Annotated in this window: 234 protein-coding genes, 7 tRNA genes and 1 other RNA gene (1 of these 242 cut by a window edge); 161 read left to right on the top strand and 81 right to left on the bottom strand. The window is 69.8% G+C overall.

Annotation, left to right across the window (positions count from 1 at the left end; all coding sequences use genetic code 11):
- Positions 1-133: 133 nt before the first annotated feature.
- Together WFG93_RS10555 and WFG93_RS10560 are read right to left on the bottom strand one after the other, a co-directional pair.
- Entirely contained in the window at positions 134-535 is a 402-nt protein-coding gene (locus WFG93_RS10555; protein WP_336646311.1) for an arsenate reductase ArsC, read from the bottom strand.
- A 9-nt stretch (positions 536-544) separates the two neighbouring features.
- Entirely contained in the window at positions 545-1,849 is a 1,305-nt protein-coding gene (locus tag WFG93_RS10560; protein ID WP_336646312.1) for a M18 family aminopeptidase, read from the bottom strand.
- A 151-nt stretch (positions 1,850-2,000) separates the two neighbouring features.
- Between WFG93_RS10560 and WFG93_RS10565 the strand changes: the two genes are divergently transcribed.
- Positions 2,001-3,185, top strand: coding sequence for an HNH endonuclease signature motif containing protein (locus WFG93_RS10565; RefSeq protein ID WP_336646313.1), 1,185 nt, complete (start codon positions 2,001-2,003; stop codon positions 3,183-3,185).
- Positions 3,186-3,308: 123 nt separating this feature from the next.
- On the opposite strand, the gene WFG93_RS10570 is transcribed toward WFG93_RS10565, so the two are convergent.
- Both WFG93_RS10570 and WFG93_RS10575 read right to left on the bottom strand, forming a co-directional pair.
- Positions 3,309-3,836, bottom strand: a complete 528-nt coding sequence (locus WFG93_RS10570) for an FHA domain-containing protein (RefSeq protein WP_336646314.1) — start codon at positions 3,834-3,836, stop codon at positions 3,309-3,311.
- A gap of 54 nt (positions 3,837-3,890) precedes the next feature.
- Entirely contained in the window at positions 3,891-4,304 is a 414-nt protein-coding gene (locus tag WFG93_RS10575; protein WP_336646315.1) for a CBS domain-containing protein, read from the bottom strand.
- A 317-nt stretch (positions 4,305-4,621) separates the two neighbouring features.
- Here WFG93_RS10575 and WFG93_RS10580 point away from each other — a divergent pair, with 317 nt between their 5' ends.
- Positions 4,622-5,299 (top strand): DUF6766 family protein, encoded by a 678-nt coding sequence (locus WFG93_RS10580; RefSeq protein WP_336646316.1) that lies wholly within the window; start codon positions 4,622-4,624, stop codon positions 5,297-5,299.
- 12 nt (positions 5,300-5,311) lie between these two features.
- Here WFG93_RS10580 and WFG93_RS10585 read toward each other — a convergent pair whose 3' ends face one another.
- The gene (locus tag WFG93_RS10585) at positions 5,312-5,623 is read right to left on the bottom strand and encodes a DUF7882 family protein (protein WP_336646317.1); all 312 of its coding nucleotides are present in this window, start codon (positions 5,621-5,623) and stop codon (positions 5,312-5,314) included.
- Positions 5,624-5,689: 66 nt separating this feature from the next.
- Between WFG93_RS10585 and WFG93_RS10590 the strand changes: the two genes are divergently transcribed.
- Positions 5,690-6,013 carry a DUF7882 family protein gene (locus WFG93_RS10590; RefSeq protein ID WP_336646318.1) on the top strand — a complete coding sequence of 108 codons (324 nt, stop codon included), beginning with the start codon at positions 5,690-5,692 and terminating at the stop codon, positions 6,011-6,013.
- Positions 6,014-6,065: 52 nt separating this feature from the next.
- Here the strand turns inward: WFG93_RS10590 and WFG93_RS10595 are convergent, their stop codons facing one another.
- Entirely contained in the window at positions 6,066-6,320 is a 255-nt protein-coding gene (locus tag WFG93_RS10595; RefSeq protein ID WP_336646319.1) for a hypothetical protein, read from the bottom strand.
- Positions 6,321-6,597: 277 nt separating this feature from the next.
- Between WFG93_RS10595 and WFG93_RS10600 the strand changes: the two genes are divergently transcribed.
- The 3 genes from WFG93_RS10600 (at position 6,598) to WFG93_RS10610 (ending at position 9,099) form a co-directional block, all read left to right on the top strand.
- Positions 6,598-7,482 (top strand): SDR family oxidoreductase, encoded by an 885-nt coding sequence (locus WFG93_RS10600; protein ID WP_336646320.1) that lies wholly within the window; start codon positions 6,598-6,600, stop codon positions 7,480-7,482.
- On the top strand, positions 7,479-7,790 hold the full coding sequence (locus WFG93_RS10605; protein ID WP_336646321.1) for a hypothetical protein: 312 nt from the start codon (positions 7,479-7,481) through the stop codon (positions 7,788-7,790). The genes WFG93_RS10600 and WFG93_RS10605 overlap by 4 nt, the downstream gene beginning before the upstream one ends.
- A 268-nt stretch (positions 7,791-8,058) precedes the next feature.
- Entirely contained in the window at positions 8,059-9,099 is a 1,041-nt protein-coding gene (locus WFG93_RS10610) for a nitronate monooxygenase (protein WP_336646322.1), read from the top strand.
- 14 nt (positions 9,100-9,113) lie between these two features.
- Here WFG93_RS10610 and purU read toward each other — a convergent pair whose 3' ends face one another.
- Positions 9,114-9,977, bottom strand: a complete 864-nt coding sequence (gene purU, locus WFG93_RS10615) for a formyltetrahydrofolate deformylase (RefSeq protein WP_336646323.1) — start codon at positions 9,975-9,977, stop codon at positions 9,114-9,116.
- Between the two features lie 74 nt (positions 9,978-10,051).
- Here purU and WFG93_RS10620 point away from each other — a divergent pair, with 74 nt between their 5' ends.
- Positions 10,052-10,516, top strand: coding sequence for a glutaminase (locus WFG93_RS10620; RefSeq protein ID WP_336646324.1), 465 nt, complete (start codon positions 10,052-10,054; stop codon positions 10,514-10,516).
- A 37-nt stretch (positions 10,517-10,553) separates the two neighbouring features.
- Here the strand turns inward: WFG93_RS10620 and WFG93_RS10625 are convergent, their stop codons facing one another.
- Positions 10,554-11,270, bottom strand: coding sequence for a glutamine amidotransferase-related protein (locus tag WFG93_RS10625; protein WP_336646325.1), 717 nt, complete (start codon positions 11,268-11,270; stop codon positions 10,554-10,556).
- 98 nt (positions 11,271-11,368) lie between these two features.
- Between WFG93_RS10625 and WFG93_RS10630 the strand changes: the two genes are divergently transcribed.
- Entirely contained in the window at positions 11,369-14,008 is a 2,640-nt protein-coding gene (locus WFG93_RS10630; RefSeq protein WP_336646326.1) for an ATP-dependent Clp protease ATP-binding subunit, read from the top strand.
- A 137-nt stretch (positions 14,009-14,145) separates the two neighbouring features.
- Here the strand turns inward: WFG93_RS10630 and WFG93_RS10635 are convergent, their stop codons facing one another.
- From WFG93_RS10635 to WFG93_RS10660, 6 genes are all read right to left on the bottom strand, one after another.
- Positions 14,146-14,910 (bottom strand): LysR substrate-binding domain-containing protein, encoded by a 765-nt coding sequence (locus WFG93_RS10635; protein ID WP_336646327.1) that lies wholly within the window; start codon positions 14,908-14,910, stop codon positions 14,146-14,148.
- 79 nt (positions 14,911-14,989) lie between these two features.
- Positions 14,990-15,697 carry a helix-turn-helix transcriptional regulator gene (locus WFG93_RS10640; RefSeq protein ID WP_336646328.1) on the bottom strand — a complete coding sequence of 236 codons (708 nt, stop codon included), beginning with the start codon at positions 15,695-15,697 and terminating at the stop codon, positions 14,990-14,992.
- A gap of 173 nt (positions 15,698-15,870) precedes the next feature.
- A complete protein-coding gene (locus WFG93_RS10645) occupies positions 15,871-16,278 on the bottom strand; it encodes a transferase (RefSeq protein WP_336646329.1) in 408 nt (135 codons plus the stop codon).
- Between the two features lie 99 nt (positions 16,279-16,377).
- Positions 16,378-17,151, bottom strand: a complete 774-nt coding sequence (locus WFG93_RS10650) for a DNA-formamidopyrimidine glycosylase family protein (protein WP_336646330.1) — start codon at positions 17,149-17,151, stop codon at positions 16,378-16,380.
- Positions 17,144-17,902, bottom strand: a complete 759-nt coding sequence (locus tag WFG93_RS10655; RefSeq protein WP_336646331.1) for an EI24 domain-containing protein — start codon at positions 17,900-17,902, stop codon at positions 17,144-17,146. The genes WFG93_RS10650 and WFG93_RS10655 overlap by 8 nt, the downstream gene beginning before the upstream one ends.
- A 34-nt stretch (positions 17,903-17,936) precedes the next feature.
- Positions 17,937-22,568 (bottom strand): ATP-dependent helicase, encoded by a 4,632-nt coding sequence (locus tag WFG93_RS10660; RefSeq protein ID WP_336646332.1) that lies wholly within the window; start codon positions 22,566-22,568, stop codon positions 17,937-17,939.
- An 81-nt stretch (positions 22,569-22,649) separates the two neighbouring features.
- On the opposite strand from WFG93_RS10660, the gene WFG93_RS10665 reads away from it, so the two are divergent.
- Entirely contained in the window at positions 22,650-23,060 is a 411-nt protein-coding gene (locus WFG93_RS10665) for a DUF6157 family protein (RefSeq protein ID WP_336646333.1), read from the top strand.
- A gap of 86 nt (positions 23,061-23,146) precedes the next feature.
- On the opposite strand, the gene WFG93_RS10670 is transcribed toward WFG93_RS10665, so the two are convergent.
- The gene (locus tag WFG93_RS10670; protein WP_336646334.1) at positions 23,147-24,811 is read right to left on the bottom strand and encodes an ABC-F family ATP-binding cassette domain-containing protein; all 1,665 of its coding nucleotides are present in this window, start codon (positions 24,809-24,811) and stop codon (positions 23,147-23,149) included.
- A 267-nt stretch (positions 24,812-25,078) separates the two neighbouring features.
- On the bottom strand, positions 25,079-25,735 hold the full coding sequence (locus WFG93_RS10675; RefSeq protein ID WP_336646335.1) for an alpha/beta hydrolase: 657 nt from the start codon (positions 25,733-25,735) through the stop codon (positions 25,079-25,081).
- A gap of 44 nt (positions 25,736-25,779) precedes the next feature.
- Between WFG93_RS10675 and WFG93_RS10680 the strand changes: the two genes are divergently transcribed.
- Positions 25,780-26,373, top strand: coding sequence for an NUDIX hydrolase family protein (locus tag WFG93_RS10680; RefSeq protein ID WP_336646336.1), 594 nt, complete (start codon positions 25,780-25,782; stop codon positions 26,371-26,373).
- A gap of 12 nt (positions 26,374-26,385) precedes the next feature.
- Here WFG93_RS10680 and WFG93_RS10685 read toward each other — a convergent pair whose 3' ends face one another.
- Positions 26,386-27,459, bottom strand: a complete 1,074-nt coding sequence (locus WFG93_RS10685) for a threonine aldolase family protein (RefSeq protein ID WP_336646525.1) — start codon at positions 27,457-27,459, stop codon at positions 26,386-26,388.
- A gap of 89 nt (positions 27,460-27,548) precedes the next feature.
- On the opposite strand from WFG93_RS10685, the gene WFG93_RS10690 reads away from it, so the two are divergent.
- Positions 27,549-28,907, top strand: coding sequence for an MFS transporter (locus WFG93_RS10690; protein WP_336646337.1), 1,359 nt, complete (start codon positions 27,549-27,551; stop codon positions 28,905-28,907).
- 21 nt (positions 28,908-28,928) lie between these two features.
- Here WFG93_RS10690 and WFG93_RS10695 read toward each other — a convergent pair whose 3' ends face one another.
- Both WFG93_RS10695 and WFG93_RS10700 read right to left on the bottom strand, forming a co-directional pair.
- Positions 28,929-29,570: an SDR family oxidoreductase gene (locus tag WFG93_RS10695; protein WP_336646338.1), complete on the bottom strand. Its 642-nt coding sequence runs from the start codon at positions 29,568-29,570 to the stop codon at positions 28,929-28,931.
- 1 nt (position 29,571) lies between these two features.
- Positions 29,572-31,077 (bottom strand): DUF6421 family protein, encoded by a 1,506-nt coding sequence (locus WFG93_RS10700; protein ID WP_336646339.1) that lies wholly within the window; start codon positions 31,075-31,077, stop codon positions 29,572-29,574.
- A 72-nt stretch (positions 31,078-31,149) separates the two neighbouring features.
- On the opposite strand from WFG93_RS10700, the gene WFG93_RS10705 reads away from it, so the two are divergent.
- Positions 31,150-31,620 (top strand): Lrp/AsnC family transcriptional regulator, encoded by a 471-nt coding sequence (locus tag WFG93_RS10705; RefSeq protein ID WP_336646340.1) that lies wholly within the window; start codon positions 31,150-31,152, stop codon positions 31,618-31,620.
- 10 nt (positions 31,621-31,630) lie between these two features.
- Entirely contained in the window at positions 31,631-32,596 is a 966-nt protein-coding gene (locus WFG93_RS10710; RefSeq protein ID WP_336646341.1) for a 1,4-dihydroxy-2-naphthoate polyprenyltransferase, read from the top strand.
- A gap of 4 nt (positions 32,597-32,600) precedes the next feature.
- On the opposite strand, the gene WFG93_RS10715 is transcribed toward WFG93_RS10710, so the two are convergent.
- A complete protein-coding gene (locus tag WFG93_RS10715; RefSeq protein WP_336646342.1) occupies positions 32,601-32,855 on the bottom strand; it encodes a DUF4229 domain-containing protein in 255 nt (84 codons plus the stop codon).
- Positions 32,856-32,968: 113 nt separating this feature from the next.
- Here WFG93_RS10715 and WFG93_RS10720 point away from each other — a divergent pair, with 113 nt between their 5' ends.
- Positions 32,969-33,310: a PLD nuclease N-terminal domain-containing protein gene (locus WFG93_RS10720; RefSeq protein ID WP_336646343.1), complete on the top strand. Its 342-nt coding sequence runs from the start codon at positions 32,969-32,971 to the stop codon at positions 33,308-33,310.
- Positions 33,307-34,968, top strand: a complete 1,662-nt coding sequence (gene menD, locus WFG93_RS10725) for a 2-succinyl-5-enolpyruvyl-6-hydroxy-3-cyclohexene-1-carboxylic-acid synthase (protein ID WP_336646344.1) — start codon at positions 33,307-33,309, stop codon at positions 34,966-34,968. Before WFG93_RS10720 ends, menD begins: the two co-directional genes overlap by 4 nt.
- Before the next feature lie 17 nt (positions 34,969-34,985).
- Here the strand turns inward: menD and rmuC are convergent, their stop codons facing one another.
- Entirely contained in the window at positions 34,986-36,584 is a 1,599-nt protein-coding gene (gene rmuC / locus WFG93_RS10730; RefSeq protein WP_336646345.1) for a DNA recombination protein RmuC, read from the bottom strand.
- Positions 36,585-36,682: 98 nt separating this feature from the next.
- Here rmuC and WFG93_RS10735 point away from each other — a divergent pair, with 98 nt between their 5' ends.
- The gene (locus WFG93_RS10735; RefSeq protein ID WP_336646346.1) at positions 36,683-37,534 is read left to right on the top strand and encodes a PPK2 family polyphosphate kinase; all 852 of its coding nucleotides are present in this window, start codon (positions 36,683-36,685) and stop codon (positions 37,532-37,534) included.
- Between the two features lies 1 nt (position 37,535).
- On the opposite strand, the gene ubiE is transcribed toward WFG93_RS10735, so the two are convergent.
- On the bottom strand, positions 37,536-38,249 hold the full coding sequence (gene ubiE / locus WFG93_RS10740) for a bifunctional demethylmenaquinone methyltransferase/2-methoxy-6-polyprenyl-1,4-benzoquinol methylase UbiE (protein ID WP_336646347.1): 714 nt from the start codon (positions 38,247-38,249) through the stop codon (positions 37,536-37,538).
- Positions 38,250-38,313: 64 nt separating this feature from the next.
- On the opposite strand from ubiE, the gene WFG93_RS10745 reads away from it, so the two are divergent.
- The 6 genes from WFG93_RS10745 to WFG93_RS10770 all read left to right on the top strand — a co-directional run bounded on the left by WFG93_RS10745 (position 38,314) and on the right by WFG93_RS10770 (position 45,583).
- Positions 38,314-38,862, top strand: coding sequence for a DUF402 domain-containing protein (locus tag WFG93_RS10745; RefSeq protein WP_336646348.1), 549 nt, complete (start codon positions 38,314-38,316; stop codon positions 38,860-38,862).
- 154 nt (positions 38,863-39,016) lie between these two features.
- A complete protein-coding gene (locus WFG93_RS10750; protein ID WP_336646349.1) occupies positions 39,017-40,300 on the top strand; it encodes an isochorismate synthase in 1,284 nt (427 codons plus the stop codon).
- 59 nt (positions 40,301-40,359) lie between these two features.
- Positions 40,360-41,421, top strand: a complete 1,062-nt coding sequence (locus WFG93_RS10755) for a polyprenyl synthetase family protein (protein ID WP_336646350.1) — start codon at positions 40,360-40,362, stop codon at positions 41,419-41,421.
- Between the two features lie 12 nt (positions 41,422-41,433).
- A complete protein-coding gene (locus WFG93_RS10760; RefSeq protein WP_336646351.1) occupies positions 41,434-42,807 on the top strand; it encodes an FAD-dependent oxidoreductase in 1,374 nt (457 codons plus the stop codon).
- 55 nt (positions 42,808-42,862) lie between these two features.
- Entirely contained in the window at positions 42,863-43,864 is a 1,002-nt protein-coding gene (locus WFG93_RS10765; protein WP_336646352.1) for an alpha/beta hydrolase, read from the top strand.
- Between the two features lie 114 nt (positions 43,865-43,978).
- Positions 43,979-45,583 (top strand): molybdopterin-dependent oxidoreductase, encoded by a 1,605-nt coding sequence (locus tag WFG93_RS10770; protein ID WP_336646353.1) that lies wholly within the window; start codon positions 43,979-43,981, stop codon positions 45,581-45,583.
- A gap of 14 nt (positions 45,584-45,597) precedes the next feature.
- Here the strand turns inward: WFG93_RS10770 and WFG93_RS10775 are convergent, their stop codons facing one another.
- Positions 45,598-45,936, bottom strand: a complete 339-nt coding sequence (locus tag WFG93_RS10775; RefSeq protein ID WP_336646354.1) for a protein-L-isoaspartate carboxylmethyltransferase — start codon at positions 45,934-45,936, stop codon at positions 45,598-45,600.
- Positions 45,937-46,084: 148 nt separating this feature from the next.
- Between WFG93_RS10775 and WFG93_RS10780 the strand changes: the two genes are divergently transcribed.
- Together WFG93_RS10780 and WFG93_RS10785 are read left to right on the top strand one after the other, a co-directional pair.
- Complete coding sequence (locus WFG93_RS10780) at positions 46,085-46,390, top strand: BLUF domain-containing protein (RefSeq protein WP_336646355.1); 306 nt, start codon at positions 46,085-46,087, stop codon at positions 46,388-46,390.
- Positions 46,391-46,493: 103 nt separating this feature from the next.
- On the top strand, positions 46,494-46,775 hold the full coding sequence (locus tag WFG93_RS10785; protein WP_336646356.1) for a hypothetical protein: 282 nt from the start codon (positions 46,494-46,496) through the stop codon (positions 46,773-46,775).
- 46 nt (positions 46,776-46,821) lie between these two features.
- On the opposite strand, the gene WFG93_RS10790 is transcribed toward WFG93_RS10785, so the two are convergent.
- Together WFG93_RS10790 and WFG93_RS10795 are read right to left on the bottom strand one after the other, a co-directional pair.
- Positions 46,822-47,310 (bottom strand): YajQ family cyclic di-GMP-binding protein, encoded by a 489-nt coding sequence (locus tag WFG93_RS10790; protein ID WP_336646357.1) that lies wholly within the window; start codon positions 47,308-47,310, stop codon positions 46,822-46,824.
- Between the two features lie 38 nt (positions 47,311-47,348).
- Positions 47,349-48,872 (bottom strand): serine/threonine-protein kinase, encoded by a 1,524-nt coding sequence (locus WFG93_RS10795; protein ID WP_336646358.1) that lies wholly within the window; start codon positions 48,870-48,872, stop codon positions 47,349-47,351.
- 307 nt (positions 48,873-49,179) lie between these two features.
- Between WFG93_RS10795 and WFG93_RS10800 the strand changes: the two genes are divergently transcribed.
- The 32 genes from WFG93_RS10800 (at position 49,180) to map (ending at position 69,759) form a co-directional block, all read left to right on the top strand.
- The gene (locus WFG93_RS10800; protein ID WP_336646359.1) at positions 49,180-49,503 is read left to right on the top strand and encodes a hypothetical protein; all 324 of its coding nucleotides are present in this window, start codon (positions 49,180-49,182) and stop codon (positions 49,501-49,503) included.
- 56 nt (positions 49,504-49,559) lie between these two features.
- Entirely contained in the window at positions 49,560-49,718 is a 159-nt protein-coding gene (locus WFG93_RS10805; RefSeq protein WP_336646360.1) for a hypothetical protein, read from the top strand.
- A 129-nt stretch (positions 49,719-49,847) separates the two neighbouring features.
- Positions 49,848-51,029 carry an ABC transporter gene (locus tag WFG93_RS10810; RefSeq protein WP_336646361.1) on the top strand — a complete coding sequence of 394 codons (1,182 nt, stop codon included), beginning with the start codon at positions 49,848-49,850 and terminating at the stop codon, positions 51,027-51,029.
- A 15-nt stretch (positions 51,030-51,044) separates the two neighbouring features.
- The gene (locus WFG93_RS10815; protein ID WP_336646362.1) at positions 51,045-51,536 is read left to right on the top strand and encodes a hypothetical protein; all 492 of its coding nucleotides are present in this window, start codon (positions 51,045-51,047) and stop codon (positions 51,534-51,536) included.
- Positions 51,537-51,614: 78 nt separating this feature from the next.
- Entirely contained in the window at positions 51,615-52,262 is a 648-nt protein-coding gene (locus WFG93_RS10820) for a spermidine/putrescine ABC transporter substrate-binding protein (RefSeq protein ID WP_336646363.1), read from the top strand.
- Between the two features lie 211 nt (positions 52,263-52,473).
- Positions 52,474-52,842 (top strand): 30S ribosomal protein S12, encoded by a 369-nt coding sequence (gene rpsL, locus WFG93_RS10825; protein ID WP_067194597.1) that lies wholly within the window; start codon positions 52,474-52,476, stop codon positions 52,840-52,842.
- A 5-nt stretch (positions 52,843-52,847) separates the two neighbouring features.
- Complete coding sequence (rpsG, locus tag WFG93_RS10830; RefSeq protein WP_017201608.1) at positions 52,848-53,318, top strand: 30S ribosomal protein S7; 471 nt, start codon at positions 52,848-52,850, stop codon at positions 53,316-53,318.
- 77 nt (positions 53,319-53,395) lie between these two features.
- Positions 53,396-55,510, top strand: coding sequence for an elongation factor G (fusA, locus tag WFG93_RS10835; RefSeq protein WP_336646364.1), 2,115 nt, complete (start codon positions 53,396-53,398; stop codon positions 55,508-55,510).
- Between the two features lie 171 nt (positions 55,511-55,681).
- Complete coding sequence (tuf, locus tag WFG93_RS10840; protein ID WP_099194577.1) at positions 55,682-56,875, top strand: elongation factor Tu; 1,194 nt, start codon at positions 55,682-55,684, stop codon at positions 56,873-56,875.
- Positions 56,876-57,290: 415 nt separating this feature from the next.
- Positions 57,291-57,599, top strand: a complete 309-nt coding sequence (rpsJ, locus tag WFG93_RS10845; RefSeq protein WP_017201594.1) for a 30S ribosomal protein S10 — start codon at positions 57,291-57,293, stop codon at positions 57,597-57,599.
- A gap of 8 nt (positions 57,600-57,607) precedes the next feature.
- Positions 57,608-58,267, top strand: coding sequence for a 50S ribosomal protein L3 (rplC, locus tag WFG93_RS10850; protein ID WP_099194596.1), 660 nt, complete (start codon positions 57,608-57,610; stop codon positions 58,265-58,267).
- 4 nt (positions 58,268-58,271) lie between these two features.
- Positions 58,272-58,937, top strand: a complete 666-nt coding sequence (gene rplD / locus WFG93_RS10855; protein WP_336646365.1) for a 50S ribosomal protein L4 — start codon at positions 58,272-58,274, stop codon at positions 58,935-58,937.
- Entirely contained in the window at positions 58,934-59,254 is a 321-nt protein-coding gene (rplW, locus tag WFG93_RS10860) for a 50S ribosomal protein L23 (RefSeq protein ID WP_182254259.1), read from the top strand. The genes rplD and rplW overlap by 4 nt, the downstream gene beginning before the upstream one ends.
- 20 nt (positions 59,255-59,274) lie before the next feature.
- Positions 59,275-60,114: a 50S ribosomal protein L2 gene (rplB, locus tag WFG93_RS10865; RefSeq protein ID WP_336646366.1), complete on the top strand. Its 840-nt coding sequence runs from the start codon at positions 59,275-59,277 to the stop codon at positions 60,112-60,114.
- A 12-nt stretch (positions 60,115-60,126) separates the two neighbouring features.
- Positions 60,127-60,408, top strand: coding sequence for a 30S ribosomal protein S19 (rpsS, locus tag WFG93_RS10870; protein ID WP_071640280.1), 282 nt, complete (start codon positions 60,127-60,129; stop codon positions 60,406-60,408).
- Between the two features lie 38 nt (positions 60,409-60,446).
- Complete coding sequence (rplV, locus tag WFG93_RS10875) at positions 60,447-60,848, top strand: 50S ribosomal protein L22 (protein ID WP_336646367.1); 402 nt, start codon at positions 60,447-60,449, stop codon at positions 60,846-60,848.
- The gene (gene rpsC, locus WFG93_RS10880; RefSeq protein ID WP_336646368.1) at positions 60,848-61,594 is read left to right on the top strand and encodes a 30S ribosomal protein S3; all 747 of its coding nucleotides are present in this window, start codon (positions 60,848-60,850) and stop codon (positions 61,592-61,594) included. The genes rplV and rpsC overlap by 1 nt, the downstream gene beginning before the upstream one ends.
- A complete protein-coding gene (gene rplP, locus WFG93_RS10885) occupies positions 61,594-62,013 on the top strand; it encodes a 50S ribosomal protein L16 (protein WP_336646369.1) in 420 nt (139 codons plus the stop codon). Before rpsC ends, rplP begins: the two co-directional genes overlap by 1 nt.
- Positions 62,013-62,330, top strand: coding sequence for a 50S ribosomal protein L29 (gene rpmC, locus WFG93_RS10890; protein ID WP_336646370.1), 318 nt, complete (start codon positions 62,013-62,015; stop codon positions 62,328-62,330). The genes rplP and rpmC overlap by 1 nt, the downstream gene beginning before the upstream one ends.
- Entirely contained in the window at positions 62,330-62,644 is a 315-nt protein-coding gene (rpsQ, locus tag WFG93_RS10895) for a 30S ribosomal protein S17 (RefSeq protein WP_336646371.1), read from the top strand. The genes rpmC and rpsQ overlap by 1 nt, the downstream gene beginning before the upstream one ends.
- Positions 62,641-63,009: a 50S ribosomal protein L14 gene (gene rplN, locus WFG93_RS10900; protein WP_336646372.1), complete on the top strand. Its 369-nt coding sequence runs from the start codon at positions 62,641-62,643 to the stop codon at positions 63,007-63,009. Before rpsQ ends, rplN begins: the two co-directional genes overlap by 4 nt.
- A gap of 2 nt (positions 63,010-63,011) precedes the next feature.
- Positions 63,012-63,371 (top strand): 50S ribosomal protein L24, encoded by a 360-nt coding sequence (rplX, locus tag WFG93_RS10905; protein ID WP_336646373.1) that lies wholly within the window; start codon positions 63,012-63,014, stop codon positions 63,369-63,371.
- Positions 63,371-63,961 carry a 50S ribosomal protein L5 gene (gene rplE, locus WFG93_RS10910; protein ID WP_336646374.1) on the top strand — a complete coding sequence of 197 codons (591 nt, stop codon included), beginning with the start codon at positions 63,371-63,373 and terminating at the stop codon, positions 63,959-63,961. Before rplX ends, rplE begins: the two co-directional genes overlap by 1 nt.
- A 141-nt stretch (positions 63,962-64,102) precedes the next feature.
- Positions 64,103-64,501 (top strand): 30S ribosomal protein S8, encoded by a 399-nt coding sequence (gene rpsH / locus WFG93_RS10915; protein ID WP_336646375.1) that lies wholly within the window; start codon positions 64,103-64,105, stop codon positions 64,499-64,501.
- 6 nt (positions 64,502-64,507) lie between these two features.
- Positions 64,508-65,044: a 50S ribosomal protein L6 gene (rplF, locus tag WFG93_RS10920; protein WP_336646376.1), complete on the top strand. Its 537-nt coding sequence runs from the start codon at positions 64,508-64,510 to the stop codon at positions 65,042-65,044.
- A gap of 2 nt (positions 65,045-65,046) precedes the next feature.
- Positions 65,047-65,406 (top strand): 50S ribosomal protein L18, encoded by a 360-nt coding sequence (rplR, locus tag WFG93_RS10925; protein ID WP_336646377.1) that lies wholly within the window; start codon positions 65,047-65,049, stop codon positions 65,404-65,406.
- On the top strand, positions 65,403-66,086 hold the full coding sequence (rpsE, locus tag WFG93_RS10930) for a 30S ribosomal protein S5 (protein ID WP_336646378.1): 684 nt from the start codon (positions 65,403-65,405) through the stop codon (positions 66,084-66,086). The genes rplR and rpsE overlap by 4 nt, the downstream gene beginning before the upstream one ends.
- On the top strand, positions 66,086-66,271 hold the full coding sequence (rpmD, locus tag WFG93_RS10935; protein ID WP_045249910.1) for a 50S ribosomal protein L30: 186 nt from the start codon (positions 66,086-66,088) through the stop codon (positions 66,269-66,271). The genes rpsE and rpmD overlap by 1 nt, the downstream gene beginning before the upstream one ends.
- A complete protein-coding gene (gene rplO, locus WFG93_RS10940; RefSeq protein WP_336646379.1) occupies positions 66,271-66,828 on the top strand; it encodes a 50S ribosomal protein L15 in 558 nt (185 codons plus the stop codon). The genes rpmD and rplO overlap by 1 nt, the downstream gene beginning before the upstream one ends.
- 113 nt (positions 66,829-66,941) lie before the next feature.
- Complete coding sequence (gene secY, locus WFG93_RS10945; protein ID WP_336646380.1) at positions 66,942-68,264, top strand: preprotein translocase subunit SecY; 1,323 nt, start codon at positions 66,942-66,944, stop codon at positions 68,262-68,264.
- Positions 68,261-68,902, top strand: a complete 642-nt coding sequence (locus WFG93_RS10950; protein ID WP_336646381.1) for an adenylate kinase — start codon at positions 68,261-68,263, stop codon at positions 68,900-68,902. Before secY ends, WFG93_RS10950 begins: the two co-directional genes overlap by 4 nt.
- A gap of 8 nt (positions 68,903-68,910) precedes the next feature.
- Positions 68,911-69,759, top strand: coding sequence for a type I methionyl aminopeptidase (gene map / locus WFG93_RS10955; RefSeq protein WP_336646382.1), 849 nt, complete (start codon positions 68,911-68,913; stop codon positions 69,757-69,759).
- 16 nt (positions 69,760-69,775) lie between these two features.
- Here the strand turns inward: map and WFG93_RS10960 are convergent, their stop codons facing one another.
- The gene (locus WFG93_RS10960) at positions 69,776-70,702 is read right to left on the bottom strand and encodes a hypothetical protein (RefSeq protein WP_336646383.1); all 927 of its coding nucleotides are present in this window, start codon (positions 70,700-70,702) and stop codon (positions 69,776-69,778) included.
- Positions 70,703-70,975: 273 nt separating this feature from the next.
- On the opposite strand from WFG93_RS10960, the gene WFG93_RS10965 reads away from it, so the two are divergent.
- The 7 genes from WFG93_RS10965 to rplQ all read left to right on the top strand — a co-directional run bounded on the left by WFG93_RS10965 (position 70,976) and on the right by rplQ (position 74,818).
- Entirely contained in the window at positions 70,976-71,638 is a 663-nt protein-coding gene (locus WFG93_RS10965) for a DsbA family protein (RefSeq protein WP_336646384.1), read from the top strand.
- A 143-nt stretch (positions 71,639-71,781) separates the two neighbouring features.
- Positions 71,782-72,003 (top strand): translation initiation factor IF-1, encoded by a 222-nt coding sequence (gene infA, locus WFG93_RS10970; protein WP_017201569.1) that lies wholly within the window; start codon positions 71,782-71,784, stop codon positions 72,001-72,003.
- Positions 72,004-72,064: 61 nt separating this feature from the next.
- On the top strand, positions 72,065-72,181 hold the full coding sequence (rpmJ, locus tag WFG93_RS10975) for a 50S ribosomal protein L36 (protein WP_071644008.1): 117 nt from the start codon (positions 72,065-72,067) through the stop codon (positions 72,179-72,181).
- A 151-nt stretch (positions 72,182-72,332) separates the two neighbouring features.
- Positions 72,333-72,707 carry a 30S ribosomal protein S13 gene (gene rpsM, locus WFG93_RS10980; RefSeq protein ID WP_099196937.1) on the top strand — a complete coding sequence of 125 codons (375 nt, stop codon included), beginning with the start codon at positions 72,333-72,335 and terminating at the stop codon, positions 72,705-72,707.
- Positions 72,708-72,734: 27 nt separating this feature from the next.
- A complete protein-coding gene (gene rpsK, locus WFG93_RS10985) occupies positions 72,735-73,133 on the top strand; it encodes a 30S ribosomal protein S11 (RefSeq protein WP_274367565.1) in 399 nt (132 codons plus the stop codon).
- A 126-nt stretch (positions 73,134-73,259) separates the two neighbouring features.
- Positions 73,260-74,249 (top strand): DNA-directed RNA polymerase subunit alpha, encoded by a 990-nt coding sequence (locus tag WFG93_RS10990; RefSeq protein ID WP_336646385.1) that lies wholly within the window; start codon positions 73,260-73,262, stop codon positions 74,247-74,249.
- Positions 74,250-74,284: 35 nt separating this feature from the next.
- Entirely contained in the window at positions 74,285-74,818 is a 534-nt protein-coding gene (gene rplQ, locus WFG93_RS10995; RefSeq protein WP_336646386.1) for a 50S ribosomal protein L17, read from the top strand.
- Between the two features lie 109 nt (positions 74,819-74,927).
- Here rplQ and WFG93_RS11000 read toward each other — a convergent pair whose 3' ends face one another.
- Both WFG93_RS11000 and WFG93_RS11005 read right to left on the bottom strand, forming a co-directional pair.
- On the bottom strand, positions 74,928-76,511 hold the full coding sequence (locus WFG93_RS11000; protein WP_336646387.1) for an AMP-binding protein: 1,584 nt from the start codon (positions 76,509-76,511) through the stop codon (positions 74,928-74,930).
- A 36-nt stretch (positions 76,512-76,547) separates the two neighbouring features.
- A complete protein-coding gene (locus tag WFG93_RS11005) occupies positions 76,548-77,516 on the bottom strand; it encodes a PAS domain-containing protein (RefSeq protein ID WP_336646388.1) in 969 nt (322 codons plus the stop codon).
- A 46-nt stretch (positions 77,517-77,562) separates the two neighbouring features.
- Between WFG93_RS11005 and WFG93_RS11010 the strand changes: the two genes are divergently transcribed.
- The 6 genes from WFG93_RS11010 (at position 77,563) to WFG93_RS11035 (ending at position 81,080) form a co-directional block, all read left to right on the top strand.
- Positions 77,563-77,709: a hypothetical protein gene (locus WFG93_RS11010; RefSeq protein ID WP_336646389.1), complete on the top strand. Its 147-nt coding sequence runs from the start codon at positions 77,563-77,565 to the stop codon at positions 77,707-77,709.
- A 71-nt stretch (positions 77,710-77,780) separates the two neighbouring features.
- Positions 77,781-78,578 carry a sulfite exporter TauE/SafE family protein gene (locus tag WFG93_RS11015; RefSeq protein WP_336646390.1) on the top strand — a complete coding sequence of 266 codons (798 nt, stop codon included), beginning with the start codon at positions 77,781-77,783 and terminating at the stop codon, positions 78,576-78,578.
- A 59-nt stretch (positions 78,579-78,637) separates the two neighbouring features.
- The gene (locus tag WFG93_RS11020; RefSeq protein WP_336646391.1) at positions 78,638-79,090 is read left to right on the top strand and encodes an FAS1-like dehydratase domain-containing protein; all 453 of its coding nucleotides are present in this window, start codon (positions 78,638-78,640) and stop codon (positions 79,088-79,090) included.
- Positions 79,090-79,497, top strand: coding sequence for a MaoC/PaaZ C-terminal domain-containing protein (locus tag WFG93_RS11025; protein WP_336646392.1), 408 nt, complete (start codon positions 79,090-79,092; stop codon positions 79,495-79,497). The genes WFG93_RS11020 and WFG93_RS11025 overlap by 1 nt, the downstream gene beginning before the upstream one ends.
- Before the next feature lie 16 nt (positions 79,498-79,513).
- Positions 79,514-80,650, top strand: coding sequence for a UDP-N-acetylmuramate dehydrogenase (locus WFG93_RS11030; protein ID WP_336646526.1), 1,137 nt, complete (start codon positions 79,514-79,516; stop codon positions 80,648-80,650).
- Between the two features lie 31 nt (positions 80,651-80,681).
- Positions 80,682-81,080 (top strand): VOC family protein, encoded by a 399-nt coding sequence (locus WFG93_RS11035; RefSeq protein ID WP_336646393.1) that lies wholly within the window; start codon positions 80,682-80,684, stop codon positions 81,078-81,080.
- Between the two features lie 95 nt (positions 81,081-81,175).
- Here the strand turns inward: WFG93_RS11035 and WFG93_RS11040 are convergent, their stop codons facing one another.
- The 5 genes from WFG93_RS11040 to aceB form a co-directional block, all read right to left on the bottom strand.
- Positions 81,176-82,393 (bottom strand): pyridoxal phosphate-dependent aminotransferase, encoded by a 1,218-nt coding sequence (locus tag WFG93_RS11040; protein ID WP_336646394.1) that lies wholly within the window; start codon positions 82,391-82,393, stop codon positions 81,176-81,178.
- Positions 82,394-82,455: 62 nt separating this feature from the next.
- On the bottom strand, positions 82,456-82,899 hold the full coding sequence (locus tag WFG93_RS11045) for a hypothetical protein (protein ID WP_336646395.1): 444 nt from the start codon (positions 82,897-82,899) through the stop codon (positions 82,456-82,458).
- A gap of 39 nt (positions 82,900-82,938) precedes the next feature.
- Positions 82,939-83,403 carry a ribonuclease E activity regulator RraA gene (gene rraA / locus WFG93_RS11050; protein ID WP_336646396.1) on the bottom strand — a complete coding sequence of 155 codons (465 nt, stop codon included), beginning with the start codon at positions 83,401-83,403 and terminating at the stop codon, positions 82,939-82,941.
- Positions 83,404-83,493: 90 nt separating this feature from the next.
- On the bottom strand, positions 83,494-85,089 hold the full coding sequence (locus WFG93_RS11055) for an isocitrate lyase (RefSeq protein ID WP_336646397.1): 1,596 nt from the start codon (positions 85,087-85,089) through the stop codon (positions 83,494-83,496).
- A 29-nt stretch (positions 85,090-85,118) separates the two neighbouring features.
- Entirely contained in the window at positions 85,119-86,798 is a 1,680-nt protein-coding gene (aceB, locus tag WFG93_RS11060; RefSeq protein WP_336646398.1) for a malate synthase A, read from the bottom strand.
- A 138-nt stretch (positions 86,799-86,936) separates the two neighbouring features.
- Here aceB and WFG93_RS11065 point away from each other — a divergent pair, with 138 nt between their 5' ends.
- Positions 86,937-88,394 carry a helix-turn-helix domain-containing protein gene (locus tag WFG93_RS11065; RefSeq protein ID WP_336646399.1) on the top strand — a complete coding sequence of 486 codons (1,458 nt, stop codon included), beginning with the start codon at positions 86,937-86,939 and terminating at the stop codon, positions 88,392-88,394.
- Between the two features lie 10 nt (positions 88,395-88,404).
- On the opposite strand, the gene WFG93_RS11070 is transcribed toward WFG93_RS11065, so the two are convergent.
- Entirely contained in the window at positions 88,405-89,910 is a 1,506-nt protein-coding gene (locus tag WFG93_RS11070) for a PucR family transcriptional regulator (RefSeq protein WP_336646400.1), read from the bottom strand.
- A 97-nt stretch (positions 89,911-90,007) separates the two neighbouring features.
- On the opposite strand from WFG93_RS11070, the gene gabT reads away from it, so the two are divergent.
- The 12 genes from gabT (at position 90,008) to rplA (ending at position 101,589) form a co-directional block, all read left to right on the top strand.
- Positions 90,008-91,366 (top strand): 4-aminobutyrate--2-oxoglutarate transaminase, encoded by a 1,359-nt coding sequence (gene gabT, locus WFG93_RS11075; protein WP_336646401.1) that lies wholly within the window; start codon positions 90,008-90,010, stop codon positions 91,364-91,366.
- An 85-nt stretch (positions 91,367-91,451) separates the two neighbouring features.
- Positions 91,452-92,831 carry a flavin monoamine oxidase family protein gene (locus WFG93_RS11080; protein ID WP_336646402.1) on the top strand — a complete coding sequence of 460 codons (1,380 nt, stop codon included), beginning with the start codon at positions 91,452-91,454 and terminating at the stop codon, positions 92,829-92,831.
- Complete coding sequence (locus tag WFG93_RS11085) at positions 92,828-93,721, top strand: universal stress protein (protein ID WP_336646403.1); 894 nt, start codon at positions 92,828-92,830, stop codon at positions 93,719-93,721. The genes WFG93_RS11080 and WFG93_RS11085 overlap by 4 nt, the downstream gene beginning before the upstream one ends.
- The gene (locus WFG93_RS11090) at positions 93,721-95,286 is read left to right on the top strand and encodes an APC family permease (RefSeq protein ID WP_336646404.1); all 1,566 of its coding nucleotides are present in this window, start codon (positions 93,721-93,723) and stop codon (positions 95,284-95,286) included. Before WFG93_RS11085 ends, WFG93_RS11090 begins: the two co-directional genes overlap by 1 nt.
- Positions 95,287-95,315: 29 nt before the next feature.
- Entirely contained in the window at positions 95,316-96,785 is a 1,470-nt protein-coding gene (locus tag WFG93_RS11095) for an NAD-dependent succinate-semialdehyde dehydrogenase (protein ID WP_336646405.1), read from the top strand.
- Positions 96,786-96,817: 32 nt separating this feature from the next.
- Positions 96,818-98,179 carry an NAD-dependent succinate-semialdehyde dehydrogenase gene (locus WFG93_RS11100; protein WP_336646406.1) on the top strand — a complete coding sequence of 454 codons (1,362 nt, stop codon included), beginning with the start codon at positions 96,818-96,820 and terminating at the stop codon, positions 98,177-98,179.
- 98 nt (positions 98,180-98,277) lie between these two features.
- The gene (locus WFG93_RS11105) at positions 98,278-98,712 is read left to right on the top strand and encodes a pyridoxamine 5'-phosphate oxidase family protein (protein WP_336646407.1); all 435 of its coding nucleotides are present in this window, start codon (positions 98,278-98,280) and stop codon (positions 98,710-98,712) included.
- Positions 98,713-98,872: 160 nt separating this feature from the next.
- Positions 98,873-98,945, top strand: a tRNA-Trp gene (locus tag WFG93_RS11110).
- 41 nt (positions 98,946-98,986) lie between these two features.
- Complete coding sequence (gene secE, locus WFG93_RS11115) at positions 98,987-99,259, top strand: preprotein translocase subunit SecE (RefSeq protein ID WP_336646408.1); 273 nt, start codon at positions 98,987-98,989, stop codon at positions 99,257-99,259.
- Between the two features lie 56 nt (positions 99,260-99,315).
- Complete coding sequence (nusG, locus tag WFG93_RS11120) at positions 99,316-100,329, top strand: transcription termination/antitermination protein NusG (protein WP_336646409.1); 1,014 nt, start codon at positions 99,316-99,318, stop codon at positions 100,327-100,329.
- A 130-nt stretch (positions 100,330-100,459) separates the two neighbouring features.
- Positions 100,460-100,891, top strand: coding sequence for a 50S ribosomal protein L11 (rplK, locus tag WFG93_RS11125; protein WP_336646410.1), 432 nt, complete (start codon positions 100,460-100,462; stop codon positions 100,889-100,891).
- Positions 100,892-100,902: 11 nt separating this feature from the next.
- On the top strand, positions 100,903-101,589 hold the full coding sequence (gene rplA / locus WFG93_RS11130) for a 50S ribosomal protein L1 (protein WP_336646411.1): 687 nt from the start codon (positions 100,903-100,905) through the stop codon (positions 101,587-101,589).
- Positions 101,590-101,671: 82 nt separating this feature from the next.
- Here the strand turns inward: rplA and WFG93_RS11135 are convergent, their stop codons facing one another.
- Positions 101,672-102,352, bottom strand: coding sequence for a LysE/ArgO family amino acid transporter (locus tag WFG93_RS11135; RefSeq protein WP_336646412.1), 681 nt, complete (start codon positions 102,350-102,352; stop codon positions 101,672-101,674).
- 71 nt (positions 102,353-102,423) lie between these two features.
- On the opposite strand from WFG93_RS11135, the gene WFG93_RS11140 reads away from it, so the two are divergent.
- A complete protein-coding gene (locus WFG93_RS11140; protein WP_336646413.1) occupies positions 102,424-103,293 on the top strand; it encodes a LysR family transcriptional regulator ArgP in 870 nt (289 codons plus the stop codon).
- A gap of 42 nt (positions 103,294-103,335) precedes the next feature.
- Here the strand turns inward: WFG93_RS11140 and WFG93_RS11145 are convergent, their stop codons facing one another.
- Positions 103,336-104,013 carry a YqaJ viral recombinase family protein gene (locus tag WFG93_RS11145; protein WP_336646414.1) on the bottom strand — a complete coding sequence of 226 codons (678 nt, stop codon included), beginning with the start codon at positions 104,011-104,013 and terminating at the stop codon, positions 103,336-103,338.
- Positions 104,014-104,069: 56 nt separating this feature from the next.
- Between WFG93_RS11145 and WFG93_RS11150 the strand changes: the two genes are divergently transcribed.
- From WFG93_RS11150 to rplL, 3 genes are all read left to right on the top strand, one after another.
- A complete protein-coding gene (locus WFG93_RS11150) occupies positions 104,070-104,369 on the top strand; it encodes a hypothetical protein (protein ID WP_336646415.1) in 300 nt (99 codons plus the stop codon).
- A 582-nt stretch (positions 104,370-104,951) separates the two neighbouring features.
- On the top strand, positions 104,952-105,440 hold the full coding sequence (rplJ, locus tag WFG93_RS11155) for a 50S ribosomal protein L10 (RefSeq protein ID WP_336646416.1): 489 nt from the start codon (positions 104,952-104,954) through the stop codon (positions 105,438-105,440).
- Positions 105,441-105,489: 49 nt separating this feature from the next.
- Entirely contained in the window at positions 105,490-105,873 is a 384-nt protein-coding gene (rplL, locus tag WFG93_RS11160) for a 50S ribosomal protein L7/L12 (RefSeq protein WP_071643797.1), read from the top strand.
- A 72-nt stretch (positions 105,874-105,945) separates the two neighbouring features.
- On the opposite strand, the gene WFG93_RS11165 is transcribed toward rplL, so the two are convergent.
- Positions 105,946-106,953 carry a LacI family DNA-binding transcriptional regulator gene (locus tag WFG93_RS11165; protein WP_336646417.1) on the bottom strand — a complete coding sequence of 336 codons (1,008 nt, stop codon included), beginning with the start codon at positions 106,951-106,953 and terminating at the stop codon, positions 105,946-105,948.
- A gap of 247 nt (positions 106,954-107,200) precedes the next feature.
- Between WFG93_RS11165 and WFG93_RS11170 the strand changes: the two genes are divergently transcribed.
- From WFG93_RS11170 to WFG93_RS11180, 3 genes are all read left to right on the top strand, one after another.
- Positions 107,201-108,538, top strand: coding sequence for an ABC transporter substrate-binding protein (locus WFG93_RS11170; RefSeq protein ID WP_336646418.1), 1,338 nt, complete (start codon positions 107,201-107,203; stop codon positions 108,536-108,538).
- Positions 108,539-108,697: 159 nt separating this feature from the next.
- Positions 108,698-110,038, top strand: a complete 1,341-nt coding sequence (locus WFG93_RS11175; RefSeq protein WP_336646419.1) for a carbohydrate ABC transporter permease — start codon at positions 108,698-108,700, stop codon at positions 110,036-110,038.
- Positions 110,038-111,006 carry a carbohydrate ABC transporter permease gene (locus WFG93_RS11180; protein ID WP_336646420.1) on the top strand — a complete coding sequence of 323 codons (969 nt, stop codon included), beginning with the start codon at positions 110,038-110,040 and terminating at the stop codon, positions 111,004-111,006. Before WFG93_RS11175 ends, WFG93_RS11180 begins: the two co-directional genes overlap by 1 nt.
- Before the next feature lie 51 nt (positions 111,007-111,057).
- Here the strand turns inward: WFG93_RS11180 and WFG93_RS11185 are convergent, their stop codons facing one another.
- On the bottom strand, positions 111,058-111,390 hold the full coding sequence (locus tag WFG93_RS11185; protein WP_336646421.1) for a hypothetical protein: 333 nt from the start codon (positions 111,388-111,390) through the stop codon (positions 111,058-111,060).
- A 37-nt stretch (positions 111,391-111,427) separates the two neighbouring features.
- Here WFG93_RS11185 and WFG93_RS11190 point away from each other — a divergent pair, with 37 nt between their 5' ends.
- The 4 genes from WFG93_RS11190 (at position 111,428) to trhO (ending at position 113,962) form a co-directional block, all read left to right on the top strand.
- Positions 111,428-112,159 carry a phosphatase PAP2 family protein gene (locus WFG93_RS11190; protein ID WP_336646422.1) on the top strand — a complete coding sequence of 244 codons (732 nt, stop codon included), beginning with the start codon at positions 111,428-111,430 and terminating at the stop codon, positions 112,157-112,159.
- On the top strand, positions 112,134-112,739 hold the full coding sequence (locus WFG93_RS11195) for a GNAT family N-acetyltransferase (protein WP_336646423.1): 606 nt from the start codon (positions 112,134-112,136) through the stop codon (positions 112,737-112,739). The genes WFG93_RS11190 and WFG93_RS11195 overlap by 26 nt, the downstream gene beginning before the upstream one ends.
- Positions 112,740-112,810: 71 nt before the next feature.
- Positions 112,811-112,898: transfer RNA gene (locus WFG93_RS11200), tRNA-Ser, on the top strand.
- Between the two features lie 95 nt (positions 112,899-112,993).
- Positions 112,994-113,962: an oxygen-dependent tRNA uridine(34) hydroxylase TrhO gene (gene trhO / locus WFG93_RS11205; protein ID WP_336646424.1), complete on the top strand. Its 969-nt coding sequence runs from the start codon at positions 112,994-112,996 to the stop codon at positions 113,960-113,962.
- Here trhO and WFG93_RS11210 read toward each other — a convergent pair.
- Genes WFG93_RS11210 through WFG93_RS11220 form a run of 3 tightly spaced genes read right to left on the bottom strand, consistent with a single transcriptional unit; the run spans position 113,901 to position 118,290 of the window.
- The gene (locus tag WFG93_RS11210; protein ID WP_336646425.1) at positions 113,901-116,093 is read right to left on the bottom strand and encodes a transglutaminase family protein; all 2,193 of its coding nucleotides are present in this window, start codon (positions 116,091-116,093) and stop codon (positions 113,901-113,903) included. The genes trhO and WFG93_RS11210 overlap by 62 nt on opposite strands.
- Positions 116,086-117,279, bottom strand: coding sequence for a DUF58 domain-containing protein (locus WFG93_RS11215; protein WP_336646426.1), 1,194 nt, complete (start codon positions 117,277-117,279; stop codon positions 116,086-116,088). Before WFG93_RS11215 ends, WFG93_RS11210 begins: the two co-directional genes overlap by 8 nt.
- Before the next feature lie 6 nt (positions 117,280-117,285).
- Positions 117,286-118,290 (bottom strand): AAA family ATPase, encoded by a 1,005-nt coding sequence (locus WFG93_RS11220; protein ID WP_336646427.1) that lies wholly within the window; start codon positions 118,288-118,290, stop codon positions 117,286-117,288.
- 114 nt (positions 118,291-118,404) lie between these two features.
- On the opposite strand from WFG93_RS11220, the gene ffs reads away from it, so the two are divergent.
- The 16 genes from ffs (at position 118,405) to WFG93_RS11300 (ending at position 137,750) form a co-directional block, all read left to right on the top strand.
- An RNA gene (ffs, locus tag WFG93_RS11225) (signal recognition particle sRNA small type) lies at positions 118,405-118,500 on the top strand.
- Positions 118,501-118,551: 51 nt separating this feature from the next.
- A complete protein-coding gene (locus WFG93_RS11230; RefSeq protein ID WP_336646428.1) occupies positions 118,552-119,157 on the top strand; it encodes a rhomboid family intramembrane serine protease in 606 nt (201 codons plus the stop codon).
- The gene (locus WFG93_RS11235) at positions 119,154-119,771 is read left to right on the top strand and encodes a hypothetical protein (RefSeq protein WP_336646429.1); all 618 of its coding nucleotides are present in this window, start codon (positions 119,154-119,156) and stop codon (positions 119,769-119,771) included. Before WFG93_RS11230 ends, WFG93_RS11235 begins: the two co-directional genes overlap by 4 nt.
- Positions 119,772-119,812: 41 nt before the next feature.
- Complete coding sequence (pta, locus tag WFG93_RS11240; RefSeq protein WP_336646430.1) at positions 119,813-121,918, top strand: phosphate acetyltransferase; 2,106 nt, start codon at positions 119,813-119,815, stop codon at positions 121,916-121,918.
- Positions 121,915-123,138 (top strand): acetate/propionate family kinase, encoded by a 1,224-nt coding sequence (locus WFG93_RS11245; RefSeq protein WP_336646431.1) that lies wholly within the window; start codon positions 121,915-121,917, stop codon positions 123,136-123,138. The genes pta and WFG93_RS11245 overlap by 4 nt, the downstream gene beginning before the upstream one ends.
- Positions 123,139-123,271: 133 nt before the next feature.
- Positions 123,272-124,015 (top strand): beta-phosphoglucomutase family hydrolase, encoded by a 744-nt coding sequence (locus WFG93_RS11250; protein WP_336646432.1) that lies wholly within the window; start codon positions 123,272-123,274, stop codon positions 124,013-124,015.
- A 78-nt stretch (positions 124,016-124,093) separates the two neighbouring features.
- Positions 124,094-126,586, top strand: coding sequence for a glycoside hydrolase family 65 protein (locus tag WFG93_RS11255; protein WP_336646433.1), 2,493 nt, complete (start codon positions 124,094-124,096; stop codon positions 126,584-126,586).
- Between the two features lie 54 nt (positions 126,587-126,640).
- A complete protein-coding gene (locus WFG93_RS11260) occupies positions 126,641-129,136 on the top strand; it encodes a DNA polymerase III subunit gamma and tau (RefSeq protein ID WP_336646434.1) in 2,496 nt (831 codons plus the stop codon).
- Positions 129,136-129,729 (top strand): recombination mediator RecR, encoded by a 594-nt coding sequence (gene recR / locus WFG93_RS11265; RefSeq protein WP_071643765.1) that lies wholly within the window; start codon positions 129,136-129,138, stop codon positions 129,727-129,729. The genes WFG93_RS11260 and recR overlap by 1 nt, the downstream gene beginning before the upstream one ends.
- On the top strand, positions 129,726-130,634 hold the full coding sequence (locus WFG93_RS11270) for a DMT family transporter (RefSeq protein WP_336646435.1): 909 nt from the start codon (positions 129,726-129,728) through the stop codon (positions 130,632-130,634). Before recR ends, WFG93_RS11270 begins: the two co-directional genes overlap by 4 nt.
- A gap of 95 nt (positions 130,635-130,729) precedes the next feature.
- Complete coding sequence (locus tag WFG93_RS11275) at positions 130,730-132,016, top strand: aspartate kinase (protein WP_336646436.1); 1,287 nt, start codon at positions 130,730-130,732, stop codon at positions 132,014-132,016.
- 210 nt (positions 132,017-132,226) lie between these two features.
- Positions 132,227-133,300 (top strand): aspartate-semialdehyde dehydrogenase, encoded by a 1,074-nt coding sequence (locus WFG93_RS11280; protein ID WP_336646437.1) that lies wholly within the window; start codon positions 132,227-132,229, stop codon positions 133,298-133,300.
- A gap of 109 nt (positions 133,301-133,409) precedes the next feature.
- The gene (locus WFG93_RS11285; protein WP_336646438.1) at positions 133,410-134,882 is read left to right on the top strand and encodes a malate:quinone oxidoreductase; all 1,473 of its coding nucleotides are present in this window, start codon (positions 133,410-133,412) and stop codon (positions 134,880-134,882) included.
- Between the two features lie 10 nt (positions 134,883-134,892).
- Positions 134,893-135,522 (top strand): thymidine kinase, encoded by a 630-nt coding sequence (locus WFG93_RS11290; RefSeq protein WP_336646439.1) that lies wholly within the window; start codon positions 134,893-134,895, stop codon positions 135,520-135,522.
- 226 nt (positions 135,523-135,748) lie between these two features.
- Positions 135,749-136,468 carry a FadR/GntR family transcriptional regulator gene (locus WFG93_RS11295; RefSeq protein ID WP_336646440.1) on the top strand — a complete coding sequence of 240 codons (720 nt, stop codon included), beginning with the start codon at positions 135,749-135,751 and terminating at the stop codon, positions 136,466-136,468.
- A 25-nt stretch (positions 136,469-136,493) separates the two neighbouring features.
- Positions 136,494-137,750: an alpha-hydroxy acid oxidase gene (locus WFG93_RS11300; RefSeq protein WP_336646441.1), complete on the top strand. Its 1,257-nt coding sequence runs from the start codon at positions 136,494-136,496 to the stop codon at positions 137,748-137,750.
- Positions 137,751-137,860: 110 nt separating this feature from the next.
- Here the strand turns inward: WFG93_RS11300 and WFG93_RS11305 are convergent, their stop codons facing one another.
- From WFG93_RS11305 to WFG93_RS11320, 4 genes are all read right to left on the bottom strand, one after another.
- Positions 137,861-138,634, bottom strand: coding sequence for an HAD-IIB family hydrolase (locus WFG93_RS11305; RefSeq protein WP_336646442.1), 774 nt, complete (start codon positions 138,632-138,634; stop codon positions 137,861-137,863).
- Positions 138,635-138,704: 70 nt separating this feature from the next.
- Positions 138,705-138,778 (bottom strand) — tRNA-Pro (locus WFG93_RS11310).
- An 83-nt stretch (positions 138,779-138,861) separates the two neighbouring features.
- Positions 138,862-139,746 (bottom strand): metallophosphoesterase, encoded by an 885-nt coding sequence (locus WFG93_RS11315; RefSeq protein WP_336646527.1) that lies wholly within the window; start codon positions 139,744-139,746, stop codon positions 138,862-138,864.
- 41 nt (positions 139,747-139,787) lie between these two features.
- Positions 139,788-142,373: a transglycosylase domain-containing protein gene (locus WFG93_RS11320; protein ID WP_336646443.1), complete on the bottom strand. Its 2,586-nt coding sequence runs from the start codon at positions 142,371-142,373 to the stop codon at positions 139,788-139,790.
- A 78-nt stretch (positions 142,374-142,451) separates the two neighbouring features.
- Between WFG93_RS11320 and WFG93_RS11325 the strand changes: the two genes are divergently transcribed.
- Complete coding sequence (locus tag WFG93_RS11325; protein ID WP_336646444.1) at positions 142,452-142,676, top strand: hypothetical protein; 225 nt, start codon at positions 142,452-142,454, stop codon at positions 142,674-142,676.
- The gene (locus WFG93_RS11330) at positions 142,673-143,131 is read left to right on the top strand and encodes a RidA family protein (RefSeq protein ID WP_336646445.1); all 459 of its coding nucleotides are present in this window, start codon (positions 142,673-142,675) and stop codon (positions 143,129-143,131) included. The genes WFG93_RS11325 and WFG93_RS11330 overlap by 4 nt, the downstream gene beginning before the upstream one ends.
- A gap of 9 nt (positions 143,132-143,140) precedes the next feature.
- Here the strand turns inward: WFG93_RS11330 and WFG93_RS11335 are convergent, their stop codons facing one another.
- Both WFG93_RS11335 and acs read right to left on the bottom strand, forming a co-directional pair.
- Entirely contained in the window at positions 143,141-144,217 is a 1,077-nt protein-coding gene (locus WFG93_RS11335; RefSeq protein WP_336646446.1) for an ECF transporter S component, read from the bottom strand.
- Positions 144,218-144,655: 438 nt separating this feature from the next.
- Positions 144,656-146,623, bottom strand: a complete 1,968-nt coding sequence (gene acs, locus WFG93_RS11340) for an acetate--CoA ligase (RefSeq protein ID WP_336646447.1) — start codon at positions 146,621-146,623, stop codon at positions 144,656-144,658.
- Positions 146,624-146,985: 362 nt separating this feature from the next.
- On the opposite strand from acs, the gene WFG93_RS11345 reads away from it, so the two are divergent.
- From WFG93_RS11345 to WFG93_RS11390, 10 genes are all read left to right on the top strand, one after another.
- Entirely contained in the window at positions 146,986-147,999 is a 1,014-nt protein-coding gene (locus tag WFG93_RS11345; RefSeq protein WP_336646448.1) for a TadA family conjugal transfer-associated ATPase, read from the top strand.
- A complete protein-coding gene (locus WFG93_RS11350) occupies positions 147,993-148,892 on the top strand; it encodes a type II secretion system F family protein (protein WP_336646449.1) in 900 nt (299 codons plus the stop codon). Before WFG93_RS11345 ends, WFG93_RS11350 begins: the two co-directional genes overlap by 7 nt.
- Positions 148,893-148,937: 45 nt before the next feature.
- Entirely contained in the window at positions 148,938-149,150 is a 213-nt protein-coding gene (locus WFG93_RS11355; RefSeq protein ID WP_336646450.1) for a DUF4244 domain-containing protein, read from the top strand.
- Positions 149,150-149,500 carry a TadE family type IV pilus minor pilin gene (locus WFG93_RS11360; RefSeq protein WP_336646451.1) on the top strand — a complete coding sequence of 117 codons (351 nt, stop codon included), beginning with the start codon at positions 149,150-149,152 and terminating at the stop codon, positions 149,498-149,500. The genes WFG93_RS11355 and WFG93_RS11360 overlap by 1 nt, the downstream gene beginning before the upstream one ends.
- Before the next feature lies 1 nt (position 149,501).
- Positions 149,502-149,828, top strand: a complete 327-nt coding sequence (locus WFG93_RS11365; protein ID WP_336646452.1) for an Rv3654c family TadE-like protein — start codon at positions 149,502-149,504, stop codon at positions 149,826-149,828.
- Positions 149,829-149,943: 115 nt separating this feature from the next.
- Positions 149,944-152,805 carry a type I DNA topoisomerase gene (topA, locus tag WFG93_RS11370; protein ID WP_336646453.1) on the top strand — a complete coding sequence of 954 codons (2,862 nt, stop codon included), beginning with the start codon at positions 149,944-149,946 and terminating at the stop codon, positions 152,803-152,805.
- Complete coding sequence (tmk, locus tag WFG93_RS11375) at positions 152,802-153,428, top strand: dTMP kinase (protein ID WP_336646454.1); 627 nt, start codon at positions 152,802-152,804, stop codon at positions 153,426-153,428. Before topA ends, tmk begins: the two co-directional genes overlap by 4 nt.
- 35 nt (positions 153,429-153,463) lie before the next feature.
- Entirely contained in the window at positions 153,464-154,624 is a 1,161-nt protein-coding gene (locus WFG93_RS11380; RefSeq protein WP_336646455.1) for a DNA polymerase III subunit delta', read from the top strand.
- Between the two features lie 11 nt (positions 154,625-154,635).
- Positions 154,636-156,171 (top strand): alpha/beta hydrolase, encoded by a 1,536-nt coding sequence (locus tag WFG93_RS11385; protein ID WP_336646528.1) that lies wholly within the window; start codon positions 154,636-154,638, stop codon positions 156,169-156,171.
- 70 nt (positions 156,172-156,241) lie between these two features.
- Positions 156,242-156,313, top strand: a tRNA-Thr gene (locus WFG93_RS11390).
- A 56-nt stretch (positions 156,314-156,369) separates the two neighbouring features.
- Here WFG93_RS11390 and WFG93_RS11395 read toward each other — a convergent pair.
- Together WFG93_RS11395 and WFG93_RS11400 are read right to left on the bottom strand one after the other, a co-directional pair.
- Positions 156,370-156,507 (bottom strand): putative transporter small subunit, encoded by a 138-nt coding sequence (locus tag WFG93_RS11395; RefSeq protein WP_336646456.1) that lies wholly within the window; start codon positions 156,505-156,507, stop codon positions 156,370-156,372.
- A 16-nt stretch (positions 156,508-156,523) separates the two neighbouring features.
- Entirely contained in the window at positions 156,524-158,200 is a 1,677-nt protein-coding gene (locus WFG93_RS11400; protein WP_336646529.1) for a sodium:solute symporter family protein, read from the bottom strand.
- A 451-nt stretch (positions 158,201-158,651) separates the two neighbouring features.
- Here WFG93_RS11400 and WFG93_RS11405 point away from each other — a divergent pair, with 451 nt between their 5' ends.
- Both WFG93_RS11405 and WFG93_RS11410 read left to right on the top strand, forming a co-directional pair.
- Positions 158,652-159,239 carry an isochorismatase family protein gene (locus WFG93_RS11405; protein WP_336646457.1) on the top strand — a complete coding sequence of 196 codons (588 nt, stop codon included), beginning with the start codon at positions 158,652-158,654 and terminating at the stop codon, positions 159,237-159,239.
- Positions 159,236-159,787, top strand: a complete 552-nt coding sequence (locus WFG93_RS11410; RefSeq protein WP_336646458.1) for a DUF1697 domain-containing protein — start codon at positions 159,236-159,238, stop codon at positions 159,785-159,787. The genes WFG93_RS11405 and WFG93_RS11410 overlap by 4 nt, the downstream gene beginning before the upstream one ends.
- Positions 159,788-159,833: 46 nt before the next feature.
- Here WFG93_RS11410 and WFG93_RS11415 read toward each other — a convergent pair whose 3' ends face one another.
- Entirely contained in the window at positions 159,834-160,382 is a 549-nt protein-coding gene (locus WFG93_RS11415) for a type 1 glutamine amidotransferase domain-containing protein (protein ID WP_336646459.1), read from the bottom strand.
- 117 nt (positions 160,383-160,499) lie between these two features.
- Between WFG93_RS11415 and WFG93_RS11420 the strand changes: the two genes are divergently transcribed.
- The gene (locus WFG93_RS11420; protein WP_336646460.1) at positions 160,500-161,159 is read left to right on the top strand and encodes an IMPACT family protein; all 660 of its coding nucleotides are present in this window, start codon (positions 160,500-160,502) and stop codon (positions 161,157-161,159) included.
- A 47-nt stretch (positions 161,160-161,206) separates the two neighbouring features.
- On the opposite strand, the gene WFG93_RS11425 is transcribed toward WFG93_RS11420, so the two are convergent.
- Positions 161,207-162,034, bottom strand: coding sequence for a serine hydrolase domain-containing protein (locus WFG93_RS11425; RefSeq protein WP_336646461.1), 828 nt, complete (start codon positions 162,032-162,034; stop codon positions 161,207-161,209).
- 206 nt (positions 162,035-162,240) lie between these two features.
- Between WFG93_RS11425 and WFG93_RS11430 the strand changes: the two genes are divergently transcribed.
- Positions 162,241-162,312, top strand: a tRNA-Lys gene (locus WFG93_RS11430).
- Between the two features lie 197 nt (positions 162,313-162,509).
- Here the strand turns inward: WFG93_RS11430 and WFG93_RS11435 are convergent.
- On the bottom strand, positions 162,510-163,172 hold the full coding sequence (locus WFG93_RS11435; protein ID WP_336646462.1) for a fasciclin domain-containing protein: 663 nt from the start codon (positions 163,170-163,172) through the stop codon (positions 162,510-162,512).
- A 170-nt stretch (positions 163,173-163,342) separates the two neighbouring features.
- On the opposite strand from WFG93_RS11435, the gene sigK reads away from it, so the two are divergent.
- The 4 genes from sigK to WFG93_RS11455 all read left to right on the top strand — a co-directional run bounded on the left by sigK (position 163,343) and on the right by WFG93_RS11455 (position 166,440).
- Positions 163,343-163,942 carry an ECF RNA polymerase sigma factor SigK gene (sigK, locus tag WFG93_RS11440; RefSeq protein ID WP_336646530.1) on the top strand — a complete coding sequence of 200 codons (600 nt, stop codon included), beginning with the start codon at positions 163,343-163,345 and terminating at the stop codon, positions 163,940-163,942.
- Positions 163,939-164,727: an anti-sigma factor gene (locus tag WFG93_RS11445; protein ID WP_336646463.1), complete on the top strand. Its 789-nt coding sequence runs from the start codon at positions 163,939-163,941 to the stop codon at positions 164,725-164,727. Before sigK ends, WFG93_RS11445 begins: the two co-directional genes overlap by 4 nt.
- A 33-nt stretch (positions 164,728-164,760) precedes the next feature.
- Entirely contained in the window at positions 164,761-165,390 is a 630-nt protein-coding gene (locus WFG93_RS11450; RefSeq protein WP_336646464.1) for a DNA-directed RNA polymerase subunit beta, read from the top strand.
- Between the two features lie 168 nt (positions 165,391-165,558).
- The gene (locus WFG93_RS11455) at positions 165,559-166,440 is read left to right on the top strand and encodes an aminodeoxychorismate lyase (protein WP_336646465.1); all 882 of its coding nucleotides are present in this window, start codon (positions 165,559-165,561) and stop codon (positions 166,438-166,440) included.
- A 196-nt stretch (positions 166,441-166,636) separates the two neighbouring features.
- Here the strand turns inward: WFG93_RS11455 and pstB are convergent, their stop codons facing one another.
- The 7 genes from pstB to WFG93_RS11490 all read right to left on the bottom strand — a co-directional run bounded on the left by pstB (position 166,637) and on the right by WFG93_RS11490 (position 174,643).
- Positions 166,637-167,416, bottom strand: a complete 780-nt coding sequence (gene pstB, locus WFG93_RS11460; RefSeq protein ID WP_336646466.1) for a phosphate ABC transporter ATP-binding protein PstB — start codon at positions 167,414-167,416, stop codon at positions 166,637-166,639.
- A gap of 25 nt (positions 167,417-167,441) precedes the next feature.
- On the bottom strand, positions 167,442-168,548 hold the full coding sequence (gene pstA / locus WFG93_RS11465; protein ID WP_336646467.1) for a phosphate ABC transporter permease PstA: 1,107 nt from the start codon (positions 168,546-168,548) through the stop codon (positions 167,442-167,444).
- Position 168,549: 1 nt separating this feature from the next.
- Complete coding sequence (gene pstC, locus WFG93_RS11470) at positions 168,550-169,506, bottom strand: phosphate ABC transporter permease subunit PstC (RefSeq protein WP_336646468.1); 957 nt, start codon at positions 169,504-169,506, stop codon at positions 168,550-168,552.
- An 84-nt stretch (positions 169,507-169,590) separates the two neighbouring features.
- Positions 169,591-170,688, bottom strand: coding sequence for a phosphate ABC transporter substrate-binding protein PstS (pstS, locus tag WFG93_RS11475; RefSeq protein WP_336646469.1), 1,098 nt, complete (start codon positions 170,686-170,688; stop codon positions 169,591-169,593).
- Positions 170,689-170,822: 134 nt separating this feature from the next.
- On the bottom strand, positions 170,823-171,761 hold the full coding sequence (locus WFG93_RS11480) for an NUDIX hydrolase (protein WP_336646470.1): 939 nt from the start codon (positions 171,759-171,761) through the stop codon (positions 170,823-170,825).
- Entirely contained in the window at positions 171,758-173,923 is a 2,166-nt protein-coding gene (locus tag WFG93_RS11485; RefSeq protein ID WP_336646471.1) for an RNA degradosome polyphosphate kinase, read from the bottom strand. Before WFG93_RS11485 ends, WFG93_RS11480 begins: the two co-directional genes overlap by 4 nt.
- A gap of 39 nt (positions 173,924-173,962) precedes the next feature.
- The gene (locus WFG93_RS11490; RefSeq protein WP_336646472.1) at positions 173,963-174,643 is read right to left on the bottom strand and encodes a winged helix-turn-helix transcriptional regulator; all 681 of its coding nucleotides are present in this window, start codon (positions 174,641-174,643) and stop codon (positions 173,963-173,965) included.
- Positions 174,644-174,723: 80 nt separating this feature from the next.
- Between WFG93_RS11490 and WFG93_RS11495 the strand changes: the two genes are divergently transcribed.
- The 4 genes from WFG93_RS11495 to WFG93_RS11510 all read left to right on the top strand — a co-directional run bounded on the left by WFG93_RS11495 (position 174,724) and on the right by WFG93_RS11510 (position 177,934).
- A complete protein-coding gene (locus WFG93_RS11495) occupies positions 174,724-175,017 on the top strand; it encodes a hypothetical protein (protein ID WP_336646473.1) in 294 nt (97 codons plus the stop codon).
- A gap of 163 nt (positions 175,018-175,180) precedes the next feature.
- Positions 175,181-175,783, top strand: a complete 603-nt coding sequence (locus WFG93_RS11500) for an FABP family protein (RefSeq protein ID WP_336646474.1) — start codon at positions 175,181-175,183, stop codon at positions 175,781-175,783.
- Position 175,784: 1 nt separating this feature from the next.
- The gene (gene ygfZ, locus WFG93_RS11505; protein WP_336646475.1) at positions 175,785-176,879 is read left to right on the top strand and encodes a CAF17-like 4Fe-4S cluster assembly/insertion protein YgfZ; all 1,095 of its coding nucleotides are present in this window, start codon (positions 175,785-175,787) and stop codon (positions 176,877-176,879) included.
- Between the two features lie 128 nt (positions 176,880-177,007).
- On the top strand, positions 177,008-177,934 hold the full coding sequence (locus WFG93_RS11510) for a hypothetical protein (RefSeq protein WP_336646476.1): 927 nt from the start codon (positions 177,008-177,010) through the stop codon (positions 177,932-177,934).
- 58 nt (positions 177,935-177,992) lie between these two features.
- Here WFG93_RS11510 and WFG93_RS11515 read toward each other — a convergent pair whose 3' ends face one another.
- On the bottom strand, positions 177,993-178,817 hold the full coding sequence (locus tag WFG93_RS11515) for a class I SAM-dependent methyltransferase (protein WP_336646477.1): 825 nt from the start codon (positions 178,815-178,817) through the stop codon (positions 177,993-177,995).
- Between the two features lie 102 nt (positions 178,818-178,919).
- On the opposite strand from WFG93_RS11515, the gene WFG93_RS11520 reads away from it, so the two are divergent.
- Positions 178,920-179,663, top strand: a complete 744-nt coding sequence (locus tag WFG93_RS11520) for a phosphoglyceromutase (RefSeq protein WP_336646478.1) — start codon at positions 178,920-178,922, stop codon at positions 179,661-179,663.
- Between the two features lie 122 nt (positions 179,664-179,785).
- Here the strand turns inward: WFG93_RS11520 and phoU are convergent, their stop codons facing one another.
- Positions 179,786-180,493: a phosphate signaling complex protein PhoU gene (gene phoU / locus WFG93_RS11525; protein WP_336646479.1), complete on the bottom strand. Its 708-nt coding sequence runs from the start codon at positions 180,491-180,493 to the stop codon at positions 179,786-179,788.
- A 183-nt stretch (positions 180,494-180,676) separates the two neighbouring features.
- Here phoU and WFG93_RS11530 point away from each other — a divergent pair, with 183 nt between their 5' ends.
- Entirely contained in the window at positions 180,677-181,924 is a 1,248-nt protein-coding gene (locus WFG93_RS11530) for a sensor histidine kinase (RefSeq protein WP_336646480.1), read from the top strand.
- A complete protein-coding gene (locus WFG93_RS11535) occupies positions 181,921-182,604 on the top strand; it encodes a response regulator transcription factor (RefSeq protein ID WP_336646481.1) in 684 nt (227 codons plus the stop codon). The genes WFG93_RS11530 and WFG93_RS11535 overlap by 4 nt, the downstream gene beginning before the upstream one ends.
- 94 nt (positions 182,605-182,698) lie before the next feature.
- Here WFG93_RS11535 and WFG93_RS11540 read toward each other — a convergent pair whose 3' ends face one another.
- On the bottom strand, positions 182,699-183,211 hold the full coding sequence (locus WFG93_RS11540; protein WP_336646482.1) for a DNA modification methylase: 513 nt from the start codon (positions 183,209-183,211) through the stop codon (positions 182,699-182,701).
- Between the two features lie 144 nt (positions 183,212-183,355).
- Between WFG93_RS11540 and WFG93_RS11545 the strand changes: the two genes are divergently transcribed.
- The 5 genes from WFG93_RS11545 (at position 183,356) to WFG93_RS11565 (ending at position 188,309) form a co-directional block, all read left to right on the top strand.
- Positions 183,356-183,838, top strand: coding sequence for a CarD family transcriptional regulator (locus tag WFG93_RS11545; RefSeq protein WP_336646483.1), 483 nt, complete (start codon positions 183,356-183,358; stop codon positions 183,836-183,838).
- Positions 183,839-183,947: 109 nt separating this feature from the next.
- Positions 183,948-185,138 carry a 2-C-methyl-D-erythritol 4-phosphate cytidylyltransferase gene (gene ispD / locus WFG93_RS11550; protein WP_336646484.1) on the top strand — a complete coding sequence of 397 codons (1,191 nt, stop codon included), beginning with the start codon at positions 183,948-183,950 and terminating at the stop codon, positions 185,136-185,138.
- Positions 185,139-185,171: 33 nt separating this feature from the next.
- On the top strand, positions 185,172-186,617 hold the full coding sequence (gene cysS / locus WFG93_RS11555) for a cysteine--tRNA ligase (RefSeq protein WP_336646485.1): 1,446 nt from the start codon (positions 185,172-185,174) through the stop codon (positions 186,615-186,617).
- Entirely contained in the window at positions 186,610-187,611 is a 1,002-nt protein-coding gene (rlmB, locus tag WFG93_RS11560; protein WP_336646486.1) for a 23S rRNA (guanosine(2251)-2'-O)-methyltransferase RlmB, read from the top strand. Before cysS ends, rlmB begins: the two co-directional genes overlap by 8 nt.
- A 59-nt stretch (positions 187,612-187,670) precedes the next feature.
- Positions 187,671-188,309, top strand: coding sequence for an NAD(P)-dependent oxidoreductase (locus tag WFG93_RS11565; protein WP_336646487.1), 639 nt, complete (start codon positions 187,671-187,673; stop codon positions 188,307-188,309).
- 22 nt (positions 188,310-188,331) lie between these two features.
- On the opposite strand, the gene WFG93_RS11570 is transcribed toward WFG93_RS11565, so the two are convergent.
- Together WFG93_RS11570 and WFG93_RS11575 are read right to left on the bottom strand one after the other, a co-directional pair.
- Positions 188,332-189,636, bottom strand: a complete 1,305-nt coding sequence (locus tag WFG93_RS11570) for a DUF4032 domain-containing protein (protein ID WP_336646488.1) — start codon at positions 189,634-189,636, stop codon at positions 188,332-188,334.
- 67 nt (positions 189,637-189,703) lie between these two features.
- Positions 189,704-190,807 carry an ABC transporter ATP-binding protein gene (locus WFG93_RS11575; RefSeq protein ID WP_336646489.1) on the bottom strand — a complete coding sequence of 368 codons (1,104 nt, stop codon included), beginning with the start codon at positions 190,805-190,807 and terminating at the stop codon, positions 189,704-189,706.
- Between the two features lie 212 nt (positions 190,808-191,019).
- On the opposite strand from WFG93_RS11575, the gene WFG93_RS11580 reads away from it, so the two are divergent.
- The 4 genes from WFG93_RS11580 to WFG93_RS11595 all read left to right on the top strand — a co-directional run bounded on the left by WFG93_RS11580 (position 191,020) and on the right by WFG93_RS11595 (position 193,865).
- Positions 191,020-191,982 carry a DsbA family protein gene (locus WFG93_RS11580; protein WP_336646490.1) on the top strand — a complete coding sequence of 321 codons (963 nt, stop codon included), beginning with the start codon at positions 191,020-191,022 and terminating at the stop codon, positions 191,980-191,982.
- Positions 191,983-192,039: 57 nt separating this feature from the next.
- Positions 192,040-192,112, top strand: a tRNA-Thr gene (locus tag WFG93_RS11585).
- 69 nt (positions 192,113-192,181) lie between these two features.
- Entirely contained in the window at positions 192,182-192,877 is a 696-nt protein-coding gene (locus WFG93_RS11590; protein WP_336646491.1) for an SOS response-associated peptidase, read from the top strand.
- 52 nt (positions 192,878-192,929) lie between these two features.
- Complete coding sequence (locus tag WFG93_RS11595; protein ID WP_336646492.1) at positions 192,930-193,865, top strand: DMT family transporter; 936 nt, start codon at positions 192,930-192,932, stop codon at positions 193,863-193,865.
- Between the two features lies 1 nt (position 193,866).
- Here WFG93_RS11595 and WFG93_RS11600 read toward each other — a convergent pair whose 3' ends face one another.
- Both WFG93_RS11600 and msrB read right to left on the bottom strand, forming a co-directional pair.
- Positions 193,867-194,544 (bottom strand): nitroreductase family protein, encoded by a 678-nt coding sequence (locus WFG93_RS11600; RefSeq protein ID WP_336646493.1) that lies wholly within the window; start codon positions 194,542-194,544, stop codon positions 193,867-193,869.
- A complete protein-coding gene (gene msrB, locus WFG93_RS11605; protein ID WP_336646494.1) occupies positions 194,541-194,963 on the bottom strand; it encodes a peptide-methionine (R)-S-oxide reductase MsrB in 423 nt (140 codons plus the stop codon). The genes WFG93_RS11600 and msrB overlap by 4 nt, the downstream gene beginning before the upstream one ends.
- Positions 194,964-195,013: 50 nt before the next feature.
- Between msrB and WFG93_RS11610 the strand changes: the two genes are divergently transcribed.
- The 4 genes from WFG93_RS11610 to groL all read left to right on the top strand — a co-directional run bounded on the left by WFG93_RS11610 (position 195,014) and on the right by groL (position 198,710).
- Entirely contained in the window at positions 195,014-196,006 is a 993-nt protein-coding gene (locus WFG93_RS11610; protein WP_336646495.1) for a DUF2332 domain-containing protein, read from the top strand.
- 10 nt (positions 196,007-196,016) lie between these two features.
- A complete protein-coding gene (locus WFG93_RS11615; protein WP_336646496.1) occupies positions 196,017-196,274 on the top strand; it encodes a DUF3263 domain-containing protein in 258 nt (85 codons plus the stop codon).
- Between the two features lie 99 nt (positions 196,275-196,373).
- Positions 196,374-196,967 carry a LytR C-terminal domain-containing protein gene (locus WFG93_RS11620; protein ID WP_336646497.1) on the top strand — a complete coding sequence of 198 codons (594 nt, stop codon included), beginning with the start codon at positions 196,374-196,376 and terminating at the stop codon, positions 196,965-196,967.
- 126 nt (positions 196,968-197,093) lie between these two features.
- Positions 197,094-198,710, top strand: coding sequence for a chaperonin GroEL (gene groL / locus WFG93_RS11625; protein WP_336646498.1), 1,617 nt, complete (start codon positions 197,094-197,096; stop codon positions 198,708-198,710).
- Positions 198,711-198,791: 81 nt separating this feature from the next.
- Here groL and WFG93_RS11630 read toward each other — a convergent pair whose 3' ends face one another.
- The 4 genes from WFG93_RS11630 to WFG93_RS11645 form a co-directional block, all read right to left on the bottom strand.
- Complete coding sequence (locus tag WFG93_RS11630; RefSeq protein WP_336646499.1) at positions 198,792-199,079, bottom strand: WXG100 family type VII secretion target; 288 nt, start codon at positions 199,077-199,079, stop codon at positions 198,792-198,794.
- A 154-nt stretch (positions 199,080-199,233) separates the two neighbouring features.
- A complete protein-coding gene (locus tag WFG93_RS11635; RefSeq protein ID WP_336646500.1) occupies positions 199,234-200,997 on the bottom strand; it encodes a sensor histidine kinase in 1,764 nt (587 codons plus the stop codon).
- A gap of 15 nt (positions 200,998-201,012) precedes the next feature.
- Positions 201,013-201,705 (bottom strand): response regulator transcription factor, encoded by a 693-nt coding sequence (locus tag WFG93_RS11640; RefSeq protein WP_336646501.1) that lies wholly within the window; start codon positions 201,703-201,705, stop codon positions 201,013-201,015.
- A 56-nt stretch (positions 201,706-201,761) separates the two neighbouring features.
- On the bottom strand, positions 201,762-201,938 hold the full coding sequence (locus WFG93_RS11645; RefSeq protein WP_336646531.1) for a hypothetical protein: 177 nt from the start codon (positions 201,936-201,938) through the stop codon (positions 201,762-201,764).
- Positions 201,939-201,949: 11 nt separating this feature from the next.
- Between WFG93_RS11645 and WFG93_RS11650 the strand changes: the two genes are divergently transcribed.
- On the top strand, positions 201,950-202,300 hold the full coding sequence (locus WFG93_RS11650) for a hypothetical protein (protein WP_336646502.1): 351 nt from the start codon (positions 201,950-201,952) through the stop codon (positions 202,298-202,300).
- Positions 202,301-202,322: 22 nt separating this feature from the next.
- The gene (locus tag WFG93_RS11655) at positions 202,323-202,460 is read left to right on the top strand and encodes a hypothetical protein (protein ID WP_336646503.1); all 138 of its coding nucleotides are present in this window, start codon (positions 202,323-202,325) and stop codon (positions 202,458-202,460) included.
- Positions 202,461-202,484: 24 nt separating this feature from the next.
- Here the strand turns inward: WFG93_RS11655 and WFG93_RS11660 are convergent, their stop codons facing one another.
- From WFG93_RS11660 to WFG93_RS11670, 3 genes are read right to left on the bottom strand one after another with little or no spacing between them, the layout of a single operon-like run.
- A complete protein-coding gene (locus tag WFG93_RS11660; protein WP_336646504.1) occupies positions 202,485-204,128 on the bottom strand; it encodes a DNA repair helicase XPB in 1,644 nt (547 codons plus the stop codon).
- Positions 204,129-204,158: 30 nt separating this feature from the next.
- The gene (locus WFG93_RS11665; RefSeq protein ID WP_336646505.1) at positions 204,159-205,838 is read right to left on the bottom strand and encodes a helicase-associated domain-containing protein; all 1,680 of its coding nucleotides are present in this window, start codon (positions 205,836-205,838) and stop codon (positions 204,159-204,161) included.
- Between the two features lie 2 nt (positions 205,839-205,840).
- Positions 205,841-206,116 carry a multidrug ABC transporter ATPase gene (locus WFG93_RS11670; RefSeq protein ID WP_336646506.1) on the bottom strand — a complete coding sequence of 92 codons (276 nt, stop codon included), beginning with the start codon at positions 206,114-206,116 and terminating at the stop codon, positions 205,841-205,843.
- Positions 206,117-206,236: 120 nt separating this feature from the next.
- On the opposite strand from WFG93_RS11670, the gene WFG93_RS11675 reads away from it, so the two are divergent.
- Positions 206,237-206,617 carry a cold-shock protein gene (locus tag WFG93_RS11675; protein ID WP_336646507.1) on the top strand — a complete coding sequence of 127 codons (381 nt, stop codon included), beginning with the start codon at positions 206,237-206,239 and terminating at the stop codon, positions 206,615-206,617.
- Entirely contained in the window at positions 206,601-207,188 is a 588-nt protein-coding gene (locus WFG93_RS11680) for a DUF3027 domain-containing protein (RefSeq protein ID WP_336646508.1), read from the top strand. Before WFG93_RS11675 ends, WFG93_RS11680 begins: the two co-directional genes overlap by 17 nt.
- 42 nt (positions 207,189-207,230) lie before the next feature.
- Here the strand turns inward: WFG93_RS11680 and serC are convergent, their stop codons facing one another.
- Positions 207,231-208,340 (bottom strand): phosphoserine transaminase, encoded by a 1,110-nt coding sequence (gene serC, locus WFG93_RS11685; RefSeq protein ID WP_336646509.1) that lies wholly within the window; start codon positions 208,338-208,340, stop codon positions 207,231-207,233.
- Between the two features lie 100 nt (positions 208,341-208,440).
- Here serC and WFG93_RS11690 point away from each other — a divergent pair, with 100 nt between their 5' ends.
- From WFG93_RS11690 to WFG93_RS11700, 3 genes are all read left to right on the top strand, one after another.
- Positions 208,441-209,142 (top strand): metal-dependent transcriptional regulator, encoded by a 702-nt coding sequence (locus WFG93_RS11690; protein ID WP_336646510.1) that lies wholly within the window; start codon positions 208,441-208,443, stop codon positions 209,140-209,142.
- 343 nt (positions 209,143-209,485) lie between these two features.
- Positions 209,486-210,220, top strand: a complete 735-nt coding sequence (locus WFG93_RS11695; RefSeq protein WP_336646511.1) for a M23 family metallopeptidase — start codon at positions 209,486-209,488, stop codon at positions 210,218-210,220.
- A gap of 323 nt (positions 210,221-210,543) precedes the next feature.
- On the top strand, positions 210,544-211,041 hold the full coding sequence (locus WFG93_RS11700) for an HNH endonuclease (RefSeq protein ID WP_336646512.1): 498 nt from the start codon (positions 210,544-210,546) through the stop codon (positions 211,039-211,041).
- 3 nt (positions 211,042-211,044) lie between these two features.
- Here WFG93_RS11700 and WFG93_RS11705 read toward each other — a convergent pair.
- From WFG93_RS11705 to WFG93_RS11715, 3 genes are all read right to left on the bottom strand, one after another.
- Positions 211,045-211,118: transfer RNA gene (locus WFG93_RS11705), tRNA-Arg, on the bottom strand.
- A gap of 49 nt (positions 211,119-211,167) precedes the next feature.
- A complete protein-coding gene (locus tag WFG93_RS11710) occupies positions 211,168-211,512 on the bottom strand; it encodes a histone-like nucleoid-structuring protein Lsr2 (protein ID WP_336646513.1) in 345 nt (114 codons plus the stop codon).
- A gap of 112 nt (positions 211,513-211,624) precedes the next feature.
- On the bottom strand, positions 211,625-212,311 hold the full coding sequence (locus tag WFG93_RS11715; protein WP_336646514.1) for a LuxR C-terminal-related transcriptional regulator: 687 nt from the start codon (positions 212,309-212,311) through the stop codon (positions 211,625-211,627).
- A 283-nt stretch (positions 212,312-212,594) separates the two neighbouring features.
- Here WFG93_RS11715 and WFG93_RS11720 point away from each other — a divergent pair, with 283 nt between their 5' ends.
- Positions 212,595-212,939, top strand: coding sequence for a DUF485 domain-containing protein (locus WFG93_RS11720; RefSeq protein ID WP_336646515.1), 345 nt, complete (start codon positions 212,595-212,597; stop codon positions 212,937-212,939).
- The gene (locus WFG93_RS11725) at positions 212,936-214,561 is read left to right on the top strand and encodes a solute symporter family protein (RefSeq protein ID WP_442928256.1); all 1,626 of its coding nucleotides are present in this window, start codon (positions 212,936-212,938) and stop codon (positions 214,559-214,561) included. Before WFG93_RS11720 ends, WFG93_RS11725 begins: the two co-directional genes overlap by 4 nt.
- Positions 214,562-214,686: 125 nt before the next feature.
- Here the strand turns inward: WFG93_RS11725 and WFG93_RS11730 are convergent, their stop codons facing one another.
- The gene (locus tag WFG93_RS11730) at positions 214,687-215,217 is read right to left on the bottom strand and encodes a methylated-DNA--[protein]-cysteine S-methyltransferase (protein WP_336646516.1); all 531 of its coding nucleotides are present in this window, start codon (positions 215,215-215,217) and stop codon (positions 214,687-214,689) included.
- Positions 215,218-215,446: 229 nt separating this feature from the next.
- Here WFG93_RS11730 and WFG93_RS11735 point away from each other — a divergent pair, with 229 nt between their 5' ends.
- On the top strand, positions 215,447-219,100 hold the full coding sequence (locus WFG93_RS11735; protein WP_336646517.1) for an AAA family ATPase: 3,654 nt from the start codon (positions 215,447-215,449) through the stop codon (positions 219,098-219,100).
- Positions 219,093-219,269, top strand: a complete 177-nt coding sequence (locus tag WFG93_RS11740; protein WP_336646518.1) for a hypothetical protein — start codon at positions 219,093-219,095, stop codon at positions 219,267-219,269. The genes WFG93_RS11735 and WFG93_RS11740 overlap by 8 nt, the downstream gene beginning before the upstream one ends.
- A 19-nt stretch (positions 219,270-219,288) precedes the next feature.
- Here WFG93_RS11740 and mscL read toward each other — a convergent pair whose 3' ends face one another.
- The 3 genes from mscL to WFG93_RS11755 are packed head-to-tail and all read right to left on the bottom strand — an operon-like array spanning position 219,289 to position 220,606.
- Entirely contained in the window at positions 219,289-219,699 is a 411-nt protein-coding gene (mscL, locus tag WFG93_RS11745; RefSeq protein ID WP_336646519.1) for a large conductance mechanosensitive channel protein MscL, read from the bottom strand.
- A gap of 25 nt (positions 219,700-219,724) precedes the next feature.
- The gene (locus WFG93_RS11750; RefSeq protein WP_336646520.1) at positions 219,725-219,997 is read right to left on the bottom strand and encodes an FmdB family zinc ribbon protein; all 273 of its coding nucleotides are present in this window, start codon (positions 219,995-219,997) and stop codon (positions 219,725-219,727) included.
- 12 nt (positions 219,998-220,009) lie between these two features.
- The gene (locus tag WFG93_RS11755; RefSeq protein ID WP_336646521.1) at positions 220,010-220,606 is read right to left on the bottom strand and encodes a 5-formyltetrahydrofolate cyclo-ligase; all 597 of its coding nucleotides are present in this window, start codon (positions 220,604-220,606) and stop codon (positions 220,010-220,012) included.
- Positions 220,607-220,675: 69 nt separating this feature from the next.
- Between WFG93_RS11755 and galU the strand changes: the two genes are divergently transcribed.
- Positions 220,676-221,377: the 5' portion of a UTP--glucose-1-phosphate uridylyltransferase GalU gene (galU, locus tag WFG93_RS11760; protein WP_336646522.1), read on the top strand. It continues 180 nt past the right edge of the window; the window shows 702 of its 882 coding nt (coding positions 1-702); it begins with the start codon at positions 220,676-220,678; its stop codon lies off the right edge, out of view.

Below are 221,377 nucleotides of genomic sequence, written 5' to 3' on the forward strand. Positions count from 1 at the left end.
GTTTTGTTTTGGGGGGGGGCCCGCCGGCCCCGGCGCCCCCTCGCCGCCGCGCCCGCCGGGGGCCGCCGCCCCGGGGGCCCCCCCGCCCCCGGGGGGGGGGCCCCCCCCCCCCCCCCCCCCCCCCCCCACGACGTCACCTCTTCAGGGAGATGATGAGTTCGTCGACGCGGCGGCGGATCTCATCGCGGATCGGGCGCACGGCCTCGATCGACTGACCGGCCGGGTCGTCGAGCTGCCAGTCCTCGTAGCGCTTGCCAGGGAAGATCGGACAGGCATCGCCGCATCCCATCGTGATCACGACATCGGCCTGCTGCACAGAATCGACCGTAAGCAGCTTCGGCTCGCCCGCGGCGATGTCGATACCGACCTCGGCCATCGCCTCGATGGCAACCGGGTTCACGACATCCCGGGGTGCCGAGCCAGCCGAGCGCACGTCGATGCGCTCGCCGGCGACGTGCTGCAGGAAGCCGGCGGCCATCTGCGATCGGCCGGCATTGTGCACGCAGACGAACAGAACGATCGGGCGCTCGGTCACGCGGAAGCCTCAGCCGGCGAAGAACGCGCGCGCGACGCGCGACAGGTCGTAGAGGTCGCTCACGCCGGCGAGCTCTCGGGCGGAGTGCATCGACAGGATCGGGATGCCGACATCCACCGTCCGGATGCCCAGTCGCGTCGCCGTGATCGGGCCGATCGTCGACCCGCAGGGCACGGCGTTGTTCGACACGAACTCCTGGGAGGCGACGCCGGCCGCCTCGCACCAACCCGACCATGCGGCCGCGCCGACGGCGTCGGTGGCATAGCGCTGGTTCGCGTTGATCTTGAGGATCGGCCCGGACCCGAGCACCGGCTGCAGGACCGGATCGTGCCGCTGGATGTAGTTCGGGTGCACCGAATGGCCGACATCGCTCGACAGGTGCCACGACGCGGCGAACGCGCGACGCTGCTCGGTGGCGTCGGCCCCGAGCGACGCGTATACCCGCACGAGCACATCCTCCAGGAACGGGCCCGCGGCGCCGGAGCGCGACTGCGAGCCCAGCTCCTCGTGGTCGAATGCGGCGAGCACCGGGATCACCGGATCACTCGCGGTCCCTGAGCCCGTCGAAGGGCGCGTGGCCTCGATCAGCGCGACCACTCCGGCGTGCACCGAGGCGAGATCGTCGAGACGACCGGATGCGAAGAACGCGTCGTCCTTCCCGAACACGGCGCCGCGAGCGGCATCCGCCACCACCGCATCGAAACCGCGGATCTCCGCCGCGTCGACGCCGGCCGAGGCGGCGAGCTCCGCGAGGATGTCGGCGGATTCGGCATCCCCCAGTCCCCACACCGGCTGGGTGCCGGTCTGCTTGTCGAGCGCGAGACCGTCGTTCACGCCACGGTCGAGGTGGATCGCGAGCTGCGGCAGACGCAGCAGCGGGCCGGTCGCCGCGAGCACGACGCGCCCGTCGGCGAGCGCGAGGCGTCCGGCCAGTCGCAGCTCGCGATCGAGCCACGAGTTCAGCAGCGGCCCGCCGTAGACCTCGACGGCCGCCTGCAGCCAGCCGCGCGCGCCGGTGGTCGGCTGGGGCTTGAGCTTGAAGCCGGGGGAGTCGGTGTGCGCGCCGAGCACGTGCACGGGGGTGGTCGCCTGAGCATCCGCGGGCACCACCCATGCGACGGCGGCGCCGTCGCGCACGACGACGAACCGGCCCCCGGCCTGCGCGGGCCACTCCGCCGTCTCGTCGAGGCGCGTGAACCCGGCCTCTTCCAGCCGCCGCGCGACTTCCTCGGCGGCGTGATAGCTCGACGGCGAGGCGGCGACGAAGTCGGCGAGATCGGCGGCATGCGTGTGGGCGGCGGAGACGGCAGGCATGGTCACGAGCCTAATCCGCCCGCCCGGATGCAGCCGCTGCGGTGTCGTCTCCGGCGGCTGCATCTGTCTCGACGGCGACGATGCGAAAAGCGATCTGACCTGGGGACAACCGCCCCGACCGACGTCGGTGGCCCCCGGTTGAATAGAGGGTATGAACAGCATCGCCGCAGTGCTCGCAGAGGTCGCCGAGGACCTCGCGGAAGTGCTGGGCGAGACCGTCCGCGCTGACGCGATCCCCGGTCTGTCCGACGATCAGCTGATGGCGGTTCTGCACGCGTCCGGGGAGGTGCAGCGCCGCCTCGACGCCATCGTCCTCGAGACCGTCGCAGAGCTCGAGGCACGATCCGCCGGGCTGCGCGATGAGCGGCTCACGACACGGCAGGGATGCCGCAGCACCAGCGAGCTGCTGCAGCGCGTACTCGGCGTCGACGCGCGAGACGGCGCGCGCATCGTGAAGGCGTCGGCGGCGGTGCGCCGCCGCATCGACATCACGTCGGGTGCCCCGCTGCCCGCCCGGTGGCCCGCGCTGCGCGACGCCATGCTCGACGGCCGCCTCGGACTCGGTGCGATGCTGGCGGCGACCGGGCCGGTCGAGCAGGCCGGATGCCGCATCGGCGATGCGGACCGGATGCGGGCGGATGCCGAACTCGCCGCGCATGCGAGCGGCGACCCGGCGGATGGTGGCGGCCCGTCGGCGACGCCGGAGGACCTCGGCATCCTCTCCCGGGTGATCGTCACCTACCTCGACCCCGACGGCGCCGAGCCCACCCGCGACCGGGCGATGCGGGAGCGGGCTGTGACGCTCGGCAAGTCGCGCGACGGCGTCGTGCCCGTGCGCGGCGCGCTGCTGCCGGAGGTCGCCGGTCAGCTGCAGCGGCTGTTCGACGCCTACCTGTCACCGCACGTCGACGGGATCGACGAGCCGGTTCCGCTCAGCGTGGCGCACCACACCGCCTGTGCCGGCGGGGTGCAGCGCGTGCTGTTCGACGAGCGCGGCCGCATCGTCGCGATCGGCGTGAGCGGCCGCATCTTCACCGCCCACCAGCGCCGGGCGATTGCTCTGCGCGACCGGGAATGCCTGATCCCCGGATGCCATGTCCCCGCCACGTGGTGTGAAATCCACCATGTCCGCGAGCACGCCAGGGGCGGCCCGACGCACACCGACGGCGGCGTGGCGCTCTGCTGGTTCCATCACCACACCATCGATTCGAGCGAATGGGACGTTCGCATCGTCGACGGCCTGCCCGAGATCCGCGGGCCGGCGTGGTGGGACCGTGAGCGGGAGTGGCGTCGACCGCGCGCGGTGTCGCGGGCGCTCGCGCCGCCCGGCCGGTGAGGGCTCACCCTTCCCGCCGACCGCGACCACGACCTCGTCGCATCGGCAGGACGCGTGAACAGCGTCCGGTATGCGAAGGGCGAGAGGACCGCAGCCCCCTCGCCCTCCTCACCCTCCGGGGGCTCAGCCGTCCTTCACCTCGAGATGCTGCTGCGGATCCGCCTCGTGCTCGCCCTGGTAGTCGGGCCGCAGCGGCTGGGCGGGCTGGTCGTCGAGCTCACCGCCCTCGCGGCCACCGTAGGGGCGTCCGTGATCGGCGAACTCCTCACGTCCGAAGACGAGCGTCCACTCGCCCACGGTGAAGCGCGCGCCGGTGCGCAGGATCTGGCTGCGATCACCGTCGATCCCGTCGCCGGGATCGACGTTCATCTCGCCATCGCCGTGCAACGTGAGCACGTACTCGTCGTTGGCGTCGTGAACGATCGTCGCGTGCACCGGGTCGCCGCCGGGGATGACGAGCGCGCAGTCCGCTCCGGAGCCGATGGTGACCTCGTCTGCCTCCAACGCGAAGCGCATGCGCTCGCTCTCGGGTCCGGTGATGCGCAGGTGCGGGTCGCCCGCGCCCCATTCGGCGTGCGTGGTGGTCGGCTGCTCGCCCTCCTCCTGCGACAGTGTGCGGGTCTGCTCATCGGGGTCGGTGTGGTGTGTCATCGGTCCTCCTCTGGGAAAGGTGTGCGGTAGGCGTCGGGCGCGGTGAAGGGCGCCTCACCGGGAGATGACTTCCACCGTCTCCCCGGTGGTCGCGGGTTCGAGGTGGCGGGCGATGTCGGCCTGGCTGATCATGCCCACCAGGCGTCCCTGCTCCATGACCGGCACCCGGCGGATCTGGTGCTCGCGCATGAGAGCGAGCACCCGCTCGATGTCGTCGTCGGGAGAGGCACTCACCAGGGGGCCGTTCGCGAGGCGCCCGGCGTTCGTCACCTCCGGGTCGAACCCGACCGCCACCGCCTTCACGACGATGTCCCGATCGGTCAACATGCCCATCAGGCGTCCGTCCTCCCCACATATCGGCAGGGCTCCGACATCCAGCTCGCGCATGCGCTCCGCTGCTATCGAGAGCGCGTCGTTCTCACCGATGCACTGCGCATTCGGCGTCATGATGTCCTGCGTTCGCGTCATCGCCCTGTCCCTCTCCCAGTCGTCTCAGTCGGTCATCGATCACTTGCCTCGACCGTAGACAGCGAACCGGTCGGGACTAATGGGGTTGACAGCTCGTCACCTGCTCGTCAAGCCCTTGTCCTGCCGATCGGGTCGTCGCCAGCATCGAGGGAAGCTCGACGGTCAGGAGGAGAACATGTCGCCACAGCACACGGCGCTCACTGCGCCCCCGCTTCACGAGCCCACGCGGGGGCCTCGGATCATGTTCTGGATGTGGATGACGACGGTGGTCGGCGGTTTTGCGGTGATGGCCGCGGTGATCGGAAGCGGGCACTGACATGAAGCGCTTTCTGCGTGACAACGGCCTCAGCCTGTTCTTCTTCGCCCTGTTCGCCCTCGCGCTGATCGGGCAGTCCGTTGCCGGCTACCTCCGCACCCTCGAGGACCTCGCGCAGCACGGCAGGCCGGCGGAGAGCTATCTGTCGTTCGTCTTCTCGAGCGACTTCGTCGTCGACGTCGCCGAGAACTGGCAGAGCGAGTTCCTGCAGTTCCTGCTGTTCATCGCCGCCACCGTGTGGTTCGTGCAGCGCGGGTCTCCCGAATCGAAGAAGCCAGGCGACGAGGGCATCGACAGCGACGAGACGCAGAAGGTCGGCGCGCATGCGCCGGCGGATGCTCCGCTGTGGGCGCGCGTCGCGGGGTGGCGGCGCACCGTCTACGAGAACTCGCTGGTGCTCGTGATGGGAAGCATCTTCCTGATGTCGTGGCTGATGCAGTCGCTGAGCGGCGTGGTGGTGATGAACGAGGAGAACGCTGAGCACGGCGCGGCACCGCTGAGCTGGGGCCAGTACGTCCTCTCGCCGGAGTTCTGGGACCGCACGCTGCAGAACTGGCAGAGCGAGTTCCTCGCCGTGGGCACGATGGTGGCGTTCTCCGTCTTCCTGCGTCAGCGCGGCTCGTCCGAGTCCAAGCCCGTCGGCCTGCCGCACGCTGTCTCCGCCCAGGAATCGGATTGACGCGGCCGGAGTTCAGCGGTCTCCGCCGACGTCTTCGGGAAGCAGGCAGATACCGCCGCTCGTGCTGGCGGAGTTCGCGAGTGCGGCGATCCACTCGGCGCTGAGCTGCGGCGACTCGGGCTCGCAGAACTCGAATCGCAGCGGGATCGACGGGTGCAGCCAGATCGTCGACCGGCCGTTCGGGTCGTTCGCCGGATGCTGCCAGGTCAGCGTGAAGGATTCGTGGCGGCGCAGCTTGGTGGCGATGACGACTTTGAGGTGGGCGAGCGCGCGGTCCTCGATCTCGATCGGCACGGTATTGCCGCCGTAGTAGAGCAGCCCCATCTGGCTAAGCTAGCCCCAGGCCGTCGGAGGACGCCAGAGTGATTCGATGTCGAGAGGTGCACTTCCGTGGGAAAGTTCGTATACGAGGGCTCGGTGAAGACCGAGATCGAAGACCGTGCCCTGACCCACCTGCAGCTGGTGATCACGGCGAAGCTGCGCCGCGGCGAGCCGTTCCCCCTGAGCTGGCGGGAGGACCCGAGCGTCGGCGGCGGGCGCACCACCGTCTGGGTGCAGCCGAGCAGCTCCCTCGTGTTCAAGTACTTCGGCAGCCGGCAGCCGGCGATCAACCGTGCATGGATCGAGGCGCTCGCCTACACCGCGAACACACCGACTGGTCTGCACCTCGTTCCCGAGCCTCCGGAGGACCCTTCGGCCGGCCTGGAGGGCTGACGCTCAGTGCCGCGGTCGTTCCCGACCGCGGCACTGCTGTATGGGGTGGGCGTCAGCCCTGATCACTCGAGCGCTGCTCAGTGTGCACTTCGCCGGAGGGAGCGGACGTGCGCAGGTCGTCGGGTGCGTCGCCGGAGTGCTGCTCCTCGTCGCCTGGCGCGAGGTCACCCTGTCCGTCTTCGCCGAGTTCCGCGTCGAGGGGTACGTCGCCCTGCGTGTCGGGCTCGAGGTCGGGGCGACCGACGGCGGCCGCGTCCTCGGCGGGGATCTCTTCAATGCGGTTCTGCGGATCGCTGTTCTCAGTCATGGTGTCCTTTCTCGCGAGTCGCCAGGATGCCGGACGATGCGTGTGTGGGCACGTCCCTTGACACGCCCGCCAGACGCAGCGCATGGTGGCTGGCCCTGCCCCTCGCATCCGGAACGGCCGTGCCGCCTCTGGCGTCTGCGCCGCCATCCACAGCTGTCAACCCCCTTGGAGACCGCGCCGCTTTCGGGGGATGGTGGTCACACTGGCACAGCTGTCCTGTGCCGTCGATCCCCCATTGGGACTGCCGATGCTTCAGCGGACTGCAGAGAGGCGCAAGATGAGCGACACCACCTCCGATCCCCGCCACCAGCACCACGACGACGCCTTCCCGCCGCAGCAGCAGGACCAGCCGGGGCTGACCGCAGAGACCGATCCCGCTCCGGATCACGGAGAGTCGACGTATCGCGGCCACGGGCGGCTGCAGGGCCGCCGGGCGCTCATCACGGGCGGCGATTCCGGAATCGGCCGGGCGGTTGCGATCGCGTTCGCGCGCGAGGGTGCTGACGTGGCGATCGTGCACCTGCCCGAGGAGCAGCAGGATGCCGAGACCACCCTCGGCGACATCGAGGATGCGGGACGGAAGGGCGTGAGCATCGCCGGAGACCTGCGGGACGAGCAGTTCGCCGAGGACGCCGTCTCCCGCACTCGGGAGGAGCTGGGAGGGCTGGACATCCTCGTCCTCAACGCCGCCTACCAGCACGACATCGACGGCTTCGGCTCGCTGCAGACCGAGCAGATGCGCCGCGTGTTCGACACCAACCTCGGCGGCACGCTGTACACGGCGCGCGCCGCCTATCCCCACCTCGAGGCGGGCGCGAGCATCATCGTGACCGCCTCGATCCAGGCCTTCGACCCCTCGCCCGGCCTGATCGACTACGCCATGACCAAGGCCGCTCAAGTCGCGTTCGTGAAGGCGCTGGCATCCGAGGCCGGCGAGCGTGGCATCCGCGTGAACGCCGTCGCTCCCGGACCCATCTGGACGCCGCTCATCCCCGGCACCGGCTGGGACGAGAGCAAGGTCGAGCAGTTCGGCAGCGATACGCCGCTGGGCCGCGCAGGACAGCCCGCTGAACTGGCGGGAGCATATGTGTACCTGGCCTCTGACGAGTCCTCGTACACCTCGGGCAGCGTTGTCGCTGTGACAGGAGGTAAGGCGCTGTGAGTGTCACCATCTCGGACGTACCGATACCGGCGAGTTCGCACGGGGACTGGGAGCTGACTCCTCTCGGGCGGGACAGCTGGCGCATCTGCGACCCCGCCCGGCGCCGTGCGGACGCCGACTGCCTGATCGCCTACGTCGACCGCTCGCCCACCGGCGTGCTCGACGTGCTGTGGCTGCGCACGCCGTGCCCGCGCACCACGCGATTCCGCGGCTTCCGGCAGCTCTTCGAGGCGCTCGACCTCGCTGTCGCTAACGCCTCGGACCGCTCCAAGAAGCCTTCGCCGATTCCGCGTCGACCGCCGCTCTGAGCAACGGCTCGCTGCTGTGGTACGGCTCCGGTGGCGGAGCCGTGCAGCAGCGAAGCGCTCGGATCCTTCGTCCGGGCGCTTCGCTCTGGGGTGCCCCGCACTGCGCGGTTGGGGGGAGGGGACGCGCAGCGCGAGCTGAGGTCACGCTAGGTCGGCCGATCCGATGCACACAGGGGGTTGACGCGGCGGCCGGATGGTGCGGGTGACGCTCCACAGAGCCCCGATCCCGGAATGACGCACTGCAGCCGGACGGGCGTAGCCTCGAACCATGAATGACCTGTGCGACCTGCTCGGCATCCGGCATCCGATCGTGCTCGCCCCGTTCGGCGGGCTCTCCTCGATCCCCCTCACCGCCGCCGTCAGCTCCGGCGGCGGTCTCGGGTCGTACGGGCTGTACGGCTACGACGGGGCGCGCATCGCGCAGACGACCGATGCGCTCCGCGCCGCGACCTCTGCGCCCTTCGCATTGAACATCTGGCTGCCCACCGGCGACGAGGTCGAGCCGGCTCCCGAGCACGAGGGGTACGCCGCCGCGCTGCGGGCTTTCTACGACGAGGTAGGCATGGCCCCGCCCGAGCGTCCCGAGCGCTACCTGCCCCCTCTCGACGAGCAGCTCGACGCGATCTGGGCGGCGTCCCCGGCGGTGCTCAGCGTCGTCTTCGGCGTGCCTTCTGCCGCTGTGGTCGAGCAGGCGCATCGGCGCGGCATCCGGGTGCTCGGCACGGCGACCACGGTCGCGGAGGCGCGCGCACTGGCCGCCGGCGGTGTGGACGCCGTGGTCGCGACCGGCATGGAGGCCGCCGGCCACCGCGTCTCATTCCTGCGGCCAGCGGAGGACTCGCTGGTCGGCCTGATGTCGCTGCTGCCGCAGGTCGTCGACGCCGTCGACGTGCCGGTCATCGCCGCGGGAGGCATCGCGGACCGGCGCGGGGTGGCCGCGGCGTTCGCGCTCGGCGCGGCCGGAGTGCAGGTCGGCACCTCGTTCCTGGCGGCGGCGGAATCTGCGGCGAATGAGGCGCATCGCGTCGCCATCCGCAGCACCCCCGCGGATGCCAGTGTGCTCACCCGGGCGATGAGCGGACGCCTCGCGCGCGGTGCACGCAATTGCGCGGTCGCTGAGATCGAGGCATCCGGGGCGATCGCGCCGTTTCCCGCACAGAACTGGCTGACCGGGCGCTTCCGCGCCGTGGCCGGGGAACGTGGCATGGGCGAGCTTCAGTCGCTGTGGCTCGGGCAGTCCGCGCCCCTCGCGCGCGGCGGCACGGCCCACGACGTGCTCGCCGAGCTCGTCGCCGGCGTCCCGGGATGAGACCGGATCGTGGGCTAGAGGATGACGGTGGAGCGGCCGTGCACGATCACCCGGTCCTCGGCGTGCCACTTCACCGCCCGGGCGAGCACGTAGCGCTCGACGTCCGCACCGCGGCGCTGCAGCTCAGCAGCTGATTCGGCGTGCGTGACCCGGGTGACGTCCTGCTCGATGATCGGGCCCTCGTCGAGATCGGCGGTGGCGTAGTGCGCGGTCGCGCCGATCAGCTTCACCCCGCGCTCCTTCGCGCGCGCGTACGGGTTCGCGCCGATGAACGCCGGCAGGAACGAATGATGGATGTTGATCACCGGCGCCCCGAGAGCGGTGATGAACTCGTCGCTGAGGATCTGCATGTAGCGCGCCAGCACCACGAGATCGACGTTGCCGTGCAGCAGCTCGAGCTGCCGCCGCTCCATCTCCGCCTTCGCGTCATCGCCCGTGCCGCGCGGGATGTGCACGAACGGCACCCCGAACGACCGCACGGACTCGGCGAGATCGGGGTGGTTCGAGACGACCATCGTGATGTCGATGTCCAGCTCGCCGCGCTGGGTGCGCCACAGCAGCTCGAGCAGGCAGTGATCGTACTTCGACACGAAGATCGCGACCCGCTTGCGCTTGGCGGTGTCGTGCAGCGACCACTCCATGCCGAAGCGCGCCGCGACCTCGCCGAGAGCGTGCTCGAGCGCGGGCCGCTTGGCCGCCAGCCCGTCGAGATGGATGACGGTGCGCTGGAAGAAGCGGCCGCCCTCCTCGTCGGTGGAATGCTGATCGAGCGAGATGATGTTCGCGCCGTGCGCCGCGAGCACTCCGGCGACGGCGGCGACGATGCCGGGCTGGTCGTCGCAGGCGATGAGAAGGCGCGCGGTGTCGGTATGCGGCATGGATGCTCCTGAGCTGGGTATCCCTTGATTCTGCCCGCATCGTGCGCGCGGATCCCAATCGTTACCCTGGTCGGATGAGCACCACTGCGGATCTGCTGGCTGACGCGCGGCGCCGGCTGGCCGGGGTGACGCCGGAGAGCCTCGGGCGGGAGCGCACCTCGCGCTGGCGCGGTGCGCGCATCGTGCGCGCGGGGCGGGCCTGGCACCTCGGCGTGCTGCTGCTCACCGACGACGGCGTGCTGGCCACAGCCGAGATCCTGCGCGCGGCGGCGCCCGTGCGCCGTGGCTACACGGCCGAGTCGGCGAGAGCGCGAGCCGATCGGCGTGCGCAGGCGCGCCGCGGCGGCTTCGCGGAGGGCGAGACCGTGCACGTGGGCTGGCGGATGCTGGACGTCGCCGCAGCGGACGCCGGCGGGGTCTCCGGACCTCTCGCGCTGATCGACGGGGTGCCCAGTGTGCGCTGGGCGCCGGGCGGTGCGTTCGTCCCGCTGGCCGGGTATCTCGACGAGCGCATCGCCCTCGCCCTCGGGCAGGACTGATGGCCCGGGCGACTGACGCTCGGCCTCGGCCGCCGGGTCAGTCGCCGAGCAGCAGCGGGAAGCGCGCGAGCAGCTCGTCGCCCTGCACCGTGGCGGCGAGCACGGCGCGCTCGGTCTGCTGGTAAGCGGTCGGATCGAAGTAGCCGGATGCCCGGTACACCGCCATCCGGTCGGCGAAGTCCTGCGGTGAGGCTTCCGGGTGGAACTGCGTGGCGTACAGCCGGTCACCGACGCGGTACGCCTGCACGGTGCAGGCGTCGTTCGTGGCGAGCAGGACGGCTCCCGGGGGAGTGTCGAGTGCGGCTTCCTTGTGCGCGGTGAACACCGACAGCTGCGGAGCGCTGGGGCCGAACAGAGCATCGGCGGCACCGGCCGCGGTGAGGTGCACGGTGGTGGCACCGGCGAGCTCGGGCTGCCCGGTGTGCACGTCCCCGCCCAGCATCCGCGTGACCACTCCGATGCCGTAGCAGGTGAACAGCGCGGTGGCCGCATCATCGAGCGCACGGGCCGCGATGCGCTCGAGGTCGTGCTCGACGGCTCGCTGGTACTCGCTCTTGTCGGTGTCGGTGACGTTGAACGGAGAACCGCCGACCACGAACCCCTCGTATCGCTGCCACTCGACGGTCTCCAGTGACGCGTGCAGCAGGTCGATGCGATCCAGCGTGGCCACGCCGAGGCCGCGTCGGAACGAGCGGTGCTCAGCGTCGGCCGCGCTCCGCTCGGGGCGCACGCACACATACAGCACCGAGGACATGGGCCGAGTCTATTGCCCGGTTTGACGACGGCCGGGAATATCCGTCATCATCTGATGTTGAAGTTGACAGAAGTACACTCAACTTTGAGAGGAAAGCAATGCCCAACGACTTCACCGAGGCAGGTCCGGGCTCGTTCGACGAGTTCCTGGCCCGCTATCTCGCGGGTGAACAGGGCCGGCGGGCTCGATCGATCGACCTGAGCCGGTTCCTCACCGCACGCACCCAGCAGATCCTGCAGCGCGCCGGAAGGTTCGCGCTCGAGCGCGGCCAGACCGAACTCGACGCGCTGCACGTGCTGCGCGTGATCATCGACGACGACGCCGTGGCGCAGGCGATCCGCCACATCGGCGTCGCCCCGCAGAGCATCGCGGCCGCTGCCGAGGCCAGCCTGCCCATGCCCGCCGCGGCGGCAGGACAGGACGCGGCAACCATCACGCCGGGTGCCAGCCGTGCGCTGTTCCACGCCTACCAGGTGGCGCGTTCGTCGGGGGCGACGTACATCGACCCCGAGCACCTGTTCTTCGCGCTCGTGCTGGGACAGGACGTTCCCGCCGGGCAGATCCTGGCGCGCGCCGGCGTGACCGCTGAGGCCCTCACCCAGAGTCTGCGCGAGCCGGTCACCGCCGCAGGCGAGCCGGGCGGCGCCGAGAGCGCCGACGGCGCACCGGCATCCGACACCCCCCTGCTCGATCAGTACGGACTCGACCTCACCGCGCGCGCCCGTGCCGGCGAGCTCGACCCGGTCATCGGACGCGCCGAGGAGATCGAGCAGACCATCGAGATCCTCAGCCGCCGTACCAAGAACAACCCTGTTCTCATCGGTGAGGCGGGCGTGGGCAAGACCGCGATCGTCGAGGGGCTCGCCCAGGCGATCGTCGCCGATGCGGTGCCGGCCCAGCTCAAGGACCGTCGGGTGATCTCCCTCGATCTGCCCGCCATGCTCGCCGGTGCCCGCTACCGCGGCGACTTCGAGGAGCGCCTGACCAAGACGATGGACGAGATCGCCGGCCGCAAGGGCGAGGTGATCGTGTTCATCGACGAGGTGCACACGGTCGTCGGCGCAGGAGGTTCCGGCGAGAGCGGCGGCATGGACGCCGGCAACATCCTCAAGCCGCGTCTCGCGCGCGGAGACCTGCACCTGGTGGGTGCGACGACGCTCGCCGAGTACCGTCGCATCGAGAAGGACTCCGCGCTGGAGCGCCGATTCCAGCCCGTGAGAGTCGCCGAGCCGTCGATCGACGACGCGGTGCGGATCCTGGAGGGACTGAAGCCCGCCTACGAGCAGCACCACGGCGTCAGCTACGACGACAGCGCCATTCGTGCCGCCGTCGAGCTCAGCGCGCGCTACCTGCCCGACCGGGTGCTGCCTGACAAGGCGATCGACCTGATCGATCAGGCCGGCGCGCGTCTGCGCCTGCGTCTGGGCGTCGTTCCGGACGTCTCGGCTCTTATGGCCGAATTGGCCGACCTGGAGTCGCGCAAGAACGCCGCCGTCGCCGCCGAGCACTACGAGGAGGCCTCGCGTCTGCGCGATGAGATGGCCGCCGTGCAGGGCCGGATCGACGCCGTCGGTGCGCGCTCAGCCGCCGGGGCGGATGCCGGCGCGAAGGCGGGCACCTCGGTCATCGAGCCGGCCGTCGAGCCGGTCGTCGAGCCGGTCGTCGACGAGTCGCAGATCGCGGCGGTGATCTCTCGTGCCACCGGCATCCCGATCAGCCGACTCACCGAGTCCGAGCGTGACCGGCTGAGCGACCTCGAGGCTGACCTGCACGCGCGCGTGATCGGTCAGCACGACGCCGTCGCCGCGGTGGCGCGCGCCGTCCGCCGCAGCCGCACCGGCATGGGCGACGCGCGGCGCCCGGTGGGGTCGTTCCTGTTCCTCGGCCCGACCGGCGTGGGCAAGACCGAGCTGGCGAAGGCGCTCGCCGATCGGGTGTTCCCCTCCGGCGGTTCCGGCGGTTCGGGACCGGCCGCCGAGAGCGCGGTGATCCGCTTCGACATGAGCGAGTTCGGCGAGCGGCACATGGTGTCGCGTCTGGTCGGTGCTCCTCCGGGATACGTCGGCTACGACGAGGCCGGACAGCTCACCGAGAGGGTGCGGCGCAATCCGTACTCGATCGTGCTGTTCGACGAGATCGAGAAGGCGCACCCCGATGTGTTCAACCTGCTGCTGCAGGTGCTCGACGATGGGCGCCTGACCGACGGGCAGGGGCGCACGGTGGACTTCCGCAACACGGTGATCGTGATGACCTCGAACATCGGCTCGGAGTTCCTCGCTTCGCGCTCGGGCGCGCTGGGGTTCGTGGCGTCGCAGGATGCCTCGGCGAACGGCTTCGCCTCGCAGAAGGATCTGCGCGACCGGGTGATGGGCAAGCTGCGTGAGGCGATGCGACCGGAGTTCCTGAACCGCATCGACGAGATCGTGCTGTTCCAGAAGCTCACCCAGGAGGAGCTGGGCCGGATCGTGCGGCTGATGCTGCAGGCGACCTCGCAGCGCCTCGGCGCGCGCGAGGTGACATTCGAGGTCACGGACGAGGCGGTGGCATGGCTCGGCGAGCACGGCTACGAGCCGGAGTACGGGGCGCGGCCGCTGCGGCGGCTGATCCAGCGCGAGGTCGACGACCGGGTCGCGGATCTGTTCGTCTCGGGTGCGCTCAGCGACGGCGGGCGTGTGCGAGTGGATGCCGTCGCCGGTGCGCTCGCCGTGACGGCCGCGGCGCTGGCCCCCGCAGCCTGACCCGCCCCGCAACCGCCCCCCCGCACCCCCGGGAACCGCCCCTTCCTCCGGTATGACTTTCTGCCGCCTCCCCGGCCTCTAGGCGGCACGAACTCATACCGGAGCGAGGGGCGGTGGTGGGTGAGGGGAGGAGGGGGTCACCGGGAGGAGTTGGGGGTGCGACCGCGCACGATGCCGATGAACGTCTCGATGTCGGGCGTGGTCGCCTCGCGACGCCAGGCGAGCGCCACGGTGGATGCCGGCCCGCCCCGCAAAGGGCGGTAGCCGGCATCCTTGCGTTGGTGCAGACGCGCGAGCGACATCGGCACGACCACCACGCCCACGCCGGTCGCGGCGGTCACGATCGCCTCTTCGGTGCTCGCCAGCGTGGCGAACCGCGGTGCGATAGTGGGCAGCCCGAGGGGGCCGAGCACGTCGTCGCCTGGAGTGATCAGCACCTCCCCGGCCAGATCGTCGGGGGTGAGCTCGTCGGCCGCGAGCAGCGAGGAATCCGCGGATGCCACGACCACGGCCAGCTCGTCGTAGAGCGGGATCGCATGCAGATCATCGGGTTCGGCGAGCGGAAGCCGCACCAGGGCGGCATCGAGATCCTGCAGCGCGGCGCGCTGCCCGGCGACGCTGATCGGCACCAGCTCGATCTCCACGTGTGGCATCCGCTGCTTCCAGGCGTCCACCCATCGGCCGGGCGTCGCGCCCGGGATCACGCCGAGCCGGAAGGAGCGGGGCGTCTCGTCGATCGGCGGGATGGCCTGTCCGCCGCCTTTTCGGCCATCGGCTTTCCTGCCGCCGGACTTCTGCCCGCCGGCCTTCTGCGCGCCCGCCTTCTGCGCGCCGGAGCGCGACGCGGGACGTCCGGGCTGCGGGCGCCCGCCCCGGGAGGCCCGGCGTCGGTCGTTCTTCACCGGTTCAGCGTAACCGCCGCAGTCGCGCTCGTCGGCCGCGCCTCCGCACGGCCGACCGCTGTCAGGGTCGCGTCTGCGGTCAGTCCCGAGGCCGGATGGCCACGCAGCAGCGTCCGACGTGCGGCTCCAGGCATGCCCGCAGATCGTCACGGTCCAGTCCCTCGAGCACACCGCCCAGCAGCGCCAGATTCGCCGAGCAGATCAGCTGAGTGTGATCGCGCGCAAGGGAGTCGAACGGGCAGTTGCCCAGCACGGTCGCCTCACCGTCGTGCCGCGGTTCGTAGCCGTGTGCGGCGAGCACCGCCCTCAGACGGTCCGGCGCAGGTTCGGTCTGCACGCGGGATTCGTCATCCTCTTCGCGCGCGCCGCTCGGGGTGGATGCTGCGAGCATGCGACCCTCATCGTGCGCGGCTTCCCGCACCGCATCGCGCACCGACTCCGCGTGGTCGGCGCGCTCGATCGCTTCCGCGAGCACGCGACCGACGAGGTCGTACCGCCGTTCCGGCAGGGAGACACTCACCGTCCCGGGAGCGCGCCGATACAGCTTCGCGGGTCGTCCCGCGCCGGGGCCGGTGCGTCCGCTCAGCCGCCGGAACTCGGTCTCGAGCAGCCCCGCCTCCACGAGCTTGTCGAGGTGGAAGCGCGCCATGTGCGCCGGGATGCCGATCGCCGCGGCCGCTCCCTCGCGGGTGACTGCATCCGGCTGCGCGACCACGTGCTCATACAGCGCCCGCCGCGTCTCGTCGGCGAGAGCGCCGATGCGCGACGCCTGCGCGGTGATGTCCATGGTCGCTTCCCGGGCCTGAGACGAGCGTCGACTCGCCGATCTCTATTTCAAAGCTTAGCTTCTTTTAGAAGTTGCGGCGAGGTCTTCCGGCCGCCGGTCCGGAGGGGCAGAAAGTGGTCGGACAGCAAGACGTCCGCCCACCGCTGATGGTGAACGGACGCTGTCGCCGAGTCTCAGGCCGCCAGCCAGAGACCCTTCTGGTCGCTGATGATGGTGAGTCCCGGAGCCACGCTCTCATCGTGACCGATCCGCGTGCCGCGCGCGACGTGCGCTCCTGCGCCGATGTCGGTGCGAACGCCGATCCAGGCGTTCTCGCCGACCGCCGCTCCGGCGCCGATGTGCGCGTGCGCGTCGATCCGCGCGTTCTCGCCGATCACGGCGTCAGGTTCCACCCACGCGCCGTGCGCGACCCGTGCTCCGGCGCCGACCCGCGCTCCGGGTTCGATGTACGCGCCGGCTTCGATGAGGGCCTTGGGGTGCACCTTCGCTCCGTGCGCCACGAGGCCACGTCCGTTGGCGTGCTTGCGGTATCGCAGAGTCGCGCCCTGGTCGTCTTCGATGTCGATGTAGTTCTTGCCCACGTTTCCTCCCGTTCTCCGGGTTGCTCCGTATATCTACAACCGCTCCCCTCGCGCATTCATTCCCATCTGGGGATGTCACTGAGCCGGGGGCCGCCCTGCTCAGCGCTGGCAGTTCGGACACCAGAACGTGATGCGCTCCCGGGTGGGATCCGCTCCGATCTCGCCACGTCGGATCAGCGTCCCGCAGCGCCGGCACGGCCGTCCCGCCCGGCCGTATACCCAGTCGGTGAAACCGCGACGCGCTCTGCCCGTGAACGTGCGATCGACGCGATCGCGGTTGGCGCGCAGAGTACGCGCACCGAGCTCGATGAGCGCCGGCACATCGACCTCCGGCGTGGGGGTGGTCGGCAGCACCCCGCGCAGGAACAGCAGCTCTGCCGCGTACTCGTTGCCGAAACCGGCGACGTTGCGCTGGTCGAGGAGAGCGACGTGGATGCTGCGCGTATCGCTGCTGAGCCGACGCACCGCCTCCGCGGCATCCCACTGCTCCGAGAGCGGATCGGGCCCGAGATGACCGACCAGTTCCTCCTCGTTGCGGGTGGGCACCAGCTCGACCTCGGCGAGATCGATCCCGACCGCCTCCTGCGCCGCGGTGCCGACGATCGCCCGCACCTTGAACGCCGGATGCCGCCACCGCTCACCCGGCCGGTACAGCAGCCAGGCGCCGTCCATGCGCAGATGGGAATGAAGCGTGAACTCACCGATCCGAGCCAGCAGATGCTTGCCGCGCGGCACGATCTCGTGAACGGTCTGACCGGTGAGGTCGGCAGTGGCGAACCGCGGCACGCGCAGATCGAAGCGGGTCACCTGCTGTCCGTGCAGCGCCGCATCCAGGCGGTGCGCGGTCCGGTAGACCGTATCGCCCTCAGGCATGGCGCACCGGGGCGGGGGAGGGATGCCCGGCGAGCAGGTCGCGGGCCAGCAGCGTCGCCGCGGCGACGGCGGTGGGCATGATGAACACCGCGCCGAGCGGCACCAGGAAGCACAGCTGCGTGGCGGCACCGAAGCCGAGCAGGCGTGCGCGGTGCGCGGCGAACAGGTGCGATCGCTGCCGAGAGGGGATGTCGCGTGCGTTCAGCGCTCGCCCGGTGAGCTCGCGAGCGAGCAGTCGTCCGCTGAGCAGCACGCTGGTGATCGCCGCCAGAGGTGCGCCGATGAGGGGGACGAACCCGACGACGAGGGCGAGCACGGCCACGAGGACACCAAGCGCGATCAGTCGAATGCTCTCGCCGAGCGCGACCAGGAATCCGCCGTCGCCCTCGGGCACATCGCCGCCCAGGTCGGTCTCGACCGCCCGCCAGATGCGCTGGTAGAACGGGTCGCCGATGAGCAGAGTCAAGGCGGTGAAGGTGATGCTCGCGAGCACCACGGCGGCCAGCGCGATGATCAGCCCGAGCGCGCTGCGCACGGCGTTCTGCCAGAACGGATCCCAGGAGTCCGCGAACGGCGTCGCCCATGCCACGACCGTGCCCAGCGACAGCAGCAGGGGGATCAGCACGGCCGCGAGCAGCGCCAGCGCGAGGAGCGCGGGGACGAGACCCAGCGTCATCATGCCCGGTCGTCGGCGCCAGTACGCGAATCCGCGCCCGAGGAAGCGGATGCCGGTGAGGAACTCGCTGAGCATGATCAGAGCCAATCAGACGGATGCGGCGGGGAGGTCATACGGTCTTGCGCAGGGTGAAACCGCGCGGGGTAGCGACGAAACCGGCCTCCTGCAGCGCCAAGGCGAACGGTGTGCCGTAGACGCCGTCGCCGTTGATCTTCTCGACGGTGAGCGTCTCAAGGCGACGCGCTCGCGCGGTGGCCGCGAGATCCGATGCGGCGGCCGTCAGCACATCGGCGTCGTCATCGAACGCGAGCACGGTGCGTCCGCCGCGCTCGAGGTAGAGCACGAGCTCCCCGTCGACGAGCACGACCAGGGCGCCCGCCTTGCGCCCGGGGCGGTGCGTGACCGCATCGAGGCGCGGCCACCCCAGGGCCGCCCCGTACGGGTTGGCCGGGTCGGTCGCGGCGAGGGTGACCGCGCGGCGCGGCGGCGGGTCGGCGAGCCCGGCGAAGGTGCGCAGACGATCGACCGTGGTGGATGCGGCGAACTGCGCGGCACCGAGCTTCTCGATGACGTACCCGCGCCGGCAGTGCCCCGCCTCTTCGAAGCCGGCGAGCACGCGGTACACCTGCGCGAAGCCGCCCGGCACGCCCTCGGCCTGCACTGCACCGCGGGTGACCACGCCGTAGCGGTCGAGCAGCAATCCGGACGTGACGGTGGCCCGACGCGCGACATCCGGGTCCGGCTCGGGCAGCACGGCCCAGCGCCCCCCGGCGCCGGCTGGCGAGGGCTGTGCGGCCGACCGGGCCAGCGAGATGCCGCGGTAGGTCCGCGTCCGCGGGGCGCGTCGCGCCGTCTTGTGCGCCTGCGACCCGCCGGCGAGCAGGGCGCGCACCGGCGAGAACGTGTCGTTGGTGATGTGGCCCTGCCAGGCCAGCGACCAGAGCGCCTCGAGCACGGACTGCTGATTCTCGGCATCCGTCATGGCCTTCAGCGGGCCGGCGAAGGACGCCCCGCTCAGCCGCAGCGCGTCCAGGACCTTCTCTTCGAGCGAGCCGGACGCGGGCGCGTCCTCGGGCAGCGGCAGAGTGAACGGCGCCAGATCCGCCGGGTGCAGCGACACCCAGCCGTCGCGCCCCGGCAGCGACCCGTGCCCCGCCCACACCACCTCACCGGACGCGGTCAGCTCGTCGAGCAGCGCGGGTGTGTAGTCCCGCACGCGGCCGGGCAGCACCAGCGACTCCCACGCGCTGGCGGGGATCGGCACGCCGGCGAACTGCTCGATCACGTTGAGCACCCCGTCCACGCCCTCCAGCGGGCGGGTGAGATGCTGCCAGTCGGGCAAAAAGCGGGCGTACGCCTGGGGACTGACGGGTTCGACGCTGCCGCGGATCGCCGCAAGCGAGCGCATCCGCAGCCGGCGCAGCACCTCGGCATCGCACCATTCCTTCGAGCCGTCCGCAGCGGCATCCGCAGCCGGAAGGAAGAATCCGCTGGTGAGTCGGCCGGCGGATTCCAGCCGCTGCAGCGTGTGCCGTGCCACTGCGGCGCCGAGGCCGAAGCGCTCGGCGACCGCGTCGGTCGTGAACGGCCCGTGCGTGCGTGCGAAGCGCGAGACGAGATCGCCGAGCGGGTCGGCGACGGGTTCGAGGAAGGCGACCGGGATGCCGGTGGGCAGCGCCACCCCCAGGGCGTCACGCAGCCGTCCGGCGTCCTCGATCACGGCGACGCGCGAAGTCCCCGCGATCGTGACCGGAATGGCCCGGCGCGCGGTGACGAGCTCCTCTGCAAGGGCGGACGCGGCGGCGGCGCCGGCCCCGCTCGTCTGGGCATCCGCGTCCTCGAGCCGCAGCGCGATCTCGCCCGCGTCGAGAGGGCCGAGCATGCGCAGCAGATCGGCTACCCCCTCGACCCCGCGCACGCGGCGCTGCGGATCCAGGCGCTGCGCCTCGCGCTCGAACTGCGCGATGACGTCGGGATCGAGCAGCTCGCGCATCTCGACCGTGCCCAGCAACTCACCCAGCAGCGCCGGATCGACCGACAGCGCGGCGGCGCGACGTTCGGCGAGGGGCGAGTCGCCCTCGTACATGAATGCGCCGACGTAGCCGAACAGCAGATCGCGCGCGTAGGGGGAGGGCTGGCCGGGTTCGGTCTCGACGAGGCGGATGCGCCGCTCGCCGATGTCGGTGATCAGACGCCGCAGCGACGGCAGGTCGTAAACGTCCTGCAGCACCTCGCGCAGCGTCTCGAGGATCACCGGGAAGGTCGGATGCCGCCGCGCGACCTCGAGAAGCTGGGCCGAGCGCTGGCGCTGCTGCCACAGCGGGGTGCGCTTGTTCGGGTTCATCCGCGGCATCAGCAGCGCGCGCGCCGCGCACTCGCGGAAGCGCGAGGCGAACAGCGCCGATCCGCCGACCTCGGCGGTGACGATGTGCTCGAGCTCGTCGGCGTCGAAGACGAACAGGTCCGCGCCGGGGGGTTCGGCATCGGCATCCGGAATGCGAACGATGATCCCGTCGTCGCTCGCCACCGCCGACCCCTCGACTCCCAGCCGCTCCCGCACGCGGGCGTTGATGGCGAGCGACCACGGCGCATGCACCTTCATGCCGTACGGGGAATGCAGGATCACGCGCCAGTCGCCGACCTCGTCGCGTCCGCGCTCGACAGTGAGGGTGCGGTCGGTCGGCAGGGTGCCGGTGGCCTCGCGCTGCTCGGTGAGGTAGCCCATGAGGTTGTCGCGGGCGCGTTCGTCGAGCCCCGCGTCGATCAGTCGCTGCTGAGCCTTCGTCGATGTGGCGGTGGACACCTCGCGCGAGAACCGCCCGAGCGCCTCCCCGAGTTCGAACGGCCGTCCGATGCCGTCGCCGTGCCAGAACGGCACCTTGCCGGGCTGGCCGTAGGCGGGCAGCACGTTGACCCGGTCGTGGGTGATCTCGGCGATGCGCCAGCTGGTCGTGCCAAGAGTGAAGACGTCTCCTACGCGGGACTCGTAGACCATCTCCTCGTCCAGCTCACCGACGCGCGCGCCACTGGTCTCGCCGGCGACGAACACGCCGAACAGGCCGCGGTCGGGGATCGTCCCGCCGCTGGTGACGGCGATGCGCTGCGCGCCGGGGCGGCCGGTGAGCGTCCCGGCATCCCGATCCCAGACCACGCGCGGGCGCAGCTCGGCGAACTCGTCGGAGGGGTACTTGCCCGCCAGCAGGTCGAGCGTCGCCTCGAACGCCGAGCGCGGCAGCGTCTGGAACGGGGCGCTGCGCCGCACGGTCTCGAACCACTCCTCGACCGAGATCGGCTCCAGAGCGCACGCCGCCACCGTCTGCTGCGCGAGGATGTCGAGCGGGTTGCGGGGCACGGCGATCGCCTCGATCTGCCCCGCCAGCATCCGCTCGGTGACGATCGCGGTGTGCAGCACATCGCCGCGGTGCTTGGGGAACAGGGATGCCCTGCTGATCTCGCCGACCTGGTGCCCGGCGCGTCCGACGCGCTGCAGACCCGATGCCGCCGACGGCGGCGCCTCGACCTGGATCACCCGGTCGACCGCGCCCATGTCGATGCCGAGCTCGAGGCTGCTGGTCGCGACCACGCAGCGCAGCGCACCCGACTTCAGCTCGTCCTCGACGATCGCACGCTGCTCCTTCGACACCGACCCGTGATGCGCTTTCGCGAGAACAGGCTCGGCTCCTGCTGTCGCGCCGGCCTGCGCCCCCGCGTCCGCCGCGGGCGCGAGCTGCCCGAGCCGCTCGGCGTAGATCTCGTTGAGTCGCCCGGTCAGGCGCTCCGCCAGGCGCCGCGAGTTGGCGAAGACGATGGTGGAGCGGTTCTCGAGCACGGTGTCGACGATCGCCTCTTCGACGTGCGGCCACACCGACCCGGTGACCTCGGTATATTCGGCGGGCTCCTCGTTCTGGCCTCCAGAGCCTGTCGAAGGGCCCGGCGGCGGGGGCGGGTTGCGCATGTCGTCGATGGGCACGATCACGCCCAGCTCGAACGTCTTGACCGCGCGCGGCGCCACGATGTCGACCGGGGCGGAGCCGCCCAGGAAGCGGGCCACCTCGTCGATCGGCCGGACGGTCGCCGACAGCCCGATCCGCTGCGCCGGTCGCTGGGCGCCGTGCGCGGTGCGCAGCGCATCGAGCCGTTCGAGACTGACGGCCAGATGCGCTCCGCGCTTGGTCGCCGCGACCGCGTGCACCTCGTCGATGATCACCGTGTGCACGTTCTGCAACGTCTCGCCGGCGCGGCTGGTGAGCATGAGGTACAGCGACTCGGGCGTCGTGATGAGGATGTCGGGTGGGTCGCTGACGAGCTTGCGCCGATCGCTCGAGGTGGTGTCGCCCGAGCGGACGCCCACCGTGATGTCGGGGGCCGGCTCACCCAGACGCCGTGCCGACTGCCCGATGCCGATCAGTGGCGAGCGCAGGTTGCGCTCCACATCGACGCCCAGCGCTTTCAGCGGTGAGATGTAGAGCACCCGCGTGCGCGCGGCGCGCTGCTCGGCATCCACTGCGCCGCCCGCTCCCACCGTGCGTTCGCGGAACACGCTGTCGATCGCCCAGAGGAACGCCGACAGCGTCTTGCCCGATCCCGTCGGCGCGACCACGAGCGCGTTGCGGCCGGCGGAGATGGCTTCCCATGCGCCCGCCTGCGCGGCGGTGGGCGCGTCGAAGGCCCCGCAGAACCAATCCCGGGTCGCGGGCGTGAACCTGTCGAGCACGTCGTGCGCGGTCGAGGCGTCGCTCATCCGTCCATCATCGCCTGCCCCTCCGACATCGGCTCGTGCCTTGCTCTCGACAACGTGGGAGGGGTAGGGGATGCTGACGGCATGGCGCACACGACGAACTACACCAACACGTTCATCGAGGTCAGTGAGGACTGTCCCGCAGAGTGCGGCGTCGAGCCGCCGATCGCCGAGAACCTCTCGATCGCCGCCCTGCATTTCCGGCTGATCGGCGAGGCGCCGTACACGCGCACCTCCGACGACGTGCTGTTCGAGACGCATGCGCTGCGCAAGGGCATCGACCTGGGCGACGAGCAGGCGAGGGCGGAGTTCTTCTCGAAGGGGCAGGCGTGCCTGCGCACCTCGCCGCTCAGCAAGAGGTACGGCTGGGGCACGCACCACGACGAGCTCGGTCGCGTGGCGATGTATCCGCGCGACTCGGAGGAGTACGCCGCGCTCGCCGCTGACCCGGCGCTGGAGCACCGCCGCGCCATGCGCTCGAGCCGTCGCGTCTGACGGATGGATGAGCACGAGTTCCAGAAGCTCTACGGACCCCGCGCGTTTCGCGCACCATTCCTGGATCACACGCTTGCAGAAGACCCTCAGCCCACCTCGGTCAGCCGGCCCTCCCCGTCCAGCTCGAGGGTGAGATCGAGCCCGAGCCTCGCCAGGAACGCGTCGTCGTGGCTGACGATCAGCAGGGCACCGCGATAGGCGCGCAGCGCCTCGACCAGCTGGTCGATCGTATCGAGGTCGAGGTTGTTGGTCGGCTCATCGAGCACGGCCAGGTGCGGGGCGGGGTCGGCGAGCAGCAGCTCGGCCAGCGCGACGCGGAACCGCTCACCTCCCGACAGGGAGCCGACCGGCCGGTTCATCGCGGCGCCGCGGATGAGGAACCGCGCCAGCCGGTTGCGCAGCTCCTTCTCGGGCACGTGTGGCGCGACGCGCGCGATGTTCTCGATCACCGACCGCTCGTCGTCGAGCCCGTCGATTCGCTGCGACAGGTAGCCGATACGGTCGGTGTGCGACGCAGAACTCCGGAGAATCGGGCCCATTCGCTGCAGAACGGCTGCCTCCGATCCGGATTCGCCGGTTTCTCCGGAGTTCTGGTCGCCGGATGCCACGATCCGGCGCAGCAGCGTCGTCTTGCCGACTCCGTTCCGGCCGATCAGCGCCACCCGCTCGGCGCCCTGAATGATCCAGGATCGCTCTGCGTCGCCGATCGTCGCGATGCGGCGCGACGACGGCAGCCCTGGATCCGGCAGCTCGATCCTCATCGCCGCGTCGTCGCGCACCCGGCGCCCCGCGGCATCCAGCGCCTGATGCGCGGCATCCTCCTTCCCGCGCACCTCGCTGCGCAGCCGGCCCGCCGACACCTGTGCCGCCATCTTCCGGCCGTTGGCGACGATCTTCGGCACGCGCTTCTCCTCGTACGCCTTTCTGCCCATCTGAGCACGCGTGGCGAGCTTCGTCTCGGCCTCGATGCGCTGGCGCTTCTCCTTCCGGTACGCCTGCGCGGCATCGCGCTCCGCCTGTCGCGCTGACTCCTGCTCCGCGTCCAACCAGGCACGCCACGCCGAGTAGGGGCCGCCGAACACGCTCAGCTCACGGCCGTACAGCTCGGCGGTGTCGTCCATCAGCTCGAGCAGGGCGACATCGTGGCTCACCACGATGAGCGTGCCTTTCCATGACCGGATCATCTCGGTCAACCGGTGCCGTGCATGCCGGTCGAGGTTGTTCGTCGGCTCATCGAGCAGCGTGATGGCGGAGTGGCGCAACCGGATGCCGGCGATCGCGACCAGCACCGCCTCACCGCCCGAGAGATCGCCGACGGTGCGATCGAGGAACGACGGATCGAGCCCGGCTTCGGCGAGGGATGCCTCGGCGCGCGCCTCGATGTCCCAGTCATCGCCGACCGCGTCGAAGTGCGCGGGGTCGACGTCGCCTGCGGCGATCGCGCGCACCGCGTCCAGCGGTGCGGCGATGCCGAGCAGATCTGCGACGCGGCGCTCGATGTCGAGCGTCAGCCGCTGCGGCAGGTAGGCGACAGCATCAGCGGCCGAGATATGGCCGGAGGTCGGCGGCAGCTCCCCGGTGATGAGGCGCAGCAGTGTCGACTTGCCGGCGGCGTTGCGACCGACGAGTCCGGTGCGACCGGAGCCGAAGGAGCCCGACACGGTGTCGAGCGCAACCGAACCGTCCGGCCAGGCGAAGCTGACGCGGTCGAGGGTGACGACCGCGCTGGTGGATGTGTGCAGTGATGACATGGGCGACCCCCGGAAGTGAGCGGGTGCGCTGATGCGACGGCGAGGTCATCGGGCCACGGGGCGGAGGGGCCATCGGGCGGAGAGATCTCAGTGCGTCCGGCTCAGCATGGGTGAGCGGACCGCGTCGAAGTGCAGGATCGTCGGATCAGCGCGTGAATGATTTACGCGGAGAGGCGACGATTCAGATCAAAGGACTTCCAGACACGGCGGACAGGACCCTGCGACTGTACCGGCTGCTGCGAAAGCGTGCAACCCGGGCGTGTCGCGTCAGTCGGCCTTCTGCCCGACGGCGTCCTTCCACTGCGAGAGGAACACGTGCACGTCGGCGAGCTCCTGCTCGGAGATGGAGTGGGTGAGGCCCTGATACACGCGTCCGGACAGCTCGGCGTGGCCCGGCAGCCACTGGGCGGTGTGATCGATCAGTGGCGCGGGGATGACGTCGTCGTGCGTACCGCGCCCCCAGAACACCGGGGGTCGCTGCTCGGCGAGCATCTGGTCGCCGGGAAGATCGCCCATCGCGGCGTAGCCGCTCAGCGCGACGACCGCGTCGATCCGCGACGGCGCCAGGCGCAGGGCCTGCAGCGACACCGCGGCCCCCTGCGAGAACCCCAGCAGGGCGACCGACGGTGCGCCGCCGGACGCCTCGTCGAGCCAGGTCAGAAGCGACTCGGCCGCGGTCGTGATGCCGGCGGCATCCCTCGTCTGCAGTGAATCGATCACGTACCACGACCGCCCCGGCATGGGCCACGGCGGGGCGAGCGGGGCCGCGACCGCCGCGACCGCGAGTCCCTCCGGCAGGAAGGGCAGCAAGCCGAACAGATCGCGCTCGTCGGCGCCGTACCCGTGCAGCAGCACCAGCAGCGGCTTGCCGTCGTGCGGCTCGGGCGACCACAGGGTCGCGGAGGAATCGATCGAGACAGTCACGCTGACATCCTGCCAGCCGGCACCGACGCTGGTAGAAAAGAGCCATGGCGGTGCGCACTCCTGATCCCGATCCCGGACCCGACGACGACTTCGGATACGACGCGGGGCGCTCGGACGACGCCAACCCCGGCTGGTTGAGCGACATCGAGCTCGAGGAGGCGCGTCGTCGCCTGCCCATGCTCTACGTCGAGGCGATCCCGGTCATCACCGACGGCTCCGGCCAGGTCACTTCCATCGGGGTGCTGCTGCGGTCGACGCCGCTGGGGGAGATCACCCGCACCATCGTCTCGGGGCGAGTGCGCTTCGGTGAGACGATCCGCGATGCGCTGTTCCGTCACCTCGAGAACGACCTCGGACCCATGGCGTTCCCGCTACTGCCGGCGTCGCCCGCGCCGTTCACCGTGGCGGAGTACTTCCCGATCCCCGGCGTGAGCGCCTTCCACGACGATCGGCAGCACGCGGTGTCGCTGGCCTTCATCGTGCCGGTCAACGGCACCTGCGAGCCGCGTCAGGATGCCCTCGAGGTGACCTGGTTCTCGCCGGAGGAGGCCGCCTCCGACTCGCTGGCGGCGGACATGGAGGGTGGCCGGGGGACTCTGATCCGCCAGGCCCTCGCGCACCTCGGGCTGCTGCGCTGAGCGAGGTGCCGATCAGGCGGTCGTGAGGCGGGAGAGCTCGGCGACGAAGGCGTCGACGTCGGACTCCTGCGTGTCGAAGGAGCACATCCAGCGCACCTCGTTGCGCGCGGCGTCCCAGTCGTAGAACCGGAAGCTCTCGCGCAGGCGGTCGGCGATCCCGTCGGGAAGGGTCGCGAAGACGCCGTTGGCCTGCGTGGGCTGCGTGAACTCCACGCCGCGGATGCTGCCCTCGGCCAGCCCCTGCTCGACCGCCCGCCGCAGACGCTGCGCCATCGCGTTCGAGTGCCGGGCGTTGCGCAGCCACAGATCGCCCTCGAGCAGCGCGATCAGCTGCGCGGACACGAAGCGCATCTTCGAGGAGAGCTGCATGTTGTACTTGCGGCTGTAGATCAGCCCGTCGGCGGCATCCGGATTCAGCACCACGATCGCCTCACCGAGCATCGCGCCGTTCTTCGTGCCGCCGAAGCTCAGCACGTCCACGCCGGCGTCGGTGGTGAACGCGCGCAGCGGTGCGTCGAGAGCGGCGGCGGCGTTCGAGATGCGCGCGCCGTCGAGGTGCAGCTTCATCCCGCGCGCGTGGGCGTGCTCGGCGAGCGCGCGGATCTCGTCGACGCTGTACAGGGTGCCCAGCTCGGTGCTCTGAGTGATCGAGACGACCAGCGGCTGGGCGCGGTGCTCGTCACCCCAGCCCCAGGCCTCGCGGTCGACGAGCTCGGGGGTGAGCTTGCCGTCCTCGGTGGGGACCGTGAGCAGCTTCATGCCCCCGATGCGCTCCGGAGCGCCGCCTTCGTCGACGTTGATGTGGGCGGTGGATGCCGCGATCACCGCGCCCCAGCGCGGCAGCATCGACTGCAGGCCGGTGACGTTGGCGCCGGTGCCGTTGAACACGGGGAACGCGCGCACGTCCGTGCCGAAATGCCGCGTGAACACCTGCTTCAGGCGTTCGGTGTAGACGTCCTCGCCGTAGGCGATCTGGTGACCGTCGTTGGCCGCGGCGATGGCCGCGAGCACCTCGGGATGGATGCCGGAGTAGTTGTCGGATGCGAAGCCGCGCACGTTCGTGTCGTGCAGCGGGGTGTCGTGCAGAGCGCTCACCCGACAACTCTACGGCTCGGCGTCCGCCCGATTCGCCGACGGGGCTGTCGGATGTCGGACCCGGCGCCTACCCTCATGCCATGCGCACGTTCCTGCAGGTGCTGCTGAACACGATGCTGGCCAACGTCACGACCAGCTTCCTCTGGTTCGCGCTCACCTTCTGGGTGTATCTCGAGACGCGCAACGTCATGGCGACCGGAATCGTGGGCGGTGCGTACATGCTGCTCATCGCCGTGTTCTCGATCCTGTTCGGCACGATCGTCGACCGTCACCGCAAGCGCTGGGTGTTCGTGTTCTCGAGCGTCGCGACGGCGGTCGCCTTCGTGGCGGCGCTGCTGCTGTTCCTCTGGCAGCCGGCCTCGGCGCTGCTGGACTTCTCGGGCCCCTGGTTCTGGCTGTTCTGCGGAGTGATCCTGCTGGGCGCGGTCGTCGAGCAGATGCGCAACATCGCGCTGTCCACGACGGTCACCCTGCTCGTGCCGGTCGAGCGGCACGCGAACGCCAACGGCATGGTCGGCACGGTGCAGGGGCTGGCGTTCCTCGTCACCAGCGTCTTCAGCGGCCTGTCGATCGGGTTCCTCGGCATGGGCGGCACGCTGCTGATCGCTGTCGCGCTCACCGTCGTCGCGCTCACCCACATCCTCTTCGTGCGGATCCCGGAAGAGCCGCCGGAGCGCGAGGCGGATGCGCCGTCGCCGATCGACCTGCGGGGCAGCATCCGCGCCATCCGCGCCGTTCCGGCCCTGTTCGCGCTGCTGTTCTTCGCCATGTTCAACAACTTCGTCGGAGGCGTGTACATGGCGCTCGTGGATCCGTACGGGCTCGAGCTGATGTCGGTGCAGCTGTGGGGAATCGTGCTCGCGGTGGCGTCGACGGGGTTCCTCGTCGGCGGCGCGGTCGTGTCCGCCGTCGGGCTCGGCCGCAATCCGATCCGTACGATGCTCATCCTCGTGGTGGGCATGGGGGTGATCGGCATGGTGTTCGCGCTGCGGGACTGGTGGCCGCTGTTCGTCGCGGGCAACTGGCTCTACATGGCGCTCATCCCTGCGGTGGAAGCGGCCGAGCAGACCGTGATCCAGAAGGTGGTGCCCTACCGTCGGCAGGGTCGGGTGTTCGGCGTCGCCTCCACGATGGAGGCCGCGGCAGCACCCCTGACGGCCTTCCTGATCGCACCGCTCGCGCAGTACGTGATCATCCCCTACGTCGAGTCCGCTCCCGGTGCGGCCGCGTGGGGGTGGCTGCTCGGCGACGGGAGGGCGCGCGGCATCGCGCTCATCTTCGTGTTCGCGGGCGTGGCGATCATGACCCTCGCCCTCCTCGCCTTCTCCACCCGCGCGTACCGCCGATTGAGCGCCTCCTACCTGCAGGCGTCCTCGCCCGGCGACTCCGAGGGCGCCGACGCGGACGCCTCCTCCGCACCAGCGCCGTCGGAGCCGTGAACGCACGGTCCGCGCTGGTGCTCAGATCGACCGGATCGAGTCGTTCAAGGCGGTGGCGTCCTCGTCCCAGAGGGCGACGACCGCCCGCGCGAGCCCGTCGGGCTGCAGGGCACCCTCGGCGCGAAAGATCACCGACGCGGTGTGCAGCCCGCTGCCGGCGTCCCGTGCCGCCTTGGCGTAGCCCTGCGCGACGCCGCGTGCCCAGGCCTCGCTCGCCGCCTTGATCGCGGCGTAGTTCGCCCCACCGGCGAGCGGGCGGGCGACAGCTGTCGACGACACGATCGCGAAGCGGCCGGCGTCCGAGGCCCGGAGCGCGGTGTCGAACGCCCGGCTGGTCGCGCGCACCGCGTGCAGGGCCGGCAGCAGGGCGGCGAAGTCCTCGTCGCTCTGCCCCGCGAGGCCGCCACCGCCGCGCCAGCCGCCGACCAGAGGAAGCACCGCGTCGACGGGGCCGATCCGCTCGGCAAGGGCGCTCATCTCGGCGATCGAGGTCGCGTCGGCGAGCTCGATCTGCGCGCCGGCATCCCGCAGCCGCGCCAGCCGCTCCGGCGAGCGGCCGGTCGCGACCACCCGCGCGCCGGCCTCGATCAGCGCCGTCGCTGTCGCCAGTCCGGCGTCACTCGTGGCGCCGGCGATCACCACCCTGCGGTCCGCGGCGGTCATCTCAGTCGTCCGCGCCGCGGATGCCGACGGTCGACTCGATGATCGGACGCATCTTCTTGTGCAGCGTCTCGAAGAACATCGACAGCGGGAACTCGTCATCCAGCACCGCGTCGGTGTAGCCCTTCGGTGCGCCGGCGAGGATGTCGTCGCTGAGGCCGCGCGCCCACTGCGAGGCGGGGTGCGGGGTGAGCGTGCTCCGGACCAGCTCGTAGGCGGCGAGCCAGTGCGCGACCTTCGGCCGGTCGATCGAGTGCCAGTACAGGTCGTCGATCGCATCGCCCAGGGCGACGACGGCGTCGGGAACGTTCTCCCAGTCGAAGGTGAGGGCGGTGTCGGTCCAGTGCAGCACGCCGCGCTGGTGCAGCCAGGCGAACAGCAGCTGCCCGCCGACCGCGTCGTAGTTGCGCACCCGTGTGCCGGTGATGGCGAAGCGGAAGATGCGGTCGAAGATCACCGCGTACTGCACCAGATGCGCGTAGTCGTGCATCTCCTGCTCAGTCTCGGTGAGCGTCTCGCCGGCCGCGACGCGGGCATCGAACTCGCGCTCGATCTTCACCGACTCACGGAACGCGGTCATGTCGCAGCGCATCTCCTCGAGCGAGTAGAGGAAGAAGGGCATGCGCTGCTTGATCATGAACGGGTCGAACGGCAGGTCGCCGCGCATGTGCGTGCGGTCGTGGATGATGTCCCACATCACGAACGTCTTCTCGGTCATGCGCTGGTCGTCGAGCATGGCCGCCGCCCGCTCGGGCAGATCGAGGTTGGTGATCTCGGATGCGGAGCGCACGACACGGCGATAGCGGGCCGCCTCGCGGTCCTGGAAGATGGCGCCCCATGTGAACGAGGGGATCTCGCGCATCGCGACGGTCTCGGGGAAGAGCACGGCGGAGTTGGTGTCGTAGCCGGGCGTGAAGTCGATCAGGCGCAGCGAGACGAAGAGCTTGTTGCCGTAGTCGCCCGCCTCCAGTTCGGCGATGAACTCGGGCCAGATCGTCTCGACGATCAGCGCCTCGACGAGCCGGTCGCTCGAGCCGTTCTGGGTGTACATCGGGAAGACGACGAGATGGCGGATGCCGTCGACGCGGTGCTGCTGCGGCTGGAACGCCATCAGCGAGTCGAGGAAGTCGGGCTCGCCGAAGCCCTCGTCGGCCCAGCGCTGGAAGTCCGTCACGAGCACGTCGAGGTATTCGGCCTCGTGCGGGAAGGCGGGGGAGAGCGCGCGGATGCCGGCGACGATGGCGGCCACATGCGCGGCAGCCTCCTCGTGGGCCCCTGAGCCTGCGCCCTCGTGGGCCCCTGAGCCTGTGCCCTCGTGGGCCCCTGCTGTGCCCTCCTGGGCCCCTGAGCCTGTCGAAGGGACGGATCCGTCCTTGACCTGCAGCAGTCGCAGCGCGATGGCCGCGCTCTTCAGCTGCTGCCATGCGATGCTGTGCTCGACGCGCGACGCATCCGTCACGACCTCGAGCTCGTCGGCGATGGCCGTTGAGTGTGCGGTGGAGAGGGACATCCGAACCTCCGATCGGGAGAATGGCAGGAAATTTTCCGGCGCGAGCCGGTGTCAACCGGTATTCTTCCATCTATGGATGATCCTGTCGACCACGCGATCCTCGCCGCGGTGTCCCGCGACGGCCGCGCCACTCTGTCGCAGCTGTCCGAGGCGGTCGGGCTGTCCACCTCTGCGGTGCAGTCGCGACTGAAGCGGCTCGAGTCGCGCGGTGTGATCTCGGGGTATCAGGCGGTGCTCGACCCCGAGCAGGTCGGGGCGCCGCTGTCCGCCTTCATCGAGATCACACCCCTCGACCCGGCGCAGCCCGACAACGCTCCGGAACTGCTCGAGCATCTGCCGGCCATCGAGGCCTGTCATTCGATCGCCGGCGACGCCGCCTACATGCTGTTCGTTCGCGTGGCATCGCCGCGTGCCCTCGAGCAGCTGGTGCGCGACGTGCGCATCGCCGCGAACGTGCGCACTCGCACCACGGTGGTGCTGCAGACCTTCTACGAGCGTCGGCCCCTGGTGGCCCCCGCTGAAGCGGGACCTGCCGGTCAGTAGGATCTCCTGCGTGGCTGGTTCCTCTCAGAAGTCGAAGAAGCGTGCCCCGCAGCGGCGCAGATCCAGTGGCAACCCCGCGCGGCGCCCGGTGGCCGAGCTCGGCCCCGTGACGGCGAAGGACTGGATCGGAGCCGCGCGCCTGCGCACTCTGCCGCTGGCCGTCGCCCCCGTGGTGCTCGGCACCGGGGCGGCACAGGTGGTCGATCGGAGCCTGCACTGGGTGATCGCCCTGGCCTGCCTGTCGGTGGCGGTGCTGCTGCAGATCGGCGTGAACTTCGCCAACGACTACAGCGACGGGGTGCGCGGCACCGATACGCAGCGGGTCGGGCCGGCCCGACTCACCGCGTCCGGCCGGGTGCCGGCGAAACGGGTGCTGCTGATCGCGCTGGTGTTCTTCGCGCTCGCCGCCCTCGTCGGGCTGACGATCGTCGTGCGCACGCAGCAGTGGTGGATGCTGGCCGTCGGGGCACTGTGCATCGTCGCCGCGTGGTTCTACACCGGCGGCAAGCGCCCCTACGGCTACAACGCCATGGGCGAGCTGTTCGTGTTCGTCTTCTTCGGACTGGTCGCGACCCTCGGCACCACGTGGGTGCAGGCGTTCCGGCTGCCGCTGGAGGCCTGGCTCTCGGCGGTCGCGGCGGGACTGTTCGCCTGCGCGGTGCTGCTGGCCAACAACCTGCGCGACATCGACCAGGACCGCGCGGTCGGCAAGCGCACACTCACGGTGCTGATCGGCAGGCGCGCCACCCAGGTGCTCTTCACCCTGTTCGTGCTGATCCCGTTCGGCCTCGCTGCGTGGATCGCGCTGCTGTACCCGGTCGCGTGGCTGGCGATGCTCGCACTGCTGGCGGGGCTCGTCGCGATCATCATCGTGTGGACCTACCGGCAGCCGCGCGAGCTCGTCGCCGCTCTCGGCCTCACCTCGCTGACGGCGCTGGTGTACGCCGGCTTCATCTACTGGGCGCTGGTGGCCTGATCGATCACTGGTCGGTCGCGGCGTCCTCCACGTCTTCGTCGTCGCGAGTACCGTGACGCTTCGCATAGATGTCGCGGGAGGCGCGCGAGAGCGGCGTGCGCAGGAACAGCAGCGAGATGCTCATGCCGATCAGAGCCGCGAAGAGCGCGGCAAGCCACCAGTACTCGCGGAAGATGGGGAACAGCCACAGGATCGCGAGCGGCACGATGAACGCCAGCAGCCGCAGCACGGTGTAGACGAGGAGAGGTGGCAGCTTCACCCCGCCAGTCTACGAAGCGCGCTTAGGCACGCGCTGTGCACGGCAGCACCGCGCGGCGGGGGGAACCGCGGCAGCGCCGAGCCGCCGCGTGCCCGCCGACCTACAATGGAGGCATGGCTCGTGTCCTGATCGTCGGCGCTTTTCTGGCTGTCATCTTCTGGGTGTACAGCATCGTCGACGTGGCCGTGCAGCCCGCCGGACGCCACCGCGGTGTCTCGAAGGGCGTGTGGGTGCTGATCGTCGTGCTGCTGCCGGTGATCGGCGGCATCCTGTGGTTCTGGATCGGCCGGCGCCGTCGCGGGGAACGCGAGAGCGACTACCTCACCGCGCCCGACGACGACCCGGCAGCCCTGCGGCGGATGAGCACCGCCGAGCAGGATGCACGCATCCGCCAGCTCGAGGAGGAGCTCGCCCGCCTCGACGACGAGTCCGACGGCGCGGACCCGCGGTCGTGACGTCCTCGCCCGCGAGCGAGGCCGCCGGCACGCTGCTCGGCGAGCTCATCGCGCACGGTGTGCAGGACCTCGTGCTCGCCCCCGGCTCGCGCTCGCAGGCGCTCGCCCTCGCCGCCACCGCCCTGGCCCGCAGTGGTGCGTTGCGGGTTCACGTGCGCGTGGACGAGCGCGTCGCGGGATTCACCGCGCTCGGTCTGGCCCGCGAGAGCGGACTGCCCGTCGCAGTGGTGTGCACGTCGGGCACTGCCGCCGGCAATCTGCTGCCCGCGACCATGGAGGCCTTCCACGCCGGGGTGCCCCTGCTGCTGCTCACCGCCGACCGCCCGCCCGAGCTGCGCGGGGTCGGCGCGAACCAGGCGACGGTTCAGCCCGGCCTGTTCGCGCCGTTCGTGCGGATGCACGTCGACGCCGTCGTGCCGACCGGCGAGGCCGGCTGGGACGGCCTCGGCGCTGCGGCGGTGCGTGCCGCCCTCGGCGTGCAGGGTGAGGGGCTGGACGGGGTCGCCGGGCCCGTGCATCTGAACCTGCCCACTCGTGAGCCGCTTTCCGCGGTGGTCCCGATCGCTGCCGCAGCCGGGCCGGCGCCCGTGCCGACGGCGCCGCAGCCGGTGGTGCTGCCGCGCGGAGCGCGCACCGTGGTGATCGCGGGGGCGGATGCCGGACCGGATGCCGAAGAGCTCTCTCACGCCGGGGGCTGGCCGCTCATCGCCGAGGTCGTCAGCGGTGCCCGCTTCGGACGCCTGCTCGTGCACGGCTACCGGAAGCTGCTGCGTGACGAGTCGCTGGGCGGTCGCATCGAGCGAGCGGTCGTGTTCGGGCATCCGACCCTCAGCCGCGAAGTCGCAGCGCTGCTGGCCCGGGACGACGTCGAGGTGATCGCGGTGCGCCGCGGTGGCGAGAGCCTCGATCTCAACGGTCGGACCCGTGCCGTGCCGGCGGCGACCGTTGCCGATGGGGACGCGGATCGTGTGTGGCTGGGGGCGTGGATGAGCGCCGCGCAGGCCGCGATGGTCGACCTCAGCGCGCCCGCACCCGATCAGCACGGACTGTACTCGGAGGACCGCGCGCAGCGGCTCAGTGCGGTGCGCGCCGAGCTCGACGCCGTGCGTCGCCGTGTCGACCGGGAGATCCTCGTCGACGCGGTCTGGCGGGCGACCTGGCCGCACGACCGGCTGATGTTCGGCTCCTCACGGCTGGTGCGCGTCGCGGACCAGGTGCTCGGGGGAAAGAAGGTGCCCGTGCACGCCAACCGGGGCCTGGCAGGCATCGACGGCACCATCGCCACCGCCATCGGCATCGCCTTGGCCAGTCAGGGCGACGGGGTGCCGGGCGTCACACGGGTGCTGCTGGGAGACCTCGCCTTCCTGCACGACGTCGGCGCGCTGCTGCTGCCCGCCGACGAGTCCCGCCCGCGGATCCAGGTCATCGTCGGCAACGACGGCGGAGGCACGATCTTCGACGGTCTCGAGGTGGCGTCGTCGGCTCCTGCTGCTGACCTCGATCGCGCGTTCTACACCCCTCAGGCGGTGCAGCTGAGCGAGCTCGCGGCGGCCTACGGATGGGAGTTCGCTCGCATCAGCACGCGCTCCGCCCTCGATCAGGCACTCACGTCGCCGGTCGGCGGGCCGCAGATCATCGAGGTTCCGCTCGAGCGCTGAGATCGGCTCGCGCCCGGTCAGGCCTCCGGTGCCGCCTCGATCCGCCGGGTGATCTCGCCCAGGTCGGCCTGAGCGTACCGCTCCGCCGGCTCGGCGTCGTTGGTCGCGGGGAGCTCGTCGTGCTCGGATGCATACAGGTCGATCTTCTGCGGTGCGGTCGCGAGTGCCTCCACGGGCTGGGTCTCGGTGAGCACATCATCGAGACCCTGCAGCGCGCTGAAACGCCTCGCCTGAGTGACGACGTTCCGATCCAGCGATCCAGCAAAGCGGTTGTAGGCGTCGACCGTCGAGTTGAGGCTGCGGCCCAGTTTGGCCAGATGCGATCCCAGAGTGCCCAGACGCTTGTGCAGCTCCTTGCCGACGGCGAAGATCTGCTGGGCCTCCTGGGCGAGCTGGTCCTGCCGCCACGCGTGTCCGACCGTGCGCAGCAGCGCGATCAGCGTCGAGGGCGTCGCGATCACGACGTTGCGCTCGAACGCGTACTCGTACAGCGTCGCATCCTGGTCGAGGGCGGCGGCGAGGAACGGCTCGGCCGGCACGAACATCACCACGAACTCGGGGGAGCCGGCGACGACGTCCCAGTACTCCTTCGCCCCCAGGTCGTCGATGTGCTTGCGCAGATGCCGGGCGTGGGCCTGCAGCCGCTGGGTGCGCACGGCCTCGTCGGTCGCCTCCATGGCCTCGAGGTAGCCGCTGAAGGCGACCTTCGAGTCGACCACCACGCGCTTGTCCCCGGCCAGGTGCACCACGAGGTCGGGGCGCAGTGCGCCGTCGTCGGTGGTGTGGTGCATCTGCTCATCGAAGTCCACGTGATTCACCATGCCCGAGGCCTCCACCACGCGGCGCAGCTGCAGCTCGCCCCAGCGCCCCCGCACCTGCGGCGCGCGCAGCGCGTTCACCAGGTTGCGGGTCTCGGCGCCCAGCGTCTCGGAGGACTGCCGCATGATCTGCAGCTGCTCGGCCAGGGCCGCGTTCGCCTGAAGGCGGGCCTTCTCGGCCGTCGTCATCTCGGACTTGACGGTGTCGAGGGTCTGCTGGATCGGCTCGATGAGCTGCTGCACGGCATCCTGACGCTTCTGCAGTTCCGCCGCGCTCTCGCTCTGGCTGCGCTTCAGGCGCTCCTCCGCCTGCTGCAGGAACGCCTGCGTGTTGGCGGCGAGGGCACGCCGGCTCAGCGCGTCGAACTCGTCGGCCAGGCGCTTCTGATCGGACTTCAGCTCCTCCAGACGCTCCGCCGCGCGCTGCCGTTCGATGGCGACGTCGGCCTGCGCCTCATCACGCACCTCGGCCAGTCGACGCACGTGCTCGGCGCGTTCGTGCTCCAGACGCTGCTGTGCTTCGCGTCGCGCGTCCGCGACCGCCGCCTCACCCTGCTGGCGCGCTTCGGCGATCCGCCGGTCCGCCAGTGCGCGCTCCTCCTGCACTCGGGACGCCGCCTCGGCGCGCAGCGCCGCGGCATCGCGCTCGAGCGACTCGGCGCGCAGGCGGGCGGCAGCAGCCTCGGCCTGCTGTGCGGCATCGGCCGAGCGCGCGCGCTGCGCACCCAGCAGCCACCCGACCGCGGCGGCCAGGCCGGCGGCCACCAGCACGATGATGACGACGAGAACGGTGTCCATGCTCCGATTGTGACGGATGCCTCCGACACCGCTCGACGTCTCGCGCGCCCGAGCGGATCGGGGGTGTGCGGACTCAGGTGGGAAGGCATGATGTCCTCATGACGCACACCTGGACGACCGACCCGGCCCGGCTGCTGAGGGTCGACGACGGCTTCGCGCTCGACCGGATCGACGCCGATGGGCACCCGGGCTTCGACGGGCACAAGGCCGACGGGCATCGCCTGCTGGCCGAGCGCGAGGAACGTCTGGACGAGCTGCAGGAGCGACTGTACGCGGACAGTCACGTGGGAGACGGCAAGGATGCCGTGCTGCTCGTGCTGCAGGCGATGGACACCGCCGGAAAAGGCGGCGTCGTGCGCCACGTGGTCGGCCGCGTGGACCCGCAGGGGATCGCCCTCGCCGCCTTCAAGGCTCCCACTGAGGAGGAGCTCGCGCACGACTTCCTCTGGCGCGTGGAGAAGCAGCTGCCAGAGCCGGGGATGATCGGCGTGTTCGACCGGTCGCACTACGAGGACGTGCTCATCGCGCGCGTCCACGCCCTCGCCGACCCCGAGGAGATCGAACGGCGATACGGCGCGATCGTCGACTTCGAGCGCCGCATCGTGGCATCCGGGACGCGCATCGTGAAGGTCATGCTGCACATATCGCCCGATGAGCAGAAGGATCGGCTGATGCAGCGGCTGGAGCGCCCCGACAAGTACTGGAAGTACAACCCGGGTGACGTGGACGAGCGGCTGCGCTGGGACGACTACATGGCGGCCTATCAGGCGGTCTTCGAGCGCACCTCCACGCCGGACGCGCCCTGGTACGTGGTGCCGGCGAATCGCAAGTGGTACGCCCGCCTCGCCGTGCAGGAACTGCTCATCGACGCGCTGGAGGACATCGACCCGCGCTGGCCGGCGGCTGACTTCGACGTCGAGGCGGAGAAGAAGCGCCTCGCCGCCACCTGAGTCAGTCGCGGGGCTTGCGGGCGCGATGCAGGGCGACGATGCCGAAGGTGAGGTTGCGGTACTCGACCTCGGTCCACCCCGCGTCGCGGATCCACGACGACAGGGTGCGCTGATCGGGCCAGTCGCGGATGGACTCGTTGAGGTAGTCGTACGCATCGCCGTTGGTGCCGGCGAGCCGCGCCATGCGAGGGAGGATCTGGGCGTTGTAGAACCGGTACAGACCGCGGAACAGCGCCCCCGGGGGAGTGGAGAACTCGTTGATCACCATGCGTCCGCCTGGCTTGGTCACCCGGTACAGCTCCCGCAGCGCCTCCTTCGGATCCTGCACGTTGCGCAGCCCGTACGACATCGTCACCGCATCGAACTCCGCGTCGTCGAACGGCAGCGCGGTGGCATCCGCCTCGATGAACGTGATGTTGTGCAGGTGCCCGTGCCGGCGTCGGCCCTCGGCCAGCATCCCCGGTGAGAAGTCGGCGGCGACGACCTGCGCGCCGCTCGCGGCCAGCGACGCGGAGGATGCCGCGGTGCCGGCGGCGAGGTCCAGGATGCGCTCGCCGCGCTTCGGTGCCACCGCCCGCGTGGTGGCGGCTCGCCAGAGCGCGTCGTTGCCGAATGTCATCACGGTGTTCGTGCGGTCGTAGCCCTTCGCGACCTGATCGAACATGCCGCTGACGCGGGACGGGTTCTTGCCGAGATCGGCGCGGTTCGGCTGCATGGTTCGATCCTAGGCGCGCGGCAGCGGGACCTGAGGCGCCGTTCGGCGGGCATAGACTCGCCGGGTGAACGCGAATCGTCCCGCGCCCGGCACACCGATGAGGCAGAGCTGGCGCAAGTGGGACGGCTCGCCCCACTGGGTCAGCGAGGTGGTCTACCTCGGCGCCGACGAGTGGGGCCACTGGATGGGCCAGCCGGTGGGCTGGCGCAGCAAGCGCCCCGGGGCCGACTTCGTGGCGGAGTCACCGAACGTCACGCTGCTGCCCAGGGACCGCCAGGACTGCGCCATCACGGTGCACCGCGGCCACCCGCGCGCACTGCGGGTCTACATCGACCTCGCATGGGATGCCCGCTGGAGCGATGACCCGCTCGTGATGACGGGCATCGACATGGACCTCGACGTGGTGCGCCGCCTGGACGAGCGCGGCACGTACATCGACGACCGTGACGAGTGGGCCGCGCACAGCATCCGCTTCGGTTATCCGGCCGACGTGATGACGCACCTCGAGGCGCGCGCCCTCGAACTCGAGCATCGGGTGCGCGCGCAGGCGGCGCCCTTCGACGACGCGACCGTCGACCCCTGGCTGGACCGCCTCATCGCGCTGGGCCTTTGACCGGGGCGTGCTGCTCGGCCTGTTACGGAACGGGGGCCGACACGCCAGATGTCGGACTGGATGCCGGGGTTGGTCCGACATCTGGAGTGTCGGCCCCCAGGACGCAACCCGCCACCGCCGGTGCCGTCCGCCCGGCGGCCGGTAGGCTGAGGGAGTGAGCAGCATCCGCCTGGTCGCGCACACCCGCGAGATCGACCCCGTCGAGGATCTGCTGGCGTACACCTCGCCCGCCAGGCCCCTGGCCTGGCTGCGCCGCGGCGAGGGGATGGTCGCAGCCGGCGACGGCATCGCGGCCGCGATCCGCATCCCCGCCGGCCAGGGCGGGACCCGCAGCGGCGTGCTCGCCGACGCGTGGCGCGCACTGGCCGCGCAGGCCGAGCAGGACGACGAAGTCGGCATCCCGGGCACCGGACTGGTCGCGTTCGGCGCCGTGGCCTTCGACGAGGACTCCGCCGCCGAGAGCGTGCTGCTCGTCCCCGACACCGTGATCGGTCGCCGTGACGGACGCAGCTGGGTCACCCGCATCCGCCGGGGGGATGACACCCGCCTCGGCGCTGAGGATCCCGGCATCCGCCCCGCCCCGACCGCCTACGGTCCGCACTGGGCGGGGCGGGTGGGCCCGGGCGCGCAGACGCCGCAGGCCTACCAGCAGGCGGTCCGCCTCGCGCTGGACGAGATCGCCGCCGGCGTCTACCGCAAGGTCGTGCTGGCGCGCGATCTCACCGGCACGGTCCCCGGCGACGCGGATCTGCGCCGCCTGGTGCGCGCGCTGTCGACCGGATACCCCGACACCTGGACCTTCGCGGTCGACGGCCTCATCGGCGCCAGCCCCGAGACGCTCGTCACCGCTCACCGGCGCGCGGTGACCGCGCGGGTACTCGCCGGCACGGCCGGTCGCGGCGCGGATCCGGATGCCGACGCGCGGGCATCCGCCGCCCTGGCCACCAGCGCCAAGGACCTCGACGAGCACCGCTATGCCGTGCAGAGCGTGCGGGCCGCACTCGAGCCGCACACTCGCGGCCTCAGGGCTGACACCGACCCGTTCGTGCTCGAGCTGCCCAACCTCTTCCACCTCGCGACCGACGTCGCCGGCGAGCTGACCGACGGCGCCTCGTCGCTCGATCTCGCGGGTGCGATGCACCCGACCGCGGCGGTGGCCGGATCGCCGACAGATGCCGCGATCGCCGCCATCCGCCGGCTCGAGCCGTTCGACCGCGGCCGCTACGCCGGGCCGGTCGGCTGGATCGATGCCGTCGGTGACGGGGAGTGGGCGATCGCCCTGCGCTGCGCGCAGTTCGCCGGTGCGCCAGATGCGGCATCCGCAGCTCGGCGGGTCACGGCATATGCCGGTGCGGGAATCGTCGCCGGCAGCGATCCCGAGTCCGAGCTGCTCGAGACGCGCGTGAAGTTCCGCCCCCTGGTGGACGCCCTCGCCTGAGCGGATGCGGCACCGCTGCCCGGCGCGGGTCGTGCCCCGGCGCAGGTAGGCTGGACGACGTGACTTCGAGCCCCGCTACCCCGGGCACGCGACTTGCGAGCCGACTCGGCCTCGCCGACCGCGTCTTCCTCGGCCCGTCGGCGCGTCGCATCGCCACGCGCGTCGAGCAGGGGCTCGACCTGGTCGAGGCGACGATCGCCGCCGAGGTGAAGGTCGCCGACTCGATCGCGGATGCCGCAGCCCGCTACCTCTACGAGGCCGGTGGTAAGCGCATCCGGCCGGTGCTCACGCTGCTCACCGCGCAGCTGGGCGAGGGCACCACCCCGGCCGTGGTCGACATCGCCACCGCGCTCGAGCTCACGCACCTCGGCTCGCTGTACCACGACGACGTGATGGACGGCGCCGACACCCGCCGCGGCGTGCCGGCTGCGCACGCGGTGTGGGGCAACAACGTGGCCATCCTGACCGGCGACATCCTCTTCTCGCGAGCGAGCCAGATCATGTCGCGTCTGGGCGATCGCGCGATGCGTCTGCAGGCCGACACCTTCGAGCGACTGGTGCTCGGGCAGCTGCACGAGACCGTGGGCGCTCAGCCCGGCGACGATCCCATCGACTTCTACCTGCAGGTGCTCGCCGACAAGACCGGCTCGCTCATCGCCGCCGCCACTCAGGGCGGCGCGATCTTCTCGAACGCACCCGAGGAGTACATCGAGCCGCTGCGCGAATACGGCGAGAAGGTCGGCGTCGCCTTCCAGCTGCTCGACGACGTCATCGATCTCTCAGCGGATGCCGAGGAGACCGGCAAGGTGCCCGGCACCGACCTGCGAGCGGGCGTTCCCACCATGCCCTCGCTGCTGCTGAACACCAGCACCGCGGCGGACGACGTCGCCCTCGCCCGTCGCATCGACGACGGCGTCGCGCGCATCGCCGAGGGCGCCGATGCCGAGGTGCTCGACGAGCCGCTCGCCGAGCTGCGTGACAACGACGCCACGACGCGCACCATGACTCTCGCCCGAACCTGGACGGCGGATGCCATCGCGGCGCTCGCGCCGCTGCCCAAGGGCACCGTGCGCGACTCGCTGACCCGGTTCGCGGAGACTCTCGCTGATCGCAGCAGCTGACGGAAGGAACCCATGACGAAGCTCAAGCTGGCCATCGTCGGGGCGGGACCGGCGGGCATCTACGCCGCTGACATCCTGCTCAAGGCGGAGCGCAAGTTCGATGTGTCCATCGACCTGTTCGAGCAGCTCCCCGCACCCTACGGCCTGGTCCGCTACGGCGTCGCCCCCGACCACCCGCGCATCAAGGGCATCATCACCGCCCTGCGCGACGTGCTCGACCGAGGCGACATCCGCCTGTTCGGCAACGTGCGCTTCGGCACGGACATCACCCTCGACGACCTCAAGCGCCATTACAACGCGGTGATCTTCGCGACCGGGGCCGTGCGCGACTCGTCGCTCGACATCCCCGGCATGGATGCGGATCACTCCTTCGGGGCGGCCGAGTACGTCAGCTGGTTCGACGGGCACCCCGATGTGCCGCGTGAGTGGAGTCTGGATGCCACCTCGGTCGGTGTCATCGGCAACGGCAACGTGGCCCTGGACGTCGCGCGCATGCTCGCCAAGCACGCCGACGATCTGCTCGTCACCGAGGTGCCTGACAACGTCTACCAGGGGCTGAAGGCCAGCCGGATCACCGACGTGCACGTGTTCGGCCGTCGCGGGCCCGCGCAGGTGAAGTTCACCCCGCTCGAGCTGCGCGAGCTGGGCGAGCTGCGCGACGTCGACATGGTCGTCTATGACGAGGACTTCGACTACGACGATGCCTCGCAGCAGGCGGTGGCCAGCAACAAGCAGGTCATGGTGATGGATCGGATCATGCAGTCGTGGCGCAAGCTCGACTCGGTCAACAACGCCGGCGGCACGGCGTCGCGTCGCCTGCACATGCACTTCTGGGCCCGCCCGGTCGAGGTGAAGAAGGACGAGAACGGGCGCGTCGCGGCGCTCGTCTATGAGCGCACGAAGTCCGACGGCGCCGGTGGCGCGGTGGGAACGGGAGAGCTGCGTGAGATCCCGATGCAGGCGCTGTACCGCGCGATCGGCTACTTCGGCTCGCCGCTGCCGGGCGTGCCGTTCGACAAGAAGCACGGCGTGATCCCGAATCGCGAGGGTCAGGTGCTCGAGACGAAGTCGAACCAGCGCGTGCCGGGCATCTACGCCACCGGCTGGATCAAGCGCGGCCCCGTGGGCCTGATCGGCCACACCAAGTCGGATGCCATGGAGACCGTGCGTCACCTCATCAACGACCAGGGGTCGTGGTGGCAGCCCGAGGACCCGTCCGACGACGCGATCCCCGCGCTGCTGGCCGAGCGCGGCGTGGCGTGGACCGACCTCGACGGCTGGCACCGTCTGGACGCCCACGAGATCGACCTCGGCGCGCCGCACGAGCGCGCGCGGGTCAAGCTCGTGCCGCGCGAGGAGATGGTGCGCATCTCACGAGGCGAGTGACGCCTCGCTGCGCGGCGCGCGGCATCCGGATCGACAGAGGTGACGGAGGGCGGACGTGAGCGAGTGGGTTGCCGACATCCTCGGCGACGGGTTCGAGCAGCTCACGCTGCCGTTGGGCGAGGATGCCGAGGGCGAGATCGTCGCCACGCTCGTGCGCTCCCTGCCCACGCCCACGCCATGGTGGCGCATCACCGGTGACCCGCGCCCCCTGGCCGGAGTGGACGTGCTGTACGTGCACGGCTGGTCGGACTACTTCTTCCAGACCCGCCTGGCCCGATTCTTCACCGACCGCGGCGCGCGCTTCTTCGCGCTCGATCTGCGCAAGTACGGCCGCAGCCTGCGCCCGGGCCAGACCCCCGGCTATGTGACCGACCTGGCTCAGTACGACGCCGACATCGAGGCGGCGCTGAACGCACGCGGCGACACCGTCGGGCGGCGGCTGGTGCTGCTGGGGCACTCCACCGGCGGACTCACGCTCAGCCTCTGGGCGGCAAGGCACCCCCGTCAGGTCGATGCAATCGTGCTCAACGCGCCATGGCTGGAGTTCCAGCTCGGAGCGGCCAGAGCGGCGATCACCCCCATGGTGGAACTGCAGGCCCGGCTGTGGCCGAAAGATGCCGCCCCGCAGGTCGATCTCGGCTTCTACACCCGCGCGCAACGTGAGGTCGCCGACCCCGACGACCCGGTCGAGGTCAACCTGCAGTGGCGGCCCGAGCAGGCGATGATCGCGCACGCCGCGTGGCTGCGGGCGGTCCTGGCCGGACACGCCGCGGTGTCGCGGGGCCTCGCGATCCACGTGCCGGTGTGCGTGCTGCTCTCCGCACGATCCGCGGTGCCGACGCGCTGGTCGGATGAGCTGACCTCCGCCGACAGCGTGCTCGTCGTCGACGACATCGCGCGGGCGGCCCTCAAGCTCGGGCGCTCGGTGACGGTCGAGCGCATCGACGGCGCGCTGCACGACGTGTTCCTCTCCCGCCGCGACGCGCGCGAGGACGCGTACGACCGGCTCGACCGCTGGATGCGCGGCTGGCACGCCGGCATCGGCCCCGGGCGCTGAGACGTCTCGTGCGTCGATCCGCCGCCCCGGTCCGCGCGCCTCGACGCGTCGACGCACAACCGATCCGGCGACGGCTCCGAACATCTCAGTGACCGCAGACGGAGGAGACCCATCGTGACCGATCGCACACGCAGTCGACGTTCCCGGGCGCTCGCCGCGCTCGCCGGCCTGATCAGCGGGGCGGTGTTCCTCGCCGCGGCCGAGCTGGTGGCGCTGCTGACCGCTCCTGAGGCCAGCCCCATCCTCGCCGTCGGCTCCTTCGTCATCGACGTGGTGCCGCAGCCGGTGAAGGAGTTCGCCATCGCGACGTTCGGCGCGTACGACAAGATCGTGCTGCTCGCCGGCCTCGCGGTCGCCGTCGTGATCGCTTCGGCCGTCGCCGGCGTGCTGCAGCGCATCCGGCCGCCCCTCGGAGTCGTGGTGCTCGTCATCGCCGGCGTCCTCTCGGCAGCGGCGACGCTCACGAGAGCCGACGCGGGCGCGCTGGCGGTCGCTCCCCCCGCCGCGGGAACCCTGGCCGGATCCGTGGTGCTCGTGGTGCTGTGCCGGCGGCTGCGCGCGGCCGAGCAGCCGGTGGCCGCCGCTGAGACGGCACCCGTGGCGGGGGCGGGGGGCGCGGATGCGGCATCCGCTCCTGCCGCGACATCCGGCATCGACCGGCGCCGATTCTTCCTCGTGGCCGGGGTCGCCGCGGCATCCGCGGTCGTGGTCGGGGTCACCGCGCGTGCCCTGAGCGTGGCGACCTCCTCCGTCGACGCGATCCGTCGGGGTCTGCGGCTGCCGGCTCCGCGGTCGAAGGTGGTCGTCCCGCCCGACGCCGACCTCGACATCCCCGGCTTGTCGCCGCTGTACACCCCCAACGAGGACTTCTACCGCGTCGACACCGCGCTGAGCGTCCCGACCATCGATCCCGCGGACTGGCGCCTGGTGATCGACGGGATGGTCGACGAGCGGATCGAGCTGAGCTTCGACGATCTCGTCGCGATGGGCCTTGACGAGTACTCCGTGACCCTGACCTGCGTGTCGAACGTCGTCGGGGGCGGGCTCGTCGGCACCGCGAAGTGGCTGGGTGTTCCGCTGCGCGAGGTGCTCGCCCTCGCCCGCCCGACGGGCGAGGCCGACATGGTGCTCTCCCGCAGCATCGACGGATACACCGCCAGCACCCCGCTCTCGGCGCTCACCGACCCCCAGCGCGATGCCATCCTCGCAGTCGCCATGAACGGCGAGCCGCTGCCGCTCGAGCACGGCTTCCCGGTGCGGATGGTGGTGCCCGGCCTGTACGGGTACGTCTCGGCGACGAAGTGGGTGACCGATCTGAAGGTGACCACGTTCGCGCAGGACGAGGCGTACTGGACGCCCCGCGGCTACAGCGCGCAAGCGCCCATCAAGTTCTCATCGCGGATCGACACGCCCCGCAGCGGCAAGCCGGTGCAGGCGGGTGGCGTCGTGATCGCCGGTGTGGCGTGGGCGCAGACGGTCGGGATCGAGCGGGTGGAGGTGCGCATCGACGAGGGCGAGTGGATGCCGGCGACCCTGTCGACCCCGGTCAACACCGACACCTGGGTGCAGTGGTTCCTCGAGTGGGAGGCGACGGCGGGAACCCACTATGTGGCGGTGCGTGCCGTGGACAGGAACGGGGAGATGCAGATCCAGGAGGCGGCGCCGATCGCCCCGAACGGTTCGACCGGGTGGCACCGCATCCTCATCACCGTGGAGTGAGGCGGCGGGCGGGATCAGGCGGTGAGCACGCCGTCGGTCTTCGCCTGCAGGAACTCCTGCAGTACGGCGAGCGTGCTCATGTCGTCGGCGAGCAGGCGCAGGCCGGGCTGGTCGAGCTCGATGAGCTCGGCGCGCGGCTCGAACGTCGCCACCCAGCGCGGCGAGCCGTCCTCCATGACCGGTCGGATGTGCGTGATGGTCGACGCGGTGCGGAAGGTCACGACGACGAGGGCCGAGTTCGGCCCGGCCTCGAAGTTGTCGTCGAGGATGACGATGTCGACCGCGTCGCGGGCGTCGAGAGCCCGCCATTCGGCGACCCATCCCTCGACGGTGGCCCTGTCACGGTACGGCATGCGATCCTCTCCAGTTCGGGCATCAGGCACCCATGTCGAACACTATCGCACCGCCCCGAGCGACCCGTGAGCGCCCTGCAGTGGTGTACGTCCGGCGAAAGGCGATTTCGCTTCCCGGCCTGACACGAGTGAAGGCGATCCCACTCGCATGATCACCCGGTCTACGCCAGCAGCGCATCGCAGCCGCTCCGAGAGACGGCTCTCGAGCATCTCCCGCGATTCGCGCCATCACGACATGCGCGTGCTCTTCGAGCATCCGATCACGCAGCGGCAGTTCGCGGACTGGACGACGGGCTACCGCACCTTCCGTGTCCGCGCCGTCGCTCCCCAGGGCTTCCGCGACTCGTTCGACGACCTCGAGTCGTGGACGGGTCCGAGCACCGCCGCGCGCGCCCTCGCCGAGCTCACGCTGTGGTTCCGGGTGCGCTCGGGCGCTGTCGCCGCGTCGAGGTGACAGCGCGCCGGTAGTGCCTGGATCGGTGGTCGAAGTGATCCTGCTTTGCCCGCCGTGCACAAGCCCCTGAACCGATCGACATCGCGCGCGTATGGTCGCACCCATGGGCGCCACTGACTCCGACTCCAACGCATTCATTCACATCGACGACGAGAGCGTCCTGTTGTCGCCGGACGAAGACATCGGCGAGCTCAAGCGCCGTATCGAGGCCGCCGCTGACCGCCCGCAGTTCGTCGACTTCCGCGCTGCCGATGGGACGAAGATGAACGTCCTGATGTCAGCAGAGCGGCGCGTGACCATCGCAGTCCCGGCAGCCGGGACGCCCGCCAGAGCCTACGCCGCCCTCGAAGTGCAGGAGCTTCCGCTGGGTCTGATGGATATCTGACGAAACCCACGGCGGGGGTTCAGATGGTGTCTTGACCGTCGCGGTATCACCGGTAGTTGATGAACTGCAGGTCGATGTCGAGGTCGCTGCCCTTCAGCAGCGCGATCACGGCCTGCAGGTCGTCGCGGCTCTTGGACTGCACCCGCAGCTCGTCGCCCTGGATCTGGCTCTTCACGCCCTTCGGGCCCTCGTCGCGGATGATCTTGCCGATCTTCTTCGCGTTCTCGCTCGAGATGCCGTCCTTGAGGCTGGAAGTCAGGCGGTACTCCTTGCCGCTGGCGACGGGCTCGCCGGACTCCAGGCTCTTCAGCGAGATGCCGCGCTTGATGAGCTTGGACTGGAAGACGTCGAGCACCGCCTTCACGCGCTCCTCGGAGTTGGCGACGATGACGATCTGCTCGCCGCTCCACGCGATCGAGGCGCCGGTGCCCTTGAAGTCGTAGCGCTGCTCGATCTCCTTGCGCGCCTGGTTGAGAGCGTTGTCCGCCTCCTGGTGGTCCACCTTGGAGACGATGTCGAACGAAGAGTCAGCCATAGCAACCACCATAGAGCGTGACTGACGGCACGCGCGGGTCAGTCGTCGTCGCCGTGGCCGGAGTGACCCTTCTGCTGCGACCGCGGATTCCCGTTGCCGTTCGCGTTGCCGGCATCCGTCCCGCCGTCCTGCGCGCGCTGCCCGGGAGCGCCCTCGCCGTCCGGTCCCTTGCCCTGGGAGGCCTGCTCGCCGCGGCCGGAGTTGTTCCCCGGGCCCGCGTTCTCGTTGCGCGTGGCTCCGGTCTGCACGGACTGCTCGGTCGTGCCTTCGTCCGTAGTGCCCGAGGAGGGAGCCGCCTGTTCTTCTGCCGGTGCCGGTTGCTCCGCAAGCGGAGCGGGCTGCGCGGGCTCGGGAGCCGCCGTCTCGGCCACCGTCTCCGTCGCCGGAGCAGACGTCCGGTTCACCGTCTGCGCGGGGCTCTGCGGTGACGGCGTCGCCATCCACGCCCCGGCGAGCACCGCCGACGCGGCCGCCGCCGTCGCGAGCACGCCGACCGCCCGCGCGCGCAGAGCAGACGGAGCCCGTCGCTCCGAACGGTGGTCTCGGGCGCTCGAAGCGCGTCGGCCGGCGTCGGGGGTGGCGCTCGATGGTGTCTGCTGCGCGGCGAGACGCGCGGAAGCCGGTGCCGCATTGACGTGCGCTGAGGCCGGCCGAGCGGGCGCCGTCATAGCCTCCGCCGCGAGAGGCAGTGCGCGGGTGGCCGCGGTGACCTCATCGTCGGCCTGCGCGGCGGCCGCGAGGGCGCCCGCCTCGGCGGCGACCTGTGCGGCGCTGGGGCGATCCTCGGGCGCGGTGGCGGTCATTGCGCGCAGCAGCCGTGCCCAGCCGGGGCCGAGCTCATCGGGGACGGCGGGCTCGCTCACCAGACGCGCCAGCGCGGTCTGCACGTCGCGAGTGCGTGGGAAAGCTGATTCGCCGGTGAGCGACTCGAGCAGCACCAGGCCCAGCGAGTAGATGTCGGCGGCCGGAGTCAATGGGTCGGCGCGCACCTGCTCGGGCGCCATGTAGGCCGCTGTGCCGATGGCGATGCCGGGGGAGGTGCGTCGCGCCGCGTCCGGATCGACGGCGATGCCGAAGTCGGTCAGCTTGGCCGCCCAGCGCCCGCGTCCCTGGGCTCTGGAGAGCAGCACATTCGACGGCTTCACATCGCGGTGCACGATGCCCCTGGCGTGCACCGCCCGCAGCGCGTCGGCGAGGTCGCCCGCGATCGCCGCCACTTCGGTGCGGGTGAGGGCCCCGTCTTTCAGGTGGGCGGACAGCGTGGGCCCGTCGACGAACTCCATGACCAGATAGCGCGGATGCGGCAGATCGAGTTTGGCGTCGTACAGGGCGACGAGGGCCGGATGCGAGAGGGATGCCAGCAGCGCCGTCTCGGCATGAATGCGCTCCGAGCCGAGGGCCATCTCATCGTCGGTGCGCAGCAGCTTGATGGCGACGGTGCGGCCGAGCAGCGTGTCCTGAGCGCGGTACACGAGAGAGGTGGCACCGCGGCCGACGCAGCCGTCGAGGCGGTACCGACCGTCGAGCAGGGGAGCGGTGGCGAGCTCGTCGACCGTATCCATCGGAAACTCCGGATCCCGTGCGGCTCGGGGCGCCGCAACTCGACCACGGTAGGCCGATCGCCGACGTATCGTCCCCCGGCTTGACTCTCCGGGCGGAACCTGCAATGGGGCCGGTGCCGGGCCGTGCCCTGCCCGCGCACACGACTTGCGTTGCAGAATGGAGCTTGCGTGCAACGGCCCGGTCTCGCGCTGTTCCGTCGGCAGCGGATGCCCTTCGCCCGCACCGTCTCCCGCCTCGTGGGAGAGGAGACACCATGACGAACCCCACAGACGACTACCTCGCACGCCTCGACCACGCGCTGCGCACGTGCCGCACGGCGTCGCCGTCGACATCCGCAACGGCATCGCCGAGGAGCTCACCGGTCTCGATCAGGATGCCGCGCAGCAGCGCATCACGAGGCTGGGCGATCCGGACGAGATCGCCCTGCTGCCACTCGTAGCGGCAGTGCTGCTGTTCGCCGTCTCGGCGATGACGGCATGGTGGGGCGGGAATCCGGCCGACGACGGCAACCCGCTGGTGCCCGTGGGCGGACTGGCGACGTGGCACTCCGCTTTGCTGCTGAGCCTCCTGCTGTTCCCGATCTCCGGGCTGTGGCTGCTCTGGCGCCTGCGTGGCCGACCGGCGCCCTGACCGCGACACGATCGCCGATGCCGCAGCCGCACGGCGTCCCGGCGTACGGTGACGACATGGCAGCACGAGTGGGCGGGCGCAGCGTGGCGATCAGCTGGATCGCCGGCGTCCTGTGCGCCGCCGTGGTCGCCGTGCTGCTCTGGCTCTCGCTTCCCGCCGGTCCCGGCCTGCTGTTCATGCTCGGGCACCTGCTCGACGGCACAGTTCCGCGGTGAGACTGCCGCGCTGAGGTCCGGTGTCGAGGTGAGCCGGAGGGCTCATCTCGGACACGTCGGCACGCCTTCCGGATGCTGTTCCCGCTCGGCGCTAGCCTCGGGATGCATCTATTCACGAGAGGCGACCCCATGAGCGACCCCGAGGTTCCCAAGAACGAGCAGCACCACGACGTGGATGACGTCGTCGGCCGCGCCAACGAGGGACTCGACGCCGCAGCCGCGGCCCGCGCCGACGTCCCGCGCGCGGATGACACCGCCGAGCCCGTCGACCCCGATATGGAGGCGTTCGCCGCCGCTGAGCGCGACCACCCCGGCACTTTCCAGGCGCCGGAGGCCCGCGAGGACGTGCCGAACCCCGAGCGCCGTGACGACGCGGTCGTCCACGAGCCGGCCCCGGGTCAGGATGCCGTTGCTCGCGACGAGGCTGCGGCCCAGACCGCCGTGCACCAGACCGCCGTGCACCAGGACGTCGTGTCCGAGCCCCTCGAGCGCCCTGCGGACGCTCCGCACGCCGACCAGGACGCGCACGACCTCGCAGGGGCTGATCGCCGTGTTCCCGAGGACGTCCACGAGAGCGGCACGCGCACCGTCGCAGATCCGGTCGCCCCCGGCACGTCCGAGCACACCCGCGTTCTCGACACCGACCAACACGGCCACAGCGTTGCGGACCGTGCGTACGCGAGCGCGAATCCGTCGGCCGAGACGCAGGTCGTCCCCGCCGAGCCGGTCGCCCCGCCTGCCGCTCCGCAACCGATCTTCGTGCAGGCGCCCGAGCCGCCGCGCGAGCTCGGCAACCGCGGTGCCGCGGGCGCCATCGGCCTGGTCGCTGCGGTCGCCTTCGCGCTGCTCTACCTCGCCGCGATCCTCGGCTTCGGCGCACTGCGCGGCGAGGTCACCGTCGAGAACATCGGCACCGCAGCGCTTGAGCCGCTGACCATGTGGTCGTTCTGGGTACCGGTCGCGGTGTTCTTCCTAGCGTTCTGGCTGCTCGGCGCGTTCCTCAACCGCGCGCGCTGGGGGCTGTGGGTCATCCTCGGACTGCTCGTCGCGGCCGCGACCTACGGCGGATACCTGCTGGGCCAGCTCTTCCAGGCGCCCTTCTGGCGCATCACCGGCACTCAGTCGGTCGAGCTGGTGAACGAGCAGCTGCTCGCCCCGCTCGCCATCGCGTGCTTCATCTTCGCCCGCGAGCTGACCATCTGGTTCGGCGCATGGGTCGCACGCAGCGGTCGGCGCAAGACAGAGCTGAACGCCGAGGCGCAGGCCGAGTACGAGCGCACCCTCGAGGCCGGCCCCGCGGCTCTGCGATGAGCGTAAGGTGACGGCATGACCAGCAGAGACCCCCTCGGACCCGAGCCCGAGGGGGTCTCCGCGGTCGTGGCGGGGCTGGTCGGCACGGTCTGCTTCGGCGCGTTCGCGATCCTCGGGCTGGGGATGCTGTCGTACTTCGCCGACATCGACATCATCTCGGTCGAGGGCCTCACCCTGTGGCCGGGCGTGGTCGGCATGGCAGTGGCGATCGCGGTCTTCGCCGCGCTGCTCGCCCCCGTGCTGGCGCGTCGGCATCCGCCGTTCGGGTCGGTCGTGCTCATCGCCGTCGTCACCGCACTCGCCCACCTCGGCGCGGTCTGGCTCTCGTCGCTGATCGGCGGGGCCGGGCTCGCGCACGCGGCGGCGGCGGTGTCGCAGCTGATCGTCCGCGGCTCGAGCGCCGTGCTCGTCGTCGTCGCCCTCATCGCCGGGTGGATCGCCGTCGCACTTCGGCGATCGCGCTCGGGCACCCCGCGGTGGCCGTGGGAGCGCGACGAGAGCGAATGACCGCCGTCGGAGCCGGGATGTACTGCCGCTCGGCGCTGTGAGCACATGTTGAGCGGCCTGCGGCCCTACTCTGTAACCGTGGAGAGGTCGCTGGAATCCCAGGTCGATCAGGCCGTCGGCGCCTGGCTGCGCTGGGTGCCGCGCTGGGAGCCCGCCACCCACCGTGGCCGCATCGCGCCGTGCCGGCGCTGTCTGGGCTCGCCGGTGCTGTCCGCCGTGGGCATCAGCGGGAACGTGCCCCACGGCGTGCAGCACGGTCTGTCCATTCGCATCAAGGCGATCGTCGACCAGTGCGTGGCCGAGTACACCGCCCGCAACCTCCCCCTGCTGCAGGCGGAGCTCGACCACCAGGCCGCGCGCAACCGCTCGCGCGCGTACCGCCCGGGGGAGGGGCTCGACCCGGAGTACGAGGGGATGCCGCTCGATCCCGATCCGGTGCCCGGCGCGCCGTTCCTCTTCACCGTCGCCGGTCTGGCCGACGAGGCCGCCGCCGAACTGCCACCGCTGCCACCCTTGTCGGAGGAGGCCAAGGCGGCGCTGCGTCAGGAGGTCGCCCTCGCCGACGAGTACGCGAACATGATCGGACGAGAGATCTGCGGCATTCTGCTGCGCCACCGCCTCGCGGTGCAGGCGGCGATCTCGCAGTACGTCGAACCGCAGATCGAGGCGATGCTCGCCGAGCTCAGCGAGGCCTTGGACTCGCCGTTCGACCCCGACACCCCGTAGCACAGAGCGGGCGGATCATTTGACCGACACGGCCCCGCGGCCTTAGACTTGATCGGGTGTGCGCATGACCGCGCACGCGCAGGGCGCCGGCACCGTCGGTTCGCCCCCACGGCATACCCATCACACCAAAAGCTCGGCTGATCTGTCGAGCCGGTGGGTCATGATGTGAAACCCATCACGCTGTCACCGTGCAGCACTATGAGGAGAGAACGTGCCAACTATTCAGCAGTTGGTTCGCAAGGGACGCACGCCCAAGGTCTCGAAGACCAAGGCGCCCGCCCTGAAGGCGAACCCGCAGCAGGCCGGCGTGTGCACCCGTGTGTACACCACCACCCCGAAGAAGCCGAACTCGGCGATGCGCAAGGTCGCCCGTGTCAAGCTGCGCAACGGCACCGAGGTGACCGCGTACATCCCCGGTGAGGGCCACAACCTGCAGGAGCACTCGCTGGTGCTCGTCCGCGGTGGTCGTGTGAAGGACCTCCCCGGTGTCCGCTACAAGATCGTCCGTGGTGCGCTCGACACCCAGGCAGTGAAGAACCGTAAGCAGGCTCGTTCCCGCTACGGCGCGAAGAAGGGCTGAGTCAGATGCCTCGTAAGGGACCCGCACCCAAGCGCCCCGTCGTCAACGACCCGGTCTACGGCGCACCGATCGTCACCTCGCTGGTGAACAAGATCCTCGTCGACGGCAAGAAGTCGCTCGCCGAGTCCATCGTCTACGGCGCCCTTCGCGGCGTCGAGGCGAAGAACGGCCAGGACGCCGTCGCCACCCTCAAGAAGGCGCTCGACAACGTGCGCCCCACCCTCGAGGTCCGCAGCCGCCGCGTCGGTGGCTCGACCTACCAGGTTCCCGTCGAGGTCAAGCCGCACCGCGCGAACACCCTCGCGCTGCGCTGGCTGGTCAGCTACGCGAAGGGCCGTCGTGAGAAGACGATGACCGAGCGCCTGCAGAACGAGATCCTCGACGCGTCGAACGGTCTGGGTGCCGCGGTCAAGCGCCGCGAGGACACCCACAAGATGGCCGAGTCGAACCGCGCCTTCGCCCACTACCGCTGGTAAGGGGCTGAGCGGATGCCGCCACCGCGGCATCCGCTCCCACTCTCTGTTCGTTCCTGAACCATCCCGGAGGAACCCCCGTGGCACAAGAAGTGCTCACCGACCTGAGCAAGGTCCGCAACATCGGCATCATGGCCCACATCGATGCCGGCAAGACCACCACCACCGAGCGCATCCTGTTCTACACGGGTGTCAACCACAAGCTCGGCGAGACCCACGACGGCGCCTCGACGACCGACTGGATGGAGCAGGAGAAGGAGCGCGGCATCACGATCACGTCGGCCGCCGTGACCTGCTTCTGGAACAAGAACCAGATCAACATCATCGACACCCCCGGTCACGTGGACTTCACCGTCGAGGTGGAGCGCTCGCTGCGCGTGCTCGATGGTGCGGTCGCCGTCTTCGACGGCAAGGAGGGCGTCGAGCCCCAGTCCGAGACCGTCTGGCGTCAGGCCGACAAGTACAACGTGCCCCGCATCTGCTTCGTCAACAAGATGGACAAGCTGGGCGCGGACTTCTACTACACCGTCGACACCATCGTGAACCGCCTCGGCGCGAAGCCCCTCGTGCTGCAGCTGCCGATCGGCTCCGAGAGCGACTTCATCGGCGTCGTGGACCTCATCGAGATGCGCGCGCTGGTGTGGCCGGGCGACTCGAAGGGTGACGTGACCATGGGCGCCTCCTACGAGGTGCAGGAGATCCCGGCCGACCTCAAGGACAAGGCCGAGGAGTACCGCCAGCAGCTGCTGGAGACGGTCGCCGAGACCGACGACGAGCTTCTCGAGAAGTTCTTCGGCGGCGAGGAGCTCACCATCGCCGAGATCAAGGGCGCCATCCGCAAGATGGTCGTCGCCAACGAGATCTACCCGGTGCTCTGCGGCTCCGCGTTCAAGAACCGCGGTGTGCAGCCGATGCTGGACGCCGTCGTCGACTACCTGCCCAACCCCCTCGACGTGGGCGCCATCGAGGCGCACGACCCGAAGGACGAGGAGAAGGTCATCGAGCGTCACCCCGACGCCAACGACCCGTTCTCGGCCCTCGCGTTCAAGGTCGCCGTGCACCCGTTCTTCGGTCGCCTCACCTACGTGCGCGTGTACTCCGGTCACCTGGACTCCGGCTCCGCGGTCGTGAACTCGACTAAGGGCAAGAAGGAGCGCATCGGGAAGATCTTCCAGATGCACGCCAACAAGGAGAACCCGGTCGACTCGCTCACCGCGGGCAACATCTACGCCGTCATCGGCCTGAAGGACACCACCACCGGTGACACCCTCGCCGACCCGGCCGCCCCGGTCGTCCTCGAATCGATGACCTTCCCCGAGCCCGTCATCGAGGTCGCCATCGAGCCGAAGACGAAGGCCGACCAGGAGAAGCTGGGCCTCGCGATCCAGAAACTCGCCGAGGAGGACCCGACCTTCCGCACCGAGCTGAACCCCGAGACCGGTCAGACGACCATCAAGGGCATGGGCGAGCTGCACCTCGACATCCTCGTGGACCGCATGAAGCGCGAGTTCAAGGTCGAGGCGAACGTCGGCAAGCCCCAGGTGGCGTACCGCGAGACGATCAAGAAGGCCGTCGAGAAGCACGACTACACCCACAAGAAGCAGACCGGTGGGTCGGGCCAGTTCGCGAAGATCCAGTTCAACATCGAGCCGCTCGAGCTCGACGCCGAGAAGACGTACGAGTTCGTCAACGCCGTGACCGGTGGTCGCGTGCCGCGCGAGTACATCCCCTCGGTCGACGCGGGCTTCCAGGACGCGATGAACGTCGGCGTGCTCGCCGGCTACCCGATGGTCGGCGTCAAGGCGACCCTCGTCGACGGTGCCGCCCACGATGTCGACTCCTCGGAGATGGCGTTCAAGATCGCGGGCTCGATGGGCTTCAAGGAGGCCATCCGCCGTGCGAACCCGGTGCTGCTCGAGCCGCTCATGGCCGTCGAGGTCCGTACGCCCGAGGAGTACATGGGCGACGTCATCGGCGACCTGAACTCGCGTCGCGGGCAGATCCAGTCGATGGAGGACGCCCAGGGCGTCAAGGTCGTGCGCGCCTCGGTGCCGCTGTCCGAGATGTTCGGCTACATCGGCGACCTGCGCTCGAAGACCTCGGGCCGTGCGGTCTACTCCATGGAGTTCGACAGCTACGCTGAGGTGCCCCGCGCCGTCGCGGACGAGATCGTCCAGAAGACCAAGGGCGAGTAAGCCCTGCCGCTCCCTGTGCCCCTGGCCCTTCGACAGGGTCAGGGGCCCAGGGAGCGGACACCCCACAACTTCACATTCACTCTCCACTAAACTGAGAAACCGAAATCCGTAGGGAGCCGGTCACAATCCAGTGCCCGGCCATCTCTACACGAACGTCCTGAGGAGGACCCAGTGGCCAAGGCCAAGTTCGAGCGGACCAAGCCGCACGTCAACATCGGAACGATCGGTCACGTCGACCACGGCAAGACCACGCTGTCTGCCGCCATCTCGAAGGTGCTCGCCGACAAGTACCCGTCGGACACCAACGTCCAGCGTGACTTCGCCTCGATCGACTCGGCTCCCGAGGAGCGTCAGCGCGGCATCACCATCAACATCTCGCACATCGAGTACGAGACCCCGAAGCGCCACTACGCGCACGTCGACGCACCCGGCCACGCCGACTACGTCAAGAACATGATCACCGGTGCCGCCCAGATGGACGGCGCGATCCTCGTCGTCGCCGCCACCGACGGCCCGATGGCTCAGACCCGCGAGCACGTGCTGCTCGCCAAGCAGGTCGGCGTGCCGTACCTGATGGTCGCGCTGAACAAGTCCGACATGGTTGACGACGAGGAGATCCTGGAGCTCGTCGAGCTCGAGGTCCGCGAGCTGCTCTCGGCTCAGGGCTTCCCCGGCGACGACGCTCCGGTCATCAAGGTCTCGGCTCTCGGCGCCCTCAACGGCGAAGAGAAGTGGGTCGACTCGATCCTCGAGCTCATGCAGGCTGCTGACGACAGCATCCCGGACCCCGAGCGTGACCGCGACAAGCCGTTCCTGATGCCGATCGAGGACGTCTTCACGATCACCGGTCGTGGCACGGTCGTCACGGGCCGCGCCGAGCGTGGCACCCTGGCCATCAACTCCGAGGTCGAGATCGTCGGCATCCGCCCGACCCAGAAGACCACCGTCACGGGTATCGAGATGTTCCACAAGCAGCTCGACGAGGCCTGGGCCGGCGAGAACTGCGGTCTGCTGCTGCGCGGCACCAAGCGTGAGGACGTCGAGCGCGGCCAGGTCGTGGTCAAGCCCGGCTCGATCACCCCGCACACGGAGTTCGAGGGCACTGCGTACATCCTGTCCAAGGACGAGGGTGGCCGCCACAACCCCTTCTACACGAACTACCGTCCGCAGTTCTACTTCCGCACCACCGACGTGACCGGCGTCATCACGCTGCCCGAGGGCACCGAGATGGTCATGCCCGGTGACACCACCGACATGAAGGTGGACCTCATCCAGCCCATCGCCATGGAAGAGGGCCTCGGCTTCGCGATCCGTGAGGGTGGCCGCACCGTCGGCGCCGGCACGGTGACCAAGGTCATCGCGTAAGCACCTGCTCCACTGAAGAGGGGTCGGGCCTTCGGGCCCGGCCCCTCTTCTGCGTGCGAGGGGGCCGTCGCGGCCGCGCCAGGCGCCTCGGTCCGGCCCGCGACACGCCCGGGTTTGCGGTGCCAGAATCCGCGTGGCAGAATAGTCAGGTTCCACATTTCTGCGCTCTTGATGCGCGGAATCACTGTCACGAAAGTGCATAGACGGCTCCCCGACGCGGGACGCAGGGTTCTAGGCCACGGGCAGCAGAACACCACTCCCACTCGAAGACGCGAGCATCATGTGCTGGCGTCTTCATGGTGAAAACAGAACAGCGGTGCGCAAGTGCCGAGGCGCGAACAGCGCCGTCGCGCGTCCAATGCCCCAGGGTCACCCGGCCCCGGACGGTACGACGCCTATAGAGAGAGAGCAGACAATGGCGGGACAGAAGATCCGCATTCGCCTGAAGTCGTATGACCACGAGGTCATCGACACGTCGGCACGCAAGATCGTCGACACCGTGACCCGTGCGGGCGCGACTGTCGTCGGCCCCGTGCCGCTTCCGACCGAGAAGAACGTCGTGTGCGTCATCCGGTCGCCCCACAAGTACAAGGACAGCCGCGAGCACTTCGAGATGCGCACGCACAAGCGTCTGATCGACATCGTCGACCCGACGCCGAAGGCCGTCGACTCGCTGATGCGTCTCGACCTGCCCGCCGATGTCAACATCGAGATCAAGCTCTGAGGTCCGCCATGGTTGACATCAACGCAAAGATTTCCAAGGGCATGCTCGGCACCAAGCTCGGCATGACGCAGGTCTGGAACGAGAACGGGAAGCTCATCCCCGTCACCGTCATCGAGCTGGCGCCGAACGTGGTCACCCAGGTTCGCACCCCCGAGAAGGACGGCTACAACGCCGTGCAGATCGCCTACGGCCAGATCGACCCGCGCAAGGTCAACAAGCCGCTGACCGCCCACTTCGAGGCAGCCGGCGTGACCCCGCGTCGCCACGTCACCGAGATCCGCACCGCGGATGCCGCTGACTACTCGCTCGGCCAGGAGCTCACGCTCGACGGCGTGTTCGAGGCCGGTCAGCTGGTCGACGTCGTCGGCACCAGCAAGGGCAAGGGCACCGCCGGTGTCATGAAGCGCCACAACTTCGCCGGTGTCTCGGCATCTCACGGTGCGCACCGCAACCACCGCAAGCCCGGCTCGATCGGCGCGTCGTCGACCCCGAGCCGCGTGTTCAAGGGCATGCGCATGGCCGGCCGCATGGGTGGCGAGCGCGTGACCGTCCTCAACCTCACGGTGCACGCCATCGACGCCGAGAAGGGACTCATGCTCGTCAAGGGCGCCGTCCCCGGTGCTCGTGGTCGTATCGTGTACGTCCGCAACGCAGTGAAGGGTGCCTGATCCCATGGCTGACTCCACTCTGGCAATCGACGTCCTGTCGGTCGACGGCAAGAAGGCAGGCTCGGTCGAGCTGCCCGCTGCGATCTTCGACGTCGAGACCAACGTCCCCCTGATCCACCAGGTCGTCGTCGCGCAGCTCGCCGCTGCTCGTCAGGGCACCCACGCCACGAAAACTCGTGGCGACGTGTCCGGCTCCGGCAGCAAGCCCTTCAAGCAGAAGGGCACGGGTAACGCCCGTCAGGGCTCGATCCGCATGCCGCAGCACCGCGGTGGTGGCACGGTTCACGGCCCGCAGCCGCGTGACTACTCGCAGCGCACCCCCAAGAAGATGATCGCCGCCGCCCTCCGTGGAGCGCTCAGCGACCGTCTGCGCGGACAGCGTCTGCACGCGGTGGAGGCGTTCGTCGCCGACAGCACCCCTTCGACCAAGGCCGCGGCCGGCCTGCTCGCCGCCGTCGCCCCGTCGAAGAACGTGCTCGTCGTCATCGAGCGCTCCGACGAGCTGACCAGCAAGAGCGTCCGCAACCTCGCGAACGTGCACCTGATCAGCTTCGACCAGCTGAACGCCTACGACGTGGTCGTCTCCGACGACATCGTCTTCACCAAGGCCGCCCTCGAGAGCTTCATCGCCTCGAAGACCGGTGCGACCGCAGAGGAGGTCTCGGCATGACCGAGCAGAACGTCCTCGCGACGGCCCTGAACAAGGACCCGCGCGACATCATCCTGGGACCGGTCGTCTCTGAGAAGAGCTACGGCCTGATCGATGAGGGCAAGTACACCTTCCTCGTCGACCCGCGCGCCTCGAAGACCGAGATCAAGCTCGCCATCGAGAAGATCTTCGGCGTCAAGGTCGCCTCGGTCAACACGATCAACCGCGTCGGCAAGGCCCGCCGCACCCGCTTCGGCACCGGCAAGCGCAAGGACACCAAGCGCGCGATCGTTGCACTGAAGTCGGGTTCCATCGACATCTTCACGGCAGTCGGCTGACCGGGGGATAAGGACAGATAATGGCTATTCGCAAGTACAAGCCCACGACCCCGGGTCGCCGCGGTTCGTCTGTGGCCGACTTCGCCGAGATCACTCGATCGACGCCCGAGAAGTCGCTGCTGCGTCCGCTCTCGAAGACCGGTGGTCGCAACAACCAGGGCCGCATCACGACCCGTCACATCGGTGGTGGCCACAAGCGCCAGTACCGCGTCATCGACTTCCGTCGCAATGACAAGGACGGCATCAACGCCAAGGTCGCGCACATCGAGTACGACCCCAACCGCACCGCGCGCATCGCGCTGCTGCACTACTTCGACGGCGAGAAGCGCTACATCCTCGCGCCGACGAAGCTCAAGCAGGGCGACGTCGTCGAGTCGGGTGCCGGCGCGGACATCAAGCCAGGCAACAACCTGCCGCTGAAGAACATCCCCACCGGTACCGTGATCCACGCGATCGAGCTGCGTCCCGGCGGCGGAGCGAAGATGGCCCGTTCGGCCGGCGCCTCGGTGCGTCTGGTCGCGAAGGACGGCCCCTACGCCCAGCTGCGTCTGCCCTCGGGCGAGATCCGCAACGTCGACGCCCGCTGCCGCGCCACGATCGGCGAGGTCGGCAACGCCGAGCAGTCGAACATCAACTGGGGCAAGGCCGGCCGCAAGCGCTGGAAGGGCGTGCGCCCGACCGTCCGCGGTGTCGCCATGAACCCGGTCGACCACCCGCACGGTGGTGGTGAGGGCAAGACGTCCGGTGGTCGTCACCCCGTCTCCCCGTGGGGCCAGGCTGAGGGTCGTACCCGTCACGCCAACAAGGAAAGTGACAAGTACATCGTCCGCCGCCGTAACGCCGGCAAGAAGCGCAAGTAGGAGTAGAGGAAGATGCCACGCAGTCTCAAGAAGGGCCCCTTCGTCGACGAGCACCTGCTTCGCAAGGTGGTCGGACAGAACGAGTCCGGTACGAAGAACGTCATCAAGACCTGGTCGCGACGCTCGATGATCATCCCCGCCATGCTGGGACACACCATCGCCGTGCACGACGGTCGCAAGCACATCCCCGTGTTCGTGACCGAGACCATGGTCGGCCACAAGCTGGGCGAGTTCGCGCCCACCCGCACCTTCCGCGGCCACGAGAAGGACGACAAGAAGGGCCGTCGCCGCTGACGCGGTGACGCTCTGGACAGAAACAGAGGAGGAGAAAAATGGTGGACTCCATCGCACGCGTCAAGCACATCCGCGTGACCCCTCAGAAGGCTCGTCGTGTCGTCGCGCTCATCAAGGGCAAGCAGGCGCAGGAAGCACTGGCCATTCTGAAGTTCGCACCTCAGGGTGCCAGCGAGCCGATCTTCAAGCTCGTGCACGCTGCCATCGCCAACGCGTCGGTCAAGGCCGACCGCGACGGCGAGTTCCTGGACGAGCAGGACCTGTACGTGAAGAACGCGTACGTCGACGAGGGCACGACGCTCAAGCGCTTCCGCCCGCGTGCTCAGGGTCGTGCCTCGCAGATCAAGAAGCGCACGAGCCACATCACGGTCGTGCTGGCCACTCCGGGGGTCGCTGACGCGGCCGCACCGGCGGCCCAGACGAAGAAGGCGAGCAAGTAATGGGCCAGAAGGTCAACCCGTACGGCTTCCGCCTCGGCATCACAACGGACCACGTGTCGCGTTGGTTCTCGGACTCGACCAAGCCGGGCCAGCGTTACGCCGACTACGTCGCCGAGGACATCAAGATCCGTTCCCTGCTGCAGAAGCAGCTCGACCGCGCCGGCGTCTCGAACATCGAGATCGAGCGCACCCGCGACCGCGTGCGCGTGGACATCCACACCGCACGTCCGGGCATCGTCATCGGCCGCCGCGGCGCCGAGGCCGAGCGCATCCGCGGCGACCTCGAGAAGCTCACCGGCAAGCAGATCCAGCTGAACATCCTCGAGGTGAAGAACCCCGAGGCCGACGCTCAGCTCGTCGCGCAGGGCATCGCCGAGCAGCTCTCTGCTCGTGTGGCGTTCCGTCGCGCGATGCGCAAGGGTCTGCAGGGCGCGCAGCGCGCCGGCGCCAAGGGCATCCGCATCCAGGTCTCCGGCCGCCTCGGCGGCGCGGAGATGAGCCGCTCGGAGTTCTACCGCGAGGGTCGTGTGCCGCTGCACACGCTGCGCGCGAACATCGACTACGGCTTCTACGAGGCGAAGACCACCTTCGGCCGCATCGGCGTGAAGGTCTGGATCTACAAGGGCGACCTCACCAACAAGGAACTCGCACGCGAGCAGGCCAACCAGAAGCCCTCTCGTGACCGTGGCGACCGTCGCCGTGCCCCGCGCAACGAGGCTCCGGTCGCAGAAGGAGCGTCGGCATAATGCTCATCCCTCGCAAGGTCAAGTACCGCAAGCAGCACCACCCGAAGCGCTCGGGCCAGGCCTCCGGCGGCACCAAGGTGTCTTTCGGTGAGTTCGGCATCCAGGCGCTGACCTCCGCGTACGTGACGAACCGTCAGATCGAGTCCGCTCGTATCGCGATGACCCGTCACATCAAGCGTGGTGGAAAGGTGTGGATCAACATCTACCCCGACCGTCCGCTCACGAAGAAGCCCGCCGAGACCCGCATGGGTTCGGGTAAGGGCTCGCCGGAGTGGTGGGTCGCCAACGTCAAGCCGGGCCGCGTCCTCTTCGAGGTCGCGGGCGTGAACGAGGAGCTCGCACGCGAAGCCCTCACCCGGGCCATTCACAAGCTGCCGCTCAAGGCACGCATCATCAAGCGCGAGGAGGGCGACGCGTAATGGCGATCGGCACCAAGGAGCTCGCATCCGCCGAGCTCGACACGTTCGAAGACCAGCGCCTCGTCGAGGAGCTGCGCAAGGCCAAGGAGGAGCTGTTCAACCTCCGTTTCCAGTCGGCCACCGGCCAGCTGGAGAGCCACGGCCGCATCCGCACCGTCAAGCGCGACATCGCACGCCTGTACACGGTGATCCGCGAACGCGAGCTGGGCATCCGTGCGACGCCCGCTCCGGTCGAGGCTCCCGCCAAGGCGAAGAAGAGCAAGGCCAAGAAGGCGGATGCCGCTGACGAGGCCGCTCCGAAGGAGGAGGCCGAGTAATGGCTGAGAAGAAGACTGCCGACGCCGTCGAGCACGCCGAGCACGACGTGCGCGAGGCCGGTGCCCGCGGTTACCGCAAGGCCCGCCGCGGCTACGTCGTCAGCGACAAGATGGACAAGACCATCGTCGTCGAGGTCGAGGACCGCGTGAAGCACCCGCTGTACGGCAAGGTCATCCGCGTGACCTCGAAGGTCAAGGCGCACGATGAGGAGAACACCGCCGGCATCGGCGACCTGGTCCTCATCAACGAGACCCGCCCGCTGAGCGCCACCAAGCGCTGGCGTCTGGTGGAGATCCTGGAGAAGGCAAAGTGATCCAGTCAGAGTCCCGCCTCAAGGTCGCCGACAACACCGGCGCGAAGGAGCTGCTCACCATCCGCGTTCTCGGCGGCTCGAGCCGTCGTTACGCCGGACTGGGCGACACCATCGTCGCGACGGTCAAGGACGCGATCCCCGGTGGAAACGTCAAGAAGGGCGATGTGGTCAAGGCCGTCATCGTCCGCACCGTCAAGTCGACTCGTCGTGCAGACGGCTCGTACATCAAGTTCGACGAGAACGCCGCCGTCATCCTGAAGAACGACGGGGAGCCCCGTGGCACCCGCATCTTCGGACCGGTCGGCCGTGAGCTTCGCGACAAGAAGTTCATGAAGATCGTCTCGCTCGCCCCGGAGGTCATCTGATCATGGCGAAAATCAAGAAGGGTGACCTGGTTCAGGTCATCACCGGCCGCAAGCAGGACAAGGGCGGCGACCGCGGCAAGCAGGGTAAGGTCCTCGAGGTCCTCGTCGAGCAGAACCGCGTCGTCGTGGAGGGCGTCAACTTCGTCACCCGCCACACCCGCGTCGGCCAGACCCAGCGCGGCACCAAGACCGGAGGCATCGAGACCGTCGAGGCCCCGATCCACATCTCCAACGTCGCCCTCGTCGACCCCTCGACCAAGAAGCCGACCCGCGTCGGCCGCCGCGTCGAGGAGCAGGTCAAGGACGGCGTGAAGCGCACGGTCCGCGTGCGCTACGCGAAGACGTCAGGTAAGGACCTCTGATGAGCGACACCACTGCCGTGGAGGCTGGCAAGATCCAGCCCCGCCTGAAGCAGAAGTACAACACCGAGATCAAGAAGGCTCTGCAGGAGCAGTTCGGCTACGCGAACGTCATGCAGATCCCCGGTCTGGTCAAGGTCGTCGTGAACACCGGTGTCGGCGAGGCTGCTCGCGACTCCAAGGTGATCGACGGCGCCATCGACGACCTCACCAAGATCACCGGTCAGAAGCCGATCGTGACGAAGGCCCGTAAGTCCATCGCGCAGTTCAAGCTGCGCGAGGGTCAGGCCATCGGCGCGCACGTCACCCTCCGTGGCGACCGCGCGTGGGAGTTCGTCGACCGCCTCGTCAACCTGGCCCTGCCCCGCATCCGCGACTTCCGCGGTCTGTCGGGCGACCAGTTCGACGGCAACGGCAACTACACCTTCGGTCTCCAGGAGCAGAGCGTGTTCCACGAGATCGATCAGGACAGGATCGACCGCGTCCGCGGCTTCGACATCACCGTGGTGACCACGGCCAAGACGGATGACGAGGGCCGCGCGCTCCTGCGCGCGCTCGGCTTCCCGTTCAAGGCCGCCGACGCCCCGGCGTAAGCGAAGAGCGCCGCACCTCGGGATGGGGAGGGATGCCGCACAGCATCCCTCCCCGCATCCCGTACAATTGAAGATTGTGTGTTCACGAAGGTCGGCGTCCGTGTAACGGGCGTCGAAACCTCTGATCGAAAGTAGATACTCATGACAATGACAGACCCGGTCGCAGACATGCTGACCCGTCTGCGCAACGCGAACTCGGCGCACCACGACTCCGTGACCATGCCGTCGAGCAAGCTCAAGACGAACATCGCCGAGATCCTCCGCCAGGAGGGCTACATCGCCGGCTTCGAGGTCACCGACGCGCGCGTCGGCAGCGACCTCACCCTGTCGCTCAAGTACGGTCCCAAGCGCGAGCGGTCCATCGCCGGCATCAAGCGTGTGTCGAAGCCCGGTCTGCGCGTGTACGCGAAGTCGACCGAGCTGCCCAAGGTCCTCGGCGGCCTGGGCGTTGCCATCCTGTCCACCTCCTCCGGTCTTCTCACCGACCGTCAGGCTGAGCAGAAGGGCGTGGGCGGAGAAGTTCTCGCCTACGTGTGGTGATCTGACATGTCGCGTATCGGACGACTTCCCATCGACATCCCCGCGGGTGTGACCGTCTCGGTCGACGGCCGCCAGGTCGCAGTCAAGGGCCCCAAGGGCGAGCTCTCGCTCACCCTGGCCAACCCCATCGAGGTCACGGTCGAGGAGAACCAGATCCTGGTCACCCGCCCCGACGACGAGCGCGAGTCGCGCTCGCTGCACGGACTGACCCGCACCCTCATCAACAACAACATCATCGGCGTCACCCAGGGTTACACCAAGGGCCTCGAGGTCGTCGGCACCGGTTACCGCGTGCAGCAGAAGGGCGGCTCGATCGAGTTCGCGCTCGGCTTCTCGCACCCGGTCCTCATCGACCCGCCCGCGGGCATCACCCTGACGGTCGAGGGCACCAACAAGGTGACCGTGAGTGGCATCGACAAGCAGGCTGTCGGCGAGGCCGCTGCCAACATCCGCAAGATCCGCAAGCCCGAGCCGTACAAGGGCAAGGGTGTGCGCTACGCCGGCGAGGTCGTGCGTCGCAAGGCCGGAAAGGCTGGTAAGTAACCATGGCTGTCAAGTCCAAGTCCGCCGCCCGCGCACGTCGTCACGCCCGTCTTCGCAAGAAGATCGTCGGCACCGACCTGCGCCCGCGTCTCGTCGTCAACCGCTCCGCGCGCCACGTGTTCGTGCAGCTGGTCGATGACGCCAAGGGCCACACCGTGGCATCCGCTTCCACGCTCGAGACCGACCTGCGCTCCTTCGACGGTGACAAGACCGCCAAGGCCCGCAAGGTGGGCGAGCTCGTCGCCGAGCGCGCGAAGGCCGCCGGCGTTTCCGAGGCAGTGTTCGACCGTGGCGGCAACCGCTACGCCGGTCGTGTCGCAGCCATCGCCGAAGGCGCCCGTGAAGGGGGGCTGGCACTGTGAGTGACATCAAGGAGAACCAAGTGACCGAAACCGCTCCTGCCGAGGCTCAGGCCGAGCCGCAGCGCGAGCAGCGTGACGGCCGTCGCGGAGGCCGCGACCGCGGTCAGGGCCGCGACCGCAACTCGCGCGACCGTGGCGACAACCAGTTCCTGGAGCGCGTGGTCACCATCAACCGCGTCTCGAAGGTCGTGAAGGGCGGTCGTCGCTTCAGCTTCACCGCTCTCGTGGTCGTCGGCGACGGCAACGGCCTGGTGGGCGTCGGCTACGGCAAGGCCCGCGAGGTGCCGCTGGCGATCTCGAAGGGCGTCGAGGAGGCCAAGCGCAACTTCTTCCGCGTGCCGCGCGTCGCCTCGACCATCCCGCACCCCGTGCAGGGCGAGGCCGCTGCCGGCGTGGTGCTGCTGCGTCCCGCCGCCGCCGGTACCGGCGTCATCGCGGGTGGTCCCGTCCGCGCCGTGCTCGAGTGCGCCGGCATCCACGATGTCCTGTCGAAGTCGCTCGGCTCGTCGAACACGATCAACATCGTGCACGCGACCGTCGAGGCGCTGCAGTCCCTCGAGGAGCCGCGCGCCGTCGCCGCTCGCCGTGGTCTCGACTACGACGCCGTCGTTCCGGAGATCATCATCCGCAACGAGGCGAAGGCCGCTGCCGCCGCCGCTGCGCAGAAGGTAGGTGCCTGATGGCTGCGCGCCTCAAGGTCACGCAGGTCAAGTCCAAGGTGAGTGAGAAGCAGAACCAGCGCGACACGCTGCGTTCGCTGGGCCTCAAGCGGATCGGCGACTCGGTCGTCCGTCCCGACGACGCGCAGACCCGCGGCTACGTCCGCGCGGTCGCTCACCTCGTCAAGGTTGAGGAGATCGACTAATGGCTGAGAAGAACGAAACCGTCGAGGCCGCCAAGGCCCCGAAGGCCGCCAAGGCCGCTCCGGCCACGGCAGCGAAGAAGGCCCCCGCGAAGAAGGACGCCGAGGCCCCGGCCGCGCGTCCCTCCGTGCTGAAGGTGCACCACCTGCGTCCGGTCCCCGGCGCTCACACCCCGAAGACCCGTGTGGGTCGCGGTGAGGGCTCCAAGGGAAAGACCGCCGGCCGTGGAACCAAGGGCACCAAGGCGCGCAACACCGTGCGCGCCGGCTTCGAGGGTGGGCAGATGCCGCTGCACATGCGCACCCCGAAGCTGCGCGGGTTCAAGAACCCGTTCCGCGTCGAGTACCAGGTCGTGAACCTGGCCAAGCTCGCGGAGCTGTACCCGCAGGGTGGCGACGTCACCGTCAGCGACCTGGTCGCCAAGGGCGCCGTGCGCAAGAACGAGAAGGTCAAGGTCCTCGGCGACGGCGACATCTCGGTCAAGCTCACCGTGTCGGTCGACAAGGTCTCGGGCAGCGCCGAGCAGAAGATCGTCGCCGCCGGCGGTTCGGTCAACTGAACCACCCGCTGTGAACGCGGAGAGGGGTCGGAGATTCTCCGGCCCCTCTCGTGCGTTACCCTGGACTTTCGGCCGTCCTTCGATGTTCGGCAATCCCTTCAGGAGGAACGCCCTTGTTTAGCGCCATTGCGCGAATCTTCCGCACGCCTGACCTGCGGCGGAAGATCCTTTTCACCATCGGCATCATCGCCCTGTACCGGCTCGGCTCCAATGTGCCGGCGCCCTTCGTGAACTTCCCCAACGTCGAGCAGTGCCTGGCTGCCAACGCCGGTACCGACGGCCTGCTCGGACTGGTCAACCTCTTCTCCGGCGGCGCGCTGCTGCAGCTGTCGATCTTCGCGCTCGGTGTCATGCCGTACATCACCGCGACGATCATCACCCAGCTGCTGCGTGTCGTCATCCCGCACTTCGAGACCCTGCATCAGGAGGGGCAGGCGGGCCAGAGCAAGCTCACCCAGTACACCCGGTACCTCACGATCGCCCTCGCACTGCTGCAGTCGGCGACAGTGGTCACGGTGGCGCGCAGCGGGCAGCTCTTCGGTCAGACGGATGTCGCGGCGTGCAACAACCTGCTCACGAACGACGTGTGGTGGGCGCAGGCGCTCATCATCATGGCGATGACGGCCGGCACGGGCCTGATCATGTGGATGGCCGAGCTGGTCACCGAGCGCGGAGTCGGCAATGGCATGTCGCTGCTCATCTTCACCTCGATCGCGGCGACCTTCCCGTCGTCGATGTGGGCCATCTGGGAGGCCAAGGGCTTCGAGACCTTCCTGCTCGTCATGATCATCGGCATCGTCGTGATGTCGCTGATCGTGTACGTCGAGCAGTCGCAGCGTCGCGTGCCCGTGCAGTACGCCAAGCGGATGGTCGGGCGTCGCACCTACGGCGGCACCAACACCTACATCCCGATCAAGGTGAACATGGCGGGTGTGATCCCGATCATCTTCGCTTCGTCGCTGCTGTACGTGCCCATGCTCATCGCCCAGTTCAACACGCCCGCCGACGGCAGCGAGCCGCCGGCCTGGGTGGCGTGGGTCTCGACGAATCTGGCATCGGGCGATCAGCCGCTGTACATGGCGCTGTACTTCCTGCTGATCATCGGCTTCACGTACTTCTACGTCGCGATCACGTTCAACCCGGTCGAGGTCGCCGACAACATGAAGAAGTACGGCGGGTTCATCCCCGGCATCCGCGCCGGACGACCCACCGCCGAGTATCTCGACTACGTGATCACCCGAATCACGTTCCCCGGTTCGCTCTATCTGGGCCTCGTCGCGCTGATCCCGCTGATCGCGCTGGCGACGGTGCAGGCCAACCAGAACTTCCCGTTCGGCGGGGCCTCGATCCTCATCATCGTGGGTGTCGGTCTCGAGACGGTGAAGCAGATCGACGCGCAGCTGCAGCAGCGCCACTACGAAGGGCTCCTCCGATGACAGCATCCGCCACGATTCCTGAGCGTGCCGAAGGACAGCACGAGTCGGCATCGGCTCGCCTTCTGATCGTCGGGCCGCAGGGCTCGGGCAAGGGCACCCAGGGCGTGCGTGTCGCGGCGGCGCTGAGCATCCCCGTCGTCTCCACCGGCGACATCTTCCGCGCGAACATCAAAGACGGCACCGATCTCGGCCGGCAGGTCACCGCGATCCTCGACGCGGGTGACCTCGTCCCGGATGAGCTGACCAGCGAGATCGTGCGCGACCGTCTCTCGCAGGACGATGCGGCACGCGGCTTCCTGCTCGACGGCTACCCGCGCAACACCGCGCAGGTGCACCACCTCGACGCGTTCCTCGCCGAGGGCGGCGCATCCCTGGCGGCCGTGATCCTGCTCGACGTGCCCCGCGAGGAGAGCATCGCCCGGCTGAGCCTGCGTGCGGTGGAGCAGGGGCGTTCGGACGACACCGACGAGGCCATCGCGCATCGCCTGGACATCTACGAGCGCGAGACAGCGCCGATCATCTCGGTGTACGAGCAGCGCGGGATCGTCGACCGCATCGACGGCGTGGGCTCGCTCGACGAGATCACCGAGCGCATCTCCGCCGCGCTGGCCGCGCGCGGCATCGGCCAGCTGGTCTGATCCGCTCGATGTTCCGCAGGTCGATCTACAAGACCCCCGCGCAGCTGCGCGCCATGGTCGAGCCCGGGCTGATCACCGCTGCGGCGCTCGACGCGGTGCGTCCACTCGTGCGGGCGGGCGTCACGACGGCGGAGCTGGATGCCGCGGCCGAGACCACGATCCTGGCTCGTGGCGCGGAATCGAACTTCCAGCTGGTGCGCGGGTACCGCCACACCACGTGCATCTCGGTGAACGAGCAGGTCGTGCACGGCATCCCGGGGGAGCGCGTCCTCGAGCCGGGTGACATCGTCTCGGTCGACTGCGGTGCTCAGTACCAGGGGTGGAATGGCGACAGCGCGGTCACTTTCGTGGTGCCGGACGACGCGCGTCCCGATCTCGTGGCGCGGCGTGAGGAGCTCTCGCGCGTGACCGAGGGGTCGCTGTGGGCGGGCGTCGCGGCGATGGCATCCGCCACCCACATCGGCCAGATCGGCGGGGCCATCCAGGACTACATCGAGGCGCAGGGCCTTTCGGAGGTGTCCGGTCAGACCTACGGCATCCTGCGGGAGTACGTCGGCCACGGCATCGGACGCAAGATGCACGAGTCGCCCAGCGTGTTCAACTACCGCACCCCGGATGCCGGCGCCGAGGTCCGCCCCGGACTCGTGCTGGCGATCGAGCCGATGGTGACCGCCGGAACCGAGACCACCTTCGTCGAGGACGACGACTGGACCGTCTCGACCATCGACGGCTCCGACGGCGCGCACTGGGAGCACAGCGTCGCCCGCCACGAGGGCGGCATCTGGGTGCTCACCGCGCCCGACGGCGGTGCGGACGGGCTCGCGCCCTTCGGCGTGACGCCCGTCCCGATCCCGTAGCGCAGGGCGCGGCGCGTCATCGGCCCGAGAAACCACATCCGGCGTCGGAAACCGCCTCTCGGCTGGTTTCGCGTGGCAGATATGGTTTTTCGCGCGGACGGGTCTTCAGGCTCGCGAGCTTGGCGGGCTCGCGCGAGTGCGCGATGGGCACGCCGGCGGCGCTCAACGCGTTCACGAGCGGAGTGACCCTCCACACATCGCCCAGATCCCAGCGCGCGAACGCATGCCCATGTCGTCGCAGCCTGTCCTCCCTGCGCTTCTCGTCCCGCAGGTGCTGCTCCGCCTTCCTCGGGTCGTCGAAGTCGTACTTCCCCCAGCCATCGGCTTCACCGATGGCGTTCACGGACGGAAACAGGAAGTCGACGCGATCGACTTCGTCCTCGTAATGGAACTCGCGCTGCAGCTTTGGGTGCTCGAAGCCGCACCAGGTGATGACCGCCCGGCTCACGCTTTCCGCAGGCGACTCCGCACCGCCATCTGCGTGGTCGAGCACCCAGGCCATCGGTCCGCGGCCGCGTCGATTCTGCTGTGAGAGCCCCAGGTCGCGTATCGCGTCCACACTGGTGAAGCCCTCCTGCCTGGGCGAGACGGCGGCATCGGCGACAGCGAGGCCCTGCGCGAGGGGGAGCACGCGAATCAGGTCCACGGCGGTGTCGAGGGGAGAGGTCGTGAGCACGCCCCGGACATTCCCGAACTCGCGCGGGTTCGCGCTCGTGTGCACCGCGACATCGCCGAACCGCCGGGATGCGGAGCGGCCCGCATCGTAGACGTGGATGTCCTTGGGCTCGTTGAAGTAAGGCAGCCCGAGCAGCACCGCGGCGGACTCGAGGCACAGGACGGCGTCGGGATGCTTGCGCGCGAACGCGTGCACACGGACGGCGTATCGCTGCCATGCCGGCAGGTTCTCGTACGCCGCGCGTTCGACATAGATCCCCGCGCGCACGCGGATTCTGCCATCTGTGGAGCCTTCGGGCGAGAGTGCCGCCTGTGCAGTACGAGCGCGCCAAGGTGAGAAACGACCTTGTGCGTGAGAATCCTCTTCGCGCGCGAGAAACCACGGCTGCGCTGGTTTCTGACGCGCAATGTGGTTTCTCGCTGGGGGAGCGCGGAGCGTGGTGGGGACGCGCACGGGAACGGCGGCGGGCTCACATGCGGGGCATAGTGAGCGGACGGCAGAATGGGTGGCGACAATTTTGCCATTGAAGATCGGACTGTCATGGCCCACGCCCAGAGCAAGCCCAACTGGTTCGCCATCGGGATCTCCATCGCCGTCGTCGTCGTGCTCGTCGTGCTCGGCATCGTCGTCGTCGCGCTGAACAACAAGGCCACGGATGCCGGCCCCGCGCCGTCCAGCAAGATCCTCGACGCCGAGACCGGTGCCATCACCTACGGCGACGGCAAGGACACCGTGGCCGTCTACATCGACTTCATGTGCCCCATCTGCAACGACTTCGAGCAGACCTACGGCGAGCAGCTGCAGAAAGCCGCCGAGGACGGGAAGATCACACTCGAATACCACCCGATCGCGATCCTCGATCGCTTCTCGCAGGGCACGGACTACTCCTCCCGCGCGGCCAACGCCGTGTTCTGCGTGGCCGAGAAGGCGCCGGACAAGGCCCTCGACTACATGAACACGCTCTTCGAGAACCAGCCCGAGGAGAACACTCCGGGACTCACCGACGAGCAGCTCGCCGACTTCGCGAAGCAGACCGGTGCAGACAAGGCCGCATCGTGCATCACAGAGGGCACCTACAAGAAGTGGGGCGCTGCGCAGGCCGTGCAGCACGAGATCAAGGGCACCCCGACCGTGGACATCAACGGCGAGCGGCTGGACTTCCAGAAGGGCGAGCTGCAGAAGATGATCGACCTCATCAGCTGACCCGCGTTTGCCGGATGCCCCGCGAGGGTATACCATGGAGCGTTGGTGCCTTGCGCCTGTTCTGGCGTGTCCGAACAGGCGGCACCACCACTCATCACCCACCCACCGCAGATCGACCGATCTGCAGAAGCGTCAGCGAGGCTATGGCTAAGAAAGACGGTGTCATCGAGATCGAGGGCGTCATTTCCGAGGCGCTGCCCAACGCGATGTTCCGCGTTGAGCTCAGCAACGGACACAAGGTGCTCGCCACGATCTCCGGAAAGATGCGGCAGAACTACATCCGCATCATCCCCGAGGACCGCGTGGTCGTGGAGCTCTCGCCCTACGACCTGACCCGCGGCCGGATCGTCTACCGCTACCGCTGATCGGTCGAGAAGTAACGGCCTGCCCCGTCGGGGCGGTACGAAGACAGCGATTAGGAAAATCATGAAGGTCAACCCCAGCGTCAAGCCCATCTGCGACCACTGCCGCGTGATCCGTCGTCACGGACGCGTCATGGTCATCTGCAAGTCGAACCCGCGTCACAAGCAGCGCCAGGGCTGAGACCGACCTCGTACAACTGAAAATCTGATACAGGCAGGTCGGATGCCGACTGCCGGGTTCTGCACAGAGCCCAGCAGACGGCGGACACCCCGGGGCGGAGGCCCGGGAACGGATTCTGCTCCACACCTCCATCACACTCCAGGAGAACCGCATGGCACGTCTTGCCGGCGTTGACATCCCGCGCGACAAGCGCGTGGTGATCGCCCTCACCTACATCTACGGCATCGGCCGTACCCGCTCCGTCGAGATCCTCAAGGCGACCGAGATCGACGAGTCGATCCGCGTCAAGGACCTCACCGACGAGCAGCTGGTCGCCCTGCGCGACCACATCGAAGGCAACTACAAGGTGGAGGGTGACCTGCGCCGCGAGGTCGCCGCCGACATCCGCCGCAAGGTCGAGATCGGCTCCTACGAGGGCCTGCGCCACCGTCGTGGCCTTCCGGTCCGCGGTCAGCGCACCAAGACCAACGCGCGTACCCGCAAGGGCCCGAAGCGCACCGTCGCCGGCAAGAAGAAGGCCCGCTAAGCGGCCAGGGAATAGGAGAACACTTTCATGGCTGCACCCAAGGCCGCCGCGCGCAAGCCGCGCCGCAAGGAGAAGAAGAACATCGCGCTGGGCCACGCCCACATCAAGTCGACGTTCAACAACACCATCGTCTCGATCACCGACCCGTCCGGCGCTGTCATCAGCTGGGCCTCGTCTGGTGGCGTGGGCTTCAAGGGCTCGCGCAAGTCGACGCCGTACGCCGCCGGCATGGCAGCGGAGTCCGCTGCTCGCCAGGCAGCCGAGCACGGCGTCAAGAAGGTCGACGTCTTCGTGAAGGGTCCGGGCTCGGGCCGCGAGACCGCAATCCGCTCGCTGCAGGCCGCCGGCCTCGAGGTGGGGTCCATCCAGGATGTCACCCCGCAGGCGCACAACGGCTGCCGTCCGCCGAAGCGCCGCCGCGTCTGATGCGCTGTCTGCCCCTCCCGAGCCGTCGTCGGCGCGGGAGGGGCGGACGTGCCCACGCTCTTCCACAACTTCAGACCTCACCACCCACATGTCATATAGCGGGCATGTGATCGAAAGGAACACATAGTGCTGATCGCACAGCGTCCCACTCTCACCGAGGAGAAGATCTCCGAGAACCGCAGCCGGTTCATCATCGAGCCGCTCGAGCCCGGCTTCGGATACACGATCGGCAACGCGCTGCGCCGCAGCCTGCTGTCGTCGATCCCCGGCGCATCGGTCACCACCATTCGCATCGACGGCGTGCTGCACGAGTTCAGCACGATCCCCGGTGTGAAGGAGGACGTCACCGAGATCATCCTCAACATCAAGCAGCTCGTCGTCTCGAGCGAGCGCGACGAGCCCATCACCGCGTACCTGCGCAAGACGGGCGCCGGCGAGGTCACCGCAGCCGACATCTCCGCTCCGGCGGGTGTCGAGGTGCACAACCCCGACCTGGTCATCGCGACGCTCAACGACACCGCGCGCTTCGAGCTCGAGCTCACCATCGAGCGTGGCCGCGGCTACGTCTCCGCAGCGCAGAACCGCAACGAGTACGCCGAGGCCGGCCAGATCCCGGTCGACTCGATCTACTCCCCGGTGCTCAAGGTCAGCTACCGCGTCGACGCCACCCGTGCCGGTGAGCGCACCGACTTCGACAAGCTCGTCCTGGACGTCGAGACCAAGTCGTCGATCCTCCCGCGTGACGCGGTCGCATCCGCGGCGAAGACCCTCACCGAGCTGTTCGGCCTCGCCCGCGAGCTGAACGTCGAAGCCGAGGGCATCGAGATCGGCCCGCCGCCGGTCGAGGCTGCACTCTCCAGCGAGCTCTCCATGCCGATCGAGGACCTCGATCTGTCGGTGCGCTCGTACAACTGCCTCAAGCGGGAGGGCATCAACACCGTTTCGGAGCTGGTCGCCCTTTCCGAGACGCAGCTGATGAACATCCGCAATTTCGGACAGAAGTCGGTCGACGAGGTGCGCGACAAGCTCGTCTCGCTCGGTCTGTCGCTGAAGGATTCGGTGCCCGGTTTCGACGGCGCCCACTTCTACAGCGCAGGCGAAGACGAGTCCTTCTGAAACCCGACATCTTCCTGATCAGGAGTTAGACGATTATGCCCAAGCCCAGCAAGGGTCCCCGCCTCGGAGGCGGCCCCGCACACGAGCGCCTGCTTCTCGCGAACCTCGCGGCCGCGCTGTTCACCCACAAGTCGATCAAGACGACCGAGACCAAGGCCAAGCGCCTGCGTCCGCTCGCCGAGCGCCTCATCACGCTCGGCAAGCGCGGCGACCTGCACGCGCGTCGTCGTGCGCTCACGGTGCTGCGTTCCAACAAGGATGCCGCGCACGTGCTGTTCAACGAGATCGCACCGCTGGTCGCCGAGCGTGAGGGCGGCTACACCCGCATCACCAAGATCGGCAACCGCAAGGGTGACAACGCGCCCATGGCCGTGATCGAGCTCGTCCTCGAGCCGGTCACCCCGAAGCGCAAGGCCGCCAAGCCCGCTGCCGAGACCCCGAAGGCCGAGAAGGTCGAGGAGGCTCCCGCCGAGGAGACCACCGAGGCTCCGGTCGAGGAGACCACCGAGGCTCCCGTGGAGTCCGCGGAGGAGACCACCGAGGCTCCTGCCGAGGAGAAGGCCGAGTAAGACCTTCCCCGCTTCGAAGAAGCCCGCCGCCCCTTCCGGGGAGGCGGGCTTCTTCGCGTGCACAGCAGGCCGGGGCCAGACCGGGCCCGACCCGATGGGCAAGACCGGGTCAGCGGCTCTCGCGCGCGCGCAGGTCCTTTCGAAGGAGCTTCCCCGAGCCGGACTTCGGCACCGCGTCGATGAACTCCACCCGCCGCACGCGCTCGTGCGGCGCGACCCTCGCCGTCACGAACTCCATCACCTCATCGGCGGTCAGCGCGGCATCGGGCTGCGTCACGACGAACGCCTTCGGCACCTCCTGGCCGTCCGCATCCGTCACCCCGATCACCGCGGCATCCGCCACTGCCGGATGCTCCAGCAGCACTGCCTCCAGCACCGCGGGCGCGACCTGGTAGCCCTTGTACTTGATCAGCTCCTTCAGGCGGTCGACGATGCGGAAGATTCCGTCGGCGGTCACCGTGGCGATGTCGCCGGTGTGCAGCCACCCGTCGGCGTCGAGCATCTCGGCGGTGGCGTCCGGTCTGTTCAGATATCCCACCATGACCTGGGGCCCGCGCACCCACAGCTCGCCGGCCGCGCTCGCGCCGCTGTGCGGCACAGTCACGTCCGTTCCCGTCTCCGGGTCGACCAGGCGCGCCTCGGTGTTCGGCACGAGCGGACCGATCGACGACTTGTCGATATCGGTGCGCTCGGCGGGGATGAGGTTCACCGCGGGGCTCGTCTCGGTGAGCCCGTAGCCCTGCACGACCTCGCACCCCAGCCGGCGGGCGACCGCATTCGCCAGGCCGCCGTCGAGGGGCGCGGCGCCCGAGAAGATCACCTTCACCGCCGACAGGTCGTACTGGTCGACGACCGGGTGCTTGGCGAGGGCGACCGCGATCGGCGGGGCGATGAACACCCAGGTGGTGCGATGCTCGGCGATGATGCGCAGGAACTCGATCAGGTCGAACTTCGGCATCGTGACGAGTCCCGCGCGCACGCGCAGCGCGAAGTTCAGCAGCACGGTCATGCCGTAGATGTGGAAGAACGGCAGCACCGCCAGGATCCGGTCGGAGCGGTCCACGCTCAGCATCGCCTGGGCTTGCGCGACATTGGCGATGAGGTTGCGATGCGTGAGCATGACGCCCTTGGGTCGCCCGGTCGTGCCGGAGGAGTAGGGCAGCACGGCGAGATGCGTGGCCGGGTCGAACGACACGTCCGGGGCGGTGTGCCCCTCGCCCAGCAGGTCGCGCAGGCTCGGGTGCCCCTCTGCACCGTCCAGCACGATGAGGTGATCGTCGGGCAGACCGCGGCGCCGCGCCGCTTCCTTCGCCCCGGCCAGCAGGGGACCGACCGTGACGAGCCACTGCGCGTCAGCGTCCTCGAGTTGGCTGGCGATCTCGTCTGCCGTGTACAGCGAATTGATCGTCGTCGCCGTGGCACCCGCGCGCAGGATGCCGTGGAACACGGTGGCGAAGGCCGGGACGTTCGGGCAGAGCACGGCCACACGATCGCCCACCCCGATGCCCCGAGCGGCCAGCGCTCCGGCGAACAGATCGATCTGACCGACCAGCTGCCGGTAGGTCGTCTCGGTTCCCGACGTGCCGTCGACGATCGCGATGGAGTCGAGCGCGGCATCGTCGAGATCCGCGAACAGGTAGTCGAAGATGGCGACCGCGGGGATGTCGACGTCGGGCAGGCTGCTGCGAAGCATGTGATCTCCTTCGATCAGAGCGGCGGCTTCTGGGTGTCAGTCTCGCACGGCTTGAGACACCGTCTCAATGGTCCGGTAGCGGGTGCCGGGGCGGCCCTTGGTGGAGTAATCCAGGGCGCGCACCGCGCGACCCGTGCTCGCGAGGTGCTCGAGATAGCGCCGCGCGCTCACCCTGGACATCCCGAGCACATCGCCGAGTTCGGCCGCTGACGTGTCGGGGTGCTCGTCGAGTGCGATGACGACCCGGTCGAGTGTCTCGGCGCTGAGCCCCTTGGGAAGGCCGGCACGGCGGCGGAACGCGATGATGGCATCCGCCGCCTCCACCCGGCGCACGACGTCGTGCAGTTCCGTGTGATCGCGTAGCAGCAGGGTGGCACCCACCGCTTCGCCGTCCAGCCGCGCACCGGTGCCGCGAGCGACCAGCACATGGCTGCCGACGATCACCGGACGCCCCGCATCCTCCCCGTCGCGCAGCACGGCGAGCAGCTCGTCGTCGAGCACGTCCGCCGCCCGCGCACCGGTCAGGACTCCGTCATCCGCCCCCAGCAGACGGGCAGCGGCGTCATTGGCCAGCGTGATCGTCCCCGAGGAGTCGACCGTGATCACGCCCTCGCTGAGGCCGTGCAGCGTCGTCTCCTGGTTGCGCACCAGAGCGGTGATCTCATGCGGCTCGAGCAGGTGGATGCGTCTGCGGATCACCGCCGTCACCCACGCAGAGCCGAAGATGCCCAGCACCACCGCGACCAGCATCGCGCCGATGATCCACGTGAGATTGCCGACGAACTCTCCCGTGCCCTGAGACTCGAGGATGCCGACCGAGACCGTGCCGATCACCTCGGAGCCGTCGAAGACCGGCCCCTTCACGCGCCACGACGGGCCGAGCGTGCCGGTCTGCGTGCCCATGTAGATCTCACCGGAGAGCGGCACCGACGCATCGGTCGACACCTTCTGGCCGATCCGCTCGGGATTGGGATGCGAGAAGCGGATGCCGTCGGCGTCGGCCACCACGACATAGGTGAGGTCGGATGCCCGGGGTGACCCGACGACCCTGGTGGCCCAGCCGTTCGCGGCCAGCGCCTACGCGGTGCTCGCGGCGCTGGTCGCGGGCGGACTCTGGCTGCGGCGGCGTCAGCGCCGCTACGAGCAGGCGCTGACCGAGTCGATCGCCGTGCCGATCAAGGCGGATCAGGAGGTCTGAGGAGGGCCACCACCGTGCCCGAGCAGGGCACGGATCAGGAGCGCGGGGCCGCCGGCGATACGCTGGACTGCGTGAACGCAGAGCAAGAGGCCATCGTCCGGGGGCCCCGCGCCTACCTCACCTTCATCGGCATCGGCCTCACGGCGGGACTGCTGTCGGGACTCTTCGGGGTCGGCGGCGGCACGGTGATCGTTCCCTTGCTCGTGCTGCTGCTGAGCTTCGATCAGCGACGTGCCGCCGGCACCTCGCTCGCGGCCATCGTCCCCACCGCGGCGGTCGGCGTGATCTCGTACGCGGCATCCGGCTCGGTCGCCTGGATCCCCGCGCTGATCCTCGCGGCGGGCGCCGTCGTCGGTGCGCAGATCGGCGCGCGGCTGCTGCCGCGGGTATCCCAGAGTGCCTTGCGCTGGGGCTTCGTGGTGTTCCTCGTGATCGTCATCGTGAGCCTGTTCCTGGTCATCCCCTCGCGGGCAGCCGAGTTCGAGCTGAACTGGCTGAACGGCGTCGGCCTGGTCCTGGTCGGAGTGGTGACCGGCGTCATCGCCGGGCTGATCGGAGTCGGCGGGGGAGTGATCATCGTGCCCGTGCTGATGCTGGGCTTCGGCACGAGCGATCTCGTCGCCAAGGGGACCTCCCTGCTCATGATGATCCCCACTGCGGTATCCGGCACGGTCGGCAACCTGCGCCACCGCAACGTCGACCTGCTCGCCGCCGCGCTCATCGGCGTCGCCGCGTGCACGACCACCGCAGTCGGGGCATGGCTGGCGACGCTGATCGATCCGCTTCTCGGCAACATCCTGTTCGCTGCCTACCTCGTGGTCATCGCGGTGCAGATGTCACTCAAGGCGCTGCGCAGCCGCGGACGCTGAGGGTTTTCGCTGGGAGCCCGCGAGGGGGCGGGCAGGCACGCGGCGGATAGGATCGTGAGGTGCCCGTGAACAGTGAACTGGTCGGCAGGGAGTTCCCACCGACCGCCCCGTACCTCGTCGGTCGAGAGAAGGTGCGCGAGTTCGCGCGTGCGGTCTTCGCCGACGCGCCCCAGCACACCGACGTCGCCGCAGCGCAGGCCGCCGGCTACTCCGATGTGGTGGCGCCGCCGACCTTCCCGATGGTCATCCAGGACCTCACCCTGCAGCAGCTGCTCAGCGAACCCGACTCCGGCATCGTGCTCTCGCGCACGATCCACGCCGAGCAGCGGTTCCGCTACAGCCGTCCGATCGTCGCCGGCGACGAGCTCACCGCGCAGCTGGTCGTGACCGGCATTCGCGCGCTGGGCGGCAACGCCATGATCACCAGCCAGGCGACGATCACTGACGCCGCCGGTGATCACGTCGTCACCGCCACCAGCGTGCTGCTGGTCGGGGAAGAGGGAGCGCAGTGATGGCCGAGTCCGTCTTCGCGGTCGGCGATGTGATCGCCGAGCGCAGCGTGCATCTCACTCGTGAGTCACTCGTGCGCTACGCCGGAGCCTCCGGCGATTTCAACCCGATCCACTACCGGGACGACATCGCGACCGCGGTCGGTCTGCCCGGTGTCCTCGCGCACGGGATGCTGACGATGGGCCTGGCATCGTCGGTCGTCGTCGCCGCGCTGCCGGCCGGCGTCCGCGTGCTCGAGTACGGCGTGCGCTTCACCAAGCCCGTCCTCGTCGACGCCGAGACCGGTGCTGACGTGCACGTCGTCGGCAAGGTCGGCGCGGTGGACGATGAGGCGGTGCGGGTGGACCTGACCGTCCGCTGCGCGGACACGACCGTGCTGGTGAAGGCACAGCTGCGGGTCGCGGTCTGAGATGGCATCCGTCGAGATCGTCGAGATCGCTCCCGTTGCGCTGCGCGAGCTGACCACGCTGCGCACCGGGGCTGCGCCGCAGCGGATGCTGCAGGCGAGCACCCGCGAGGAGCTGCTGGCCGCTCTGGACGACGTGTGGAAGTCCGGTGAGGACTGGTTCGTCCTCGGCGGAGGATCGAACCTCTTCATCGGCGACGACCCGTTCGAGGGCACGGTCATCCGCGTGTGCACGCAGGGCATCGAGGAGCTCCCGTCGCCGCACGAGGGACGCATCCGACTGCGCGTGCAGGCCGGGCACAACTGGGACGCGCTGGTCGCGTATGCAGTCGAGCGCGGCTACGCCGGAATCGAGGCGATGAGCGGCATCCCGGGCACTGTCGGCGCCGCGCCCGTGCAGAACGTGGGTGCGTACGGGCAGGAGATCCAGGAGACGCTCGTCGAGGTCGAGCTGATCGACGAGCACGCCGAGGCGCCGATCGTCGTTCCGGCGGCCGATCTCGCACTCGGTTTCCGCACCTCGGTGCTCAAGCATCACTACGGCGAGGCGCAGGGTCGTCGCGCTGTCATCCTCTCCGTGACGCTCGACCTCGCCGTCACCGCAGACAAGGGGCGCGTCGTGCGCGGGGACCAGCTGCGTCGGGCTCTGGGGCTGGTCGACGAGGCGCCGGTGCCACTGGAGTGGGTGCGCTCGCGCATCCTCGGGACGCGCGCGGTGAAGGGGATGCTGCTCGACGCGGACGACCCGGACACGTGGAGCGCGGGCTCGTTCTTCCAGAACGCGATCGTCCCCGAGCCGGTCGCGCGCACGCTGCCGCCGGAGTGCCCGCAGTGGCCGGTCGAGCCGGACCTGGATGCCGTGACGGTGATCCCCCTGGAGTCGTACTTCGGGCTCGCGCCGCGCAAGGAGCGCGCGCCGGGCGCCGTCAAGGTCAGCGCGGCGTGGCTGATCGAGAACTCCGGGATCGGCAAGGGGTTCCGCCTGCCGCAGTCCCGCGCCGGACTGTCGACCAAGCACGCGCTCGCCCTCACCAACCGAGGCGGCGCGACTGCCGCCGAGCTGAGCGAACTCGCGCGCTTCATCCAGAGCCGTGTGCACGCGGAGTTCGGGCTGCTGCTGCAGCCCGAGCCCGTGCTCGTGGGAGTGGAGCTGTAGACGCCCAGACGCAGCGGCGTACACTCGCCGGATGAGCGGACTCATCCCGTACCTGTTGTTCCCCGGCAATGCCGCCGAGGCCCTGTCGTTCTACGCGTCGGTGTTCGGCGGTGAGACGCGGCTGTTCACCTACGCGGATGCCGGGCGCGCTGATGGGCCCGGCGACGCGATCGCTCACGGCATGCTCGTGGACGGCCCGGTCGAGCTGGCTGGAGCGGATGCCGCTGCCGGCGAGAGCACGCTCGAGATGACCGGCATGTTCTTCTCGCTGCTGGGCACGGCCGATCCGGCCACGCTCGCATCATGGTTCGCCGCGCTCGCCGAGGGCGGCACCGTCATCGATCCGCTGCAGAAGCGCCCGTGGGGCGACCATGACGGCACGCTCGTCGACCGGTTCGGGGTGCCCTGGCTGATCGGACATCAGGGCTGAGAACGGTCGACACCCCCACTTCGCGCCGACACCCCCAGGTACGGATGTCCGCACCTGGGGGTGTCGACGGCAGATAGGGGTCTCGGCGCCCGAGGTCAGGCGGAGAACAGGGCCTGCAGGCGCTGCACGCCCTCGAGCAGCTGGACGTCTCCCAGGGCGTACGACAGGCGGAGGTACCCCGACGGGCCGAAGGCCTCACCGGGCACGACCGCGACCTCGGCCTCGTCGAGGATGAAGTCGGCGAGCTCGAGCGAGGTGGTCGGCGTCACCGTGCTGCCGTCGCGCCGCGTCCAGGTGCGACCGAGCAGGCCCTGCACATCCGGATAGACGTAGAACGCGCCGGTCGGGGTGGGCACGACCATGCCGTCGATCTTCGACAGCTCTGCCACGATCAGCTTGCGACGGCGGTCGAACGCCTCGCGCATCTTCTCGGCCTCGTCCTGCGGGCCGTTCAGTGCGCCGATCGCGCCACGCTGAGCGACGTTGTTCACGTTGCTCGACAGGTGGGACTGGAGGTTGGCGGCGACCTTGATGGCATCCGCCGGTCCGACCATCCAGCCCACCCGCCATCCGGTCATCGCGTACGTCTTCGCGACGCCGTTGACGAGGATCGTCTGCTCGGCGATCGCCGGCAGCGCCTCGACGATCGACGTCGCCTTGACGCCCTCGTAGGTCAGGTTCTGGTAGATCTCGTCGCTGATGACCCAGATGCCGTGCTCGAGCGCCCATTCGGCGATCGCCTTCGTCTCCTCGGCCGAGTAGACCGACCCGGTCGGGTTGGACGGTGAGACGAACACCAGCACGGTGGTGCGCTCGGTGCGCGCGGCCTCGAGCTGCTCGACGGTGACCTTGTACTCCTGGTCGGCGCCGGCGAAGACCTCGACGGGCACGCCGTCGGCCAGCTGGATGGCCTCGGGGTAGGTGGTCCAGTACGGCGCGGGCAGCAGCACCTCGTCGCCGGGGTTCACGACCGCCTGGAAGGCCTGGTACACCGCCTGCTTGCCGCCGTTGGTGACGATGATCTGGGCGGGCGAGACCTCAAGGCCGGAGTCGCGCGCGGTCTTCGCGGCGATCGCCTCGCGCAGTTCGGGCAGGCCGGCGGCGGGCGTGTAGCGGTAGTTCGCGGGATCGGCGAGAGCCTTCGCCGCCGCGTCGACGATGAACTGCGGCGTGGCGAAGTCCGGCTCGCCTGCGGCGTACGAGATCACCGGCTTGCCCTCGGCTTTGAGAGCCTTGGCCTTGGCATCCACCTTCAGCGTGGCGGACTCGGCGATGGCGGACAGCTTGCGGGACAGGGGAGCGCGTTCGGTCACGACTCCGATCGTACTCGGGCGGTCGCCGAGACGACACCGGCCGTGCCTCTCCTGCCGTCGGTCTAGCCGACGTCGCACTGGCAGAAGTCGGCGAAGCGGCGGACCGGACGCCGCGGATCGGTGATGTCGATGATCGCGTCCGCATCCGTGTTCGCCATCTCGCCTCCATCGGCGAGCCAGATGCTGAAGTGCCACATCCACCGGGTGCGCTCGGCGAGCAGCGACGCATCTCCGCAGACGATGGTCACGGCGTTGATGCCGGCATCCCGGATGGGCACGACCACCTCGCTTCGCAGCTCACTCTCGCCGCGACCGCACTGAAGGGTGACGGCCGCAGCAACGCCCTGCGTGCGCAGAGCCGCCGCGAGCTCGTCGGCGAGATCGGCGGAGCGCGCGGCATCCGTCGCGGCGACAGCCAGCAGCCGGGCGCCCCTGCGGTAGTTGTGCAGGAACTCGCGCGCGATGTCGTCTTGCGGCGTCCGTGATCCGATGGTGGTCCCGCTCATGCGACCAGGGTACGCCCGCCGTGCGCAGCGGTGGACCGGTCAGCGCTCGACGAGCACACCGTCCTCGTCGGCATACAGTCGAGCCCCCGGGCGGAAGATGACGCCACCGAACTCGACGGTGACGTCGGTCTCACCGGCGCCCTGCTTGCCGCTCTTGCGCGGGTTGGTGCCCAGCGCCTTCACTCCGAGCGGCATCCGTCCGATCGCGGCGCTGTCGCGCACGCAGCCGTTGATCACAACGCCCGCCCAGCCGTTGTCCACCGCCAGCTGCGCGATCATGTCGCCCATCAGCGCGGTGCCGTACGAGCCGTCGCCGTCGACGACGAGCACGGCACCGTCGCCTGGGGAGGAGAGCAGTGACTTCAGCAGCACGTTGTCCTGAAAGCAGCGGACGGTGCGGATCGGGCCCTCGAACGCGGTGACGCCGCCGAAGGAGCGCAGCTGCAGAGGAAGCGACTGCAAATCGTCGCCATGCTGGTCGTAGAGATCGGCGGTGGAGGTCATGGTCAGATCCTACGAGGCGGGGGAGTGGGGGCGGATGCGCTTCGACAGGCTCAGCGTCCCATCTTGGTCCCTGAGCCCGTCGAAGGGCGGTCAGTGGAACTGGTTCATCGTGTTCTGCGCGCCACCGGCCTTCAGCGCGGCCTCGCCGGCGAAGTACTCCTTGTGGGTGTCGCCGAGGTCGGAGCCGGCCATGTTCTGATGCTTGACCGTGGCGATCCCGCCGCGGATCTCGCGACGCTGCACGCCCCGCACGTACGCCAGCATCCCCTCGTCGCCGAAGTACCCCTTCGCGAGGTCGTCCGTCGACAGCGCGGCCGTGTGGTACGTCGGCAGGGTGATGAGGTGGTGGAAGATGCCGGCCCGAGCCGAGCCGTCGCGCTGGAAGGTGCGGATCTTCTCGTCGGCCAGCGCGGCGAGCTCGGTGTCGTCGTACTCGACGCTCATGAGCTTGTCGCGGTCGTACGCCGACACGTCTTCGCCGCGCTCGGTGACCAGGTCGTACGCCTGCTGGCGGAAGTTCAGCGTCCAGTTGAACGACGGGCTGTTGTTGTAGACCAACTTCGCGTCCGGGACCACCTCGCGGATGCGATCGACCATGCCGGCGATCTGCTCGACGTGCGGCTTCTCGGTCTCTATCCACAGCAGATCAGCGCCGTGCTGCAGCGAGGTGATGCAGTCCAGCACCACGCGGTCCTCGCCGGTGCCGGGGCGGAACCGGTACAGGTTGCTCGCCAGGCGCTTGGGGCGCACCAGCCGGCCATCGCGCTTGATCACCACATCGCCGTCGCCGAGGTCGTCGGCGGCGATCTCGTCGACGTCGAGGAAGGAGTTGTACTGGTCGCCCAGGTCGCCCGGCCCGTGTGAGACGGCGATCTTCTGGGTGAGCCCTGCGCCGAGCGAGTCGGTGCGGGCGACGATGACACCGTTGTCGATGCCGAGCTCGAGGAAGGCGTAGCGCACCGCGTTGATCTTCGCGAGGAAGTCCTCGTGCGGCACGGTGACCTTGCCGTCCTGATGGCCGCACTGCTTCTCGTCCGACACCTGGTTCTCGATCTGGATGGCGCAGGCGCCCGCCTCGATCATCTTCTTGGCGAGCAGATACGTCGCCTCGGGGTTGCCGAAGCCGGCGTCGATGTCGGCGATGATCGGCACGACGTGCGTCTCGAAGCCGTCGATCTGCGCCTGGACGAACTCGGCAGCGGTCTCATCGCCGGCAGCCCGGGCGGCGTCGAGCTGGGTGAACAGGAGGTCGAGCTCGCGGGCATCCGCCTGCCGGAGGAAGGTGTAGAGCTCCTCGATCAGCGCGGGGACGGCAGTCTTCTCATGCATCGACTGATCGGGGAGCGGTCCGAACTCCGAGCGCAGGGCCGCGACCATCCATCCCGACAGGTACAGGTAGCGCTTGTTCGTCGACTTCATGTGCTTCTTGATCGAGATCATCTTCTGCTGGCCGATGAAGCCGTGCCAGACGCCGAGCGACTGGGTGTACAGCGAGGAGTCGGCGTCGTACTCCTGCATGTCGCGGCGCATGATGTCGGCCGTGTACTGCGCGATCTCGAGCCCGGTGCGGAACCGGTTCTGCGCGCGCATGCGCGCTGCGGATTCAGGGTCGATGGCAGACCAGCCGGAGCCCTGTGCCTCCCTGAGCCGGCGGATGGCGTCGATGTCGTCCTGGTAGCGGGTCATGGTGCGTCCTTCGTGTGGTGAGCGGGCGGTCAGTCGTTGTCGGTCAGGTAGCGGGCGTACGCCGGCAGGGTGAGGAATGCCGGGAACTCGGGCTGCAGCGTGACCTGGCGGAAGATCTCGGCGGCGTCGTCGAAACGGTCTTTCCGGGCCCCTGAGCCTGCCGATGGGCGGCTCTCGGCGAGCACGTCGCGGATCAGACCCTCGACGTGCTCGACGGTGATCGCGGTGCTCTCTGCGGTGCGGCGGTCCTGGTGGATCCACTGCCACACCTGGGACCGGCTGATCTCCGCGGTCGCGGCGTCCTCCATCAGTCCGTCGATGGCGACGGCGCCCTGACCGCGCAGCCACGCCTCGAGGTAGCGGATCGCCACCGACACGTTCTCGCGGACGCCGGCGTCGGTCACCGGGCGGCCGATGCGCAGGTCGAGCAGCTGAGCCGCTGTCACCTCGACGTCGTCGCGCCGGCGGTCGAGCTGGTGCGGGCGCTCGCCGAGCACGGCGTCGAACTCGGCCCTCGCCGTGGAAACGAGGTCAGGATGCGCCACCCAGGTGCCGTCGAATCCGTCGCCGGCCTCGCGCCGCTTGTCTGCGGCGACCTTCTCGAGCGCGCGCTCGGTGGTCTGGACGTCGCTCCGATTCGGGATGAAGGCGCTCATGCCGCCGATCGCGTGCGCCCCGCGCCGGTGGCAGGTCTTCACGAGCAGCTCGGTGTACGCCCGCATGAACGGCACCGTCATCGTGACCTCACTGCGGTCGGGCAGCACGAATCGTGCCCCGCGCCCGCGGTAGTTCTTGATGATCGAGAAGATGTAGTCCCAGCGTCCGGCGTTGAGGCCCGCGCAGTGATCGCGCAGCTCGTACAGGATCTCGTCCATCTCGAAAGCGGCCGGCAGAGTCTCGATCAGCACCGTCGCGCGGATGGTGCCGTGCGGGATCCCGATGTACTCCTCGCTGAACGAGAAGACGTCGTTCCACAGCCGGGCCTCTTCGCGCGATTCGAGCTTGGGGATGTAGAAGTAGGGTCCGCGGCCGGCGTCGATCAGCGCCTGCGCGTTGTGGAAGAAGTAGAGGCCGAAGTCGACCAGTGCAGCGGATGCCGCGAGCCGGCGGCCCGAACGATCGGTGAACTCGATGTGCTTCTCGCTCAGGTGCCACCCGCGCGGACGCATCACGATCGTGGGCGTCCGCTCGGCCAGGACGCGGTACTCGCGACCGTCGGCGCTCGTGTGGGTCAGCTCACCGCGGATCGCATCGCGCAGCGACAGCTGGCCGCCGATGATGTTGCGCCACGTCGGGCTGGTCGCATCCTCGAGATCAGCCAGCCAGACCTGGGCGCCGGAGTTCAGTGCGTTGATGGTCGTCTTCGGGTCGCAGGGGCCGGTGATCTCGACGCGACGGTCCTCGAGGCCGGGCCCGGCGCCGACCACGCGCCAGTCGTGGTCGTCGCGGATGTACGCGGTGTCGTCCCGGAAGCGCGGGTCGTGACCGTTGCCGATCTCGAACCGTGCCCGCTGCCGGTCCGCGAGGCGATCGTGGCGGCGTCCGCTGAATCGGTGGTGCAGCTCGGTGAGGAACGCGACCGCCGCCGACGTGAGGATCTCGTCATAGCGGTCGTGTCGGTGCCCTGTGATGTGCAGGATGGGACCGATGCGCGGGAGGACCGCAGCGTCGACGGTCCGGGTGGGGGCGGTGGCAGTGGAAGTGCTCATGTTCAGTCTCCTCTGTGGGATGTCGGTCGGCCGGGCGGTCGGCTGTTGACATCCACTTTCTGTGAAGAACTTCATGTGCACCGACCGATCATGGTGAGAAGTTCGGGCAAAATTCTGCTTATGTGACAGACTGCATCCATGATCTCTACGTCTCAGAGACCTGAGCCGGAGGCCGATGCGCTGACCATCGGCCGGCGCATCCGCCAGCTGCGCACCGCGCGGGGGATGACGCTGGAAGAGCTCGCGTCGCGAATCGACCGCGCCCCCAGCCAGCTGTCGATGTTCGAGACGGGCAAGCGCGAGCCGAAGCTCACCCTGCTGCAGACGATCGCCAAGGTGCTCGGCACGACTCTCGACGGCCTGCTCGAGGGCGAGCCCCTCGACGAGCGCGCAACCCGCGAGATCGCGCTGGAGCGCGCCATGAAGGGGCAGACCTTCCAGGCCCTCGGCATCCCGTCGTTCCGGATCGGCAAGTCGCTTTCCGATGAGGCGATCGATGCCATGCTGGCGCTGCACGGCGAGATCGAGCGGCTACGTGACGAGCGTGCCGCGACCCCGGAGGAGGCGCGGCGCGCCAACCTCGAGTTGCGCCACCTCATGCGGCGGCAGGACAACTACTTCGCCGATCTCGAAGCACAGGCACGTGAGATCCTCGACGCCGTCGGCCACCCGGGCGGACCGCTCACCCAGCGCACCGCGTCGGAGATCGCCGCGCACCTCGGCTTCACCCTGCACTACGCGCGCGATCTGCCGCAGTCCACGCGCAGTGTGGCCGATCTCGCGCACGGCCGGCTGTACCTCTCCAGCAGCGTCGCGGCGAAGGGCGATGCGCGCACGGCGGTGCTGCAGGCCCTGTCCAGTCGCATCCTCGGACACTCCGAGCCGCGCAGCTATGCCGAGTTCCTGCGCCAGCGCGTCGAGACGAACTATCTCACCGGCGCGCTGCTCGTGCCCGAGGCGCATGTCGTGCCCGTGCTGCAGGACGCCAAGCACCGCCGCGCCATCTCGGTGGAAGACGTGCGCGACGCCTACTCCGTCTCGTACGAGACCGCAGCGCACCGGTTCACCAACCTGGCCACCCGGCACCTGGGCATCCCGGTGCACTTCCTCAAGGTGCACGAGTCAGGCACCATCACCAAGGCGTACGAGAACGACGACGTGAACTTCCCGACCGACCGCCTCGGCTCGATCGAGGGTCAGATGTGCTGCCGCCGGTGGACGAGCCGCGAGGTCTTCGACGTCGACGACCGCTTCAACCCGTACTACCAGTACACCGACACCGGCAACGGCACCTACTGGTGCACCGCCCGCGTCGAGCCGTCGAGCGAAGGGCTGCACTCGGTGAGCGTGGGCGTGCGCTTCGACGACACGAAGTGGTTCGTCGGCCGGGACACCACCAACCGCGGAGTGTCGAAGCATTCCGTCGAGACGTGCTGCCGGCGCGCCCCCGCCGAGCTCGAGCAGCGCTGGCGCGACCAGGCGTGGCCGAACGTGCGCACCCCGCGCACCCTGCTGGCCACGCTGCCGACCGGGTCGTTCCCCGGCGTCGACACCACGGACGTCTACGAGTTCCTCGAGGCGCACGCGCCGCGCTGAGATCGCGCTGTCACCCGGCCGCGCGCAGCGTCGCCCACAGCTCCGCCCGAGCGGGGAAGGATGCGAGGTCGGTGCCGAGCAGAGCCGCGGCCTGCGCGATGCGGCTGCGCAGCGTATGCCGATGGATGCCGAGTGCGGCAGCGGTCTGCTCACCTCGGGCGTCGTGTTCGAGCCACGCGCGAAGGGTGCGCTCCAGGTCGGCGCCCGTGGTCGCATCGTGCGCGCGCAGTGGTGCGAGCCTCGTGCGGGCCAGCGTGCGCGTCTCGGCCGAGACGAGAGCGTCGAGCACTCCGCCTGATTCGACGTCGTGGTACTCGATCACGCCCGCGCCACCCGAACGCTGCGCAGCGGTCATGGCCTGCGCGTGCGCATGCGAGAACGCGGCGTACTCGGCCGGTTCGGACACTCCGATCCGGATGCCGAAGCGATCCGCCACCTGATCGAGCAGGCCGCGCGAAGACGCGCCCAGGCAGATCGTCAGCCCGTCGGCATCCTCCGCCACGAACGACACCGTGCCGCCGACCGCCCGCTGTCGCTCGAACCAGCCGACGATCGCATCGACCGGCGCGTCGGCGATGGTCGCGACGACCATCGGCGCAGGCGGCAGGGCGCCGAGCGTGCGCCGGGCGAGTGTGGGGTCGTCCGCCCGGAGCGAGGCGAGCAGCTGAGTGTGCATGCGGCGACGCCCGCGAGCGAGCTGCTCGCTCTGCTCGAGCGCGAGGCCGGCCATGGCGATCGCCGTCGTGATGACGGCGCGCGCCTCGGCGTCGATGGGGCTGAGGTCGGCCGCGATCACGCCCTTCAGCTGCGAGCTGCGTCCGAGGGTGAACAGCGTCACCGTGCGCTCGCCCTCGTCGAGTGAACGCGTCGCGGTCGTTCCCCTGCCGAGCAGGTCGGCGACGGCATCCGCCACGGCATCGGCACCGCCCGAGAGAGCGGCCGGATGCTCCTGCGCAATCGTCCCACTCGAATCGAACAGCCCCACCCAGCAGTCCAGCCGCCGAGCCAGTTCCGCGAGCGTCGCCTCCAGGCCGCGGGGCCGCAGCGCGGCCACGGCCAGGGCGCGCTGCACCTCGAGCGCCCAGGTGCGCCTGGCGTACGTATGCGAGGCCGTCGCCTCCGCATGCACTCGGGCGACGGCGAGGAAGGGGATGTCGTAGGGCACGTCGAACAGGACGAGCCCGGCCCTCGCGCACGCGTTGACGAGCTCGTCGGGCGGTCCGACCCGGTGCACACCCGACCCGAAGCCCAGCCCCCGCACGCCGCGGCGCACGAGACGCGTGACGTAGTCCGTGACCCCGGCCTCGTCGTGGTCCGCGAACTGGCTCCCCGTGGTCATCAGCACGAGATCATCCGCGAGGAACGGCGTCGGATCGACGAGATCCGAGCTGTGCACCCCGCGGACGGGGAGGTCGAGCGCCCCGTCGGCCAGAGAGGGCCCGGCAGACACCAGACTCAGACGCAGATCCGCATGCTCGAGCAGGGTGCGCAGCGTGGGCGGGCTGGCGATCTCCATGAAGGCACCATCCCTGTTGTACGGTGTGGCGAATCGACCATCACAAGTGTACGCTTCGGCGAATGCGGCGCGGAGTCGCGAGTCGTAGCCTCGCCTCATGACCCTCATCGACGAGACCTCCACGACACCGACCGGCGGACCCACCCTCGAGCAGGTCCGTCGCATCGTCACCGAGCTGCCCGGGCCGCGCTCGGCCGCCATCCTCGCCCGCAAGGCCGACGCGGTCGCCGCCGGTGTCGCGCACTCCATGCCCGTCTCGGTCGTGGCCGCCGGCGGCGGTGTCGTCGTAGACGCCGACGGCAACTCGCTCATCGACCTCGGCTCCGGCATCGCCGTGACCAGCGTCGGCAACGCCCACCCCAAGGTCGCCGCAGCCGTCGCCGCACAGGCCGCGCAGTTCACGCACACCTGCTTCATGGTCTCGCCGTACGAGTCGTACGTCGACGTGGCCGAGGCCCTCAACCGGCTCACGCCCGGTGAGTTCCCGAAGAAGACCGCCCTTTTCAACTCCGGTGCCGAGGCGGTAGAGAACGCCGTCAAGATCGCCCGCAAGCACACCGGGCGCCAGGCTGTCGTCGCCTTCGACCACGGCTACCACGGCCGCACCAACCTCACCATGGCGCTCACGGCCAAGTCGATGCCCTACAAGGCAGGCTTCGGTCCGTTCGCCCCTGAGGTCTACCGCGTGCCCGGGTCGTACCCGTACCGCGACGGCCTGACCGGCGCCGAGGCGGCGAAGCGCGCCATCACTCTCATCGAGAAGCAGATCGGCGCTGACAGTCTCGCCGCCGTCATCATCGAGCCGATTCAGGGCGAGGGCGGATTCATCGTCCCCGCCGACGGGTTCCTCGACGCGATCGTCGCCTGGTGCCGGGACAACGGCGTGGTCTTCATCGCAGACGAGGTGCAGACCGGCTTCGCCCGCACCGGCGCGATGTTCGCCAGCGAGATCTTCGGCATCGAGCCCGACCTGATCACCACGGCCAAGGGCATCGCCGCCGGCCTGCCGCTCGCGGGCGTCACCGGCCGCGCCGAGATCATGGACGCCGCGCACGCCGGCGGCCTGGGCGGCACCTACGGCGGCAACCCGATCGCCTGCGCCGCGGCGCTCGCCGCGATCGACGCGTTCGAGAACGACGGGCTCGTCGAGCGCGCCCGCCAGATCGGCGAGGTGCTCACCACGCGTCTCCGTGCGATCCGCGAGAGCGACCCGCGCCTGGGTGACATCCGCGGTCACGGCGCCATGATCGCTGTCGAGTTCGTCGACGGCGAGACGGGCGCGCCGGATGCCGCGCTGACCGCCGCCGTCGCCAAGGCCTGCGTGGCCGAAGGCGTCATCATCCTCACCTGCGGCACCTTCGGCAACGTCATCCGCTTCCTGCCGCCGCTGTCGATCGGCGACGACCTGCTGAACGAGGGCCTCGACGTGCTCGCCACCGCGCTCCAGCGCGCCTGAGACGGTCGGCCGCGACCCTGGTCGGGGGATCAGGGGTCGCGGCCGACACACATTCGACACCATTCCGCATCAAAGGAGATCATCCATGGCAGAGCACGAGATCACGCGCGACGTCGTCATCGTCGGCGCGGGAGCCGCCGGCACCACCGCGGCGAACGAGCTGCGCAAGGCCGGCTTGACGGTCGCGGTGCTCGAGGCGCGCGACCGGGTCGGGGGACGCCTGTGGACCGACGAGATCGAGGGCGCGATGCTCGAGATCGGCGGCCAGTGGGTCTCGCCCGACCAGGATGCGCTGAAGGAGACCATCGTCGAACTGGGCCTGGAGACCTTCGACCGCTACCGCGAGGGCGACAGCGTCTACGTCGGACCCGACGGCACGCTGCACCGCTTCACCGGTGAGATGTTCCCCGTGTCGGCTGCGACCGAGGCGACGATCGCGGAGATCACCGAGCGCCTCGACGCGATGGTCGCCGAGATCGACCCCGACCGCCCCTGGGAGCACCCCAACGCCGCAGAGTGGGACTCCGTCACGTGGGACGCCTGGCTGCGCCAGCAGACCGACGATGACGAGGCCGTCCGCAACCTCGCATTCGCCACCGGATCCGCCATGCTCACCAAGCCGACCCACGCGTTCTCGCTGCTGCAGTCGCTGCTGATGGCGGCGTCCGCCGGCTCGTACTCCAACCTGGTCGACGCCGACTTCATCCTCGACAAGCGCGTCGTGGGCGGCCTGCAGCAGGTTCCGCTGCTGCTCGCCGAGCGACTCGGCGATGACGTCTTCCTGAACCAGCCCGTGCGCACGCTCGAATGGTCGGACGAGGGAGTCGTCGCGCACGCGGACGGCATGACCGTCCGCGCACGGCACGCGATCCTCGCGCACGCGCCCGTGCTCTACGACCGCATCACGTTCGTGCCGCCGCTGCCTCGCCGCCAGCACCAGCTGCACCAGCACCTGTCGATGGGCTTCGTGATCAAGGTGCACGCCGTGTACGACCGCCCGTTCTGGCGCGAGCAGGGCCTCAGCGGCACCGCGTTCAGCCCGTACGAGCTCTCTCATGAGGCGTACGACAACACCAACCACGGCGATGAGCGCGGCACGCTGGTCGGCTTCGTCAGCGACCAGAACGCCGACGACCTGTTCACCCTGGGCGCCGAGGAGCGCAAGGAGCGCATCCTCGAGTCGCTGTCGCACTACTACGGCCCCGAGGCGAAGACCCCGGTCGTGTACTACGAGAGCGACTGGGGCAGCGAGGAGTGGACCCGCGGCGCCTACGCCGCGAGCTTCGACATGGGTGGTCTGCACCGCTACGGCGCCGACCTGCGCGCCGCGGTCGGTCCGATCCACTTCGCCTGCAGCGACATGGCGGGCGCCGGGTACCAGCACGTCGACGGCGCGATCCGCATGGGCCGCCTCGCCGCCGCGCAGATCCTCGAGACGGCCGGCACCGGAAGCAGCGGAGCATGAGCGGGTCGATCGTCGTCGGGTACACGGCGACGGATGAGGGCGCCGACGCCCTCGCTCTCGGCGCGCGGCTGGCGCGCAGCATCGACGCGCATCTCGATCTCGTCATCGTGCTTCCGCCCCAGGGAACCCGCAGCGCGGCCGTGGTTCCCCCGGAGCGCGCCTTCGAGGCGCATGTGCGCGCCCAGGCCGAGGAGTGGCTGGGGGCAGCCGTCGCCCAGGTGCCCGCTGACGTCCGCTGCCTCGGGCACGTGCGCTTCAACGAATCCTTCGCCGAGGGCATCATCGCCGCGGGTGAGGAATTCGACGCCCGGCTCGTCGTCGTCGGCGCGGCCGACGGCACGACCCTCGGCCGCCACCGCCTCGGCTCCGTCGCCTCGGAGCTCGTGCACTCCTCGCCGATCCCCGTTGCGCTGGCGACTGCCGGCTCGCGTGACAACGCCGACGCCGAGACGCCGATCCCGCGCGTCACGGCGGCCGTCGGCACCCGCGCCGGAGCGGACGCCGTGGTCGACGCGGCCGCGCGACTCGCGGCAGCGGCCCACGGCACCCTGCGACTGGTCTCGCTTGTGCCGTTCGACGTGCCGGCCGGCCTCGACACCGGAGCGATCACCCTGGCGCAGAACGCGCATGGGGAGGACGTGCTCGCTCAGGTGCGGGCGACTCTTCCCGAGGGCGTCGCCGCCGAGGTCGAGCGCGCGACAGGCGACAGCGTCGAAGACGCCGTGGCGCACCTGCGCTGGCATCCGGGCGAGGTCGTCATGGTCGGCTCCAGCCGGCTGGCGCAGCCCCGGCGTCTCTTCCTGGGCTCGACCGCCGCGAAGATGCTGCACGAGCTCCCCGTACCCATGATCGTCGTCCCGCGCACCCGCGCTGAAGCAGGAGAACAGTGATGTCCAGCACCGATCGGGCGATGGCGCCCGACTCCGGAGTCACGACCGGAATCTCCCGCAAGGGCCTGAGCGTCGGCACCGTCGGCGTGCTCGGCGCCCTCGTGATGGGCATCTCGTGCATCGCCCCGGCCTACACGTACACCGCCGGCATCGGCGGCGCCGTCGGCGCCGTCGGATTCCAGGTGCCTGCCATCCTGCTGCTCGGCTTCATCCCGATGCTGCTCGTCGCCTTCGGGTACCGCGAGCTCAACAAGGTCATGCCCGACTCCGGCACGAGCTTCACCTGGGCCACCCGCGCGTTCGGGCCGTACGTCGGGTGGATGGCCGGGTGGGGTCTGATCGTCGCGACGATCCTCGTGCTGTCGAACCTCGCCGGCATCGCCGTCGACTTCCTCTTCCTGCTGATCTCGCAGATCTCCGGCAACGAGGAGATCGCATCCATCACGCGCAACCCGTTCGTGAACGTCGCGGTGTGCCTGATCTTCGTCGCCCTCGCCACCTGGGTGTCGTATCGCGACGTGTCGACCTCGCAGAAGCTGCAGTACGGCCTCGTCGCGTTCCAGGTCGCGATCCTCGTGCTCTTCGCCGTGATGGCGATCGTCGAGACCGTGCAGGGCGGGGCCTTCGAGGCGAACCTGCCGGAGCTCGCGTGGTTCAACCCGTTCGAGATCCAGGGCGGGCTCTCGATGATCGTGATGGGCCTGTCGGCGTCCGTGTTCATGTTCTGGGGGTGGGACGTCACCCTCACGATGAACGAGGAGGCGAAGGACCCCGAGCGCACCCCGGGACGAGCCGCCATGCTCACGGTGGTCTCGATCATCGCCATCTATCTGCTGCTCACCATCAGCAGCCTGATGTACTCCGGCATCGGCGACGAGGGCCTGGGCCTGACGAACGAGGACATCGGCGGCAACGTGTTCTTCGCGCTGTCGGGACCGGTGATGGGCGGTCTCGCCTTCCTGCTCTCCCTCGCCGTGCTCACCTCATCTGCCTCGTCGCTGCAGTCGACGTTCATCTCGCCGGCGCGGACCCTGCTCGCGATGGGCCACTACGGCGCGATGCCGAAGAAGTTCGCGCGCGTCAACCCGCGCTTCTTCACCCCGGGCTACGCGACGATCGCCTCCGCGTTCGTCGCGGGCGGGTTCTACGCCGTGATGCGCTTCCTCAGCGAGGACGCGCTGTGGGACACGATCCTCGCGCTCGGCATGATGATCTGCTTCTACTACGGCATCACCGCCCTCTCGTGCGTGTGGTACTTCCGCCGCCAGTGGTTCGACTCGGGCAAGGACTTCTTCTTCAAGTTCGCCAGCCCGCTCGTCGGCGGCGTCATCCTGCTCGTGCTCTTCGTGATCACCGCGGTCGACAGCCTCGCGCCCGACTACGGATCGATCGCCATCGGCGTCGGAGCGAACGGCGAGGGCGGCATCGGCATCGTGTTCTTCATCGGCGTCGGCCTGCTCGTCTTCGGTGCGGTGCTGATGTTCGTGCAGAGGATCTTCGCCCCTGCCTTCTTCCGCGGTGAGACGCTGGGTGTGGACGCCCCGCCGAGCGCCCGCCAGCGCTGACCTTCCCTCCCCACAGAATCGAGATGAACATGACACTCGCAGCGAACGAGCAGGAACTCCTCTCCCGCGTCCCCGGCGGCCTCTTCATCGGGGGACAGTGGACGGATGCCGAAGAGGGACGCACCTTCGATGTGCGCGACCCCGCGACCAACGAGGTGATCGCCTCGATCGCCGACGCGACGCCCGCTGACGGCATCCGGGCCCTCGACGCCGCCGTCGCCGCTCAGGACGCCTGGGCGGCGACCGCTCCGCGCACCCGCAGCGACATCCTGCGCCGTGCCTTCGACCTCGTGCAGGAGCACAAGGAGGATCTGGCGCTGCTGATGACCCTCGAGATGGGAAAGCCCCTGGCGGAGGCCCGGGGCGAGGTTGTCTACGGCGGCGAGTTCCTGCGCTGGTTCAGCGAGGAGGCGGTGCGCATCGCCGGCCGCTACGGCAGCAACCCCGAGGGCACCGGGCAGATGATCGTGTCGCAGCGGCCGGTCGGACCGTCGTTCTTCGTCACCCCGTGGAACTTCCCGTTCGCGATGGCCACGCGCAAGATCGCACCCGCGCTCGCGGCCGGCTGCACCGTGATCATCAAGCCGCCGGCACTGACCCCGCTCACCACGATCTTCTTCACGAAGCTGCTGGAAGAGGCCGGGCTGCCGGCCGGTGTGGTCAATGTGGTGCAGACCTCGCGCTCGGGCGCGCTGTCGGGCCCGATCATCGCCGACCCCCGGCTGCGCAAGCTGTCGTTCACCGGGTCGACCGAGGTGGGCCGCAAGCTCATCGCGCAGGCCGCTGACGGCATCCTGCGTGTCTCGATGGAGCTGGGCGGCAACGCCCCGTTCGTGGTGTTCGAGGACGCGGATCTCGACAAGGCGGTCGACGGCGCGATGGCGGCCAAGTTCCGCAACATCGGCCAGGCGTGCACCGCAGCCAACCGCTTCATCGTGCACCAGGACGTCGCCGAGGAGTTCGCCCGCCGCGTCACCGAGCGCGTGCAGGCGATGAAGATCGGCCGCGGCACCGAAGAGGGCGTCGCCATCGGCCCGCTGATCGACGAGGATGCCGTCGCCAAGGCGCAGGAGCTCGTCGGCGACGCGGTCGACCGCGGCGCCCGTCTGCTGGCGGGCGGCGAGGCGCTCGAGGGCACCGGCACGTTCTACCAGCCGACGGTGCTCACCGACGTCGTCGCGGGCAGCGCGATCCTGCGCGAGGAGATCTTCGGACCGGTGCTGGCGATCGCGACCTTCGCCGACGAGGCCGAGGCCGTGCGTCTCGCAAACGACACCGAGTACGGACTGGTCTCCTACGTGTTCACCGAGGACCTCGGGCGCGGCCACCGCATGATCGACGCGCTGGAGACGGGCATGATGGGCCTGAACGTCGGCGTCGTCTCCAACGCCGCGGCTCCGTTCGGCGGTGTGAAGCAGTCGGGCGTCGGCCGCGAGGGCGGCGCCGAGGGCATCCACGAGTACCTGTCGACCAAGTACACCCTGATCCCCAACGCCTGAGCCCGCTCCGGCGAGAGAGAAGAGGAACTGAAATGACCGACTACGCCGTCGTCAATCCGGCCACCGGTGAGACCGTCGCCGACTACGACACCGCCACCGACGAGCAGATCGAGCAGGCGGTCGCCACCGCCGCGGCGGCTGCGAAGACATGGGGTGCCACGGCTCCCGCCGAGCGCGCCGAGGTGATCCGCCGCATCGCCGAGCTGCACCGCGAGCGCAAGGACGAGCTCGGCGCGATCATCGTGCGCGAGATGGGCAAGCCGATCGCGGCTGCCGTCGGCGAGGTGGAGTTCGCCGCGGACATCATCGAGTACTACGCCGACAACATCGATGTGATCACCGCGGACCAGCCGCTGCAGATCCTCGGTGAGGGCGACGCGGTCGTGCGGCGCGCGCCCCTGGGCGCGCTGCTGGGCATCATGCCGTGGAACTTCCCGGCGTACCAGGTGGCCCGCTTCGCTGCTCCGAACCTCGCGATCGGCAACACGATCATCCTCAAGCACGCCCCGCAGTGCCCGCAGTCCGCTGCTGCGATCGCCGACATCTACCGTGACGCAGGGCTGCCCGACGGCGCGTACGTGAACGTGTACGCGACGAACGAGCAGGCCGCGAAGATCATCGCCGACCCCCGCGTGCACGGCGTCTCGGTCACCGGATCCGAGCGGGCCGGCGCTGCGGTCGCCGAGGTCGCCGGACGCAATCTGAAGAAGGTCGCGCTCGAGCTGGGCGGATCCGACCCGTTCATCGTCCTCTCCACCGACGACCTGGATGCCGTCGTGCAGCTGGCCGTCGATGCGCGCCTGGACAACAACGGCCAGTCCTGCAACGGCGCGAAGCGCTTCGTGATCGTCGACGAGCTGTACGAGCAGTTCACCGAGAAGTTCGTCGCATCGCTCGCCGCCGTCTCGGCGGAGGACCCCACTCAGGAGGACACCGTGCTCGGCCCGCTGTCGTCGCTGGCCGCCGCCGAGCGGCTGCAGCAGCAGGTGGACACCGCTGTCGAACAGGGCGCGACCCTGCTCACCGGCGGCACCCGCGAGGGCGCGTTCTTCGCCCCGACCGTGCTCGCCGATGTCACCCCGGAGATGGACGTGTATCGCGAGGAGCTGTTCGGTCCGGCCGCGGTGGTCTACCGCGTCGCGGATGAGGACGCCGCGGTCGAGCTCGCGAACGACACGACCTTCGGCCTGGGCTCGTACGTGTTCACCACCGACTCCGAGCAGGCCGAACGGGTCGCGAACCGGATCGAGGCGGGCATGGTGTACGTGAACATCGCTCTCGCCGACAGCCCCGAGCTGCCTTTCGGCGGCGTCAAGCGCAGCGGCACCTCGCGCGAGCTGGGGCTGCTGGCCGCCGACGAGTTCGTCAACAAGAAGCTCATCCGCCGCGCCTGAGCATCGCCGTCGTCCCTTCGACGCGGTACGGGTGGCATCCGCCCGTACCGCGCCGTCGTCTTCGGGGATACCCTCGAGGCAGGCGGAAGGAGCGCGCGATGAGCACCGAGGATCCGGTCGTCCGGCTCAGCGAGCAGGAGTGCTGGCAGCGACTCGAGACGGCCGAGGTCGGGCGTCTCGTCACCAGGGTGGGCGATGTCATCGACATCTTCCCGGTCAACTACGTCACCGACGGGCACTCCCTCGTCTTCCGCACCGCCGAGGGCAGCAAGCTCGTCGAGCTCACGATCAATCAGGATGTCGTGTTCGAAGTCGACGAGCACACCGAGGCCGACGCGTGGAGCGTGATCGTCCGCGGGCGCGCACGCGTGATCGACGACCTCGCCGAGCGCGAGGCGGCGGATGCCCTCGGGCTTCGGCCCTGGGTGCCGACGCTGAAGTACAACCACGTGCGCATCACCCCCGCGACGCTCAGCGGACGCGCATTCGCGCGCTCCGGCGAGCCCGAGCGCTACGGCGTGGCCGACTACTGAGCGCCCCCGGGGCCCACGACAGCGCTGCGACGCACGCGGGCGTCACCGTCGGTTCGGTCGCGCGGCGCGGATGCCGTACACTTGAGGGGCAGTCGTCTGCATCCTTCATCGTGCCCATGCCGGTGCGCGAGGATGCGGGCCCCGAGGCCTTCCGGCCTCTAGGGCGGTAGCTCAATTGGCAGAGCAGCGGTCTCCAAAACCGCAGGTTGCAGGTTCGATTCCTGTCCGCCCTGCGCGTCAGCGCGCGAGCTGACACACGAAAGGTACGTGCAGGATGGATCAGGACGACGTTCGCGGCGATGTCGCTGCCGCAGGCCCCTACGCCCTGCGCGACGGCAAGCTCGGTTTCTTCGGACGCATCGCCCTGTTCTTCCGTCAGGTGATCAGCGAGCTGCGCAAGGTCGTCACACCGACCCGCAAAGAGCTCATCAAGTTCACCACCGTGGTCTTCGTCTTCGTGCTGATCGTGATGGGTCTGGTCTACGGACTGGACTGGATCTTCGGAACCGGAGCGCACTACGTGTTCGGGGTTCCGCTCAGCGACTGAAGCCCACGTCGACGTCCCGGTGCGCCCGGGCGCCGCAGCGATTGGAAAGAAGCAAAGTGCCTGACAAGTATTCCGACGACGCAGACTGGGCGACCGCCGCAGAGCAGTCCAGCGAAGAGGACGAGGCCCAGGAGGGCAACCCCCTCGCTGCGCAGGAGAAGTCGTCCACGCCGGCCGAGCACACCGCCCTGCACATCGAGGGCGATGCGGAGGTCGTCGAGGAGTACGACGACACCGATGACATCGAGATCCAAGACCCGGAGGCGGATGCGATCGTGAACGACGCTCTCAACCTGGATGAGGCGGCGGAGGCCGAAGCGGCCGCCGAGGTCCTCAACGACGCCGTGGCGGAGGAGACCGCCGAAGCCGAGGCTGCCGCTGCGGACGAGGTCACCCCCTACGACGGCCCCGAGGTCGACGCGGACGACGCCGAGCCCGTCGCCGACGAGGACCCGTACGAGGCGTTCCGCGCCGATCTGCGCATGCTGCCGGGCAAGTGGTACGTCATCCACTCCTACGCCGGGTTCGAGCGCAAGGTGAAGGCCAACATCGAGCAGCGCAAGTCGACGCTCGAGGTCGAGGACGACATCTACCAGATCGAGGTCCCGATGGAGGACGTCGTGGAGATCAAGAACGGCCAGCGCAAGATGGTCAACCGCGTGCGCATCCCCGGCTACGTGCTGGTGCGCATGGAGCTCAACGAGGACACCTGGTCGGTCGTGCGCCACACGCCCGGTGTGACCGGCTTCGTGGGCAACGCCCACAACCCGACCCCGCTGCGCTTCGAAGAGGCCTTCAACATGCTGAAGTCGCTCGTCGAGGTCAAGGACGTCCCCACCGCGAAGTCCATCGCCGCCAAGGGCGGCGTCGCCGTGGCGCGCCCGATGGCCGCCGAGGTCGACTTCGAGGTCGGCGAGACCATCACGATCAAGGAGGGCTCGTTCGCGGGCCTGCCCGGAACGATCAGCGAGATCAACGCAGCCAGCGGCAAGCTCACCGTCCTCGTCTCGCTCTTCGAGCGCGAGACCCCGGTGGAGCTGTCGTTCGAGCAGGTCACCAAGATGCTCTGACCCCGTCATGGGGTAGTATCAAGAGGTTTGCGCGGCGCCTCGGCGTGCGCGTGAGACACCGCGGTCCGGAGATGCCGGACTCGCGGGAGAAGCGGATGCCGTGGCATCCGCCTCGATGAAAGGAAAGAGAATGGCACCGAAGAAGAAGGTGACCGGCCTGATCAAGCTTCAGATCAATGCCGGTGCAGCCAACCCGGCGCCGCCGATCGGCCCCGCGCTCGGTCAGCATGGCGTCAACATCATGGAGTTCTGCAAGGCGTACAACGCCGCGACCGAGTCGCAGCGTGGCAACGTCATCCCCGTGGAGATCACCGTCTACGAGGACCGCAGCTTCACGTTCGTTCTGAAGACCCCGCCGGCAGCAGAGCTGATCAAGAAGGCCGCAGGCGTGGCGAAGGCTTCGGCCACCCCGCACACGGTCAAGGTCGGCAAGCTCACCAAGGAGCAGGTCCGTCAGATCGCAGAGACCAAGCAGCCCGACCTGAACGCGAACGACATCGACGCCGCGTCGAAGATCATCGCCGGCACCGCCCGTTCCATGGGCATCACGGTCGAGGACTGAGGGGAATAATCATGGCCAAGTCCAAGGCATACCAGGCTGCCCTCGCGAAGATCGAGGCAGACCGTTTCTACACTCCGAGCGAGGCTGTCGCCCTCGCCAAGGAGACCGGTTCGGCGAAGTTCGACTCGACCGTCGAGGTCGCGCTGAAGCTCTCCGTCGACCCGCGCAAGGCCGACCAGATGGTGCGCGGCACCGTCATGCTGCCGCACGGCACCGGCAAGACCGCCCGCGTCATCGTCTTCGCCAACGGCCCGGCTGCTGAGGCCGCCATCGCCGCCGGCGCTGACGAGGTCGGCAGCACCGAGCTCATCGAGAAGGTGGCCGGCGGCTGGACCGACTTCGACGCCGCAGTGGCGACCCCCGAGCTCATGGGCCAGGTCGGTCGCCTCGGAAAGGTGCTGGGCCCGCGCGGTCTGATGCCGAACCCGAAGACCGGCACCGTGACCCCCAACCCGGCCAAGGCCGTCGAGGAGATCAAGGGCGGAAAGATCGAGTTCCGCGTCGACAAGCACGCCAACGTGCACTTCATCGTCGGCAAGGCGTCGTTCACCGCTGAGCAGCTGAACGAGAACATCGACGCTGCTCTCGAGGAGATCGTGCGCCTCAAGCCGTCGAGCTCGAAGGGCCGTTACATCCAGAAGGGCGCCGTGTCGACCACGTTCGGCCCCGGCATCCCGCTGGACGTCAACGCCATCTGACGCTGATCGACCGGGCCGCTGGGCCCATCGATGCAAGACCCCCGCCGGTTCACGGCGGGGGTCTTCTGCATCTCGCGGCGGATCAGGTGTGCAGGGCGGGGAGGACGAGCGACACGGCCAGCGTGGCCATCACCACCGCGATCACCCCGTCGAGGATGCGCCACGAGCGCTGCGTGCGCAGCCAGCGGCCGAGGAAGCGCGCGCCGAACCCCAGTGCGGTGAACCACAGCACGCTCGCGAGCACCGCCCCCGCGGCGAACAGCCAGCGGTCCTCGCCATGGGTGGCGGCGATCGAGCCGAGCATGAGCACGGTGTCGAGATAGACATGCGGGTTCAGCCACGTGAGCGCGAGCGTGGTGAGGGCGACGGGAGCGAGCCGTGACGCCGGCCGGGTCAGAGTGATCGTGGACTCTCGCCGCGTGACATCCGCCCTTCCGTCGGCGGCGGTGCTCGCACCGGCGTCCTCCGCGATGAGGGACTCGCCACCGCGCCAGGCTCGGCGAGCTGCCAGAAGGCCGTAGGCGAGTAGGAAGAGACCGCCCGCCCAGCGCGCGAGCACGGTGAGCCACGGCGCGGCGGAGATCAGGTAGCCGAGACCGGCGACGCCCGCGACGATGAGCACTGCGTCGGATGCTGCGCAGATGACGACGACGGTGAGGACGTGCTCGCGGCGGATGCCCTGACGCAGCACGAAGACGTTCTGCGCCCCGATGGCGACGATGAGCGAGAGGCCGAGTCCGAGACCCGCGAGGACGGTGAGCACAGAGCAACGCTACGGCCATGCACTCTGCAGCACCAGCGAAGATCTCTTGCCTCGCGTTAGCATGTCTTACGATGAGGATCGACCCGGACCTGGCGGCCACCGTCGCGGCCGTCGCCGATGAGGGCACGCTCGAGGCAGCATCGCGTCGGCTGCGGATCACGCCGTCGGCGGTGAGCCAACGGCTCAAGACGCTCGAGCAGCAGCTCGGCCGCGTTCTCGTCGTGCGCGCCAAACCCGCGCGGCTGACCGAGGCGGGGGAGGCCGTGGTCCGCCTGGCCCGGCAGGTCGCGCTGCTCGAGCACGATGCGCTCAGCGGCCTCGGCCGCGACGAGGACGGTGGGCGGATCAGCATCCCCCTGGCCGTCAACGCCGACTCCATGGCGACCTGGTTCCTGCCGCCGCTGGCACGCCTCTCCGCCGAGCACGCCATCGACTTCGACCTGCACCGGGATGACCAGAATTTCACAGCGCGGCTGCTCGAGTCCGGAGCGGTGATGGCGGCGGTGACCAGCGAGGAGGCACCCGTGGCCGGATGCTCGGTGTCGCCGCTCGGAGTGCTCGAATATCGCGCGATGGCGGAGCGGCGCTTCGCGCAGAGGTGGTTCCCGCAGGGCGTCACCCCGGCCGCGCTCGCCGCGGCGCCCTTCGTCGACTTCGACCGGCGGGACACGCTGCAGCAGCAGTGGCTGGAGAGGATGGGCGTCCCCCACCACGGGGTGCCACGTCACTACGTGCCCGCTTCGCACGATTACGCGCTCGCCGTCGAGCTGGGCCTCGGGTGGGGCATGGTGCCGCTGCCGCAGCAGACGAGCCGCCTTGTGCCGCTCGGAGGGCCGGCGCTGCACGTCCGCCTGCACTGGCAGCAGTGGAACCTTCGCTCCGCACTGCTCGACACGATCGCCGCCGAGGTGGCGGGGGAGGCGCGCCGGGTCCTCACGTGAACGCGGGGCGGTCGGCCGGTGACCTGTGAGCCTGCGAGCCTGTCAGTCGGAGAGTGCGAGGGCGCGGAACATGTCGCGTTCGCGCAGCGCAGTGCGACGGCTCGGCGCGAGCGGCGCGCGGGTCGGCGGAGCCTGGCCGGTGGTGCGGCGGTAGAGCTCGTCGATCAGGCGGGTCGCGAGCGCGACGAGCTGTCCGATCTCCTTCTCGTCGCGGTCGATCCACACCGAGCGGGGCTCGTCGTGGATCGGGTTGAAGTCGTCGTGCTCCTCCCATACGAACAGCGTGCGCTCGGCGCCCAGCACGTGCTGCTGCCACCAGACCTGACGCAGGTAGGTGCGGGGGATGGTGCGCCACGACTTGTTCGTGGTCTTGATCTCGGCGAGCAGCACGCGTCCGTCGCCGTCCACGCACACGCCGTCCGGGGTCGCGAGGTGGCGCTTCTCCACCTGCGCGTGGAACAGCGCCGACGAGGGCAGGATGCCGTGGGTCGCCGCCACCCACGCGGCGATCTCCGGCTCGCGGCGGCGTCCGTGATCGGTGTACGCGTTGCCGCCGAACCGCGGACCGGCGCCGAGCTTGGCATCCGCAGCGCGCGTGATGGAGGCCTCACCCGACAGCCCCGCGACGTCGGTCGCGGTGATCCCGCGCGCTCGCGCCCGCAGCCACGCGACCCGATCGCTCGAATCCGCGATGATGCGCGCCTGCAGTTCGGGTGTCACCGGAAAAGCCTAACCCTCGCGCCCCGGCATCCCCTCCTCCCACGCCGCCCCCGGCTATGGCATTCGAACAAGACGTGCTCCTCTCGCGCATCCGTCGAGCGGAGTCCGACGCGCTGCTGCCCGACCTCGTCCGCTCCCGCGAGAATCTCATGCTCGACGGCTGGACCGATCGCGAGATGGCACGCGCCGTTGTGGAGGGCGTGATGCTGCATCTGCGACGTGGTTGGTACATCGACGCTGACACCCATGCGTCGTTGACTGCGCAGCAGCAGCATCGCGCGCAGATCACGGCGGTCGCGCGGGACGGTCACGGCGGGGCCGCGATGTCCCACACCATCTCGAGCGCGCCGGCCTGACGAACCGGCTTGACGGCAACGCGGGAGCCCGTGGGATCCGGCCGGCCCGCTGGGTGTCGGAATTCGCGGACGGACGCGCGCAGCTGCCGGGCGAGAGCGTGAGCAGGCTGCAGCTTCACCGGCTCGGCTTCCCGGCTCCGGACCTGCAGGTGCCGGTACGCGGCCCGAAAGGGAACATGTACTACGCCGACTTCGGACTCGATGGATCCGAGGCACGACTGGTCGTCGCGTCGCCCGCTGGGGCATGGCCGACATCCGCACGCCCGAGAAGCTGGCGACGCGTCTGGCGCACTTCCACATCACCCCGCCCTGACACCCGTCCTTCCCCGCACTAGCCGACGAAGAACACTGCGGGGATTTGGGGGAGAGGGGCGGATGCCGTAGAGTGGGGCATAACCGAAGACCGCCGGTCATCGTCGTGTGCGAATGCGACGATCGAAGCACTGCTCAGCAGGGGCCCGCGCAGGTGTGCGAATACTTCTCGAAGCTCCGTGCGCTTGCGCCGGAGCTTTTCTCATGCCGTGGGGCGGTCGAGGTCGACGCCCCGCATCCGCGTGGCGTCCGTACACGTAAGGAGTGACCATGGCGCAGAAGGATGCAACGGTTGCCGAGCTCACGAAGTCTTTCGAGAGCTCGAACGCCGTCCTGCTGACCGAGTACCGCGGTCTGACGGTTGCCCAGCTCAAGGAGCTGCGCAGCAAGATCCGTCAGGACGCGGAATACGCCGTGGTGAAGAACACGCTGACCAAGATCGCCGCGAACAACGCGGGGATCACGACGCTGGACGACGGCTTCAAGGGCCCGTCGGCCGTCGCGTTCGTGCACGGTGACTTCGTCGCCACTGCCAAGGCTCTTCGTGACTTCGCCAAGGCCAACCCGCTTCTCGTGATCAAGGGCGGCGTCTTCGAGGGCAAGACCCTCGACGCCGCCGAGGTCGACAAGTACGCCTCGCTCGAGAGCCGTGAGGTTCTGCTGGCGAAGGCAGCGGGCATGATGAAGGCGACGATGGGCAAGGCTGCCGCCACCATCGACGCGCTTCGCGAAAAGCTGGAGACCGCAGAGGCCGCGTGAGCGTCCGGCGATTTCCTCACACCAACCCCATTCATTAGGAGAAAACATCATGGCGAAGCTTTCCACTGAGGAGCTGCTGGAGCAGTTCGCAGGCCTCACCCTCGTCGAGCTCAGCGATTTCGTGAAGGCGTTCGAGGAGAAGTTCGACGTCACCGCGGCCGCCCCGGTCGCCGTTGCCGGCGCTGCCGGTGGCGCTGGCGCTGCTGAGGCCGAGGAGGAGAAGGACTCGTTCGACGTCATCCTCGAGGCTGCCGGCGACAAGAAGATCCAGGTCATCAAGACCGTCCGCGAGCTCACCTCGCTGGGCCTCGGCGAGGCCAAGGCCGTCGTCGACGGTGCTCCGAAGGCCGTCCTCGAGGGCGCCAACAAGGAGGCCGCCGAGAAGGCGAAGGAGGCCCTGGAGGCCGCCGGCGCCACGGTCACCCTCAAGTAATACCTGCGCTCTGCGCGTCGAAGGCCCCGGGATCCGTCCCGGGGCCTTCGCTGTGCCCGCGCGGGAAACGGATCAGACGCGGGGAGCGGCGGTGGAGGAGCGCACCACGAGCTCGGATGCCAGCGTGTGCTGTGCGCCGCCGGCGTCGCCGGCATCCATTCGCCGCCGCAGCAGCTCCACGGCGGCGAGCCCCTGCTGCCGCGGCTGCTGACGCACGGTGGTCAGCGAGAACATCCCCGAGTGCAGGTGGTCGTCGATGCCGACCACGCTCAGCTCGGCCGGCACCGACAGACCCAGCCGTCGTGCCGCGATGATGCCGCCGATCGCCGCCTCGTCGCAGACAGCCACGAACGCGGTCGGACGCCGGGTGCGATCGCCCAGCATCCGCACCCCGGCCTCGTACCCGCCCGGCATCGTCGCCTCCCCTGGGGCGTGCCGGGTGAGGGATGCCAGTCCCGCGGCGTCCATGGCTGCACGATACCCGCGCAGTCGCCGCGCGTCGCCGTACGCGTGCGTCGCGGCGTCGTCCCGGCCGCCCAGGAACGCGACGTCGCGATGGCCCAGGTCGATGAGGTGCTCGGTGGCGATGCGGGCGGCGGCCTCATCGTCGATGGACACCGCATCGGTCCCCTCGCTGAAGGCGCCGACGCTGACCAGAGGAGTGGCCACCTGCACCAGTCGCTCCAGCTCGTGCGCACTGGGCTGGATGCCGACGGCGATGATCCCGTCGAGGCGACGCCGCGGCAGGACCTCGGAGAACAGCCGTGCTCGCGCCGCGGTGCCCTCCCCGATGCCGTACAGCACGAGGTCCTGGCCGGCATCCAGCAGGCCCTCCTGAATGCCCGCGAGCAGCTCGGAGAAGAACCACCGATCCAGAGCCGGCATGATCACGCCGACCGACAGCGAGCGGCCCGTGGCGAGCGTCGTGGCTGAGGAGTGTGCCACGTAGTGCAGGTCGCGTGCCGCTGCCTGCACCCGGTTGCGCGCCGCCTCGGACACATATCCGCCGCCGCTCAGCGCCCTACTGGCGGTGGCCTTGGACACGCCGGCGCGCTGGGCGACATCGGCGATCGTGCTCATCTGCTTCCTCCGGAACTCGGCGTCGCCAGCGTACCGAGTTCGCGCGTGGAAGGGAACCGGTTCCACACGCTACGCTTTGGGAGCGCTCCCAGCGCGGGGATCACGTCTGCACAACGGTTGTGTGAATGTCTCCGCGTGGCATTGTGCCGGGGCGTCCGGGGCAAGTAGGTTGTCCTGGAATCGGTTCCTCAATGCTGCGGGATTCTCCGCCGACGAGGACCCGGACCACCTGAAGAGGAGAAAACACATGGCTCTGTCACAGCGATACCGCCTGCTTGCTCCCCTCGCCCTGGTCGGAGCGGCAGCGCTCGTACTGACCGGGTGCGCGGAGGCCTCCCCCGGCGACGGAGGTGGGGGAAGCGGCGACGTCAAGGGCAAGACCGTTCGCATCTCCGGCGGCATCACCGGATCCGAGGCCGATGACCTCAACAAGAGCTTCGAAGCGTTCGAGAAGGACACCGGAATCAAGGTCGAGTACACCGGCGACAAGAGCTTCGAGGGCAACATCGTCACCAAGGTGACCGGTGGCGACGCTCCCGACATCGCGGTCGTGCCGCAGCCGGGTCTGCTGAAGACGCTGGTCGAGACCGGCAAGGTGAAGGAGGCGCCCGAGAGCGTCTCCAAGGCGGTCGACGAGAACTGGTCGAAGGACTGGAAGGACTACGGCACCTTCGACGACACGTTCTACGCGGCGCCGATGCTGGCGAACCTGAAGGGCTACATCTGGTACTCGCCGGCGAAGTTCAAGGAGTGGGGTGTCGAGATCCCCAAGACGTGGGACGACATGATCGCCCTCACCGACACGATCCGTGAGAAGTCAGGCGAGGCGCCGTGGTGCGTCGGCTTCGCCTCCGGTGACGCCTCCGGCTGGCCGGGCACCGACTGGATCGAGGACCTCGTGCTGCGTCAGTCCGGCCCGGACGTCTACGACGACTGGGTGTCGGGTAAGGTGAAGTTCACCGACCCGGACATCAAGAAGGCGTTCGATGCCGTCGGCTCGATCATCCTCAACCCCGACTACGTCAACGCCGGCTTCGGTGACGTGAAGAGCATCAACTCGACCGCCTTCGGCGACGTCGCGGCAAAGGTCGCCGACGGCAGCTGCGCGCTGACCCACCAGGCGTCGTTCCTGTCGGCGAACTTCCTCGACGTCAAGAACGCGGACGGCAAGACCCCGACGGTCGCGCCCGACGGTGACGTGTACGCGTTCATCATGCCGGGCTACACCGAGGGTGAGCTGCAGGTCGAGGGCGGCGGCGAGTTCGTCGCCGGCTTCAACGACGACGCCGCCACCGTCAAGGTGCTGGAGTTCATGGCATCGCCCGAGTTCGCCGATGCGCGCGTGAAGCTCGGCGGCGTCATCTCGGCGAACAAGAAGGCCGACCCGAGCAACGCGAGCAGCGAGTTCCTGCAGGAGGCCATGCAGATCCTGCAGGACGAGTCGACGGTCTTCCGCTTCGACGCGTCCGACCTGATGCCGTCCACCGTCGGCTCCGGCTCGTTCTGGAAGGGCATGGTCGACTGGGTCGATGGCAAGCCCACCGACCAGGTGCTGAACGACATCCAGGCCGGTTACGAGAACTGATCGACCGCGCTAGTCTGAGCGCAACTCGCTGGTGAGGCCGGGGCCGGGCAGAGATGCCCGGCCCCGCGTCCGCACCTCGCCAGGGGCCGTGCCCGTACGGCTCCACCGCAGCGACGGCCGGCAGTGCAGCCGGACGGCGCCGTGAGAGAAGGGGATCCCATGACACTGACCACCCTCGATGACCAGGAGACGACCGCGCTGCCTCAGACGACGCATGGCGTGGACGGCAAGGGCCGCGCGATCACCCGCGTCGTGGTCGTCGCCGGCTTCATCCTGATCGCCGCGCTGCTGTTCCTGCTGATCATCTCCACCCCGGTCGAGGACCCCGCCCGGATCGCCCTGGGGCCGATGTCACTGAACACGTTCTTCCTGTGGATGGGAGACCTACATCCGCTGCTGCAGATCCCCGTCGTGCTGCTGGTGTTCGGCCTCGTGGTCGGCATCGTCCTGGTGCTGATCGAGTACGCCCCGCGTCCCGGCCGCGGCTACTTCATCATGCGACTGGTGGCCTGCCTGCTGATCCCCGTGCTGGCGTTCATGCTGCTGCGACCCTACTCGAACGCTGTGCTCTACGTCGTGGCGATCGCGCTGCTGAGCGGCGCGCTGCTCTTCTTCGCCGACTATCGCTCGCGGCAGGGCGCCGGCTACCTGTTCCAGCTGATCCTGTTCATGGCGCCGGCGGCGATCATGCTGCTGACCGGTCTCATCTATCCGGCCGTCGCCACGTTCTTCAAGTCGTTCTTCGACAAGAAGGGTGAGCAGTTCGTCGGTCTGGAGAACTACATCTGGGTGTTCACGAACCCGGTCGGCACCTGGTCGGTCGTCAACACGCTGATCTGGGCGCTGCTGGCACCTACCATCTCGGTCGCCTTCGGCCTTGCGTACGCCGTCTTCATCGACCGCGCCCGCGGCGAGAAGGTGCTCAAGGTGCTGGTGTTCATGCCGGTCGCGATCTCGTTCGTCGGCGCCGGCATCATCTGGAAGTTCATGTACGACTACCGGCAGGGCGACCAGCTGGGCCTGCTGAACGCCATCGTCACCGCGTTCGGCGGCGACCCGGTCAACTGGCTCGCCGTGCAGCCGCTGATCAACACCTTCATGCTGCTGATCGTCTTCATCTGGACCCAGACGGGCTTCGCGATGGTGATCCTGTCCGCCGCGATCAAGGCGGTTCCCGCCGAGCAGCTCGAGGCCGCGGAGCTCGACGGCACGAACGCGTGGCAGCGGTTCACGAACGTCACCGTGCCCGGCATCCGCTCGTCACTGATCGTCGTGCTCACGACCATCACGATCATGTCGCTCAAGGTCTACGACATCGTCGCCGTCATGACCGGCGGACGCGACAACACCACCGTGCTCGGATTCGAGATGGTCAACCAGCAGCAGCGCTTCCAGAGCTACGGGCACTCGTCGGCCCTCGCGGTCGTGCTGTTCATCTTCGTGCTGCCGCTGATCATCTACAACGCCCGGGCGATGACCAAGCAGAGGGAGATCCGCTGATGAGCACCACTGAAGCCGTCGTGATGGACACCCGCACCAAGGGCCAGATCGCCCGTGAGACGCGCCGCAACGAGGCCATCGCGCACAAGAAGCTCACCTCGAAGGGCGCGACGATCGCGGCGGTCATCATCGCCGTGTTCTGGACGATCCCGACCTTCGGCCTGTTCGTCACCTCCTTCCGCCCCGGCGCCGACACCCAGTCGACGGGCTGGTGGACGGTGTTCACCGATCCGCAGTTCACGCTCGAGAACTACTTCGAGGCGCTCACCGCGGGTGGCACCTCGACCACGCTCGCGACGGCGTTCGTGAACTCTCTGGCCATCACGATCCCCGCCACGGTCTTCCCGATCGTGATCGCCTCGCTCGCGGCCTACGCGTTCGCATGGATCGACTTCAAGGGTCGCAACATGCTGTTCGTGTTCGTCTTCGCGCTGCAGATCGTGCCGCTGCAGATGGCCCTGGTGCCGCTGCTGAGCCTGTTCTCAGAGGGCCTGACGATCAACGATGTCGCGATCTTCCCCGGCTTGACGCTCAATGACGTGGAGTTCAGCTTCGCGCGCGTATGGATCGCGCACGCGATCTTCGCCCTGCCGCTGGCGACCTTCATGCTGCACAACTTCATCGCGGAGATCCCGGGTGACGTCGTGGAGGCCGCCCGAGTGGACGGCGCCGGTCACGGTCAGGTGTTCTTCCGCATCATCCTGCCCCTGGCGATGCCCGCGATCGCGTCGTTCGGCATCTTCCAGTTCCTGTGGGTGTGGAACGACCTGCTCGTGGCGACCATCTTCGCCTCACCGGGCGCGCTGCCGATCACCCAGGCCCTGAACTCGCTGTCGGGCACCTGGGGCAACCGCTGGTTCCTGCAGTCCGCGGGAACCTTCATCTCGATCATCGTCCCGCTGATCGTGTTCTTCGCTCTGCAGCGCTTCTTCGTGCGCGGACTGCTCGCGGGCGCGACCAAGGGCTGAGACCGAGGGCTGAGTCCAAGGGCTGAGACCCGCGCGGCCGAGGGGCCGCGCTCAGCCCGCGATGACCAGCAGCACGTGCGAGGGTGCGTCGGCCTCCAGCTCGTGCAGCACCCCGGCGGCGACGTGGATCGTGCCGCCGGGGGAGAGCACCTGCTCGGTCCCGGCGACGCGGAACCGGATGCCACCGGCCAGCACCTGCACCAGGATCGGCCCGGGCGCGCGGTGCTCGCGCAGCACGGCTGCCGTGTCCATGGCCAGCAGCCGGACCCGCAGGCCCTCCGCGTCGAGGACGCGGTGCGGTCGAACCCGCCCGGGCTCGATCGGATGCGCGGCGATGATCTCGGCGCTCGAACCGCCGAGGAGGACGAACGGATCGGGGTTCATGACCCGAGGATATCCACCCGGCGGGCACAATGGGACGATGAGACCACCCACGCCGAGTCGCCGTTCGCTGCTGTTCGCCGGGAGTCTGCTGCTCGCGCTCGCCGCGGTGGTCGGCGTCCTGGTGGTGCTGGTGCCCGAAGGCGCGACCGACGGACTCGACCTGTTCTGGAACGACCTCATGGCAGGCGTTCGCCAGGATTGGATGCTGTCGGGCGCATACCTGCTGAACTGGATCGGCGGTGGATGGGTCGCGATCCTGCTCGTCCCGCTGCTCATCGTGCTGCTGCTGGTGCTGCTGCGCCGCTGGCGAGCGGCGGTGTTCGCCGCCGCGGCGTTCGCCATCAGCGCCGGTCTGACCCAGCTGCTCAAGGAGATCTTCGCCCGCGCACGGCCCGACGACATGCTCGTGACCTCGGATTTCGGCTCATTCCCATCCGGGCATACGGCGAACGCCGCGACCATCGCCGTGGTGGTGTGGTTGGTGTTCCCTCGGGTGTGGGTCGCAATCGTGGGCGCGCTCTGGGTGGTCGCGATGGCGCTCTCGCGCACGATCCTGGCCGTGCACTGGATCACCGACACGGTGGGTGGGGCGCTGGTGGGTGCGTCGGCGGCTCTGCTGGTCGCAGCGGTGCTGCAGTACTGGGCGACGATAGGCTGGATGGCTCCGTCCGACCCGCCGGTGGAGACATCGCCGGGTGGGAACTTCCCGTCCGCATCATCCCCGTCCGCATCGAGGAGGCGCCGTGCCGCAGATCCGCCCGTATCGTGACGCCGACCGAGACGCGCTCTACGACATCTGCCTGAGGACAGCGGATGCCGGAGGAGATGCGACCGGACTCTTCGCCGACGAGCGCCTGTGCGGTGAGGTATTCGCCGCGCCGTACGCGGTGCGGCATCCGGACCTGTGCTGGGTGGTGGAGTCCGACGACGGTCGCACCGTGGGGTACATCGTCGCAACCGACGACACCGACGGCTTCGAGCAGTGGTTCCGCGACCAGTGGTGGCCGCCACGGCAGGGTCGCTACCCGCTGTCGGGCCTGCCCGAGCCGACGCGACAGGACGGCACGATCATCTACGCCGCGAACCGCGCTCCCGGGCGCGAGAGGCATGCCGCGCGCTATCCGGCGCACCTGCACATCGACCTGCTGCCCGAGACCCAGGGACAGGGGCTGGGGCGTGCCCTGATCGAGACGCTGTTCGCCGAGCTGCGTTATCGCGGCGTGCGCGGACTGCACCTCGGCATGAACCCCGCGAATGCCGCGGCGGGCGCCTTCTACGCGCGCATGGGCCTGCACCGAATCGACTCCGGTCCCGACACCGCGATGTACGGCATCGCCTTCGCCGACTGAGCCGGCAGCCGATCGGGACGCGCGGTCCGAACCGGCGTGCGCGATCGGATAAGATGGACAGGTTGTTTCCTGGTGACGTGTCCGAGCGGCCGAAGGAGCACGCTTGGAAAGCGTGTGTTGTGCAAGCAACCGAGGGTTCGAATCCCTCCGTCACCGCCAGAGCGCCGAAGGCCCCCACGACGTGGGGGCCTTCGGCGTGTGGGGAACGGTGCCCCTCCCAGACAGCCCCGTCGGGTGCGACGTAGAATCGCCTGGTGCCCACCGCCAAGATCGTGCTGTTCTACGCGTTCGCGCCGCTCGCCGATCCGCAGGCGATCCGGCTCTGGCAGCGCGACCTCGGTGAAGCGCTCAAGCTGCGCGGCCGGGTGCTCATCTCCGCGCAGGGCATCAACGGCACCCTGGGGGGCGACCTGCCCGCGGTGAAGAAGTGGGTGCGCCGGTTCCGCCAGCATCCGGCGTTCGCCGACGCCGACATCAAATGGAGCGAGGGCAGCGCCCTCGACGCGCGCGGGTACAGCACGGATTTCCCCAAGCTCAGTGTGAAGGTGCGCGACGAGATCGTCTCGTTCGGTGCCCCCGGGGAGCTTCGCGTCGACGCGGATGGCGTGGTGGGCGGAGGCGCTCGCCTCGACCCTGAGCAGGTGCACCGGCTGGTCGCCGATCGAGGGGACGAGGTCGTCTTCTTCGACGGCCGCAATGCGCTCGAGGCTGAGATCGGCCGATTCCGGGATGCCATCGTGCCGCCGACCGAGACCACCCGCGACTTCGTGCGGCTGCTCGACGACGGCGTCTACGACCATCTCAAGGACCGGCCGGTCGTGACGTACTGCACGGGCGGCATCCGCTGCGAGGTGCTCTCGAGCCTGATGGTCGCGCGCGGCTTCGGCGAGGTGTACCAGCTCGACGGCGGCATCGTGCGCTACGGCGAGAAGTACGGCGATGAGGGGCTGTGGCAGGGCTCGCTGTACGTGTTCGACCGCCGCGGCTCCGTCGCATTCAGCGACAGCCCCGCCGTGATCGGCACGTGCGCCGGATGCGGGGCGGCGACGAGCCGTACCGCGAACTGCCCGGACCCCTCGTGCCGGCGCCAATTCGTCGTCTGCGAGGCGTGCGAGAGTGTCCGCTGCCGGGATCACGGCGGCGCCGACGCGACCGCCCGGCCTACCGTCGGGGCAACAGCGAGCGCGGCACCAGTCGCGCCGTCAGCCGGCGCCGGCCGCTGACGCCCGCCTCCAGTCGCGCGAGCACCTGCTTCAGCGGCGCGCTCAGGTCATCGCCATCCGGCATCCGCTCGGCGTAGCTGCGCCGTTCGACGCCGTCCACGAGCATGTGCAGCGCGTCGGGGTCGGCGCCGCGGGCGTCGACGAGCACCCGGGCCCGCACTCTGGCGGTCTCCGCCTCGTGCATCGGCAGCCCGAGGTCGATGATCGTGTCGGTCAGCTCCTGCCAGGCGCTCAGCGCATCACCGTGCCGGGCGCGCTCGAGTCTGCGCATGCGGCGCACCGCGCGGACCACGGCCGGCAGCAGCAGCACGATCAGCGCTGCCGCTCCGCCCAGCACGACCGGCGTCGGGTCGAGCCGGCGCAGCGCCGCGCCGTTGCCGGTGTCCGCGCCCTCATCCCGGCGGTCCGGACCGGCGCCGGGCGACGACGAAGGTGCGGGACTGGCCGCCGATGACGGCTGCGGGGCCGTCGGCGCCTCGCCGCCGCCACCGGCTGCCGCCGAGGCGAACTCGGTGGGCGTGCCCAGCGTCGCGGTCGGCTCGAACGGCACCCATCCGATTCCGGAGAAGAAGACCTCGGGCCACGAGTGCAGCTGGTCGCTGGAGACGGAGTACACGCGGTCATCGCCACGCTTCTCGTCGGTGGCGGTGCCGGGAAGATAGCCCACCACGATGCGCACGGGCATGTCCAGCGTCTGAGCCATGAGAGCGAAGGCTCCGGCGAAATGGATGCAGTAGCCGCTGCGCACCTCGAGGAATTCCGCGACAGCGTCCGCACCGGTCCCGTCGAAGCCGTCCTCGACGGGAGCGTCCAGCGAGTACTCGAACTCCGAACGGAACCAGGTCTGCAGGGCGATGAGGCGGTCGTAGTCCGTGTCGGCCGCAGCCGTCACCTCGCGTGCCAGCTCGCCGATCACCGGGGGCAGGTCGACCGCGGGGGCGCTCACCAGCTCCGCACCGGCAGCGGGGGCCGAGCGGATCTGCTCGAGCGTGGGGGCGGGGACGGCCATCTGCACGGTGTAGTCGGCGCCGGCGGCGTCCTCGGTGGCGCTCAGCACCGTGCGGTTCAGCGGCATCGCCCGCCAGCCGCGACCGAGGCCGGTGATCCGCTCGGCGGCGTACGGCACCGGCAGGCGGTCGCTGGACACCCCGACGACGCGGATCGAGACCTCGTGCTCGATCGAGCCGATAGGATCGCGCCAGGGCCGGTCGCCGAATCCCTCGTCGACGGGTCGCTGCTCCGAGCGGTCCGGCCGCCAGATGTCGCCGTCGAAACGAGAGAGGGTGGCCAGACGCAGATACGGAGGGGCGCTCGCCGAGGTGACCAGCGTGAGCGCCTCGACCCCCTCCGGGCGACGCAGATCGTCGCCGAGGCGCAGGTTCGCGCTCACGGTCATCATCGGCCCGGTCCCTGGCAGGGCCGAGCTCAGCGGCAGCACGGGGGCGACCGCGAGGCTGAGCGCGATCGCCGCGGTGCCGATCACGCTCCCCATGAGAAGCGGCGAATGGCGCGGGCTGTCGCGGTCATGGCGTGCACCGAGGCGCAGGATGAGCAGGATCATCACCGCCTGCAGCAGGAACCACGCGAAGTTGACCGAGCCGAAGCTGAGCAGCATGGGCACCGCGCCCACGACCGAGGTGAACAGCACAGCCAGCATGATGAGCCGCTGGGCGAGGAGGTGATCGATGAGCACGGCGACCACGGCGAAGGCGAGGCCCATGGCCGTCGTCATCGACGCCGTCGCGGCGATCGGCGCGACGCCCTCGGAGATCTCCTCCAGTGCCCGCTGCAGGCGCAGACCGACCAGCTGCGCGGTGGCGGCAGTGGGGACCACCCCGAAGCGCGCGGTCTCGGCGGCCAGCAGCACCGTGCCGGTGACGGCGAGCACCAGCAGCTGCAGCAGCAGCGCGGTGAGCGAGCGAGCGCCGCTGCGCGCGCGCGCCGACAGCGCCCGCGCCACGGCGCCGGAGACGGCGGCGACCACCACCATGGCGCCGGCGACGAACGTCCACGCTCCCGGCAGGATCGCGCCCGTGTACGGCCACAGCGCGACGAGCGCGGCCGCGGCGGCGAGGATCGCGGCGCCGCCGGGGCGAGGCGCGCGCGGTGGCGTCGGCGTGCGCTCAGCCATGGGTCATCCGCGCGCTGGGGATCGCTGCGGCCCATGCGTCGGCGAGGTCGCTGCCGGAGTCGAAGGCCGCGGTGTGCCACCCGTGCGCGGCCGCCGCGGCGAGAGCGCCTCGCGTCGCACCGGCGGCGAGGAGCATCGGTGCCGCCGCTCCTGCGGTGCTCAGCCGGTCGGCATCCGCATCGCTCAGCTGTCCGGTGATCACGACGAGCGGGCCCGGCGCCGCTGCCCCGACGACCGCACGCAGATCGCGTGCTTCTCCGCGCGGGGCGACGCTGGCCAGCGCCACCATCAACCCGTCCCGGTCGTCCTCGTGCCCGCGCAGCGCGCCGAGCAGCACGCCGGCGCTGTCGAGCACGTCGACGCTGTATCCGTCCTGCACGAATCGCAGGGCCGCCGACGCGCACAGCGACACGGCGGTCTCGAACAGGGCGTCCGGCGCTGCACCGGGCCCTTCCGCACGAGCCCACCGCGAGGCGGCGCGGTCGAGCACGACGACGGCGTCAGGTGACGCCTCCTCCTCCTCCTGGCGCACCATCAGATCGCCACGATGAGCCGTCGCGCGCCAGTGGATGCGGCGGCGGGAGTCGCCGGACGCATACGGACGCGGGATGAGGTTGTCGGCACCCTGCCCCAGCCGGGTCGAGCGGGTCTGGGCGGTGCCGCCGGCGGCCCCGACCTTCGTGGGCAGCGGTAGGAGGGCGAACACCTGCGGCACCACCGTGATCAGCCGGGTCTGGCCGAACGCCTGAGTGCGCTGCGCGAGCCCGAAGGGGTCCGCCGTGCGCAGCACGAGCGGCCCGAGAGTCGCGGTGCCCCGTCTCACGCCCTCGAGCTCGTAGTGCAGCATCCGGGTCTCGTCGGGGTACTCGCCGCTCGCGTCGCCATGCACTGCCTCGGGAAGGGTGTCGTACCAGCGGCCACGCGGGATGCCGGGCGCGTAGAGGTCGAAGCGCACACTCACCTTCGACGTCTCGCCGACGGCGAGCAGATCGGTCGAGATGTGCCGCGACACCTCGCCGCGCCGGCGCGGCACCCGCACGAACAGCAGGCTGAGCAGCGGCAGCACGCTCAGCAGCACGCCGATGTACAGCAGCGGTCGCGCTGCGAGTGCACTGCCGGCGATGCACAGCACGATGCCGCACAGCAGGCAGGCCACCCCCCGGGCGGTGAACGGACGGCTGCTCATGGGTGCTCAGACGCGCGCAGCGAACGGCACCGGCACCCGCGAGACGATCTGGCGCAGCGCCGCCTCGACCGGCTGCGCACCGGCGCGGTGCACGCCGCGCGCCGCCAGCAGCCGGTGCGCGAACACGGGGATCACGAGATCAGCGAGATCGTCGGGAACCACGTAGTCACGGCTGTCGAGAGCGGCCACCACCTTCGCCGCGCGCACGAGCTGCAATGTCGCGCGCGGGCTCGCGCCCAGATGCAGACTGGGGTCCTGGCGGGTGGCCTGCGCGAGCGCGACGGCGTACTCCTCGAGCGAGGGGGCGATGTGCACGCGACGCGCCCAGTCGATCAGCAGCCGCACGGTCGCCGCGTCGGTGACGGCGCCCACTCGCGACAGCGGGTTCGCACGGTCGCGCTGGCGCAGCATGAGGGTCTCGGCGGCCGCATCCGGGTAGCCCATCGAGATGCGCATCATGAAGCGGTCGCGCTGCGCCTCGGGCAGAGGGTAGGTGCCCTCCATCTCCAGTGGATTCTGCGTGGCGACCACGAGGAACGGCTCTGGCAGCAGGTGACTGGCGCCGTCGACGGTGACCTGGTGCTCCTCCATCGCCTCCAGCAGCGCGGACTGCGTCTTGGGCGAGGCGCGGTTGATCTCGTCGGCGATCACGATGTGCGCGAAGATCGCGCCCTGCTTGAACTCGAAGTCCCGGCGCACCGGGTCGTACACGGCGACGCCGGTGACATCTCCGGGCAGCAGGTCGGGGGTGAACTGGATGCGGCGCACGGTGGCGTCGACGCTGGCCGCCAGAGCTCTGGCGAGCATGGTCTTGCCGACGCCCGGCACATCCTCGATCAGCAGGTGCCCCTCCGCGAGCAGGCACACCAGTGCGCTGCGAACGGCGTCGGGCTTGCCGTCGATCACCGAGGACACCGAGGAGATGATGCGGGAGGTGTGCTGGGCGAACTGCTCGGCGGTGAGCGATCCGGGCGTGGGCGATTCAGCGGTGATCGACGGCGCGGTGTGCATGCGGACCCTCTCGTGCGCGACGGTGCGTCTGATGATCGTAACGCCGTTCGCCGGCCGGGGAGGCGGCCGGGATCGCCCGGTCCGGGTGCGGTGCTGCGTTCGGGTAGACTGGTCGACGGCTCTCCGCGTGACGGCATCCAGGCCAATCCCCCAGGACGGAAACGTAGCAAGGGCAACCGGGCTCTGTCGGGTGCGCGGAGAGTCTTCTCTCTTCCGGCCGACGCTCGGCCCGCTCACCGGATGCTCTGCGAGGATCGTGTCGTGAACGCCCCCGCCACGCGCCGCTCGTCGGCCGGCCCCTTCCTGGCGCCGGTACTGCTGCTGGCGCTCATGTGGGCCATCCATCTCGCCGACGCCCTGCTGCCCGGCTCGTTCACCGGGTGGGGACTGCGCTCGTGGGATCCCGCCAGTCTGCCGGGCCTCGTGCTCGGCCCGCTGCTGCACGCCAGCTGGATGCATCTGATCAGCAATACGCTGCCGCTGCTGGTGCTCGGCTGCCTGGTCGCCGTCGAGGGCGCCGGCCGGTTCTGGGCGGTCACCGCCGTGGTCGCGGTTGTCGGCGGGGCGGGAACCTGGCTGCTCAACGACCCTGGCACCCTCACCGTCGGGGCCTCGGTGCTCGTCTTCGGCTACTTCGGCTACATCGTGCTGCGTGTCTTCGCGCCGGGCCCGGGGGCGCATCGCATCGCCTACGCCGCTATCGCCCTCATCGTGCTCGTGCTGTACGGCACGACGGTGCTCACCGGCATCTTCGGCGCAGCGGCCGGGGTGTCGTGGCAGGCGCATCTGTTCGGCGCGGTCGGCGGCGGCATCGCCGCTCTCGCCGCGCGCCGTGGGCCGAGAGCCCCGCGCGAGATTCGCGCATGACCGCCGCCCGGCGGCGAGGGCGAGCCCGTCGGCGCGCGCGTCGCCGAGCCCTGCGGGTCGCCGCGATCACCGCAGCCGTCACGGTGGTGGCCTCCGGGCTGCTGGCCGTGCTGGCCCTCGTGACCGCACCCGCCCCGGAGGGCTACTGCCTGGACGAGCCGCAGACGTATCCCGCCTTCGGCGTGCAGGGGTGGCGTGGCGAGCAGCTCGAGAACGCCGCCGTCATCGTGCGCGCCGGGCGCGATCTGGGCTTCGCCCGCGACGGGCAGATCCTCGCCGTGATGGCGGCGATGGGCGAGAGCTCGCTGCGCAACATCGACTACGGCGACTGGGAGACGTCCCGCGTCTCGAACCCGGACGGCAGCCGCACTACGAGCATCGGATTGTTCCAGCAGCAGGAGTGGTGGGGCAGCTCGGCCGAGCGGATGGACCCGGCAACGGCCGCGACGATGTTCTTCCGTCGCCTGCAGCGCGTGCCCGACTGGCAGAGCCTCGAGCCCTCGCACGCCATCAACCGGGTGCAGATCAATGCCGATCGCGAGCACTACGCGCGCTTCGCCGATGACGCGGCGGCGGTCGTCGATGCCCTCTCGGGGTCCTGCTCCGGCGGATGATGCTGCGGCGCCCGCGGAACCGACATCAGTAGGCTGAGGGGGTGGCACGGAGCATCTACATCACGTCGGCCGAGGGGCACACCGGCAAGTCCACGATCGCGCTCGGCGTGCTCGACGCGCTGATGCGCGTGTCACCGCGCGTCGGGGTGTTCCGGCCCATCACCCGCTCGCGCGACGAGCGCGACACCGTGCTGGAGCTGCTCCTGGCGCACGACGGGGTGCAGCTCGACTACGCGGACTGCATCGGAGTCACGTACGACGATGTGCGCCGCGACCCGGAGGCCGCGCTCGGCGAGATCGTCGAGCGCTTCAAAGCCGTCGAGGGCCAGTGCGATGCCGTGATCGTCGTCGGCAGCGACTACACCGACGTGGCAGGTCCCGCCGAGCTGGGCTACAACGCGCGCATCGCGGCGAATCTCGGCGTGCCGGTGCTGCTGGTGCTGTCTGGTCGCGACAGCCAGAACCAGGCCGAGCAGCTGGGCACGACCACGCCCCGCACCCCCGCGCAGGTGCAGCAGATCGCGTCGCTCGCGATGGCGCAGCTCGCCGCGGAGCGTGCGGAGCTGTTCGCGGTGATCGTCAACCGCGCGGAGGCCGACGCGCTCGCCGAGATCATCGAACGCGTAGAGGACGGGCGCACCCCGGTGTGGGCGATCCCCGAGGAGCGCTCGCTGGTCGCCCCATCCATGCGCGGAATCCTGCGGGCGGTGGACGGGCGGCTGGTGCGCGGCGGGGAGCAGCTGCTCGACCGCGAGGCGTACAGCGTGGTCATCGCGGGCATGTCGATGGTCAACGTGCTGCCCCGGCTCACCGAAGGCGCCGTGGTCATCATCGCCGCCGACCGGACCGAGACCCTGCTGGCGACCGTGCTGGCGGCGGCATCCGGAACCTTCCCCGAGCTCGCCGGCATCGTGCTCAACGGCCCCTTCGAGCTGCCCGAGACGATCCTGCGGCTGATCGACGGGGTCGAGCTGCCCGTCCCGATCATCGCGACCGACCTCGGCACCTACGACACGGCGGTGCGGATCATGACCTCCCGGGGACGGATGACCGCCGAGTCGACGCAGCGCTATCAGACCGCGCTCGGGCTCTTCCAGCAGCACGTAGACATCTCGGAGCTGACGATCGAGATGGGGCTGGCCGAGTCGACGGTGATCACGCCGCTGATGTTCCAGTACGGTCTCATCGAGCGTGCGCGCAGCGAGCGCAAGCGGATCGTGCTGCCGGAGGGCGGCGACGATCGCATCCTGCGCGCGGCGTCGATCGTGCTCGCGCGCGGCATGGCCGATCTGACCATCCTCGGCGACGAGGCCGAGATCCGCGCGCGCGCCGCCGCCCTGCGCCTCGACCTCTCCGCCGCCCAGGTGCTCAGCCCGACCGACCCCGCGCTGGTGGAACGGTTCGCGGAGGAGTACGCGCGACTGCGCGCGCACAAGGGCGTCACGCTGCGTCAGGCGGCCGACACCATCACCGACGTGTCCTACTTCGGCACGATGATGGTGCACCTCGGCCTCGCCGACGGGATGGTCTCCGGCGCTGCGCACACCACCGCCCACACGATCCGTCCCTCGTTCGAGATCATCAAGACCAGACCCGGCGTCGAGGTCGTCTCCAGCGTGTTCCTCATGGCTCTCGCGGATCGCGTGCTCGTCTACGGCGACTGCGCGGTGATCCCCGACCCGACCAGCGCGCAGCTGGCCGACATCGCCATCTCCTCTGCCGCGACCGCCCGCCGATTCGGAATCGAGCCGCGGGTGGCGATGCTGTCGTACTCGACGGGGGAGTCCGGGTCCGGAGCCGACGTCGAGAAGGTGCGCGCGGCGACCGCGCTGGTGCGCGAGCGGATGCCGTCGCTGCCGGTCGAGGGACCCATCCAGTACGACGCCGCCGCCGATGCGGCGGTCGCCAAGACGAAGCTGCCGGAGTCCGCCGTCGCCGGGCGGGCGACCGTCTTCGTGTTCCCGGACCTGAACACGGGCAACAACACGTACAAGGCCGTGCAGCGCTCGGCCGGGGCGATCGCGATCGGGCCGGTGCTGCAGGGGCTGAACCGTCCGATCAACGACCTCTCGCGCGGCGCGCTGGTGGACGACATCGTGAACACCGTCGCGATCACCGCGATCCAGGCACAGGGAGATCAGGCGTGAGCGTCGTCCTCGTCATCAACAGCGGCTCCTCGTCGCTGAAGTACAGCCTCATCGATCCGCAGCGTGAGACGGAGCTGGCGAGTGGCCTCATCGAGCGGATCGGTCAGGCGACCGGAATCGCCGGTCACGTCGTGCGCACGCTCGTCGAGCCGGGCCAGCCGGCCCCCGCCCTGCTCGACGTGCGCCACTCCGAGGAGCGGCCCATCGCCGACCACGACCAGGCCTTCGCCGTCATGCTCGAGCAGTTCGCCGCGCACGGACCGAGCCTCGATGAGAATCCTCCCGTGGCGGTCGGCCACCGCGTGGTGCACGGCGGCGCGCGATTCTTCGAGCCCACTGTGATCACCCCTCTGGTGGAGATCAACATCGAGGACCTCAGTGTGCTCGCGCCGCTGCACAATCCCGCGAACCTGGCCGGCATCCGCGCGGCCCGCGCGACCTTCCGCAACGTGCCGCACGTCGCGGTGTTCGACACCGCCTTCCATCAGACGCTCGCACCCGCGGCCTACACCTACGCGCTCGAGGCGCACACCGCACGCGAGCACCGCATCCGTCGCTACGGGTTCCACGGCACGAGCCACAAGTACGTCTCTGCGGCGGCAGCGGTGTTCCTGGACCGCGATCCGGCCGACCTGCGCCAGATCGTGCTGCACCTCGGCAACGGCGCGTCGATGACCGCCGTCGAGGGCGGCCGGTCGGTGGAGACCTCGATGGGATTCACACCGCTGGAGGGACTCGTGATGGGCACGCGGACCGGCGACATCGATCCTGCCGCGGTGTTCCACCTCGCCCGGCGTGCGGGGCTGGACACCGACGCCCTGGACGACCTGCTCAACAAGCGCAGCGGTCTGCTGGGCCTGGCCGGGCACAGCGACATGCGCGACATACTCGCCGGTCGGGCGACGGGCGACGAGCCGGCCACGCTGGCCTACGACGTGTACATCCACCGCCTGCGGGCCTATCTCGGCGCCTACATCGTGCAGCTGGGCGGGGCGGATGTCATCGTGTTCACCGCGGGTGTCGGCGAGAACGCGGCCGACGTCCGCGCGGACGCGCTCGCCACCCTGGGATTCCTCGGCGTGCGGGTGGACCACGAGCGCAACGCGGCGCGGGGGCGCGGCATCCGGCGCATCTCCGCGGACGACTCCACGATCGAGGTGCTCGTGGTGCCCACCGACGAGGAGCTCGAGATCGCGCGCCAGACCCTGTCGGTCATCTGAGGATCGCATCGCACGCGCGTCGGCCTCACTAGGCTGGTATGCGCCCGCCCGGCCGCGCAGGCAGGACTCCCAACGCACTGCCCGCAAGACTCCGGCACGCCCGATTCCGTCCACCCCTGACTCTGGAGATCCCGTGACACAAGCGCTTCCCGACCTGCATCGCGCCGCCGGGGTGCTCTTCGACCTCGACGGCGTGCTCACCCCGACCGCCGAGGTGCACATGCGCGCCTGGCAGAAGGTGTTCGACGAGGTCTTCGCCAAGTGGGGCATCGAGACGCCGTACACCGACGCCGACTACTTCGCCTACGTCGACGGCAAGAAGCGCTATGACGGCGTCGCGAGCCTGCTGCGCAGCCGCAACGTCGAGATCCCGTGGGGCCAGGTCGATGACTCACCCGAGGCAGAGACGATCTGCGGCGTCGGCAACCGCAAGAACGCGGCGTTCATCGCGGTGCTGCGCAGCGAGGGGATCGCCGCCTTCGACGGCTCGCGCGCGCTGCTGGAGAGCCTGCGCGACGCGGGCGTGCCGATGGGGGTCGTCTCGAGCTCGAAGAATGCGGGGGAGGTGCTCGACAGCGCCGGCATCCGCGACTTCTTCCGCGTCGTCGTCGACGGACTCGTCGCCGAACGCGACCATCTCGCCTCGAAGCCCGCTCCCGACATGTTCCTCGATGGCGCGCGGATGCTCGACGTCGACCCTGCTGCCGCCGTAGCGGTGGAGGATGCCGTCTCGGGCGTCGCCTCGGCGGCCGCCGCCGGGTACGGGGCCGTCGTCGGTGTGGACCGCGGGGCCGGCAGCGACGCGCTGCGCGAGGCCGGCGCGACCTGTATCGTCGATGACCTCGCCCGTCTGCTGCCCGACGCCGACGGCCGCTGAACACCCGCCTGCACGCACCCTGAACCTGCCGCGCGCCCGACTCTGCCCGCGCGCCCACCCACCTCACCCGGAGAGAGCATGATCGACCGCGACCGCTACCCCGTCGACCCCTGGCGTCTGATCGAGGCGAGATACGACGAGGGCGGTGTGTCCGAGACCATCTTCGCGGTGGGCAACGGCTACCTGGGACTGCGCGGCAACCACATCGAGGGCCGTGGCGCACACGAGCACGGCACGTTCATCAACGGGCTGCACGAGACCTGGCCGATCCGTCACGCAGAGCAGGCGTACGGATTCGCAGAAGTCGGCCAGACGATCATCAACGCACCGGATGCGAAGGTGATGCGCGTCTACATCGACGACGAGCCGCTGTCGTTCGACGAGATGGAGGTGCACGAGTACTCCCGCAGCCTGGACATGCGCACCGGCGTGCTGGAGCGCAACGTGGTGTGGGTGACGCCGTCGGGCAAGCGCGTGCGGATGCGCGACGAGCGCATGGTGAGCTTCGACGAGCGTCATCTGGCCGTGCTGCGACTGGAGCTAACCGTCGAGAACGCGGACGCACCGGTGACCATCAGCTGCCAGCTGCTGAACCGGCAGGACGGTGCGGGCATCTACGCCGGCGACCCGATGGTGTCGCGCACCACGGGTGCCGCCGGATTCGATCCGCGTAAGGCCGAGAAGATCAGCGAGCGCGTGCTGCTGCCGGTGGAGTACTGGCAGGACGGCCTGCGCTCGGCGCTGTCGTACCGCGTGGCCGACTCCGGCATGACCGTGGCCGTGCTGGCCGATCACATCATCGAGACCGAGAACGACTACAGCGCCCGTTCGCTGGTCGAGCCCGACATCGCCAAGAACGTCTTCCGCGTGCAGGCCAAGGCGGGCGTACCCATTCGCATCAGCAAGATCGTCAGTTACCACACGTCCCGTGGCGTGCCGCCGCGCGAACTGGTCGACCGCTGCCGCCGCTCGCTGGACCGGGTCGGCGTGGAGGGCGTGGATGCGCTGTTCGAGGGACAGCGCGAATGGCTGCGCGCATTCTGGGACCGCTCCGACGTGCGCATCGCCGGTCATGACGACCTGCAGCAGGCGATCCGCTGGTGCCTGTTCCAGCTCGCTCAGGCCGCCGCCCGCGCGGACGGCAACGGCGTGCCCGCGAAGGGGCTGACCGGGTCGGGGTACAGCGGCCACTACTTCTGGGACACCGAGATCTACGTGCTGCCCTTCCTCACCTACACCTCGCCGCAATGGGCGAAGAACGCGCTGCGGGCCAGGGTGATGATGCTGCCGGCAGCGCGACGACGGGCCGCCCAGCTGAATGAGGCGGGCGCGCTGTTCCCCTGGCGCACCATCAACGGCGAGGAGGCGTCGGCGTACTACGCCGCCGGCACCGCGCAGTACCACATCAACGCCGACGTGAGCTTCGCCCTGGGCAAGTACGTCCTCGCGACCGGCGACCGGGATTTCCTGCGCCGGGAGGGGGCCGATATCGCCGTCGAAACGGCACGGCTGTGGGCCACGCTGGGATTCTGGCGCGGCACCAACGGGGACTCTACCTTCCACATCCACGGGGTGACCGGGCCGGACGAGTACACCACGGTCGTCAACGACAACCTGTTCACCAATGTCATGGCGCGCTACAACCTGCGCTTCGCCGCGCGCGTGGTCCAGGAGATGGCCGCGGACGATCCCCCGGCGTACGCGGCACTGGTCGACCGCACCGGACTGGATGCCGGCGAGCGCGAGGCGTGGATGCGCGCGGCCGAGGCCATCCACATCCCGTACAGCGATGCGCTGGGCATCCACCCGCAGGACGCCTTCTTCCTCGAGCGCGAGGTGTGGGACCTGGAGGGGACCCCGGCGAGCATGCGGCCGCTGCTGCTGCACTACCACCCGCTGGTCATCTACCGCTTCCAGGTGCTCAAGCAGGCCGATGTGGTGCTCGCTCTGTTCCTGCAGGGCAATCACTTCACCGACGAGGAGAAGCTCGCTGACTTCGACTACTACGACCCGCTGACCACGGGCGACTCCACGCTCTCGGCCGTGGTGCAGTCGATCATGGCGGCCGAGGTCGGCTACCAGGATCTCGCCAGGGAGTACTTCGAGCAGGGACTGTTCGTCGACCTCGGCGATCTGCACAGCAACGCCGCCGACGGCGTGCACGTCGCCTCCACCGGCGGCATCTGGACGGCTCTGGTGAGCGGTTTCGGGGGCATGCGCGACCACGACGGCGCGCTGAGCTTCGACCCGCGCCTGCCCGCCGACTGGCCCGAACTGACCTACCTGCTGCAGTGGCACGGCTCGCGTCTGCAGGTGACCGTCACCGCGGACGCCCTGCGCGTGGAGGTGCGCGAGGGGGAGCCGGTGATGTTCACGGTACGCGGCGCCGCGCAGCGGGCCTCGGTGGGGGAGGCGGCCATCGTGGCGCTCGCCGATCAGGGCCCGGTGCGACACGGACGGCCCACCCTGCGTCAGATCGAGGATGCGCGTCGCGACGACGGCACGCGCCTGTCGGCGTCCGTGCCGGTCACAAGCACGTCGATCCCCATCATCGAGGCGTACGAGGACTGATCCGGCGGCCGACGACGGCATCCGGATGTCGGCGGCACGCCGTAGGCTGGATGGGTGACGACAGCCCTCTACCGCCGCTATCGGCCCGAGTCGTTCGGGGAGATGATCGGCCAGTCCCAGGTGACCGATCCGCTCATGACCGCGCTGCGCGGAGACCGCGTCGGACACGCGTATCTGTTCTCCGGTCCCCGCGGGTGCGGCAAGACCACCTCGGCGCGCATCCTGGCGCGCTGCCTGAACTGCGCTGAAGGGCCGACCGACACCCCGTGCGGCGTCTGCCCGAGCTGCGTCGAGCTGTCGCGCTCGGGCGGCGGCTCTCTCGACGTGGTCGAGATCGACGCCGCCAGCCACAACGGCGTCGACGACGCCCGAGATCTGCGCGAGCGCGCCACCTTCGCGCCCAGCCGCGACCGGTACAAGATCTTCATCCTCGACGAGGCGCACATGGTCACCCCGCAGGGCTTCAACGCCCTGCTCAAGCTGGTCGAGGAACCGCCTGCGCACGTGAAGTTCATCTTCGCGACCACCGAGCCCGAGAAGGTGCTCGGCACGATCCGCTCGCGCACGCACCATTACCCGTTCCGGCTGGTGCCGCCGGCGGCGATGCTCGAGTACGTCGAGAAGCTGTGCGAGGAGGAGGGGGTGCAGGTCGAACAGGGCGTGCTGGCCCTCGTCGTGCGCGCCGGGGGCGGCTCGCCGCGCGACACCCTCTCGCTGCTGGACCAGCTGATCGCAGGGTCGGATGAGGGGAACGTGACCTACGAGCGCGCCGTGGCGCTGCTCGGCTACACCCATGCCGCGCTGCTCGACGAGATCGTTGCGGCGCTCGCGGCAGGCGACGCGGCTGCCGCCTTCCCCGCCGTCGATCGTGTGGTGCAGACCGGCCAGGACCCGCGCCGCTTCGTGGACGACCTGCTCGAGCGGCTGCGGGATCTCATCGTGATCGACGCCGTCGGCGAGGGAGCGTCGGCGGTGCTGCGCGGCATCCCCGCCGACGAGATGCAGCGGATGCGCGAGCAGGCGAGCGCGTTCGGTGCAGCCCGGCTCTCGCGCACCGCCGATCTGGTCAGCCAGGCCCTCGACGACATGACCGGGGCGACCTCCCCGCGCCTGCATCTCGAGCTCATGGTGGCGCGGGTGCTCGCCGCGGTGCAGACGGATGCCAACGGCGCGCCGGCGGCTGAGCCGCAGACCGCGCCGGGCCGTGCAGCTGAGCCGGCGACCGCGCCGGGCCGTGCAGCTGCGCCGGCGGCCGCGCCGGGCCGTGCAGCTGCGCCGGCGGCCGCGCCGGGCCGTGCAGCTGAGCCGGCGGCCGCGCCGAAGGAGGCGCCCACTGCGCCGGTGATAGCGGACCCGATCCGGGAACCGGCCTCGCGCGACGAATCCACCGCACGAGTGGAGCCCGCCGCACCGGCATCCGAATCCCCGACGACATCCGAATCCGCACCGGCTTCCGAGTCCGCGCCCGCGTCGGAATCAGCGCCGGTCGCGTCCGCCCCGGCACAGTCGGGTGCGCCGAGCGGTCCGGTGACCTTCGAGCGGCTCACGGCCGCCTGGCCGGCCGTGCTCAAGCGCCTCGAGACGGTCAGCCGAGCGGCGTGGCTGATGGTGACGGCCGTCCAGCCGCTCGCGTTCGACGAGACGGGCAGCGTGCTGACGCTGGGCTTCTCCAGTCCCGCCGACCTCTCCCGCTTCAAGGGCACCGTACCCGGCAGCGGCCCCTCCGACCATCTGCGCGGCGCCATCGAGCAGGAGCTCGGGGTCACGGTGAAGTACCGTCCCGCACCGCTGCCCTCCGGCGGGGGAGGCGCACCGCGGCCCTCGGAACCTGCGGCGCCCGCCGGGCAGAGCGCAGCCGGGCAGAGCGCCGGGCCCAACGGACAGACCACGGGCAGCGCCCAGGGCGATGACGCGCCGGCTGCCGGATGGGCCAATCCGATGAGCGGTCCCCAGTCGCTCGACACCGCTTCGGGCCGGTCCGCCGGCGAGGCGTCCGCGCACTCGGGCCGCCCGGCGTCGGCCGCGGTCACCGAGTGGGCAGTCGCCCCGATTCCGATCTCTGCGCCCGACTCCGCCCCCGCATCTGCGCCCGACTCCGTCCCGGCATCCGCGGTGTCGACGCTGGTCGCCGAGCCGCCCGCTCCGCAGTTCCCCGTCGACGAGGAGCCGGCGGAGCTCGAGGCGGCAGCATCCGCTCCCGTCGCTCCCCGTGACGGCGAGATCGATGCAGCGCCGTACGACGATCACCCACCGTACCACGACGAGCCGCCCTACGACCCGGAGTACGACGAGCCGCGCGGCGCCGGCGGCGCACCCGCGCCCACCCGCCCTACGGCACCACACGCCGCGCCGTCCACATCCGAGGTCGTCGCGCCCCTGCCCAGCGCGGCCGAGCCGACCGGCCCCGCCGCCATGGCGACCCCGCCGGCCGCTGCCGCCCGCCCCGCCTCGGACGGCGTGGAGCGACGCGGGGAAGCCGTGATCCGCCAGGTGCTCGGCGCGAAGTTCCTTCGCGAGGAGCCCTACCAGCCCCCGACGAGGTTCAACTGATGTACGACGGCATCGTCCAGGAGCTGATCGATGAGTTCGGCCGGCTGCCCGGGATCGGCCCGAAGTCCGCACAGCGCATCGCGTTCCACATCCTGCAGACGCCCTCCTTCGATGTGGCGCGCCTGTCGGAGCTGCTCACCGAGGTGCGCGCACGGGTGCGCTTCTGCGAGGTGTGCGGGAACGTCTCCGAGCAGGACCGCTGCGCGATCTGCCGCGACCCGCGCCGCAACCCCGAGCTGATCTGCGTGGTCGAGGATGCCAAGGACGTCGCCGCGATCGAGCGCACCCGCGAGTTCCGAGGGCTGTACCACGTGCTCGGCGGGGCGATCAGCCCGATCGCCGGGGTGGGCCCCGACGATCTGCGCATCGCGCAGCTGATGACCAGGCTGGCCGACGGCACCGTGCAGGAGGTCATCCTCGCCACCAACCCCAATCTCGAAGGCGAGGCGACCGCCAGCTACCTCAGCCGACTGCTCACCAGCATGTCGATCACCGTCTCGCGGCTGGCATCCGGCCTTCCCGTCGGCGGCGACCTGGAGTACGCCGATGAGGTGACACTGGGGCGGGCATTCGAGGGACGCCGGCGCCTGTGAGCGCCGCCCACACGGGATTCACGCGCCGCGGCTGGATCCTGTTCGCCGTCATGGCGTTCGTCTGGGGCATCACCTACCTGCTGATCAAGGAGGCCGTGCACTCGTACTCCCCGCCGGCGGTGGTCGCCGGGCGCACCCTGCTGGGCGGACTGGTGCTGCTGCCGTTCGCGCTGCGCAGCGGCGCTCTGCGCGCGGCGTGGCGGCACTGGCCGTGGGTGCTGGCCTTCGGTCTGGTCGAGATGGCGGGACCGTTCCTGCTGCTCAGCCACGCCGAGACGCAGCTGCCCTCCGGCCTGACCGGGCTGCTCGTGTCGACGGTGCCGCTGTTCGCGGTCATCATCGCCCTGCTGCGCGGCGACCGCTCCGCGCTCGCCCCGGTGCGACTGGGCGGACTGCTGCTGGGCTTCGCCGGCGTGGCCGTCGTCGTCGCCGGTCCCGGGCTGTTCCCGCACGAGCCGGGCAGCGTCCTCGCGATCGGCGAGATCATGCTCACCGCCGTGCTGTACGCGATCGCGCCGTTCATCATCGCGCACAAGCTGCACGACGTGCCCTCCATCGGCACGATCACGCTCGCCCTGTTCGCGATCGGGATCGGATACCTGCCGCCGGCGCTGCTCACCCAGCACGACCCGCCCACGGTGCGCTCCACGGCGGCGCTGCTGCTGCTCGGCGTGGTGTGCACGGCGCTCGCCTTCGTCGCCTTCTTCGCCCTCATCCGGGAAGTCGGCCCGGTGCGTGCGCCGCTGTTCACCTACATCAACCCCATCGTCGCGATCGTGCTGGGCACCGTCCTGGTGGCCGAGCCGATGACACCGGGCCTGCTGATCGGGTTCCCGGTGGTGCTGGTCGGATGCTGGTTCGCCGCGACCGGCGGTCGCCTGCGCCCTCGCGCCGCTGAGCTCTGAGCGGCGCTCACCCGCACGTCACATACGGTGAACGGCATCCGGGCCGTCCGTACAATATCGGTGGGCGGATCCGCCCACCGTCCTCGGGAGTGATCGTGGCCCTGATCGTGCAGAAGTACGGCGGTTCGTCCGTCGCCGATGCGGAGAGCATCAAACGCGTCGCCAAGCGCATCGTCGACACGCGTCGCGCGGGGCACGACGTCGTGGTCGCGGTGAGCGCCATGGGCGACACCACCGACGAGCTGCTGGAGCTGGCGCACGAGGTCGCCCCGATCCCCGCCCCGCGCGAGCTCGACATGCTGCTCTCCAGCGGTGAGCGCATCTCGATGGCGCTGCTGGCGATGACCATCCACTCGATGGGCTTCGAGGCGCGCTCGTTCACCGGCAGTCAGGCCGGCATGATCACCGACTCCCACCACGGCAAGGCGCGCATCGTCGACGTCACCCCCGTTCGCGTGCGCGAGGCGCTCGACGAGGGCGCGATCGTCATCGTCGCCGGCTTCCAGGGGTTCAACCGCGACACCCGCGACATCACCACTCTGGGCCGTGGCGGCTCCGACACGACCGCCGTCGCCCTCGCGGCCGCGTTGAACGCCGACGTCTGCGAGATCTACAGCGACGTCGACGGCATCTTCACCGCCGACCCGCGCGTCATCCCGCTGGCGCGCAAGCTCGACCACGTCTCCAGCGAGGAGATGCTCGAACTCGCCGCCAACGGCGCCAAGGTGCTCTACATCCGCGCCGTCGAGTACGCCCGCCGTCACGGCGTGCTCATCCACGCCCGGTCGACGTTCTCGTCGGCCGAGGGCACGTACGTTCTCGGCGAGGGCATGAAGAACCCCCGCGCCACCGAGGGAGAAGCCATGGAAGAACCCATCGTCGCCGGCGTCGCCACCGACCTCAGCCAGGCCAAGATCACCGTCGCCGGCGTGCCCGATGTGCCGGGCAAGGCCGCGGAGATCTTCAAGATCGTGTCCAAGTCGGGCGCGAACGTCGACATGATCGTGCAGAACGTGTCGGCGGCTTCGACCGGACGCACCGACATCTCCTTCACCGTGCCCAAGGCCGACGCCGCCGCGACCATCAAGGCGCTCGCCGCCGAGCAGTCCGAAGTGGGCTTCGAGAACCTGCTGCACGACGACCAGATCGGCAAGCTGTCGGTGGTCGGCGCGGGCATGCGCACCCACTCGGGCGTCTCGGCCATCCTGTTCGAGGCGCTCAGCGAGGGCGGCATCAACATCGAGATGATCTCCACCTCCGAGATCCGCATCTCGGTCGTGCTGCGTGACACCGACATCGCCGAAGCCGCCCGCACCGTGCACAGCGCCTACGGCCTCGACAGCGAGATCGAAGCCGTCGTCCACGCCGGCACCGGTCGCTGAGCACCGGTCGGTGAGCACCGGTCGGTGAGCACCGGTCGCTGAGCCCGGTCGGCCACGCGGTCGTGACCCGCGCGACATCCGGCGGTGAAACGACGCGACCAGGACCGGCGGCCAGCCGGTAGACTCACCGCAACCCTGACATCGGCGCCAGGCGCAGCATCCGCACCCTGGGGCTGAGCCTGGCGCACCGCCTTCACGCCAAGGACCCTCATGACCCGTATCTCCGATTCAGGATTCTCGATCGCCATCGTCGGCGCCACCGGACAGGTCGGCACCGTCATGCGCGGCATCCTCGCCGAGCGTGCGTTCCCGGTGCGCGAGCTGCGCCTGTTCGCATCGGCCCGCTCGGCGGGCACGACCATCGAGTTCCAGGGCGTGGAAGTCGTCGTCGAAGACGTCGAGACCGCTGATCCGGCCGGCATCGAGATCGCGCTGTTCTCGGCCGGCGCCACCGCCAGCCGCGCCTACGCGCCGCGCTTCGCCGCGGCCGGTGCGGTGGTCGTGGACAACTCCAGCGCGTGGCGCACCGACCCCGAGGTGCCGCTGGTGGTCAGTGAGGTCAATCCGGATGCCATGGACGAGCGTCCCCGCGGCATCATCGCCAACCCGAACTGCACCACCATGGCGGCGATGCCCGTGCTCAAGGCGCTGCACGACGAGGCGGGCCTCGAGCGGCTGATCGTGAGCACCTACCAGGCGGTCTCCGGCTCGGGCATCGCGGGGGCTGAGGAGCTGCTCGGACAGGTCGAGGCTGTGCTCGCGCAGGGTGACACGCTGCGCCTCGTCCACGACGGATCCGCGGTGGCGTTCCCCGACCCGGTCAAGTACGTCGCCCCGATCGCCTTCGATGTGATCCCCCTGGCCGGTGCCGTCGTCGATGACGGCGAGAACGAGACCGACGAGGAGAAGAAGCTGCGCAACGAGAGCCGCAAGATCCTCGGGCTGCCCGGGCTGCGCGTGGCCGGCACGTGCGTGCGCGTTCCGGTCTTCACCGGTCACTCGCTGTCGATCCACGCCGAGTTCGCGAACAACATCACCCCCGAGCGGGCTCGCGAGGTGCTGGCATCCGCTCCCGGCGTGGCTCTCGAAGAGGTGCCCACGCCGCTGCGCGCCGCGGGCGACGACCCGAGTTTCGTCGGCCGCATCCGGGCCGACCAGTCCGCACCCGAGGGCAGGGGACTGGTGCTCTTCATCAGCAACGACAACCTCCGCAAGGGCGCCGCGCTGAACGCCGTGCAGATCGCCGAGGAGCTGACCCGCCGGCTGACTCCGACGGCGGTCTGAACGCCGGGCCGCTGCCGCGCGGAGGCGCCGGCTGCGGCATCCGTCCGGTGCCCACCGCGGCATCCGCCAGGCGGAAATCCGCCGCCATCCGGACGACTAGACTGTTCGGGTGACTGAAACCGTCGATGTCGTTCTGATCGGTGGGGGCATCATGTCCGCCACGCTGGGTACGCTGCTGCACGAACTGCAGCCGGACTGGAAGATCGTCGCCTACGAGCGACTCAGCGACGTCGCCGAGGAGAGCTCCAACCCGTGGAACAACGCGGGCACCGGACACGCCGCGCTGTGCGAGCTGAACTACATGCCGCAGGGCAAGGACGGCTCGCTCGATCCCGCCAAGGCGATCTCGATCAACGAGCAGTTCCAGCAGAGCCGCGAGTTCTGGTCGACGCTGGTGGAGCGCGGTGTGCTGGACGGACCGTCCACGTTCATCAACTCCGTGCCGCACATGACCTTCGTACGCGGGGAGAAGGACGTCGCCTTCCTCAAGGCGCGCTACGGGGTGCTCAAGCAGCAGCCGCTGTTCGAGGGCATCGAGTACAGCGAGGACTCGCGCGTCATCAACAAGTGGGCGCCCCTGCTGATGCAGAAGCGCCGCAAGGGTGAGCCTTTCGCCGCGACGCGGGTTCCCTCCGGCACCGATGTGGACTTCGGCTCGCTGACCCGGCAGTTGTTCGGGCATCTCGCCGCCTCCGGCGTCCAGGTGCGCACGAACCACGAGGTGCGCAGCCTCAAGCGACAGGACGACGGCAGCTGGCTCGTGAAGTACCGTCACGTGATCGGGCGCACCCCGGGACAGGTGAAGGCGCGCTTCGTGTTCGTCGGCGCCGGCGGATGGGCGCTGAAGCTGCTGCAGAACAGCGGCATCCCCGAGATCAAGGGCTACGGCGTCTTCCCGATCGGCGGGCAGTGGCTGAAGACGACCGATCCGAAGCTCGTCTCGCAGCACCAGGCGAAGGTGTACTCGCAGGCGGCCATCGGCGCACCGCCGATGTCGGTGCCGCACCTGGACACCCGCGTGGTCGGCGGCGAGAAGTCGCTCATGTTCGGGCCGTTCGCGACGTTCAGCCCCAAGTTCCTCAAGCACGGGTCGATGCTCGACATCATCACCCAGGTGCGCCCGCACAACCTGTGGCCCATGCTGCGCGTCGCCTTCGCGAACCCCGATCTCATCACCTACCTCATCAGCGAGCTGCTCAAGAGCCACGGCAAGAAGGTCGACAATCTGCGCACCTTCGTGCCTACCGCGCACGACGAGGACTGGGAGCTCATCCAGGCCGGCCAGCGCGCGCAGGTCATGAAGAAGGACCCCCAGAAGGGCGGCGTGCTGCAGTTCGGCACCGAGGTCGTCGCCGCCGAGGACGGCAGCATCGCCGGTCTGCTCGGCGCGTCCCCGGGCGCATCCACCGCCGTGCCGATCATGCTCGGACTGCTCAAGCGCTGCTTCCCCGAGCAGTACCCGGACTGGGAGGGCCCGCTGAAGGAGCTCATCCCCACCATGGGGCACCGGCTCAACGACGATGTCGCTGCGGCCGAGAAGTCGATGAGCGCGACGGCATCCGTCCTCTCGCTCACGGCCTGAGCACGCGACCGTGGCGAAGCTGTACTTCCGCTACGGCGCGATGAACTCCGGCAAGTCCACGGCGCTGCTGCAGGCGGCGTACAACTACGAGGAGCGCGGTCAGCAGGTGCTGCTGGCCAAACCCGCGATCGACACGAAGGGCGCCTCCCAGATCGAGAGCCGGCTGGGGATGACCCGCGAGGTCGACTTCCTCATCGGACCGGACGACGACGCCAGGGCGCTCTTCGCACAGGAGCGCGAGCGGGTGCGTGCCCAGCCCGCCGAGGAGCTGCTGCCCGCGGGGCCCAGGGATGTCGCCTGCCTGCTCGTCGACGAGGCGCAGTTCCTCACCGCCGAGCAGATCGACGACCTGTTCCGGATCGCGGTGCTAGACGGCATCCCGGTGATGGCCTACGGCATCCGCAACGACTTCCGCACACATGCGTTTCCCGGTTCGGCGCGGCTGCTCGCGATCGCGCACACGCTCGAGGAGCTCAAGACGATCTGCCGGTGCGGCCGCAAGGCGGTCTTCAACGGGCGTCTGGCCGACGGGCGGTTCGTGTTCGCCGGTTCGCAGGTGGCGATCGACGGAGCCGAGGTGACCTACGAGTCCCTCTGCGGCAACTGCTACCTCGCCGAGTCCGCCGGGGCCCTGGGCTGACGCCGACCCCGCCCCGTGCCTGGGGGGTCAAAAAACGCCGCATGCCACCCCGCGCACCCGACACTTCCTGACCCCACTCTCGCCGCCCGCGGGGGAGGGGGGTCAAAAAGTGTCGAGTGGGTGCGCTCCCATGCGGCACTTATTGACCCCTCTGGACTCGGAGGGATGCGGTGCTTGCGTGGTCTGACCACAGGGAATATGCTGTGGTCAGACCACAGGAGGACGGATGCCGGCCACGACCGCCAGCCCGCGCGCGTGGCGCACCGTGCTCGAGCGCATCGAGAGCGATCTGCTCGAGGGCCGACTGCGCCCGGGGGAGCGACTGCCCTCCGAGCGCGACCTCGCGACAGAGCTCGGCGTGGGGCGTTCCAGCGTGCGTGAGGCGCTGCGTGTGCTCGAGGTCATGGGGCTCATCCGCACTGCTGCCGGGTCCGGTCCCCAGGCAGGCGCGATCGTCGTCGCCACCCCTGACGGAGGCATGTCCACGCTGCTGCGCCTGCAGGTCGCCGCGCAGGGCTTCCCGCTCGCCGATGTCGTGCAGACCCGCATCGTGCTCGAGGATGCCGTGGTCGCGCGGCTGAGCGCAGACGCCGACCGCGACCTCGACGCCGTGCACGCGCTGCTGGCGGCGATGGGCGCCGACCAGCTGCCCGCCGCCGACTTCCTCGCCCTGGATGCCGGGCTGCACTACGCGCTCGCCGAAGCGTCGGGCAACACGGTGATCTGCGCGATGATGGCCGGCCTGCGCACCGCGATCGAGTCCTACGTGCGCGCCGGCGCGGACCGGATCGAGGACTGGGATGCCATGGCGACCCGTCTGCGCGCGGAGCATCACGCCATCGTCGACGCGATCGAGGCCGGCGACACCGCCGCAGCGCGCGCCCTTGTGCGCACCCATATCACCGACTACTACACCGCGGCCGGGCTCGTGCCTGCCGAACATTGATCCGAGAACCGAGAGGACAACGCTGATGGTCACCCGCCAGCTGCCCAAGCCCGCCGAGCTCTTCGAGCTCATGCAGTTCAAGAAGCCCGTGCTCGACGGGCGCAGACGCCGCCTCGACGCAGCGCTCACCATCGACGACCTGCGCCGCATCGCCAAGCGGCGCACACCGAAGGCGGCGTTCGACTACACCGACGGCGCCGCGGAGGGCGAGCTGTCGCTCGCGCGGGCGCGACAGGCGTTCCAGGACGTCGAGTTCCACCCCGGCATCCTCCGGCCTGCACCCGACGTCGACACCACGGTCGAGATCCTCGGCGGTCCGGCCGCGCTTCCGTTCGGCATCGCCCCGACCGGCTTCACACGGCTGATGCAGACCGAGGGAGAGATCGCCGGTGCCGGTGCGGCGGCCGCCGCCGGCATCCCGTTCACCCTGTCCACCCTGGGCACCACATCCATCGAGAGCGTGAAGCAGGCGAGCCTGCAGGAGCCGCACCCGCCGGTTCCCCCACGCAACTGGTTCCAGCTGTACGTCATGCGCGACCGCGAGATCTCGTACGAGCTGACCCGTCGGGCGGCGGCGGCTGGATTCGACACGCTGCACTTCACCGTGGACACGCCGGTGGCAGGTGCGCGGCTGCGCGACAAGCGCAACGGCTTCAGCATCCCTCCGCAGCTCACGCTCGGCACGATCATCAACGCCATTCCGCGTCCGTGGTGGTGGTTCGACTTCCTCACCACACCCAAGCTCGAGTTCGCCTCGCTGAGCACCACGGGTGGCACGGTGGGAGAGCTGCTGGATGCCGCGATGGACCCGACCATCAGCTACGACGACCTCGCGGTGATCCGTGAGCTGTGGCCGGGCAAGATCGTGGTCAAGGGTGTGCAGAGCGTGGCGGATTCGCTGCAGCTGCGGGATGCCGGCGTGGACGGCATCGTGCTCTCCAACCACGGTGGCCGCCAGCTCGACCGTGCGCCGATCCCGTTCCACCTGCTGCCCGAGGTGCGCAAGGCGGTGGGGGAGGACTTCACCGTGATGGTCGACACCGGCATCATGAACGGCGCCGACATCGTGGCATCCGTCGCGCTCGGCGCGGACTTCACGCTCATCGGCCGTGCGTACCTGTACGGGCTGATGGCGGGTGGACGTGCAGGTGTCGACCGCACAATCGAGATCCTGCGCAGCGAGATCGAGCGGACCATGCGCCTGCTCGGGGTGGCCACCCTGGCAGAGCTCGAGCCGGCGCACGTCACGCAGCTGACCCGCTTGGCGCCGCTGCCGCGCTGACCGGTGCCCGCACCGCCCGCACGAGGGGTCAGAAAATGCCGCATGCGACCCTGCGCATGCGGCATTTTCTGACCCCCCTCGGCGTCACATGAGGGGGGGGAGGGGGGCAGTCAGCGCGAGACGGGGGCGGGCAGCTGCGCGATCAGCGCGTCGAGCTTCGCGGCCGTGTCCTCCCAGCCCTCCACCGCCACCGAGGGCACGCCGAGCGCGAGGACGGGGTAGTCGTTGCCGCCCTCGTCGAGTCGATCGCCGTAGAAGAGCATGTCGACCAGCGCGATGCCGGTGTGCTCGACGAGCTTCTGCATCCCGTACGCCTTATCGATCCCGGCGCGGGTGATGTCGATCGAGGTGGAACCGCCCGAGCGCACTTCCAGACCGGGCAGGCGCGGAGCCACCGCGTCGCGCAGCGCTGCTCGTCGCTCGCCGGTCGGATCCCAGGAGTGCTTCGCGTCGCGCGGTGCCTGCTGCCCCAACGCGGAGAAGGTGATCTGCGATCCCCGGTCCTCGAGGATGTCACCCCACGGCTGCACCTCCCACAGGCCCAGCCGCTCGGCCTCTTCGCGCAGCGCGGTCAGAGCGGCGTGCTTCTCCTCTGCGGTGAGGTCGTGCGAGTAGACCGCGGTGTAGCCCTCGCCGTCGTAGCGCAGGTAGCGGGTGCCGCAGGTCGGCAGCAGGTGCAGGCGGGCCTGCTCATCGGCGCTCAGCGCGGGCAGGCGGGCGATGACCTGACTGCGGAACTGCTGCTCGTTTCCGCCCGAGATGATCGCCACCTCCACGCGGCGCAGCAGCTGACCGAGCAGGTCGGCGATGCGGTCGTCGATCTGGCCCTTGGAGGGCGCGAGGGTGTCGTCGAGGTCGAAGGCGACCAGGCGAGGATGCGTCATGATGACTACAGCCTATTCCTCTCCTCATGCGAGAAGGGATCCGCCCAGGCGGATCCCTTCTCGTGTGCTGTCGGGGTGACAGGATTTGAACCTGCGGCCTCTTCGTCCCGAACGAAGCGCGCTACCAAGCTGCGCCACACCCCGTGATTGCAACCGTTCAAGTCTACATGCCCGCGGCGCTGTCGACGAATCGACGCAGACGACTCGACGACCTCCGCGCGCACGGCTCAGCGAGGCGTCAGCGTCAGCAGTGTCGCCTCGGGGCGGCAGGCGAAGCGCACCGGCGCGTAGATGGAATGCCCGCACCCGGCGCTCACGTTCAGCGGCACGCTGCGGCCGCCGTGCGACCACGCGCTCAGACCCTTCGCCTGCTTCAGCGGGATGTCGCAGTTGGCGACGAGCGCGCCGATACCCGGCAAGCACACCTGCCCGCCGTGCGTGTGTCCGGCGAAGATCGCGTCAGCACCCTGGTCGATGAAGGTGTCCAGCACGCGTCGGTACGGCGCGTGCGTCACCGCGATGCGCGACGTCCCGGGCGCGGGGTCGCCGAGCGCCCCGAGCGCGTCGGGGATCGCGCCCAGGTCGTCCCAGTCGCGATGGGCGTCGTCGACTCCGAAGAAGTCGACGCTGTTGCCGACCACGTCCAGTCGGACGGCGGCGTTGTTCAGACCGTGCCACCCGACCTCGTCGGTGAAGAAGCGGTCCATGGCTGCCGTGTCGAGCATCTCCGGCTCGCGGTGCCCCTCTGAAGGCCCGGTGAAGTACTTCAGCGGGTTGCGTGGTGTCGGTGCCAGGACGTCGTTCGAGCCGTGCACGAAGACGCCGGGGATGCCGGCGAGCGGCGCGAACGCCCGGCGGATGCCGGCCAGACCGTCACGGTGGCCGAGGTTGTCGCCGGTGTTGACGATGAGATCAGGCTCGAGCGCGGCGAGGGATGCCAGCCAGTCCTGCTTGCGGTGCTGCCACGGAGCCATGTGGGCGTCGGAGACATGCAGGACGCGCACCGCCGCGCTGCCCGGCGCCAGCGCGGCGACCGTGGCCTGACGGACGGTGAACAGGTAGCGCTCGATGCCGATACCCCAGACCGCAGTTCCGACGCCGACGGCCCCCATCGCGCCGAGCGCGATGAGGGCCGACCGCCTGGTGCGGGCGCTCAATCTTCCTTGTCCTCGCACGTGAGCGTGATGGTCGCTCCCGCCGGTTCCTTCGCGGATGCCGCCGGGTCCTGCTTGGTGACCTTGGCGCCGCCCTTGCAGCCGTCCGCCTTGACTGCGAAGCCGGCATCCTCGAGCTTCTTCTTCGCCTGCGAGTACTTCGCACCGACGACCTTGGGCACCGCGGATCCCGGCGGCTGGCCCGTGCTGGGAAGCAGGGTCACCGTCGTGCCGCCGGGGACGCGGCCGGCCCCCGGCCGCTGCTCGGCGACCAGACCCTTGCCGAGCGTGCTGTCGACGGGAGAGCCCACGTTGACCGAGAACCCGGCGTTGCGCAGGATGCCGGTCGCCTCGTCCACGGACCTGCCGGTCACGTCGGGGAGATCCTTCAGCACATTGCGGGTCAGGTTCCGGTCCGGCTCGGGGAACCGGTCTCCGCCGTACGCCATGTTGGCCGCGTGCTGGATCGCGCGGGCGAGCGGGTAGCGGATGTCGTTGAGGCGATAGCCGTTGGCCCAGAAGTTGCTCAGGGGCTCACGACCGTTGACGTTGCCGACCCAGACGGCCGTCGTCACGTTCGTGCTCGACTCGACGAGCATCGTGTGCTCCTTCTCCGCGGTTCCGGTCTTGCCGATCACGGGGGTGCCGTCATACGGATTCGCTCCGGCGCCTGTACCGCCCTCCATCACGCCACGCAGCGCGTACGCCGCGGTCGCCGCGACCTCGGGCGAGATCACCTGAGTGCAGCTGGTCTTGGGCGGCGCCATCTCCTTGCCGTCCTGACCGATGATCTTGTCGATCACGCGAGGCTCGCAGTATTTGCCGCCGTTCGCCACGGTCGCGTACGCGCCCGCCATCTGGATCGGGGCGATGCTCTTCGAGCCGAGCACGGTGGGGAACGGGTCGTTCGGGGCGTTGCCGTCCTTGGTGACATCTCCGCCGTTGCCGTAGTGGACGCCCAGACGCTTCGCCATCTTGTTGATGTCGCAGAGGTCCAGCTGCTGCGCCATGGCGAGGAAGCCGGTGTTCAGCGACTGCGCCGTGAAGCGGCGCACCGTGCTGACCGAGCCGGCGCCGTCGCGGAAGTTCCCGATGGGCTCATCTTTGAATCGCACAGTCTCGCCGCAGCGCGTGAAGGGATTGAAGATCCGCTTGCGCCCATCGAGCACCTCGTTGACAGAGTGCCCCTTCTCGAGCCAGTCCAGCAGGGTGAACAGTTTGTAGGTCGAGCCGGTCTCGAAGCCGGTGCCCCCACCGTGGTCGGCATCCGCGGCGAAGACCTGCGCGCTCTGGCCGTTCGCGATCTTCGCATCCGCTGACTCGTTGAACTGGGTGTTCTGGGTGATCGCGAGGACGCGTCCGGTGCTGGCCTCGATCGACACTCCGGCGCCGCCGACGAGGATGCCCTCGAGCGTAGGCGGCACGCGTTCGTGCATCGCCTGAACGGCCGGACCCTGTACCCGCATGTCGAGCGAGGTGTAGATCTCCATGCCGCCGCGGCGCAGCTTCTCCAGCCGCTTCTCGGGGGTCGCGCCGAAGGCCTCGTCCGCCTCGATCACCGACTTGACGTACTGGCAGAAGTACGCGTTCCCGCCGCTGGCGGCGCAGTCCTGATCCGAGCGGTGGATGGACGGCGAGACCGGCGCGGCCAGCGATTCCTCCAGCTGCGCCTTCGTGATCTGGCCGTTGGTGAACATGCGATTGAGCACGTAGTCGCGGCGGTCCTTGGTGTCGGCGTAGCCGTCCTCCTTGGAGTTGTGCGCGACGCCGTCCTTGTCCGTCCAGGATCCGCCTTCGCGGTCGATCCGGTAGGTGTTGGGGTTCTGCACGATACCGGCGAGGGTGGCCGCCTGTACGAGGGTGACGTTCTTCGCCGTGGTGCCGAAGTAGTAGTTGGCGGCGGCCTCGATGCCGTACGTCTGGCCGCCGAAGTTCGCGATGTTCAGGTAGCCGAGCAGGATGTCGTTCTTGGAGTAGTCCTTCTCGATCTGCAGGGCGTAGCGCATCTCCTGCAGCTTGCGCTCGATGCCCTGAGAGCCCTTGGCCTCGGTCGCCTCGACCCAGCACTTGCGCAACTGCTCCTGGTAGTCCTCGTCGGTGACCGAGGCCTCCTTCTCGCACTCCTGGATCAGCACGTTCTTCACGAACTGCTGGCTGATCGTCGAGGCGCCGCGCGACGAGGTGCCGCGCAGGTTGTCGATGACGGCCTTGACAGTGGCGCCGAGGTTGACGCCGCCGTGTGAATAGAAGTTCTTGTCCTCACTGGAGAGGATCGCGTCGTACATCAGCGGGGAGACCTGATCGAAGGTCACGGGCACCCGGTTCTGGTCGAAGAACTTCGCCAGCTGGAAGGGCTTGCCGTCCTCGCCCGTGCCGTAGATCGTCGTCGGCTCCATGGGCGCACCCGGCGTCAGGCTGTTCGGAAGATTGTCGAACAGCGAGACCGCCTGGGAGCCGGTGACACCGGCGACCGCGATGGCAGGGGTGACCGCGGCAGTGACCAGCACACCGGCGACAGCGCTGAGCCCGACCAGGCCGAGCAGGCCGCCGAGCACACCCTTCAGCGTGCGTTTCGTTTGAGGCATACGCTGATGTTAAGGGATTTCCCTGAACAGAAACCTCGACGCGGCGTCGCGCCGCTCGTCACGACGCACAGGAGTGCCATGACCACGTGGGAGTATCTGACCACGCCGCTGCTGATCCACAACACCGCGGCGATCCTGAACAACTGGGGCAAGCAGGGCTGGGAGCTGGTGCAGGTGATCCAGGGCCCCGAGGGCGGCCTGGTCGCCTACTTCAAGCGCCCGGTCACCCAGGACGCCACGACCAACTCCGGTCTGGCGGCAGCGGCCGAGGCCTCCCGCCAGTTCGAAGGAGGCGCGCAGTGAGCATCGCCGCCCGCCTCGCCGAGCTCGGCATCGAGTTGCCCCCGGTCGCCGCGCCGGTCGCTGCGTACGTCCCGGCGGTCGTGCACGGCGGGCTGGTGTACACCTCGGGTCAGCTGCCGTTCGTTGCGGGTGATCTGCCCGCCGTCGGCAAGGTGGGAGCGGAGGTGGGTGCCGCGGATGCCAAGGACTACGCCCGCACCTGTGCGCTGAACGCCCTGGCCGCGGCCGCGGACGCCGTCGGCGGGGTCGACCGGCTCGCCGGCGTGCTGCGGGTCGGCGGCTTCGTGGCATCCGATCCTGGCTTCACCGGTCAGCCGGGCGTCGTCAACGGCGCCAGCGAAGTGCTCGGTGAGATCTTCGGCGACGCAGGCAGGCACGCTCGTGCCGCGGTGGGCGTCGCTTCGCTGCCGTTGGACGCGCCGGTGGAGGTCGAAGCGGTCTTCATCCTGGCCTGAGCGCCATGCTCAGCGTCCGGACGGCCGGGCGGGCCCCGGAGCAGCTGCGGATCGCAGCAGCGCCGGGGCTTTCGCATGCGATGCGACCGCGAAGTGCAGCGGCGTGAGCAGCCGCGCCAGTGCGAGTCCGGCGAGGGCGGCGACGAGCTTGTCGACGATGGAGGCGGGCAGGTTGGCGAGCAGCACCGCGCCCCATAGCCCATCGCTGCCGCGCAGCATCGCGATGTATCCGTCGAGCCCGTGCCCCGATGCGCCGTCGTACAGCAGCACGTGGATGGGAAGCGAGACCAGCGTGCAGACGAGGCCGGCCAGAGCGCCGAGCAGCAGGAACCGGGGAACCGTGCGTGCGAAGGTGCGCATCCCGTACCCCCACACCAGCGCCCCCGCGACGTTCACCAGCGCGAAGGGGATGCCCTCCGGCGCCGCGGTGAACGCGCCGAGCGCGTTCGTGCCGACCCCGACCAGAGCACCACACCACGGTCCGAGAAGGAAGGCTGCGGTCGCGGTGCCCGCCATGTCGAAGAACAGCGGCAGATGCAGTCGGGCGACGAAGGCTCCGCCGAACAGATTGAAGCCGACGCAGCCGACGAGCACGACGACCACGAACGCGACGTGCAGGGCGTGCGTGCTCGCCGTCGCTTCGGGCACGCCGTGATCGCTGTCCGAGTCCTGTCCGGCGGCGGGGGATGCGAGCTCTGACTCGGGAGCGGTTCCCGCTGCGCTGCGATGCGAGGAGTCCGCGCGTCGCGCGGCGAGACACCGGTCCCGCCAGTGCGTCGCCTGCCCTTCGTCGCAGCCCAGCGCCAGTGCGATCTCCCGCACGAGCTCGGCGTTGAGGCGCTGCCGTCCGGGCTGGAACGCGTCGAAGACCGTCGAACGCGCCACTCGGGCAGAGCCGGGGGAGTGGCCCTCCGCCGCACGACGGGCGCCGATGCGTGTGGCGATCTCCGCGTAGGAGACGCCGGTATCGAGGCGCAGCTCCTGCAGGCCGCGCACCACGGCGTCCAGCGCGGGCCGCATGACGTCCCCGGGTCGCGCGACCTCGTCGCGTCCCGCCTGAAGATCTTTCTGATCGTCCGATCCCACGCCGCTCATTCCCCTCCCCGGCTTCGCTCATCGTAGCCTTCCCGCTCCGCGAGGCCCTCGCCCCGGCGGATGGGACGCAGCTGAGGCGACGCCGTCCGGGGCCGTCCGGGCGGCTGTACGGGTTTGTCCGGGAATGCCCGTCCGGAGGCCGCCGCGCGTACGATCGTGACAGTCTCGAAGAGCGGGCCGGGCGCGCAGTGCGAACGCCGGTGGACGAGGCGCACGGGATGCCGGCAGGGGAGGGCTGCCGGTCGCTCGTGCCGGGTTCCGGCCGGACGCATCGCAGCGTCGCATCGATCACGGCGCTCTTCGGGGACGCCGCCGTGGTCGGAGCGCTCGATGTCCAGGACGCGAAACCGCGCGCCGCACGCCCCGCATACGCGGCAAGGGCGGGCCCCTCGGGGGAGGAGCCCGCCCTTGCCGCAGCCGACGCCGGCGCTACTTGACCTGGCTCGAGATGGTGCTCATCACCATCGTGTCGGCGAGGGTCGTGGTGTCGCCGACCTCGCGCCCTTCCGCGACGTCCCGCAGCAGCCGGCGCATGATCTTGCCGGAGCGCGTCTTGGGCAGCTCGCCGACGATGTACACGTCGCGGGGGCGCGCGATCGGACCGATCTGCTCGCCGACCCATCCGCGCAGCAGCGTTGCGAGCCCTTCAGGCGAATGCGATTCGAGATAGCTCTGCTTGATGATCACGAAGGCGACCACCGCCTGTCCGGTGGTCTCGTCCGACGCGCCGACGACCGCTGCCTCCGCCGTCGCCTCGTGCGCCACCAGTGACGATTCGATCTCCGTCGTCGACAGGCGGTGACCCGAGACGTTCATCACGTCATCGACACGGCCCAGCAGCCACAGGTCGCCGTCCTCGTCGAGGCGGGCGCCGTCGCCGGCGAAGTAGTAGCCCTTGTCGTGGAACTTCTCCCAGTACGTCTCGGTGAAGCGCTCCGGGTCTCCCCAGATGCCGCGCAGCATGGCCGGCCACGGCTCGGTGATCACCAGCAGGCCGCCGTTTCCGTTGCCGACCTCGTTGCCCTCGTCATCGACGACGTCGATCGAGATGCCGGGGATCGGCACCTGCGCCGAGCCGGGCTTGGCCGAGGTGATGCCGGGCAGCGGCGAGACCATGATGGCGCCGGTCTCGGTCTGCCACCAGGTATCGACGATCGGCGTGCGGTCGGCGCCGATCACCTCGCGGTACCACATCCACGCCTCGGGGTTGATGGGCTCGCCCACCGAACCCAGCAGGCGCAGGCTCGACAGGTCGAACTTCTGCGGCACCTGCCGGCCGATCTTCATGAACGAGCGGATCGCGGTGGGCGCCGTGTAGAAGATGGTCACCCCGTACTTCTCGATCAGCTCCCACCAGCGTCCGGGGTGCGGCGAGTCCGGCGTGCCCTCGAACAGCACCTGCGTGGCGCCGTTGGCGAGCGGACCGTAGGTGACGTAGCTGTGCCCGGTCACCCAGCCGATGTCGGCCGTGCACCAGAAGACGTCGGTCTCGGGATGCAGGTCGAAGACGTACTTGTGGGTGTATGCGGCCTGCGTCAGGTAGCCGCCGGAGGTGTGCAGGATGCCCTTGGGCTTACCGGTCGTGCCCGAGGTGTACAGGATGAACAGCGGGTTCTCGGCGGGGAACGCCTGCGCCTCGTGCTCGGCGGATGCACCGGGAACGGCGTCGTGCCACCAGATGTCGCGCTCGTCGTTCCACTCCACGTCGTTGCCGCCGCGCTGGACCACGAGCACGTGCTCCACGGTCTCCTGATCGCCCTGCCCGCGGTCGCTCAGTGCCTGGTCGACCGCGGGCTTGAGCGCCGAGACCTTGCCCTTGCGATATCCGCCGTCGGCGGTGATGACGACCTTCGCGCCGGCGTCGTCGATGCGCGAGCGGAGGCTGTCGGCGCTGAAGCCGCCGAAGACCACCGAGTGGATGGCGCCCAGCCGTGCGACGGCCAGCATGGAGACGACGGCCTCGGGGATCATCGGCAGGTAGATGGCCACGCGATCGCCCTGGCCCACCCCGAGATCCGCGAGCACGTTGGCGGTGCGCTTGACCTCGTCGGTCAGCTCTGCGTAAGTGATGCGCCGCTCGTCGCCCGGCTCGCCCTCCCAGAGCAGGGCCACCCGGTCGCCGTTGCCCGCCTCGACGTGACGGTCCAGGCAGTTGTACGCCACATTGAGCTCGCCGTCGTCGAACCACTTCGCGAAGGGCGGGTTGGTCCAGTCGAGCACGCGGGTGAACGGCTTGTGCCAGTGCACGCTCTCACGTGCCTGCTCGGCCCAGAACTGCTCGCGGTCAGCGGCGGCGCGCTCATAGAGAGCCGGGTCGTCGATCGACTGCGCGACGAACTCATCCGAGGGGGGGAATCGCCGGGATTCGTCGAGAAGGTGATCGATCTGGCTGCTCATGCACTCGCTCCTTTGCGCGGGTCCGGGGGATCGTGTCGAGGCACGACCATGACACGGGGGAATCTAATCGCGCCTCCGGTCGAAGCCTACTGTCGAAAGTCAGTACCCCGATGGGGTTTGCCGTCGGTGCGAACCGTGCATACACTGACCTCAGCCGATTTCGATACGGCTTTGCGCGCCCACTCCCTCCCCCGACGTGGGCGGCGCGTGGGCGGCACCTCATTCCCCCCGTGAGGTGCCGCCCGTCCGTCTCCCGGGCGAGATGCTGTTCCTTCTGCACACCGAGCGTGTGGGCATCGGCTCTGCACAGCGACTGCGGTTCGCCCGCGTGGGGGTGCGGAGCCGGGTCTAGCGTCGGCGGCATGGCAGATCCGTTCGTGCTCCGACCGCGTGGCACCGTGCCCGGCGCCGGCAGTGAAGTGCAGGCGGATGCTGCGCCGACGAAGGTGGATCCGGCGTTCGCCGCGCTCGCCGAGTACATGGCCGATGCTCGGGTGACCGACCTGTTCGTCAACGGGACGAGCGGGCTGTTCCTCGATCGCGGCGATGGCGCGCGCCCGGTGCGCGAGTGGCACGCATCCGAGCGCGAAGTGCGAGATCTCGCCGTCGCGCTGATCGCCGCCGGAGGACGTCACCTCGATGATCAGTCCCCCTGCGTCGACGTCCGGTTGGACTCCGGCATCCGAGTGCACGCGGTACTGGCCCCGGTCGCGACGACGGGCACGTCGCTGTCGATCCGCGTGCCGCGCGTGCTCGGCGCGGATCTCGCCGCGCTCGCCGCGACGGGGACCTTCACGGCACCACAGCAGGTCTGGCTCGAGCAGCTGGTGCGCGACCGGGCCAACGTGCTGATCACCGGCGGCACCGGCACCGGCAAGACCACTCTGCTCGCCGCGCTGCTCTCGCATGTCGCCCCCACCGAGCGCATCGTCACCATCGAGGACGTCGCCGAGCTGCGCCCGCGGCATCCGCACCACGTCTCGCTGGAGGCGCGGCAGGCCAACCTCGAGGGTGCCGGCCGGATCACCCTCGCGATGCTCGTGCGGGAGTCGCTGCGGATGCGGCCGGATCGGCTCGTGGTCGGCGAGTGCCGCGGCGAGGAGGTGCGCGAGCTGCTCACCGCCCTGAACACCGGCCACGACGGCGGCGCGGGGACGCTGCACGCGAGCGGACTGGCCGACGTGCCGGCGCGCATGGAGGCCCTCGGGGCGCTGGCGGGCATGGATGCCATCGCGCTCGCGCGTCAGGTGGTCAGCGCGTTCACGATCGTGCTGCATCTCGAGCGCGGCGCCGACGGCATCCGGCGCATCGCGCACGCCGGCCGCTTCGCTCTCGCCGACGAGCGGCTGCGCATCCAGGGGGTGCGGCCGTGGTGATCGGCCGGCGACGCGCGTCCGCGCCCGCGGGGAGCTCGGACGCGGGGCGGGCGGTACGCACCCTGGCCGTGCTGCTGCAGGCCGGTGCCCGACCCGCCACCGCGTGGCGACACCTCGCCGATACCGGCGACGCCGTCGCTGTCCGCGTCGTCGCGCGATTGGACGCCGGTGCAGAGCTGGTGGGCGCGATCGATGCGGAGGCGGGCGTCTGGTCGGATGTGGCGGCGGCCTGGGAGGTCGCGACGATCGTCGGCGCGCCGCTGGCCGAGGTGCTCCGGGCGCTCAGCGAGTCGCTGCAGGATGCCGCGGCCGCAGCCGACGACGTGCGCATCGCCCTCGCCGAGCCCGCCGGCACGGCGCGGCTGCTGCTCTGGTTGCCGTTCGCGGGGCTGCTGCTCGGCCTCGCCCTGGGATTCGACACCGTCGGCGTGCTGTTCACTCACCCGTTCGGCATCACCTGCGTAGCGCTCGGCACGTCACTCGTACTCGTCGCCCGATGGTGGACTGCGCGCATGGTGCGCGCCGCCCAGCCCGCCTCCGGTACGCCCGGCATCCATGCCGAGCTGGTCGCCGTCGCGCTCGCCGGCGGTGTCGGCATACCGCGGGCGCTGCGGCTCGTCGAGCACAGTCCCGCCGACCTCGGCGCCGATCGGGACGCGACGGATGCCGTGCTCGAGCTGTCGCGCTCGGCGGGAGTGCCTGCGGGCGAGCTGCTGCGCGCATCCGCCGCCCAGCAGCGGCACGAGGCGCGGGTGCGTGGGCGCGTGCGGGCGGCTCGACTGTCGTCCCGACTGCTGCTCCCACTGGGCGCGTGCACCCTCCCGGCGTTCCTGCTGCTCGGCGTCGCACCCCTCATGTTGAGCGTGCTCGACTCGACACCGCTGCCGATCTGAACCACGGGGCGACCGTCGCCTCGCACTGAGAGAAGAAGGAACATCATGACCGCATCCAGAACCGACCCTCTACCCGAGCTGACCCGGCGGCGCGCGGCGGCGCTGTTCACCGACGAGTCGGGAGCCGCCACCGCCGAGTACGCCATCACGACGATGGCCGCCGTGGCCTTCGCGGGACTGCTGGTGGTGATCATGCGCTCGAGTGAGGTGCGCGGTATCCTCACCGACCTGGTGCGCCGCGCGCTCACCGTCGGCTGATGGCTCACCCGCGCGGGATGGGCGGCGACCGCGGCTCGGTCGCCGCCGAGCTTGCGGTCGCGCTGCCCGCCGCACTCCTGGCGGCCCTTCTCGGAGTCGGCGCGCTCGCCGCGGCGGCCGCGCAGGTGTCGCTGCAGGACGCCGCCGCGGATGCCGCGCGTCTGCTCGGACGGGGCGAGAGCCCGGCCCGCGCGGCCGGTGCGGTGACCTCGGCCGTCGACGGAGCCGTCTTCTCCGCGCACACGTCGGGTGAGACGGTCTGCGTGACCGCCGCGCTCGACATGCGCATCGGCCGCGTCATCTCGGTCCCGCTGCGCGCGTCCAGCTGCGCCCTCGCGGGAGGGCGGTGACATGAGCGGCACGGCCCTCGCCGCCGGGCTGCTCGCCGTCACCGCCACGCTCTCCGTCGGGCTCGCGGCCGTGGGCGGTGCGGCCGTCACCGCCCAGCGCGCCGCCGGGGCCGCGGATGCCGCCGCCCTGGCCGCCGCCGACGCGGCATCCGGCGCGGTGCCCTCGGCGCTGGACCCCTGCGCGCTCGCCACGCACGTCGCGGCGGCATCCGGTGCGCGCCTCGCCGCCTGCCGTGTCGACGGCATGACGGCGACGGTCGAGGTCAGATCCGCGTACGCTGGATTGGTCGCCGTCGCCCGCGCCCGTGCGGGCCCCCCGAGCACGTAGACGCGCGGAACCCTCCGCGCCGCCCCGCGTCCGCTGCAGACGATGCCGTGCCGGCATCTCTCGGCACACGCCTGGATAGCGGTGTGTATGGTGTGCTTCGAAGAAAGGACGCCCCTTGGCACAAGGCAAGAAGCTCGTCATCGTCGAGTCCCCGACGAAGATGAGGTCGATCCAGGGATACCTCGGCGACGGCTACGAGGTGCTCAGCTCGGTGGGTCACATCCGCGACCTCGCCGACAAGAAGGACATCCCCGCCGACGACAAGAAGGCATACGGGAAGTACTCGATCGACGTCGAGAACGACTTCGACCCCTACTACGTGGTGTCCGATCGCAAGACCAAGACGGTCGCCGAGCTGCGCCGTGCGCTCAAGAGCGCCGACGAGGTGCTGCTCGCGACGGATGAGGACCGCGAGGGCGAGGCGATCGCCTGGCATCTGCTCGAGACCCTCAAGCCCAAGGTCCCCGTCAAGCGGATGGTCTTCCACGAGATCACCAAGGACGCCATCCAGGCTGCCGTCGGCAACACCCGCGAGCTCGACCTCGCGCTCGTCGACGCGCAGGAGACGCGCCGCATCCTCGACCGCCTGTACGGCTGGGACGTCTCGCCCGTGCTCTGGTACAAGGTCAAGTCCGGCCTGTCGGCCGGCCGTGTCCAGTCGGCGGCGACCCGCATGGTGGTCGAGCGCGAGCGCGAGCGCATGGCGTTCGTCTCTGCCGAGTACTGGGACGTCGAGGCGCAGGCATCCGCTTCGGCGGGCACAGCGACCGCGTTCGGCGTGCGTCTCGTGCGCGTCGACGGCGGTCAGCTCGCCCGGGGCACGGACTTCGACGACGCCGGAAAACTGAAGAAGGCCGTCGTCGTGCTCTCCGAGGCCGATGCGCAGGCACTCGCCGCCGCGGTGGATGCCGCCGGCACCGCGAACGTCACGAAGGTCGAGGCGAAGCCGGGCACCCGCAGCCCCTATGCACCCTTCACCACGTCCACGCTGCAGCAGGAGGCCGGCCGCAAGCTCTCGATGAGCGCCAAGCAGGCGATGAGCGTCGCCCAGCGGCTCTACGAGAAGGGGTACATCACCTATATGCGCACCGACTCGGTCGCGCTGAGCACTCAGGCTATCCAGGCCGCACGCAGTCAGGCCGTCGCCCTCTACGGCGACTCCGCCGTGCCGCTGAAGCCGCGCGTCTACAAGTCGAAGAGCAAGAACGCGCAGGAGGCGCACGAGGCGATCCGCCCGTCGGGGGAGACCTTCCGCACGCCGGCATCCGTCGCCTCCAGCCTCGACCGCGAGGAGCAGCGCCTGTACGACCTGATCTGGAAGCGCACCGTCGCCAGCCAGATGTCGGATGCCAAGTACGAGACCACCACCGTCACCCTCGAGACCCAGGCCGACGGCAAGCGCGTCGAGTTCACGGCATCCGGAACCGTCTACACCTTCAAGGGCTTCCTGGAGGCGTACGAGGAGGGCCGCGACGAGAAGCGCAACGCGCAGGACTCCTCGGCCGACCAGTCGCTGCCCGCCGTCGCCGTGGGCGACGAGCTGCGCATGGGCGATGCGACCGCGAAGGGGCACCGCACCACACCGAAGCCGCGCTATACCGAGGCATCGCTGGTGAAGGCACTGGAGGAGCACGGCATCGGCCGGCCCTCGACCTTCGCGAGCATCATCGGCACCGTCATCGACCGCGGATACGCGACCAAGCGCGGGCAGGCGCTCGTGCCGACCTGGCTCGCGTTCAGCGTGGTGCGCCTGCTCGAGCAGCACTTCGCCGACCTCATCGACTACGACTTCACCGCGGCGCTCGAGGACGACCTCGATGCGATCGCCCGCGGCGAGCAGAACCGCGTGGAATGGCTGAAGTCGTTCTACTACGGCTCCGAGAACCAGGTGGGCCTGCGACAGGTCGTCGACAACCTGGGCGAGATCGACGCGCGGGCACTGAACTCCACCCGCATAACCGACGACGCGACCCTGCGCTTCGGCAAGTACGGTCCCTACCTCGAGGTCGTCGATCCGGCGAACGCGGACGAGAAGCCGCGCATCGTCAACGTGCCCGAAGACCTGGCGCCCGACGAGCTCACCGCTGAGAAGGCGCGCGAGCTGATCGATGCGCCGGTGGCCGGCGACCGCGTGCTCGGCGAGAACCCCGAGAACGGCAAAATCGTCGTCGTCAAGGACGGCCGGTTCGGGCCGTACGTGCAGGAGAACGATCCGGCCTCCGACGACGACGTCGTCGATGAGGCGACGGGCGAAGTCCTTCGACAGGCTCAGGAGCCCGGTGCGAAGGGCAAGAAGAAGACGAAGAAGGATGCCGCGCCCAAACCGCGCACGGCATCGCTGTTCCAGTCGATGTCGGTCGACACGATCGACCTCGCCACCGCCCTGCAGCTGCTGAGCCTGCCGCGGGTGGTGGGCGCCGACCCGACCACGGGCGAGGAGATCACGGCGCAGAACGGCCGCTTCGGGCCGTACCTGAAGAAGGGCACCGATTCGCGATCGCTGGAGAGCGAGGCGCAGATCTTCGACGTGACCCTCGAGCAGGCGCTCGAGCTGTACGCGCAGCCGAAGTACGGCGGGCGCAAGGCATCCAGCGCGCTGAAGGAGTTCGAGGCCGACCCCGTCAGCGGCAAGCCGATCCGCATCCGCGACGGCCGCTTCGGCGCCTACGTCACCGACGGTGAGACCAACGTCACGATCCCGCGCGGTCAGACGCCCGACGATGTGACCTTCGAGATCGCCGTGCAGATGCTCGCCGACAAGCGCGCCAAGGGGCCCGCGCCCAAGCGCGGCAAGAAGGCACCGGCGAAGACGGCAGCGAAGGCTCCCGCGAAGAAGACGGCGCCGAAGGCTCCTGCCAAGAAGGCCGCCGCGAAGCCGAAGACCGATGCCGAGAAGGCCGCGGCGCGCTCGGTGGCAGCCAAGAAGGCCGCCGCCACCCGGGCCGCCAACGCCGCGAAGAAGAAGTCCGGCTCGTGACCGTCGCCGCCGGCCGGTGGATCACTCTCGAGGGCGGCGACGGGTCGGGCAAGAGCACTCAGGCCGCTCTGCTCACCGAGTGGCTGGAGGAGAGCGGCCGCACGGCGCTGCGCACACGCGAGCCCGGCGGCTCGGAGGTCGGCCGGCTGATCCGCGACATCGTGCTGCACCATCGCGGGGAGATCGCGCCGCGCGCGGAGGCGCTGCTGTACGCCGCCGACCGTGCGCACCACGTCGCCACCGTGGTGCGGCCGGCGCTGGAGCGCGGCGACATCGTCGTCCAGGACCGCTACCTCGACTCCTCGGTCGCCTACCAGGGCGCCGGACGCGTGCTCGATGCCACCGAGGTGCGTGACCTCTCGCTGTGGGCGACCCAGGGCGCACTGCCCGATCTGACCGTGCTGCTCGACCTCGACCCGTCCACCGCGCGCAGACGACTGGACGCCGACGACAAGCCCTTCGACCGGCTCGAGGCCGAGAAGGAGGACTTCCACGCCCGCGTACGCCGCGCCTTCCTGCAGCTCGCCGCCGCGGAGCCGCAGCGATTCCTGGTGGTGGATGCCGGCGCCGACGCGGACGACATCGCCGTGCTCATCCGCGCCCGCGTGGCGCTGCTGCTCTGAGCGTCGATGTCGCCGCCCCGATTAGGCTGGACGCCATGACCGCCCCCGTGACGACCGCTGAATTCCCGTGGTCGGACGTGTGGGGTCAGGATGCCGCGGTGCAGACGCTGCGTCACGCCGCACAGGATCCGGCGTCGCTGTCGCACGCATGGCTCATCACCGGCCCGCCCGGATCGGGACGGTCGACCCTGGCCTACGCGTTCGCGGCGGCGCTGATCGCCGACGACCCCACCGACGAGGCCACGATGCGGCAGGTGCTCGCGCGCACGCATCCCGACCTCACCGCGCTGCGCACCGACAAGGTGATCATCACGATCGCCGAGGCGCGCACGCTCGTCGAGCGCTCGTACTTCGCGCCCTCGGCAGGGCGCTACCGGGTGCTCGTGGTGGAGGACGCCGACCGCATGGTCGAGCGCACCTCGAACGTGCTGCTCAAGGCTCTCGAGGAGCCACCGGAGCGCACGGTCTGGGTGCTCTGCGCGCCCAGTGAGGCCGACCTGCTGCCCACCATCCGCTCCCGCGTACGCGCGCTGCGCCTGCGCGAGCCGGATGCCGAGGATGTCGCCGGACTCATCGCCCGCCGGACCGGGGCCGACGAGGTCATCGCCGAGCAGGCGGCCCGGCACGCCCAGCGGCACATCGGCATGGCGCAGCGCCTGGCCGGCGACGAATCGGCGCGTCGTCGGCGCGACGACACGCTGCGTGCCGTGCTGGGGGTGCGCGGGGTGAGCACGGCTGTCGAGGTCGCAGGGCGCATCTTGCAGGCGGCGACCGAGGACGCCAAGACGCTCACCGCCGAGCGTGACGCCGCCGAGCGCGCCTCGCTGCTGCGCACCGTCGGCATCGCCGAGGGACAGGCGGTGCCCCCGGCGCTGCGCGCGCAGATCTCCGCCCTCGAGGACGAGCAGAAGAAGCGGGCCACCCGCAGTCTGCGCGACGGCATCGATCGTGTGCTCACCGACCTGCAGTCGCTGTACCGCGATGTCGTCATGCTGCAGTTCGGCCAGGGTGAGGCCCTCATCAACCGCGAGCTGCGTGCCGAGCTCGACCAGCTCGCCGCCGCGTGGACCGTCGAGCGCACGATCATCGTGCTCGACGCCATCGCCACCACCCGCGAGAGCCTCGAGCGCAACGTCGCTCCGCTGCTCGCGCTCGAGAGCCTGCTCATCACCGTCTCCAGCGGAAGGACACCGTGAACCTTCGACCGATGCGCCTGGTGCGGCGCACCGCCGCCGCCGTGGCAGCGCTCGCCGCGACATCCGTGCTTCTGTCCGGCTGCCTGTACGCGCAGATCCCCGAGGCGCCGTCCTCCGTGGCCCGCGACCCCGATGTCACGGGCGTCGCGGACGAACTGCTGCCGTACTACTCGCAGAAGCTGGAGTGGGAGTCGTGCGGGGCGCGCTTCGACTGCACCGAGGTCACCGCACCGCGGGACTGGACGGACCCCGCTGCGGGTGACCTGTCGCTCGCGCTGGTCCGTCACCAGGCGACCGGGGAGTTCCAGGGCTCGCTGCTCGTCAACCCCGGCGGGCCCGGCTCGAGCGGATACGACTTCGTCGCCGACAGCCTGGAGTACGCGGTGGGCCCCGATCTCATCGAGCGCTTCGACGTGATCGGGTTCGATCCGCGCGGCGTCGGCCGTTCCAGTGCCGTCGAGTGCCTGGACGCGGAGGAGACGGACGAGTACAACTACGGCGTCGTGGCAGCTCCGCGCGGGACGCCGGAGTGGGAGAAGGAGCTCACCGCCCGCAACACCGCATATGCGAAGGCCTGCGAACAGAACAGCGACGGACTGCTGCCGTTCATCACCACCGAGAACTCCGCGCGCGACATGGACCTCATCCGAGCGGTCCTGGGCGATCAGACCCTGAACTACCTGGGCTACTCCTACGGCACCTTCCTCGGCGCCACCTACGCCAAGCTCTTCCCGGAACGCGCGCAGCGGCTGGTGCTCGACGGCGCCATCGACCCTGCCGTGCCGGGACTGCAGGTGGGTACGACGCAGGCGATCGGCTTCGAGTCGGCGCTGCGCGCGTATCTCGAGGACTGCCTGCGCACGGCGGAGTGCCCGTTCAACGGCACGCGCGACGAGGCGCTGACCGATCTGCAGGCGCTGCTCGCCAGCGTCGCCCGCGACCCGCTGCCCAATGGCGATGGGCGCGTGATGACCGTGGACACGATGATCACCGGCCTCATCACGGCCATGTACAGCGAGGACTACTGGCCCTATCTCTCGCAGGGGCTCACCGCCGCGCTGCAGGGTGACCCCTCGGGGCTCCTCGCCCTCGCCGACAGCTACAACGGGCGCCTTCCCGACGGCACCTACCAGGACAACTCGGCCGAGGCGTTCCGCGCCTACAACTGCATGGACTACCCCGTCGAGGACGACCCCGCGGCCGAGGACGCCGCGATCCGCCGGATCGAGCAGAAGGCGCCCACGTTCGCACCGTACTGGCAGGGACCCGACCCCTGCGAGGTGTGGCCGTACCCGCCCGTGGGCGTGCGCGAGGAGATCGGCGCGCAGGGCTCGGGGCCGATCGTCGTGGTCGGCACCACGAACGACCCCGCGACGCCCTACGAGTGGTCGCAGTCGCTGGCCGCCCAGCTCGAGAACGGCGTGCTGATCACGCGTGTGGGCGAGGGGCACACCGGCTACAACAAGGGCAATGCCTGCGTCGACTCCGCCGTGGAGGACTTCCTCGTCGAGGGCACGGTGCCCGAGGACGGCCTGCGCTGCGAGTGATCGGCGCCGGTTTCGCGGTCACCGGCTCGGCATAGTAGGATCTTTGCTTGTGCCGCGGTGCGCCGCGCGCGCCACCTTAGCTCAGTGGTAGAGCATCCCACTCGTAATGGGAAGGCCGTCAGTTCGATCCTGACAGGTGGCTCGAACAGGGCCCGGGATGCTTCCGCATCCCGGGCCCTTCGTCGTCTGCGGGTCGCCTCAGATGATGCTGCGCCGCTCGGCGCGAGCCTGCTTCGCCTCCTTGACGAAGGCGCGCACGATCACCGTCAGCGTTCCCGCCACGATGACCGGCCAGACCAGCACGTAGGCGGTCAGTGCGATGGTGGACAGTTCCATGTCTTCTCCTTCCCGCCTAGCGGCGGTTGTGCTGGATCTCGTCGCCGAGGGACGACAGCTCCTCGTCGATCCCGCTCCGCAGGTCGGGATCGCCGTCGTCGGCGGGGCGGTCGTCGAAGTCCCCTGTGCGCTGCTTGATGAGCTCGAAATCGAAGTCGGGCTGGCGGCTCGGCAGCGTCAGGGCGAGGCACACCAGCGTCGACACGGCGTACGCGACCAGCGACCCGGACAGCACCGGGTAGGTGTGCAGGAAGCCGATCGTGAACGGCGCGGATGCCACGATGGCGACCACTGCGACGATGAGCGCGACGCGCTTGCCGAAGAACCCGAACGCCATCAGGCCCAGCACCACGCCGATGCCGATCGTCGAGAGCACGTCCGACGCGATGCCGATCGGTCCGTCCAGCGGTATCCACTCGAAGCGCACTGGGAGGAACGTGGCCAGCGCGACGACCACCGACACCGAGAAGGCGAGGTTCGTGACCCGGTTCCAGTAGAAGCTGGCGATGACCGGGAACACCAGGGCGCCCCAGAGCGCCCCGACGAACACCAGCAGGTCGAGGATGTTCAGCTGCGAGCCGGCGAAGAAGAGCCCGGCCACCATCGCCACGATCATCGTGATGCGGCCGATCAGCACCATCGTGCGCGGATCGGCGTGCTTCTTGCCGGCGATGTTCTGGCCGTAGATGTCGGCCATCACGATCGACGACAGGGCGGTCAGGTCGGCGTCCGCCGTCGACGACAGCGAACCGATGATCATCACGAAGAACACGCACAGCAGCAGCGGGGACAGGTAGGTCGCCGCCATCTGCGGGATGAGGTTGTTCACGTCGCCGCCGGCAGGCGTGATGCCGGCGTACAGGGCGATGACGCCGAGCATCCCGATTCCGATGATCGTCGCGCCATAGCCGAACGTCGCGGTGACGAACGTCTTCTTGATCAGATCCTCGCGCACGGCGAACAGGCGCTGGGCGATCGTCTGATTGCCGATCGCGTAGGCCAGCACGGCGGCGATGTAGGGCGCGCCCTGGTTGAAGAAGGCGTCGGAGGAGAAGAAGTCCGCCTGCTGCGGCGTGACATTGCTCGCTCCCGTCTCGAACAGGGACGGTCCGCCCGCGGCGAAGAAGACCACCGGAATGATCACGATCACCGCGCCGAGCATCGCGCACACCTGTGCGAAGTCGGTGAGCACCGAGGCGCGGAAGCCGGACCACAGCGTGTACAGCAGCACACCCGCACCGATGGCGAGGATGCCCTGCGTGAAGGTGAACGGCGAGAGCATGTCGATCAGCGCACCGCCTGCGATGAGGTTGGAGGTGAGGCTGATGAGACTGCCCAGCACGTTCGAGCCGGCGAGCATGAGCTGGCTGGAACGCCCGTGCCGGGCGAACATCACCTCGGCGATCGTGTGCGCGCGGGGCGCCACCTTGCGGATCCGGCGCCCGAAGGGATAGATCAGCAGGATCATCAGGGCGCCCCACAGTCCGTAGTGGATCGGGCCGGAGATGCCGTAGGTGAAGCCGGAGGTGGCCGAGGCGTACATCGACGCCGCCCAGATCCACGTCGCGGTCATGGATGCCGCCGAGATGCCGAAGCCGATGCGGCCGCCGCCGGTCATGTAACCGTCGGCGTTCTCGGTGCGCTTGCGGATGCGCAGCGACATGTACAGGCTGCCGCCGAAGAACAGCAGCATGAGCAGGACCACGACGGGTCCCGCGAGGGTTTGCAGGTTTTCCACGTTGCTCTCTCTAGTCGAAGTGACCGGCGTCTTCGCCGGATGACAGACGCGGGAGAGCGCTAACGGGAGGGGAGAGTGGCCTTGTCGGGACCGGTGGGCAGGTGGATCGAGGGGGTCGGGCGAGAGAGGGCCGGCATGCGTCTTCCTTCCGTCAGTCAGCACGCGCGCAGCTGTCCCTCTCGCCGAGGAGGTGACGCGCGCATGCGCGGAGGCGGGCCTCCGCGCGGGCCGGAGTGAACGCCGTCCGCCCACGACCGGGCGGGTGTCGTGGCGCGCCTGCGGGAGGATTTCGGGCCCTCCTGCGGGCATGCGCTTGCGAGCGGCGGCAGCGGCGAGCAGGTCCGGCTCGCTCTCTCAACGTAACAACTGCCGGTCGCATGTCAAATGCGCGGCGTAGTCTCTATGCATGACCAGGGCACTTCTCATCGTCGACGTGCAGAACGACTTCACCGAGGGCGGCGCGCTCGCCGTCGCCGGTGGCGATGCGGTGGCATCCGGGATCTCCTCCCTGCTCGCCGCGCACGCCGAGGGATATCCGGTGATCATCGCGTCGCGGGACTGGCACGATCCCGACAGCGACAACGGCGGGCACATCTCCGCCGCGCCCGACTACGTCGACACCTGGCCTGCGCACTGCGTCGCGGGTACGGCCGGGGCCGAGTACGACCCGCTTTTCGACACCGGAACGATCACGCATCACGTGCGCAAGGGCCAGGGCGTGCCGGCGTACTCGATGTTCGAGGGCGTCACCGAGAGCGGTGAGACGACCGCCGCGATCCTCGCCGCGCACGGCGTGACGGAGGTGGATGTCGTCGGCATCGCCACCGATCACTGCGTGCGGGCATCGGCCTCGGATGCCATCGCGCACGGGCTGCGCGTGCGCATCCTCACCGGTCTCGTCGCCGGTGTCGGTGCGGCCTCCAGCGAGAGCGCCCTGGCGGAGCTGGCGCACGCGGGAGCGGAGCTCGTTCCCGGGGACGGCGCTGCACGGTGACCGATCGGTGCGCGCTGCTGCTGCGGGCCGTGAACGTCTCGGGCACGGGCCGCGTGCCGATGGCGCAGCTGCGTGCCCTGCTCGCCGAGCGGACCACGCTGACCGGGGTTTCCACATACATCGCCAGCGGCAACATCCTCTGCGACGCGCCGGACGACCTCGATGCGGCCTGTGCCGTGGTGCGTCGGCTGATCGCCGAGAGCTTCGGCGTCGACGCAGCGGTCATCGCCCGCACCCACGCAGCCTTGGCGGTAGCCGAGCGGGCCGACCCGTTCCCCGATGCACCGCTCGAGAAGATGGTGCACGCCATGTTCCTCGCCGATGAGCCGGCGCCGGATGGCGTCGAGCGGCTGACCGCCCGGCTGCGGCCGGGGGAGCGCATCCGGCTCGTGGCGCCCGAGCTGTGGATCGATTACGGCGCCGGTGGCGTCGCGGGCACGAGACTCACCGGAGCGGCACTGGATCGTGCCCTGGGCGTGCCCGGCACCGCACGCAATCTGAACACGCTCCGGCGGCTGGTGGAGCTGACCGCGTCGCCGGCCGCGTGAGACGGGCCCGACCGGTGGCCGGGCCCGTCTCAGGGTTGTGCGGGGGTCAGGCGTGCTGCTGGCGGTGCCGGCCCTCGCCGATCTCCTCGACGACCTTCGCGCAGAACGCCGGCAGGTCGTCGGGGGTGCGGCTCGAGACCAGACCCGAGTCGACCACGACTTCCTTGTCGACCCACTCCGCGCCGGCATTGCGCAGGTCGGTGGTCAGGCTGGGGTAGCTCGTCATGGTGCGCCCGTCCACGACGCCCGCTTCGATGAGGATCCAGGCACCGTGGCAGATCACGCCGACCGGCTTGTGCTGCTCGAAGAAGCCGCGGGCGAACGCGATGGAGTCCTGGTCCATGCGCAGATGATCCGAGTTCACCACGCCGCCGGGGAGCACGAGGGCGTCGAAATCGTCGGCCGACGCGGAGGACACGGCGAGGTCGACCTTCTGCGCGTGGCCGTTCTTGCCGGTGATCTCGCCCGATTCCGGCGACACCATGCTGGCCGTCGCGCCGGCGTCGGTGACCGCCTGCCAGGGGCTGGTCAGCTCGCTGTCCTCGTAGCCGTTGGTCGCGAGGAATGCGACCTTCGAATCGGAGATGCTCGTCACGATGTGTCCTTTCCGTCGATGAAGGGGGATCCGCACAGCCTGCGCTCGGCAGACCGCTCGCGGGAGGGGCTGGCGGTGCCGGGGTGCGAGTGATAGTCGCGGCCCTAGCCTGGGAGCATGTCCGAGTCGTCCGCGCCGCTGCCCGCGACCATCGCCGCGCCGGTGGTGCACGAGCTGGTGATCCGCAAGTCGCGCTTCATCGCCCAGGTCGTCCCGGTCTCGTCACCCGGCGACCCCGACGAGGTCATAGCGGCGGCGCGCAGACGCTATTGGGACGCGCGGCACAACTGCACCGCGCAGGTGACCGGCCTGCATGCCGAGCGCGCCCGCTCCTCCGACGACGGCGAACCCTCCGGAACCGCCGGTGCTCCCATGCTCGAGGTGCTGCGCCGCCGGGGGCTCACCGACGTGGTGGCGGTGGTCACCCGCTACTTCGGCGGCGTCAAGCTGGGCGCGGGCGGTCTGATCCGCGCGTATTCGTCGGCGACCTCCGAGGCGCTCGATCGTGCGCGGCTGGTGGACCGGACCCCGCTCGTAAAGGCGCTGGTGAGCGTGCCGCATGCCGAAGCGGGGCGCTTCGACAATCTGCTGCGCGTGTGGGTGGAGGCGCACCGGGCTGTGCTCGATGAGACCCGCTACGATGCGCGGGCCGTCTTCAGTCTGTGGGTGCCGGATGCCGCACTGGAGCAGCTCGACGCGGAGTTGGCCGCGGCTTCCGCGGGTGCGATCACCGCCGCGCGCACGGGGGAGCGGCGGGTGCTGGACGTACCCCGCTGAGGCGCAGCAGCGGCGCGCTCCCGGCCGCACACACACGAGTGCAGCCGTCAGCGTCCGAGCGCCTCCAGCACCCCGTCGGAGAACGACGGCCATGCCTGGGCCGCCCACGGTCCGAAGTCGCGATCGGTGACGAGCACGCAACCGGCGCCTGCTCGCGGGTCGATCCACAGGAACGTGCCGCTCTGCCCGAAGTGCCCGAACGTGTCCGGTGAGTTGCGCGAGCCGGTCCAGTGCGGGCTCTTGCCGTCGCGCAGCTCGAAGCCCAGACCCCAGTCGTTCGGACGCTGAGCGCCGAAGCCGGGCAGCACGCCGTCAAGACCGGGGAACGTCACCCGGGTCGCCTCGTCGAGTGTCTGCTGGGCGATCAGCGTCGGGTTCTGCAGCTCGGCGGCGAAGCGCGCGAGGTCCGCCGCGCTGGAGATCGCACCCGCCCCGGCCGAGCCGTCCAGCCGCGACGCCGTCATCCCCAGCGGGGTGAACACCGCCTCATCCAGGTACACGTCGAAGGGAATTCCCGCGTGCAGGCTGAGCGCATCGGCGAGCACGTCGAACCCGCGGTTCGAGTAGATCCGTCGTGCTCCCGGCGCCGCCCGAACGCGATCCTCCGAGAAGTCGAGCCCTGAGGCGTGCGCGAGGAGGTGACGCACCGTCGATCCTTCGGGGCCGGCGGGGCTGTCCAGATCGAACACGCCCTCTTCGACAGCGACCAGCGTCGCGTACGCGGTCAGCGGCTTGGTCACCGACGCGAGTCGGTACGGCTGCTCGAGGTCGCCGTGCGAGGCGAGAATGCCGCCGTCGGCGGCCACCACGGCAGTCGCGGCGTTCTCGACCTTCCACTCATCGATGCGGGAGAGGGCGTCGTCGAGAGTCGTCATCATTCCTCCGAGGTGGATGCGGCGTCGCGCGGTACGGCTCTGGCATCCTCCCACACGGTGCCCGTTCTCAGGCCGCCGTCGTCAGCGCGAGCAGAGCTCTGCACCGCCTCGGTGCGCCAGGCCGTCGGCGCGGGCGGCCTTCCTATTGAAATCAGTCAGTGGTTTAGACTTCTGGCAGGTGCCGCAGCGCTTCTCCGCCGGCATCCGCCCCCGTAGCTCAGAGGCAGAGCAACCGGCTTTTAACCGGTGGGTCGGGATGTCGGAATTCCCCGGGGGCACATCCTGTGGTGGCGCCACGTCCCCTCCTCTTCTCCTCGCCGTGACCCTACTGTGCGCCTCCGACACCGTCGCCGAGCGCACGGAAGCGCCCGCCGACGATGTCGACGAGCGCTTCCGTCCGGTGCGCGGATCCCCATCGCGCACCGGGGTCACCGCCGGTCGCGGACGCTGCCTCCGGGACCGGCGGGGGCTCCGATCACTGAGCCGGGGGCATCAGCACGGAGTCGATGAGGTAGACCGTCGCGTTGGCGGTCTGCACGCCACCGCAGATGACGTTGGCGTCGTTGACCATCCAGTCGTCACCGGATCCGGTGACCTCGAGCTCGGCGCCCTGCACGGTCTTGTGCATGCCGGCGATGTCGGCCGGGGCGATCTGGCCGGGCACCACGTGGTACGTGAGGATCGAGGTCAGCGTGTCGGAGTCGGTCTTCAGCGACTCGATGGTGGCGGGGTCGATCTTCGCGAAGGCGTCGTCGACGGGGGCGAAGACGGTGAACTCGTCGCCGTTGAGCGTGTCGACCAGGTTGACGTCCGGGTTCAGCTGCCCGCTCACCGCTGCGGTCAGGGTGGTCAGCAGGGGGTTGTTCGATGCGGCCGTCGCGACGGGGTCCATCGCCATGCCCTCGACCGATCCGGCGCCGTCCGGCACCTGCTCGGCATACGCCTGGCAGCCGGGACCGACGAGGTTCGCCGCCGGGTCCATCGTCTCGGGCGCCGCAGAGCTCTCCGTGGTCTCCGGCGCCTTCGGCTCCGAGGACTCCATGGCGGAGTCGCCACCCGCGGAGCATCCCGCGAGGACGAGGACGCTGGCGAAGCCGAGCGAGAGAGCGGCGCTGATCTTCTTCTTGGTGCTGAGCATTTCAACCTCCGGGGTTCCGAGCCGCGGACTTCCCGCGGCGTTGAAAGCTGTTCGGAACCCCTCCCCGATCGGATCGGACATCGACCGAAAATTTTTCGGATTCGTCCGCGAAGCGCGTCTTCTCGCGGCCGCATCAGAGTGGCACGACGATGTTCCGCGCCGGATGCGGCATGCTGATGGTGATGGTCATCGACGGCGTGGAAGTGCCCGAGGACGGTTCGGCGAAGGACACTGCGGCCGAGCTTCTCCTCCGCATCGCCGACGGCGACGAACGCGCCTTCGCGGAGCTGTACGACATGCTCTCGGCGCGCGTGTTCGCGCTCATTCTGAAGGTGCTCGTGAACCGCTCGCAGAGTGAGGAGGTGCTGCAGGAGGTCTTCCTCGAGATCTGGCAATCCGCGGCGCGCTTCGCTCCGAACAGAGGTCAGGGACGATCCTGGGTCCTCACCATCGCCCACCGGCGTGCTGTCGACCGGGTCCGGTCGTCCCAGTCCAGCACCGATCGGGACATGCGCGTCGGTGTGCGAGACCTCGGCGGTGAACGGGACGTGGTGCAGGAGACGGTGGAAGCCAGGCTGGAGGGCGAGCGAGTGGTCGCAGCACTCGCGACGCTGCCCGAGGCTCAGCAGGAGGCGCTGATCCTCGCGTACTACGGCGGGTACAGCCAGAGCGAGATCGCCGCACTGACCGGCGCGCCGCTGGGAACCATAAAGACGAGAATGCGAGACGGACTGACGCGGTTGCGTGGAGAGATGGGGGTGTTGGCATGAACGAGCGGGAATTCGCAGAGCTGTCTGCCGGTCACGCCCTCGGCGCGCTGTCGGATGCCGATGAGCGCCGCTTCGTCGACGCGCTGGCCGCTCACCCGGAATGGCGTGCGATCGCCGACGACGATCTCGACGTCGCGGCGGCGCTGGGCGCGGCGCTGATGCCGGTCGACCCGCCGCCCGCGCTGCGGGCGGACCTGCTCGCGCGGATCGCGCAGACCCGCCCGGAAGCGGCCGCACCGGCACCCGTGGACGCAGAGGAGCAGGCGCCCTCGGGTGAGTCCGAGGAGCCGTCTCCGCGCGGCGGCGGTGACGAGCAGTCCCCCCGCCGACGCTGGCCGCGCCTGCTGTTCGCGCTCGCCGCCGGGCTTGCGCTGCTCGTCGGCGGCGGCATCGCCACCACGGCGATCGTGACACAGCTGCAGCGCCCCGCGTCGGTCGTCGCGCTGGACGAGATCCGCTCCGCGCCGGATGCCGGGCAGGCGCAGGTGCGTCTGGACTCGGGCGTCACAGCGACGGCGCACTGGTCGGGCCAGCTCGGCAAGGCCGTCCTCGTGACCTCCGGCCTTGAGGAGCTCGGGCCCCAGAAGTCGTACGAGCTGTGGTTCGTGCGCGGCGACGAACCGATCGCCGCCGGCGTCTTCGACACCGACGACGGCAGCGCCACGGCGCTGCTGGACGAGCCGATGCACGCCGGGGACGTCATCGCGGTCACGATCGAGCAGGCCGGTGGCTCGCCGTCGGGCAAGCCCACCAGCGATCCGGTCATCGTCATTCCCACCGCCTGACCCGGAAAGGTCGAATCGGCGTACCCTGGACGGATGCCCGAGCAGTTCCACCGCCCTGTCCGCCGTCCGACGAGCGCCTTCGACAACATCGTCGCGCCGTCCGATCCGGCTGAGCAGTCCCGGGTCGCGCACGCGACCGCCTCCGCGCTGCTCGAGCGCGCGCGCAGCGACGAGTCCGGGGCGGTCGCAGAGCGACTCCTCGCCTTCGCCTCGCAACACGGAATCGACGAGATCGCGGAGCTGTGGGCGCACGCGCCGGCGCGCTCCCTGCCGGGGGCCCTGTGGCGGCTCTACCTGCTGCAGGTGGCGATCCGGACGGATGCCGGTTTGACTGCGCTGCTGTACGAGCGCGGTCGCGTCGAGCTGCCCACAGCCGACGCCGCGATCGCGGGCGCGCCGGCACCGGCCGACCCGGAGGAGCTCGTCGCGCTCGTCGACACGATCCTGCGCGGTGTGTTCCGCGGCGACTTCTCGGTCGCCCTGGAGCGGGCCGCCGCATACTGCCGCGTGCAGGCATCCGGCGCAACGCACACCGCCGACGACTACGAGCGAACCGAGCCCCGCCGGGCGAGTGAACTCACCCGCCGGGCGCTGCGGCTGGCGACGTACGCCGACGACCTGGCCGCCGCGGCCGGGGCGTGGCGGCGCGGAACCCTCGTCTGACAGGCCTCGGAAGCCGCACGAGGGCAGAGAAAAGGCCGGACCGCAAGAACGCCTCTCGGCGGAAGGCCGCTCGCAGCGGCGAATATTGGAGCCCGGGGTTATGCGGCCCGGCCGATCAAGTGTAACGCGTCCCGCGGCAGGGTATTCCCCGCGCCCTATCATGTGCACATGGCTCAGCGCTTCGCCCTCAGGATCGACCCGGTCGCCGCAGACGACAGCCGCGACGACTTCGCCCACACCCTCACCCCGATGGACGTCGCGGCCCCCGCGCTCAGCGTCGGCGAGCTGAGCACGCAGCGCGGCGACGGTGTCTTCGAGTCGATCGGAGTCGTCGACGGCCACGCGAACGAGGTCGAAGCGCACGTGCAGCGCCTTGCGCACTCCGCCCGCCTGTGCGATCTGCCCGCGCCGAACCTCACGCAGTGGCGACTGGCGGTGGATGCCGTGTCCGCGCACGCCCCGGCGGGGGAGGCGGTGATCAAGCTGATCCTCAGCCGCGGCGTCGAGCACGGCCCCGCGCCGACGGCGTGGGCCACGGTCGCCGCCGCTCCCGACTTCCGCGCAGTACGCGAGCAGGGGGTGCGGGTGGTGACGCTCGACCGCGGGTACGATCTCGGCGCGGGCGAGCGGGCGCCCTGGCTGCTGCTCGGCGCGAAGACGCTGTCCTACGCCGTGAACATGGCGGCGCTGCGCGAGGCGCGCCGGCGTGGCGCTGAGGATGCGATCTTCGTCACCCGCGACGGGTACGTCCTCGAGGCGCCGACGGCGTCGCTCATCATCCGCCGGGGGGAGGAGTTCCTCACCCCGGCGCCCTCCGGCGGCATCCTGCACGGCACCACCCAGCTGAGCGTCTTCGAGCATCTCGAATCCGGCGGACACGCCACGCGCTACGCGACCCTGTCGGCCACCGACCTCGCGACCGCCGATGCGGCGTGGCTGGTCTCCAGCATCCGGCTCGCCGTGGCGATCACCGCCGTGGACGGCGCGCCGCTGGCATCCGATCGTGCGCTCACCGCCGAGCTGAACGAGTTCCTGCTCTCACCGCGGTGACGGCGGGGACGATGACGCCTCTTCGGCCCAGCGGCTGAGGGCGACGATCGCCTGGCGCAGCTGCTGACCGCGGGCGGTCAGCGCGTACGCGCGATGAGCAGCGCCCAGCGTGCGCCGAAGATCTGAAGAGCTGTCAAGTGTCGAGCCAACGGGTTCTCGGAAGACGCCGACGCGCATCCGGGCGGACGGGCTCGGGTCAGCCGAACCGGCCCGAGACGTAGTCCTCCGTCGCCTGGACCGAGGGGGTGGTGAAGATGGTCGCCGTGTCATCGAATTCGATGAGCCGGCCCGGCTTCCCGGTGCCGGCGATGTTGAAGAACGCCGTCTTATCGGACACCCGCGAAGCCTGCTGCATGTTGTGCGTGACGATGACGATCGTGTACTCGTCCTTCAGCTCCTGGATGAGCTCCTCGATCGCGAAGGTGGAGATCGGGTCGAGCGCGGAGCACGGCTCATCCATCAGCAGCACCTCCGGCGAGACCGCGATCGCGCGAGCGATGCACAGCCGCTGCTGCTGACCACCCGACAATCCGGAGCCGGGCTTGTCGAGACGGTCCTTGACCTCGTTCCAGAGGTTCGCGCCGCGCAGCGAGCGCTCGGCCAGCGCTTCCTGGTCGTTGCGGGACATCTTGGTGTTGTTCAGCCGCACCCCGGCGAGCACGTTCTCGCGGATCGACATGGTCGGGAACGGGTTGGGGCGCTGGAAGACCATGCCCACCTGGCGACGCACCAGCACCGGGTCGACGTCGGCGCCGTACAGATCGCGCCCGTCGAGCAGCACCTCGCCGGCCACGCGGGCGCCCGGGATCACCTCGTGCATGCGATTCAGCGTGCGCAGGAAGGTGGACTTGCCGCAGCCCGACGGGCCGATGAAAGCGGTGACGCTGCGCGGCTGGATCTCCAGCGAGACGCCCTCCACGGCGAGGAAATCACCGTAGTAGACGTGCAGGTCGTTGACTTCGATGCTCTTGGACATATCGGGATTCCTTCGGGAGTGCGGGTCAGCGACCGGCGGTCTTCGGGGCGAACCATCTCGCGATGAGGCGGGCGAACAGGTTCAGCAGCATGACGATGAGGATCAGGGTGAGCGCGGCCGCCCATGCGCGGGCGACTGATGCGTCCGCTGCGGTGCCCTGATTCATGTAGGAGTTGTAGGCGAACACCGGGAGGGTCATCATCTGCCCGCTGAACAGGTTCGTGTTCAGGCTCGCGGTGAAGCCCGCGGTGAGCAGCAGAGGGGCCGTCTCGCCGATCACGCGCGCGATGGCCAGCATCACCGATGTCGTGATGCCCGCGATGGAGGTGGGCAGCACCACCTTGAGGACCGTCAGCCATTTCGGCACGCCGAGCGCGTACGCCGCCTCGCGCAGCTCGTTGGGCACGATCCGCAGCAGCTCCTCGCTGCCGCGCACCACGACCGGCACCATGAGCACCGCCAGCGCCAGCGCGCCCATGAAGCCCATCGAGATGCCCGGTCGCACGAGCAGCGCGAACACCGAGTAGATGAACAGACCCGCCACGATCGAGGGGATGCCGGTCATCACGTCGACGAAGAAGGTGATGCCGGCGGCGAGACGGCCGCGGCCATACTCGACGAGGTAGATCGAGGTCATCAGGCCCACGGGGACCGCGATGACGGTGGCCATGAGGGTCACGAGCACCGTGCCCCAGATGGCGTGCACGATGCCGCCGCCGTCGCCGACGACGTTGCGCATGGAGTAGCTGAAGAACTCCGCGTCGAAGCGGGCCACCCCGTTGGCGACGACGGTCCACAGCAGTGAGATGAGCGGCAGCAGCGCGACGGTGAACGCCGCGCTGACCAGGGCGGTCATCAGCCGGTCGATCGCCTTGCGCCGGCTCTCGGCGATCGACGAGACGACGGTGATCAGCAGCATGTACAGCAGCACCCCGACGAACACTGCGCCGGCGATGTTGAAGTCGGCGAGGTCGCCGCCGAGCGTGCCCAATGCGAAGACGATGGCGGAGGTGGCGAGGGATGCCGCGAGCAGTGCCCAGGGCGCCCACTTCGCCAGGCGTCCCGCCGTGAGCGGGGCCGACGCCGAGGAGGAGGCGGGGGCGTTGCGGGGCGACGTGCGCAGCACGGTCATGTCAGTTCGCTCCAGAGAACTCGGCGCGGCGGGCCACGATCCAGCGGGCGAACGCGTTGACGGCGAAGGTGACGATGAACAGGATCAGGCCTGTGGCGATCAGGGTGTTCACGCCCGTGTCGTGCGCCTCGGGGAAGGCGAGGGCGATGTTCGCCGGGATCGGGGTGGGGTTGGTGGCTGTGAGCACGAGGAAGCTGTACACGGCGGCGGGGGAGAGCACCATGGTCACCGCCATCGTCTCGCCCAGCGCGCGGCCGAGGGCGAGCATGATCGCCGAGACCATGCCGCCGCGCGCGAACGGCAGCACGGCCATGCGCACCATCTCCCAGCGCGTTGCCCCGAGCGCGAGGGCGGCCTCTTCGTGCAGCTTCGGCGTCTGCAGGAAGACCTCCCGACAGATGGCGGTCATGATCGGCGTGACCATCACCGCGAGCACGATGGCTGCGGTCATGATGGTCTTTCCGGTCGACGACACCTGGCCGCCGAAGATCGGCACCCAGCTGGCGTAGGCGTTCAACCACGCGTACACCGGCTGCAGCAGGGGAGCGAGCACCAGACCGCCCCACAGCCCGAAGACCACCGAGGGCACCGCGGCGAGCAGGTCGATGACGTAGCCGAGCACGCCGGCGAGTCGCCGGGGGGCGTAGTGCGAGATGAACAGCGCGATCCCGATCGAGACGGGCGTCGCCATCAGCAGGGCGAGGAACGACGCCCAGACCGTGCCGAAGGCGAGCGGCCCGACGTACTCCCAGAAGGAGCGGCCCTCGAGGATGTGATTGCCGCTGGTGTCGGGCGCGAACGCGGGCAGGCTCTGGATGATGAGGAAGGCGGCCACCGCGGCGAGCACGACGAGGATGATGACGCCGGCACCCAGCGCCGTCCCCGAGAAGATGCGATCGCCCGGACGCTGTCTGGCCCTGGTCGCGGCAGGTGGCGCCTGCCTCATCGTCGTGCTCATGCTCTCCGTTCGGGTCGAAGGGCGGGGCGTGTGCCCCGTGATGCCCCCGCGCCGGATCGGGCGCGGGGGCATGGCGGATGCGGGTCAGCCGACCTTGATCATGTCGATCGCGGTGCGAACCTTCTCGCGCAGCCCGTCCGAGATGGGGGCGCTGCCGGCGTTGTCGGCCGCGGCCTGCTGTCCTTCTTCGCTGGCGACGTACTCGAAGTACGCCTTCACGAGTGCGGCCGTGTCGGCATTCTCGTACTCCTCGCACGCGATGAGGTAGCTGACCAGTGCGATGGGGTACGACCCGGCCGGCGCGGCGGCCGGGTCGACCTCGAAGACGAGGTCACCGTCGCCGCGACCGTCCTGCAGGGGCGAGCTCTCCACGAGCGCGGCGGCCGCCTCAGCGGAGTAGGCGACGTACTCGCCGTCCACGCCGACCTTGACCTGGCCGAGTCCGCTGGTCTGCGAGGCGTCGGCGTAGCCGATCGCACCGTTGCCCGCCTTGATCGCCTGCACGACACCCGAGGTGCCCTGAGCGGCCTCGCCGCCCTGGATCGGCCAGACCCCGTCGGCCTCGTGCTTCCACACGTCGGGAGCGGTCGCGCCCAGGTAGGCGGTGAACGTCTCGGTGGTTCCCGAGTCGTCGGAGCGGTGCACGGGCGAGATCGCGAGGTCGGGCAGCTCGACGCCCTCGTTCTGCCCGGCGATGGCCTCGTCGTTCCAGTTCGAGATGGTGCCGGCAAAGATGCCCGCGATCGTCTTCGCGTCGAGGTTCAGCTCGTCGACGCCCTCGAGGTTGAACGCGACGGCGACGGGGGAGATGTACAGCGGCACCTCCACGATCCCGTCGGAGGAACAGGTCTGGAAGCCGTCGGCGAACTCGTCGAGCTTGAACGCGCGGTCCGATCCGATGAAGTCGCTGGCGCCCGCGATGAAGTTCTCGCGGCCGGCTCCGGAACCGGTGGGCTCGTAGTTGATCGTCACGCCGGTGTTGGCGGTCTGGAACGCCGCCACCCAGGCCTGCTGTGCGGCGCCCTGCGAGGAGGCGCCGGTGGCCTTCAACGTACCTTCCAGGCCCGATGCGGCGGAGGCGCCCGGGTTCTCGGCGGCGGCCTCGTTCGCGGCGCAGCCGGCGAGTGCGAGGGCGGCGACAGCGCCGACGGCGCTGATACGAGCGATGCGGGTGATCTTCACTGTGGATCCGTTCGATCGGGGAATGTGTACGGCCCGGTGCGGGGCACATCGTGACCGTACGAGCGCCGGTTAACGAGACTCTCCCCGCGAGGTGAACGGCAGGTGAACGCGATGCGGACAGTGACTGCGCGCGATCAGAGCTTCGGCTCGTGCGTCTCGATCGAGATGATCCCCGAGCCCGGATTCGTGGCTGAGAGATGCACGACGCTGAACGCCGCGACGTTCAGCGCACTCGCACTGTCGACGTACGAGCCCTGCACAGTGCCGGTGGCGAGCGCCAGCTCGGCCAGGATCTCCGGCAGCACCGGCCCGTGGCTGCACAGCACCGCCGGCTTGCGTGCGCGCACGCGTCGGCCGACCACCGCGCGCACGTCGGCGGCGCCGGCCTCCCAGGCATCCTGGCTGAGCTTCGGCGTGACCCGCGCGGTCCGGCCGAGCTTGCGTTCGAGCGGTGCGACGGTCTGCAGACAGCGCACCGCGTCGCTGGAGACGATCCGGCGTACGCCGAAGGCGCGCAGCGGGCCCACGATGGCCTTGGCCTGACGCAGTCCGCGGTCGGTCAGCGGGCGGGCGGCATCCGCCTCCGCCCAGTCCGAGCGGGCGACGGTCTTGGCGTGGCGCAGCGCGATGACCGGGAAGGTGTGCAGCACCCCGTCGTCGACGAGTCGGATGAAGTTGTCGAGGATCTCCACGTCCACCGGATAGCTCAGGTGCTTGCGCGCCTTCTTCGGGCTGACCCACTCGACCCCGGAGATCTCGCCGTTCGGCACGAACGACGATGCCCGGATCGCATCATCCGACGCGTGTGCCGCCCAGTAGTGCACCACCTTCTGCCGTTTGGGGCGCATCCAGTACTTGCTGACGCCCACCGGCACTCCCAGCGCGACTCGGATGCCGGTCTCCTCATGCACCTCGCGCACAGCCGTCTCGGCGAGCATCTCGCCGGGGTCGACCTTGCCCTTCGGCAGCGTCACATCGCGGTACTTCGTCCGGTGGATGAGCAGGACGCGCAGCTTGTCGTCGACGAGCCGCCACACCACGGCTCCGGCCGCGTACACCGCCGTATCGGTCATCGGACCGATCGCTTGCGCCGCCGACGGCGCTGCACGCTCGCCATCGTGATGTCCTGCAGATCCACCAGCGGCGAATCGTCGGCGGGGGTGACACGAGTCCACTCGCCGCCCGCGCCGAGATGCCACGAGTTGGTGTGCGGGTCCATGGCGAGATCGAACAGCGCGTGCAGCTCCTGCAGGTGCGCCGGATCCGTCAGGCGCACCAGCGCCTCGACGCGTCGATCCAGATTGCGGTGCATCATGTCGGCGCTGCCGATGTACACGATCGGGTCGCCGCCGTTCTCGAACATGAACAGCCGCGAGTGCTCGAGGTATCGGCCGAGGATGCTGCGCACGGTGATGTTGTCGCTGACCCCGGGCAGGTCCACCCGGAGGCTGCAGATGCCGCGCACCCACACGTCGACCTTCACGCCCGCCATGCTCGCGCGGTACAGCGCGTCGATGATCTGCTCGTCGACCATCGAGTTCACCTTGATGCGGATGCGCGCGGGCAGGCCGGCCTGGGCGTTGCGGCGCTCGTTGTCGATGTGGCGCAGCAGACCCTTGCGCAGGTGCCGGGGCGCGACGAGCAGATGCTTGAACTTCTTCTCGATGGCGTAGCCGGACAGCTCGTTGAACAGTCGGGTGAGGTCCTTGCCGACTTGGGGATCGGCGGTGAACAGACCGAAGTCCTCGTAGATGCGGCTGGTCTTCGGGTTGTAGTTGCCCGTGCCGATGTGCGAGTAGTGCCGCAGCACGCCCTCCTCCTCGCGGATGACGAGGGCGAGCTTGCAGTGCGTCTTGAGCCCGACCAGGCCGTAGACCACGTGCACACCGGCCTTCTCGAGCTTGCGCGCCCAGACGATGTTGTTGGCCTCGTCGAAGCGCGCCTTCACCTCCACGAGGGCGAGCACCTGCTTGCCGGATTCGGCTGCGTCGATCAGCGACTGCACGATGGGGCTGTCGCCGGAGGTGCGGTAGAGGGTCTGCTTGATGGCGAGCACATGCGGGTCGCGCGCGGCCTGCTCGAGGAAGGCCTGCACACTCGTGGCGAACGACTCGTAGGGATGATGCACGAGCACATCCGCCTTGCGGATGGCCTGGAAGATGTCGGCACGCTCGTTGCTGTCGCCGGGCTGGAAGGCGACCGCGGTGGTGGGCAGATGCGGCGGGTAGCGCAGGTCCGGTCGATTCAGCCGCCCCAGATCGAACAGTCCGCGCAGATCCAGCGGCCCGGGCAGGCGATAGACCTCCTGATCGGTGATGTCGAGCTCCTTGATGAGCAGCTCGAGGGTGACGTCGTCCATGTCGTCGGTGATCTCGAGGCGGATCGGCGGACCGAACCGGCGCCGCAGCAGCTCGGCCTCCAGGGCCTGGATGAGATTCTCGCTCTCGTCCTCTTCGATCTCCACATCCTCGTTGCGGGTGAGGCGGAACGCATGGTGATCGAGCACCTCCATGCCGGGGAAGAGGTCGTCGAGATGATTGGCGATGAGCTCCTCGAGGCGGATGAAGCGCGTGATCGCACTGGCGCCCGGCACCTCGACGAAGCGCGGCAGCATCGTCGGCACCTTGAGTCGCGCGAAATCCTGGCGGCCGGTCCGCGCATTGCGGATGCGGATCGCGAGGTTCAGAGAGAGCCCCGAGATGTACGGGAACGGGTGGGCGGGGTCCACGGCCAGCGGCATGAGCACGGGGAACACCTGCGCCTGGAAGTACTCGCCGAGGGCGTCGCGCTCGCTGTCGGTGAGCTCGTCCCACTCGGTGATCTCGATGCCCGCGTCCGCCAGCGCGGGCCGCACCAGGTCGGTCCACGCCGCGGCGTGACGCAGCTGCAGCGCATGCGCGTCGCGGGAGATGTCGGCGAGCACATCGCTCGGGGCGCGTCCGACGTTGGTCGGCACGGCGAGACCGGTGAGGATGCGGCGCTTGAGACCGGCCACGCGCACCATGAAGAACTCGTCGAGGTTGCTGGCGAAGATCGCGAGGAAGTTCGCCCGCTCGAGTTCGGGCAGCGCGGGATCCTCGGCGAGCTCGAGGACGCGCTGGTTGAAGGCGAGCCAGCTCAGCTCGCGGTCGTGATAGCGGTGGTCGGGAAGCTCCGAGTCCGGCGCCTCATGGGCATCGAAGTCGTCGTCCTCGGCGTCCCCGAGGCCGGCGTCGACAAGCGCGGGTTCCATCATGGGGTACATCCTTGCATCCGAAGACGACGGATGCGCCCCTCAGACCTCGCCGGAGCGGGATGCCTCATCGTGCAGGTTGAAGCGGTAGCCGACGTTGCGGACCGTGCCGATGATCTGCTCGGCGTCGCCGAGCTTCGCCCGCAATCGGCGCACGTGCACGTCCACGGTGCGCGTGCCGCCGAAGTAGTCGTATCCCCACACGTCGCTGAGCAGCTGCTCGCGCGTGAACACCCGTGAAGGATGTGTGGCGAGGAAGTGCAGCAGCTGGAACTCCTTGTAGGTCAGATCCAGCGGGCGCCCGTGCAGCCGCGCCGAGTAGGACTGCTCGTCGATGGTGATGCCGGACGCCTGCACGTGCGTCGGGGCATCGGCATCCGGGCGGGCGAGCGCGAGCCGCAGTCTCGCCTCGATCTCCGCCGGCCCCGCCGTGCTCAGCAGCACCTGATCGAACGCCCAGTCCGCCGAGATCGCGCTGAAGCCGCCCTCGCCGACCACGACCAGCATGCCGGCGTCCGTGCCCGTGGTGCGCAGCAGCCGGCAGGCGGTGCGTGCGGCCACGAGGTCCGTGCGCGCGTCGATCACGATCGCGTCGCACTCGGGCAGCTCGAGCAGGTGGCCGGCATCGAGCGGGTGAGTGCGGATGCTGTGCGGCAGCAGCTCGAGCGCGGGCAGTGCCGGGTCCGCTTCGGGAGCCGAGGTGAGTGCCAGCACGAGGACCACGCGACCATGCTACTGGCGCCCCCGCCGCCGGCCATGCTCTTCCCAGGTGAGCGCAGGGACGCGGCCATTACGATGGCACCATGTCTGAACCGGTCATCGCTCCGCGCAACGCCTTCTACGGCGTCGCCGCGGTCTGGGTCGCCGCGCTGGTGATCGCCGTGACCCTCGGCATCGTGCTGCCCGAGGACCTGCGGATCGGCTGGCTGCTCATCGCATTCGGTGCCATGGTTCTGGTGTCCTTCGCCGTGCAGCTCGCCTACGGCCACGCCCAGGGGTTCATCGTGCGCGTCGCGGGCAGCGTGCTCGGCGCCCTCGCGGTGATGGGGCTCGTCTCGGCGGGCTTCGGACTCGCCGCCCTCGCCACCGGCCTCTGAGCGGTCCGCCTCCGGCGGCAGCGGGTAGAGTGGGGACATGGACCTCGTCGCGCTCGAATTCTTCTACCTCGGCCTGCTGGGCCTTGCGAGCCTCGCGATCGCCTTCGTCTCCGGCGTCGTGCTCGTCAACCTGTTCCGCGGTCAGCGCTGATCCGACGCCGTCGTGATCGATCTGCCCACCGACCTCCCGGCCGATCTCGCTCCGCTGTCGTGGCTGATCGGGGTGTGGGAGGGCACCGGCGTCATCGAGTACACCGCGGGAGAGCGGCGTTTCCAGGGCGAGTTCTCGCACCGCGTGAGCTTCAGCCATGACGGCGGGCCGCATCTGAACTACTCGGCGACGGCATCCTTCCTCGGGCTCGAGGGCGACGCCGAGCCGGTCGCGCTTCTCGCCGAGACGGGCTTCTGGCAGCTGGCCCGACCGCGTACCGCCGCTGACCCCGGCCCGGCCCTGCTGCCGCCGTCCGAGCCCGCCACGGCGCGCACGGTCGACGATGTCGAAGAGCTGCGCTCCGACGACGGCTTCCCGATCCAGGTGTCGGTCGCGCACTCCGACGGCACGCTCGAGCTGTACCTGGGCCGCATCGCCGGTCCGCGTATCGACCTGGCCACCGACGCCGTCATCCGCGCCGCCGGCGCGAAGGAGTACACTGCGGCCACCCGCATGTACGGGCTGGTCGACGCTCACCTGCTCTGGGCGTGGGACATCACCGCCCTCGGCGAGAAGCTGAAGTCGCACGCGTCGGCTCGGCTGGCGAAGGTCTGACGTGGCGACGTTCGACGGCATCGCCGGCGCGGTGCGCGAAGGCGAGCTGATCGCGCACTTCGGCAACCCGCTCGTCGAGCAGCGCCGGCTGGCATCCGGCGAGGCGCTCGTGCCGCTCACCGATCGCGTGCTCATCGAGGTCGCGGGCAACGACCGGCTGAGCTGGCTCGACTCGATCACCTCTCAGGCGGTCTCGCAGCTGCGCGCCGGCGATTCGACCGAGCTGCTGGTGCTCGATCCGCAGGGCCGGGTGGAGCATGCCGCGGGGGTGCTCGAGGACGGCGAGTCGGTCTGGCTGATCGCCGATGAGGGGGATGCCGAGAAGCTGACCGCCTGGCTGCAGCGCATGGTCTTCCGCTCGCGCGTCACGGTCGCGCTGCGACCGGAGGCGGTGCTGGTCGGGTTCTTCGCCGGCGGGGCCGCGGAAGCGCGCATCACGGCATCCGCCCCGCACCAGGTGCCGCTGATCTGGCGCGACCCGTGGGCGCGCGTGCAGCCGGGAGGGCACCAGTACGCGGCCGCGGCCGATCATCCCGCCGCCGACTACGCCTGGAGCGTCGCGGTCGTCGACGACGCGCGCTCGCTCCGCGGTCCGTTCGCGGGTGCGCTCGCCGCCGAGGCGCTGCGCATCGCGGCATGGCGGCCGCGCTGGGCGTACGAGGTCGACGACCGCAGCATCCCGCACGAGTCCGACTGGATCCGCAGCGCGGTGCACCTGAGCAAGGGCTGCTACCGCGGCCAGGAGACGGTGGCGAAGGTGCACAACCTCGGGCATCCGCCGCGCCGGCTGGCTGCGCTGCTGCTCGACGGCAGCGACGTGGTGATGCCGTCGCCCGGCGATGCGGTGCTGGCGGGGGACGCCGAGGTCGGGCACATCACCTCGGTCGGGATGCATCACGAGGACGGCCTGATCGCGCTGGCGATCCTCTCGCGTCGTGCGCCGGTCGGCGAGCTGGCCGTGCGTGCGGGGGAGACCATGATCGCCGCCGCGCAGCAGGTGATCGTGCCCGCGGATGCCGGCGCCACGGCGGAGGTGCCGCGCCTGACCCGCCTGTCGCGTCGTCCCGCCGGCGAGGACCCCCGCCACTCCCGCTGACCCCCATCCCCCATCTACCCGTCGAGAGCACGGGACCTCGGCGAGTGCACCGCTCATTCGCGTGAAGAGGCCGTGCGTTCGGCGAGTACACGTGCAGTCGACGGTGTGAGGGCCGGTAACGTGGCCGGATGAGCGTGAAATCCCGGATGCTGTGGAGCGACCTTCCTGAGGAGATCGTGGCCGAGGTCGAACGCGTGCTCGGGGGAGCAGTCGTCGACGCGACCAGCCAGGCGGAGGGGTTCTCGCCGGGCAGCGCCGATCGAATCGTCACAGCCGAGGGGCATCGGGCTTTCGTGAAGGCGGTGCACCGCGAGCAGAACGAGGACTCACACGAGCTGCACCGCCGCGAAGTCGAGGTCATGCGCCTGATCCCGGAGGGGGTGAGCGCTCCCGCCCTGCTCGGCTCCATCGTCACTGACGACTGGGCCGTGTTGATTCTGCAGGACGTCGCCGGCCGGCATCCGGGGTCGGAGGGCGACGGGTCCGACGTCGTGGCCGTGCTCGACGCGTACGCGACGCTCCCACGGCTCACGGGGGCCGCACTCGAACAACTGCCCACCGCCGTCGACGAGTTCCGCGACGAGGAGTCGAGCTGGCGTGAGCTCGAAGCCGCCGGTACGCCGTTGCCCGAATGGGCCGAGCTGAATCGCGCGCGGCTGCGTGCGGCAGGCGAGCGCGTGCTCGAGGTCGTCGTGGGCGAGCACCTGCAGCACCTCGATGGCCGTGCCGACAACGTCCTGATGGATGCGGACGGTCGGGCGTGGATCATCGACTGGCCATGGGCCGGGGTCGGCGCCGCGTGGCTCGACAGCCTGTTCTACCTCCTCGATGTCCGGCTGCGCGGCGAGGAGATCGACGTCGAGGCGGTGCTGCGGCAGCATCCGGTCTTCGAGGGCGTTCCCGATGCCGACATCGATTCGGCGCTCGCTGCGGCGACGGGCCGGTTCCTGGTCAAGGCACAACTGCCGGCACCGGCAGGGATGCCCACGCTGCGCGAGTTCCAGTACCGCGAGGCGATCGCCGGCCTGGAGTGGTTGCGCTCGCGCTGGTCCTGATCCCCGCCCCCCCGACGGGGAGGTGGGGTGGGGGAATGAGGGGGACAGAGCGCGCGGGTCAGGGGCGCGGGGCGACAGTGTGCCAGGGCACCGTGAGTTCGCCGAGGCGCCAGCGTGACCTCGTGCCCTGCACGGCCACGGCCTGTGCTTTGAGCGCTGTGACGACGGCGAGCCAGCGCTGCACCGGGCCGAAGGTCGACAGCGGCGCAGCGCGGTGCCACTCCCGATCCAGCGCGGTGAGCAGATCGTGGATGCGCTCTCCCGGCACGTTGCGATGGATGAGCGCCTTGGGCAGGCGCTCGGCGACGACGCCCGGATGCTCGAGCTCGGCCAGGCGGAGGGAGATCGTGAACGCCACAGGGGTGGCGTCGGATGCCACGTCGACCCAGCTGGAGATGCGGCCGATCTCATCGCAGGTGCCCTCGAAGAGCATCCCGCCCGGAGCGAGCCGGGACGCCACTTGCCGCCAGGCGTCGGCGACGTCCGCCTCGTCGTACTGGCGCAGTACGTTCATCGCCCGGATGACCGCCGGTCGCCTGCCGCCGGCCACCGGCACCTCGAACCCGCCGCGAGCGAACGAAACCGGCAGGTCGGATGCGAACGGCGTCCGCCCCGCCCGCACCTCCTCGAGCTGGCCGCGTGCGGTCGACACGCGCTCGGCATCGAGCTCGAGGCCCAGCACTTCGGCATCCGCCCGCACCCGCCGCAGCCGCGTCGCCAACTCGAACGCGGTGACTCCGCTGGCCCCGTACCCGAGGTCGACGACCAGGGGATCGGCGGCCCGCCGGAATGCGTCCGACGCTGCGATCCACCTGTCATTGCGGCGCAGCCGGTTGGTCCCCGTCGTGCCCCGCGTCGGCTGCCCGACCGGTGACGTTCCCATCTCCTCATTCTCCCCTCTCCTCCCTTCTTCCACGTCGCTCATTCCCGACAGGAAAGGTCACGCAGCCCGCCGCGACCACCCCAAATCGATAGAGTGGACGCCATGACCCGCACTCTGATTCTTCTGCGTCACGGCCAGAGCGAATGGAACCAGCTCAACCTCTTCACCGGATGGGTGGATGTCCGCCTCACGGAGCAGGGCAGGGCCGAGGCGCGTCGCGGCGGCGAGCTGCTCGCCGAGTCGGGTCTGCTTCCGGACGTGCTGCACACCTCGCTGCTGAGCCGCGCGATCCAGACCGCGAACATCGCGCTCGATGCGGCGGACCGCCTGTGGATCCCGGTCACCCGCTCGTGGCGCCTCAACGAGCGTCACTACGGTGCACTGCAGGGCAAGGATAAGGCGCAGACCCTCGAGGAGTTCGGTCCCGAGCAGTTCCAGCTCTGGCGCCGCTCGTTCGACGTGCCGCCGCCCCCGCTCGACGACGACAGCGAATTCAGCCAGGTCGACGACCCGCGCTACGCCGACATCGACGGTGAGGTGCCGCGCACCGAGTCGCTCAAGCTCGTCATCGACCGCCTGCTGCCGTACTGGAACGACGCGATCGTGCCCGATCTCGCCGCCGGAAAGACGGTGCTGGTCACCGCGCACGGCAACTCGCTGCGCGGTCTGGTCAAGCACCTCGAGGGCATCAGCGACGAGGACATCGCCGGCCTGAACATCCCCACGGGCATCCCGCTCGTCTACGAGCTCGACGAGAACAACGTGCCCACCGGCGCCAGCCGCTACCTCGACCCCGAGGCGGCCGCCGCCGGCGCGGCCGCTGTCGCCGCGCAGGGCAAGAAGTAACCCCGGCGCACAGCGCCAGGGCAGGAGAAAGCGCGAGGGAAGGATGAGAACTTCGGTTCTCGTCCTTCCCTCGCGCTTCTTGTTTCACCGGATCGGACCCGGATGCCGGAACGAGCCGCGGATCAGTCCTCGGGCGCGTGCGGGGGAACGGCCTGTGCCGACGCGGCGAGGGCGATGTCCTCCTCGCCGACCGCCCAGTCGCCGGTCGCCAGGTAGACGACCTTCTTCGCCACCGCCACCGCGTGGTCGGCGAAGCGCTCGTGGTAGCGGCTGGCGAGCGTGGCGTCGACGGTCGCGGTCGCCTCGCCCTTCCAGTTGTCGCTGAGCACCTTCTCGAACACGCTCGCGTGCAGCTCGTCCACGTCGTCGTCCGCGTTGCGGATGCGGTCGGCCAGCCGCAGATCCTGACTGCGCAGCAGCTCGGCGAGTGTGCGGGAGATCTCGACGTCGAGCTCGCCCATGCGCCGGAACGTGCCCTTGAGGCCCTTCGGCACCGCGCGCTCGGGGAAGCGCAACCGGGCGAGCTGGGCGATGTGCTCGGCCATGTCGCCCATGCGCTCCAGCGACGCGCTCACCCGCAGCGCGGTGATGACGATGCGCAGGTCCCGGGCGACCGGCTGCTGCCGGGCGAGGATCTCGATGGCCTGCTCGTCGAGGGCGACGGCGAGCTCGTCGATGCGCGCATCGTCGGCGATGACCTCCTCGGCGAGGGCGACATCGCTCTCCGCGAAAGCGGTGGTCGCCTTGTCGATCGCCGTGGTGACCATGTCGGCGATCTCAGCCAGTCGCGTCTGCAGCTCTTCGAGGGACTGATGGAACACTTCACGCATATCGGCGCAACCTTTCGTCGGGGTCCGGCACGGCATGCCGGCGGGCACGCGCTGACGCGGTCGGAACGATCATCGGCGGCGAAGGTTAACGGACGGTGCCCGGCACGTGAATACTAGTCGCCGAGCCGTCCGACAGGGCGGGAGGGGGCGGGATGTCACGGCGCCGAGCCCTACGCTGGAGGCATGGATCCCGCCTCGCTCGCGCTGTTCGCGCTCGCCATCGGGGCAGTGATCGGCGCGGGCGCGGTGCTGCTGGTGGTCTGGGCGTACCGGCTGCGCGCGATCGCGCTGCAGGAGACCTCCACGGCCGTGCCGCAGAGCCTCGCCGATGTGCTGGCCGGCATGGACGACGCCGCGTGCGTGATGGATGCCTCCGGCCTGGTGGTCGCGACGTCGAATGCCGCCGGGCGCTTCGGCATCCGTCTGGGCTCCGTGCTCGAGAACGCCGAGCTGCGGCGCTTGGTGCGCGGGGTGCGAGCCGGCACGGGCGGCGCCAGCACTTCGAGCACCGGCACGTCCAGCACCACGGAGACGCTGCGCCTCGCCGCCGGCGCGGGGCTGGACCCGCGGCTCGTCTCCGCACGTGCCAGCGCGGTGGGGCCGCAGCTCACGCTGCTGATCATCCGCGACATCACCGAGCGGGAACGGCTCGAGCAGATGCGCACCGACTTCGTCTCCAACACCAGTCACGAGCTGAAGACACCGGTCGCCTCGGTGAGCCTGCTGGCCGAGGCGATCGACTCCGCCGCCGACGATCCCGAGCAGGTGCGCCGCTTCGCCGCACGGATCTCCGCGGAAGCGGGGCGGCTCGGCCAGCTCACCTCCCGCATCCTCAGCCTGTCGCGACTTCAGGCGGCCGAGAGCCTCGCGCGGGTCGAGCTCGTCTCCGTCGACGAGATGATCGCAGCATCCATCGACGCGCACGGCGTGCAGGCCGATTCCGCGGGCGTGCAGCTCACCCGGGGCGGACAGCGCGGGGTGCGCGTGCGCGGCGACGCGCAGGTGCTGATCGAGGCCGTCGGCAACCTCATCGCCAACGCGATCGTCTACTCCCCGCGCGGCTCGCACGTGGGAGTGGGGGTGAAGGTCGACGGCGACGTGGTCGAGGTCGCCGTCACCGATCAGGGCATCGGGATCTCGGATGCCGATCGCGAGCGCATCTTCGAGCGGTTCTACCGCGCCGACGACGCGCGCTCGCGCCGCACCGGGGGGACGGGCCTGGGCCTGTCGATCGTGAAGCACGCCGTGCAGCGCCACGGCGGCGAGGTGCGGGTGTGGTCGCGGCCGGGCCGCGGCTCGACGTTCACCATCCGCCTGCCGCATGCCGACGCCTCCGACACCGGGGGCGGCAGCACCAGGAAGAAGCCGAAGAGGAAGCGCGCCCGCGCGGTAGAACAGGCCGTCGGCGCCCGGAACGGAGAGAGCGAATGACCCGGATCCTGCTCGTCGAGGATGAGCCCGACCTGGCCGACCCGCTGGCGTACCTGCTGCGCCGGGAGGGGTACGAGGTCGAGATCTGCGAGGACGGTCCCGGCGCGCTCGCCGCGTTCCGGGAACGCGGTGCCGACGTCATCCTGCTCGATCTCATGCTGCCCGGAATGGCCGGCACCGAGGTGTGCCGCCGGATCCGCCAGAGCTCCCAGGTGCCGATCATCATGCTCACCGCCAAGGACTCCGAGGTCGACATCGTGGTGGGCCTGGAGCTGGGTGCGGACGACTACCTCACCAAGCCGTACTCGTCCCGCGAGCTGCTCGCGCGCATGCGGGCGGTGCTGCGCCGCGTGACACCCGCGGACGCCGACCTCGACGAGCGGGTGCTGCAGGGGGGCCGGGTGACCCTCGACATCGACCGGCACACGGTCGCGGTGGACGGCGTCGAGATCAGCATGCCCCTGAAGGAGTTCGAGCTGCTCGAGGTCCTCATGCGCAACGCTGGGCGCGTGCTCACACGCGGCCAGCTGATCGACCGGGTGTGGGGCAGCGACTACTTCGGTGACACGAAGACGCTCGATGTGCACGTCAAGCGGATCCGCTCCCGCATCGAGCGCGACCCGGGCGCTCCGGTGATGCTCGTCACCGTGCGCGGGCTCGGCTACCGCTTCGAGCCCTGAGCGAGCGCCGAAGCGCCGAAGGCGGAGGGGCCGGATGCAGAAGAGGCCGGACCTGATGGTCCGGCCTCTTCGCTGCGGCTGTCGCGAGCGACGCTCAGGAGGTCAGATCGGAGTCCTCGGCGGTGGGCACGAGATCGGCGTACCGGGGGAGGGTGCCGTCGAGCACGGGCACCTGCGCCGGCTCCGCCACGCCGTCGCCCGACACGATGAGCACCTCGATCGTCGAACCGGGCTGCGCGTTGAGGTTCTCGATGCGCAGCGGCATCTTGTTGCCCCCCAGGCTGATGCGCTCTTCGCCCGGCACGCGCAGCGTCAGCTGCGAGCCGGACACGTCGATGTCGACCGTGCTGGTCTTCTGGCCCTCGTTGATGAAGGCGCCGATCAGGTTGCCGACCTCGCCGTCGTCGGTGGTGATCACCAGGACGTTGCGGGCGACGACCTCGCCGCCGGTGGAGTCGATGCTCACCCCGTCGGAGGGGGAGTAAGGATTGGTCGTCGCCTGGTACGTGATGAAGGTGCAGCCGGTTGTGCCGAGCGCGAGCGCCGCGCCCAGGGCGACAGTGGCGACGAGACGCGGTGCGAGGGACGCAGCAGAGCGCGAGTTCACGGATCCTCCTGGGGTGCGACGGGTGTCCTGGTTCAGTGTAGTGGGTCGGCACCCCGCGACGGGACGACGCTTCTGGTCGGTCGGCGCGAACCTTACTGCATAACGGCTGTGGTATCCTGGTGATTGCCGAAAGGACACGTTTTTATGCTTTTTGAGGTTGGCGAAACCGTCGTCTATCCGCACCACGGAGCCGCGACGATCATCGAGGTCAAGGACCGCGTGATCAAGGGGGAGACCAAGAAGTACCTGAAGCTCAACGTCACTCAGGGCGATCTCATCATCGAGGTCCCCGCCGAGAACGTCGACCTGGTCGGCGTGCGCGACGTGATCGGCAAGGAGGGTCTCGAGAACGTCTTCGAGGTGCTGCGCGCCCCGTTCACCGAGGAGCCCACCAACTGGTCGCGTCGTTACAAGGCGAACCTGGAGAAGCTCGCCTCTGGCGACGTGATCAAGGTGAGCGAGGTCGTGCGCGACCTGTGGCGCCGCGATCAGGATCGCGGACTGTCCGCGGGCGAGAAGCGCATGCTCGCCAAGGCTCGCCAGATCCTCGTGTCGGAGCTTGCTCTGGCCGAGAAGATCGACGAGGACAAGGCCGGCACCCTGCTCGATGAGGTGCTCGCGTCCTGAGCGCGAAGAACTCGCCTCCGTAAAGCCGGAGGCAGGAAGAGGGCGGATGCTGTGGCATCCGCCCTCTTCGCGTCCCGGGGCCGCGACAGCGCCGCGGTAGCGTGAGAGCGTGACTGCGCTCCCCGCCCCCACCACCGCGATCATCGTCGTCGCCGCCGGCTCCGGCACACGTCTCGGCGCCGGCGTGCCCAAGGCGCTCGTGGACCTGGACGGGCGCAGCGCGCTGAGTCACGCGCTGAACGGCGTCTTCGCCGCACGGGCTATGCAGATCGTGGTCGTCGCCCCTGCCGGGCACGAGCAGGAAGTGGCGGACGAGCTGATCGATGCCGACGGCGGTCGCGGGCGGCGGGCATCCGTCGTCGTCGGCGGCGAGACGCGACAGCAGTCCGTGGCCGCGGGCCTCGCCGCGCTCCATCCAGGAATCGAGGTCGTGCTCGTCCATGACGCGGCCCGCGCCCTCACACCCGCCGCGCAGATCGACGCGGTCGCTGCGGCGGTGACCGCAGAGGCCGGCGTCATCCCCGCGCTCCCCGTCGTCGACACTCTCAAGCACGTGTCAGGCGACGAGGTGGTCGGCTCCGTCGACCGCTCGCTGCTCGCGGCCGCGCAGACACCGCAGGGCTTTCCCCGCCGCGCGCTCGAGGCCGCCTACTCCCGCGCGTCGCAGACCGGCGACGAGCACACCGACGACGCCGCACTGTTCACGGCAGCCGGGGGGAGCGTGCGCCGGATCCACGGATCCGAGCGCGCGTTCAAGATCACCACGCCGTCGGACGTCGAGCGGGCGCGGATGCTGCTGGGCGAGCGAGTGCCGACGCCGCCCGTGCTGCCCCGCATCGGGGTGGGCACGGACGTGCACGCCTTCGGCGGCGAGGGGAACCTGTGGCTGGCAGGTCTCGAGTGGCCGGGCGAGCGACCCTTGTCGGGGCATTCCGACGGCGACGCCGTCGCGCACGCTATCGTCGACGCCCTGCTGGGTGCGGCGGGGCTCGGCGACATCGGGCAGCACTTCGGCACCGCGCATCCGGAGTACACCGGCGCGCACGCCGACGTGTTCCTCGCCCGCACCGCGGCGATGCTCGCCGAGGCCGGCTTCGCGATCGGCAACGTGTCCGTGCAGTTCCAGGGCAACCGGCCGCGTTTCAGCGCACGCCGAGCCGAGGCTGAGGAGGTGCTGTCGGCGGCGCTGGGTGGTGCGGCGGTCACGGTCTCGGCGACCACCACCGACCGACTGGGATTCCCCGGTCGTGGCGAGGGCATCGCGGTCACGGCGGTCGCCCTCCTCGTGCCGCTGGGCTGAGATCGTTCAGGCGCTCACCGGTAGTCTTGTGCGGTGACCCTCCGCCTCTACGACACCCGCGCACAGCGGCTGCGCGACTTCGTCCCGCTCGACGCCTCGAACGTGACGATGTACGTGTGCGGACCCACCGTGCAGTCCGGCCCGCACATCGGGCACGTGCGAGCCGCGTTGAGCTTCGACCTGCTGCGGCGCTGGCTCGAGCACCGCTACGGCCGCGTCACCTTCGTGCGCAACGTCACCGACATCGACGACAAGACCCTCGCCAACGCCACCGCCGACGAGCCGTGGTGGGCGCTGGCGTATCGGGTCGAGCAGGAGTTCGCGCAGGCGTACGCCGCCGTCGGCATCCGCCCCCCGACGTACGAGCCCCGGGCGACCGGCTTCATCCCGCAGATGCACGAACTGATCGCGAGTCTCATCGAGCGCGGTCACGCGTACGCCGCGCCCGACGGCTCCGGGGACGTGTACTTCGACGTGCGCTCGTGGCCCGCCTACGGCGAGCTGACGCACCAGTCGGTGGACGCCATGGAGGCGGCGGCGGACGCCGATCCTCGCGGCAAGCGGAACCCGCAGGACTTCGCACTGTGGAAGGGCGCCAAGGCCGAGGAGGCGCCGGATGCCGTCTGGGCCTCGCCGTGGGGCCGCGGCCGCCCCGGCTGGCACATCGAGTGCTCGGCCATGTCGCGCCGCTTCCTCGGACCGGAGTTCGACATCCACGGCGGCGGACTGGATCTGCGCTTCCCGCACCACGAGAACGAGCTCGCGCAGTCCAGCGCCGCCGGCCTCGGCTTCGCGCGGTACTGGGTGCACAACGGACTGGTCACCGTGGGCGGGCAGAAGATGTCGAAGTCGCTGGGCAATTTCGTGCTCGCTGCCGATGTGCTCGCCGCGCACGACCCGCTGGTCGTGCGCTATGCGCTCGCCGCCGCGCACTACCGCTCCAGTCTCGACCTGAGCGAGTCGTCGTTCGCCGAAGCGGATGCCGCTCTGGCCCGCATCCGCTCGTTCCTCGAGCGCGCCGCGCGGCTTCCCGCCGAGGTCGCGTGGACGGCGGGGCGTTCCGACGACGACGACGGCGAGCCGAGTGCGGAGATGCTCCCGGCGGCGTTCGCGACCGCCATGGATGACGACCTCGGCATCCCGCAGGCGCTCGCCGTGCTGCACGAGACAGTGCGGGCGGGTAACAGCATGCTCGACGCCGGACGCAGTGCCGACGCGCAGTTCGCGGCGATGCAGGTGCGCGAGATGGCGGGAGCTCTCGGCATCGATCCCCTCGCGCCGGAGTGGGCCACCGACGCCGACGCCGGCGCCGAGGCGTCCGCCCTCGACGCGCTGGTGCAGACGATGATCACGCAGCGCGCGCAGGCGCGCGCCGACAAGGACTGGGCCGCAGCCGACCGCATCCGCGATGCGGTCGGCGCGGCGGGAATCACTCTGGAGGACACTCCGGACGGAACACATTGGAGTATCGATGGCTAAGCCTGGGCGCCCCGGAGCGGGCAACAGCAAGAAGAAGGGTGCCTCCAAGGGCACCGGCGGGCTCGGGCGCAAGGCGCTCGAGGGGCGCGGTCCGACCCCCAAGGCCGAGGACCGCAGCTGGCATGTCGCCGGCAAGCGGAAGGCGGCTCAGGAGCGCTTCGCCGCGGCGGGTGGCAAGGGCAAGGTCGGGCAGAAGCCGCAGGGGCGCGACATGAACCGCCAGGCGCGCAGCAAGGCATCCGACGACACCGAGACCGTCACCGGCCGCAACTCGGTGCTCGAGGCGCTGCGCACCAAGATCCCCGCGACGACCTTCTACATCGCCCAGCGCGTGGAGATGGACGACCGCGTCAAGGAGATGCTCTCGATCGCGCGGCACCGGGAGATCCCGGTGCTCGAGGTGACCCGCCAGGAGCTCGACCGGATGGCGGGCTTCGACGGCGTGCATCAGGGCGTCGCCCTGAAGGTGCCGCCGTACGAGTACGCGCATCCGCAGGATCTGCTCGAGCAGGTCATCGACCGGGGTGAGACGCCCCTGTTCATCGCGCTCGACGGCATCACCGATCCCCGCAACCTCGGCGCGATCATCCGCTCGACGGCCGCCTTCGGCGGGCACGGCATCATCCTGCCCCAGCGCCGCTCCGCGAGCGTGAACAGCGCCGCCTGGAAGACCAGCGCCGGTGCCGCCGCCCGCCTGCCCGTCGCGCTCGCAGCGAACCTCACGACCCTGCTGAAGGAGTTCAAGAAGCAGGGCGTGTTCGTGCTCGGCCTCGACGGCGGGGGAGACGTCGCGCTTCCGTCGCTGGAGCTCGCGGACCGCCCGGTCGTGATCGTGGTCGGCTCCGAGGGCAAGGGCCTCTCGCGGCTCGTCACCGAGACGTGCGATCAGATCGTCTCCATCCCGATCTCCTCGGCCACCGAGTCGTTGAACGCGGGCATCGCGGCATCCGTCGCGCTGTACCAGGTCGCCACCATGCGCGGCTCTGCGGAATAACCCTCGCGCCCGCGGCACTTGTATCCGGTGAAGCCGTTCACGCACCGGAAGGAACACGGATGTCCCGCATCGTCGTCATCGGAGGAACCGGCTACGCCGGATCGCACATCACCCGCGAGGCGGTGAACCGAGGACACCAGGTGACCGTCATCTCGCGCCAGGCGCCCGACGCTCCCGTGGACGGCGCGCACTACGTGCAGGGCTCGGTGCTCGACCTCGACGGCCTCGGCGGTGTGTTCGACGACGCGGATGCCGTCGTCTCCGCGCTCTCGCCCCGCGGCGACATGGAGAACGAGGTCATCGGTGCGCTGCGCGGCCTCACCCAGAAGCTCGCCGGCACCCGGACCCGGCTGGGCGTCGTCGGCGGCGCGGGCGGCAGCCTCGTTGCGCCGGGCGGCCCGCGGCTGTTCGATCAGGGCTTCCCCGAGGAGTACCGGCACGAGGCGCAGGTCGGCATCGACTCGCTCGAGCTGCTCGAGCAGACCGACGGCCTGGACTGGTTCTTCATCCACCCGGCGGAGGTGTTCGGACCGTGGGCGGAGGGCGAGCGCACCGGGCGCTACCGCGATGGCGGCGACGTGCTGGTCCGGGACGCCGACGGGAACTCCACCATCTCCGGGGCGGACTTCGCGATCGCGGTCGTCGACGAGATCGAGCAGCCGAAGCACCACCGCGGGCGGTTCGCGGTCGGCTACTGATCCCTGCCGCCGTCGGGGCGGACTAGACCAGATCCCGCCAGTCGATCGCCGCCGTGTCATCGGACACCTCGACGGAGCCGGTGTCCACCGGCAGTCCCAGCGCCTCGGTCGGCGGACCCATGATGGTCGCCTCGTCGCGGCGGTGGCGCAGCACGTCGTTGATGTAGCTGGTCAGCACCTCGGCCAGCGCCACCGAGCGCCCCTGAGCCTGCGAGAGGTACCACCGGTGCTCGAGCACCTGGTGGTAGACCTCGGCGGGTTCGAGCTTCGCGCGCAGGTCGTAGGGGATCGCGCGCACCACGGGCTCGAAGACGCGGGTGAGCCACTCGTGCGCGTACATCTCCTCATCGGTCCAGGTGCGCGTGGAGCGGGCCCGGAACTCGTCGAGATCGTTCAGCAGCCGCCGCGCCTGGTTCTCCTCGACATCGAGGCCGGTGAGGCGGATCAGGCGGCGCTGGTGGTGGCCGGCGTCGACGACCTTCGGCTGGATGCGGACGGCGGTGCCGTCGGCGGTGGTGACCATCGACATCTCGTCGATGTCGAAGCCCAGGGCGTTGAGCTTCTCGACGCGCTCGGTGATCCGCCAGGTCTCGCCGGTGGGGAAGGACTCCTCGGCGGTCAGCGCCGCCCACAGTGAGCGGTACGACGAGACGATGCCGTCCGCGATCTCCAGCGCGTCCACCCCGCGCTCCAGGCGGCCGCCCGCCGCGAGGTCCATGATCTCGCCGGCGATGTTCGTGCGGGCCAGGTCGAGATCGTAGGCGCGCTGGCCGTCGGTCAGGCCCTCCTCGTGCAGCTCGCCGGTCTCTGCGTCGACGAGGTAGGCGGCGAACGCGCCGGCGTCACGGCGGAACAGGGTGTTCGACAGCGACACGTCACCCCAGTAGAAGCCGACGTTGTGCAGCCGCACCAGCAGCAGCGCGAGCGCGTCGACGAGGCGAGTGGCGGTGTCGGGGCGCAGCACCTGCGTGAACAGCGCGCGGTACGGCATCGAGAAGCGCAGGTGCGAGGTCACCAGCGCCGCCGGCAGCGCCTTGCCGGCGGCATCCGCCCGACCGGCGATCACCGCCACCCGGCTCACGCACGGCACGTCCAGACGGGCGAGATTGCCGAGCATCTCGTACTCGCGCTGCGCCATCTCGGCGGTGGTCTCCTTGACCGCCACCACGCGTCCGGACAGGTCGGCGAAGCGCACCAGGTGCCGGGAGAGGCCCTTCGGCAGGGAGACGATGTGCTCGGACGGCCACTTGCCCAGCGGTGTCGCCCAGGGCAGGCTCAGCAGGCCGGGATCGACGGAGCTGGCGGTGATGCGCAGGGACTCCCGCATGGTTCCTCCGGAAACGCCGCGGCGCGGGAGACCGGAAGGGTCTGCCCGCGCCGCTGCAGTGCTGTCGTCAGGCGGTGACGATCGGTGCGTTGTTCAGGCGCTCGCCCGACTCGAGGTCGAAGGCGTGCACGTGACCGGGGTTGGCGGCCAGGGTGACCGTCTCGCCGGCGTTGGGGTGGTTGCGGCCGTCGACGCGGGCGACGATGTCGGTGCGCTTGCCGCTGATGTCGGTGTGGCCGTACAGGTAGCCGTCCGCGCCGAGCTCCTCGACGAGGTCGACGACGACCGAGAGGCCCCTTCCGTCGGCGGGACCGACGGTGATGTCCTCCGGGCGCACGCCGATGGTGACCTGGTTGCCGGTCGCGCGGCTGATCGTCTCGCGATCCAGCGGCGCCACCTCGGTGCCGAACTGCACGCCGCCCTCGGCGAGGTCGGCGGTGAACAGGTTCATCGCCGGCGAGCCGATGAAGCCGGCGACGAAGACGTTGCTCGGACGCTCGTACAGGTCGCGCGGGGTGCCCACCTGCTGCAGGATGCCGTCCTTGAGCACCGCGATGCGGTCGCCCATGGTCAGCGCCTCGGTCTGGTCGTGGGTGACGTACACGGTCGTGACGCCCAGGCGGCGCTGCAGCGAGGCGATCTGCGTGCGCGTCTGCACGCGCAGCTTCGCGTCGAGGTTCGACAGCGGCTCGTCCATGAGGAACACCTGCGGCTGGCGGACGATGGCGCGACCCATGGCCACGCGCTGACGCTGACCACCCGAGAGGGCCTTCGGCTTGCGGTTGAGGTACTCCTCGAGGTCGAGCAGCTTGGCGGCCTCGAGCACGCGGCTGGCGCGCTCCTCCTTGCCGACGCCGGCGATCTTCAGGGCGAAGCCCATGTTCTCGGCGACGGTCATGTGCGGGTACAGCGCGTAGTTCTGGAAGACCATCGCGATGTCGCGATCCTTCGGCGGCACGTCGGTGACGTCGCGGTCGCCGATGAGGATGCGGCCGGCGTTGACCTCTTCGAGGCCGGCGAGCATGCGCAGCGACGTGGACTTTCCGCAGCCGGACGGGCCGACGAGGACGAGGAACTCGCCGTCGGCGATCTCGATGTTCAGCTTGTCGACCGCGGGGCGGGTGCCGCCCGGGTAGAGGCGGGTCGCGTCGTCGAACGTAACGGTGGCCATGGTTTCTCCTTCACCGGCAGGTACGTGCCGGACGATCCGTAGTGATGGAAGCGGCGGACTCGGCCCGCCGTGACCCTTCATCGGGTCGGTTTCAGTATGGCACGGCCGGGCGCGTCTGGGTATTTCCCAGACTGCCTGGTTAACATCGAGTCCGGTGCCGCATTCTTCGCGGCCACGGGATCACCCGTCCCACCCGATCTTCAGAAGGAACGATGTCGAGCGACGAAACGCCGAACGTCCCTGCCGCTCGCAATTCGCGTGATGCGGTGCGGGAGAAGGCCCAGCAGGTGCACGCGCAGCAATCGCGGGCGCGTCTCGTGCGACGCATCCTCATCGGTCTGGTCGCGATCGTCGCGGTCGGCGCTCTCGGCGCGGCCGTCACGTACGCGGTCGGCTCGTCGATCTCCAAGCCGCAGCTCAGCCCGCGTGGCATGGCCGGTGACGGGGTGACGGTCAGTCAGGCGGCGGTGACACCGCCGGCAGCCGCGACACCCGCTCCCGGCTCCACGCCCGCGGAGACCGCGAAGGAGGCGACGCCGACACCAGACCCCAGCGCGAGCCCGGACGCCGCCGCCACCGACATCCACATCTACGTCGACTACCTCTCGGCCGGTGCGGCCGAGTTCGAGCGCGCGAACGCGCGACAGCTCGCCGGGTGGATCAGCGAGGGTGCCGTGAACGTGACATACCACCCGATCGCCCTGCTCACCGCGAGCTCGAACGGCACCAAGTACTCGCTGCGTGCCGCCTCTGCCGCGGCGTGCGTGGCGACGTACTCGCCCGACAGCTTCTATGACTACAACCACGAGCTGCTCACCGACCAGCCCAAGGTCGACACCGACGGACGCACCGACATGCAGCTGGCCGACCTGGCCGTGGCGGTCGGGGTGTCGGATGCCAAGAAGGTGCGCTCCTGCATCGAGAAGGAGGACTTCGTGTCGTGGGCGAAGGACGCCACCGCGCGCGCCCTCGAGGGGCCGCTGCCGGGCACCGATGACATGAAGCTCAACAACGAGGCGCTGATCCTGGTCGGCGGCAAGGCGTACGTTGGCGCGCTCGATGACCCGGCGGAGTTCTCGCAGTTCGTGCTGACCACCGCCAGCGACGAGTACTACGGCTCCACGCAGCCCACCCCGACGCCGGCGCCGACGGCATCCGCCACGCCGGAGTCCTGATCGCACGCGGCTCTGCGCGAGTGGGGCCGCTCGCCGTCGCTATGCTGGTGACGGTCCGCCGACTTGGCGCAATTGGTAGCGCACCGTACTTGTAATACGGGGGTTACGGGTTCGAGTCCCGTAGTCGGCTCAACATCCCTGCCGCCGCAGGGCTTCCGCGATGTGCCGGACATCACCGGCCTGGCGTAGGGTCGCCAGCATGTGCGGACGATTCGCGATGGACGCAAAGACCGACGAGCTCGTGCGCGAGTTCGTCGCCGAGGGCGGCAAACCGGAGGACTGGTGGCTGTCGTGGCACGGCTCCTACTCAATTGCGCCCACCGACGACGCGCCGATCGTGCGCGATCGTGGCGAGGGGCGGTTTCTCGAGCTCGTGCGGTGGGACTGGCAGAAGCCGGCGAACCGGCCCAAGGGTCCGCCGATCATCAATGCGCGCATCGAGAAGCTCGCCACCGGCTTCTGGGCGCCGGCGTTCACGGCGGCGCGCTGCGTCGTGCCGATGCGCGGCTACTTCGAGTGGACGGGGGAGAAGGGCGACAAGACCCCGCACTTCCTGCACGGCGACGGTCTGCTCGCCGCCGCCGGCCTGACCTGGTCGATGGACGTGCGCGGCGAGCACGTCCGCTGCTTCGTCGTGGTCACCCGCGAAGCGCGTGACGCCGGCGGTGAGATCCACGACCGGATGCCCGCCTTCCTCACCCCCGATGCGCTGGACGCGTGGCTCGAGCCGGTCAAGCTCGATCGCGGCGGGCGGGAGGACCTGCTGGCGACGCTGGACGGCTCATCCGCAGCCGTCGCCTCGACGATCCAGCAGTACGTCGTGGATCGGAGGGTCAACAATTCGCGCACGGTGGACGTCGACGATCCCCGCGTGATCGCGCCGGTGGGTGCCTGAATGCCCCGCTGAGCCGCGGCGCCTTCGGCCCGGCACGGGTAGCCTGGGGTGAATGACCCCGCCCCGCACGCTGCCGACCTCGATCGCGCTCGGCGGCGCCGTGTCGATCGGTGCGATGACCGCCGTGCAGGCGCGCGTGAACGGCGTGCTGGGCGTGCGGCTGGAGGACGGCATCCTCGCCGGCTTGACCTCGTTCGTCGTCGGCTTGGCGGCGCTCGTCGTCGTGGTGGCCGCTCTGCCGTCCGGACGTGCCGGCGTGCGACGGCTGCTGAGCGGCATCCGCGAACGCACGGTGCCGTTCTGGATGCTGCTCGGCGGCACCTGCGGCGCCCTCACCGTGACCACGCAGGGACTGGTCGCCGGAGTGCTCGGCGTCTCGCTGTTCACCGTCGGGGTGGTCGCCGGGCAGACCCTGCACGGCCTGCTGCTGGATCGCATCGGGGTCGGGCCCTCTGGCGTGGTCGCAGTCACACCCGGGCGGGTGATCGGGGGCGCGCTGGCGCTGGCCGCGGTGGGCATCTCGCTCGGCGACGGCGTGCTGGTGCGTGCGCCGCTGTGGCTGCTGCTGCTGCCGTTCGCAGCCGGGGCGGGCATCGCCTGGCAGGCCGCCGCGAACGGTCGTCTGGCACGGAGAGTGGCATCGCCGTTGACGGCGACGCTGACGAGCTTCGTGGCCGGCACCGTGGTGCTGCTGGCCGCCGCAGCGGTGAGCGTCGCGTCGACCGGGATGCCGCCGGCAGCGCCCACCGAGTGGTGGCTGTATCTGGGCGGACTGCTGGGCTTCGCCTACATCCTGCTGGGCGCCTGGCTGGTCGCGCACACGGGCGTGCTGCTGCTGGGACTGGGGAGCGTGCTCGGGCAGCTGGCGACCTCGGTGGTCATCGACGTGCTGTGGCCCGTCGAGCGGGGTCCGGCGGCCTGGCAGCTCATCGCGATGACCGCCGTGGCGGTCGCATCCGTCGTGGTCGCGCTGCCGCATCGACGCTGACTCAGTCCGCCCGTCGCGCCTTCTCGGCCGCCTTCTTCTCGGCTTTCCTCGCGACCTTCTGCGCCTTCTTCGCGGACTTCTGCGCCTTCCGCTCGAGCCGGTGCTCCTCTGCGGCGGCGGTGGCGGCCGTCATCTCGGGCGTCGGCCGCGGCATCCGCGTCAGCAGCTCGTCGGCAGCCACGCTTCTGCGCCGGCCGGCCTCCTTGCCGGCTGGCTTGCCGCCGACGTAGAGCCAGCCGAGCAGTTCCTCATCGGCGGTGAGTCCGTGCGCCCTCGCCACCGCGGCGGAGCGGGTGAGCCCGCCGGTGCGCCAGATGACACCCCAGCCGGCCTCGTCCAGCAGCAGGCTGAGGATGTGCGCGACGCCGGACGCCACCGCCTCCTGCTCCCAGCGCGGCACCTTGTCGCTGCGGCGGTACGACGCGACGACAGCGATGAGCAGCGGCGCGCGCAGCGGCTTGGTCGACGCCTCGTCGTCGCCGGCGGCGAGCCCGAGAGCAGCGCCCAGTGCGAGCCGGTCGTCGCCGCGCAGCTCGATCAGCCGCCACGGCCGCAGCGCGGAATGATCCGCCACGCGGCCGGCCGCCTCGATCAGCGGCAGAAGCTGTTCGCGGGTCGGCGCCTCCTCCGTCACGCGCGACCAGGATGCTCGGCGCCGGACGGCGTCGAGCGCGCTCACGACGCGTCGGCGGGGGCGGCGGGGTCGGGTGTGAACGACAGCGCCAGCGAGTTCATGCAGTAGCGATCGCCGGTGGGGGTGCCGAAGCCATCAGGGAAGACGTGGCCCAGGTGAGAGCCGCACGCGGCGCAGCGCACCTCGGTTCGCTCCATCCCCAGCGAGCGGTCCTCGATCAGCTCCACAGCCTCGGGCCGCACCGATTCGTAGAAGCTCGGCCATCCGCATCCGGAATCGAACTTGGTCCCGCTGCGGAACAGCTCCGCACCGCACGCGCCGCAGGTGTAGAGCCCCGCGCGCTCCTCGTCGAGCAGTTCACCGGTCCACGGCCGCTCGGTCGCCGCGGTGCGCAGCACCGCGTACTGGTCCTGGCCGAGCTCGGCCCGCCACTCGGCATCCGTCTTGTTCACGCTGTACGACATGACTCCATTCTCTCCCGTCTGGAAGGCACCGGCGTCGGGAGAATGGAGGCATGACCGATGCTGTCGCCGAGCGCTACGACCGCTTCGCACGCGAGGAGGCCCCCGGGCGCAGCCCGCTGTATGCGGAGTGGGCGGCGGGCGTCGCCGCGGACGACGCGATGATCCGGATGCTGGCGACGATCAGCCCGCAGCACCGCGAGCCGGCGCTGGTGTTCGCCGTCAGCCGGCTGCGCGGCGCGCCGCTCGGGCCGTACGCGCAGTGGCGGAGCTTCGTGCTGGAGCACGCAGGGGAGATCGCCGACGCGTGCGAGCACCGCGGAGTGCAGACGAACGAGCCGTTGCGCCTCGCGGCGCTGCTGCCGGCGCTGAGCCTCATCGAGGGGCCGGTCGCTCTCGTCGAGCTCGGCGCGGCGGCCGGGCTGTGCCTGTATCCGGATCGCTACTCGTACCTCTTCGTCGAAGAGGGCGGCGAGCAGCGGCTGCGCCTCGATCCGGACGACGGGCCCTCGCCGGTGCGGCTGCGCAGCGTCAGGCGCGGCGCGCTTCCGGTGCTGCGGATGCCGCACATCGTCTGGCGTGCGGGCATCGATCTCGATCCGGTCGATGTGCGCACCGAGGCCGGACGAGCGTGGCTGGACGCGCTGGTCTGGCCGGGTGAGCACGAGCGGGCCGAGCGCATCGCCGCGGCGATGGACATCGCGGCGGCGGATCCGCCACTGCTCCTGCGCGGCGACGCCCTCGAGACCCTCGACGTGCTGATCGATCGGGCGCCGCGCGACGCGACGCTCGTCGTGACGACGCCGGGAATGCTCGTGTACCTGCCGCGCGAGCGGCGCCGTGCGCTGATCGACCGGATCCGTGCGCTCGATGCCCGATGGATCACGATCGACGCCCCCGGGCTGCACGACGCCTGGCGACCGGCGATCGATCCGGAGGGTTTCCGCGGGTTCGCGGTGGCGCTCGATGGCCGGGTGGTGGCGGATGCCGATCCGCTCGGCCGCTGGTGGGAGTGGCGCACGGGGATCGGAGCGGATGCCCCCTAGCCTGGGAGTCATGCTCGGTGAACTCTCCGATCGCGATCGGGCGATCCTGACGCTGGAGGCGGCGTGGCCGCGGCACGGCGGCATGAAGGAGGAGACGATCCGCGCGCAGCTGGGGATGAGCCCCGCGCGCTACTACCAGCTGCTGGGGCGGCTGATCGACACCGAGCAGGCGCTGCAGTTCGACCCCCTGCTGGTGCGACGACTGCGGCGGCTGCGCGACGCCCGCGCCACGCAGCGCGCCGCCCGCATGCGCGGCTTCGTGGGCTGACGCGCCAGCCGTCGCGCTCCCGCTCCCGCGCCGCGCGGACGAGGCTGCGGACGAGGCTCTTCCGCAGGGTTCCCACCCAGCGCCCGCTAGCATCGAGGGGTGCTGAAGTCCTCCCGCGATCGATTCGACGACGTCCCCCGTACCGCCGGACGCGTCGGGGCGCACCGTGCCGAGCAGCCCGGGATGAACGGCCTGGTGGTGCTGCTGTGGTCGGCGGCGATCGCGCTGGTCCTCATCGTCTGCGGGATCTTCGTCACGCTCGTCATGATGGATCGCATCTCGCTGTTCGGCGGCGAGGAGCGGCCCGCGACGTCGCAGCAGACGCCGGGGGCGATCGCCCGTCTGGACACCTCGTACCGCGTGCTCATCATCAACGCGACCCCCGAGAAGGGACTGGTCGACGACGTGCGCGCCGAGCTGCTGACGGCGGGATGGTCGTCGGATCACGTGTTCGGCAGCGACGGTTCGTCGCAGGAGTTCTCGAAGACCACCGTCTTCTACGTCGACGAGGCCGATCGCGATGCGGCGCTCGGCCTGGCGGAGCTGCTCGGCGACGTCGATGCACAGCAGAGCGACTTCTACGCCGGGCTGAACGACAGCGACGAGCCGCAGCTCACCGTGGTGATCGGGCTGGATCGTGCGGCGAGCGGCGCTCCCTCGTCCGAGCAGCCGGATTCCACTCCGGCGCCCTGAGCGCGCTGAGAGCCGCGCCTTCCGGCGGCTTGCACTCTCAGGGGTCGAGTGCCAGACTGGGTGTTAGCACTCGCATACTCGGAGTGCTAATCCCCATCGCCTACGTCCGGGAGGGACGAAAGACTCATGGCAAAGATCATCGCTTTCGATGAGGAGGCCCGTCGTGGCCTCGAGCGCGGCCTGAACATCCTGGCCGACGCCGTCAAGGTGACCCTCGGCCCGCGTGGTCGCAACGTCGTGCTCGAGAAGAAGTGGGGCGCCCCCACCATCACGAACGACGGCGTGTCGATCGCCAAGGAGATCGAGCTCGACGACCCGTACGAGAAGATCGGCGCGGAGCTCGTCAAGGAGGTCGCCAAGAAGACCGACGACGTCGCCGGTGACGGAACCACGACCGCGACCGTCCTCGCTCAGGCACTGGTGCGCGAGGGCCTGCGCAACGTCGCCGCCGGCGCCGACCCCATCTCGCTCAAGCGCGGCATCGAGAAGGCCGTCGCGGCGATCACCGAGGACCTGCTCAAGAGCGCCAAGGAGATCGAGTCCAAGGAGCAGATCGCGGCCACCGCATCCATCTCCGCCGCCGACAACGAGATCGGCGAGCTGATCGCCGAGGCCATCGACAAGGTCGGCAAGGAGGGCGTGGTCACCGTCGAGGAGTCGCAGACCTTCGGCACCGAGCTCGAGCTCACCGAGGGCATGCGCTTCGACAAGGGCTACCTGAACCCGTACTTCGTCACGGACCCGGAGCGCCAGGAGGCGGTCTTCGAGGACCCGTACATCCTCATCGCCAACCAGAAGATCGGCAACATCAAGGACCTCCTGCCGGTCGTCGACAAGGTGATCCAGGACGGCAAGGAGCTCGTCATCATCGCCGAGGACGTCGAGGGCGAAGCTCTCGCGACCCTCGTGCTGAACAAGATCCGCGGCATCTTCAAGTCGGTCGCCGTCAAGGCTCCCGGCTTCGGCGACCGCCGCAAGGCCCAGCTGCAGGACATCGCGATCCTCACCGGCGGCCAGGTCATCACCGAGGAGGTCGGCCTCAAGCTCGAGAACACCACGCTCGACCTGCTCGGCCGTGCTCGCAAGGTCATCGTCACCAAGGACGAGACCACGATCGTCGAGGGTGCGGGTGAGCAGTCCTCGATCGAGGGTCGCGTGACCCAGATCCGTCGCGAGATCGAGAACACCGACAGCGACTACGACCGCGAGAAGCTGCAGGAGCGCCTCGCGAAGCTCGCCGGTGGCGTGGCGGTCATCAAGGCGGGCGCTGCGACCGAGGTCGAGCTCAAGGAGCGCAAGCACCGCATCGAGGACGCCGTGCGCAACGCGAAGGCGGCCGTCGAGGAGGGCATCGTCCCCGGTGGTGGCGTCGCGCTGCTGCAGGCGGCGAAGGTGCTCGACACCCTCGCACTCGAGGGCGACGAGGCGACCGGCGCGAACATCGTGCGTGTCGCGATCGAGGCGCCGCTGAAGCAGATCGCGATCAACGCGGGTCTCGAGGCCGGCGTCGTGGCGCACAAGGTCGCCGAGCTCCCCGCGGGCCAGGGCCTGAACGCGGCCACCGGCGAGTACGGCGACATGTTCGCACAGGGCATCATCGACCCGGCGAAGGTCACGCGCTCGGCGCTGCAGAACGCCGCGTCGATCGCCGGCCTGTTCCTCACCACCGAGGCCGTCGTCGCCGACAAGCCCGAGAAGGCTCCGGCCATGCCGGCCGACCCGTCGGGCGGCATGGACTTCTGATCTGACGATCTGAAGCACCGCTTCGAATGCCCCCTGCCGCATGGCAGGGGGCATTCTGCGTTCCCGGCTGCGACGGCCGGCTCAGCGGAACAGGCTCGCCGAGTACTGGTCGGCGTCGGCGTACTGGGTCGCAGCCGCGCCGAGTGCCATGCTGATCGAGCCGAGCACCTGCTCGACGTGCAGCTGCGCACCCCGCCACTGCTCGCTGCACTGCTGGAAGGCCGCGGCCGCGGTACCGGTCCACGATGTCTGCAGCTGACTCAGCTGCGCCATCAGCGCGGCGGACTCGGCCTGCAGACGCTCCATGGTGGCGTAGGCGATGGCGTTGGCGGACTGCACCGCGTCGGTGTCGACGGTGAAGACGGACATGGGATCTCCTCTCGATGGGGGTTCGAGCGTACGAGCGTCGAGCGAAGCCGGATGCCGCGGTCCGCGCGATCCGTGCACGACCGGCGCACGGGCGGAGATGTGCAGGATGAGCGCGGCACACCCGGCAGCGCGCCGCGATGCCGGGATCGCAGGCTCAGCGGGGCGGATCCAGCCGCTCGATCGGCTGCGTCTCCTCGAGCAGGTGGGCCGGTGTCGCCTGCGGGGGAGCGAGCGGCAGGGCGACGACGAAGGTCGCGCCCCCGCCGGGTGTCTCGTGCACCGCGACCGATCCGTGCAGCGACTCCACCAGCGAGGCGACGATCGCGAGGCCCAGGCCCGCCCCGCCGGTCTCCCTGGCGCGCGAGGTGTCGGCGCGCCAGAAGCGTTCGAAGATCTGCTCGCGGATCTGCGGCGGGATGCCCTCGCCGTGATCGACGATCGCGATCGTGCCCACGCCCTGGCGCCGGTCGCTGCCCACGACGATCTCGATGGGACCGTCCGCGGGGGAGAAACGGCGGGCGTTGCCCAGCAGATTCGTCACCACCTGACGGACCTTGTTGTCCTCGCCCAGCACGATGGGAGGTGTGCGCACCGGGGCATCGGTGGCCTCGGTGAAGTCGATGGCGGGCACCGGCGCCGACGTCCGCGGTCGACGTCGCAGACGAGCGAAGGCGCCCGTGCGTGCGGGCGCGACGTTCGACCGGGTGATCGGCGCGGTCGACGTGTCCGACGGCGCCGTCTCCGCGCCCTCGGGCTCGACGGGTGCGGCCGGGCGCCCGTGCAGGCGCACCTCGCCCGGGTCATCGGCGGTCGTGTCGATGACCGTGATCGTGCGCCCCGGAGAGGCGACGCGCAGATCGAGCGCGGCGTCGCGCGCGATCGGACGCAGATCGAGCGGCTCGATGTGCAGCTCGCGCGAGCGCTCCTCGTCGAGGCGGGCGAGGGCGAGCAGGTCCTCGACGAGCACGCCCATGCGGATCGCCTCCTTCTCGATGCGCTCCATCGCGCGCGCGGTGTCCTCCTCGCCGGTGATCGCGCCCATGCGGTACAGCTCGGCGTAGCCGCGCACGCTGACCAGCGGGGTGCGCAGCTCGTGGCTGGCATCTCCGATGAAGCGCCGCATGTTCTGCACTGTGCGGTCGCGCTGCGCCAGCGAGCGGTCGACGCGATCGAGCATGGTGTTGATGGCGGCGTTGAGGCGGCCCACCTCGGTGGTCGGCTCGAGGTCGGTCAGACGCTGGCTGAAATCCCCCGCGGCGATCGCCATCGCCGTGGACTCGACATGTCCCAGGCGGCGGAAGGTCAGGGTCACCAGTCCACGGGTCAGCAGCGCGGCGAGCAGGATGGTCACCAGCGCGACGGTGGTGTACACCGCGATGTAGGTGCCGACGATGCGGTCGGCCTCGTCCAGCGGCAGCGCCACGATCTGCACATAGGTGAGTCCCTGCGGGTCCTGTGCGGATTGCGGCGAGGCGACGGCGCTGTAGACCAGGCCGTCCGCGGCATGCAGGGTGACGACCTGATCGCCCTGTGCGATCGCGGACTGCAGTGTGAACGAAGTCGGGAACACCGGCCGCTGCTGAGCGGACTGCCCGCCCGCCTCGGCGATCAGCTCGCCGTCGGCGGTGTAGAAGGCGACGACGAAGTCGGTGGCACGCGGCGATTCGGCGGCGGGCTCGAACACCAGCCGCCCGCCCTGGGCGCTGACATCGAAGAAGCGCTCGGCCTGACCGGTGGTCGCCAGGGCGGGCAGCTGCGCGTCGATGTTGTTCACCATCGCACCGCGCAGGATCGGCACCGTGCCGATCCCGGCGATCATCAGCCCGAGCGCGAGCACGGCGACCGTGACTCCCGTGACCTTCGCGCGCAGGCTGATCCGCCGCCACCACCGGGTGACGGAATCCGACTCGCGCGCCATGATGGGATCGACCGGCTAGGCGGACTTGCCGACCTTGAGCATGTAGCCGAAGCCGCGCTTGGTCTGGATGACCGACTCCTCGGTGTGCGGGTCGATCTTGCGGCGCAGGTAGGAGATGTAGCTCTCCACGATGCCGGCGTCGCCGTTGAAGTCGTACTCCCACACGTGATCGAGGATCTGCGCCTTCGACAGCACCCGGTTCGGATTGAGCATGAGGTACTTCAGCAGCTTGAACTCCGTCGGGCTCAGCTCGATCGGGACCTTGCCGACGAAGACGTCGTGGGTGTCCTGGTCCATCGACAGCTCGCCGGCGCGGATCAGCGACTCCTCGTCGGTCTGCATGGTCCGGCGCAGGATGGCCTGTGCCCGCGCGACGATCTCGTCGAGCGCGAACGGCTTGGTGACGTAGTCGTCTCCGCCGGCATTGAGGCCCTCGATCTTGTCCTGCGTGTCATCCTTGGCCGTGAGGAACAGGATGGGGGCGGTGAATCCCGCCCCGCGCAGACGCTTCGTGACGCTGAAGCCGTTCATATCGGGCAGCATGACGTCCAGGATGATGAGGTCGGGCTCCTCCTCGAGGACGGCCGAGATGGTGGCGGCGCCGTTGGCGACGGTCCTCACCTTGAACCCGGCGAAGCTGAGACCCCGGGAGAGCAGGTCGCGGATGTTCGGCTCGTCGTCGACGACCAGGATTCGCGCATCAGTCATGCCCCCATTATGGTGAATGCGCTTCGTCGCGGGCTGATTGTCTGCGGCGCGGGGGCTCAGGGCGCGAGCACGGCGTGGACGGCTCCCTCGACGACGTCGCGGATCGGGGCCTTCGGATCGACGGTGAGGCGGTGCAGCAGCACCCCGTCGCATGCGGCCATCAGCAGCGGCGTGCGCGCCGCCGCGTCAGGGCCGCCGAGCATCGTCAGGATGCCCCGCAGCCAGACGGGCAGCGGCCGCGGCGGTGCTCGCGCATGTCTCGTTCATGGTGATCGGCTTCGCACTGTGGGTGACGTACGTGGCGACAGGCGACGCGCTGTGGCCGTGGCTCGCGGTCATCATCCTCTGTTTGGGCATCCCGCTCGGCGAGGTGATGAGGGTGCGCCGGTCACGCCGCATCCGTGGCACGCGCACACCCCGCCGGGCCGACTACGGTGCTGCCATCGGCACCGTGTTCGCCGGCCGGATGCCCACCGCGCGTCGGCTTCCACGCCCTGTTCAGCGCCGCTGTCTTCTTCGGCTCGCTCGGCGTGGCGATCGGGTCGACAATCGCCGCGTGACTGTTCGGAATGCCGAGGGCCTTCGCTTCCGGTGAGCAGGGGAGTACGGTCGAGCGCATGGATGCCGAGCAGGAGGGCGGAGACAGCGCGTGCTGGCTCTCGCAGGTCTGCCCGGAGTGCGGCGCGCTGCTCGAGGACCTCGCGGCGCCGTGCTGGCGCTGCGGTCGCCGACCGGATGCCGTCGAGCCGGAATGATCACGGCGCGATCAGACGCCCTGCTCAGGCCGCGGTGAGCTCGTCCGCATCCAGGATGGTGTAGCTGTACCCCTGCTCGGCGAGGAACCGCTGCCGGTTCTGCGCGTAATCCTGGTCGACGGTGTCGCGCGCGATCAGCGTGTAGAAGCTCGCGGTGTGGTCGGACTGCTTGGGCCGCAGCAGACGGCCGAGACGCTGCGCCTCCTCCTGACGCGAGCCGAACGAGCCGGACACCTGGATGGCCACCGACGCCTCGGGCAGGTCGACGGAGAAGTTCGCGACCTTCGACACCACCAGCAGTGAGATCTCGCCCTCACGGAACTGCCGGTAGAGCTCCTCGCGCTCGTCGACCGGTGTGGCGCCGGTGATCTGCGGGGCGTTCAACGCCTGCGACAGGCTCTCGAGCTGGTCGAGGTACTGCCCGATCACGAGGATGCGCTCGTCCGGGTGCTTCTCGATGAGCTCGCGTACCGCGGTGATCTTCGCCGGTGCGGATGCGGCCAGCCGGTACCGCTCGTCGTCGGTCGCAGCAGCGTACTCGAGACGGTCGCTCGGCGGCAGGTCGACGCGCACCTCGTAGCAGGCGGCGGGGGAGATGAAGCCCTGCGCCTCGATCTGCTTCCACGGGGCGTCGAAGCGCTTGGGTCCGATCAGGCTGAACACGTCGCCCTCGCGGCCGTCCTCGCGCACGAGGGTCGCGGTCAGCCCGATGCGGCGCCGGGCCTGCAGATCGGCGGTGAGCTTGAACACGGGTGCGGGAAGCAGGTGCACCTCGTCGTACACGATGAGGCCCCAGTCCATCTCGTCGAGCAGCGAGAGGTGCGCGTACTGGCCCTTCCGCTTCGCCGTGAGGATCTGGTAGGTCGCGATCGTGACCGGCTTGACCTCCTTGACCTGCCCGGAGTACTCGCCGATCTCCTCCGGGGTGAGCGAGGTGCGCTTGAGCAGCTCGTCGCGCCACTGCCGGGCGGAGACGGTGTTGGTCACCAGGATCAGCGTCGTCGTGCCGGTCGCGGCCATGGCGCCCGCGCCGACGATGGTCTTACCCGCACCGCAGGGCAGCACCACCACGCCCGAGCCGTCCTTCGCGAACGCGTCGACGGCCTGGCGCTGATAAGGGCGCATCCGCCAGCCGTTCTCGTCGAGCTCGATCTCGTGTGGGGTTCCCGGCGTGTAGCCCGCGAGATCCTCCGCCGGCCAGCCGATCTTCAGCAGCTCCTGCTTGATCTGCCCGCGCGCCCAGGCGTCGACCACGTAGGTGTCGGGGGACGGATGCCCGATCAGCAGGGGCTGGATGCGCTTGTTGTGGGCCACCTGGGTCAGCACCGCCGGATCGGTCGAGCGCAGCACCAGTGCGCCCTCGCCATCGCGCTCGATCACCAGGCGACCGTAGCGGTTCACCGTCTCGCGCAGATCGACGGCGACCGAGGGCGGCACCGGGAATCGCGACCACCGGTCGAGGGTCTCGAGCATGTCGTCGGCGGTGTGCCCCGCTGCGCGCGCATTCCACAGCCCCAGACGCGTGATGCGGTAGGTGTGGATGTGCTCGGGTGCGCGCTCGAGCTCGGCGAAGATCGCCAGCTCGTGCCGTGCCGATTCCGCATCGGGGTGGGCGACCTCGAGCAGCACGGTGCGGTCGCTCTGGACGATCAGGGGGCCATCTGACATAGCAGACCAGTCTACCGGCCGCGGGCTCGGTCAGCTCTGCAGCACACGTACCGAGCGGATGCTGCGCACCGGGAGGGTGCGCTCCACATCCGCCGACCGATCGAGTCCGCGCAGCCGTCCGCCGCCCAGCCCGGCCGCCTCGAGGGTCAGCTCCCGGCTCGATCCGTCCGGCATGGCGACCTCGACGACGACGACCGCTCGCGCGCGCACCGCCGCCTCCAGCTCGCGGTCCAGCCATGCCGCATCCGCGTCCGGTCCGCGGTGCGCGCGCAGTCGTCCGAGCAGGTCCGCGTAGGAGGCGGCTGCCGCGCTCTTCGGCTCCGCCCGTCGAGGTCGCGCGGCCGACACGCCCTGTCCCCGTGCGTCCACGAGGGTGGCCGGGTACCGCGCCTCGGTCAGCGCCCAGGTGACCGATTCGGGACGTACGCGCGTGAGCAGCTCATCGCCTTCGCGCACCAGCCCGAGTGGGCGCAGGCTGCGGTCCACCTCCATCGCCGCGAGCAGATGCGGATCGCAGCTGGACACGCGCGTGCCGCCATCGGCATCCGGCGCCACCCGCACCAGCCCGTGACGCGCCGCGGTCTGGGCGACCAGGTATTGCAGCGGCTGAGGGACACCGGTGAGTGACACCTCGCGCAGGAACCGCAGGATCCCCTCCTCGCTCTCGCCCTCGACGAGAGCGCGCGCGATCGACTCCGCAGTGAAGCGGTACGACGACGCCTGTGCGCTGGATTCGTGCTCGGTCATCGCGCGCAGCCGGTTGTCGAGGGCGGGCAGGAGCGGACCCGGCGCGATGGCGGTGAGATCGTTCTGCAGGAACAGGCGGTCGACCTCGGCGGGGAGCAGCTCGCGGAGCGCGGTGCTGTCGAACTCGTCCCCGGTGTGCAGCGGCGTCGCCCACGACGGCTCGGTGCCGTCATCGGCGATCAGCCCGAGCCGGCGGGCGAGCGAGTGCAGCCGTTCGGCGCGGGCGGGCCACTGCGCGTTCCACGGATGTGCGAGCGCCCACTGTGCGACATCGAGCCCGCGCAGACTGCGGGGCAGGGCGGCGCGCAGCCGGGTCGCCGCCTGCTCCCACCGCGGTGGGAAGGAGTCGGACAGCCAGGCGTCGGCCGCGAGCGTGACCCGCAGCTCGCGATCCACCGCCCGCAGCAGTCCCGCGACCTCGGCGAGCTCTCGCAGCTCGTCGAGATCACCGTCGTCGCCCAGTCGACGCTTCTCGGTGGCGCTCAGCGCGCCGGTGGCGACCAGGGCGAGCGGCGCGGAGCGCGCCGCCAGCACCAGGTCGGCCAGTGCGCCGATCGTGGTGAAGGCCTGCTCGGCCGCCCGCGCCGAGGCGTCGGCGGATGCCTCGACGCGGCGCTGGGCAGCGGCATCCGCTGGCTCATCCTTCGTCTGCACGACCTCGGCCACCGGGGGCAGCACGTGCCCGGACTCGTCGAGCAGTCCCAGTCCGGCCGCGCCCAGCACACCCGGATCGGGCATCGCCGTGCCGCCCTGCACGGCCCGGTGCAGCGCGCGTGCCTGATCCAGGGAGAGCGCGGCCAGTGCGCGCTCGATCGACGCGGGCTCGAGCAGGGCCTCCGCGGCGTCGAAGAAGTCCTCCCAGCCGACATCCGCTCGCACCCGGCGCTCGTGCAGCATCCGCTCGAGCTCGGCATAGCTCGCCGCGGCCAGCCGATCGGCCAGCGGACGCGCGTGCGTGCTCATGGTCAGGACCCGGCGCCCGCGCGTCCCCGGCGCGCCCAGCTGAGGATGAGCAGTGCGATGATCATGACGAACGCGAGCGGCAGCCCGTACAGCGGCAGCGCCGCGACGAAGGGCCACAGACCCTCCGCGAACGAGTCCTGGTCCATCCCGACGGCAGTGCCGATGATGATCGCGAAGAAGCTGATGACGGATGCCGCGGCCAGGCCGAGCGCCGTGAAGGCGAGGAAGCGCTCCAGCCGACCCGAACCGGTGGCGCTGCTGCTGTCGTGCGTGCTCATCGTCCTCAGCGTATCGTCTGCGCGCACAGCGGGGATCGCCTGCCCGCGCGGGCGCCGGGTAGGCTGGAGGAGTCGCGCCGCCGCGCGACGACTCCGCATGTCTTTCAGTGAGGTTCTCGCATGCCCACCGGCAAGGTCAGGTTCTACGACGACGAGAAGGGGTTCGGCTTCATCGCCTCCGATGACGGCCAGGACGTCTTCCTGCACGCCTCTGCCCTTCCTGCAGGGGTGAGCGTGAAGAAGAACGCGCGCGTGGAGTTCGGCCTCGCCGACGGACGTCGCGGACCGCAGGCGCTGTCGGTGCGCGTGCTCGACGCCCCGCCGAGCCTCGCCAAGGCGGCGCGCAAGCCCGCCGACGACATGGCCGTGATCGTCGAAGACCTCGTGCGGATGCTCGACGAGATGGGCGGCGATCTGCGTCGCGGTCGCTACCCCTCGGCGAGCAGGAGCCGCACTGTCGCCGCCGTCCTCCGCAAGGTCGCTGATGACCTCGACGCCTGAGGATCTCGCGGCGAGCACCCGGGAGCTCGCGCTCGCCGCGCTGTACGAGATCACCCCTCCTGCCACGGTGGGTCCGCCCGCAGGGTACGCCGTCGAGCAGTCCGGCGCCGTCTCGCTGCGCTTCGAGAACCGACTGCCGGGCTATCCGGGCTGGTTCTGGACCGTCACCGTCGCTCAGGTGGAGGATGCCGAGCCGACCGTGCTCGAGGTGGAGCTCATGCCCGGTGAGAGCGCGCTGCTCGCTCCGGACTGGGTTCCATGGGCCGAGCGGCTCGCGGAGTACCGCGCGCACCAGGCTGAGCTGGCCGAGCAGACCGACGATGCCGCGGTGGACGCCTCCGACTCGGACGACGACTCCGCGGACGACGAGGACCTGGACGACGACTCCGACGAGGACCTGGACGACGAATCCGCCGAGGACGTCTCTCCGCGCCTGCATGCCGGCGACGTCGACGGTGTCGACATCGACGAGCTCGACGAGTCGGACGACGACGAGGACGCCGCCGAGAGCGACTCCGCCGAGAGCGACTCCGCCGAGAGCGAAGGCGCCGGTTCCGACGAGTCCGAGTGACCCGCGCGGCCCGGCGCGACGTCAGCGCCGCCGCGCCGCGGCTCAGGCCTGCTGATCCAGCACGAACTCGATCGCGCGGATCAGCTGGCGCACATCGTCGGGCTCGATCGAGACGAAGGTCGCGATGCGCAGCTGGTTGCGACCGAGCTTGCGGTACGGCTCGGTGTCGACGATGCCGTTCGCGCGCAGAGTCTTCGCGACGCCCGCCGCGTCGACGCTGTCATCGAGGTCGATGGTCGCCACGACCGGTGAACGGTGGGCGGCATCCGTCACGAACGGGCTCGCCACGGGTGCGGCGTCGGCCCAGTCGTAGAGCAGTCCGGACGACTCCGCGGTGCGGCTCGCGGCCCAGCTCAGCCCCCCGTTGCCGAGGATCCACTGCAGCTGGCTGTCGAGAAGGTGCAGCGTGCTCAGCGCGGGCGTGTTGAGGGTCTGATTGAGGCGGGAGTTGTCGACGGCGTTCTTCAGGCTGAGGAACTCCGGGATGTAGCGATCGGAAGCGGCGATCCGCTCGATGCGGTCGATGGCGGCGGGGGAGACCGCCGCGAACCACAGCCCGCCGTCCGAGCCCAGGTTCTTCTGCGGCGCGAAGTAGTAGACGTCCGCCTCGGTGAGGTCGACGTCGATGCCGCCGGCTGCGCTGGTGGCATCGATGACGGTGAGCGCGCCTGCGGCATCCACCCGCTTCACCGGTGCGGCCACCCCGGTCGAGGTCTCGTTGTGCGGCCAGGCGTACACGTCCACACCGTCGACGACATCCGGCGTCGTGAGCGATCCGGCCTCGGCGCTGCGCACGTCCGGGGCTTCGAGCCACGGCGCCGCGGCAGCCTTGGCGAACTTGCCGCCGAACTCCCCGAACACGAGGTTCTGGCTGCGGCGCTCGATGAGGCCGAACGCCGCGGCATCCCAGAACGCCGTGGAGCCGCCGTTGCCGAGGATGATCTCGTACCCCTCGGGAAGGCGGAACAGCGCGGCGAGTTGCTCGCGCACGCTGCCGACGAGGTTCTTCACCGGTGCCTGCCGGTGCGAGGTGCCCAGCAGGCTCGTGCCGACCTCGGCCAGCGCCGCCACCTGAGCGGGGCGCACCTTCGAGGGGCCGCAGCCGAAGCGTCCGTCGGCGGGCAGCAGTTCGCGGGGGATCTCGATCGACATGCGTCGATTGTAGAGCCGCGGACGCCATGCGCCGCGCCCCGTGACGGTCGGCGCCGCAGGGCGAGAAGGTAGGCTTGCCTAAGAACTCCGGAGGGGCCGAATGACCGACCTGATCGACACGACAGAGATGTATCTGCGCACCATCCTCGAACTCGAGGAGGAGAACATCGTGCCGTTGCGGGCCCGCATCTCCGAGCGACTCGGACACTCCGGTCCTACCGTGTCGCAGACCGTGGGACGCATGGAGCGCGACGGCCTCGTGATCGTCTCGGAGGACCGCCGGCTGGAGCTGACCGACGACGGCCGCCGCAAGGCGGTCGACGTGATGCGCAAGCACCGCCTCGCCGAGCGACTGCTCTCGGACGTGATCGGGCTGGACTGGGCCTACGTGCATGAGGAGGCCTGCCGGTGGGAGCACGTGATGAGCGAGCAGGTGGAGCGCCGGCTGGTGGAGCTGCTGGGGCACCCCACCGAGTCGCCGTACGGGAACCCGATCCCCGGCCTCGATCAGCTCGGCGACATCGAGTCGCCGGCGTTCGAGACCGGTGTGGTGGGGCTGGTCAAGAAGCTGGATGCCGCGGGCGGCCCGATCCAGGGCACCGTGCGGCGCCTGGCGGAGCCGGCGCAGGTGAGCCCGGAGCTGCTCGAGCAGCTGCGTGACGCGGGTGTCGTCCCCGGCGCGAGCGGCGACTACCGCTACAGCGAGGGGTACGTCCTCATCCGGATGGACGGACGCGACGAAGGCCTCGAGCTGCCCGTCGAGCTCGCCTCGCACATCTTCCTCGTGGGCGAGAACTCCTGATCAGCCGCCGTTCCTGCCGGCATGCGGGCGATTGCCAGGTTGAGAGGGTGACAGAATCGTTACATTCCGGTAACCTCGGTGAGGTCGTCGGGGAAGAAGCCCTCCGATGATGAAACCGCGAAGATCGCCTCCCTGGCTCGTCGTCTTCGCGAGTAGTCCGCACAACGTGCCGTGTGACATACGTGCCCGAGAAACGACATTGCTGACGAGCCTGCGCTGCCCGAGCGCGGAGGCGCAGGAGGAATACCTTTTGGCCGAAGAAATCGCCCTGACCACACCCGCCGACCCCCCTCAGAAGGCCCGCCGTCGCACCTCTCGTGCGAGCAGCTCGAATGTGCGCCCGATGCGCACCCTCGCCATCCTCGGCGCCGTGGGCGCGCTGGTCGCCGGCGTCGCGCTGCCCGCGCTGGCCTCCACGAAGCCGTCGCACGCCGAAGCCGCGACCCTGCAGCAGATGGCGTTCGACGACGCGCAGTCCCTCGTCGTCGCCTCGCAGGCCACCAGCGCCCCGATGCAGCGCAGCGGCTATTCCGCGACCACCCCCGAGGAGATCGCCAAGAAGAAGGCCGAGGAGGCCGCCAAGGCGCGCGCCGCGGCAGCCGCTCGTGTGGCGGCCGCCACCCGCGCCACCGGCTCCACGAGTCGAGTCAGCGACGAGGACCTGCGCCTGGCGGCGTCGGGATCCGGCGCCGTTCGCTACCCGCTGCCGCAGGGCTCGTACCACGTCAGCCGCACCGTGGGCAGCGGCCACAACGGTGCCGACATGGTCGCTCCCGCGGGTACGCCCATCTTCGCCGCCGCCGGCGGCGTGGTGCGGGTGTCGTCCGAGAGCTACTTCGGCTACGGCGTCGCGGTCGTCATCGACTCGGTCGTCGGCGGGAAGCGCGTCTCGACGACCTACGCCCACATGACCAACGGCACCCGTGCGGTGCAGGCCGGACAGGCTGTCGAGGCCGGTCAGTTCATCGGCAAGGTCGGCAACACCGGACACTCCTTCGGTGCGCACCTGCACTTCGAGGTGAAGGTCAACGGCGGGCTGGTCGAGCCGATCGGCTGGCTGCGCGTCAACGCCGGCTGAGACCGGCGGCAGCAGCACGTCGTCACGACTGGCGGCTACTGATCCGCGCTGATGCGCCGCAGCCGCATGCGCATGGGTTACCCTGAACCCGTCGTCGAACGGACAGGAGAAGCCGATGGGGTCGAGCCCGGGCATCCGCACCATGGATGCGCGTGGTCGCTCCCATCGGCACTGTCCGCAGGGCCTACCCGGTCCGACCGGGTGTGAGAGGCGCTGTCGTTAGACAGCGCCTCTCTGCGTCCCTGCGACCTCCAGCATCCGCCGACGTCGTGTGAGTCGAGAGTGCCGGGAAGCCATCCCGGCGGATCGAGAGGATGACGACGATGCGCACACTGGTCCTGAACGCCGGATACGAGCCCCTGACGGTGGTCTCGTTCAAGCGAGCGATGGTGCTCGTGATGAACGACAAGGCCAGCGTGATCGAGTGCGTCGAAGACGACCCGGTCCTCGCGGGACGCCGGCGCTTCGATCGGCCGGTGGTGATCCTGCTCACGCGGTATGTGCGGGTGCCGACGGCGCGGCGCCAGCCCGTCAGCCGACGCGGCGTGCTGCGCCGGGACGATCACCGCTGCGGGTACTGCGGCCGATCCGCCGCCACGATCGATCACGTCCTGCCGCGCTCGCGCGGCGGAGCGGACAGCTGGGAGAACCTCGTGGCGTGCTGCCTGCACTGCAACAACGCCAAGAGCGATCGCACGCCCCAGGAGATGGGGTGGCAGCTGCGGCGCCCGCCGCGTCCCCCGCACGGGGGCACATGGGTGGTGCGCGGGGCCGAGCGCGCGGATCCCCGCTGGGAGCCGTATCTGGCACTGGCCGCGTAGAGGTGCCCTCGACAGGATTCGAACCTGCGACCTGCCCTTTAGGAGAGGGCCGCTCTATCCGACTGAGCTACGAAGGCGCCCGACAAGTCTAACGGCCACTCAGCGCCGGGAAGCATGGGCCTCACGTCAGTGCGCGGCGTGGTACGCCTCGAGCACGTCCGCCGCGATCCGCCCGCGCTCGGAGACCTTCATGCCCTGCTTCTTCGCCCACTCGCGGATCTCCACCGTCTCGGAGCTGCGGGCCGCGCGCTTGCGCGGGGCTGCCGGACGCGACCCGGCCGAGGATGCCGCACGGCGGCCGGCATCGATGTAAGGGGCGAGCGCCTCGCGAAGCTGCTCGGCGTGGGAATTCGTCAGATCGATCTCATAGGCGACGCCGTTCAACGCGAAATGGACGGTTTCTCCTTCGCCCACCTCGAGCAGCGTTCCATCGATGTCGTCAACCAGCTGGTGCACAATTCGTCGGGCCATGAATGACACTTTATTGTCTTATCCTGCCGCCCGGCAACAAAGCGTCCGCGAGAATGCAGCAATTCCGGAAAGAATGTGCCACGGGAAATCGAAGATCGAAGAGGCTCACCATTCACGGCAGCAGTCCCGCGCGGCGCGCTCGCGCCACGGCCGCGTGGCGGGTGGAGGCGTCGAGTTTCGACATCGCGGTACTGAGATAGGCCTTCACGGTGCCTTCACGCAGGCCCAGCTGTGCCGCGATCTCGGCATTCGTCGAACCGAGTGCCGCGCACGCGAGCACATCGGTCTCGCGGGGGGAGAGCCGCACCGTGCCGATCGCGCCCGTGGTGGTGGGCGCCTGCTGCGTTGCGGACAGACCCAGCAGGCGCTGTTCGACGGCCGCCAGGCGGCTTCGCAGTGCGGTGTCCGTCACGACTGCCGCGATGCTGCGCAGCTCGGCGAAGCTCTCGCGCAGGTCCTCGCGACGCGGCCCGTCCAGCACCTGCCCGGGTGGGGCCTCGCGCAGTCGTCTCTCCACCTCGTCGCGGATGCGCAGCTCGTCGGCGATCCGCTGCGCCACCCCCATCGCGGGGGCGGTGGTGACACCACCCACCTGGGCCTGCTCCCACGAGCCCGCGTACAGCACCCCTCGGGGGCGCCCCTCCACGACGATCGGCAGCGCGAGCAGGGTGCGCAGACCCTCGCCGAGCACGAACACGTCGTAATCGTGCGTGATCTGCTGCGACGTGCGGTAGTCGCTGGTCATCCGCGGGCGCAGCTCGATCATCGCCCGTCCGCCCAGGCCCCGCTCGGGTCGCACGTTCAATCCTTCGAGACTGTGCGTGCGGTTTCCCACGATGCTGGTGACCCGCACCACACCGTCCTGGATCAATCCGCCGAAAGCGACCGGGAAACGCGTGCGGCGAGCCAATTCCCGCACGCCGTCGGCGACGAGTTCCTCCGCGGATCCGGGCGGTTCGTTCAGGTGCAATCCAGCTACCAACTTTCGGGGGTGACACATCGCCCGCCCGTTTCGTAGCGTCGACGATACCATCGGCGCGATACTCTCGCGCGTATGCAAGGACATGTGGCAAGGAGGCCCCGTGAAACAACCGACCGCTGACGGTTCCGCATCCGGAATCGACTACATCGCCGTGGAGGAATCCGAGAGATTCCGCGGACTGAAGCGAATGCAGCGCTCATTCGTCTTCCCGCTGGCCGCATTCTTCCTCATCTGGTATTTCGTCTACGTGCTGCTCGCCGCATTCGCTCCCGCGTTCATGAGCCAGCGGGTGTGGGGAGACATCACCGTCGGGCTCCTGTTCGGGCTCGGGCAGTTCGTGACCACGTTCGTCATCACCATGGCGTACGTCTCCTTCGCGAATCGCAAGCTGGATCCGATCGCGGAGGAGATCCGCGATGAACTCGAGAAGGCGACGGTGCGATGATGGCGACGTTCCCGCTCGCGGCTGCGGAGGCGGCGCAGAACGACCCCGTGCTGAACATCGCCATCTTCGGCGCCTTCGTCGCGGTGACGCTGTTCATCGTCATCCGGGCCAGCCGCAACAACAAGACGGCAGCGGATTACTACGCGGCCGGCCGCTCGTTCAGCGGCACGCAGAACGGCTTCGCGATCGCGGGCGACTACCTGTCGGCCGCCTCGTTCCTCGGCATCTGCGGAGCGATCGCGCTCAACGGCTACGACGGCTTCCTCTACTCGATCGGGTTCCTCGTGGCGTGGCTGGTGGCGCTGCTGCTCGTGGCCGAGCTGATGCGCAACACGGGCAAGTTCACCATGGCCGACGTGCTCGCCTTCCGGCTCAAGCAGCGCCCGGTGCGGATGGCCGCGGCGATCACGACCCTCGCGGTGTGCTTCTTCTACCTGCTCGCGCAGATGTCGGGCGCGGGCGCGCTGGTGTCGCTGCTGCTGGGCGTGGACAGCAAGCTCGGGCAGTCCGTCGTCATCGCCGTGGTCGGCGTGCTGATGATCGTCTATGTGCTGATCGGCGGGATGAAGGGCACCACATGGGTGCAGATCGTCAAGGCCGTGCTGCTCATCGCCGGTGCGATCGCGATGACGATCTGGGTGATGGCGCTGCACGGGTTCAGCCTGAACGCGCTGCTCGAGGACGCGGTGGCGGCTTCGCCCGCGGGCGACAAGATCCTGGGACCGGGCTTGAAGTACGGCGCCAACCCGCTCGACTTCCTCTCGCTGGGCATGGCGCTGGTGCTCGGCACGGCGGGACTGCCGCACGTGCTCATGCGCTTCTACACGGTGCCCACGGCCAAGGAGGCGCGCCGATCGGTGGTATGGGCGATCTGGCTGATCGGTCTGTTCTACCTGCTGACCCTGGTGCTGGGCTACGGCGCCGGAGCCCTGGTGGGTCCCGAGCGCATCGCCGCCGCGCCCGGCGGAGTGAACTCGGCGGCACCGCTGCTGGCGCAGGCCCTGGGGGGACCGCTGCTGATGGGCTTCATCTCGGCCGTCGCGTTCGCCACCATCCTCGCCGTGGTGGCGGGGCTGACCATCACCGCCGCCGCGTCGTTCGCGCACGACATCTACTCCAACGTGATCAAGCGCGGCAAGGACGGCACCGGCACGCCGGACCCGAGCGGTGAGGTGAAGGTGGCGCGGCGCACGGTGGTCGTCATCGGCATCCTCGCGATCGTGGGCGGCATCGGGGCGCAGGGACAGAACATCGCGTTCCTCGTGGCGCTGGCCTTCGCCATCGCCGCGTCGGCCAACCTCCCCACCATCCTGTACTCGCTGTTCTGGCGGCGATTCAACACACGCGGAGCGGTGTGGAGCATGTACGGCGGACTGATCGCGGCGATCGGGCTCATCGTGATCTCGCCGGTGTTCTCCGGCGACGAGACCTCGATGATCCCCGGGATCGACATCGCGATCATCCCGCTGAGCAATCCCGGAATCATCTCGATCCCGCTCGGCTTCCTGCTGGGCTGGATCGGCACGCTCACCGCCAAGACACCCGAATCGCGCGCGCTCGCCGCCGAGATGGAGGTGCGCTCGCTGACCGGATTCGGTGCGGAGAAGGCCGTGCAGCACTAGTCTCACGAGGAGACGACGCCGTCTCGGAGGCGGCACAGGTCTCTCCCCAGAGAGATACCCGAGAGCCGCGTCCCCCCGCGCGGCAGGAGCGGAGCCCGGCGGCCTACACGTCGGGCTCCGCTTCGTCACGAGCGCGATGCGGCGGCGTCGCGCTCGAGATCGAGCAGATAGCGCTTGCGCTCGGGGTGCGCGCCGTAGTGGCCGAGGTCGCCGTCGGCGCGGATCACGCGGTGCACGGGGACCAGCACCGACAGCGGCGTGAGCCGGCACGCCGTGCCGACCGCGCGTGCCGCACCGGGGCTGCCGGCGCGCACCGCCACCTCGCCGTAGCTCATCGTCTCGGCCCAGGGGATCTCGCAGATCGCCTGCAGCGCGGAGCGCGGGAAGCCGTGGACCAGCCGCCAGTCGAAGGACACGTGCTCGTCGAAGCGCACCGGCTCGCCCTCGAAGTAGGCGGCCAGCAGCTCGCTCAGCGCGTCGGCCGCACCGGCGCGGTGCTCGGGAACGAGACCGAGGCGCCGGGTGACGCCCTCGAGCAGCCACGGCACGCTCGGGTCCTCGGATTCGGACAGGTCGAAGCTCGCGATCCCGGTATCCGAGAACACCGCGAGCGCATCGCCGAACGGCGTGGGCGCAAAATCGTAGTGGAACTCCATGCCCCCATCCTCGTCCCGCCCGCCCGAGTCGCAGGCTGCCGATCCAGCATCCGTGGAGAATCAGCCGGCATCCGCGACCGGTGCAGGACGACGCCGTGCAAGGACGCCGCGGGCGGGAAATCGCGGCGAAACGGCCAGGGATACCGTTCCCCGCGCGTGTCGCGCCTAGGCTTGCTGTGTGTGGCGACGAGAGGCGAGAGGTGCTGAGGAGGCGGATCAGCAGTCCGCGGTGACCCTCGGCGACCTGAGTGACTCATCCACCGGGATCGACATCGCGCATGCGGCCGAGGCGCGGCGCACCGGACTGCGCGCGCAAGCGGCGGATCTGGGCGGTGCCTCACCGCTGGTGACTTTCGTCGACGTCCCGGAGTCGGCGATCGACATCTCCCGTGCTCATCCCGGCAGCCTGCCCCAGTTCATCACCGGCCGCTCCACTCTGCTGTCGAACCTGTTCCGTGACGAGGTGGGACTGCGCACCGCACGCATGGCGGCCGAGCGCATCGCCGCTCGCAGCACCGAGCTGCGCACCGTGCGCGGCATCGATGCCGTCCGCCTCGCCGTGGGCATCGCGCGCTGGCGGTTGGGCGGGGCGGAGTTCGCCGCGCCGGTGCTGCTGCGCCCGCTGGCGATCCGACGGCACCACTCCGACTTCGAGCTGAAGCTGCAGGGCCGGTTCGAGGTGAATCCCGAACTCGTGTGCGTCGCGCGCGAGCACTTCGGCCTCGACCTCGATCCGGTCGGGCTCGCCGCGCTCGCCTACGACGGCGGCATCTTCAAGCCGCAGCCGGTGATCGACCGGCTGCGCGCTCTCACGCACGCCATCGACACGTTCGCAGTGCATCCGCGTCTGGTGGTCTCCACGTTCGCCGACGTGTCCGGCGCGATGGTGCGCGACATGGTCGACCTCGACCATCCGGTGCTCAATGCGCTGGGCGGGCACCTCGGCGACCGCGAGCAGGTCAGCGCGCCGCGCGAGCTTCCCGCCACACCAGGCCCCGACGAGCGCGCCCCCGCCTCGGAGGGTCTGCTGCTGGACGCGGACTCCGAGCAGGAGGACGTGCTCGCACGCGTCGTCGCCGGGCACTCGGCGGTCGTCGCCACGCTGCCGGGCACCGGCGGCACGCAGACCGTGATCAACGCGCTCGGCGAACTCGTGCGGGCCGGCCGCCGCGTGCTCGTCGTCTCCGCTCGCCGCTCCACGCTGGACGGCATCCGTCATCGCCTTGCCGGCGTGGGCCTGGACGGGCTCGCCGTGTCGCCGGGGCGGATGCGCCGCGATCTCATCACGGCGATCGCCCGCAGCGAGAAGGCGACCCAGCCGAAGGCCGCCGAGCTCGACGAGGCGCTGGTGCGCCTGCGTGCAGTGCTGCGCGACTACCGTGGCGCGCTCGCCCATCCGGTGGGACGCACCGGCGCGTCAGTGCTCGACGCCACCCGCGAGCTCAGCCGCCTCGCCTCCCTGCCGGTGCCGCCCTCCACCGACGCGCGGCTCTCGCTGCAGACGCTGGAGAGGCTCTCCGGTGATCGCAGCGACGCCGCGCAGGCCCTCCGGCGTGCCGCGCGACTGGGCGAGTTCCGCTTCGGGCCCGACGACTCGCCCTGGTACGGCGTGAGCTTCGACAGCGCAGAGGACGCGCAGCGCGCGCACGAGCTGGCGGGGCGCCTGCACACCACCGCGGTGCCCTCGCTGCTCGAGCGCGGCTACGAGCTCATCGCGCAGACGCGCATGCGCCCGTTCAACACCATCGAGGAGCTCGGCGAGTACGTGCGGCTGCTGCACGGCATCCGGGACTCGCTCGACCGCTTCAGCCCGACCGTCTTCGAGCGCCCGCTGGGTGAGCTGATCAAGGCGCACGGCTCCCGCCGCGACGCGCCGGGGATGTCGGCGGCGAACCGCCGACGGCTGAAGAAGCTCGCGCGGGAGTACGTGCGTCCGGGGGCGCACGTCTCGGAGATGCACGAAGCGCTGCTGCGGATCCAGCAGCAGCGCACGCAGTGGCAGCGGTTCGCCGACGCCGGAGTCGCGCCGGAGGTGCCGCTCGGCCTGTCGGATGTGCTCGTGGCGTGGCAGCGCGTCGCGGCGGAGCTCGCCGATCTCGACACCGCGCTCGGCCGCCGCGAGCCGCTCGCCGCGCTTCCGGTCGCCCGCCTCGTGCGCACTCTGTCCGGCCTCGCCGCACGCTCGGACGTCTTCGACAACCTCGTCGAGCGCACCGAGATCCGGGACGCCCTCACCGAGCTCGGGCTGCGTCCGCTGCTCTCCGACCTGTCGGTGCGCCACGTGCCAGAGGAGCGCGTGTCGGACGAACTCGAATTCGCCTGGTGGCAGTCGCTGCTCGAGCGCGCGCTGCAGGACGACCGGTCGCTGCTGGGCGCGAACACCGCCGTCGTCGACCGCCTGGAACGGGACTTCCGGCTGGTCGATGAGGCGCACACCGCGATGGCCGGTCCGCTGCTCGCCTGGAATCTCGCCAGCCAGTGGCGCATCGCGATCGTCGACGAGCCCGACCAGGCCGCGCACCTGCGTAGCGCGCTGAAGGGTGAGGCGAGCGTCGCCGAGACGGTGTCCGCCGCCCCGGATCTCATCCGCGTGCTCGCGCCGGTCTGGATCGCATCGCCCTATGAGGTGCCGCTGATCCCGGAATCAGTCGAGTTCGACGCGGTCCTGCTCGTGGACGCCGCGGCAGTGAACCTGGCCGAAGCCGCGCCGGCGATCCGACGAGCGCGCCAGATCGTCGCCTTCGGCGACCCGGTCACCCAGCGGCCCACGCCGTTCACGGTGGCGACCGTCGCCGATCCGGACTGGGAGCCCGAAGTCGATTTCGACGACGTCTCGGTCTTCGAGCGCCTCGCGGATCTGTTCCCGGTCATGACGCTCACCCGGAGCTACCGCGCCGGCGGGGAGGACCTCGCCGAGCTCATCAACGACGCCTTCTACGGCGGCGAGATCGTCTCGCTGCCGTGGGCCGGCTCCTACCTCGGGCGCGGCAGCCTCACCGTCGACTACGTGGAGGGGGGAGTGGGCACTCCCGATCCCGAGTCGGGCGCCGTGGAGAGCCCGGATGCCGAGGTGGCCCGGGTGGTCACCCTCGTCGTCGAGCACGCCGTGCACCGGCCCGCCGAGTCGCTCATGGTCATCACCGCGAGCCGTCGGCACGCGGAGCGGGTGCGCGCCGCCGTGGCATCCGCGTTCGCCGGCCGCTCGGACGTCGCCGACTTTGTGGGCCGCGAGACGGCAGAGCCGTTCGCCGTGCTCACCCTCGAGGAGTCGGTGGCCGAGAGCCGCGACCGCGTGATCTTCTCGCTGGGCTTCGGCCTCACCAAGCACGGGCGCGTGCTCAGCGATTTCGGCGACCTCTCGCAGGAGGACGGTGAGCGCCTGCTCACGGTCGGCATGACCCGAGCGCGCCGTTCGATGGTCATCGTCTCGTGCATCCGCCCCTCCGCCTTCGACGCCGGACGGCTCGAGCACGGGGCCTCCACCCTCATGACGATCCTCGGCGGACTCGCCGCCCGCGGCCGGGACGCCCGCCTCGAGGACCTGGCCGACCCGCTGACGCTCGCCCTCGCGCGTGAGCTGCGCCGGCTGGGCGCCTCGGTCGACGTCGACTACCGCGGGCTGCTGCCGCTCGTTGCGCAGCACGACGGCCGTGCCGTGGTCATCGAATCCGACCCCGAGACGCGGGGGGAGTCGCTGCGCGAGAGCCTGCGGCTGCGCCCGCAGGTGCTGCGGCGCCTCGGCTGGCACTACGTGCGGGTGCACGCGTTCGACCTGTACAGCGACCCGGCGACCGTCGCACGCCGCATCGCCACCGTCCTCGGGATCGAGGAGGGCGCGGTGCGCGCCGAGAACGACACGCAGCCGCTCGACCTCGATGGCTGACGAGCGTCAGCGGATCGTGCGCGTCGCCGGCTCGCGTCGCGCGAAGCTGACCCGCGTCGAGGGCACGACCTCAGAACCGCATGAGAGGGCCGAGCGCTCCGCACCCGCTGAGGGCGAGCGCGGACCGAACGACGAGCGGATGCTGCGCGAGGTCCCGCCGCATTACTGAGCGCTCGCGTTCCGGACGATCAGCGGGTGCCGCCGTCGCGACGCAGCAGGTCGCGGATCTCGATGAGCAGCTCCTGCTCGGTCGGCAGGGTCTCCTCGTCGACGGCCGGGTTCTTCGCGGCCTTGCGTTCCTTGTACGTGTTCATCGGCACGACGAACACGAAGTAGACCACCACGGCCACGGCGAAGAAGGTGATCACGGCGGAGATCAGCTCTCCGATCGGGAAGGTCACCGGGTCGTTGTAGATGTTGCGGACGGTGAAGCCGAACTTGCCGCCCTCGTCCGCCTTGAAGACCATCGCGACGAGCGGATTGATGATGCTCGACACGACCGCGTTCACGATGGCGGTGAACGCCGTGCCGATCACGACCGCCACAGCGAGGTCGATGACGTTGCCCTTGGTGATGAATTCCTTGAATCCCTGGATCATCGACTTCCCTCTCATAGTGGGGACCTCAGCTCGAGGTCGGCGTCGCCGCGGGCGCCGGGGCGGCGGCCGTCGACTTCTCCGCCTTCGATGATGCCGATGCGGATGCCGGAGCACCCGCATTTCCGCGCGAGTCGGTGCGATAGAAGCCGGAGCCGTTGAAAGTCACTCCGACCGACCCGTACTGCTTGCGAAGCGCTCCGCCGCACTCCGGGCAGAGGGTGAGCGAGTCCTCCGAGAAGGACTGCACGGCGTCGAAGCGGTGGTCGCAGGCCGTGCACGCGTAGGCGTAGGTGGGCATGGGATGCTCCTGTCAGTTCCGCGCGGGCGACAGGGCGATGGTCTGCGTCGGGGTGACGATGCCATCGACCGGCTGGTCGTGCACTTCGCGCGGCAGCGAATCGAGTACCTCGGAATCATAGATCACCGCGTACACGGGCGGGCAGCGCTCCATCGAGCCGATGGTCTTGTCGAAGTAGCCGCGGCCCCACCCCAGGCGCGTACCGTCGCGGTCCACCGCGGCGGCGGGGATGATCATGAGGTCGACATCGTTGACGGCGATGGGCCCGAGCACTTCGCCGGTCGGCTCCGGGAGTCCGAACAGGCCCTCCCGCACCGCGTCGGAGTCGTCGGCGATGGCCCAGTCGAGCAGGCCGTCCGCGCGCGTGATGGGCAGCAGGACTCGGATGCCGCGGCGCACCGCCTCGCGCACGAAGACCATCGTGCCCGGCTCGGTCGTGGTCGACAGGAAGCACGACACCGACTGCGCGGCATGCCGTTCGACGAGGGCGTCGAGCTGGCGGGCGATTCCTGCCGCCGCCTCATCACGCTGCGCCTCGGAGAGGATCTGACGGCGTTCGCGCAGTTCGGCGCGCAGCGCGCGCTTCTGCTGTTCTGCTTCGCTCCGCATGCCCCGATCATACGGTGGCGCCTGCGCGACTCCCCGTGATCGGCCGGTGCCGCGGCTAAGCTGATCGGCATGAGCACCATGAAGGCGGTCATCCCCGCCGCGGGGCTGGGAACCCGGTTCCTGCCGGCGACCAAGGCCATGCCCAAGGAGATGCTCCCCGTGGTCGACAAGCCCGCCATCCAGTACGTGGTCGAAGAGGCCGTCGCCGCCGGCATCCACGACGTCCTGGTCATCATCGGCCGCAACAAGAACGCGATCTCGGATCATTTCGACGCCGTCCCGGAACTCGAGGTGCGCCTGCAGGAGAAGGGCGATCACGGGCGCCTGGCACGGGTGATGAAGTCCAGCGAGCTCGCCGACATCCACTTCGTGCGCCAGGGCGAGCCGAAGGGTCTCGGGCACGCGGTCCTGCGTGCGCGCACCCACGTCGGCGACAGCTCCTTCGCCGTCCTGCTCGGCGACGACCTCGTCGACGAGCGCGACCCCCTGCTGACCGAGATGATCGCGGCGCACGAGCGCACCGGCGCCGCCGTCGTCGCGCTCATGCCGGTCGACCCGCGGCAGATCCATCTCTACGGGGTCGCCGACGTCGCGCCGGGCGAGCGCGACGGGGCGGTCAGGGTGCGCGGGCTGGTCGAGAAGCCCTCCGCCGAGGAGGCGCCCTCGGATCTGGCGATCATCGGGCGGTACGTGCTGCCCGCCGCCGTCTTCGACGTGCTCGAGCAGACCGCCCCGGGCAAGGGCGGCGAGATCCAGCTCACCGACGCGCTG

Origin of the sequence: Microbacterium sp. USHLN186 (assembly GCF_037145155.1) — a bacterium.
Lineage (GTDB): Bacteria > Actinomycetota > Actinomycetes > Actinomycetales > Microbacteriaceae > Microbacterium.

What these genes read in the sequence shown, in the direction of transcription:
- WFG93_RS10560 (WP_336646312.1), bottom strand. Translation starts at nt 1,849, where the DNA reads ATGCCTGCCGTCTCCGCCGCCCACACGCATGCCGCCGATCTCGCCGAC.
- WFG93_RS10565 (WP_336646313.1), top strand. Translation starts at nt 2,001, where the DNA reads ATGAACAGCATCGCCGCAGTGCTCGCAGAGGTCGCCGAGGACCTCGCG.
- WFG93_RS10570 (WP_336646314.1), bottom strand. Translation starts at nt 3,836, where the DNA reads ATGACACACCACACCGACCCCGATGAGCAGACCCGCACACTGTCGCAG.
- WFG93_RS10575 (WP_336646315.1), bottom strand. Translation starts at nt 4,304, where the DNA reads ATGACGCGAACGCAGGACATCATGACGCCGAATGCGCAGTGCATCGGT.
- WFG93_RS10580 (WP_336646316.1), top strand. Translation starts at nt 4,622, where the DNA reads ATGAAGCGCTTTCTGCGTGACAACGGCCTCAGCCTGTTCTTCTTCGCC.
- WFG93_RS10585 (WP_336646317.1), bottom strand. Translation starts at nt 5,623, where the DNA reads ATGGGGCTGCTCTACTACGGCGGCAATACCGTGCCGATCGAGATCGAG.
- WFG93_RS10595 (WP_336646319.1), bottom strand. Translation starts at nt 6,320, where the DNA reads ATGACTGAGAACAGCGATCCGCAGAACCGCATTGAAGAGATCCCCGCC.
- WFG93_RS10600 (WP_336646320.1), top strand. Translation starts at nt 6,598, where the DNA reads ATGAGCGACACCACCTCCGATCCCCGCCACCAGCACCACGACGACGCC.
- WFG93_RS10610 (WP_336646322.1), top strand. Translation starts at nt 8,059, where the DNA reads ATGAATGACCTGTGCGACCTGCTCGGCATCCGGCATCCGATCGTGCTC.
- purU (WP_336646323.1), bottom strand. Translation starts at nt 9,977, where the DNA reads ATGCCGCATACCGACACCGCGCGCCTTCTCATCGCCTGCGACGACCAG.
- WFG93_RS10620 (WP_336646324.1), top strand. Translation starts at nt 10,052, where the DNA reads ATGAGCACCACTGCGGATCTGCTGGCTGACGCGCGGCGCCGGCTGGCC.
- WFG93_RS10625 (WP_336646325.1), bottom strand. Translation starts at nt 11,270, where the DNA reads ATGTCCTCGGTGCTGTATGTGTGCGTGCGCCCCGAGCGGAGCGCGGCC.
- WFG93_RS10630 (WP_336646326.1), top strand. Translation starts at nt 11,369, where the DNA reads ATGCCCAACGACTTCACCGAGGCAGGTCCGGGCTCGTTCGACGAGTTC.
- WFG93_RS10640 (WP_336646328.1), bottom strand. Translation starts at nt 15,697, where the DNA reads ATGGACATCACCGCGCAGGCGTCGCGCATCGGCGCTCTCGCCGACGAG.
- WFG93_RS10650 (WP_336646330.1), bottom strand. Translation starts at nt 17,151, where the DNA reads ATGCCTGAGGGCGATACGGTCTACCGGACCGCGCACCGCCTGGATGCG.
- WFG93_RS10655 (WP_336646331.1), bottom strand. Translation starts at nt 17,902, where the DNA reads ATGCTCAGCGAGTTCCTCACCGGCATCCGCTTCCTCGGGCGCGGATTC.
- WFG93_RS10660 (WP_336646332.1), bottom strand. Translation starts at nt 22,568, where the DNA reads ATGAGCGACGCCTCGACCGCGCACGACGTGCTCGACAGGTTCACGCCC.
- WFG93_RS10665 (WP_336646333.1), top strand. Translation starts at nt 22,650, where the DNA reads ATGGCGCACACGACGAACTACACCAACACGTTCATCGAGGTCAGTGAG.
- WFG93_RS10670 (WP_336646334.1), bottom strand. Translation starts at nt 24,811, where the DNA reads ATGTCATCACTGCACACATCCACCAGCGCGGTCGTCACCCTCGACCGC.
- WFG93_RS10680 (WP_336646336.1), top strand. Translation starts at nt 25,780, where the DNA reads ATGGCGGTGCGCACTCCTGATCCCGATCCCGGACCCGACGACGACTTC.
- WFG93_RS10690 (WP_336646337.1), top strand. Translation starts at nt 27,549, where the DNA reads ATGCGCACGTTCCTGCAGGTGCTGCTGAACACGATGCTGGCCAACGTC.
- WFG93_RS10695 (WP_336646338.1), bottom strand. Translation starts at nt 29,570, where the DNA reads ATGACCGCCGCGGACCGCAGGGTGGTGATCGCCGGCGCCACGAGTGAC.
- WFG93_RS10700 (WP_336646339.1), bottom strand. Translation starts at nt 31,077, where the DNA reads ATGTCCCTCTCCACCGCACACTCAACGGCCATCGCCGACGAGCTCGAG.
- WFG93_RS10705 (WP_336646340.1), top strand. Translation starts at nt 31,150, where the DNA reads ATGGATGATCCTGTCGACCACGCGATCCTCGCCGCGGTGTCCCGCGAC.
- WFG93_RS10720 (WP_336646343.1), top strand. Translation starts at nt 32,969, where the DNA reads ATGGCTCGTGTCCTGATCGTCGGCGCTTTTCTGGCTGTCATCTTCTGG.
- rmuC (WP_336646345.1), bottom strand. Translation starts at nt 36,584, where the DNA reads ATGGACACCGTTCTCGTCGTCATCATCGTGCTGGTGGCCGCCGGCCTG.
- WFG93_RS10735 (WP_336646346.1), top strand. Translation starts at nt 36,683, where the DNA reads ATGACGCACACCTGGACGACCGACCCGGCCCGGCTGCTGAGGGTCGAC.
- ubiE (WP_336646347.1), bottom strand. Translation starts at nt 38,249, where the DNA reads ATGCAGCCGAACCGCGCCGATCTCGGCAAGAACCCGTCCCGCGTCAGC.
- WFG93_RS10760 (WP_336646351.1), top strand. Translation starts at nt 41,434, where the DNA reads ATGACGAAGCTCAAGCTGGCCATCGTCGGGGCGGGACCGGCGGGCATC.
- WFG93_RS10775 (WP_336646354.1), bottom strand. Translation starts at nt 45,936, where the DNA reads ATGCCGTACCGTGACAGGGCCACCGTCGAGGGATGGGTCGCCGAATGG.
- WFG93_RS10780 (WP_336646355.1), top strand. Translation starts at nt 46,085, where the DNA reads ATGATCACCCGGTCTACGCCAGCAGCGCATCGCAGCCGCTCCGAGAGA.
- WFG93_RS10785 (WP_336646356.1), top strand. Translation starts at nt 46,494, where the DNA reads ATGGGCGCCACTGACTCCGACTCCAACGCATTCATTCACATCGACGAC.
- WFG93_RS10790 (WP_336646357.1), bottom strand. Translation starts at nt 47,310, where the DNA reads ATGGCTGACTCTTCGTTCGACATCGTCTCCAAGGTGGACCACCAGGAG.
- WFG93_RS10795 (WP_336646358.1), bottom strand. Translation starts at nt 48,872, where the DNA reads ATGGATACGGTCGACGAGCTCGCCACCGCTCCCCTGCTCGACGGTCGG.
- WFG93_RS10805 (WP_336646360.1), top strand. Translation starts at nt 49,560, where the DNA reads ATGGCAGCACGAGTGGGCGGGCGCAGCGTGGCGATCAGCTGGATCGCC.
- WFG93_RS10810 (WP_336646361.1), top strand. Translation starts at nt 49,848, where the DNA reads ATGAGCGACCCCGAGGTTCCCAAGAACGAGCAGCACCACGACGTGGAT.
- WFG93_RS10815 (WP_336646362.1), top strand. Translation starts at nt 51,045, where the DNA reads ATGACCAGCAGAGACCCCCTCGGACCCGAGCCCGAGGGGGTCTCCGCG.
- rpsG (WP_017201608.1), top strand. Translation starts at nt 52,848, where the DNA reads ATGCCTCGTAAGGGACCCGCACCCAAGCGCCCCGTCGTCAACGACCCG.
- rpsJ (WP_017201594.1), top strand. Translation starts at nt 57,291, where the DNA reads ATGGCGGGACAGAAGATCCGCATTCGCCTGAAGTCGTATGACCACGAG.
- rplC (WP_099194596.1), top strand. Translation starts at nt 57,608, where the DNA reads ATGGTTGACATCAACGCAAAGATTTCCAAGGGCATGCTCGGCACCAAG.
- rplD (WP_336646365.1), top strand. Translation starts at nt 58,272, where the DNA reads ATGGCTGACTCCACTCTGGCAATCGACGTCCTGTCGGTCGACGGCAAG.
- rplW (WP_182254259.1), top strand. Translation starts at nt 58,934, where the DNA reads ATGACCGAGCAGAACGTCCTCGCGACGGCCCTGAACAAGGACCCGCGC.
- rplB (WP_336646366.1), top strand. Translation starts at nt 59,275, where the DNA reads ATGGCTATTCGCAAGTACAAGCCCACGACCCCGGGTCGCCGCGGTTCG.
- rpsS (WP_071640280.1), top strand. Translation starts at nt 60,127, where the DNA reads ATGCCACGCAGTCTCAAGAAGGGCCCCTTCGTCGACGAGCACCTGCTT.
- rplV (WP_336646367.1), top strand. Translation starts at nt 60,447, where the DNA reads ATGGTGGACTCCATCGCACGCGTCAAGCACATCCGCGTGACCCCTCAG.
- rpsC (WP_336646368.1), top strand. Translation starts at nt 60,848, where the DNA reads ATGGGCCAGAAGGTCAACCCGTACGGCTTCCGCCTCGGCATCACAACG.
- rplP (WP_336646369.1), top strand. Translation starts at nt 61,594, where the DNA reads ATGCTCATCCCTCGCAAGGTCAAGTACCGCAAGCAGCACCACCCGAAG.
- rpmC (WP_336646370.1), top strand. Translation starts at nt 62,013, where the DNA reads ATGGCGATCGGCACCAAGGAGCTCGCATCCGCCGAGCTCGACACGTTC.
- rpsQ (WP_336646371.1), top strand. Translation starts at nt 62,330, where the DNA reads ATGGCTGAGAAGAAGACTGCCGACGCCGTCGAGCACGCCGAGCACGAC.
- rplX (WP_336646373.1), top strand. Translation starts at nt 63,012, where the DNA reads ATGGCGAAAATCAAGAAGGGTGACCTGGTTCAGGTCATCACCGGCCGC.
- rplE (WP_336646374.1), top strand. Translation starts at nt 63,371, where the DNA reads ATGAGCGACACCACTGCCGTGGAGGCTGGCAAGATCCAGCCCCGCCTG.
- rpsH (WP_336646375.1), top strand. Translation starts at nt 64,103, where the DNA reads ATGACAATGACAGACCCGGTCGCAGACATGCTGACCCGTCTGCGCAAC.
- rplF (WP_336646376.1), top strand. Translation starts at nt 64,508, where the DNA reads ATGTCGCGTATCGGACGACTTCCCATCGACATCCCCGCGGGTGTGACC.
- rplR (WP_336646377.1), top strand. Translation starts at nt 65,047, where the DNA reads ATGGCTGTCAAGTCCAAGTCCGCCGCCCGCGCACGTCGTCACGCCCGT.
- rpmD (WP_045249910.1), top strand. Translation starts at nt 66,086, where the DNA reads ATGGCTGCGCGCCTCAAGGTCACGCAGGTCAAGTCCAAGGTGAGTGAG.
- rplO (WP_336646379.1), top strand. Translation starts at nt 66,271, where the DNA reads ATGGCTGAGAAGAACGAAACCGTCGAGGCCGCCAAGGCCCCGAAGGCC.
- WFG93_RS10950 (WP_336646381.1), top strand. Translation starts at nt 68,261, where the DNA reads ATGACAGCATCCGCCACGATTCCTGAGCGTGCCGAAGGACAGCACGAG.
- map (WP_336646382.1), top strand. Translation starts at nt 68,911, where the DNA reads ATGTTCCGCAGGTCGATCTACAAGACCCCCGCGCAGCTGCGCGCCATG.
- WFG93_RS10965 (WP_336646384.1), top strand. Translation starts at nt 70,976, where the DNA reads ATGGCCCACGCCCAGAGCAAGCCCAACTGGTTCGCCATCGGGATCTCC.
- infA (WP_017201569.1), top strand. Translation starts at nt 71,782, where the DNA reads ATGGCTAAGAAAGACGGTGTCATCGAGATCGAGGGCGTCATTTCCGAG.
- rpmJ (WP_071644008.1), top strand. Translation starts at nt 72,065, where the DNA reads ATGAAGGTCAACCCCAGCGTCAAGCCCATCTGCGACCACTGCCGCGTG.
- rpsM (WP_099196937.1), top strand. Translation starts at nt 72,333, where the DNA reads ATGGCACGTCTTGCCGGCGTTGACATCCCGCGCGACAAGCGCGTGGTG.
- rpsK (WP_274367565.1), top strand. Translation starts at nt 72,735, where the DNA reads ATGGCTGCACCCAAGGCCGCCGCGCGCAAGCCGCGCCGCAAGGAGAAG.
- rplQ (WP_336646386.1), top strand. Translation starts at nt 74,285, where the DNA reads ATGCCCAAGCCCAGCAAGGGTCCCCGCCTCGGAGGCGGCCCCGCACAC.
- WFG93_RS11000 (WP_336646387.1), bottom strand. Translation starts at nt 76,511, where the DNA reads ATGCTTCGCAGCAGCCTGCCCGACGTCGACATCCCCGCGGTCGCCATC.
- WFG93_RS11025 (WP_336646392.1), top strand. Translation starts at nt 79,090, where the DNA reads ATGGCCGAGTCCGTCTTCGCGGTCGGCGATGTGATCGCCGAGCGCAGC.
- WFG93_RS11035 (WP_336646393.1), top strand. Translation starts at nt 80,682, where the DNA reads ATGAGCGGACTCATCCCGTACCTGTTGTTCCCCGGCAATGCCGCCGAG.
- WFG93_RS11045 (WP_336646395.1), bottom strand. Translation starts at nt 82,899, where the DNA reads ATGAGCGGGACCACCATCGGATCACGGACGCCGCAAGACGACATCGCG.
- rraA (WP_336646396.1), bottom strand. Translation starts at nt 83,403, where the DNA reads ATGACCTCCACCGCCGATCTCTACGACCAGCATGGCGACGATTTGCAG.
- WFG93_RS11055 (WP_336646397.1), bottom strand. Translation starts at nt 85,089, where the DNA reads ATGACCCGCTACCAGGACGACATCGACGCCATCCGCCGGCTCAGGGAG.
- aceB (WP_336646398.1), bottom strand. Translation starts at nt 86,798, where the DNA reads ATGAGCACTTCCACTGCCACCGCCCCCACCCGGACCGTCGACGCTGCG.
- WFG93_RS11065 (WP_336646399.1), top strand. Translation starts at nt 86,937, where the DNA reads ATGATCTCTACGTCTCAGAGACCTGAGCCGGAGGCCGATGCGCTGACC.
- WFG93_RS11070 (WP_336646400.1), bottom strand. Translation starts at nt 89,910, where the DNA reads ATGGAGATCGCCAGCCCGCCCACGCTGCGCACCCTGCTCGAGCATGCG.
- gabT (WP_336646401.1), top strand. Translation starts at nt 90,008, where the DNA reads ATGACCCTCATCGACGAGACCTCCACGACACCGACCGGCGGACCCACC.
- WFG93_RS11080 (WP_336646402.1), top strand. Translation starts at nt 91,452, where the DNA reads ATGGCAGAGCACGAGATCACGCGCGACGTCGTCATCGTCGGCGCGGGA.
- WFG93_RS11085 (WP_336646403.1), top strand. Translation starts at nt 92,828, where the DNA reads ATGAGCGGGTCGATCGTCGTCGGGTACACGGCGACGGATGAGGGCGCC.
- WFG93_RS11090 (WP_336646404.1), top strand. Translation starts at nt 93,721, where the DNA reads ATGTCCAGCACCGATCGGGCGATGGCGCCCGACTCCGGAGTCACGACC.
- WFG93_RS11095 (WP_336646405.1), top strand. Translation starts at nt 95,316, where the DNA reads ATGACACTCGCAGCGAACGAGCAGGAACTCCTCTCCCGCGTCCCCGGC.
- WFG93_RS11100 (WP_336646406.1), top strand. Translation starts at nt 96,818, where the DNA reads ATGACCGACTACGCCGTCGTCAATCCGGCCACCGGTGAGACCGTCGCC.
- WFG93_RS11105 (WP_336646407.1), top strand. Translation starts at nt 98,278, where the DNA reads ATGAGCACCGAGGATCCGGTCGTCCGGCTCAGCGAGCAGGAGTGCTGG.
- secE (WP_336646408.1), top strand. Translation starts at nt 98,987, where the DNA reads ATGGATCAGGACGACGTTCGCGGCGATGTCGCTGCCGCAGGCCCCTAC.
- rplK (WP_336646410.1), top strand. Translation starts at nt 100,460, where the DNA reads ATGGCACCGAAGAAGAAGGTGACCGGCCTGATCAAGCTTCAGATCAAT.
- rplA (WP_336646411.1), top strand. Translation starts at nt 100,903, where the DNA reads ATGGCCAAGTCCAAGGCATACCAGGCTGCCCTCGCGAAGATCGAGGCA.
- WFG93_RS11140 (WP_336646413.1), top strand. Translation starts at nt 102,424, where the DNA reads ATGAGGATCGACCCGGACCTGGCGGCCACCGTCGCGGCCGTCGCCGAT.
- WFG93_RS11150 (WP_336646415.1), top strand. Translation starts at nt 104,070, where the DNA reads ATGGCATTCGAACAAGACGTGCTCCTCTCGCGCATCCGTCGAGCGGAG.
- rplJ (WP_336646416.1), top strand. Translation starts at nt 104,952, where the DNA reads ATGGCGCAGAAGGATGCAACGGTTGCCGAGCTCACGAAGTCTTTCGAG.
- rplL (WP_071643797.1), top strand. Translation starts at nt 105,490, where the DNA reads ATGGCGAAGCTTTCCACTGAGGAGCTGCTGGAGCAGTTCGCAGGCCTC.
- WFG93_RS11165 (WP_336646417.1), bottom strand. Translation starts at nt 106,953, where the DNA reads ATGAGCACGATCGCCGATGTCGCCCAGCGCGCCGGCGTGTCCAAGGCC.
- WFG93_RS11170 (WP_336646418.1), top strand. Translation starts at nt 107,201, where the DNA reads ATGGCTCTGTCACAGCGATACCGCCTGCTTGCTCCCCTCGCCCTGGTC.
- WFG93_RS11175 (WP_336646419.1), top strand. Translation starts at nt 108,698, where the DNA reads ATGACACTGACCACCCTCGATGACCAGGAGACGACCGCGCTGCCTCAG.
- WFG93_RS11180 (WP_336646420.1), top strand. Translation starts at nt 110,038, where the DNA reads ATGAGCACCACTGAAGCCGTCGTGATGGACACCCGCACCAAGGGCCAG.
- WFG93_RS11185 (WP_336646421.1), bottom strand. Translation starts at nt 111,390, where the DNA reads ATGAACCCCGATCCGTTCGTCCTCCTCGGCGGTTCGAGCGCCGAGATC.
- WFG93_RS11190 (WP_336646422.1), top strand. Translation starts at nt 111,428, where the DNA reads ATGAGACCACCCACGCCGAGTCGCCGTTCGCTGCTGTTCGCCGGGAGT.
- WFG93_RS11210 (WP_336646425.1), bottom strand. Translation starts at nt 116,093, where the DNA reads ATGGCTGAGCGCACGCCGACGCCACCGCGCGCGCCTCGCCCCGGCGGC.
- WFG93_RS11215 (WP_336646426.1), bottom strand. Translation starts at nt 117,279, where the DNA reads ATGAGCAGCCGTCCGTTCACCGCCCGGGGGGTGGCCTGCCTGCTGTGC.
- WFG93_RS11220 (WP_336646427.1), bottom strand. Translation starts at nt 118,290, where the DNA reads ATGCACACCGCGCCGTCGATCACCGCTGAATCGCCCACGCCCGGATCG.
- WFG93_RS11235 (WP_336646429.1), top strand. Translation starts at nt 119,154, where the DNA reads ATGACCGCCGCCCGGCGGCGAGGGCGAGCCCGTCGGCGCGCGCGTCGC.
- WFG93_RS11255 (WP_336646433.1), top strand. Translation starts at nt 124,094, where the DNA reads ATGATCGACCGCGACCGCTACCCCGTCGACCCCTGGCGTCTGATCGAG.
- recR (WP_071643765.1), top strand. Translation starts at nt 129,136, where the DNA reads ATGTACGACGGCATCGTCCAGGAGCTGATCGATGAGTTCGGCCGGCTG.
- WFG93_RS11280 (WP_336646437.1), top strand. Translation starts at nt 132,227, where the DNA reads ATGACCCGTATCTCCGATTCAGGATTCTCGATCGCCATCGTCGGCGCC.
- WFG93_RS11295 (WP_336646440.1), top strand. Translation starts at nt 135,749, where the DNA reads ATGCCGGCCACGACCGCCAGCCCGCGCGCGTGGCGCACCGTGCTCGAG.
- WFG93_RS11300 (WP_336646441.1), top strand. Translation starts at nt 136,494, where the DNA reads ATGGTCACCCGCCAGCTGCCCAAGCCCGCCGAGCTCTTCGAGCTCATG.
- WFG93_RS11305 (WP_336646442.1), bottom strand. Translation starts at nt 138,634, where the DNA reads ATGACGCATCCTCGCCTGGTCGCCTTCGACCTCGACGACACCCTCGCG.
- WFG93_RS11315 (WP_336646527.1), bottom strand. Translation starts at nt 139,746, where the DNA reads ATGGGGGCCGTCGGCGTCGGAACTGCGGTCTGGGGTATCGGCATCGAG.
- WFG93_RS11320 (WP_336646443.1), bottom strand. Translation starts at nt 142,373, where the DNA reads ATGCCTCAAACGAAACGCACGCTGAAGGGTGTGCTCGGCGGCCTGCTC.
- WFG93_RS11325 (WP_336646444.1), top strand. Translation starts at nt 142,452, where the DNA reads ATGACCACGTGGGAGTATCTGACCACGCCGCTGCTGATCCACAACACC.
- acs (WP_336646447.1), bottom strand. Translation starts at nt 146,623, where the DNA reads ATGAGCAGCCAGATCGATCACCTTCTCGACGAATCCCGGCGATTCCCC.
- WFG93_RS11345 (WP_336646448.1), top strand. Translation starts at nt 146,986, where the DNA reads ATGGCAGATCCGTTCGTGCTCCGACCGCGTGGCACCGTGCCCGGCGCC.
- WFG93_RS11355 (WP_336646450.1), top strand. Translation starts at nt 148,938, where the DNA reads ATGACCGCATCCAGAACCGACCCTCTACCCGAGCTGACCCGGCGGCGC.
- WFG93_RS11360 (WP_336646451.1), top strand. Translation starts at nt 149,150, where the DNA reads ATGGCTCACCCGCGCGGGATGGGCGGCGACCGCGGCTCGGTCGCCGCC.
- WFG93_RS11365 (WP_336646452.1), top strand. Translation starts at nt 149,502, where the DNA reads ATGAGCGGCACGGCCCTCGCCGCCGGGCTGCTCGCCGTCACCGCCACG.
- WFG93_RS11380 (WP_336646455.1), top strand. Translation starts at nt 153,464, where the DNA reads ATGACCGCCCCCGTGACGACCGCTGAATTCCCGTGGTCGGACGTGTGG.
- WFG93_RS11385 (WP_336646528.1), top strand. Translation starts at nt 154,636, where the DNA reads ATGCGCCTGGTGCGGCGCACCGCCGCCGCCGTGGCAGCGCTCGCCGCG.
- WFG93_RS11395 (WP_336646456.1), bottom strand. Translation starts at nt 156,507, where the DNA reads ATGGAACTGTCCACCATCGCACTGACCGCCTACGTGCTGGTCTGGCCG.
- WFG93_RS11400 (WP_336646529.1), bottom strand. Translation starts at nt 158,200, where the DNA reads ATGCTGCTGTTCTTCGGCGGCAGCCTGTACATGTCGCTGCGCATCCGC.
- WFG93_RS11405 (WP_336646457.1), top strand. Translation starts at nt 158,652, where the DNA reads ATGACCAGGGCACTTCTCATCGTCGACGTGCAGAACGACTTCACCGAG.
- WFG93_RS11420 (WP_336646460.1), top strand. Translation starts at nt 160,500, where the DNA reads ATGTCCGAGTCGTCCGCGCCGCTGCCCGCGACCATCGCCGCGCCGGTG.
- WFG93_RS11425 (WP_336646461.1), bottom strand. Translation starts at nt 162,034, where the DNA reads ATGACGACTCTCGACGACGCCCTCTCCCGCATCGATGAGTGGAAGGTC.
- WFG93_RS11435 (WP_336646462.1), bottom strand. Translation starts at nt 163,172, where the DNA reads ATGCTCAGCACCAAGAAGAAGATCAGCGCCGCTCTCTCGCTCGGCTTC.
- sigK (WP_336646530.1), top strand. Translation starts at nt 163,343, where the DNA reads ATGCTGATGGTGATGGTCATCGACGGCGTGGAAGTGCCCGAGGACGGT.
- WFG93_RS11445 (WP_336646463.1), top strand. Translation starts at nt 163,939, where the DNA reads ATGAACGAGCGGGAATTCGCAGAGCTGTCTGCCGGTCACGCCCTCGGC.
- WFG93_RS11450 (WP_336646464.1), top strand. Translation starts at nt 164,761, where the DNA reads ATGCCCGAGCAGTTCCACCGCCCTGTCCGCCGTCCGACGAGCGCCTTC.
- WFG93_RS11455 (WP_336646465.1), top strand. Translation starts at nt 165,559, where the DNA reads ATGGCTCAGCGCTTCGCCCTCAGGATCGACCCGGTCGCCGCAGACGAC.
- pstB (WP_336646466.1), bottom strand. Translation starts at nt 167,416, where the DNA reads ATGTCCAAGAGCATCGAAGTCAACGACCTGCACGTCTACTACGGTGAT.
- pstA (WP_336646467.1), bottom strand. Translation starts at nt 168,548, where the DNA reads ATGACCGTGCTGCGCACGTCGCCCCGCAACGCCCCCGCCTCCTCCTCG.
- pstC (WP_336646468.1), bottom strand. Translation starts at nt 169,506, where the DNA reads ATGAGCACGACGATGAGGCAGGCGCCACCTGCCGCGACCAGGGCCAGA.
- WFG93_RS11480 (WP_336646470.1), bottom strand. Translation starts at nt 171,761, where the DNA reads ATGACCGATACGGCGGTGTACGCGGCCGGAGCCGTGGTGTGGCGGCTC.
- WFG93_RS11485 (WP_336646471.1), bottom strand. Translation starts at nt 173,923, where the DNA reads ATGATGGAACCCGCGCTTGTCGACGCCGGCCTCGGGGACGCCGAGGAC.
- WFG93_RS11495 (WP_336646473.1), top strand. Translation starts at nt 174,724, where the DNA reads ATGTCTGAACCGGTCATCGCTCCGCGCAACGCCTTCTACGGCGTCGCC.
- WFG93_RS11510 (WP_336646476.1), top strand. Translation starts at nt 177,008, where the DNA reads ATGAGCGTGAAATCCCGGATGCTGTGGAGCGACCTTCCTGAGGAGATC.
- WFG93_RS11515 (WP_336646477.1), bottom strand. Translation starts at nt 178,817, where the DNA reads ATGGGAACGTCACCGGTCGGGCAGCCGACGCGGGGCACGACGGGGACC.
- WFG93_RS11520 (WP_336646478.1), top strand. Translation starts at nt 178,920, where the DNA reads ATGACCCGCACTCTGATTCTTCTGCGTCACGGCCAGAGCGAATGGAAC.
- phoU (WP_336646479.1), bottom strand. Translation starts at nt 180,493, where the DNA reads ATGCGTGAAGTGTTCCATCAGTCCCTCGAAGAGCTGCAGACGCGACTG.
- WFG93_RS11530 (WP_336646480.1), top strand. Translation starts at nt 180,677, where the DNA reads ATGGATCCCGCCTCGCTCGCGCTGTTCGCGCTCGCCATCGGGGCAGTG.
- WFG93_RS11535 (WP_336646481.1), top strand. Translation starts at nt 181,921, where the DNA reads ATGACCCGGATCCTGCTCGTCGAGGATGAGCCCGACCTGGCCGACCCG.
- WFG93_RS11545 (WP_336646483.1), top strand. Translation starts at nt 183,356, where the DNA reads ATGCTTTTTGAGGTTGGCGAAACCGTCGTCTATCCGCACCACGGAGCC.
- rlmB (WP_336646486.1), top strand. Translation starts at nt 186,610, where the DNA reads ATGGCTAAGCCTGGGCGCCCCGGAGCGGGCAACAGCAAGAAGAAGGGT.
- WFG93_RS11565 (WP_336646487.1), top strand. Translation starts at nt 187,671, where the DNA reads ATGTCCCGCATCGTCGTCATCGGAGGAACCGGCTACGCCGGATCGCAC.
- WFG93_RS11570 (WP_336646488.1), bottom strand. Translation starts at nt 189,636, where the DNA reads ATGCGGGAGTCCCTGCGCATCACCGCCAGCTCCGTCGATCCCGGCCTG.
- WFG93_RS11575 (WP_336646489.1), bottom strand. Translation starts at nt 190,807, where the DNA reads ATGGCCACCGTTACGTTCGACGACGCGACCCGCCTCTACCCGGGCGGC.
- WFG93_RS11580 (WP_336646490.1), top strand. Translation starts at nt 191,020, where the DNA reads ATGTCGAGCGACGAAACGCCGAACGTCCCTGCCGCTCGCAATTCGCGT.
- WFG93_RS11590 (WP_336646491.1), top strand. Translation starts at nt 192,182, where the DNA reads ATGTGCGGACGATTCGCGATGGACGCAAAGACCGACGAGCTCGTGCGC.
- WFG93_RS11595 (WP_336646492.1), top strand. Translation starts at nt 192,930, where the DNA reads ATGACCCCGCCCCGCACGCTGCCGACCTCGATCGCGCTCGGCGGCGCC.
- msrB (WP_336646494.1), bottom strand. Translation starts at nt 194,963, where the DNA reads ATGTCGTACAGCGTGAACAAGACGGATGCCGAGTGGCGGGCCGAGCTC.
- WFG93_RS11610 (WP_336646495.1), top strand. Translation starts at nt 195,014, where the DNA reads ATGACCGATGCTGTCGCCGAGCGCTACGACCGCTTCGCACGCGAGGAG.
- WFG93_RS11615 (WP_336646496.1), top strand. Translation starts at nt 196,017, where the DNA reads ATGCTCGGTGAACTCTCCGATCGCGATCGGGCGATCCTGACGCTGGAG.
- groL (WP_336646498.1), top strand. Translation starts at nt 197,094, where the DNA reads ATGGCAAAGATCATCGCTTTCGATGAGGAGGCCCGTCGTGGCCTCGAG.
- WFG93_RS11630 (WP_336646499.1), bottom strand. Translation starts at nt 199,079, where the DNA reads ATGTCCGTCTTCACCGTCGACACCGACGCGGTGCAGTCCGCCAACGCC.
- WFG93_RS11635 (WP_336646500.1), bottom strand. Translation starts at nt 200,997, where the DNA reads ATGGCGCGCGAGTCGGATTCCGTCACCCGGTGGTGGCGGCGGATCAGC.
- WFG93_RS11640 (WP_336646501.1), bottom strand. Translation starts at nt 201,705, where the DNA reads ATGACTGATGCGCGAATCCTGGTCGTCGACGACGAGCCGAACATCCGC.
- WFG93_RS11655 (WP_336646503.1), top strand. Translation starts at nt 202,323, where the DNA reads ATGGATGCCGAGCAGGAGGGCGGAGACAGCGCGTGCTGGCTCTCGCAG.
- WFG93_RS11660 (WP_336646504.1), bottom strand. Translation starts at nt 204,128, where the DNA reads ATGTCAGATGGCCCCCTGATCGTCCAGAGCGACCGCACCGTGCTGCTC.
- WFG93_RS11665 (WP_336646505.1), bottom strand. Translation starts at nt 205,838, where the DNA reads ATGAGCACGCACGCGCGTCCGCTGGCCGATCGGCTGGCCGCGGCGAGC.
- WFG93_RS11670 (WP_336646506.1), bottom strand. Translation starts at nt 206,116, where the DNA reads ATGAGCACGCACGACAGCAGCAGCGCCACCGGTTCGGGTCGGCTGGAG.
- WFG93_RS11675 (WP_336646507.1), top strand. Translation starts at nt 206,237, where the DNA reads ATGCCCACCGGCAAGGTCAGGTTCTACGACGACGAGAAGGGGTTCGGC.
- WFG93_RS11680 (WP_336646508.1), top strand. Translation starts at nt 206,601, where the DNA reads ATGACCTCGACGCCTGAGGATCTCGCGGCGAGCACCCGGGAGCTCGCG.
- serC (WP_336646509.1), bottom strand. Translation starts at nt 208,340, where the DNA reads ATGTCGATCGAGATCCCCCGCGAACTGCTGCCCGCCGACGGACGCTTC.
- WFG93_RS11690 (WP_336646510.1), top strand. Translation starts at nt 208,441, where the DNA reads ATGACCGACCTGATCGACACGACAGAGATGTATCTGCGCACCATCCTC.
- WFG93_RS11695 (WP_336646511.1), top strand. Translation starts at nt 209,486, where the DNA reads ATGCGCACCCTCGCCATCCTCGGCGCCGTGGGCGCGCTGGTCGCCGGC.
- WFG93_RS11700 (WP_336646512.1), top strand. Translation starts at nt 210,544, where the DNA reads ATGCGCACACTGGTCCTGAACGCCGGATACGAGCCCCTGACGGTGGTC.
- WFG93_RS11710 (WP_336646513.1), bottom strand. Translation starts at nt 211,512, where the DNA reads ATGGCCCGACGAATTGTGCACCAGCTGGTTGACGACATCGATGGAACG.
- WFG93_RS11725 (WP_442928256.1), top strand. Translation starts at nt 212,936, where the DNA reads ATGATGGCGACGTTCCCGCTCGCGGCTGCGGAGGCGGCGCAGAACGAC.
- WFG93_RS11730 (WP_336646516.1), bottom strand. Translation starts at nt 215,217, where the DNA reads ATGGAGTTCCACTACGATTTTGCGCCCACGCCGTTCGGCGATGCGCTC.
- WFG93_RS11740 (WP_336646518.1), top strand. Translation starts at nt 219,093, where the DNA reads ATGGCTGACGAGCGTCAGCGGATCGTGCGCGTCGCCGGCTCGCGTCGC.
- mscL (WP_336646519.1), bottom strand. Translation starts at nt 219,699, where the DNA reads ATGATCCAGGGATTCAAGGAATTCATCACCAAGGGCAACGTCATCGAC.
- WFG93_RS11750 (WP_336646520.1), bottom strand. Translation starts at nt 219,997, where the DNA reads ATGCCCACCTACGCCTACGCGTGCACGGCCTGCGACCACCGCTTCGAC.
- WFG93_RS11755 (WP_336646521.1), bottom strand. Translation starts at nt 220,606, where the DNA reads ATGCGGAGCGAAGCAGAACAGCAGAAGCGCGCGCTGCGCGCCGAACTG.